185 protein-coding genes, 3 pseudogenes and 2 riboswitches are annotated in these 221,453 nt (G+C 48.9%); of the genes and pseudogenes, 48 read left to right on the top strand and 140 right to left on the bottom strand.

Translation table 11 applies throughout. The annotated features are described in order from the left end of the window. The 5 genes from LQV63_RS12160 to LQV63_RS12140 all read right to left on the bottom strand — a co-directional run. Positions 1-1,242, bottom strand: a 1,242-nt coding sequence (locus LQV63_RS12160; protein ID WP_233696915.1) for an AMP-binding protein, incomplete at its 3' end; no start/stop codon positions are given. 178 nt (positions 1,243-1,420) lie between these two features. Continuing rightward, positions 1,421-21,295 carry a non-ribosomal peptide synthase/polyketide synthase gene (locus LQV63_RS12155; protein ID WP_233696914.1) on the bottom strand — a complete coding sequence of 6,625 codons (19,875 nt, stop codon included), beginning with the start codon at positions 21,293-21,295 and terminating at the stop codon, positions 1,421-1,423. Between the two features lie 1,097 nt (positions 21,296-22,392). Continuing rightward, positions 22,393-22,692, bottom strand: a complete 300-nt coding sequence (locus LQV63_RS12150; RefSeq protein WP_233696913.1) for a hypothetical protein — start codon at positions 22,690-22,692, stop codon at positions 22,393-22,395. 627 nt (positions 22,693-23,319) lie between these two features. Then, positions 23,320-23,781: a GNAT family N-acetyltransferase gene (locus LQV63_RS12145; protein ID WP_233696912.1), complete on the bottom strand. Its 462-nt coding sequence runs from the start codon at positions 23,779-23,781 to the stop codon at positions 23,320-23,322. A 320-nt stretch (positions 23,782-24,101) separates the two neighbouring features. Then, on the bottom strand, positions 24,102-24,281 hold the full coding sequence (locus LQV63_RS12140) for a hypothetical protein (RefSeq protein WP_233696911.1): 180 nt from the start codon (positions 24,279-24,281) through the stop codon (positions 24,102-24,104). Positions 24,282-24,516: 235 nt separating this feature from the next. Between LQV63_RS12140 and LQV63_RS12135 the strand changes: the two genes are divergently transcribed. The 5 genes from LQV63_RS12135 to LQV63_RS12115 are packed head-to-tail and all read left to right on the top strand — an operon-like array spanning position 24,517 to position 28,035. Next, complete coding sequence (locus tag LQV63_RS12135; protein WP_019422033.1) at positions 24,517-24,894, top strand: hypothetical protein; 378 nt, start codon at positions 24,517-24,519, stop codon at positions 24,892-24,894. A 12-nt stretch (positions 24,895-24,906) separates the two neighbouring features. Then, entirely contained in the window at positions 24,907-25,104 is a 198-nt protein-coding gene (locus tag LQV63_RS12130) for a hypothetical protein (protein WP_233696910.1), read from the top strand. Between the two features lie 25 nt (positions 25,105-25,129). Next, the gene (locus tag LQV63_RS12125) at positions 25,130-25,852 is read left to right on the top strand and encodes a glycosyltransferase family 2 protein (RefSeq protein ID WP_233696909.1); all 723 of its coding nucleotides are present in this window, start codon (positions 25,130-25,132) and stop codon (positions 25,850-25,852) included. Then, on the top strand, positions 25,842-26,987 hold the full coding sequence (locus tag LQV63_RS12120; protein WP_019422036.1) for a glycosyltransferase: 1,146 nt from the start codon (positions 25,842-25,844) through the stop codon (positions 26,985-26,987). Before LQV63_RS12125 ends, LQV63_RS12120 begins: the two co-directional genes overlap by 11 nt. A gap of 7 nt (positions 26,988-26,994) precedes the next feature. Next, the gene (locus LQV63_RS12115) at positions 26,995-28,035 is read left to right on the top strand and encodes a polysaccharide pyruvyl transferase family protein (protein ID WP_019422037.1); all 1,041 of its coding nucleotides are present in this window, start codon (positions 26,995-26,997) and stop codon (positions 28,033-28,035) included. 209 nt (positions 28,036-28,244) lie between these two features. Here the strand turns inward: LQV63_RS12115 and LQV63_RS12110 are convergent, their stop codons facing one another. The 7 genes from LQV63_RS12110 to LQV63_RS12080 all read right to left on the bottom strand — a co-directional run bounded on the left by LQV63_RS12110 (position 28,245) and on the right by LQV63_RS12080 (position 36,973). After that, a complete protein-coding gene (locus tag LQV63_RS12110; RefSeq protein WP_325175876.1) occupies positions 28,245-29,114 on the bottom strand; it encodes a GNAT family N-acetyltransferase in 870 nt (289 codons plus the stop codon). A 154-nt stretch (positions 29,115-29,268) separates the two neighbouring features. Further along, a complete protein-coding gene (locus LQV63_RS12105; RefSeq protein ID WP_267933997.1) occupies positions 29,269-30,090 on the bottom strand; it encodes a DUF2935 domain-containing protein in 822 nt (273 codons plus the stop codon). A gap of 79 nt (positions 30,091-30,169) precedes the next feature. Then, positions 30,170-31,306: an ABC transporter permease gene (locus tag LQV63_RS12100; RefSeq protein ID WP_019422040.1), complete on the bottom strand. Its 1,137-nt coding sequence runs from the start codon at positions 31,304-31,306 to the stop codon at positions 30,170-30,172. Then, positions 31,303-32,175, bottom strand: a complete 873-nt coding sequence (locus LQV63_RS12095) for an ABC transporter ATP-binding protein (RefSeq protein WP_233696907.1) — start codon at positions 32,173-32,175, stop codon at positions 31,303-31,305. Before LQV63_RS12095 ends, LQV63_RS12100 begins: the two co-directional genes overlap by 4 nt. Further along, positions 32,147-32,992 carry a hypothetical protein gene (locus LQV63_RS12090; protein ID WP_267933996.1) on the bottom strand — a complete coding sequence of 282 codons (846 nt, stop codon included), beginning with the start codon at positions 32,990-32,992 and terminating at the stop codon, positions 32,147-32,149. Before LQV63_RS12090 ends, LQV63_RS12095 begins: the two co-directional genes overlap by 29 nt. Then, complete coding sequence (locus LQV63_RS12085; RefSeq protein WP_233696906.1) at positions 32,964-33,533, bottom strand: RNA polymerase sigma factor; 570 nt, start codon at positions 33,531-33,533, stop codon at positions 32,964-32,966. The genes LQV63_RS12090 and LQV63_RS12085 overlap by 29 nt, the downstream gene beginning before the upstream one ends. A gap of 191 nt (positions 33,534-33,724) precedes the next feature. Next, entirely contained in the window at positions 33,725-36,973 is a 3,249-nt protein-coding gene (locus LQV63_RS12080) for a DEAD/DEAH box helicase (RefSeq protein ID WP_233696905.1), read from the bottom strand. Positions 36,974-37,257: 284 nt separating this feature from the next. Between LQV63_RS12080 and LQV63_RS12075 the strand changes: the two genes are divergently transcribed. After that, complete coding sequence (locus LQV63_RS12075; protein ID WP_019422045.1) at positions 37,258-37,866, top strand: CatB-related O-acetyltransferase; 609 nt, start codon at positions 37,258-37,260, stop codon at positions 37,864-37,866. A gap of 41 nt (positions 37,867-37,907) precedes the next feature. On the opposite strand, the gene LQV63_RS12070 is transcribed toward LQV63_RS12075, so the two are convergent. The 3 genes from LQV63_RS12070 to LQV63_RS12060 form a co-directional block, all read right to left on the bottom strand. Then, a complete protein-coding gene (locus LQV63_RS12070; protein ID WP_233696904.1) occupies positions 37,908-38,225 on the bottom strand; it encodes a thioredoxin family protein in 318 nt (105 codons plus the stop codon). Positions 38,226-38,732: 507 nt separating this feature from the next. Then, positions 38,733-39,881, bottom strand: coding sequence for an N-acetylglucosamine-6-phosphate deacetylase (gene nagA, locus LQV63_RS12065; protein ID WP_233696903.1), 1,149 nt, complete (start codon positions 39,879-39,881; stop codon positions 38,733-38,735). Continuing rightward, positions 39,878-40,666 (bottom strand): DeoR/GlpR family DNA-binding transcription regulator, encoded by a 789-nt coding sequence (locus LQV63_RS12060; RefSeq protein ID WP_233696902.1) that lies wholly within the window; start codon positions 40,664-40,666, stop codon positions 39,878-39,880. The genes nagA and LQV63_RS12060 overlap by 4 nt, the downstream gene beginning before the upstream one ends. Positions 40,667-40,919: 253 nt before the next feature. Between LQV63_RS12060 and LQV63_RS12055 the strand changes: the two genes are divergently transcribed. Next, positions 40,920-42,977, top strand: a complete 2,058-nt coding sequence (locus LQV63_RS12055; RefSeq protein ID WP_233696901.1) for a DUF5693 family protein — start codon at positions 40,920-40,922, stop codon at positions 42,975-42,977. Between the two features lie 241 nt (positions 42,978-43,218). On the opposite strand, the gene LQV63_RS12050 is transcribed toward LQV63_RS12055, so the two are convergent. From LQV63_RS12050 to LQV63_RS12025, 6 genes are all read right to left on the bottom strand, one after another. Beyond that, entirely contained in the window at positions 43,219-45,318 is a 2,100-nt protein-coding gene (locus LQV63_RS12050; RefSeq protein WP_233696900.1) for a CAP domain-containing protein, read from the bottom strand. Between the two features lie 85 nt (positions 45,319-45,403). Then, entirely contained in the window at positions 45,404-46,183 is a 780-nt protein-coding gene (locus tag LQV63_RS12045) for a DUF4073 domain-containing protein (RefSeq protein ID WP_233696899.1), read from the bottom strand. A 136-nt stretch (positions 46,184-46,319) separates the two neighbouring features. Beyond that, positions 46,320-48,275: a hypothetical protein gene (locus tag LQV63_RS12040; RefSeq protein ID WP_233696898.1), complete on the bottom strand. Its 1,956-nt coding sequence runs from the start codon at positions 48,273-48,275 to the stop codon at positions 46,320-46,322. Continuing rightward, positions 48,244-48,477: a hypothetical protein gene (locus LQV63_RS12035; RefSeq protein WP_233696897.1), complete on the bottom strand. Its 234-nt coding sequence runs from the start codon at positions 48,475-48,477 to the stop codon at positions 48,244-48,246. Before LQV63_RS12035 ends, LQV63_RS12040 begins: the two co-directional genes overlap by 32 nt. A gap of 204 nt (positions 48,478-48,681) precedes the next feature. Continuing rightward, the gene (locus LQV63_RS12030) at positions 48,682-50,040 is read right to left on the bottom strand and encodes a HAMP domain-containing sensor histidine kinase (protein WP_233696896.1); all 1,359 of its coding nucleotides are present in this window, start codon (positions 50,038-50,040) and stop codon (positions 48,682-48,684) included. Next, positions 50,037-50,732 carry a response regulator transcription factor gene (locus LQV63_RS12025; RefSeq protein WP_233696895.1) on the bottom strand — a complete coding sequence of 232 codons (696 nt, stop codon included), beginning with the start codon at positions 50,730-50,732 and terminating at the stop codon, positions 50,037-50,039. The genes LQV63_RS12030 and LQV63_RS12025 overlap by 4 nt, the downstream gene beginning before the upstream one ends. A 343-nt stretch (positions 50,733-51,075) precedes the next feature. On the opposite strand from LQV63_RS12025, the gene LQV63_RS12020 reads away from it, so the two are divergent. Then, positions 51,076-51,750, top strand: coding sequence for a C40 family peptidase (locus tag LQV63_RS12020; RefSeq protein WP_325175875.1), 675 nt, complete (start codon positions 51,076-51,078; stop codon positions 51,748-51,750). Positions 51,751-52,636: 886 nt separating this feature from the next. On the opposite strand, the gene LQV63_RS12015 is transcribed toward LQV63_RS12020, so the two are convergent. Continuing rightward, on the bottom strand, positions 52,637-53,140 hold the full coding sequence (locus LQV63_RS12015; protein ID WP_233696894.1) for a C39 family peptidase: 504 nt from the start codon (positions 53,138-53,140) through the stop codon (positions 52,637-52,639). 294 nt (positions 53,141-53,434) lie between these two features. Between LQV63_RS12015 and LQV63_RS12010 the strand changes: the two genes are divergently transcribed. Continuing rightward, complete coding sequence (locus LQV63_RS12010) at positions 53,435-53,875, top strand: glycosyltransferase family 2 protein (protein WP_233696893.1); 441 nt, start codon at positions 53,435-53,437, stop codon at positions 53,873-53,875. 408 nt (positions 53,876-54,283) lie between these two features. On the opposite strand, the gene LQV63_RS12005 is transcribed toward LQV63_RS12010, so the two are convergent. The 4 genes from LQV63_RS12005 to LQV63_RS11990 all read right to left on the bottom strand — a co-directional run bounded on the left by LQV63_RS12005 (position 54,284) and on the right by LQV63_RS11990 (position 58,215). Next, entirely contained in the window at positions 54,284-54,394 is a 111-nt protein-coding gene (locus LQV63_RS12005; protein WP_233696892.1) for a YjcZ family sporulation protein, read from the bottom strand. A 152-nt stretch (positions 54,395-54,546) separates the two neighbouring features. Beyond that, on the bottom strand, positions 54,547-55,419 hold the full coding sequence (locus LQV63_RS12000) for a polysaccharide deacetylase family protein (RefSeq protein ID WP_233696891.1): 873 nt from the start codon (positions 55,417-55,419) through the stop codon (positions 54,547-54,549). 94 nt (positions 55,420-55,513) lie between these two features. Further along, positions 55,514-56,992, bottom strand: coding sequence for an oligosaccharide flippase family protein (locus LQV63_RS11995; RefSeq protein WP_233696890.1), 1,479 nt, complete (start codon positions 56,990-56,992; stop codon positions 55,514-55,516). Positions 56,993-57,078: 86 nt separating this feature from the next. Further along, positions 57,079-58,215, bottom strand: a complete 1,137-nt coding sequence (locus tag LQV63_RS11990; protein WP_233696889.1) for an amidase domain-containing protein — start codon at positions 58,213-58,215, stop codon at positions 57,079-57,081. A 175-nt stretch (positions 58,216-58,390) separates the two neighbouring features. Here LQV63_RS11990 and LQV63_RS11985 point away from each other — a divergent pair, with 175 nt between their 5' ends. Continuing rightward, a complete protein-coding gene (locus LQV63_RS11985; protein ID WP_233696921.1) occupies positions 58,391-59,206 on the top strand; it encodes a divergent polysaccharide deacetylase family protein in 816 nt (271 codons plus the stop codon). Positions 59,207-59,409: 203 nt separating this feature from the next. On the opposite strand, the gene hprK is transcribed toward LQV63_RS11985, so the two are convergent. Together hprK and LQV63_RS11975 are read right to left on the bottom strand one after the other, a co-directional pair. Continuing rightward, entirely contained in the window at positions 59,410-60,315 is a 906-nt protein-coding gene (gene hprK, locus LQV63_RS11980; protein WP_019422066.1) for an HPr(Ser) kinase/phosphatase, read from the bottom strand. A 151-nt stretch (positions 60,316-60,466) separates the two neighbouring features. Continuing rightward, positions 60,467-61,645 carry a cation:proton antiporter gene (locus LQV63_RS11975; protein ID WP_233696888.1) on the bottom strand — a complete coding sequence of 393 codons (1,179 nt, stop codon included), beginning with the start codon at positions 61,643-61,645 and terminating at the stop codon, positions 60,467-60,469. 361 nt (positions 61,646-62,006) lie between these two features. Between LQV63_RS11975 and LQV63_RS11970 the strand changes: the two genes are divergently transcribed. Further along, the gene (locus LQV63_RS11970; RefSeq protein ID WP_233696887.1) at positions 62,007-62,594 is read left to right on the top strand and encodes a TetR/AcrR family transcriptional regulator; all 588 of its coding nucleotides are present in this window, start codon (positions 62,007-62,009) and stop codon (positions 62,592-62,594) included. A 38-nt stretch (positions 62,595-62,632) separates the two neighbouring features. Here the strand turns inward: LQV63_RS11970 and LQV63_RS11965 are convergent, their stop codons facing one another. The 7 genes from LQV63_RS11965 to LQV63_RS11935 form a co-directional block, all read right to left on the bottom strand. Continuing rightward, the gene (locus tag LQV63_RS11965; RefSeq protein ID WP_233696886.1) at positions 62,633-63,712 is read right to left on the bottom strand and encodes a hypothetical protein; all 1,080 of its coding nucleotides are present in this window, start codon (positions 63,710-63,712) and stop codon (positions 62,633-62,635) included. A 17-nt stretch (positions 63,713-63,729) separates the two neighbouring features. Beyond that, positions 63,730-64,872: an AI-2E family transporter gene (locus LQV63_RS11960; protein WP_019422070.1), complete on the bottom strand. Its 1,143-nt coding sequence runs from the start codon at positions 64,870-64,872 to the stop codon at positions 63,730-63,732. 142 nt (positions 64,873-65,014) lie between these two features. Beyond that, positions 65,015-65,404, bottom strand: a complete 390-nt coding sequence (locus LQV63_RS11955) for a DUF350 domain-containing protein (protein WP_233696885.1) — start codon at positions 65,402-65,404, stop codon at positions 65,015-65,017. Then, a complete protein-coding gene (locus tag LQV63_RS11950) occupies positions 65,401-66,090 on the bottom strand; it encodes a hypothetical protein (protein ID WP_233696884.1) in 690 nt (229 codons plus the stop codon). Before LQV63_RS11950 ends, LQV63_RS11955 begins: the two co-directional genes overlap by 4 nt. Positions 66,091-66,095: 5 nt before the next feature. Continuing rightward, positions 66,096-67,286, bottom strand: coding sequence for a glutathionylspermidine synthase family protein (locus LQV63_RS11945; protein ID WP_233696883.1), 1,191 nt, complete (start codon positions 67,284-67,286; stop codon positions 66,096-66,098). Next, positions 67,286-67,957 (bottom strand): hypothetical protein, encoded by a 672-nt coding sequence (locus LQV63_RS11940; RefSeq protein WP_019422074.1) that lies wholly within the window; start codon positions 67,955-67,957, stop codon positions 67,286-67,288. Before LQV63_RS11940 ends, LQV63_RS11945 begins: the two co-directional genes overlap by 1 nt. 32 nt (positions 67,958-67,989) lie before the next feature. After that, on the bottom strand, positions 67,990-68,199 hold the full coding sequence (locus LQV63_RS11935) for a hypothetical protein (protein WP_019422075.1): 210 nt from the start codon (positions 68,197-68,199) through the stop codon (positions 67,990-67,992). 503 nt (positions 68,200-68,702) lie between these two features. On the opposite strand from LQV63_RS11935, the gene LQV63_RS11930 reads away from it, so the two are divergent. Beyond that, a complete protein-coding gene (locus tag LQV63_RS11930) occupies positions 68,703-70,628 on the top strand; it encodes an acyltransferase family protein (protein ID WP_233696882.1) in 1,926 nt (641 codons plus the stop codon). A 544-nt stretch (positions 70,629-71,172) separates the two neighbouring features. Next, complete coding sequence (cdaS, locus tag LQV63_RS11925) at positions 71,173-71,805, top strand: sporulation-specific diadenylate cyclase CdaS (RefSeq protein ID WP_019422078.1); 633 nt, start codon at positions 71,173-71,175, stop codon at positions 71,803-71,805. A 46-nt stretch (positions 71,806-71,851) separates the two neighbouring features. Here cdaS and LQV63_RS11920 read toward each other — a convergent pair whose 3' ends face one another. The 20 genes from LQV63_RS11920 to LQV63_RS11825 form a co-directional block, all read right to left on the bottom strand. Next, entirely contained in the window at positions 71,852-72,463 is a 612-nt protein-coding gene (locus tag LQV63_RS11920) for a flavin reductase family protein (protein ID WP_233696881.1), read from the bottom strand. A 27-nt stretch (positions 72,464-72,490) separates the two neighbouring features. Further along, positions 72,491-73,102, bottom strand: coding sequence for an alpha/beta hydrolase (locus LQV63_RS11915; RefSeq protein ID WP_233696880.1), 612 nt, complete (start codon positions 73,100-73,102; stop codon positions 72,491-72,493). Next, positions 73,102-74,049, bottom strand: a complete 948-nt coding sequence (locus LQV63_RS11910) for a ring-cleaving dioxygenase (protein WP_233696879.1) — start codon at positions 74,047-74,049, stop codon at positions 73,102-73,104. Before LQV63_RS11910 ends, LQV63_RS11915 begins: the two co-directional genes overlap by 1 nt. A gap of 172 nt (positions 74,050-74,221) precedes the next feature. After that, a complete protein-coding gene (locus LQV63_RS11905; RefSeq protein ID WP_233696878.1) occupies positions 74,222-74,377 on the bottom strand; it encodes a hypothetical protein in 156 nt (51 codons plus the stop codon). A gap of 161 nt (positions 74,378-74,538) precedes the next feature. Continuing rightward, the gene (locus LQV63_RS11900; RefSeq protein WP_233696877.1) at positions 74,539-74,793 is read right to left on the bottom strand and encodes a hypothetical protein; all 255 of its coding nucleotides are present in this window, start codon (positions 74,791-74,793) and stop codon (positions 74,539-74,541) included. Between the two features lie 99 nt (positions 74,794-74,892). After that, positions 74,893-75,957 carry a hypothetical protein gene (locus LQV63_RS11895; protein ID WP_233696876.1) on the bottom strand — a complete coding sequence of 355 codons (1,065 nt, stop codon included), beginning with the start codon at positions 75,955-75,957 and terminating at the stop codon, positions 74,893-74,895. 166 nt (positions 75,958-76,123) lie between these two features. After that, a complete protein-coding gene (gene clpP, locus LQV63_RS11890; protein WP_233696875.1) occupies positions 76,124-76,699 on the bottom strand; it encodes an ATP-dependent Clp endopeptidase proteolytic subunit ClpP in 576 nt (191 codons plus the stop codon). An 18-nt stretch (positions 76,700-76,717) separates the two neighbouring features. Continuing rightward, a complete protein-coding gene (locus tag LQV63_RS11885; RefSeq protein WP_233696874.1) occupies positions 76,718-77,452 on the bottom strand; it encodes an RNA polymerase sigma factor in 735 nt (244 codons plus the stop codon). A gap of 316 nt (positions 77,453-77,768) precedes the next feature. After that, the gene (locus LQV63_RS11880) at positions 77,769-78,212 is read right to left on the bottom strand and encodes a YrvL family regulatory protein (RefSeq protein WP_233696873.1); all 444 of its coding nucleotides are present in this window, start codon (positions 78,210-78,212) and stop codon (positions 77,769-77,771) included. 72 nt (positions 78,213-78,284) lie between these two features. After that, on the bottom strand, positions 78,285-78,722 hold the full coding sequence (locus tag LQV63_RS11875; RefSeq protein WP_233696872.1) for a hypothetical protein: 438 nt from the start codon (positions 78,720-78,722) through the stop codon (positions 78,285-78,287). A gap of 381 nt (positions 78,723-79,103) precedes the next feature. Then, complete coding sequence (locus LQV63_RS11870) at positions 79,104-80,087, bottom strand: phosphotransferase family protein (protein WP_233696871.1); 984 nt, start codon at positions 80,085-80,087, stop codon at positions 79,104-79,106. Between the two features lie 155 nt (positions 80,088-80,242). Beyond that, positions 80,243-82,048, bottom strand: a complete 1,806-nt coding sequence (locus LQV63_RS11865; RefSeq protein ID WP_233696870.1) for a Gmad2 immunoglobulin-like domain-containing protein — start codon at positions 82,046-82,048, stop codon at positions 80,243-80,245. 316 nt (positions 82,049-82,364) lie between these two features. Then, entirely contained in the window at positions 82,365-84,359 is a 1,995-nt protein-coding gene (gene tkt, locus LQV63_RS11860; protein ID WP_233696869.1) for a transketolase, read from the bottom strand. Next, the gene (gene zwf / locus LQV63_RS11855) at positions 84,343-85,887 is read right to left on the bottom strand and encodes a glucose-6-phosphate dehydrogenase (RefSeq protein WP_233696868.1); all 1,545 of its coding nucleotides are present in this window, start codon (positions 85,885-85,887) and stop codon (positions 84,343-84,345) included. Before zwf ends, tkt begins: the two co-directional genes overlap by 17 nt. 133 nt (positions 85,888-86,020) lie before the next feature. Beyond that, positions 86,021-86,608, bottom strand: a complete 588-nt coding sequence (locus tag LQV63_RS11850) for a peroxiredoxin (RefSeq protein WP_407672917.1) — start codon at positions 86,606-86,608, stop codon at positions 86,021-86,023. 39 nt (positions 86,609-86,647) lie between these two features. Next, on the bottom strand, positions 86,648-86,893 hold the full coding sequence (locus tag LQV63_RS11845) for a glutaredoxin family protein (RefSeq protein WP_233696866.1): 246 nt from the start codon (positions 86,891-86,893) through the stop codon (positions 86,648-86,650). A gap of 62 nt (positions 86,894-86,955) precedes the next feature. Beyond that, positions 86,956-87,882 (bottom strand): thioredoxin-disulfide reductase, encoded by a 927-nt coding sequence (trxB, locus tag LQV63_RS11840; protein ID WP_233696865.1) that lies wholly within the window; start codon positions 87,880-87,882, stop codon positions 86,956-86,958. Between the two features lie 255 nt (positions 87,883-88,137). Next, entirely contained in the window at positions 88,138-88,875 is a 738-nt protein-coding gene (locus LQV63_RS31765; protein ID WP_019422095.1) for a winged helix-turn-helix domain-containing protein, read from the bottom strand. Then, positions 88,845-89,249: a Fur family transcriptional regulator gene (locus tag LQV63_RS11830; protein WP_019422096.1), complete on the bottom strand. Its 405-nt coding sequence runs from the start codon at positions 89,247-89,249 to the stop codon at positions 88,845-88,847. Before LQV63_RS11830 ends, LQV63_RS31765 begins: the two co-directional genes overlap by 31 nt. A gap of 600 nt (positions 89,250-89,849) precedes the next feature. Continuing rightward, the gene (locus tag LQV63_RS11825) at positions 89,850-90,722 is read right to left on the bottom strand and encodes a LysR family transcriptional regulator (RefSeq protein WP_019422099.1); all 873 of its coding nucleotides are present in this window, start codon (positions 90,720-90,722) and stop codon (positions 89,850-89,852) included. 242 nt (positions 90,723-90,964) lie between these two features. On the opposite strand from LQV63_RS11825, the gene LQV63_RS11820 reads away from it, so the two are divergent. Continuing rightward, positions 90,965-91,609 (top strand): HAD family hydrolase, encoded by a 645-nt coding sequence (locus tag LQV63_RS11820; protein WP_233696864.1) that lies wholly within the window; start codon positions 90,965-90,967, stop codon positions 91,607-91,609. 206 nt (positions 91,610-91,815) lie between these two features. After that, the gene (locus LQV63_RS11815; RefSeq protein WP_233696863.1) at positions 91,816-92,115 is read left to right on the top strand and encodes a hypothetical protein; all 300 of its coding nucleotides are present in this window, start codon (positions 91,816-91,818) and stop codon (positions 92,113-92,115) included. 171 nt (positions 92,116-92,286) lie between these two features. Here the strand turns inward: LQV63_RS11815 and LQV63_RS11810 are convergent, their stop codons facing one another. Further along, entirely contained in the window at positions 92,287-92,847 is a 561-nt protein-coding gene (locus LQV63_RS11810; RefSeq protein ID WP_233696862.1) for a hypothetical protein, read from the bottom strand. Positions 92,848-93,287: 440 nt separating this feature from the next. On the opposite strand from LQV63_RS11810, the gene coaA reads away from it, so the two are divergent. Then, entirely contained in the window at positions 93,288-94,208 is a 921-nt protein-coding gene (coaA, locus tag LQV63_RS11805) for a type I pantothenate kinase (protein WP_019422104.1), read from the top strand. 185 nt (positions 94,209-94,393) lie between these two features. Here the strand turns inward: coaA and LQV63_RS32055 are convergent. From LQV63_RS32055 to LQV63_RS11790, 4 genes and pseudogenes are all read right to left on the bottom strand, one after another. Next, positions 94,394-94,513 (bottom strand): annotated as a pseudogene (locus LQV63_RS32055) (hypothetical protein); the annotation flags it as partial. A 1,001-nt stretch (positions 94,514-95,514) separates the two neighbouring features. Continuing rightward, on the bottom strand, positions 95,515-96,456 hold the full coding sequence (locus tag LQV63_RS11800; RefSeq protein WP_233696861.1) for an AraC family transcriptional regulator: 942 nt from the start codon (positions 96,454-96,456) through the stop codon (positions 95,515-95,517). Between the two features lie 25 nt (positions 96,457-96,481). Further along, positions 96,482-97,492, bottom strand: a complete 1,011-nt coding sequence (locus tag LQV63_RS11795) for a Gfo/Idh/MocA family protein (RefSeq protein WP_233696860.1) — start codon at positions 97,490-97,492, stop codon at positions 96,482-96,484. A gap of 110 nt (positions 97,493-97,602) precedes the next feature. Then, positions 97,603-98,343: an aspartate/glutamate racemase family protein gene (locus tag LQV63_RS11790; protein WP_233696859.1), complete on the bottom strand. Its 741-nt coding sequence runs from the start codon at positions 98,341-98,343 to the stop codon at positions 97,603-97,605. Positions 98,344-98,493: 150 nt separating this feature from the next. Here LQV63_RS11790 and LQV63_RS11785 point away from each other — a divergent pair, with 150 nt between their 5' ends. Continuing rightward, positions 98,494-99,036, top strand: a complete 543-nt coding sequence (locus tag LQV63_RS11785) for a hypothetical protein (protein ID WP_233696858.1) — start codon at positions 98,494-98,496, stop codon at positions 99,034-99,036. A 130-nt stretch (positions 99,037-99,166) separates the two neighbouring features. On the opposite strand, the gene LQV63_RS11780 is transcribed toward LQV63_RS11785, so the two are convergent. The 4 genes from LQV63_RS11780 to LQV63_RS11765 all read right to left on the bottom strand — a co-directional run bounded on the left by LQV63_RS11780 (position 99,167) and on the right by LQV63_RS11765 (position 102,749). Next, a complete protein-coding gene (locus LQV63_RS11780) occupies positions 99,167-99,868 on the bottom strand; it encodes a 4'-phosphopantetheinyl transferase family protein (protein WP_233696857.1) in 702 nt (233 codons plus the stop codon). Between the two features lie 159 nt (positions 99,869-100,027). Then, positions 100,028-101,356, bottom strand: a complete 1,329-nt coding sequence (locus LQV63_RS11775; RefSeq protein WP_233696856.1) for a WD40 repeat domain-containing protein — start codon at positions 101,354-101,356, stop codon at positions 100,028-100,030. 152 nt (positions 101,357-101,508) lie between these two features. Beyond that, positions 101,509-101,898 carry a cupredoxin domain-containing protein gene (locus tag LQV63_RS11770; RefSeq protein WP_019422112.1) on the bottom strand — a complete coding sequence of 130 codons (390 nt, stop codon included), beginning with the start codon at positions 101,896-101,898 and terminating at the stop codon, positions 101,509-101,511. 191 nt (positions 101,899-102,089) lie between these two features. Beyond that, positions 102,090-102,749 (bottom strand): DUF1232 domain-containing protein, encoded by a 660-nt coding sequence (locus LQV63_RS11765; RefSeq protein WP_233696855.1) that lies wholly within the window; start codon positions 102,747-102,749, stop codon positions 102,090-102,092. Between the two features lie 168 nt (positions 102,750-102,917). Here LQV63_RS11765 and LQV63_RS32050 point away from each other — a divergent pair, with 168 nt between their 5' ends. The 5 genes from LQV63_RS32050 (at position 102,918) to LQV63_RS11745 (ending at position 107,846) form a co-directional block, all read left to right on the top strand. Then, a complete protein-coding gene (locus tag LQV63_RS32050; RefSeq protein ID WP_407672915.1) occupies positions 102,918-103,274 on the top strand; it encodes a DUF3973 domain-containing protein in 357 nt (118 codons plus the stop codon). After that, positions 103,262-103,882, top strand: a complete 621-nt coding sequence (gene ytaF, locus LQV63_RS11760; protein ID WP_019422115.1) for a sporulation membrane protein YtaF — start codon at positions 103,262-103,264, stop codon at positions 103,880-103,882. The genes LQV63_RS32050 and ytaF overlap by 13 nt, the downstream gene beginning before the upstream one ends. A 214-nt stretch (positions 103,883-104,096) precedes the next feature. Continuing rightward, positions 104,097-105,221 (top strand): endospore germination permease, encoded by a 1,125-nt coding sequence (locus LQV63_RS11755; RefSeq protein WP_325175874.1) that lies wholly within the window; start codon positions 104,097-104,099, stop codon positions 105,219-105,221. Continuing rightward, entirely contained in the window at positions 105,193-106,698 is a 1,506-nt protein-coding gene (locus tag LQV63_RS11750; protein WP_233696854.1) for a spore germination protein, read from the top strand. Before LQV63_RS11755 ends, LQV63_RS11750 begins: the two co-directional genes overlap by 29 nt. Further along, on the top strand, positions 106,695-107,846 hold the full coding sequence (locus LQV63_RS11745) for a Ger(x)C family spore germination protein (RefSeq protein ID WP_233696853.1): 1,152 nt from the start codon (positions 106,695-106,697) through the stop codon (positions 107,844-107,846). The genes LQV63_RS11750 and LQV63_RS11745 overlap by 4 nt, the downstream gene beginning before the upstream one ends. Positions 107,847-107,934: 88 nt before the next feature. Here the strand turns inward: LQV63_RS11745 and LQV63_RS11740 are convergent, their stop codons facing one another. After that, entirely contained in the window at positions 107,935-108,816 is an 882-nt protein-coding gene (locus LQV63_RS11740) for a LysR family transcriptional regulator (RefSeq protein ID WP_233696852.1), read from the bottom strand. 134 nt (positions 108,817-108,950) lie between these two features. Between LQV63_RS11740 and LQV63_RS11735 the strand changes: the two genes are divergently transcribed. Next, positions 108,951-110,228 (top strand): adenylosuccinate synthase, encoded by a 1,278-nt coding sequence (locus tag LQV63_RS11735; RefSeq protein ID WP_233696851.1) that lies wholly within the window; start codon positions 108,951-108,953, stop codon positions 110,226-110,228. Between the two features lie 97 nt (positions 110,229-110,325). Here the strand turns inward: LQV63_RS11735 and LQV63_RS31380 are convergent, their stop codons facing one another. From LQV63_RS31380 to LQV63_RS11700, 7 genes are all read right to left on the bottom strand, one after another. Further along, positions 110,326-110,541, bottom strand: a complete 216-nt coding sequence (locus tag LQV63_RS31380; protein ID WP_019422121.1) for a cold-inducible protein YdjO-related protein — start codon at positions 110,539-110,541, stop codon at positions 110,326-110,328. Between the two features lie 137 nt (positions 110,542-110,678). Next, the gene (locus tag LQV63_RS11725; protein WP_019422122.1) at positions 110,679-111,008 is read right to left on the bottom strand and encodes a DUF4870 domain-containing protein; all 330 of its coding nucleotides are present in this window, start codon (positions 111,006-111,008) and stop codon (positions 110,679-110,681) included. Between the two features lie 202 nt (positions 111,009-111,210). Beyond that, positions 111,211-111,633: an arginase family protein gene (locus LQV63_RS11720; protein WP_233696849.1), complete on the bottom strand. Its 423-nt coding sequence runs from the start codon at positions 111,631-111,633 to the stop codon at positions 111,211-111,213. Beyond that, a complete protein-coding gene (hutI, locus tag LQV63_RS11715) occupies positions 111,623-112,918 on the bottom strand; it encodes an imidazolonepropionase (RefSeq protein WP_233696848.1) in 1,296 nt (431 codons plus the stop codon). The genes LQV63_RS11720 and hutI overlap by 11 nt, the downstream gene beginning before the upstream one ends. 45 nt (positions 112,919-112,963) lie before the next feature. Then, positions 112,964-114,628: a urocanate hydratase gene (gene hutU / locus LQV63_RS11710; RefSeq protein ID WP_233696847.1), complete on the bottom strand. Its 1,665-nt coding sequence runs from the start codon at positions 114,626-114,628 to the stop codon at positions 112,964-112,966. Positions 114,629-114,675: 47 nt separating this feature from the next. Beyond that, entirely contained in the window at positions 114,676-116,247 is a 1,572-nt protein-coding gene (hutH, locus tag LQV63_RS11705; RefSeq protein WP_407672914.1) for a histidine ammonia-lyase, read from the bottom strand. Between the two features lie 763 nt (positions 116,248-117,010). Beyond that, positions 117,011-117,925, bottom strand: a complete 915-nt coding sequence (locus tag LQV63_RS11700; protein ID WP_019422126.1) for a transposase — start codon at positions 117,923-117,925, stop codon at positions 117,011-117,013. 488 nt (positions 117,926-118,413) lie between these two features. Between LQV63_RS11700 and LQV63_RS11695 the strand changes: the two genes are divergently transcribed. Continuing rightward, positions 118,414-119,271 (top strand): alpha/beta hydrolase family protein, encoded by an 858-nt coding sequence (locus tag LQV63_RS11695; RefSeq protein ID WP_233696845.1) that lies wholly within the window; start codon positions 118,414-118,416, stop codon positions 119,269-119,271. Positions 119,272-119,294: 23 nt separating this feature from the next. Here the strand turns inward: LQV63_RS11695 and aspA are convergent, their stop codons facing one another. Then, positions 119,295-120,719: an aspartate ammonia-lyase gene (gene aspA / locus LQV63_RS11690; RefSeq protein WP_019422128.1), complete on the bottom strand. Its 1,425-nt coding sequence runs from the start codon at positions 120,717-120,719 to the stop codon at positions 119,295-119,297. A gap of 328 nt (positions 120,720-121,047) precedes the next feature. Between aspA and LQV63_RS11685 the strand changes: the two genes are divergently transcribed. Continuing rightward, entirely contained in the window at positions 121,048-121,692 is a 645-nt protein-coding gene (locus tag LQV63_RS11685) for a metal-dependent hydrolase (protein WP_026011127.1), read from the top strand. A 93-nt stretch (positions 121,693-121,785) separates the two neighbouring features. Here the strand turns inward: LQV63_RS11685 and LQV63_RS11680 are convergent, their stop codons facing one another. Beyond that, entirely contained in the window at positions 121,786-122,658 is an 873-nt protein-coding gene (locus LQV63_RS11680; protein WP_233696919.1) for an AraC family transcriptional regulator, read from the bottom strand. A gap of 170 nt (positions 122,659-122,828) precedes the next feature. On the opposite strand from LQV63_RS11680, the gene LQV63_RS11675 reads away from it, so the two are divergent. Further along, the gene (locus LQV63_RS11675) at positions 122,829-125,042 is read left to right on the top strand and encodes a GH92 family glycosyl hydrolase (protein WP_233696844.1); all 2,214 of its coding nucleotides are present in this window, start codon (positions 122,829-122,831) and stop codon (positions 125,040-125,042) included. Positions 125,043-125,127: 85 nt separating this feature from the next. On the opposite strand, the gene LQV63_RS11670 is transcribed toward LQV63_RS11675, so the two are convergent. From LQV63_RS11670 to LQV63_RS11645, 6 genes are all read right to left on the bottom strand, one after another. Beyond that, positions 125,128-125,682, bottom strand: a complete 555-nt coding sequence (locus LQV63_RS11670) for a YkoP family protein (protein ID WP_407672916.1) — start codon at positions 125,680-125,682, stop codon at positions 125,128-125,130. A gap of 209 nt (positions 125,683-125,891) precedes the next feature. Continuing rightward, the gene (locus LQV63_RS11665) at positions 125,892-126,812 is read right to left on the bottom strand and encodes a DMT family transporter (protein WP_026011128.1); all 921 of its coding nucleotides are present in this window, start codon (positions 126,810-126,812) and stop codon (positions 125,892-125,894) included. Between the two features lie 138 nt (positions 126,813-126,950). Then, positions 126,951-127,096: riboswitch (FMN riboswitch) on the bottom strand. Positions 127,097-127,230: 134 nt separating this feature from the next. Beyond that, the gene (locus LQV63_RS11660; RefSeq protein ID WP_233696843.1) at positions 127,231-128,049 is read right to left on the bottom strand and encodes a GNAT family N-acetyltransferase; all 819 of its coding nucleotides are present in this window, start codon (positions 128,047-128,049) and stop codon (positions 127,231-127,233) included. Positions 128,050-128,261: 212 nt separating this feature from the next. Beyond that, positions 128,262-130,163 (bottom strand): hypothetical protein, encoded by a 1,902-nt coding sequence (locus tag LQV63_RS11655; RefSeq protein ID WP_233696842.1) that lies wholly within the window; start codon positions 130,161-130,163, stop codon positions 128,262-128,264. Positions 130,164-130,413: 250 nt separating this feature from the next. Then, positions 130,414-131,988 (bottom strand): catalase, encoded by a 1,575-nt coding sequence (locus LQV63_RS11650; protein WP_233696918.1) that lies wholly within the window; start codon positions 131,986-131,988, stop codon positions 130,414-130,416. 222 nt (positions 131,989-132,210) lie between these two features. Next, positions 132,211-132,495 carry a hypothetical protein gene (locus tag LQV63_RS11645; RefSeq protein ID WP_233696841.1) on the bottom strand — a complete coding sequence of 95 codons (285 nt, stop codon included), beginning with the start codon at positions 132,493-132,495 and terminating at the stop codon, positions 132,211-132,213. 43 nt (positions 132,496-132,538) lie between these two features. Here LQV63_RS11645 and LQV63_RS11640 point away from each other — a divergent pair, with 43 nt between their 5' ends. Continuing rightward, positions 132,539-133,330, top strand: coding sequence for an ABC transporter ATP-binding protein (locus LQV63_RS11640; protein WP_233696840.1), 792 nt, complete (start codon positions 132,539-132,541; stop codon positions 133,328-133,330). 185 nt (positions 133,331-133,515) lie between these two features. Here the strand turns inward: LQV63_RS11640 and LQV63_RS11635 are convergent, their stop codons facing one another. The 3 genes from LQV63_RS11635 to rpoD form a co-directional block, all read right to left on the bottom strand. Then, positions 133,516-134,466 (bottom strand): alpha/beta hydrolase, encoded by a 951-nt coding sequence (locus LQV63_RS11635; protein ID WP_019424021.1) that lies wholly within the window; start codon positions 134,464-134,466, stop codon positions 133,516-133,518. 15 nt (positions 134,467-134,481) lie between these two features. After that, the gene (locus tag LQV63_RS11630; RefSeq protein WP_233696839.1) at positions 134,482-135,441 is read right to left on the bottom strand and encodes a ketopantoate reductase family protein; all 960 of its coding nucleotides are present in this window, start codon (positions 135,439-135,441) and stop codon (positions 134,482-134,484) included. 210 nt (positions 135,442-135,651) lie between these two features. Next, a complete protein-coding gene (gene rpoD, locus LQV63_RS11625) occupies positions 135,652-136,524 on the bottom strand; it encodes an RNA polymerase sigma factor RpoD (protein WP_036705433.1) in 873 nt (290 codons plus the stop codon). Positions 136,525-137,052: 528 nt separating this feature from the next. On the opposite strand from rpoD, the gene LQV63_RS11620 reads away from it, so the two are divergent. From LQV63_RS11620 to LQV63_RS11600, 4 genes are all read left to right on the top strand, one after another. Next, the gene (locus LQV63_RS11620) at positions 137,053-137,358 is read left to right on the top strand and encodes a hypothetical protein (protein WP_233696838.1); all 306 of its coding nucleotides are present in this window, start codon (positions 137,053-137,055) and stop codon (positions 137,356-137,358) included. Between the two features lie 548 nt (positions 137,359-137,906). Then, positions 137,907-138,140 carry a hypothetical protein gene (locus LQV63_RS11610; protein WP_233696923.1) on the top strand — a complete coding sequence of 78 codons (234 nt, stop codon included), beginning with the start codon at positions 137,907-137,909 and terminating at the stop codon, positions 138,138-138,140. A 71-nt stretch (positions 138,141-138,211) separates the two neighbouring features. Continuing rightward, positions 138,212-138,571, top strand: coding sequence for a Ger(x)C family spore germination protein (locus LQV63_RS11605; RefSeq protein WP_233696837.1), 360 nt, complete (start codon positions 138,212-138,214; stop codon positions 138,569-138,571). Continuing rightward, entirely contained in the window at positions 138,568-138,855 is a 288-nt protein-coding gene (locus tag LQV63_RS11600; protein ID WP_233696836.1) for a Ger(x)C family spore germination C-terminal domain-containing protein, read from the top strand. The genes LQV63_RS11605 and LQV63_RS11600 overlap by 4 nt, the downstream gene beginning before the upstream one ends. A 238-nt stretch (positions 138,856-139,093) precedes the next feature. On the opposite strand, the gene LQV63_RS11595 is transcribed toward LQV63_RS11600, so the two are convergent. After that, complete coding sequence (locus tag LQV63_RS11595; protein WP_233696835.1) at positions 139,094-139,261, bottom strand: hypothetical protein; 168 nt, start codon at positions 139,259-139,261, stop codon at positions 139,094-139,096. 135 nt (positions 139,262-139,396) lie between these two features. Here LQV63_RS11595 and LQV63_RS11590 point away from each other — a divergent pair, with 135 nt between their 5' ends. Further along, a complete protein-coding gene (locus tag LQV63_RS11590) occupies positions 139,397-139,699 on the top strand; it encodes a hypothetical protein (RefSeq protein ID WP_026011314.1) in 303 nt (100 codons plus the stop codon). Between the two features lie 192 nt (positions 139,700-139,891). On the opposite strand, the gene LQV63_RS11585 is transcribed toward LQV63_RS11590, so the two are convergent. The 8 genes from LQV63_RS11585 to LQV63_RS11550 form a co-directional block, all read right to left on the bottom strand. Continuing rightward, positions 139,892-140,839, bottom strand: coding sequence for a Gfo/Idh/MocA family protein (locus LQV63_RS11585; RefSeq protein WP_233696834.1), 948 nt, complete (start codon positions 140,837-140,839; stop codon positions 139,892-139,894). 154 nt (positions 140,840-140,993) lie between these two features. Beyond that, positions 140,994-141,110, bottom strand: a complete 117-nt coding sequence (locus tag LQV63_RS11580; RefSeq protein WP_233696833.1) for a YjcZ family sporulation protein — start codon at positions 141,108-141,110, stop codon at positions 140,994-140,996. Between the two features lie 103 nt (positions 141,111-141,213). Further along, positions 141,214-142,350 carry a GerAB/ArcD/ProY family transporter gene (locus tag LQV63_RS11575; RefSeq protein WP_233696832.1) on the bottom strand — a complete coding sequence of 379 codons (1,137 nt, stop codon included), beginning with the start codon at positions 142,348-142,350 and terminating at the stop codon, positions 141,214-141,216. A gap of 22 nt (positions 142,351-142,372) precedes the next feature. After that, a complete protein-coding gene (locus LQV63_RS11570) occupies positions 142,373-142,606 on the bottom strand; it encodes a hypothetical protein (RefSeq protein ID WP_233696831.1) in 234 nt (77 codons plus the stop codon). 178 nt (positions 142,607-142,784) lie between these two features. Then, on the bottom strand, positions 142,785-143,912 hold the full coding sequence (locus LQV63_RS11565; RefSeq protein WP_233696830.1) for a cytochrome P450: 1,128 nt from the start codon (positions 143,910-143,912) through the stop codon (positions 142,785-142,787). 19 nt (positions 143,913-143,931) lie between these two features. Further along, positions 143,932-144,507 carry a TetR/AcrR family transcriptional regulator gene (locus LQV63_RS11560; RefSeq protein ID WP_233696829.1) on the bottom strand — a complete coding sequence of 192 codons (576 nt, stop codon included), beginning with the start codon at positions 144,505-144,507 and terminating at the stop codon, positions 143,932-143,934. A gap of 147 nt (positions 144,508-144,654) precedes the next feature. After that, the gene (locus LQV63_RS11555; RefSeq protein WP_019424009.1) at positions 144,655-145,689 is read right to left on the bottom strand and encodes a glycoside hydrolase family 18 protein; all 1,035 of its coding nucleotides are present in this window, start codon (positions 145,687-145,689) and stop codon (positions 144,655-144,657) included. A gap of 191 nt (positions 145,690-145,880) precedes the next feature. After that, the gene (locus tag LQV63_RS11550; RefSeq protein WP_233696828.1) at positions 145,881-148,346 is read right to left on the bottom strand and encodes a peptidoglycan-binding domain-containing protein; all 2,466 of its coding nucleotides are present in this window, start codon (positions 148,344-148,346) and stop codon (positions 145,881-145,883) included. A gap of 279 nt (positions 148,347-148,625) precedes the next feature. Here LQV63_RS11550 and pdaA point away from each other — a divergent pair, with 279 nt between their 5' ends. Together pdaA and LQV63_RS11540 are read left to right on the top strand one after the other, a co-directional pair. After that, on the top strand, positions 148,626-149,402 hold the full coding sequence (gene pdaA, locus LQV63_RS11545; protein ID WP_233696827.1) for a delta-lactam-biosynthetic de-N-acetylase: 777 nt from the start codon (positions 148,626-148,628) through the stop codon (positions 149,400-149,402). Positions 149,403-149,595: 193 nt separating this feature from the next. After that, entirely contained in the window at positions 149,596-150,510 is a 915-nt protein-coding gene (locus LQV63_RS11540) for a DMT family transporter (RefSeq protein ID WP_233696826.1), read from the top strand. Positions 150,511-150,716: 206 nt separating this feature from the next. Here LQV63_RS11540 and LQV63_RS11535 read toward each other — a convergent pair whose 3' ends face one another. The 5 genes from LQV63_RS11535 to LQV63_RS11515 form a co-directional block, all read right to left on the bottom strand. Beyond that, positions 150,717-151,442, bottom strand: coding sequence for a HEAT repeat domain-containing protein (locus LQV63_RS11535; protein ID WP_233696825.1), 726 nt, complete (start codon positions 151,440-151,442; stop codon positions 150,717-150,719). Positions 151,443-151,545: 103 nt separating this feature from the next. Next, on the bottom strand, positions 151,546-151,806 hold the full coding sequence (locus tag LQV63_RS11530) for a hypothetical protein (RefSeq protein ID WP_233696824.1): 261 nt from the start codon (positions 151,804-151,806) through the stop codon (positions 151,546-151,548). A 155-nt stretch (positions 151,807-151,961) separates the two neighbouring features. After that, positions 151,962-153,707: a Rieske (2Fe-2S) protein gene (locus tag LQV63_RS11525; RefSeq protein WP_233696823.1), complete on the bottom strand. Its 1,746-nt coding sequence runs from the start codon at positions 153,705-153,707 to the stop codon at positions 151,962-151,964. 274 nt (positions 153,708-153,981) lie between these two features. Next, a complete protein-coding gene (locus tag LQV63_RS11520) occupies positions 153,982-155,061 on the bottom strand; it encodes a lactonase family protein (protein ID WP_233696822.1) in 1,080 nt (359 codons plus the stop codon). 143 nt (positions 155,062-155,204) lie between these two features. After that, positions 155,205-156,122: an NAD(P)/FAD-dependent oxidoreductase gene (locus LQV63_RS11515; protein ID WP_233696821.1), complete on the bottom strand. Its 918-nt coding sequence runs from the start codon at positions 156,120-156,122 to the stop codon at positions 155,205-155,207. Positions 156,123-156,279: 157 nt separating this feature from the next. On the opposite strand from LQV63_RS11515, the gene LQV63_RS11510 reads away from it, so the two are divergent. Then, positions 156,280-156,576: a DUF5316 domain-containing protein gene (locus tag LQV63_RS11510; protein WP_233696820.1), complete on the top strand. Its 297-nt coding sequence runs from the start codon at positions 156,280-156,282 to the stop codon at positions 156,574-156,576. 63 nt (positions 156,577-156,639) lie between these two features. On the opposite strand, the gene gpmA is transcribed toward LQV63_RS11510, so the two are convergent. Next, the gene (gpmA, locus tag LQV63_RS11505) at positions 156,640-157,371 is read right to left on the bottom strand and encodes a 2,3-diphosphoglycerate-dependent phosphoglycerate mutase (RefSeq protein ID WP_233696819.1); all 732 of its coding nucleotides are present in this window, start codon (positions 157,369-157,371) and stop codon (positions 156,640-156,642) included. 200 nt (positions 157,372-157,571) lie between these two features. Beyond that, the gene (locus LQV63_RS11500) at positions 157,572-158,153 is read right to left on the bottom strand and encodes an SCO family protein (RefSeq protein ID WP_233696818.1); all 582 of its coding nucleotides are present in this window, start codon (positions 158,151-158,153) and stop codon (positions 157,572-157,574) included. A gap of 195 nt (positions 158,154-158,348) precedes the next feature. Here LQV63_RS11500 and LQV63_RS11495 point away from each other — a divergent pair, with 195 nt between their 5' ends. After that, positions 158,349-158,771 carry a FixH family protein gene (locus LQV63_RS11495; protein ID WP_233696817.1) on the top strand — a complete coding sequence of 141 codons (423 nt, stop codon included), beginning with the start codon at positions 158,349-158,351 and terminating at the stop codon, positions 158,769-158,771. Positions 158,772-158,899: 128 nt separating this feature from the next. Here the strand turns inward: LQV63_RS11495 and LQV63_RS11490 are convergent, their stop codons facing one another. From LQV63_RS11490 to LQV63_RS11460, 7 genes are all read right to left on the bottom strand, one after another. Further along, entirely contained in the window at positions 158,900-159,475 is a 576-nt protein-coding gene (locus tag LQV63_RS11490; protein ID WP_325175873.1) for a sulfite exporter TauE/SafE family protein, read from the bottom strand. Between the two features lie 14 nt (positions 159,476-159,489). Then, the gene (locus LQV63_RS11485; protein WP_233696816.1) at positions 159,490-161,706 is read right to left on the bottom strand and encodes a heavy metal translocating P-type ATPase; all 2,217 of its coding nucleotides are present in this window, start codon (positions 161,704-161,706) and stop codon (positions 159,490-159,492) included. Between the two features lie 123 nt (positions 161,707-161,829). Further along, positions 161,830-162,417, bottom strand: a complete 588-nt coding sequence (locus LQV63_RS11480; protein ID WP_019423994.1) for a YitT family protein — start codon at positions 162,415-162,417, stop codon at positions 161,830-161,832. 152 nt (positions 162,418-162,569) lie between these two features. Next, entirely contained in the window at positions 162,570-162,749 is a 180-nt protein-coding gene (locus tag LQV63_RS11475; RefSeq protein ID WP_019423993.1) for a small acid-soluble spore protein H, read from the bottom strand. Positions 162,750-162,879: 130 nt separating this feature from the next. Beyond that, entirely contained in the window at positions 162,880-163,272 is a 393-nt protein-coding gene (locus LQV63_RS11470; protein ID WP_233696815.1) for a YvaD family protein, read from the bottom strand. Positions 163,273-163,275: 3 nt separating this feature from the next. Then, the gene (locus LQV63_RS11465; protein ID WP_233696814.1) at positions 163,276-163,725 is read right to left on the bottom strand and encodes a DMT family transporter; all 450 of its coding nucleotides are present in this window, start codon (positions 163,723-163,725) and stop codon (positions 163,276-163,278) included. A 37-nt stretch (positions 163,726-163,762) separates the two neighbouring features. Beyond that, positions 163,763-164,353: a TetR/AcrR family transcriptional regulator gene (locus LQV63_RS11460; protein WP_019423990.1), complete on the bottom strand. Its 591-nt coding sequence runs from the start codon at positions 164,351-164,353 to the stop codon at positions 163,763-163,765. Positions 164,354-164,548: 195 nt separating this feature from the next. Between LQV63_RS11460 and LQV63_RS11455 the strand changes: the two genes are divergently transcribed. Next, positions 164,549-165,298, top strand: coding sequence for an endonuclease/exonuclease/phosphatase family protein (locus tag LQV63_RS11455; RefSeq protein WP_233696813.1), 750 nt, complete (start codon positions 164,549-164,551; stop codon positions 165,296-165,298). Between the two features lie 85 nt (positions 165,299-165,383). Here the strand turns inward: LQV63_RS11455 and pepF are convergent, their stop codons facing one another. Further along, positions 165,384-167,183 (bottom strand): oligoendopeptidase F, encoded by a 1,800-nt coding sequence (pepF, locus tag LQV63_RS11450; RefSeq protein WP_233696812.1) that lies wholly within the window; start codon positions 167,181-167,183, stop codon positions 165,384-165,386. A gap of 252 nt (positions 167,184-167,435) precedes the next feature. Further along, positions 167,436-167,801, bottom strand: coding sequence for a hypothetical protein (locus LQV63_RS11445; protein ID WP_233696811.1), 366 nt, complete (start codon positions 167,799-167,801; stop codon positions 167,436-167,438). Between the two features lie 594 nt (positions 167,802-168,395). Between LQV63_RS11445 and LQV63_RS11440 the strand changes: the two genes are divergently transcribed. Further along, complete coding sequence (locus LQV63_RS11440; protein ID WP_233696810.1) at positions 168,396-169,076, top strand: peptidylprolyl isomerase; 681 nt, start codon at positions 168,396-168,398, stop codon at positions 169,074-169,076. A gap of 28 nt (positions 169,077-169,104) precedes the next feature. Further along, the gene (locus LQV63_RS11435) at positions 169,105-169,605 is read left to right on the top strand and encodes a DinB family protein (protein ID WP_019423984.1); all 501 of its coding nucleotides are present in this window, start codon (positions 169,105-169,107) and stop codon (positions 169,603-169,605) included. 585 nt (positions 169,606-170,190) lie between these two features. On the opposite strand, the gene LQV63_RS11430 is transcribed toward LQV63_RS11435, so the two are convergent. The 4 genes and pseudogenes from LQV63_RS11430 to LQV63_RS11415 form a co-directional block, all read right to left on the bottom strand. Further along, positions 170,191-170,838, bottom strand: a complete 648-nt coding sequence (locus LQV63_RS11430) for an amino acid ABC transporter permease (protein WP_233696809.1) — start codon at positions 170,836-170,838, stop codon at positions 170,191-170,193. Positions 170,839-170,854: 16 nt separating this feature from the next. Continuing rightward, a complete protein-coding gene (locus LQV63_RS11425; RefSeq protein ID WP_019423982.1) occupies positions 170,855-171,508 on the bottom strand; it encodes an amino acid ABC transporter permease in 654 nt (217 codons plus the stop codon). Positions 171,509-171,573: 65 nt separating this feature from the next. Next, on the bottom strand, positions 171,574-172,416 hold the full coding sequence (locus LQV63_RS11420) for a transporter substrate-binding domain-containing protein (RefSeq protein ID WP_325175872.1): 843 nt from the start codon (positions 172,414-172,416) through the stop codon (positions 171,574-171,576). Positions 172,417-172,432: 16 nt separating this feature from the next. After that, positions 172,433-173,151, bottom strand: a pseudogene (locus LQV63_RS11415) (amino acid ABC transporter ATP-binding protein). 153 nt (positions 173,152-173,304) lie between these two features. Here LQV63_RS11415 and LQV63_RS11410 point away from each other — a divergent pair. Next, on the top strand, positions 173,305-174,048 hold the full coding sequence (locus LQV63_RS11410) for an SAM-dependent methyltransferase (protein WP_233696808.1): 744 nt from the start codon (positions 173,305-173,307) through the stop codon (positions 174,046-174,048). Between the two features lie 130 nt (positions 174,049-174,178). Here the strand turns inward: LQV63_RS11410 and LQV63_RS11405 are convergent, their stop codons facing one another. From LQV63_RS11405 to LQV63_RS11390, 4 genes are all read right to left on the bottom strand, one after another. Continuing rightward, positions 174,179-175,360, bottom strand: coding sequence for a dicarboxylate/amino acid:cation symporter (locus LQV63_RS11405; protein ID WP_233696807.1), 1,182 nt, complete (start codon positions 175,358-175,360; stop codon positions 174,179-174,181). A gap of 183 nt (positions 175,361-175,543) precedes the next feature. After that, the gene (locus LQV63_RS11400; RefSeq protein ID WP_019423977.1) at positions 175,544-176,413 is read right to left on the bottom strand and encodes an amidohydrolase family protein; all 870 of its coding nucleotides are present in this window, start codon (positions 176,411-176,413) and stop codon (positions 175,544-175,546) included. A gap of 18 nt (positions 176,414-176,431) precedes the next feature. Beyond that, positions 176,432-179,527, bottom strand: a complete 3,096-nt coding sequence (locus tag LQV63_RS11395; protein ID WP_233696806.1) for a GNAT family N-acetyltransferase — start codon at positions 179,525-179,527, stop codon at positions 176,432-176,434. 277 nt (positions 179,528-179,804) lie between these two features. After that, complete coding sequence (locus LQV63_RS11390; RefSeq protein WP_233696805.1) at positions 179,805-180,158, bottom strand: DUF1360 domain-containing protein; 354 nt, start codon at positions 180,156-180,158, stop codon at positions 179,805-179,807. A 188-nt stretch (positions 180,159-180,346) separates the two neighbouring features. Between LQV63_RS11390 and LQV63_RS11385 the strand changes: the two genes are divergently transcribed. Further along, positions 180,347-180,508, top strand: coding sequence for a hypothetical protein (locus LQV63_RS11385; RefSeq protein WP_233696804.1), 162 nt, complete (start codon positions 180,347-180,349; stop codon positions 180,506-180,508). A 270-nt stretch (positions 180,509-180,778) separates the two neighbouring features. On the opposite strand, the pseudogene LQV63_RS11380 reads toward LQV63_RS11385, so the two are convergent. From LQV63_RS11380 to LQV63_RS11370, 3 genes and pseudogenes are all read right to left on the bottom strand, one after another. Then, positions 180,779-180,931: pseudogene (locus tag LQV63_RS11380) on the bottom strand (transposase); the annotation flags it as partial. Between the two features lie 567 nt (positions 180,932-181,498). After that, positions 181,499-184,264, bottom strand: a complete 2,766-nt coding sequence (locus LQV63_RS11375; RefSeq protein WP_233696803.1) for an S-layer homology domain-containing protein — start codon at positions 184,262-184,264, stop codon at positions 181,499-181,501. Positions 184,265-184,291: 27 nt separating this feature from the next. Next, complete coding sequence (locus LQV63_RS11370; RefSeq protein ID WP_233696802.1) at positions 184,292-184,468, bottom strand: hypothetical protein; 177 nt, start codon at positions 184,466-184,468, stop codon at positions 184,292-184,294. A 284-nt stretch (positions 184,469-184,752) separates the two neighbouring features. On the opposite strand from LQV63_RS11370, the gene LQV63_RS11365 reads away from it, so the two are divergent. Then, positions 184,753-185,139 (top strand): helix-turn-helix domain-containing protein, encoded by a 387-nt coding sequence (locus tag LQV63_RS11365; RefSeq protein WP_233696801.1) that lies wholly within the window; start codon positions 184,753-184,755, stop codon positions 185,137-185,139. 370 nt (positions 185,140-185,509) lie between these two features. On the opposite strand, the gene LQV63_RS11360 is transcribed toward LQV63_RS11365, so the two are convergent. After that, positions 185,510-185,737 (bottom strand): serine hydrolase domain-containing protein, encoded by a 228-nt coding sequence (locus tag LQV63_RS11360; protein ID WP_233696800.1) that lies wholly within the window; start codon positions 185,735-185,737, stop codon positions 185,510-185,512. Beyond that, positions 185,737-186,672 (bottom strand): TetR/AcrR family transcriptional regulator, encoded by a 936-nt coding sequence (locus LQV63_RS11355; RefSeq protein ID WP_233696799.1) that lies wholly within the window; start codon positions 186,670-186,672, stop codon positions 185,737-185,739. The genes LQV63_RS11360 and LQV63_RS11355 overlap by 1 nt, the downstream gene beginning before the upstream one ends. Before the next feature lie 259 nt (positions 186,673-186,931). Between LQV63_RS11355 and pdxR the strand changes: the two genes are divergently transcribed. Continuing rightward, positions 186,932-188,377, top strand: coding sequence for a MocR-like pyridoxine biosynthesis transcription factor PdxR (gene pdxR / locus LQV63_RS11350; RefSeq protein WP_233696798.1), 1,446 nt, complete (start codon positions 186,932-186,934; stop codon positions 188,375-188,377). Between the two features lie 59 nt (positions 188,378-188,436). On the opposite strand, the gene LQV63_RS11345 is transcribed toward pdxR, so the two are convergent. After that, positions 188,437-188,646: a hypothetical protein gene (locus tag LQV63_RS11345; protein WP_019423965.1), complete on the bottom strand. Its 210-nt coding sequence runs from the start codon at positions 188,644-188,646 to the stop codon at positions 188,437-188,439. A gap of 132 nt (positions 188,647-188,778) precedes the next feature. Further along, a complete protein-coding gene (locus tag LQV63_RS11340; RefSeq protein WP_019423964.1) occupies positions 188,779-189,189 on the bottom strand; it encodes a DivIVA domain-containing protein in 411 nt (136 codons plus the stop codon). 230 nt (positions 189,190-189,419) lie between these two features. Between LQV63_RS11340 and LQV63_RS11335 the strand changes: the two genes are divergently transcribed. Next, entirely contained in the window at positions 189,420-190,229 is an 810-nt protein-coding gene (locus LQV63_RS11335; protein WP_019423963.1) for a DUF2935 domain-containing protein, read from the top strand. 143 nt (positions 190,230-190,372) lie between these two features. Here LQV63_RS11335 and LQV63_RS11330 read toward each other — a convergent pair whose 3' ends face one another. Further along, positions 190,373-190,531, bottom strand: coding sequence for a hypothetical protein (locus LQV63_RS11330; RefSeq protein WP_233696797.1), 159 nt, complete (start codon positions 190,529-190,531; stop codon positions 190,373-190,375). A gap of 138 nt (positions 190,532-190,669) precedes the next feature. Next, positions 190,670-191,455, bottom strand: a complete 786-nt coding sequence (locus LQV63_RS11325; RefSeq protein ID WP_233696796.1) for a GNAT family N-acetyltransferase — start codon at positions 191,453-191,455, stop codon at positions 190,670-190,672. A gap of 843 nt (positions 191,456-192,298) precedes the next feature. Here LQV63_RS11325 and LQV63_RS11320 point away from each other — a divergent pair. Continuing rightward, the gene (locus tag LQV63_RS11320; protein ID WP_233696795.1) at positions 192,299-196,846 is read left to right on the top strand and encodes a S8 family serine peptidase; all 4,548 of its coding nucleotides are present in this window, start codon (positions 192,299-192,301) and stop codon (positions 196,844-196,846) included. A gap of 34 nt (positions 196,847-196,880) precedes the next feature. Here LQV63_RS11320 and LQV63_RS11315 read toward each other — a convergent pair whose 3' ends face one another. The 3 genes from LQV63_RS11315 to LQV63_RS11305 form a co-directional block, all read right to left on the bottom strand. Beyond that, a complete protein-coding gene (locus tag LQV63_RS11315) occupies positions 196,881-197,810 on the bottom strand; it encodes a D-alanine--D-alanine ligase (RefSeq protein WP_233696916.1) in 930 nt (309 codons plus the stop codon). A gap of 8 nt (positions 197,811-197,818) precedes the next feature. Continuing rightward, entirely contained in the window at positions 197,819-199,273 is a 1,455-nt protein-coding gene (locus LQV63_RS11310; RefSeq protein WP_233696794.1) for an aminotransferase-like domain-containing protein, read from the bottom strand. Positions 199,274-199,380: 107 nt separating this feature from the next. After that, positions 199,381-202,041: a phosphoenolpyruvate synthase gene (locus LQV63_RS11305; protein WP_233696793.1), complete on the bottom strand. Its 2,661-nt coding sequence runs from the start codon at positions 202,039-202,041 to the stop codon at positions 199,381-199,383. A gap of 210 nt (positions 202,042-202,251) precedes the next feature. Here LQV63_RS11305 and LQV63_RS11300 point away from each other — a divergent pair, with 210 nt between their 5' ends. Both LQV63_RS11300 and LQV63_RS11295 read left to right on the top strand, forming a co-directional pair. Then, positions 202,252-202,893, top strand: coding sequence for a TetR/AcrR family transcriptional regulator (locus tag LQV63_RS11300; protein ID WP_019423955.1), 642 nt, complete (start codon positions 202,252-202,254; stop codon positions 202,891-202,893). 73 nt (positions 202,894-202,966) lie between these two features. After that, positions 202,967-203,938 carry an aldo/keto reductase gene (locus LQV63_RS11295; RefSeq protein WP_233696792.1) on the top strand — a complete coding sequence of 324 codons (972 nt, stop codon included), beginning with the start codon at positions 202,967-202,969 and terminating at the stop codon, positions 203,936-203,938. A gap of 88 nt (positions 203,939-204,026) precedes the next feature. Here LQV63_RS11295 and LQV63_RS11290 read toward each other — a convergent pair whose 3' ends face one another. The 5 genes from LQV63_RS11290 to LQV63_RS11270 all read right to left on the bottom strand — a co-directional run bounded on the left by LQV63_RS11290 (position 204,027) and on the right by LQV63_RS11270 (position 211,240). Further along, on the bottom strand, positions 204,027-205,451 hold the full coding sequence (locus tag LQV63_RS11290) for an NAD-dependent succinate-semialdehyde dehydrogenase (RefSeq protein WP_233696791.1): 1,425 nt from the start codon (positions 205,449-205,451) through the stop codon (positions 204,027-204,029). Between the two features lie 508 nt (positions 205,452-205,959). Continuing rightward, positions 205,960-206,301, bottom strand: a complete 342-nt coding sequence (locus tag LQV63_RS11285) for a YmaF family protein (protein ID WP_233696790.1) — start codon at positions 206,299-206,301, stop codon at positions 205,960-205,962. A 206-nt stretch (positions 206,302-206,507) separates the two neighbouring features. After that, positions 206,508-206,945, bottom strand: a complete 438-nt coding sequence (locus LQV63_RS11280; RefSeq protein WP_233696789.1) for a hypothetical protein — start codon at positions 206,943-206,945, stop codon at positions 206,508-206,510. Between the two features lie 460 nt (positions 206,946-207,405). Continuing rightward, positions 207,406-209,412: an alpha/beta hydrolase family protein gene (locus LQV63_RS11275; protein ID WP_233696788.1), complete on the bottom strand. Its 2,007-nt coding sequence runs from the start codon at positions 209,410-209,412 to the stop codon at positions 207,406-207,408. A 121-nt stretch (positions 209,413-209,533) separates the two neighbouring features. Beyond that, positions 209,534-211,240 carry a glycoside hydrolase family 19 protein gene (locus LQV63_RS11270; RefSeq protein WP_233696787.1) on the bottom strand — a complete coding sequence of 569 codons (1,707 nt, stop codon included), beginning with the start codon at positions 211,238-211,240 and terminating at the stop codon, positions 209,534-209,536. A 209-nt stretch (positions 211,241-211,449) separates the two neighbouring features. Here LQV63_RS11270 and LQV63_RS11265 point away from each other — a divergent pair, with 209 nt between their 5' ends. Further along, complete coding sequence (locus tag LQV63_RS11265; protein ID WP_233696786.1) at positions 211,450-212,553, top strand: MerR family transcriptional regulator; 1,104 nt, start codon at positions 211,450-211,452, stop codon at positions 212,551-212,553. Positions 212,554-212,878: 325 nt separating this feature from the next. Here LQV63_RS11265 and LQV63_RS11260 read toward each other — a convergent pair whose 3' ends face one another. The 7 genes from LQV63_RS11260 to LQV63_RS11230 form a co-directional block, all read right to left on the bottom strand. After that, entirely contained in the window at positions 212,879-214,027 is a 1,149-nt protein-coding gene (locus tag LQV63_RS11260; RefSeq protein ID WP_233696785.1) for an SMI1/KNR4 family protein, read from the bottom strand. A gap of 163 nt (positions 214,028-214,190) precedes the next feature. Beyond that, positions 214,191-214,397, bottom strand: a complete 207-nt coding sequence (locus LQV63_RS11255; protein ID WP_233696784.1) for a hypothetical protein — start codon at positions 214,395-214,397, stop codon at positions 214,191-214,193. Positions 214,398-214,950: 553 nt separating this feature from the next. Then, positions 214,951-216,645, bottom strand: a complete 1,695-nt coding sequence (locus tag LQV63_RS11250) for a M3 family oligoendopeptidase (protein WP_019423943.1) — start codon at positions 216,643-216,645, stop codon at positions 214,951-214,953. Between the two features lie 205 nt (positions 216,646-216,850). After that, a complete protein-coding gene (nrdF, locus tag LQV63_RS11245; RefSeq protein ID WP_019423942.1) occupies positions 216,851-217,852 on the bottom strand; it encodes a class 1b ribonucleoside-diphosphate reductase subunit beta in 1,002 nt (333 codons plus the stop codon). 85 nt (positions 217,853-217,937) lie between these two features. Beyond that, positions 217,938-220,031, bottom strand: a complete 2,094-nt coding sequence (gene nrdE / locus LQV63_RS11240; protein WP_036705410.1) for a class 1b ribonucleoside-diphosphate reductase subunit alpha — start codon at positions 220,029-220,031, stop codon at positions 217,938-217,940. Beyond that, positions 220,003-220,383, bottom strand: a complete 381-nt coding sequence (nrdI, locus tag LQV63_RS11235) for a class Ib ribonucleoside-diphosphate reductase assembly flavoprotein NrdI (RefSeq protein ID WP_019423940.1) — start codon at positions 220,381-220,383, stop codon at positions 220,003-220,005. Before nrdI ends, nrdE begins: the two co-directional genes overlap by 29 nt. A gap of 172 nt (positions 220,384-220,555) precedes the next feature. After that, positions 220,556-220,754, bottom strand: a riboswitch (cobalamin riboswitch). 309 nt (positions 220,755-221,063) lie between these two features. After that, positions 221,064-221,369: a hypothetical protein gene (locus LQV63_RS11230; protein WP_233696783.1), complete on the bottom strand. Its 306-nt coding sequence runs from the start codon at positions 221,367-221,369 to the stop codon at positions 221,064-221,066. Between the last annotated feature and the right edge of the window lie 84 nt (positions 221,370-221,453).

The raw sequence follows: 221,453 nt of genomic DNA, 5'->3' as shown, positions 1-221,453 counted from the left end.
CGGAATTCCCGTCGATCCAGATGTATAGATGATGTAGGCCACATCGTCCGCGGTCCCTGCCGCATCCGTCAAGTTCGGCCAGCTTTCTTCCAGAATCGTCTCTGCTGCTGCATCGAGCAAGACAGAATCGATGCTGTTCGGCACGCTTGTCTGCAGATGCGCCTGCGTGAGCATCACGCTGATTGCTGTATCTTCCAGCATGGCGTTAATCCGTTCTTGCGGATAGGAAGGATCGATCGGAACGTATGCCCCGCCGGCTTTGAGGATTCCCAGCAGTCCAATCGCCATCTCCAGCGATCTCTCTACACAAATGCCAACTAAAGTGCCCCGTGCTACTCCTCGTTCCCGCAGGAGATGGGCAATGCGATTGGCGGCGGCATTCAGCTCCGCATAGGTCAGCCGTTTGTCCTCGAATAGCACCGCCACCGCGTCCGGAGTTTGTTCCTCCTGCTCTTCAAACAATTGGTGTATCGTCTTATCCCGCGGGTAGTCTGCTGCTGTATCGTTGAATTCATAAAGAAGCTGAGCCGTCTCCTGCTCTGATAGCAGGTTCACGTCTTGCAGCTCTCTTTCCGGGTTATATAAAACGTCGGCAAATAAAGAGTTAACATGGTTCATTATTTGCGTAATGAATGGTTTATCGTATCGATTTTCGTTATAGGTCACATGTAATGAAATCACATCTTGTTCCCATTCAAATTGGAATAGGATATCGGAGACTACACTCTGACTGAATTCAACGGTATGTATTTCTTTCATGGAAACCATCGTATTTACGACAGGAACTCCATTTACAGCTTCTAAATGCAAATGCTCCGTCATCTTCCGAAAAGGGATGTTCTGATGATTGATTGCTGCGGTAAGCGTAGTTTTCAATTCGGTCAACAACGATTTAAAGGTACGGTTTGCACCTAGCTTATTTTTGAGAATCACCGCATTGTTGATAGGCCGCCGTGTGTCCTTGGACTTTCTAACGATGGGCATGCCTACGATGACACTCTCTTCACCTGTATATTTGTAAAGCAAGCATTGGATGCCTGCCAGTAAGATCATGTATTCGGCCAGATGGGAACCTCTGCTCATATGACTAATTCGTTGCGATACGTCGGCAGATAAGCTGATGGAATTGGAATGATCGCGAGCTGCAGCGCTGATTGAAGCTGTGGAGTAAGGCAGGATCGCAGGACTATCTTCAGCATCGAATTGCGCATTCCAAAAATCGGTTTCCTTTTCAAATGCCAAGTTCATCTTCTCCTCTCTCAATGGGGTACAACCAAGCTATTGCCGCTCCTATCCACCGGAGTGTGTGCTATTGCTATAAGTGCGTGTTCAAAAGACCACTTTTCAGCACCGAGAAGGTTGCAAGAACGATCTCTTCTACATAAGCGATAGCGCACACTCGCAACCGGTGAACAGAAGATTAGAACACAAAATCGATTTCTGCTAAGGACGCCTCTTCATCTTCCTCTGCATTGCCGTGTAAGTGAATGTCACCTAAGCGGATAGCAGGCTGCTCACAGATCTGAGCCAAGATAGACAACAGATCCTCGGCAAAGTTGTCAACCATGTTTGTTGTAAACAATCGGGTACAATATTCAAATTGCCCGCTCATTTCACCGTCTTCCAGCGCAATCTCAAGCGTCAGATCGAATTTGGCGGCGTAGTGATGTTGCGTATACGGTTCTACGGTCAGCTCATCGAAGCGAACGCTCCGGTTTTCTGTATTTTGCAAGACGAACATGGTGTCAAACAGCGGATTTCTGCTTGGGCTCCAAACGGCCTGCACGCGCTCCACAAGCTCCGCAAACGGATAATCCTGATTCTCGTAAGCCGCCAAGGTCATTTCCTTAACCTCCTCCAGATAGGAGAGGAATGACTTCTCCCCGCACGGATAGCTGCGCATCGCAAGCGAGTTAACGAACATCCCGATGAGTGGCTCCACATCCGCATGCGTTCTTCCCGCGATCGGAGTGCCCACGATGATATCTTCTTGATCCGAGTATTTATGCAGCAAAATCGTATAGGCTGCCAATAACACCATGTACAGCGTCGTGCCGGTATGCTCGGCGAGCCGCTGCAGCCCCTCGCTCATGTGCGAATCCATTACAAAATCAAGGGTGTCTCCTTCATGGCTCTTATGAGCCGGTCTTGCAAAATCGGTTGGCAATTCCAACTGCGGAAGCTCGCCATCCAAGGCGTCAAGCCAATACGCTTCCTGTTGTTTTATCCGTTCACTATGCACCTCTGATTGCTGCCATGCGGCATAGTCCTTGTATTGGATGCGCAGCGGCGGCAGCTCTTCCCCGCTATACAAGCGGGCAAATTCCTCCACCAATATGCCCATGGAGACTCCATCGGAGATGATGTGATGCATGTCAAACAACAGAATATGATGTATCCGGTCCAATTCAATCAGACCGACACGCAGCAAGGAAGGCTGCTCCAAATCAAAGGTCCGGATGAATTGGCCCGCGATTGCTTCAACCTCTTCTTCGCTTGCCTGCATATACTCCACCGCAAATGCCGCATCCCGATGAACGCGCTGCATCGGCTCGCCGTCCTCCATCTCGAAGCTGGTGCGGAACACTTCATGTCGCGCGATTAATCCGCGGAACGCTGCCTCGAATCGATTCCGGTCCAGTTGCCCTCTGAGCGACATCGCTCCCGGCATGTTGTAGCTTAGTTCGGCCCCTTCCAGCTGCTGCAAGATGTACAACCGTTTCTGTGCGGAAGACAGCGGATAATACTCGCTTGCTTCGGCCTGCGGAATGGCCTGGAACTCCCGTTGCTCCATTCTGTTGATAGCGAGTGCCATGTCTTCGAGAATCGAATAGCGGAACACGTCTCTCAACGGCAGATTGATATTCAGTTCTTTATGCAGCTTGCTAACCAAGGTAGTGGCGCGCAAGGAATGTCCCCCGAGTTCGAAGAAGTCGTCCTTCACGCTGACATGCTCCAGTCCGAGCACTTCTTGCCAGATTCGCACCAGCTTCACTTCCAGCAGCGAGCGCGGCGCAACATGTTCCTTGCCGCTGCGCATGCTTCCTCCCGGAGCCGGAAGCGCCTTGCGGTCGAGCTTCCCGTTCGCTGACAACGGCAGTCGCTCCAACTGCACGAAGTACGACGGAATCATGTAGCCCGGCAATTCTACAGCCAACGCTGATCTCAGCTCGCTTACCGGCAATTCGCTATCTGCGGCGAAGTAGGCGCACAATGCCTTCTGCCCGCTCTCATCTTCCCTTGCGACGACGACCACTTCCCGTATGGCTGCCACTTGCAGCAGCTGGGCCTCGATCTCGCCAAGCTCGATACGATACCCCCGGATCTTCACCTGATGGTCGATCCGGCCCAAATATTCAATGCTGCCATCCGGCAGCCAGCGGGCTAAGTCGCCCGTCCGGTACATCCGCGCGCCCGGCATGAACGGAATCGTCACGAATTTCTCGGCCGTCAGCTCCGGACGCTTCAAGTAACCTCGCGCCAAGCCCACACCCGCGATGCATAATTCTCCAGCTACGCCAATCGGCTGCAGTTGATCTTGACGATTGACGATATAAATTTGCGTATTGTCAATCGGCTTTCCAATCGGCACGCTCGTATATGGCTGCCCAGCCTCGCAATCATAGTACGTCACGTCTACGGTCGCTTCCGTCGGCCCGTACAGATTGATCAGGCGCGCTCCACTCGCCGGCGCAATGCAACGCTCGAATCTCTCGACTTGCGAGAGGGTCAGCGCCTCGCCGCTTGCGAACACCCGCGAGAGTGCCGCTAAGCTGCGCTCCCGTTCCGCAATCGGCTGCTCCTCGACATATTCGAGGAAGGCATGCAGCATGGACGGCACAAAATGCATCGTGCTGATATGCTGCTGCGCGATCGTATCCAGAATGACGGCCGGGTTCTTCTCCCCGCCGACCGGCAGCAGGCACACTTTGGAACCGACGAAGGCCCACCAGAACAACTCCCAGACGGAGACGTCAAATGTGATCGCCGTCTTCTGCATAATCGTATCGTTGGCGTTGATTGGATATTGCTTCTGCATCCACAGCAAGCGGTTGATGACAGAACCGTGCTCCACCAGAACCCCCTTCGGTTTGCCCGTCGTCCCCGACGTATAGATGACATAAGCAGCATCGCTTGCCTGATTGACCCATTCCAGATTCGATCCATCTTCGGCGTAGGAGCTCTCATCGTCCAGATTGACGATGCGGCCTGCAAAGGACACGCTTTCTCTTGATCGGCCCTGCAGCAAGAGCACCTTCGCTCCCGAATCTTCCAGCATGTAGTGAATGCGCTCCTCTGGATAATCCGGAGCAATCGGCACATATGCTCCGCCAGCCTTCAAAATCGCCATGATGCCGACCATCATCTCCAACGAGCGCTCGACCATAATGCCGACACGCTGATCCGGTTGGACGCCTTGCGCTCGCAGCGTCCGGGCCAAGGAGTTCACACGCTCGTTCAGTTCCCGGTACGTCAGCCGTTCCTGCTCGAACATGACCGCCACCGCATCTGGAGCTTGTTCAACCTGTTCTTCGAACATCTGATGGATCGTCTTCTCCCGCGGATAATCCGCCGACGTATCGTTGAACACATCTACAATTTCCACTTTCTCCGCTGCTGTCGTCAGCTCCAGTTCTCCCACTGATATTTGCGGGTTGGCCGTAATTTGCTCAAGCACATGCACCAGATGCCCCTTCAACCGCTCCATGCTCGTCCTGTCGAACACGCTTCCGTTGTAGTCGAAACGAATAACGAGTTCTTCGCCCGGCATGACCATCAGATTGAAATCATAGTTCGTTTGTTCTGCCACTTCGACGTCCGTGATGCTCAGCCTTCCGCTGTCCTTGCTTCCGGTTTGCTCCATCTGCTCGTCCACCGGATAGTTCTCGAACACCATAATATGGGATATTAACTCCTGCTTTTGCGCACACTGTGCCTGTATCTCATATAACGGGTAATAATCGTATCGACCAGACTCCAATGCCTGCTCCTGCAGCCGTCCCATCACCTCGGCAAAGCTCGTCTCCGCTGCGCAAGCGACGCGCACCGGAATCGTGTTGATGAACAGCCCGATCATCGTTTCAATGCCCGGAATTGCCGCCGGTCTGCCCGAGACGACCCCGCCGAACACCACATCGTCTGTGCCGTTGTACTTCTGCAGGATGATGCCCCATGCCGCCTGCAGCAGGGTATTCAGCGTCACTGAATGCTGCTTGGCCGCCTGGCTCATCCGCCCTGTCAAGGTCTTGCCAAGTTCGCACACGACATGCTCCAGTACGTATGTTTCGTCTCGCTCTTGCGTCTTCCCTTGCGGCAGCGCCGTCTGTTGGTCGTACCCTGCCAAGTATTCGCTCCAATACCCAGCTGCGGCTTCCTCGTCCTGTTGCTCCAACCACTCGATATACTGGCTGTATGATGACTGACTGTACGCTGGCAGTGTCTGTTCATCATGATGCTGCCTCATGTAGGCGCTATATGTGTCGAACAGCTCTTGCGTAAGCTGCGGCAAGCACCAGCCATCCATCAGAATGTGGTGGGAGCTCCAGAGCACGCGGCAGCTTGCTGCTCCCGTGCGCATCAGCGCTACCCGCACCAACGCATCCCGCTCCAAATCAAATCCCTTCAGCTTGTCTTCCCTTGCGGCGTGCTCGATATGTGCAGTCTGCTCGGCTGCTGGCAGATGGCTTAGATCTTCATAAACGAATGCAATCCGCTTGTCCCGGTACACAATTTGCAGTGGTTCGCCGTTCCAGCCGCTATAGAAATTCGTCCGCAGTACCGTATGGCGCTTGGCCAATGCGTTCAGACTCTTGGCGAATACATCCGCATCGAGTACTCCCTGTAAGGTGAATCGGGTTTGCTCGAAATAAGCGCCCGCCTGTTGATCGATAGCGTTGTGGAACCACATACCCTTTTGCATCGGCGTCAATACATATATATTTTCAATCTCGCCGACGTGCCGCGTTTGCTCCGCAATCCGCTCCAGTTCCTCCACACTCAGTCCCTGCAACAGCACGTCGCTCGGCGTCAGTTCCGCGCGCTCTTTCGCTGCACAGTGTGCGATAATCTCCTGCAAGCTCTCGCGCAGCCGCCCGGCCAGATCCTCCATTGTCTCCCTGCGATATTCCTTCCGGCTGTAGCTCAGGTCAAAGGACAACGCTCCGTCCGCAATGCCTCCGTTGATGTCCAATGCGTATTGGCGCACTTGCTTGCCACTTGCATCCGTGCCGCTCGAATACGGAGACATCTCCATCCCGTTGCTGTTCAGATCTTCATCGAACTGCCCCAAGTAGTTGAAGCTGATTTCGGGTGCTGTGCCCCACGCCGCGTCTTCCATCGTTCCAGACAGATATCGGCAGATGCCATACCCGATCCCCTTGTGCGGAATTTGGCGCAAGTCCTCCTTCACCTTTTTGATGCAATGGGACAAGCTCTTGTCCGGCTCCAACTCAAGCAGCACTGGATACTCGCTCGTAAACCAGCCCACCGTGCGCGAGATATCGACGTCCGCCATGATGGACTCGCGGCCGTGTCCTTCCAGATTCACCAGCATGCGATCGCGGCCGCTCCATTGCTGTATGGCCATTCCCAGCGCCGTCAACAGAATGTCGTTCATGTCGGTGTTGTATGCCCGGTGGACGTGCTTCAACAGCTGCTCTGTATCCTCCCGGCTCCATTGGACGCTGACAGATTCACTATCCCGTTGCAAAGAAACATTCACTGTCCGATCTTTTGGCAAAGGCTTCGTGTTCGTATGTGCGATACGCTGCCAATACGCTCGTTCATGCTCCATGGCCGGACTCTGCGCGTATCCTCTCAACTGCTCGGACCAGGTCAGATAGGAGTCCGTCTTCTCCGGCAGGCGGATCGCTTCTCCCTTCAGCGCCTGCTCGTAACCTGCCGCGATATCCTCCAGCAAGATCCGCCATGAGACTCCGTCGGTAACAGCATGGTGAATGACGATTAACAAATGATGCCCGTGTGCGCAAGTGAATAACCCCGCTCTGAGCAGTGGCCCGGCTTGCAAATTAATACCGCTCTGTATCTCGTTCGCCTTGGCTTCGATCGCCCGGTAGCACGCCGGATCATTCGTGAAGTCCGCCACGTTGAGGCTGTAGAGCTCGCCTTCTCCGATCCCTCTGTTCCATGCCGCATACCCGTGCTCCGTCTTGCGGAATACCATCCGCAGCGCATCGTGATGTTCGGCGATCTTCTCCAGCGTCTTGCGAATCGCCGCTTCGTCGAAGCCTTCCTTCCGGTATAGCATGATCGATTGGTTATAGTGATGCGGGTCGGCGAACCGCTGCCCGAAGAACCAGTGTTGAATCGGCGTCAGCGCCGCCTCGCCTGTCACTGCGCCCTGGTCGGCTTTCCTGCCAATCGGCTGAAGATGCGGACTGAGCTCCGCGATAGTCGGATATTTAAACATGTCGCGTATCTCCAGCTTGTAACCGGCCTGATGCAGCCGGGAAGACACTTGAATCGATTTGATGGAATCGCCGCCCAGTTCGAAGAAGTGATCCATCAATCCAACCTGCTCTGCACCCAATACAACCTGCCACACGGCTGCCAGCGTCTTCTCTGCCTCGGTCCGCGGCGCGACATACTCTGCTCCGGTATACGCATTTCCTTCTGGAGCCGGCAGTCCCTTGCGATCAACTTTGCCGTTCGGAGTCAACGGCATGCGCTCCAATTGCACAAAATGCGCAGGAATCATATAGCCTGGCAATTGTTGGGCCATTGATGCTCTCAGTTCGCCTACCGTTAGAGAGCTGTCTGCAACGAAGTACGCGCACAGCACCTTCTGTCCGCTTCCATCCTCCCGCGCGACGACGGCCGCTTCGCGGACGCCTGCCGCTGCCAGCAGCTGGGACTCCACTTCGCCAATCTCGATACGATACCCTCGAATCTTCACTTGATGGTCGATCCGGCCCGCATATTCGATATTGCCGTCCGGCAGCCAGCGGGCCAAGTCGCCCGTCCGGTACATCCGCGCTCCCGGCTTGAACGGATCGTCCACGAATTTCTCGGCGGTCAAGTCCGGTCGATTCAGATAGCCGCGGCCGACGCCGGCTCCGCCGATATATAATTCACCCGTGAGACCGATAGGCTGCAGCGAGCAGTTATCATCCAAAATATACATCGTTACAGCCGGAAGGGGCTTGCCAATCGGCAACGTCCGCAGCGCATCCGGCGTTGTCCGTTCATAGTAGCAAGCATCGACGCAAGCTTCGGTCACGCCATAGCTATTCAGTATTCGCATGTGTGAACCGCAGCGCTCGGTCAGCTTATGGAATTCTGCCGCCGGGCAGTGGTCCGAACCCACAATTAACATCTTCAGGCTGCTGATGTCCAAGTCGTTGTCGTACACATAATCCATGAACGGGATGACGAGGGCCGGTGTCGATTCGAACATCTGTATCTGATACTTGCGAATCAACTCCGTGATAGCCGCCGGGTTCGCCCGCGCCTCCTCCGGACACAGAATAAGCTCTCCACCATACAGGAGCGTGCGGACCATATCCCCCGAGAACACGTCAAACGAGAAGCTGGCCCACTGCAGCCAGCGGATACCTTCCTCCTCCAGGCGATATTCGCGTTTCCAGGCGTCAGCTATGGCCACTAGTTGTCTGTGCTCGATCATGACGCCTTTCGGATTGCCCGTCGTTCCTGATGTGTAGATGACATACGATAAATGCGCCGGCTCATTGAGCGGCTTCAAGTTGGTGCCGTCTTCATGATAGAACGCTTCTTCGTCCAGAATCACCCATGTCCCGGCAAACGCTGCGCTTGCTTGCAGATGACGCTGGGCCAGCAGTACCTGCGCGTGCGAATCGTCCAGCATGTAGCGAATGCGATCCTCCGGATATTTCGGGTCGATTGGCACATAGGCTCCGCCGGATTTCAAGATGGCCATAATGCCCACGATCATCTCCAGCGAGCGATCGGCCATGATGCCGACCAGCTGTTCAGGCTCCACGCCCTCTGCCCGCAGCGTGCGCGCCAGCCGATTCGCCCGTTCGTTCAGCTCCCGGTACGTCAGCTGCTTGTCCTCGTGCACGACCGCAATCCGATCCGGCGTGCGCTCCACCTGCTCCTCGAACAATTCAGGCACCGTTTTCTCCTGCGATTGCCCTGCCTCCGCTCCGTTAAACACATGTTGAATCTGATCCTTCTCCACTTCCGTGAGCATGCCGAGCGAAGCCAGCTTCGCCTCCGGCTGGTCCACAATGGAATCGATTAATTGTTGGAAGTGCTGCGCCATACGTTCTGCCGTGTCTGGTTTATACAAGGCAGTCGCATATTCCAGACTGCATTCCAGCCTGTCATTTTTTTCCGATACATCCAAGCTCAAATCAAATTTGGACATCGTGTATTCGCTAGGATACGGCGTCAGCCGCAGTCCTTCGAGAGGGAAAGTCTCGGGCTCCGTATTATTCAAAGCGAACATAGTGTCGAACAGCGGATTACGGCTTAAATCTCTCGCGACCTGCAACTTGTCCACCAATTCTTCAAACGGATAGTTCTGGTGTTCATAGGCCCCCAAGGTCGTTTCCTTGACTTCCGCCAGATAGGAGCGGAATGTTTTCTCCCCTGCCGGATAATTGCGAATAGCAAGCGTGTTGACGAACATCCCGATGAGCGGCTGCAGATCCCCATGGGTTCTTCCCGCAATTGGCGTGCCCACGATGACATCCTCTTGGCCCGTATACTTATGAAGCAGTATGGTATAGGCTGCGAGCAGCACCATGTACAGCGTTGTCCCGGTGTCGGCCGCAATCCGGCGCAATCCTTCGCTCATTTGTGGATCGATGTCGAATGAAAGCGTGCTGCCAGCATACTGTTGCACGGCAGGACGCACATAATCCGTCGGCATTTCCAATACCGGAAGTTCTCCGCGGAACACGTCCCGCCAGTATCCTTCCTGCCGCTTCATCCAATCCTGCTGCGCTTCGGACAGCTGCCATGCGGCGTAATCCTTGTACTGGATACGCAGCGGCTCCAACGCTGCTCCGGCGTACAAACGGACGAACTCTTCCACTACGATCCCCATCGAAACGCCGTCGGAAATGATGTGGTGCATATCATACAAGAGCACATGACGCTCCTTCGCCAATTCGAGTAAGCCTATTCGCAGCAACGGCGGCTTCTCCAAGTCGAACGTGCGTACGAATTCCCGCAGGAACGCCTCTACTTCTTCCTCATCCGCCTGCCGGTATTCCACTGCAAAATCCACTTTCTCATATACTCGCTGCACCGGTTCTCCATTAACCATTTCAAAGCCAGTGCGCAATGTTTCATGACGCGCTACGAGCCCGCGGAACGCTTCTTCGAATTTCTCCTGATCGAGCATTCCTTCAAGGAGCAGTACGCCCGGCATATTGTAGCCTTGCTCGGCCCCCTCAATCTGGTGGAGAATATACAGCCTCTTCTGCGCAGAGGATACCGGGTAATAGTCTCTTATTTCAATCGCTGGTATGGACATATATGTGCGTTGTTCCATCTCTGCAATCGCGCAAGCCATCTCCTCTATCGTCGAGAAGCGGAAGACGTCCCGCAACGGCAGATTAACATTCATCTCTTGGTGCACCTTGTTCACCAACGTGGTCGCACGCAAGGAATGGCCGCCAAGCTCAAAGAAATTGTCTTTGACGCCGATGCTTTCCAGTCCAAGCACATCTTGCCAGATACGCGTCAAGTCGGACTCCAATGGGGTCCGCGGCGCTATATATTCCGTGCCGGTATTTACGCTGTCTCCCGGAGCCGGCAGCGCTTTGCGGTCGATTTTCCCATTAGGCGTCAGCGGCATCCGCTCCAATTGCACGAAATATGCGGGAATCATATAGGCTGGTAACGCATGCGACAGTTCTTGCCTCAATTCGCCCACCGTAAGCTCACGGGCGGCCACGAAGTACGCGCATAACTGCTTCTCCCCGTGTCCGTCTTCCCGTGCGATGACGATGGCCTCCCGAACAAGATCCACCTTCGTCAATTGCGCTTCCACTTCGCCGAGCTCGATCCGGTAGCCGCGAATCTTCACCTGATGATCGATCCGTCCCAAATATTCGATATTGCCATCCGGCAGCCAGCGGGCCAAATCGCCCGTTCTGTACATACGTCCGCCTGACTCGAAAGGACTATCCACGAACTTGTCAGCCGTCAGTTCTGGACGGTGCAGATAACCGCGCGCCAAGCCATCGCCCGCTACATACATCTCTCCAGCTACACCCACAGGCACGCATTGGCGATTCGCATCCAGCACATATACCTTCAAGGTCGGGATCGGGCGCCCGATATTGCTTTTCGCTTGCTCGATTTCCACTTGAGTAATTTCTTTATAAGTGACATGGACCGTCGTTTCCGTTATTCCATACATATTGATTAACTGGGTATGCGGATATTTCGTTTTCCAATCTTTCAGCAGCTGCGGATTTAATGCTTCTCCTCCGAAAATGACTTTTCTTACTTTCAGTTCTTGTCCGGGCTCTGCCAGCGCTTCCCGCAGCAGCTGATAAAAATAAGTCGGTGTCTGGTTCAATATGGTCACTTGCTGCTCGTGAAGCAGTTCCAGGAACTGTGCCGGATTTTTGGCGGTCAATTGCGGCACGACCACCAATCTGCCTCCGTATAACAGCGCCCCATACATCTCCCAGACCGAGAAATCAAAGCAGAAGGAGTGGAACAATGTCCACGTATCCGCCGAATTGAAGTCGAACAGATTTTTGCTGTTGAACAATAAGCGCACGACATTTTTATGTTCAATCAATGTCCCTTTCGGCTTGCCCGTTGTACCAGAGGTGTAGATGACATAAGCCAAATCGGACGGCTTGCTGGCCGTTGCTGGATTAGAGCTGTCTTCAACATAGGATTGCTCGTCATCAAGCATCACGACTGTCCCATCAAAGCCAACTTTGTCCCGCAGATCATGCGGAAGCAGCAGCACCTGCGCTCCAGAATCGTCCAGCATGTAGCGAATCCGCTCTTCCGGATATTCCGGATCAATTGGCACATAAGCTCCGCCGGCTTTTAAAATCGCCAGAATACCGACTATCATTTCTGGTGAACGCTCGGCCATAATGCCCACCAAGCTATCCGTCTGCACGTCTTTTGCCCGGAGCGTATGCGCCAAGCGATTGGCACGTTCGTTCAGCTCCCGATAAGTTAACTGAGCATTCTCGAAAATTACGGCCACTGCATCCGGGGTACGTTCCGCTTGTTCTTCGAACAGCAGGTGAATCGTCTTCTCCCGTGGATAGTCCGCTCCCGTATCATTGAACCGATCCACAAGCTGAACCTTCTCTTCTGCCGTCAACATCTCCAACCGATCTAACCGGTCCATCGGCTCGCCAGTGACGGCTTCAACCAACTGGCGGAAGTGCTGTGCCATCCGTGCGACCGTTTCCCGCTGGAACAAGGCGGTGGCGTATTCGATGCTGCATGCCAGCCCTTCCTCTTCTTCTTCGATGTGGAAGGTCAGGTCGAACTTCGCGACAAGATGTTCTGCCGGATGCGGCAACAGCTGCAGCCCATCGATATCGAACGTTCCCTGCTCCGTATTCTGCAGGACGAAGACCGTATCGAACAACGGATTGCGGCTTGCGTCCCGCGGCACCCGCACATTTTCCACCAGTTCTTCAAATGGATAATCCTGATGCTCATAGGCCCGCATCGTTGTGTCTTTGACTTCCTCCAAAAAGGACAAGAATGTCTTCTCCCCGGCAGGATAGCTGCGAATGGGCAGTGTGTTGACAAACATTCCGATGAGCGGCTGCAGATCTCCATGCGTTCTGCCTGCGATCGGCATCCCCACGATGATGTCTTCTTGCCCCGTGTATTTATACAGCATGGTCGTATAAAGTGCCAACAGCACCATATATAATGTAGCTCCGGACTCAGCAGCTAGCTGCCGCAAGCGCTCCGCCTCGTGCCGCTGTATCGTGAACTCGAACGTATTGCCTTCATAGCTCCGGAACAGAGGCCGCGCATAGTCCGTCGGCAATTCCAAGACCGGCAGTTCCCCGCGCAGCGCATCCAGCCAATAGGCTTCCTGCTGTTTCGACCAATCCTGCTGCGCTTCAGACTGCAGCCAGGCGGCATAATCCTTATATTGAATACGTAAAGGCGAGATCTCTTCTCCACGGTACAACCGGACGAACTCTTCGATCAGAATCCCGATCGAGGCCCCGTCGGATATGATGTGGTGCATGTCGAACATCAGGAGATGGCGCTCCTTCGCAAGCTCGATCAGACCGATTCGCAAGAGCGGAGGCTTCTGCAAATCAAACGCGCGGATGAAAGCATGAACGGCTTCATCGGCTGCTTCTTCACTTGCCTGCGCATACTCCACCGCAAAATCCACTTCTCCGTATACCCGCTGCACAGGTACGCCATCCACCATCTCGAAGCCGGTGCGCAGCGTCTCATGACGCGAAATCAGCTTATGGAACGCTGTTTCGAGCCGCTCCCGATCAAGCGGTCCTGCGAGCGTCATCACGCCCGGCATGTTATAGGTCTGTTCGGCGCCCTCCAATTGATGCAAAATATATAGCCGCTTCTGGGCCGAAGACACTGGATAGCATTCTCTTTCGCCGACCTGAGGGATCGCTCTGTATTCCTCTTGCTCCATCCCGCCAATCACTTGCGCCTGCTCTTCAATAGTCGGGAAGCGGAACACCTCGCGCAGCGGCATGCTCACATGCAGCTCCTGTTGAAGCTTGCTTACCAGCGTCGTTGCACGTAAAGAGTGTCCGCCAAGCTCGAAGAAACTGTCCTTCACGCTGACCTTCTCAAGTCCGAGCACTTCTTGCCAGATATGCGCCAGCTTGGATTCCAGCGGTGTCCGCGGCGCGACATGCTCTATTCCGGTCATGATGCGGCCTTCCGGCTCCGGCAGCGCTTTGCGATCGACCTTTCCGTTCGGCGTCAGCGGCATCCGCTCCACCTGCACAAAGTGTGTCGGGATCATGTATCCCGGCAGTTCTTGCGACAAAGCCGATCTCAACTCGCTTGCCGTAAGCTCTTTATCCGCTGCATAATACGCGCACAACATATTCTGGCCGCTTTCGTCCTTCCGTGCGATCACGGCAGCACTCTGAACCGGCTCCACTTTCAGCAGATGCGCTTCCACCTCGCCAAGCTCAATCCGGTAACCGCGGATTTTCACTTGATCATCGATTCGTCCCACGTATTCGATTGTTCCATCCGGCAGCCATCTCGCCAAGTCGCCTGTGCGGTATAGCCGTGTTGCCGGCACGATAGGGCTGTCTACGAACTTCTCTGCCGTCAGATCCGGACGGTTCAAGTAACCTTGGGCCAGTCCGTCTCCGCCTGTATACAGCTCGCCAATCACGCCTGCCGGAAGCAGCTTGCCCGCTCCATCCAGCACATATGCTTGCGTATTGCCGATTGGACGCCCGATTGGAATGGACGGCCGCTCCATATCGGCTGCGGAAATCTCGTGGCAGCAAGTGAAGGTCGTATTTTCCGTCGGACCATATCCATTGATTAGCCGAATTCCGTTATACCGCTCCAGAACCTTTGTGGCATGCGTCTTGGAGACGACATCGCCGCCCACCAACAATTGTTGGACTCCCTGCAAGGCTTGGAGCTGGTTGTCGACCATGACGTGGAACAGTCCTGCCGTTAACCATAGGATCGTCACTTGATGCTGTTGAATGGCCCGTGTCCATTCGGTCAACGATACATTGCCCGGAGGCAACACAGCCAACGCAGCTCCATTCAGCAAGCTGCCCCAGATCTCGAACGTTGCCGCATCGAACGATATCGTCGAGCCTTGCAAAAATACGTCTTTGCTGCTGATGTCCACATAATTGGCAGCGGCAACGAGCCGGACCACCCCTCGATGCGTGACGCAGACTCCTTTCGGAATTCCTGTCGATCCGGACGTATAGATGATGTAGGCCACATCGTCCGCGGTCGCCGCCGTATCTGTCAAGTTCGGCCAGCTTCCTTCCAGAATCGTCTCTGCTGCTGCATCGAGCAAGACGGAATCAATGCTGTTCGGCACGCTTGTCTGCAGATGCGCCTGCGTGAGCATCACGCTGATTGCTGTATCTTCCAGCATGGCGTTAATCCGTTCTTGCGGATAGGAAGGATCGATCGGAACGTATGCCCCGCCGGCTTTGAGGATTCCCAGCAGTCCAATCACCATCTCCAGGGATCTCTCTGCGCAAATGCCAACCAATGTGCCTCGTGCTACACCTCGATCCCGCAGGAGACGGGCGATTCGATTGGCAGCAGCATTCAGCTCCGCATAGGTCAACCGTTTGTCCTCAAATATCACCGCCACCGCGTCCGGAATTCGTTCTTCCCGTTCTTCAAACAATTGATGTATCGTCTTCTCCCGCGGGTACTCGACAACTGTATTGTTGAACACGTCTACAATCTGCGCTTTCTCCGCTGCTGTCGCCAATTCCAGTTCTCCCACCGGTATTTGCGGGTTGGCCGCGATTTGCTCCAGCATGTTCACTAAATGACCCTTCAACTGCTCCATACTCGTTCTGTCAAACACGATTCCGTTATAATCCAGACGAATCACAATTTCGTCCCCGGGCATGATGACCAGGTTGAAGTCATAGTTCGTTTGTTCCGTTACCATGACATCCTTCAATTTCAGCCCTTTGCCGTCGAGGCTTTCCAATTGCTCGATTTGCTCTTCCATCGGGTAGTTCTCGAATACCACGATATGATTGATCAGTTCTTGCTTCTGCACGCTCTGCGCCTGAATCTCATACAGCGGATAGTGATCGTGCTTGGCGGATGCCAGCGCCTGTTCCTGCAGCCTGCACATGATGTCGGCGAAGCTCTCCCCCACATCGGCGGTAACGCGAACAGGAATCGTGTTGATGAACAGGCCGATCATCTCTTCAATCCCCGGCATGTCCGCCGGTCTCCCCGATACGACACCGCCGAATACCACGTCGCCAGTTCCGTTATACTTCTGCAACATGATGCCCCATGTTGCTTGCAGCAACGTACTCAGGGTTACCAAATTCCGTTTCGCCGCCTCGTTGAGCCGCAGGCTCAAGTCTTTGCCCAGTTCGCAATCGATGTGCTCCGCAGCGTATGCTTCGCTTCGTCCTTGATCTTTCCCTTGCGGCAGCGCCGTATGCTGGTCGTATCCAGCCAAATACTCGGACCAATACGCGGATGCCGCCTCTTCATCTTGCTGTTCCAACCATTCAATATATTGACTGTACGCAGGTACCGTTGTCTTTTCGAGATGCCGATGCCCTACATAGGCAGAGTACGTATCGAACACTTCTTTGGCAACCAGCGGCAAGCACCAGCCGTCCATCAGGATATGATGCGAGCTCCAGAGCACGTGATAGCTCTCTTGTGCCGTACGCATCACTAACACCCGCATGAGCTCATCTTGCTCTAAGTCAAACCCGCGCAGCTTGTCTTCATTCACAGCGTTCTCGATATGCGCTCTTTGCTTAGCCGGCTTCAGAGCGCTCACATCTTCATAAGCGAACCCAATCCGCTTGTCGCGGTATACGATTTGCAGCGGTTCGCCCTTCCAACCGTTGTGGAAATTCGTCCGCAACACATTATGCCGCGCTGCCAATGCGGTCCAGCTCTTGGCGAAGGCATCCACGTCGAGATCCCCTTGCAAGGTAAACCGCGTTTGTTCAAAATACGCGCCCGCCTGCCGATCCATGGCGCTGTGGAACCACATACCTTTCTGCATCGGTGTCAACTTGTACATATTTTCAATGTCCCCGATGTGCTGTGTCTGTTCCACGATCTGCTCCAGTTCCTCCACACTCAGTCCCTGCAGCAAGACATCGCTCGGGGTCAATTCCGGCCGCTCCTTCGCAGTGCAGTGCGCAATGATTTCCCGCAGGATCTCTTGCAGCATCCCGGCAAGATCCTCAATCGTCTCCCTTCGATATTCCTTGCTGCCATAGCTTAGATCGAAGACTAACGAGCCATCCATAATCATTCCGTTGATGTCCAGCGCGTATTGGCGCGCTTGGTTGCCGCTTGTATTCAAGCCGCTCGATAAGGGAGACATGAGCATCCCGTTGCTTTGCAAATCCTGATCGAACTGCCCCAGGTAGTTAAAGCTGATTTCCGGATTCGCGCCCCAAGAGGCTTCATACGGGTGGTCGGACATATAACGGCATATGCCATACCCAATGCCCTTGTTCGGGATTTGGCGCAAGTCCTCCTTCACCTTTTTAATCCGGTAGGACAAGCTCTTGGCCTGCTCCATTTCGAGCAGCACCGGATACTCGCTTGTAAACCAACCTACGGTGCGTGAGATGTCGATGTCTGTGATGATGGCCTCGCGTCCATGTCCTTCCAGATTCACCAGCACCCGGTCGCGGCCGCTCCATCTCTGCACAGCCGTCCCTAGAGCTGTCAACAAAATGTCGTTCATTTCCGTGTTATATGCCTTGTGAACGTGTTTCAATAGCTGCTCTGTGTCCTCTGGGCTCCATTGGACGATGACGGATTCGCTATCCTTCTGCAAGGAGCAATCCGCTTCATAATCCTTAGGCAAAGGATTCATTTCCGTCTGTGTGATACGCTGCCAATAGGCACGTTCATTGATTACAGCCTGACTGTCAGCATAAGAGGCCAGTCGCTCGGACCAAGTGCGATAAGCATCGGTTTTGCTCGGAAGACGAACCTCTTCTCCCTTCAACGCTTGCTCGTAACCAACCGCGATATCTTCCAGTAAAATGCGCCAAGAGACGCCATCAATGACAGTATGGTGAATGACGAGCAGTAAATGATCCCCATCCGCGCATTGGAACAATCCTGCCCGCACCAATGGCCCTGTCTCGATGTCGATCCCGCCTTGAATCTCGTTCGCTTGCGCTGCAATCAACGGCCCGCAAGCCGATTCATTACGGAAGTCCGCCACATTCAGCCTGTATAGCTCGCCTTCTCCGATTCCTCGGTTCCAAGCGGCGTATCCGGATTCGGTCTTGCGGAATACCATCCGCAACGCATCGTGATGCTCGGCGATCTTCTCCAGCGTCTTGCGAATCGCTGCTTCGTCGAAGCCTTCCTTGCGGTACAGCATGATCGATTGGTTATAGTGATGCGGATCGGCGAACCGTTGTGCGAAAAACCAACGCTGGATCGGTGTCAGCTCCGCTTTCCCAACCACTTCGCTCTGATCGGCCATTCTTCCGGCTGGCTGGATGTGCAGACTCAGCTCCGCAATGGTCGGGTATTTGAACAAATCCCGGATTTCCATTTTGTAGCCGGCCTGACGCAATCGGGAAGACACTTGAATCGACTTGATGGAATCGCCGCCAAGCTCGAAGAAATGCTCGCTCGCGCCGACCCGTTCTATGCCCAATACAGCTTGCCACACGGCAGCCAGCATCTTCTCTGCTGCAGAACTCGGCTCCACATATTCCGTTCCGGTATGCGCGCTTCCTTCCAGAGCCGGCAGCCCCTTGCGGTCGACCTTGCCGTTCGGCGTCAATGGCATCTGTTCCAGCTGCATGAAATACGATGGAATCATGTATCCCGGCAGTTCTTCCGCCATCTTTCCCCTCAGCTCATTCACTGTGAGCTCGCGGTCTGCCACGTAGTATGCGCACAGCACCTTCTGTCCGCTTCCGTCCTCCCGTGCGACGACGACTGACTCTCGAACGGACTCCGCTTTGAGCAATTGGGATTCAATTTCGCCTATCTCGATGCGGTATCCCCGAATCTTCACCTGATGATCGATCCGCCCCAAATATTCGATATTGCCGTCCGGCAACCAACGCGCCAAGTCGCCCGTCCGGTACATCATCTCGCCTGGCGCATATGGATTATCGACGAACTTCTCGGCCGTCAGATCTGGCCGATTCAAATATCCTCTTCCCACACAAGCCCCGCCGATATATAGTTCGCCCGTTATCCCGATCGGCTGCAACGAGCGGTTATCGTCCAGAACCATCATGGATACGGCTGGTAATGGTTTGCCTATCGGCAGCGTTCGAAGCGCATCGGAATCCGTCTGTTCGAAATAACTGGCATCGACGCACGCTTCGGTTACGCCATAGCTATTCAGAATTCGCATTTGTGAGCCGAATCGTTCCATCAGCTTCTGGAATTCTTCAGCCGGACAGTAATCCGAGCCGATGATTAACAATTGCAGACTGTGAATGTCCATTTTGTTGTCGTATATATATTCCATCAGCGGGACAACGAGGGCCGGCGTCGACTCGAACATCTGGATGCGATGCTTGCGAATCAATTCGCAGATAGCTTCCGGGTTCGCCCGCGCGTGACCGGGACACAGAATAAGCTCTCCGCCATTCAAGAGCGTGCGGACCATGTCTCCCGAGAATACGTCGAACGAGAAGCTCGCCCACTGCAACCAGCGAATGCCCGCCTCATGCAAGTGATACCGGGATTTCCAGGCGTGTGCCATGGCCACCAGCTGTCTATGCTCGATCATGACCCCTTTCGGCTTGCCTGTCGTCCCTGATGTGTAGATGACATAGCTCAAATTAGACGGGTCATTGTTCGATTCAAGGTTGGTGCCGTCTTCGTCGTAGAACGCATTCTCATCAAGAATCACCCATGTACCGGTGAACGCAATTCGTGCCTGTAGATGACGCTGGGCCAACAGCACCCGCGCGTTCGAATCATCCAGCATATAGCGGATGCGCTCCTCCGGGTATTCCGGATCGATTGGCACATAAGCCCCGCCAGCTTTCAAGATAGCCAGAATGCCCACAATCATCTCCAGCGAGCGGTCTGCCATAATGCCCACTAATTTCTCCGGCTGCACGCCCTCGGCTCGCAATGTCCGCGCTAGCCGATTGGCCCGTTCGTTCAATTCCCGGTATGTCAACTGCTCATCCTCATACACGGCCGCAACATGATTGGGCGTGCGCGCCGCCTGCTCCTCGAACAATTGGTGCACGGTCTTGTCCCTAGGGAACTCTGCGGCCGTGTCGTTGAATTGGGTCAATATTTTACGCGCTTCTTCGTTGTTCAACATGGTCAGCTCGTGCAGCGTCTGCTGCGGATTATGCAGAATTCCATCGACTATGGTAAGCATCTGCTCGATAATTCGAGTGATTTCACGCTCTTCGAACAATTGAATCCGATAATCCACATTGATGACAAGCTGTTGATCGTCCAGCATATCTTCGACATGAACCGCCAAGTCATCCACTTCGTGACCGCAAAAACTGCTCCGCTGCTGAATGCTGAGCTGTCCATAGCTGGACCATTTAATCGGCATATAGTCCACAGACACGCCATAGAGATCTTGGATATCGCTGTGCTTATGCTCCTTTCTCAAATCCAGAATAAGCTGGTTGTACGGATATTTCTGATGACGCAAATTCGTCTTTTGCTCTTTGGAGACATTATGTAGGATGGAAATCAGATCTTGGTTGGGATCAAGCGACAATCGAGTCGCGACTGTGCTTACAAACATGCCCAACATTTCTTTTTCTTGCCTTGATGTCCGGTTCGCGTATGCAGTCCCCACAGCAATATCCAAATTTCCGGTTGTTTTATATAAAAACATGTATACCGTTGCCAAAAATAGTGTGAACAGGCTAATGTTATTTTGCTCGCTGAAGACCTTCAGCTGTTCGTAACGCTCGCCGGTGAGGGCAACGTACGCTCTTTTCGCCTCGGTGCTTATGGAGTATGGAGGATACGGTTTAATTCCTGTCGTCTCGGGCATGGTTTGGAACTTTTCCAGCCAGTATGCCTTATCTTTCTGATAGCGATCGGACTTTTCATATTCCTGCTCCGCATAAGTGTAATCGAGATAAGAGCTCTTCTTGTCATTGGCCGAGAACGTTCCGCTTGTAAGCTCCATATAGGTTTGCATGATTTTATTGCCTATAAGATGCGAAGTTACGCCATCAGCGATAATATGGTTAATTTTTAAGTTAATCCAATACTCTTGATTGTTAACGTTAAATACTGTGAAATTATATAATTTATCATCAAAAATACTGATTGGAATTCGATTGAAACGATTCAACCAGTCTTTAGCTTCCAAATGGTCATCCCATTCCATATAGTCTACTTCCGGAGTGATAGCCGATTCGGGCTCGAGCCGCTGAATGGGTTGATTGTCTTGAGTCATGATTCTGATGCGGAAAGCATCGTGCTGCGTAATTACTTGGCAGATAGACTCCTTCAGCACAGCCGCGTCTACCTCGCCTCGAATGACTAAAGTTCCTGCAACGGTAGAGACGGTGGTATTCGGATGCATCATTTCCATATACCATATTCTTCGCTGCGCCTGCGTCAATGGAAATAATTTGTTCGGATTTTCGTTCACATGGACTCTCCCCTATTAGAAATATTCGTAACTGTCTAGGTACACAGCTATTTGAATGATCTTCTGGATGAGTAAATAAACATTTCCGTACAGAAATGGATTAAAACCGTTATCGTTATAGAGTGGAGGGATATTTCACTTATGATTGGTTAGGTTTAATTTGGTTTGGTTAGGTTAGGTTAGATTTGGGCATATCCCGTGCGATAGTGCGAGTAGGTAGCTTGAATACGGTTCGAAAAGGCAGGTATAGCGTTTCTTGGGGTCATCAAAGGTGTATGGCCAGGGCAAGCCGATCTGGCACATGTGTTAAATAGCCGCATGGTTGGTGGAAACAGATGATTGAGATTCGCCGAAGAATCCAGATAAAGATACTTCACCCCCTTATATGCAATAAAGCGAAGTATTTTAATACATTTAAAAGACATCCTTATAAGTTAATTATTACCACCCCGTATTATAGTATCATTGGTTGTATTTAACAACATCATTTACTATAAATTAGTATAATATATTAATTTTCCGCAAATTAAAGGTTTATATTGTCATAAAAATGACATAAATATCTTCGTTTAAAAGAACATGAAAAATCCCCATTTGAACTGTACCCCATAGGATAGACAGGAATAGCAGACCGGAAACGACAGCCAAGACCCGTTGATTCGACATACGCGCTGCCACTGTAGGTACGATAAATGTAAAGGGCAACAGCGAAAGCTGTACGGGTTACAATTCAATTAAGTAAACAGCTTTTAATACGCACCTGTTTATTTAATGAGGATAATTTTTAATGTCATTATTCAATTATAGGATCTTTCCATTGCCTCGAATAAAGCAGTTAAGAATTAGATTGGACTCAGCCACGTATCGTTCTTGTTGAAGCATCTCGCGGGGATGTTGGATGTTCACTCCCAGCGATTGAAATTCATTCGGAAAGTCGTGAAACAAAGCGGACTGTGCAGCTTCTTCTGTCAGCTTAACAGGAAAATATCCGATTTCTTTATATTGTTTTAGGTACCGGAAAAAGACCAAAATTCGAATTCTCCAAATATAGGATCATGTTCTATGCTTTTCGTAAAAGAGTCAGGTTTTACGAATTCTCAGTCTCCGCCTATGGACTTCCACGTATTCAAGATGTCTTGCTGGATCGATTGATCCAGTTCATCAAATTCATAATCGGCGGACGCGCGTCTAACTTCGCCTGTCTTTTTGTCAATATAGACGATATGACCATGTTTGGACGATAATGCCCACTCCCCAGTCACCACTCCGTCGATCGATCTTTCCCTATCGCCGCCGATCACGGTAAGCGCAGAGTCTTTAATCGGCTTCAATCTTTGCGCAGCTTCGTTCGCCGCTTTGAGCACTTGAGGCTTTAAGCTCTTATAGGCCTCTTTCATATCTTTTTTCTTTTGCTCCCAATCTCAATCAGACTTACAAGGATTGGATACAGCAAGGTCCAGGTTCCATCTAATTTTAAATTTTCGTGTGCAGTCGTGTCTTAAGACTGAAGGCAATCGTTCGTCCGCCCCTTTGCTGCATTCTCCCCTTGCATCAGAAGAGGTACGATATACTTGCAGGGGGAATGATTTGCAGCTGTCTGAATGAAAGGGAGAGTGAAGCAATGGCTCAAAGGGGCAGCAGGGGTCTTCTCCAAGCGGTATGTAACTCTGACTCCTCCTCATCGGGTTCCTGCCTTTCTGACTGTATGGGAGAATGGAGCTAAGGGCCGAGCGACAATATGCGTTTGTTCGAAAGAGGAGGAAAAGGTGACACCCATAAAAAAACCTCCCCCGTTTCTCCAAGGGAAGGTTTTCGCGTTAATGGCCTATCGGAATAGACTGTCCCATCTTTTCAATTAACTGTTGGCTTTCTTCATTCAGTCCGATTATGCTGATATGTTTATTCATTTGCCGATACTTCAATAAGACCTTCGAGATCGATGGAACCGCAGAATGATCCCATCGCCACAACGTTGGACAGAATCCAAGCTCCGCCCAGACACAACAAGTGATTGGCAACCGCCCTCATGACGCGCCCTTGTTCTTCTGGAAAAAGGCCAATGTCAGCCCGGGAGCTGCTTCTTGCTCACGGACGAGCTCATAACCATTTTTCTCATACAACCGTTTGGCTGGATCGTTGCGCGCTCCGGTAGCAACGATGAACGTGTGTGCGTCAGGGTGCAAGCGTTCTACATGCTGCAGCAAAGCTTGGGCGATGCCCCGGCGGAAATACTCCGGATGGACGATCATCCGGTGAATGTCGATCGTCCCCCCTTCCCGTTTGAACGAGACGGCACCTGCCAAGTGCTCGCCGTCGTAATAGCCGTGGAATGTTTCGCCGCATTGCTGCAACGATGATACGTTGTCCTTCAAAGGCGGGATGTCCTCGAATTGGATGAGAGCCGCCTCCACGCGGTAAGCCGGTAATTGAACGGCCAGGACTTGAGCTGCCGTCTGTTCGTCTTCAATCGATATCCGTTTTATCATGACATACTCCTTCAATGTGAATAGGGTTAATCATTATATATCAACTGCAATACGAACATTCAAGATCTAATTACTAATATTCTCTTTATCATTCCGCCTATTGCGCTATCTATATTGTGAGTCAACCAGCGTGTGAGTGGACGGATCCCAGCGCCAAGATGCGTCGCGTCCCTCCAAGCGAACGCCGCCAAGCCATTCGTCCATCCCATTCATGACTACCCAATCTGCTTGTCCAGCAAGGACGCGGCGGCCGGTCTCGGTTAAGCTGATTCGACAATCATTGAATTCGGGAGCTCGATTCGAGAAGCTCAGAAATGAGATTAGGCCTTCAATGTGCAGTAATGGATGCGTTCCTTGAGATATTTTTTTGAGGCATATCCAATATTGAAGGTCACCCATACTTCATATGCCACGGCATATGCCATCCCCCGAAACGCTTCAACAATCGGTTCAAAGGCTTCTCGCTTCCCCTGCTTAGCTTCTTCAATTTGATGAAGCACGAACAGCCACTCCTTTCTGCCATATCTAAATATAAGTGCCTTTAACGACGTAAAAGGTTACGCAAGCTTGCTAAAAAGCAAAAAAATTCGCGATATACGCGTTCCTTACTGGCAATATTACATATCTTTTTTCACGTTCAAACGAACATATTTACGAGAAGACAGGGATAAGTTTAGTCACTGAATCTCATTTTGTATACTCTATTAACATGGAAATGGAAGGTAGGTGGTAAATATGAAAATTTCAGTAAACGTAAAAGAGTTGCGAGAATACTTTGAAGGACTGGCTCAAATTATGAGACGAGTCGTCAAAGATCCCTTCAATGAGGACGAGCAGCAAGCAAGCCGTCTCGTGCAAGCTCTGCGGACAGCGATTCGGGAAGAGCTGTGGAACGACTCCGCGCCGCCGCATTCGGGGCATGGAGGCTCCGTTTCCCCGCTGAAGCAGCCGATTGAAAGATACGTTCATCGGCAGGTTGAATTGACCTCCTTCGGGGGAACGATTCAAGGAACGATAACCGAAGTCGGAGAGGACTATACAGAAATCAGTGAGCCAGATGGCACGACTGTGCTCGTACATCTGAATCAAGTCATCTCGTTCCAAACTCAATAGAAGAAGGTGATTATGATGAAAGAAAAACTCCGTTTGTTAATTGGAAAACAAGTACAGGTAGCAAGCGCATTGGACATGACGACGGGCGTTCTCGTGTCCGTCGATGACACGAAGCTGACTGTCCGCACATCCGGATTTCCGGGATATGACAATGGACACTATGCCATATTTCAAATCAATATGGTGTCATATGTCCGCATCGTCTCATAACAAATGAAACAAGGTGGTGAAAATAATGACCTACCTAAGAATACCGGGGCTCGTAAGCATCGTCATAACAAATTATAACAAATCAGCCTTTCTGATTGATTGCCTGGACGGCATTTTGCGGCAAACCTACCCGAATTGGGAAGTCATCCTCGTGGATGATGCCTCAACAGACGATTCTTTGACGCAGGTGGAGAACTGGCTGAATGACAATCGGCAGCAGCTGGCCGAACGTACGTTTATAACGTTGCCTCTTCCCCGAAACATCGGGTATGCCGGGGCGATGACCGCCGGCTTGTATTTGGCCAAAGGAGAACTTATAGCGGTCCATGATTCGGATGATATTTCACATCATGAACGTCTGGAGCGTCAGGTGTCTTTTTTGCAGAGCCGTCCGGATATTGAGTTGGTGGGGACCAACTATGAGGTTTTCGAACACAATCAGATGGATCAGAGGTCAAAAGCGGGCTGGATCCGGTATGGAGATCAAATCCGTAAGGTATATGCCAGCGGCGGCCATTGTGTATGCCATGGAACCATCATGCTGCGCGGCGGCCTTTTCGATCATATCGGCGGGCATACAAGAAGGATAGAAGGCGCAGAAGACTATGAGTTTATAGCTAGAGCCTTAAGCGCGACGTCCTTGAACATCGAAAATATGCCCGACATTCTTTATTATTACCGCAAGCACCCGAACCAACGGTCCCGACAATACTTCGGAAAGGAACGGTTGAAGCGCAATGAGAAATAATGCCTATCGAGTGCTGATGGTGATGGATAGCTTGGCAGTCGGAGGCACGGAAACTCACGTACTAAGTCTTGTTAACGGGCTGCAAAAGTTAGGCGTTAAACCGGTTTATGCCGGAGCAGGCGGCTTGATGTACAATGCCTTCGCAAAAGCGGCATGTCCGATTCATGCCATCGATCTGACAGCGGGCGCATTTATGCTGGAAAGCTCGCAGAAGCAAACCATCCGTACGCTCAAGCAGATTATGCTGCACCGCAAGATTGATGTCGTCCATGTGCATCAAACCCCTTCGGGCATGTATGCGGCCATGGCCGCTAAAGAGCTGGGGATACCCGTTGTGTTTACCGTCCACGGGGCTTATTATCCCGAGGATCAGCTGATTCGGACGTCCCAATGCTGCGATGCGGTCATCAGTGTCAGCAAGCCCGTACAGCGCTATCTGCAGAATATGGGTATTGCTTCCCTCTTGGTGCCGAACGGGGTCGACCCGGAGGAATTCTATCCGGTCCCCTCCCAAGAGCTGCGGAAGTCACTGGAGATTCCGGATGATGCTAGCGTTGTCGTATATGCAAGCCGGTTGGCATGGGATAAAGCCATCGTCTGCACCATGTTGATTATGGCTGCCGAGCGGCTTCGCAAGTCAGAGATGCCTAATTTGCATGTGGTCGTTGTCGGCGATGGCATCCAATTTGCCGAAATTAATGAGATGGTCAATACCATCCATAAAAATGCCGGACAGACCTTCATTCATATGACTGGCAATCAGACGAAGGTCCGGGAATATTACGGTCTCGGAGATATCGTGGTCGGCACGGGCCGGGTAGCCTTGGAAGCGATGGCGTGCGGAAAACCGGTACTGGCCATTGGCAACCACGGCTTCTTCGGAATTGTCGAGCCAACCGTATACGGACAAGCGTGGGACTATTATTTCGGAGATCACGCTTCCGAACGAAAGGCGACGGAAGATGCAGTAGCCGAATCATTGCAAAAAGCTTTATCCGATCGGAAAGATCTCAAGCAGATCGGCGCACAAGGACGACAATGGACACTGAAACATTTTAATATCAACAAAATCATTTCGCGGATGGATGAAATCTATACAGCCATTCAAGCCCGAAACTCAATAACGGGAGTGTGATGTCAACGTGAAAAACATTTTCTACTTAGGATGGATTGGCTTCAATAATCTGGGCGACGAATGGATGTGGGCCATGTTCGAGCACATGGCGCAGCTGCATCTGAGTCCGGAAAAATATAAGGTCATTCCTTCGGTGCCTGGAGTCGATATCAAGAATCTGTCCGTGTATGACACGATTGTAATGGGAGGCGGCTCCCTGCTGATACCGGGCTATCTCGATATTTTGCATGAAGCCGTTCGGCAAGAAAAGCGCGTAATCATTTGGGGCAGCGGCCATGATCGCTTGAATCCGTTCAGCTTCGGCTCCGGTGAGCCTGCTGAGAGCAAGGAGTTTTGCGTTAAAGTGCAGGAGGTCGTTGAAAATGCGGCTTTCTGCGGCGTACGGGGTCCATGGACATTTGAATATATGCGGCAAATGGGCGTCTCGATGGATCGGGTGACGGTGAGCGGCGATCCGGCCATGCTTACGTCCTCGCCTGCGTCTCATGCGGATGACGAAGAAACCCGTGAACGGTGGATCGGCATCAACTGGGGCACGTCCTATAACCGGATTTACGGCAAGGATGAAGCGTATGTCGAGAATCAATTGGCTTCCGCGGCAAGCTTCCTAATCGAGCAAGGGTATAAGATATATTTGTACCCGGTATGGGGTCCTGACCAGGAGGCCTGCAAGCGGCTATATGACAAAATAGCGGCTCCCGACAAAGTGGTGTACGATGCAGAAGTGCATACGTACGAACATTATTTGCAACTAATGAAACGGTTCGACCTCACCATCAACTTCAAGCTTCACGCCAACGTTCTTTCCGCAGCGGCGAATGTTCCTTTCATCTGCTTGGGTTACCGCTTTAAGTCGTTTGATTTCACCCATTCCCTCAGCCTTCCGCAATTGGTAATCTCAACGGACGCGGCGCAACTGGCCGAGCGCATTCTAAAAGCAGCGGATTATGTGCAGGCAAACAAAATGCCTATTCTCAACCAAATCGACAACCATCGGCAATCGGTCATAGCAAAATTGGAACAGCCTTTTCTGGAGCAATTATTTTAACGGCAGCGAAGATAGATTCGACTGCATGAATTCACCAACTTAAACTTGAAGAGCACCTGACCTCACAGCGGGTGCTCTTCAAGTCCGCTGGTCTTCCTATTCAACAGTCGTTTGTCTTTCCAAAAATTCAACGGGAAATGGTCTTTTTCCCGGTACACTCAAATTCATACCCTTCCTTCTTCATCAAGATGAAATCAAGATCGGTAAAGCTACCCAAAAATCTGAGCTGCGATACCAAAAAGAGTATGATTTCTTTCAGGCAACGAGCTCGAATTTTTGATCATAATAGGCGGTTGACTTTCTTTCACAAATCCAGATTTCTCTAAGCTCCGCACAAATAAAGCCTGTCCATCCGGAACATCGATTCTTAATCTTCCTTGGTGTTCTTTCGCAAGCTCGCGAATGATGCAACATGCGACATCATGATTCGTGGCTACAATAGGTCCAAGTATCATATTGACAGGTCCGGCAATACCTAATCCATACCCTGCCAAATTTCCATTCCGATGTGTGACAACTACGCCCTGTCTCGCTTGTCGAATTCGTACTGCAAGGAACGGTCCCCTATCTGCTCCCACTGCGTCTCGATCCATGGCGCGAACTTGTTCGAAGTGGATATCTGTTAATGGAAGCACGTCATATTCTAGCCCTCCATCTTCTTGGTGAAAGGCTACATAATTATCACTTATTAACTTATGGACACAAGTAATCGTATCAAATCCTAATTTTTCATAAAGCGGCTTTCCTTCTTTCGTTGCAATCAGCATAATCGTCACATCATCAGGCACGGAGCGAATACAAGCCTCTGTCAGCTCCTTCCCTAAACCATGGCCCCGATAGCTATCGTTAACGATTACCATCCCGATAGAAGCCAGCTTTTCGGCATAAGAAATCATTGCTGCGCTAGAGATAATCGTTCCTTGTTCATTTTTATGTCCATATACTGTACCTGCTGACATCACTGTACGAATTTCTTGTTCATCATAATCCCAACCAACAGACGCTGATAGTTGAATAAGTCCGGAAATGTCACGTTCACTCAACTTGCTCATTCCAAATTTCGTTTGCTTTTGGTTCACAAACACACACCCTTCATCCCTATCGCTATTCTTTTCATATTTTACCACCTGGGAAAGATGTATCCTACCCAGCCGAAGTGGTAAGTCTTGATTACATGACAAAGAAGCCAGTCATATTGCCCCTGGCTTCATGAATTATTTAGATAGCTTTTATTCAATGTTCTAACTGTTGAATCGGAACAGGGTATCCTGACAAATGCTGTTCAAACATCTCGATAATAAAAAGAAATCTTTCAGCTTCGCGAAACACATGATCGGCTAACAAAGGGTGGATAATACTTTTTATTCGGCAAGCCTCTATCAATTCACGGGCTGTTTTCTTGAAATCACGCAAAGCTTTTACCGATACTCTGTTTTGGTCCAAAAATTGATCGAGCAGCGGAACGGTTTGCGATTGAGGGCGCATGGACTCTAAATCTTTAGCTTGAAATAGCAATTGGTCGAAATCATGGCTGAAACCGCGCGCTTGTTCAACTAGCTGCCGCTCCGAAGGATCCAGCAGATGGCTTATGAATTTAGCGTGATCTGCCATAATGCGCAGGAAAAATACATTTTCATCGATGATGGCATCAGGCAGCGGCTCCAGTCTTCCCGTATTTAATTCCTCTAACCGATTTCTGAAATAATTAGCTTCTCGGCTTATATGATCAACTAATAATGGGAAGTTATTCCCTCCTGGAAGCTGGCAGCTTACGATGAGACCCAGCACCTTTCTTTTGAAGGCCCAGATATGAGAAGCCGCATTCTGAACTTCCGAATTAAATCGAATCATAGTCTGGGGATCTATATCGGCAGGTAATGCATGTGCTCTGTTTTCAATTGCTTCAAACACGGTGTAAAAATGATTAGCTTCATTAATTAACTGAGTATCTTCACATCTAAAGCCCAATTTAAGGAATAGGGAATGCTCCTTCATGATACGGGACCAAAAGCGTATTTCATCAATGGAACGAGCCACAAAGGCATTGGGTGTCAATCGCGCAAACCTCCCAAATAAGTATGTTTAGAAGAGATCATATGTGCGGGAAGCTGTTATTTAGAACCATAAATTTGCTTTACGCGCTAACCTGATGTTTACGGAATACAAGCCGCGTCCCCCATACCAACAATCCCGTGACAACGGTAATGACAGACAAAGCGGCAACCGGATAAAGGACGGGTATATTCCCTAAGTTAACAGTCTGAAAATAGTTAAACAACCGGGTCACGCGCATGAGTTGGCTATAGCTATAGAAGGACAACCATTCGATAACCTGGATTTGCATGTTGAACAAATCATTTAATAAATAAGGGACACCCAGAATGCACCCCGATACGAATAAAGTTACAAAAGAAGACGCGCTTAACGATGAAATAAACATGACAGCAAGTCCAAATGCAACACTTCCAACAAGATGCACCCCAAGCTGGATCGCATAATATTGTCCGACCATTAACGAGTACGGGGATGTCCCGAACGGATGAGAGTCACCGTACTTGCTCAGACTGTACAGCGGAGTATTGGCTCCGTCTAGATTGCCGAATAACAGCGCATGCACGACGATATTAATGAGCGCGAACAAGAAACAACAGGAGCTTGTGTAAATGATCGCGGCACAGCACTTGGCAGTGATTAGCTTCCCTTTCCCCTTCCTGCTGCTTAAGAGCAAACTATCCATGCCGGTTGAGTATTCTTCCGAGTATAGAGAAGCGAGTCCGATAAGGATCATGGCACCCATAAAGGCGACTCCAAATTGATCAATCATATCAATCATGTAGGCCCATGGCTTGTTATAATAGACCTGCCCGGAAGGAGGACCTTTCTCTAACAAGAGCTGTTCATGCAGGGCATGTTGCTTGTATTCATAAGATCCAAGGACGCTCCGGTCCAATTGTGCGCGAATTTCTTCCAGTTGCCGCTCATAACCTGCTTGCATAGACTGGATATCCCAAATATCCTGAAGCAGCCCGCGTTCAGAAGGTGGTGTATCCTTATTATATCGCTCCTCATCCTCAAATACTTTCAAAACCATTTCCCGATCCGCTTCGGTTATCACTCTCTCGTACGGTTTATACTCTTGCGATGCATTGTGGTAATGATCGCTTCGGGAGGCGATAAACAGTCCGTATGTAAGCAATAGCAGCACAGCCACGATCAGCACGCTTTTACGCGATATAATTTTGAACAGTTCATGCTTCAGCAGATCCATCATTCGGCTAACTCCTCATTGAAATAATATAAATATAAATCCTCAAGCCCCGGCGTTTCCGTGCGAGCAGATGGGAGAGGCTGCTCTTTCGACAGAATTCGGACTTCAATGCCGCTCGGCTGCCGCAGTATATTTCCAACCTTATAGTGCCGTTTCAGGCTGGAGAGCTGGCTTTCATCGATCATCGCCTTCCATACCATTCCCTTGAGCTGCTCCAGCAAAGTGACGAGTCTGTCTTGTTTCAAAAGCTGCCCTTCGTTCATCAATAACACTTCCTTGGCGACATACTCGATATCGGACACGATGTGCGTTGATAATAAGACAATCCGGTCACCGGATAATTCGGACAAAATATTGCGAAATCGGATGCGTTCCTTCGGATCCAGACCAGCCGTCGGTTCATCAAGGATGAGCACCTTCGGGTCATTCAGCAGCGCCTGTGCGATGCCGAGACGTCGCCTCATCCCGCCGGAGAAGGATTTGATTTTGCGGTTCGCATGATCTGCCAAACCGACCAGATGCAGCATCTCATCGACTTTCGCCAGCGCATATTTCTTCTCCTGTCCTTTCAAGGATGCAATATACATCAGAAATCGATGAGCCGTAAATTGTTTGTAAAATCCGCAATGCTGCGGCAAATAACCGAGCAGATCCCGGTATCCGTCTCCCATCGTCCGGATGTCCTCGCCGTCAAGCAAAATGTTGCCGGCAGTCGGCTGCAAGATGTCGGCCAACATTCGCATAAGCGTTGTTTTTCCGGCTCCATTCGGTCCAAGCAGTCCATAGACTCCATTGTTCAGCTCTGCCGAAAAATGACTAATTGCCCATTTGTCCTTATACTGTTTAGATATATCCTGAATCGTTAGCTTCATAATCCAAGCTCCTTTCTACAAAGAATGAATGTTTCCGTAACAGCTGCTTTCCTTGATTGAATAGAAGCAGCATCGCCCCGGCATTCACGATGAATGCTGCAAATAGGTTCACTTGCAGCAGTTTGTTTACGATATCGGGATTGGTTAATCCGATCATCCCGAGCGCGATCCATACCGAGACGAGAATCATAACAGCGGAACTGCCGCGGATGCGCATCGCCAACCACAAGGAAGTGCTGGCAACGATTAGAAACGGGGTCAGCCAGCTCCACGTCAAGTCCCAAAAGGGAACGTCATTCCTAAATAGAGAGAGTATGCCGGACAGACACGTATTTAGCACGATGCTGTTCATCACGACGAATAGCAGCCTTGACAGCATAATCTCTTGCGCAGATACTTTACAGGCCAGTTCGATCTCCAAGACGCCTTGCTCTCTCCCTTTGAATACTTCCAACAACCCGATGATAAACGGAACGGGGGCAAACAAAATGGCAGCGGCATACGGATGAGGCGCGTCCGCTGCGGCCAACCACAGCCCCGCCATTAACATTGACAAACAGCAAATCCAGTACAACTTGCCAAAAAACGGTATTTCCTTCGCAGCCCGGTTCATCAATTCTAATAATCGTTGCCTATTATGTGAATCACTCTTGTTTTTTTGCGGAACATATGGTCTTAACGATTCGATCATACGATCGATATGCGCATCCGACGGAAGCTCCACGCTGTACTGCTCAAGCAGCGAATCGATTCCCGAATAATCATCATTTGGTGGTTGTTCCCTCGTTTTATATTTGCTTTCTCTTTTCACATCCATCATCTCCTGCAAGCAGTATTTGCTTAAGTTTGGATATCCCTGCTTTTATTCTGGATTTTACGGTGGATTCATTGGTGTCGGTCATGTCGGCAATCTCCTTCACTTTCAAATCGTGATAAAAATTGAGAATGATGACATCCCTTTGATGCTCGGGCAGAAGAAGCACGGCCTGCTTCGCTTTTTCCCGCTGGTATTGAATATGAAATAAATCCCACACATTACTTTTGTCATCAGAAACATTTGCATCCAGTTCGGTTTGTGTATGATTTTGTTTATAATGCTTGCTGCGATAATAATCCAAGCAGTGATTGACCGCAATTTTCATTAACCAATGAGCGAATTTCCCGTTGTTCCGATAAGCTCCAAGCGACTGCATCATCTTCACGAACACTTCCTGCGTCAAATCATAAGCCGTATGACGATCACCGATTTTTCTATTTATGTAGGAATAGATCGATGAATAGTGACGTTTCACCAGCACTTCCATTGCTGCCTGGCTCCCGCTTTGTATTTCCTGGACAAGGTCTTCATCCGTCAGCACCCAGCTCCCTCCCTTCTACCTCATTAACGTAATGAAAACGGAAAAAGACGAATTGATTTGAATGTAAAAATAAACCATACAGACACAAAGAAAAAGCCAGATTACCCTATGATAAGGCGATCGGCTTCTTTGGCGTTATGACGTCTTCTTCATTTCTACGATACGAAGCGGACAGTTCGCAGAGCTCTTTATCATATCATCAGAATCTCCCGGATATCCTGCTCCGTCAGCGCGGACAGTGCCTCGTGGCCCGGCTGAATCACTTCGTCGATCAGATTCATTTTTTTCTGCTGGAGCTCGAACATTTTGTCTTCCACGGTGCCTTGGGAGACGAGCCGGATTACTTGTACGACGCTCTTCTGCCCGATGCGATGCGCCCGATCGGCTGCTTGCTGCTCCACGGCTGGGTTCCACCACAGATCGTAGAGGATTACGGTATCCGCTCCGGTCAGGTTCAGTCCAGTGCCGCCGGCCTTTAAGGAGATGAGGAACACATCCCGCTCCCCTTCGTTAAACCTGCTGCACAGTTCCACACGCTCGGCCGAAGACGTTTTGCCGTCCAAGTAAAAATACGGCACGCCTTGATAACCCAACTCCCGCTCGATTAGGCCCAACATTTCGGTGAATTGGGAGAAGACAAGCATCCTTTTGCCCGCGCTCCGGCATTCCCCCACAATTTCTATCAATTGCTCGAACTTGGCCGAGCTGCCGGCATAGCCTTCAACGAACAGGGCGGGGTGGCAGCACAGCTGGCGAAGCCTTGTCAAGCCAGCCAAAATTTTGAGCCGGTTTTTCTGAAAATCGTTATCGTCCAGATGCTTTAATGTTTCCTGCTTCAGCTTGGCCAAATAAGCTGCATACAGCTTCTTTTGTTCCGGAAGCAGCTCGGAGGCTTGCAGCGACTCGATCTTCTCCGGCAGCTCCTTCAGCACGTCGGTCTTCAAGCGCCGCAGCAAAAACGGACGGACACGCTTGGACACCGTTTCCCGGGATAGTTCATTGAATGCTTTTCTGCCCGGGAACAGATCGGGTTGTACGGCGCCAAAGATGGACCACAGCTCCTCCAGCGAGTTCTCCACGGGAGTGCCCGTGAGGGCGAAGCGATACTGAGCCTGAATCTGCTTTACCACCTGCGCCGTCTGTGTCGTGTGGTTCTTAAAGAATTGGGCCTCGTCCATTATGAGTGTATGGAACGATTGCTCGGCGTACATTTCGATATCCCTGCGCAGAAGCGGGTAAGATGTAATGACTGCGTCGACCTGGGATGCATCTTTCACAATTCCGCTCCGTTCCGTCTTGCTGCCGTCTGCAATCACGGCCCGAATTTCCGGCGCGAACTTCTTCAGCTCATTCTGCCAGTTGTACAGGAGCGAAGCCGGAGCGACGATCATCGCGGGCAGTCCCTGAGTTCTGATCTCGGGCAGCACGGAGACGATAAACGCGATGCTCTGCAGCGTCTTGCCAAGACCCATATCGTCTGCAAGTATGCCCCCGAACTGATATTGCGCCAGCGTCTTCATCCACTGGAACCCATACTTCTGATAATCCCGAAGCACGGGAGCCAGACCGTCGGGTACGGGGAAATCCAAATAGTCCGGATTCCGCATGTTCTCCAAAAGCCTGCGGAATGATTTACCCAGGCTAACGGCATTTCCTTGTCTTTGGGAATCCATTAAATGAAGCCCGCGGATGACCGGAAGTCGGAACTCCGTTCCCTTGACCTCCCCTTTGCGGACGCCCATCTCGTTCATGAAGCGGATGATCTCCTGAAACTCCGCGCTTTCCAGCGGCAATAACGCCCCATTGCGCAGACGATAATATTTGCGCTTCTCCTCCAAGGACTTCAGCAGATTGCGGATGTCCGATTCAGGAATCCCTTCCATATCGAACCGGAATTCGAGCCAATTGATTCTGTCATCGACGTCTACTGTTATCTTCGGCGGGGCATGTTCGGTGCAGATCCTTTCTTTAACGGCGGAGGTGGCATATACCTGCACCAGCTGTTCCAGCTGGGGAACGACGTGAACCAAAAATTCGTATTCCGCGTCTTCATCATCCATGAAATACCCGGCTTCCGTCTGGGTGAAGGAGCTATTCTCCATAAGCTCCAAAATTCTCCGTTCCTGTTCCCCGTCACGCAAGAGAATGCGGTCCTCGCCGCGCCTCTGCACGTTTCTTTCCAACGGATTGATGACAATATCGCCATATTGGAATTCCAATCCGGCAAGCAGCCGCTCCCTCACACGGTCCAAATATAGTCTGGCCTTCAGCTGCGTCTGCATAATGCGGCCGGAAATGGCTTCATCGATGTGGACACAGCCCAACTTCATCAGACCGGGTATTACTTTTTCCATGAAAGGTTCCATCTGCTCCGGAGGAATTTGGATTTGATGCTTGCCGGAAGCTTCGAGCATTTGCTTCAGCCCCGCGAGACGCTTGCACTGGTCGGCCTGCAGCTTCAACAGCTTGCCTTCACTCAGGACAACCCCGTACGATTCCATGACGATAATCCCTTCCAAGCCTTGGACGTCCAATTGATAGCTTTCTGACTGTGCTTGGCCCAGCTCGAAATGGAGGGGGATCGGATCGTCGGATATACGGATGCCTTCGTATGTGTCGCCCCCCTGCTCAAACTGTACCGATGGAGCTGCGGCGAGCATGGGAAGAATGGTATCCCATAAGAAAGGAGGAATCAACAGCATCCGATCGCCGCTCATAGCGCTGGCGCGGAAATAAATGTTCGCAGTTTCGCGGTACGTCTCTTCGTTGCGATAGATTTGGATTAATTGCTGAATGACCGCGTCATCTTCTTTTTGGAAGCCGTGGAGTTCCGGATCATAAGTGAATAGTTTGGAAAATGGGTAGTCTTCTCTCCGATCGATGTGATCGAGAAATTCTCTAATTTTTTGCACAACATATAGCCGTTTGGGCCCGACCTTGAACTCAATGCCGAAAATGTACTTCCGATAGCCGTAAGAGACGGGTCTGCAGGTGAACTCCACGTGAAGAGGAGTCCTTGTATCAAAAAGAGGCCTTGTGCCGCTTGGGCGCAGCGGCTTGTCGCCGAACAGCCCCAGCATGCTTTTGGCCAATTGAATATCCCTCGCCGAAATCTGGCACGAAGCACCGGGTTGAATCGGTCGTCTGCCACCATGCTGCATATGATGGAGATTCAGCAGCACTGCTGCGATATGTTTGCAGTAGTTGTCGTAAGAGGGAAGCGCGGGACAAGTGCACTCCGCCTCCACATCCCCATTTTGACCGATATGGACTGTAACTTTGCAGCTTTCTCTTTCCTCAACCGTGGCCTCGTAAATAGAAGCCCCTAGATCATAATTCGTGATAGTCACCTTTCCTGCTCGGTAGCAGGCTGCTCCTTTTTCAAAAGAGATCTGGCCGCATAACGACTTAATGAACCGTTCAGTTAGTTGCAAACTCATGCCTTGGTCCTTCCTTTTGGATGGAAAATTGATTTTCCGGAATTGTTCTATTTCCTATGATAACAGAAAACATTTGCATGAAGCCAAGACTTTGCGTATCGGGGAAATCGACGCTTGTAACGGCGGGATTTAAATTGAATTTAATGGACTAATGTATTGAATTTGATTAAAATGATGATGTATGAAAAATTTTCTGAGAGTTGAAGGTGAAAAATTAATGATTAGAGCGGTGGATAATGCCTCCTGTATCGCGAAATGATTAATCATGCAGGAGGCGAACCAACATGCGCGAAGATACATTTAAAAATTGGATGCATAGTCATTGGCTCAAAGAACAAATATCCAATCCAAATATCGAAGTTGGAGATTATACGTACTACTCAGGTTATTACCATAAAGAACAGTTTGAAGATTATTGCGTAAGATATCTGTCTGCGGAACGGAACGATGTTGATCGACTTATTATCGGGAAGTTCTGTTCCATAGGTTCTGGCGCTGCATTCATTATGGCCGGCAACCAGGGACATCGATATGATTGGGTTACGACGTTCCCCTTTTTTTATGCAGGGGAACAATGGGGCAACGAATCGGTAGATGGCTTCAAGCGTGCCGGTGACACGATCGTCGGCAATGATGTGTGGATTGGAACAGAGGCTATGATTATGCCCGGAATCCACATTGGAGATGGCGCTGTCATTGGTTCACGTGCCCTTGTGACCAAGGACGTCCCGCCCTATACGATTGTGGGCGGCAATCCGGCCAAGCCGATTAAGAAAAGATTTTCTGACGAGGAAATTGAATATCTGATGGCGTTGAAATGGTGGGATTGGCCAATAGACAAAATAAAAGGCCATATGCATCTTCTATGTTCTGAGCGAATCACCTTGCTATAATAAGATAGACCAGAGGCGGCCTGCCTCTGGTCTCTTATCCATTAAGACAACGTGCTTAAAAATTCTCTGATCTGATCAGGCGTCTTCGCGAACTTGCTGTGCAAATGGCCGACTTTTTGACCGTTTTTAAATGCAAGCAGACTTGGGATGCCTCTTACATCGTTCTCCTCGGCGATATGTTGTAATTGCTCGGCATCGATTTCCAACCATTCTTTGTCCGAGTTTTCGATAACGATATCCCCGATAAAGCGGTCGAGGTTTTTACAATCCGGGCACCAATTTGTGTAAAATTTCAAAATGGTGAACTCATCTTTCCCGATTTGATTATGATACTGTTTTTCTGTAGTTATTTTCTCCATTGCAATCATCCTCCATCTCCTACTTCACTAGCTTATTTTATTCGCGGTACCGCTAACCGTCAATCCCGCTGCACTCGCGATTCGCGCTGGATATCATTCATCAATATGCAGCTTTGTACTGCTTCGGAGATGCGGCATCCTTGCTTACAGCTTGAATGGCATGGCCCAATATGAATCCTTCAGCATGCCGCGCCCTACAGCTGCCAAATCCGCATCCTCATTGGCGACTGTCGCTTCAGCCAATTTGGGGTGCCTAAAGCAATGGACTGGCACCTCCAAAGCCTGTGGAAAAGACTCGAAGGCATATTCATTGAATTGAAGCGATTTGGACTTACTTTGTAAGGTATGCTGCTGCAATTGGCTTATCACAAAGAAAGCCGATATTCCAATTGAGGGTTATCGGCTTTCTTTTTCATGCTTTTATGAACTCGTAGACTCGGTTGAATCGTCTGTTATGAAGTTCTGCCAACCCCGACCGGAACTCGCCCGGCTGAGGTTATTGTATTATCATCCTATCCTTTTACCAGCGATCATCGTCCACACAACTTGAAACTGTTCGTCCAACAACACGAGATCTGCATCGTAACCGGGCTCGATTTTCCCTTTATCACGGAGTCCTAGTATATTTGCAGGTGTAGTAGAACCCATGTGTACAGCATCCGTCAAGGAAATCCCTGTATCGACAGTAAGGCGTAATGCTTCATTCATCGTTACGGTACTGGACGCTAAGGTACCATCCTCCAGTCTTGCGATGCCTTCTGATACAGTGACATGATGGCCGCCAAATACATAATTTCCATCCCCCATCCCCATTGCCTGCAAAGCATCTGTTATGAGCACCATACCTTCAGGCCCTTTCAAACGATGCATCAATCGAATAATAGCAGGATGTAAATGAACTTGATCCACGATCGCTTGCAGACTTACATGATGTTCTTCAAATGCGGCTACGATCAGACCCGGGTCCCGGTGATGAATCGGGCGCATGCCGTTAAAACAATGTGTAACATGACTGGCACCGGCTGCAAAGGCCTGTTTCGCTTCCTCGTATGTGGCATCGGAGTGAGCGACCGCGATGACAACTCTCTGTTCTTTCAGGAAGGAGATGAGCTCCATTCCTCCAGGTAATTCCGGAGCGATCGTCACCATTTTAATCAGTGAGCCCGCTTCCTGGAAAATCTCCTGCATTTCGTCCATGTTGGGATGGCGGAGATACTTTTCATTCTGCATTCCTTTACGTTTCGGATTTAAATAAGGCCCCTCTAAATGAATTCCCGCAATCTTCGCTCCCGCTTCTTGTCCGATGACTCGCTTGACGCTGCGAATCATGTTCAGCAGGTCCTCCATTGTAGAGCTTACTGAAGTGGCGAGAAATGAGGTGCATCCTGTCGCGGCACATGCGTGCGATACTTCTTGAATACTCGCTTCCGTACCATCCATCATGTCCAAGCCATTGGCGCCGTGAATATGAACATCGATCATTCCAGGTATTAGCCATTGCCCTCTCCCATCAATCCGTTCATATTGATCTTCTACTGCAGAGTGATATTCGGGCTCGACTCTCTCTATTTTCCCATCCCTAATCCATACCGTGGCTGACGGGACGATTCGGTCTGGCAGCAGCAATTGCACATTTTGCACAACTTTGTTGTTCATTGTTGCTCGTCGCCTCCCTGCTGGATGTCTGCTTGACACTCAATAACCGTAATGTTTTTCTGGTCAATTACTTCTCTGATTTCAATCGGAATGTCCTGATCGGTAATGATGATATCCACGCATTCGAAATCTAACCTAAATCTCGATTTGGCTGCAAACTTGGTGTGATCGGCGACGAGTATCACTTGATCCGCTCGACGGGCCATTTCCCTTTTCACGCGGGCATCTTCTTCATAAGGATAATAGAATCCATCAGAATGAATGGCAGTTGCACCGATAAACGCTTTGTCGGCGCGGATTTCACTAATTTTGTCTATGACAGACGGCCCATATAGCAAGCGATTTTTGGCATGCAGGTAACCGCCGAGAACATAGATTTGAAGGTCATCTCGATTCGATAGTACACCTACGTTATCAATGGAATGAGTGACTGCCGTTATATGCTTCGCTTGGATTTGTTCCGCTACAAACTGTACGGTGGATGATACGTCCAAGAACACAGTCTCCTGATCCTTGATTAGCTTGGCACCAAGCTTTCCAATATTTTTCTTGCTGTCGGATTCATCAATTAAACGCTCCTGATAGGAGGACAACTCCTTTTGCAGTTCGGGTAAGGCGACCCCTCCATGCGTCCGAATGACAACACCTTCTTGAACTAGCTTGACAATATCTCTGCGTGCCGTATCCCTAGACACCTGAAATAACGAACATATATCTGCAACGCTCATCGATTGGTGTTGACTTAAGTGCTCGAGTATTTTCAGCAAGCGCTCCTCTTGGTACATTAGCCGCACCTCCTTTGTATGTAATTATAACTCATTTAATAAGTATTTGAAAGTATATTTCGTTTAATAGTAAGTATATATAAGTATTATGTGATTTAGTTTAAGTATCTGCTTCAAGAAATTAAGCCTACGCAATCTGATTCAGAGCTTTATACCAATAGCAATTTATGGTATAGTCGTTTTTGGTAGTTATAGGTATTGCCGTTTTTAAGAAAAAAAAAGATTGTACTCTAAGCAGATGGAGTTGAGTGTAGTGCTTAATTGGTATCGACGAGTGAATTGCCTGACACTGCGTTGGTTATGGTGTCTAGTTATTTTAGGGATCGTATCCTCTATTCCGTTAGCATATCAGCGTGTCATTACAGAAAGCTCATCTAAGCAAGTAGAGTTTGTTTTTAATTTCAGTAATCTTCTTGCCATTTCGGACTACAAAGCCAATCCGCGACAGTTTGTCGCAGACCAGCTTGCTCTGATGAAGCAAGCTGGTATTCAATCGATGGCCGTAAACGAAAGCACACTTGATCTACTGAAGTTAAGTCGGAGGATAGAATTGTTCTCATCACACGAAGCCGCAGCTTTAACTCAAACCTCGATTTCTCCACACGAAAATTTTACGTACCTGTTGTTTTCCGAGAAAGAATCGGAAGATGAAATGAAAACCATGATCGAAACAAGCTTTCAACGGATGAATGTGAAGCTAAAACCATGGACTTTTAAAAATCAAAATGGTCTCATTATCGAGATGCCTATAGCAGACGCTGCTCGCTTGCCAATGGATCCGGATCCAGTAACGTTGGAATTGTTGAAAGATAGAGGATTTCACATCATTATTTCACTATCCAATCGCCGCCATCCCTTTTCGCCCCGGGACATGAACGATATGTTGAATCGGCTCGTTCCGTTCGATGTGACATCCGTCATCATAGATGGAGATGCCGTTCCCGGATACACGAACGACGAAAAGACGGATGGCATGTCATTAATGGCGAATCTGCTGAAGAAACATCAGGTCGGGTTAGCATACACGGAGATGCAAAAAGCAGACCCATTGGGATTTGACATTCTGGCTAAGGATCTAAATTACGATGTTTTGCGCTTGCATCAATTCTCGGAAGCAGATGCGAATAAGCTCGTGCAAAATACTTCGCTGCAGGAACTGGAAGATCGCGTTCAACGATTTGCAGACCGCTTTGTTCTCGCCGTCAAGGACCGCAATATTCGAATGATTCTTTTGAACGCTGGCGCAAGCCAAAGCACGGGTACGGGAATGTATGCCGATCCCCTTGTCTCCATCTATTCCATCCTGAATGGCAAAGATGGAGCGGTACAGAGAATTCAAGAACAAGGATATGTGTTGGGCCCGGCGCATTCTTTTACATTATCCAATACGAATTTGCACGAGATTCTAAAGCTATTGGCCGTTTTGGGCAGTATATCCATCATCGCCATCGCAATGTCCTACTTTGTTCCCTCTTCTTTATTGTTCATCTTTGTAATCGGTTTGTTGGGCGCATGTGGAATCGGCATGCTGTCCACTAGCTTGCTATATAAAATGCTTGCTCTCGGCGCTGCGATCTGCGCTCCGAGCGTAGCGATGATGATGGCTATTAAATGGATACGCAGAAAACAACAAAAAAAGGAAGCGACACGCCTTTGGTCCCCCTTCCTACTGTTGCTATGCACATCACTGTTGTCTCTAATCGGTGGTATTTATATTGTTGCGCTTCTCGACCATATCGTTTATTTCCTCAAAATTGATCAGTTTATTGGAGTTAGTGCTGTTAGTTCGGTACCTATTGCACTTGTTCTCCTGTACCTTGTCTTTTTCAGTGAGGATCTTACGACTGAGGAAAAGATGTTAAAAGCGAAGCGAATACTGATTACTCCCATTAGCGTTCTATGGATTCTGTGCGCTGGGTTCGCGTTGGTCGTCATGCTTTATTATTTATCCAGAACGGGAAATTCGGGAAATGTATCTGCGATCGAGTCGTTATTCCGGTCTTTACTGGAAAATACAATCGGAATTCGGCCAAGAAATAAAGAATTTCTGTTTGCTCATCCTCTGTTTATCTTAGGAGCTTACCTTGCCTTGAAAAATCGACCAAGCGCATTGTACATCATGGCTGTAGGAGTGATCGGACAAGCGTCGCTCGTAGATACATTTGCCCATCTGCATACGCCCCTGCCTATTTCCATCATTCGAGGCTTTTACGGAGTGGTATTTGGTTCTCTCGTTAGTTTACTGTATATTGGGGCGTGGAATTTGCTTGAGTACATTTGGAGAAAGTGGGTTCCTGCGCCTTCTCCGTAAGTGGAGCATCAACATTTGGGCTTGTAAGTAAGTACTGATTATAAAAACAGGTCGCACCAAAGGGAATATTCTCCTGGTGCGACTTGTTTTTCGCGTATGAGCGAGCTTGCTAGCTTCCACTCGCCTTGACTGAGTAGCCAGATCCATTGGAAAACTTGCAGCAGAATGCTCACATGAGGTGGCTGAACGGCAATTAGACTGTACTTTGTCCAGTGGATCTAACTGTTTTCAGCGCCGATACTTAATAGTTTTCACTGTATTGACTTGCATTCATCGATTTATAATTGACAGGGATCCAATAGTACACTCCTTCAGTACGCAAGTACAGATTCAGCGAGTCCTCCTGGAATGGGCCAGCGCTAACCTTGAATGTGCCCTGGCTATCTACAGACACGGATACATCCTGGATTTGCTGGGGCTTGGAGCCGCCTGTCTGCACCATAAGCGTGAGCTGCTGGCCGGCCAATTGTGCAAACTTTCCTTCAACCGCCAACATGTAATCATCTTGAAGTTCTGCCCACATCATACGATCTTCCATCGTATCCGGCTTCACATACACCTCTCGTTCCGGCAAGCGAGGCAACACCGAGATTGGCGTTATGTTCGCAGGCCGGCCCCGCAGTTCCTTCAGCTTCGGTTGCAAATATTGCAACATTTGAGCCGCTTCCCCGCGCGTAAGCGCATCCCCCGGCTTATAGCCTTCAATTGATAATTCTGTTTTCCCTTTGGCATAATCCTTCCCGAGTATGTACCATACTACATTGTTGCCGGCGAAGTTGACTCCGTCGGCTGCCGAGATGATCTCTGCCGCTTTCAGCCGGGTCATCTTGCCGTCTCTCGCAGAGAGCGATGTCAGGCCATTCAAAGGAAAATTGCGTTCATCCGCAATAATGTACGCCGCATCCGCCCAATGCTTCTTCTTCGCTGGCGCATAAGCATCAATATTGACCTTATACATGCGCAGCAGCATCGTCCAAAAATCTGCTTCGCTTATTTCAGCGTCCGGTTGAAACGAGCCGTCGCGAGAACCTGCAATGATGCCGGATTGCACCGCCCATACGACAGCCGCTTCGGCCTTGTGACCGCCAATATCCGTCAGCTTAGACGGATCCGATGTAGCTGGATAAGTTTTCGTCTTCAACCGAGGCAGCACCTTGACCTTCACTTGTGAAGACACCCCTTCCGAAGACATCGTAACAGTATAATCGCCGGCCTTGATGCCTTTCAGGATTCCTGATGACGATATAGTAAGGTTACCCGGGCTGCTGCTTGCGAATTTCACGCCGGAAGCAAGCGAGTCGCTCGTGCCGTCGTCATAATTGCCTATCACCTGAATCGGATACTCCTCGCCCTCGTTCACGACAATCTCCGCATAATTTGCCGATAACTCCAATAAGCGATGCCCTTGTCCGGTCGTGAACGACCATGCTTTGCGCTGCGTTGCAGGAGAGTCTTCTACTTGGTATGCGAGAGACACGGTATACGTGTGGAAGCCTTGCAGCACTGATTTTGGATACAAGAACAACGTATCGCTTTTGAGCTCTTCATGGTACGGTATCGTGACGCCCGTCTCGTCCGTAATAGTCGCCTCGTGCCATGCCATCGGCTTTTCGGTTGTAGCCGAAATAATATAGCCAGAAAATTTGACGTCAAATTGATCCAGCGGGTTCGGAATTTCATGCCCGTAAAATCCTACAGGAACGCCAGTCATCTTATCGTGCGGGTATACAGATACGCCTCCTTCGATTGCTGACGGCGAATAGGAACCCGCCATATTGATGACGGCAGTACCGTCGACGAGCGCGATGCCCACTTCACTATACTTCGGACTGAGGATAATCTCGCGGTGATATGCGGTATCTAGCCATCCATGAATCGCCTTCACGCTGCTCTTCTGTTTGAAGTGCATAACTTCTCCAGAACTGTATCCCTGTGATCCGGGCAGCCATCCGGCAGCCTTCATCCTCTCCAGCACCGACTTGCCTGTAAATCCGGGCATCCCTGGAGTCTCCTTGTGTGCGCTCAGACTCGGCTGGATGTTATTGTTGTTATAATAGGAGGCATGCAGTGTCGCTGCCTTTGTAATCGCCGAATGGAGACGAACGGGCTGTACGCCAGCATTGACGCGAACCTCGTTCAGCAGAGCAAGCCCTGCGAGCTGATCCTCTGTATAGCCGGACGATGCATCCGCCGTATTTGCTGCCGCAGATACTGGTTCGGCATTGAACGGGCAGACGTAAATCCCGGCTGCGAGTATTGTCGTCAGCGCAGCATATCGAGCGAAGCGCCTCATGCCGCGAATGACCGATGAATGTACTGAGTTCTCATTGGTATCTTGCATTGTGTTTCCCCTTCTCTTTATATTTACAAAAGACATACAAGTCCTCTCACACCATTGCGAGAGAACTTGCCTGCTTCTATCCTAGTTAAAACAAAAAAATTCGGGGCTGACCAGCAGAAAAAATGCCTCGTGCCTCTTCACGCACCTTAACGTTATCCCCTGGCTTAAAGAATACTTGTTCATCGAAAGGCATGTGCACATATAGACCATCGTTAACCGAGTATTCATAATTGTGACTACTGTTAGACAAATAATCATTGCCCTCAAATTGCATTCGAATGGTTGAAGTAAATTCAAAGGTCTGGACATCTCCCGGCGGTAAAATAGAGCTTCCGCATTCTCTTATTAAGACTGTCATATCTCCCGGAAACTCTGGAGGATTTTGTTCGTCATATGCGGTCCAGCTGCTCCCGCCATCTGTTGACCACTCCATTGCCGATGTCGCGTCCGAGAAGGTATTAGAATGATCGCTTGCCCCCACAAATAGATAAACATTGTCGACAAACGTAAAAATATTTGTTTTTCCCGCTGGAACTTGGTTGGCCGGATCTGCCTGATAGCGGATATAGACACTTACAGCGCCCGGAAACACGGGCGGCTCCTGTTCATCGTATGCAGACCAGTTAGCTCCCCCATCGATAGAGAATTCCATCGTATGATCGGCGCCAATTAGAATATTGCGCTTGTCATCTTGAGTGACATTCGGCGCGGCAGGCTTCTCCGGCAGGGTATCTTGAATACGGACAAATAATGCTTCGGTGGTCGATTGATCGCCCCGGATCCCGCGGATGCCCATTCCCCATAATCCATCTGGGATTGCAGCTTCAGTAAGCATGTACTGATGTCCCGCTGCTTTCTCTACCATTGCGATAGGTACGATATCCTGGTTGCTAATTTCCAGAGCAGCTCGTATTTCTCGATATGCTGCTCCTCGCCTGGGGTCCACTGCACTTCTCCGGCCACGAAGCCTGCTCGAGTGTCGGTATCAAGGAACGTCAAGGCTAGAGGCGCGTCGTTATACCGCGAGCATGCCTCATCGAATATTGTCCGCACTTGCTCTGCGCTAGAGAATTTCCCCCTCGGCTGCTGAGAACGCTGACTCCATACATATGCAGAACATCATCTGTCTTGCTTGGGTCGTCAACGGAACCCGTTTCAATCTGTAATTGCTCTGTAATTAACTCCACGAGTTTCTCCCCGCCATAATGCCTGAAGGCTCCGATTCCGTGCTTGGTGGACATGCCGTCCGGCCGTTGCTCATTCATGTAAATGGCGTCTTTTACAAATGTCGCTTCCACTCCAAACCCTTTTTCGTTGCCTAGGTTAATCTGATCAAAATGAAGGGACAGTATCGGCATATCCGGATAATCCAGATTCCATGAGATGGAGGTTACAGGAAAGAAACCGAAACCATAATTGCGCAGCTTCCCGCGTTCGATAATCGAAGCTACATTCGTATTGCTCGTAATAGAGTCTTGGACCGGACTCGAAAACTGAACTCGAATCTCTGACAAGTTTTTGATGTCATAGGGAAGAACATTGTGCGAGTATGCATAGTGACGTTGGATCTGGAATAAGTAAGTCGGTATTGACTCTTTCCCCGTCGCTGCATCTTTGAACATGGACCAAAACCGATAACTGATATTCTTGTCTAGGTCGGCAACCCGATGCTGCGCTTGTACGCCTCCGGCAACCGTAAATTGGCCACTTGCCGCAGCCTGACTTCCATCATATTGCAAGCCATTTTTTATTTGCTCCGCCGTTGGAGCTCCCCATGGCGCATCGACTGGCACGGCGATGTAATATACCGTTCCGGTTTGTTGCGTCTGGACTTGAAGATCTACGCTCGTTTCCATGCGGTTCACATATGTTTTCGTATCGAAAACATCGCGATATTGATTTCCCGGCTGATCCGGATTGCCCGTATCTCCGCCTGAGCTGGAACTGCCTCCGTTGCCTCCCGTGCTGCCCGTATTACCACCCGAGCTGCCACCGGCAGACCCTGTGATCTTATGATCGGAATTCAATTTGTTATTCACTTGTGCAATGCTTTGTTTCACTTGGTCATAATTATGGATAACATGTTCGATCTTAACGCCTTCGGGCAATACGATATTTCCAATGGCAACGCCTGATGGCAGCGTTATCTTGGCATCTTTATCCGAAATAGTTACCGTTCCGATGGCTCCGGTAGTATTGACGGTCAATTTGCCGCCGCCGATAATAGTCAAGCTGTCAACGGCGCCATTGCCCGAAATCGTAGTTCCAGATTTCCCCGCTGCAACCTCTAATTTCTGTACATGCCCATAAATGCCCGCTGAGCTGACTTTTTCCGAAATTTTCAACGAGCCATAAACAATTGAACTGTCCCCCCAAATCGCTGCGAGATTTGCAGTGAGCTCGACGTCCCCGATGACGGCTTTGTTCTTCGCTTCCACACGTACTCCATCTTTGTTAATAGACATGCTGCCTAATTTGGAATTATCGAATAGAACGGTATTATCGTCACCGCCATTAATCAGTGTTTTTCCCTCAACAGTCAAGCCCTTTCCATAAAAATCATGCTGCAATTCCCGGCCCACTTCCAGGTCGCCTTTTACCATGACATTGCGGACCGATATGTAATCGTTTGCAATCTTGAGCTTGCCGTCGATAACTACTCCATTGCCGTTCAATACAGCATTTGCGGAAAACTCGGCTTGTCCGTCGCTTGGCGGCTTCCCGCCTGTCACAAGCTCCAAGAAAGAAACTTTTGTAATTACGCTGCCAGCTGCAGTAAATGTTATTTTTGCATGCTGCAAAATGTTTTCATTTGAACTGTCGAACAAACCTTTCAATTGATCGGATACCGAATATTGTTTACCGTTAACAGTAACGTTTCCATTGTTGATTTGTTCAATCGTATAGCTTTGCTTGGACGAAACCTCATCCATGGTCCGCAGAAGAATTGCGGCCATCTCTTCCCGCCTCACTTCTTGCTTGGGTCTGAAATGCTTGCTGATTCGCCTGCACGATCCATTCTTGCGCCCAAGAAGATGCATCGCGTAAATCTGCAATGGATGCGGACTGAGATGATCCCGCCGCATAGGAGCTTGAGAATTGCCCGCTGCTTAAGGCAAGCACAAGCGCCGTGACTGTCATTTTGCTGACAAAATTCATAATTTCCTCCTGCCCGATATTGGATACCATCTGGTTAATGAGTCTATTCTACTATATGAGATTCTGAACAATCAATAATTAATATAGGTCTTTTTTACTTCTAAATAGTAAATGAGTCTCATAAAAATATACAAATTACTCTTAAAATCACAAAAATTAAAAAGCCATCCATCAAAAGGATGACCAGCTTAAACATGGGCAAGTTCATGATGTTCCATCCTTAGGCAAATGAACGATCACTTCCGTTCCCACTCCTTCTTCGCTTACAATGTCAATCGACCCATAATGCTCGCGCACGATCGACTGTGCTATGGGGAGTCCTAAGCCAGCTCCTCCTGTTTTACGTTGACGGGCACGATCGACACGATAAAAACGTTCAAAGACGAGGTCGATTTCATCCTCAGCAATTCCGATGCCAAAATCTTTCACCCTGATAATCATATCCCCTTCTGCTTCAGATATGTATATTTCGATAAATTTTGTGCTATATTTTAATGCATTGTCAATCAATATAATAAGGAGCTGCTTTATTTTTGTTGGATCGGCGACAATGATGAGTTCTCTTGAGGTTGAATGAATTTTGATTTCACGGTTATGCAGCTTGTGCACAAGCTTTGACGCCTGTTTGCAGCATTCCACAAGATTGAACGGTTCACGTATCGGCTCGATTCCCTGTTGTAAGGATGCCAAATCCAGCAGCTGCCGCGTCATCTTCCTCATCCGTTTGGATTCTTCATAAATGGATTCAATGGACTCTTCTTGAATGCTCTTATCGTCCGTCCCCCATCGCCGAAGCATACTGGCATAGCCTTCAATAATGGTTAGTGTCGTATTTAATTCATGAGAAGCGTCCGACACGAACTGCTGCTGCTTCAGAAAGCTTTCTTCCAATCGTTCCATCATTCGGTTAAAGGTTTCCGTCATCTTGTACAGTTCATCTGTCTTTTTTCCGTTAATAGGAATCTTTTTAAATGTAAGACTGCTTTCAATTTCCTTCATGGTCTCAATGCTTTTCGATATCGGCATTAGTATTGTCTTGGATAGAACTAAGCCCCCAATGAAACAAAGCAGCGCCGCCGCAGCTGTGGACGAAATAAGTATCGACACGAGGATGTCCAGACTGCTTTCAAGTGCAGCCATCCGTTCCACCATTTCAAGCGTCCCGATAATTTCCGGACCGTATTGAACGGGAACCCGCACCGTAAGCACTCTTTGACCGTCGTCCCGTATCAACTTCGCCTCTTTTACAGGACTGAATTGGGGCTCGGGAAGTTCGATTTCGTAATCTTTTTGGATGAAGTTGACCATTTCCGAATGAGGATTAATAATCCGTATTGTCGTGTTCTCTGGCATGTAATATCGTATCTGGCGATTCTGTTTATTTTGCATAATCGCATTTGGCCCGATTTTTTCAATAATCTGTTCGGCTTTTGTTTGCAAGGATTCGATTTCGTTTTGCGTTGCAATTTTGATAAACAAAAAATAGATGACGAGATCGACACAAAGCAAGATGCAAATCAATAAGACGGATGTGAGTAAGGTTATTTTATTTTTTAGCTTCATGCTTCTTCTTCCCTCATACTGTACCCTATCCCGCGGATGGTTTGGATCAGTTTCACTTTGAAAGGGTTATCGATTTTTTTTCTTATATATCTTACATACACATCGATTACGTTCGTATCGCCCACGAAGTCATAGCCCCATACTTCGTTAATTATTTTTTCGCGATCCAATACCTGATTTTTATGTTCCATTAAATAGATAAGAAGGTCATATTCCTTAGGAGTAAGTTCCATCTTCAGTCCTTCACGAATCACTTCCCGAGTTTTCTTATTGACAATTAGGTTGTCTACCCGGAGCTCGTCATTGTCATCGTTAGCCGATTCATCACTTCGGCTTCGAAAGCAAGCTCTTATCCTTGCAAGTAATTCTTCAATTTCAAAAGGTTTTGTAATGTAATCATTCGCACCCTGATCCAGTCCGCTCACTTTCTCGGGAGTCGTATTTCGAGCAGTCAAAATAATTATGGGGGTGCAAGTGTCGATTTTTCTCAGCCTTCTTAATACTTCGATACCGTTCAATTCAGGCAGCATAATATCAAGAATAATCAGATCCCATGCCTTGGATAATGCTTTCTGCAGGCCCTCTCTGCCGTTCTCCGCTAATTCGACATGGTAGCCCTCATGGGATAACTCCAGTTGCAGAAGTCTTGATATTTTCTCCTCATCTTCAATAATCAAAACATCTTTTTCCATCCTCGAATCGTCCCCTTATTTAGTTGTAGACCAATTTTATTTTCTTATTTTAGGGAGTATTATTCTTGAATTATTTTCCCTTAAGCACTCCAAAATATACGTCTTATGGAAATGGAAGCGCATAGGATCACTCTCTTAAAATAAAAGATACTATTAAACTATACATTCTCTCTGTTCTCAAGAGATTAAACATTAAGGATTTCTCATCAGTTTTTAATAATAGGGATGAATTAGCTATGGTCACAGGGTTTGCTTCAACGCTGGTAATTGATGGGGTTGATTGTTGTGTTATGTTGTTTTTAGAGCGATTACCAAAACGAATCATGCCCATAAGGAGAAAGACATGAACAACAAGAAGAAAAGCCATATCGGTAAAACAGTAATGGGAATCAGCCTGAGCCTTGCGGTTGCCTTTTCCGGAAGCATGCTAGTATCGCCTCAACCAGCTCAAGCAGCCTCGGTATCCAAATCATCGGTTGCGGATAATGTAATTGCAGCAGGAAAGAAATTGATAGGGGTACCCTACAAATTCGGAGCAAAATCAGGAAATACAAATGTTTTCGATTGTTCTTCATTTACTCAGTATGTATTTAATCAAAATGGAATAGACATTCCGCGCTCGTCGCAGGAGCAATCCAAGGTCGGCACTTCAGTGTCCAAAAAGGATCTGCAATCAGGGGATTTAGTGTTCTCAGATACGAACCGGGATGGGGTTATTAATCACGTCGCTATTTATATGGGCGGAGATAAAATTATCCACACCTACAGAGTCGGCATCGGTGTAACCATTTCTGATTTCTCCGGCAGCACGTGGGACAAAACATACGTAACCGCACGACGCGTCATTTCTAATGGTGGACAAGATGGAACAGTAACGCCACAGCCTGCCCCAACAGAACCCGAACAACCTGCTGTGGAGGCTCCTGAAGAGCAACAAAAGGATACCTCTCCTTCTCGCTGGAAACAAAATAGACAGTGGGGCTGGAATTATTGGGATAACAACAACGATGATAATTAATAGTCTCTAATAGAAAGCAGGGCTCTCATTGAGGACCCTGCTTTTTACATATGAAATAAATTGATCATGCCTGCAACGAGTGTCAAAAGAGTAAATCCTGCCATGCATGTAACTGTGACAACTTGAGTAAACCATACATCTTTGTATTCTTCCATAACCGTAGTCTCCTCTGTGCGAATTGAAATGATATCGTGCTTTTAGTTTACATGGAACAGGGCATCGATACTATCGAATTGCATAACGGATTCCTTACATTTATGCAAGGAACCTCACTGGAGGCGATACTCTCTCCGTTCGGCGCTTCCGATCACTCTCCCCTTCGATCAGTAATAACGATTCCCGTATGCCTCAGGAGCTAGGCGGGGTGATCTAACGGTGATGTTGCTGCATCGTCCAGAAGCAATGTTACTAGAGACATGTACACCACAGTTAACCTCACCCTACGGAGGGATGCCCCTTCTGAACGAGAGGGAGAATGGAGAGAAGTACTTGGCAGCGTATCGTTATCAATTCATCGCTCATTACAAGCCTGAACCTACTGTATTTCCTGCTTGACACCATACCTGAATCATTGCCTGGATCTCCAGCTCCGTATCGAGTCGCGAGAAATCGGCCTGCAACCGCCAATTCACAAGCGATCTAAGACCTACTGGTCCACCCCCTGCTACTGCCACGTCAAAATGTTTATCAAGTTTAACGTAATAAAGGACAGCTTTCCTTCCATTTCAAGGATTATTTCTATCAGGAAAGAGATTATTTTGATCAAGCCAGAAGATTGTTAAGAGGAGGATTAAAACGCTGCAAAATTAGAAAGCCGGTAACGTAATAGTTACCGGCCATTCGTGAAATTCCTACATACTCGATAGAGGCATGCCCAGAAGTGCGGCTAGGTTAATATTTGACATGCAATCCCTGTGTAGTACCTATGAAAATCAACGGAAGACATATGTTTAATATAGTTATTTGTTTCTTTTTTGTGCCAAGGATCCAGATATGTAAAAAAGTCTTTGTCTCTCTGCACCAATACGACCCAATGAGAATTGCGAAGACCAAATTCCTCCTCATTTCCAGTCATTAATACCATGATCGGAGCTCTCTTTAAGCTATCTTTCCATTCATCGTCATAAAATGACATCCGAAACGCAATATTGTTCAAAACGAAAAACCTAACGAGATCTTCCGGATAGGTTCCAATCGCTTGATCGTCCTCATCATATCCCTTTTTCTTCGGCGGCACAGTCAGCTTCAGTTCTTCAGCGAGCTCATTGAATGTAATATTGTCCATGATACGGTTAAATTTCAGCAGCATCGACAGACTTGCCACCCCGCAAGTTGCTTCCGGATAATAATTTTGGTCATTTTGACTAATAAAAAAATTATGAAACTCCACGCGCTCTCACTCCTTAATAGGCAAAGTTCTATCTCTATAATATTCTCCATGCGAAAACAAAACAAGGGAATATATGTTATACAATTGTCTATTTCTTTCATTTCCATCACTCTCAAGAAGAAAAATACATACTCATATAATGGAACGGCGTGGCTCTGGTGTGAGCAGAGAGAATCCACGATTCTACAGTAAGAAGGGAGAAGTCGGTCCCCCTCCACTGAGTTCGATCGAGGATGAACTGCTAATTATGCAACGTATTACTGCAGTGCGCAATCAGCTATATGGAGGCGGAAAATGATGGAGCCGATATTTACTATTCTAGTTCCGACCTATACTCACGGCCGTCTGCTCCATTTTGCGCTTGATAGCATTCTGCAACAAACCTGCCAACAATTCGAGGTCTTTGTCATCTGTGACGGTGCTGTTGACGAAGGCCGTGACATTGCTTGGGAATATTCCCGCAAAGACGCGCGATTTCATGTATTAGATCGTCCGAAAGGTTTCCGCAACGGGGAAGTGTACCGTCATGAGGCATTGCAAATTGCGCAAGGGAAGTTCGTTTGCTACTTATGTGACGATGATCAGTGGTTTCCTGATCATTTAGAACAAATGGAACAGGCTCTAGCCAGAGCCGATTTTGTACCACAGCAAGCACGTATCTGTACTGAACCAAGACGAGATAATACCGATACAGGAATCGCTGGAGGATGCCACAGTTCGTGCTCTCATGCTTAAAGGACCATATAACATATTCGGTCCTACGGTTGCGGGTCACCGCATCGACACCTATCGGCGGCTTCCCGAAGGGTGGGCTCCTGGTCCTGAAGATGTGTGGAGCGATCTTCATATGTGGCGAAAATTTCTGCGGCTGGATAGCATAACCTTTTACACCATACCCGCTGTCACCGCTCTTGTGTTTCCTTCCCCCTGCAGAACAGCCATGACTTTGCAGGAAAGAGCAACAGAATCTGCGCATTGGGCAAAACAAATAAATTCCTCTTCTTTCCGCTCCTCCTTTCAAGCTTAGTTCTTGCATGCCGTTTAATCATAAAAAAACCTGCCGACTTATCATCGGCAGGATTCAAACAATAATGTGCCTGAACCATTACGAAGGGTATGATGTATTTAATCTTATTATCGTTCTTAACAGAATCCTTTAGAGACAATAACTAGAAGGATGAAGAGAACCAGAATGACTGCCGTTGAAGTAAAGTGTGGACCGAAGCCTCCTACACCTTTAACGCATTCGCCCATTGATGAACCCTCCTTCATATGATGATACGTAAATATTATATTAGGTCAATCTACATCCTGACACGGCAATATGCCTAAATTGACGCTCGGGTTGCTATACTTCATCCTTACCCCGGAGCGTCCCCATTGCTGTAAAGCCACAATTGCTTGGCTCACTTTACCGCAGAGTTGGATTTGGCTAAACGGACGATATAATCGTGCAATTTTTGCGGAGTGATTGAAGGATTTCCGGCATTAATTCTAGGGATCGTCATGCGATTGGCATGCCGTGTCATAATTCCAGGCCGGATGGTGAATGCATATCGGATCCCAGCCTCATAGATGGCGGATTTCGCATCCTTTGAATATTTTCCGTATGGATAAGCGAAGCTGTCGACAGGTCTCACTTGAAGCGATTTCAGCTGTTTCCTGCAGATTAATGTGTCATCCAACACCCGTTTGCGATACATGCCCCTGCTCTCCATTCTGCCGTGCGGAAGCGGCAACCGGTACGCTAGCACGGCCCTTCCGTTTACTTTTTTATGCATATTATGGGTATGGCACTGGATATCGATTCTTGGGACCGTATTCAGCATGTTCTTGATTTGATCTCTCTTCATGGGAGGAACATGCAGACCTTCCGAATAGAACATACGTCGGGTAACGTAAAAGTTAACAGCCGGAACATGGAGCTCTTGCAGTATCGGGAAAGCATTCCAATAAAATCTTTCATACCCGTCGTCGAATGTGACGAGTACCGCATTGGGAGGGACTTTGCCCCCATTTATGTACTGACGGAACTCTTCCAGAGATATAAAGTGATATCCACGCTGTTTTAAATAGGATAGCTGTGCTCGAAATAGGCTTGTCTTTATCGTCCCTGAGCTGCGGTCCGTTTCATGAACATGATGATACATAAGTACGGCAACCGAGTCTGTGTATATCGGTTGTTTTGGTGCCGGTGCCGAAACAACCGTCGATATAAGGAACTGTGTAGTCAGCATTATGAGCAGCAAACCAAGTATGCACCTTTCAATCCTTTTCATTCCAACTATTACTCCTTATACAGGTTGTGCAAAATGTCCCCTTTTGATTACGACGTCATGCATGAAAGCAGATACGACGACATCGGCGTTGTCCTTATTTAAGATGTTTCATCCGTATTCCGATGATGAATGCCGCGCATGTACAGTACAAGAGCATACTGCATGCAACCGTCGTTGCATGACTCAAATGAATATGCTGCATAGCAAAAGGAAAGACGAACAGCATGATTACGATAAATAATACGAGATCCCACCCTATCCATTTCAACTGGAATAAGGTAGTATCTTTTGAGCGGAGCGCCCGCAAATTCCACAGTACCGCAACCGTTTCCAACGTGAGGGTGCCGATGGATGCCGCTTTATATCCGAATCCCGGAAGCGCCAACAAGAAATAAAGAAGCACGGTAGACAATCCGATGCCGCCGATCAGTCCTACCAAGGGTGTACTTTTTCGTTCTTGCGCCCACAGCATGCTTGTCGTCAACTCACGAAGTCCTACGATGAGTGGAATAGCTGATAAGAAACGTATCGGTTCCGTTGCCTCAGGTGTACCGAATATGAAATTCGATAGCTCACTTGCATATAGAAATAAAAACATCCCGCTCAAACTACCCCATGTCCAACCGAGTTTCAACACTTTCTCGATTTTACGATGGTATTGATACATTCGTCCCTGCTGAAAGTCTGCAGCAATCTTCATCGTCATCGTGTGCGATACCGCAGCCGTGACGATTGTCGGCACATACGCTATGACGATGGCCATCCCCATAAAGACGCCATACATCGCGGTTGCTTCCGAGACCGAATTCCCGGCTGCTTGTAACCGCCTCGGAATTAATATCGAGTCGATAAAGTCAGACGCCGGTACAAGCATCCTTGTGAATCCGATAGCCAAAGAGGTACGAAATAGGATACTCAGCTCTCCGCCATACGACCATGTCTGTGCAGATGTTGTTGCAATCTGCTTCGATGCGGCAACGTATATCGTTATGATGATGAACGCAACTAGCGCGCCGATCGCCGTCCCTGTAATGCCAGCTCCAAGCGCGGCTCCTATCCCATGGGAGGAGAACAGAATGACGAGTGTAATCAACAGCGCGACCCGTACGCCTTGTTCCGCTAGCTCGGAGACGGAGATCACTCCGTATCGCTCTGTGCCTTGCATATACCCTCGCAATAACTGAAGCAGCGGAACGGCGATAAGAGCCGGAGCCAGGCAACGCACCGCTGCCGCGAGTTGGTCGTTCCCGAGCATTGTGGCGATCACGCCTGAATTCGAGTATACAAGAAATCCAGAGGCAGCTCCTATTAGGGCTACGAGTACGGACATGTTCCGAAAAGCTCCCCACCCCTTGGCTGGGTGCTTAGCTGTGAACAAGGCTAGAGCAGTGGGCAATCCGCCTGTGATGACCATCAGTGCAATCCCGTAGAACGAATATGCAATCTGGTATAGGCCGATTCCTTCTGCTCCGAGCAGCCTTGTCAATGTGACTCTTCCGACTAAACCGATACATTTTCCCGCAAAAATGGCTCCAGTGCGGAGCGCCGTCTGCTTTACGATTGCTGGCAGCATCAATAGAAATCACCGACCATTCCGTCTTGTCCTCATCATTGTATGAACGGAATGATTGTGTTATGTTCCCTGTGCTGCAAGTCAGTTCAGTCGCGAATATGAATCAGTAAATAAGTGGTATGTTTATCCCAACCGAGATCAAACGGAACCCGATATCGATCCGCCGTATGAGAATTCACAAGCGGATATCCGTTCATGTCAAAGCCAACGACGATCGAAAAATGGTCAACGTCGCCTCGGAGCATGTAAGCAATCAGATCTCCAGGCCGCAGCTTCGCGATGGCGCCAGACGGGTGCCGTTTGTTTGCGGTAACGATGTCTTGAAAATTCCCTCTTGCGATGAGCGTGCCATAACCGCTGCGGAGAAGGAAATCCTTGAAAGCATCGGTCTGAACCCATGTTCGGCTTCCACCCCCGGATTTGATATGACGCCAACCTCCACTCATCCGCAAGCCGCCGCCTTCCTGCCGATCCCCGATGCATTGGGATGCAAAGTTGGTGCAATCGCCGCCTAATCCGGTATAATCCCGGTATTTCGGGTTATAACGATGCTTATGGCCTGAGCCCCAAGCTGCACCAGCATATTTGTTCGCATATTCAACAGCTTTATGGCGATTATATCTCCGCTTGGAATTCGAGGCCGACTGTTTCTCAAGCTCGGATGACTCGACATGACGATTGGAACTCAGGATCATACCGTCCGAATCTGGAATCAGTTTCGGATTTTCCTCCAGCGGATCCAAATACCACTCACGCAGCACATGCCATTTTCCGTCTGTCTTCGTAATAGTCAGAGCATGACGGGTCCCAAGACCAAATGATTGAACAGGCATCATACTATGGATGTATGCATAATCGAGCTTCAAGGATTCTACGGTCGAAATATAAGCTTTATCTTTTTGTTTGCTTATTCGAATAATGCGCACATGGCTTTTCGCGTTTACGAATTGGATTCCTCTGCGTTCGGCCCAAGCTTGAACATATTCGGATCTGTCCGTTTCATGCCGCATAGCGTTCCGGCTCGATGCACTAGAGCTCAAATAGTACCTGCTCAATTTGCCTTTGTCTTGATGAATCAAATAATGGGCCCGTTCCGAGAAAAGCTGTCGTATAAAGACAGAAAGCTCTTCATCCAGCTCCTTAGGTGCTGCGGCTGCCTGCGGCAACATCGCCATGCTACAGAAACAAATAACCAATATCATTGAGTACATTTGCCTGAACATCTTCTCTTCCATTCTCCCTTACTTCAAATCACTGCTTACATGTATTGATGCAGGAACATGAACGTCCTGTTTAATATGTCCAGCACAGGATATATGATGCTGTCAAAAAATTTCAGATTAAATTCCGATAAATGTTCACACGATATGTACTGAATCATGAAATAGGGTGTGGATGATGAATCGTACAAATATAAACATGAAATGGTGTAAGTTGTTAATCCTTGCATCCGTCATGGTATCGCTCCTGCATTCTCCTGAACCTGCTCAAGCCTTATCGCAACTAAAAGTGCACGGAAAAACAGCGATCGTCGTAATCGATGACTTCGGCAATAACACAGGAGGCACAAAAGAAGTGATGGAACTGCCGTTTAAGGTAACCGTTGCCGTTATGCCCTTCATGCCGAACACGGTCAACGATGCCAAGCGGGCGCACGCTGCCGGACATGATGTCATTGTTCATATGCCGATGGAGGCGTTATCAGGGAAGAAGCATTGGCTTGGTCCGGGCGCAATCACGACCGATTTGAGCGACACTGAAATTCGCACGCGTGTTCATGCCGCCATAGACAACGTCCCTTATGCGGTGGGAATGAACAATCATATGGGTTCTAAGGCTACGGTCGATCCGCGAGTAATGAGGAATGTACTTCAAGCATGCAAGGAGCGCGGTTTCTTTTTCTTGGATAGTCACACCAATTATCGCAGTATCGTTGCAAAAGTAGCTCGTGAGGTCAAAGTTCCTTGTATTGTAAATCATATTTTCCTGGATGATGTTCATACAAAGGCAGCGATCCAAAAGCAATTCATGTTGATGCGGCAGCATCTCAATCAACATGATGTATGTGTTGCCATTGGACACGTTGGCAATGCCGGGAAAATAACGGCATCCGTTCTGAAAGAACAAATGGAGAAAATGAGCAAGGAACAAATTACGTTCAAGAAAATAACGGAGTTGTTGGATTCAGTAAACAAGACCATGGTCAATATGTGATCATGCAAGGTTAAAAATGAAAGAAAATCATTATCAATAACCTCAGGACCATCTCCTGAGGTTATTGTACTGCACTAGGTCTCGTATAACTGTTAGGAGGTCATTAACGATTATTCAGCGGGCGACCCGAGTAGAGGATGGTTGCGTGCTCCATATTCTCATCCGTTACAAATAGAATCCGCGTTAATCATTTTGCTCATAGGTTACATATTCAATCGTTGAATGAAATCTTCTGCGGCACTATAGCCTTGCAGCTGCAAATACCAGCTATTCGCTGCCGCTTCGACCAGACTGGCTACATCGCGGCCTGGCTGCAGCTGGATTTGAATCGTAGGCACCTTCACACCCATATACTCCACATAACCAGGCTCCAATTGCAGTTCATTGTTCAATTCATTCTCTTTCCACTTCGCCAATTCGATGTCCAGCACGATTCGAGTCTCTTCCTGAAAGGCGCTCCGACCATAAATGCGTGCCACATTAATCAATCCAATGCTGCGCAGCGCGAGAAATTCTCTCGTCTTGCCGTCATGAGTGCCGATTAAGGTCTCGGCATTCATCTTCTTCAGCACAACCGCATCATCGGAGACGAGACGGTGTCCGCGCCGGATCAACGTCAAAGCCGTCTCGCTCTTTCCTATCCCCGACTTGCCTCGCAGAAGCACCCCAATTCCTGCCACGTTGACGCACACGCCATGCACTTGGATTTCAGGCGCCAGCATTTTCGTTAAGTACGAGTCCACGACGCCAATGAATTTGGAAGTGTCTTCTGTTGTGCGGAGCAATGGTATGCCCTCTCTGTTGCAATGCTCAATTAAATACGTGAGCCCTTCCTGATTCCGGGTAACGATGAAGCAAGGCGGATGGTACCGAACCACATTATGGATTCGCTCGTTACGTTCTTCTTCGGTCAAAGTATGAAGATAGGTAATCTCCTTCTTCCCGAGTACTTGAATTCGTTCCTGCGGGAAGAAATCGTAATATCCGGCGAATTCCAGTCCAGGACGATGCACGCGCGTCTTTGAGACCGTACGTTCGGAACCGGCATCATCCGATAATATTTCCAATTGAAAGCGGTCAATGAGCTGCTGGACCGTTATCTTTTTCACAACGTTTCCTCCTTTGACGTGAACACTTTCACAATTATACAACCAGTTTGCGACAAATACACTACATTCCATCGTCCGAAAAGGGATAAGTTCCAGAAAAAACCTCAAAAATAGTAAAGCCTACAGCTTAGAAACTGTAGGCTCCCATTTTTTATAAGTTCACTGCTTTTTCACTGGACTTGATTTGGTTTTTATCTTTTCTATTAAACATGATTTTCAACAATGGCGGTGTGACCAAGGTCGTAATAATAACCATAATGACGACGGAAGTGAAATACTCTGGCATCAGCAGTCCAGATTGTAATCCGGTCGAAGCGATAATCAGCGCTACTTCTCCCCTGGAAATCATTCCGGATCCAATGGCGAGAGCAGATTGATTGTCAAATCCAGTAAGTCGCGCTCCAATCCATCCGCCCACCAGCTTGGTAATGATAGCCATGATGGTAATCGTAATCAGCAGTCCAAGTTGGTCACCGATCCCTTCGAACGATACATTCAGACCGATGCTTACAAAAAAGACAGGAACGAAGACGGCGTACGCAATCGGCTCGACCTTCTTCTCAACCTCGTGCTTGAAGGTCGTTTGCGATACAGCGATACCAGCAGCAAATGCGCCGATAATCCCGGCCATCTGCATCCATTCAGCAAAGTAGGCGAAGCCGAAGCAAATAATTAAAGCGGCGCTAATGACCGCCTCGGTAACCTTTAACGGCGCTAACCATTTCATCACTCGCGGAACGAGGAACATGCTCGCCAAGAAGATGACGACAAAGAACAATATTTTTTTGCCAATCAACAGTCCGAGCGAAACATCCGAACCTTGTCCAAGAATACTCATTATAAAGGCAAGCAAGATAACGACCAATACATCATCGACTACTGCTGCACCTAGGATGGTCGTCCCTTCCCGAGAGTTCAATTGGTTCATTTCTTTCAGCACTTGGACTGAAATGCTGACAGAAGTGGCACAGAAGAGTACTCCAAAAAATAAAGCATAGCTAGGGGTAAAGCCGAATGCAATGGCTGCACCGTAGCCTCCGATGAATGGCAGGATGATTCCGCCGATGGCTACAGCAAATGCAGACTTCCAATTTTTTCGAAGCTGTTCCAAATCTGTCTCCAAGCCAGCGATAAACATAAGCAGGAGCACACCAATCTCGGATAGCTCATGAATGAAGCTGCTATTATGAATCCAGCCTAGAACGGCTGGACCCAGCAGTATGCCCACTAACAATTTACCCAAGACTGCCGGCTGCCCGATTCGAACGGATAAATCACCGGCTATCTTTGTGAATAGTAGGATTAAGAGAAGATACAAAATGAATTCCATTAGCTGTCTCACACTCCTTGAAATAATTAACAATTGTAAAAAAGACAAAGAGGAGCCCAGAATGGCAGGCTCCTCCAATTAAAACATTGTTTTTTTATTCAAATATAACCATATTATACGGGAGTGCAAAGTAAGTTGCAATACTTTTTTCACTAACCCAGTTAATGGATAGTTCCTCCTTCGACCATGGTAACATCCATCTGCAATCGAACCGGAACGTCATATCTGCGGGAACATGACTTGCGGACGTGTTTTTATGCGCGGTTGACGAAGAAAAGTCATGATGATAACATACAGTTAAACAATGATTTAAACGTCGTTTAAAATCAGGAATATGAAGATGTGCACGAGGAGGGATAAGATGAATCCACCGTTGGAGAATGACGTATCGACAAAAGAGATTATTTTGAACGTCACCTTAGAATTAATCAAAAGTGAAGGATTCGAAGCCGTAACGGTCAGAAAGATTGCCTCTCTGGCCAATGTTAACATTGCGCTCGTCAATTACCATTTCGGATCGAAACAAAAATTAATTAGCGAAGCCGTAAAAGTCTTGCTTACTTCATTTCAAGAGAGCTTCGAAGTACTAGACGATCTGACGTTGTCACCCAAGGAAAGATTAAAGATGTTCCTGCTTCAATATGTCAGCACCATTCAGCAATACCCCGAGTTGGTCAAAAGAATCATTACTCAGGGAGCCGTCACCTTTGAATCTCAATACGAGTATGGAATCTTTCTAAAAACAATGGGATTTCACAAAGCCCAAGCAATTCTGCAAGAACTGACGGGAGAAGAAGATGCAGAAAAGCTGATGATGATGATGACGCAAGTGTTCGGTGCTGTCTTCCTCCCAACGCTCATGCTTCCGATTTTGCAAGCAGGTGCAAATGTGAATTTGCCTCCAATTGAAATGCAACTAGATATATTGATTGACCGCTACTTTCACTAATATGAGGTAAATGGAGGCCGTATACCCGGTTGTCGTTACTACACTCGGATAAAAGGTTGATACCGTTCCAACCAGATTAGCTTGCTGTCGCTCAGCCAATTCACGAACGTGCCTTGACCGATCTTTTTCCATTTCGATGTCTTGAAGGAATATAGCCATAACTGATCATTATGCACTTGATACACAAATGACTTGTGATCCGGTGAATAGTGAACGAGAGGCCGTTCATTCTCCATAGAAGTTAATGAAACGCTGAGGTTTTTCGGAATGGGTAGCGTTTTGAACTTGGCTTCATCATTTGGGACAGTCATGACATTGCCTTTAATATTAGCATAAGGAGTTGGAGTGAACCCCCTCTCACCCGTACGCCATTTCCATGCCATTGTACCCTGTACCGCATTTTGATCGGTGTGTGCGGCATATTCGGTCAGCACCTCGATTGTATCCTTGTCGGAGAATCGCATCGGATACATGCTGAACATGCCATCGCTGTGGGATAAAAAAGCAGCATTCTGCCGTAAGCGCAGCAGCTTTCCTTCTCGCGAGAACACGTGCAAGTCAGCGCCTGGTCCTTCATACTTATCGGTGGTGATGAGCAATGCCGCATATTTGCCATCCGGCGAGGAGGAGACGCCGTATATTTGCTTGCTGCTCTCGAACAGCTTGACGTACTGTTTGGTGCTGACATTCAGCCGGTATAACGTGCGGCCGTTCTTCACAACATACGTCTCCTGCTTATGCATCCGATCGGACACCAGTTCATCGAAATTATCCGTCTTCACCCCAGGGCTGAATTTCGGGAACGGTATGAATGTCAACTTGGTCAAGTCCAGTGCCTGATGCGATTGACCCGTTCCGTACAGGATTAGCCGCTTCCCTTGCTGTGCCCCGCCGTCCATGAGACGGTAATCGATAAAAGGAGGCAGGTTGACATTGTAATCTTGCCCGCTTCCGCTCACGACATGAAGTACGGCATGTTCATTGACGGGCCAGTCTTGAATATCAGCTTCGTCTCCCCCGCTTGCAAATGTAGATACGGGCAGTACGAGGGCGAATGCGACCGTGATGACTGCAATGAATGATAGCGTGCGCCAACAGGAATGCGAATGTTTCAACATAAAGCACCTCACTTTGACTAAATATCATCTGGTTCATACAGATGTGAACGAGCTTTAAACCAATTGAACAAATGAGTGATTACCACCTTCAACACGGCATAACCGGGAACAGCCAAGACGATGCCAAGAATTCCGAATAAGTTACCGGCTGTCAGGATGACAAATATAATCGTGATCGGATGGATTTGCAATGACTTACCCATTATCTGTGGCGAAATGAACTTGCCTTCAATCAATTGGACTACCGTCCAGACGACGATCATCTTGAGCAGCATAACCGGTGATGTCACAAGCGCTACGATTAACGCCGGCGTGATAGCAATGGCAGGCCCCAAATAAGGAACGATGCTCGTGCAGGCTGCGATAACGGCCAAAATGAGCGAATACTCAAGACCGATAATAAGATAGCCAATGTAAAGCAGAATTCCAATACAGAAGCTAACGACGATCTGTCCGCGGATATAGGAGCTAATCTGATGGTTCATCTCCGTCATGACTTGTTCGGTCTGCTTCCGCAGCGTAGTCGGTACGAATGACAGAATGTACTGTGGCAACCGCTTTCCATCTTTCAGCAAATAGAATAATATGAACGGCACCGTTGCAAGAGTAAGGACAGTTTCTGTCACAGCCCCTAAAAAGCCGCCGATGCCTGACCATGTGTTATTTAAGAGGGTAGATGCACGTTCGGATATCGTATTCATCAATTTCGATGATTCAAAGGCAATCGTCTGCTGGAACCGATTAATGAAGTCACTGCCGATTAAATCGGTGAATAGCGTCTGGATTTGCTCGCTGAACACAGGGAAGTTGGCAATCAAGTCGGATACTTGTCTCTGGATGACCGGAATGACGGCCAACACGACAATCGTAATGATTCCGAGAATCAATATATAGAGAATAAGGATAGAAAATGGGCGCTTTACCTTTTTCTTTTCCAAATAATCGACTATGGGATTGAGCAAATAATACAAGACCCCCGACAAAAGCACCGGAAGCAGCACCGTCTTGATTAGGATGAGCAATGGAGCAAAAACAAAAGAAATCTTGGTCAAAACGAATATGTTCAGTCCGATAAGCAGCAAAATTAGCAAAAACAGGACAAATTTATTGTTGAGAAAAAACATCCTGAATTTGGTTGTCCTCGATGGAGGTCGCTCCATTCCCATTCCCCCTTCTCTACCTTCCCTAATATCAGCGTTGGGCAATCAATAAAAATATTATACAATAAAAACCAATCAAGCGTCATCGCGCTCGATTGGTTTACAAATTGGTATTCGTTTATCGCTTCTCTCGATCTGACGATTATATGATTAAGCTGCTAATCGCGAAGCTCATACCGATATACAAGAAGCAGAGCAGCACGCCTACGGCAACGTTGCCTTCTTGCAGCTGCTCGGACAGTTTCATCCTTGGCGTAACCCAATCGAACAGCAAATAGGTCATCATCAAGCATACATAGCCGACTGCGAACCAGAGAGCCATATGCCAGATCGATGTATTGGTGTAAGCCGAGATGCCAAGCACGATTGCCGTCGACAAAAATTTGCCGCCCATCGCAAGCCCGACAGCGACGTTTCCTTGCTTCAATTCATCGAAATCGTTATACGGCGTCAGCAAGCTGAAAATGTACATCCCAGCAAACTGCAGCACAATGATAACGAAAATACTAATCATAATATTGATGGCGATCAATCTGCCCACCCCCTGAATTTGGCCATCGCCAAATCATAATCAACAAAGTCATGCACTTCTTCCAACACAGCCTTCACCTTTTTCTTATCTTTCAACTGTAAGTAACGAGCCTCGTCGATCGGCTGTTTGACGGTATGCCCCGAAGGCAATGTCATGACGGCGAACTGACGGAACTTGCCTTGATACTCCGTTTTATATACACCGAGCAACTCGACATCGGCGCTTAAATTTACCTTTAAGCTTTGCAGATCTTTCTCCGCGTCCTGCTTGGATGGATACGACTTGATCGGTTCCCAGGACGATAATCGGACGTCATTGCGTCCTTCGTTGCCCGCGATCATTTCAGCGGTCATATATTGCAGCGTCCAAATCTTGTCTCCTGTCGCATAGTTGTTGTCATTCGGCAGCAGCTCGTTATCCGGCAGCAGCGTCATATCCCCGCCGATGATGTCGCCGACCGTGGCGCTATCAATTTTGTAGTCCCATGGGACTGTATTGGTCGCGGTTGCGCTTGTATATCCGGCATCGTCCGCTCCAGAATTGAACAGTTGACTGGCTATTACTATGAAAAAAATGATAACGCCAAACGCTATAATTATTTTAAGCGTGCGCTGGTTATCTTTGCTTGAATGGCCCTTGCGGTAACGGTTCGAATCCCGTCTCTGACGGTTCCAGTCTTGGTTCATGACTATCACCTCACTCCAATCGCTACGAAATGACTGCTATTACCTGTAATAAGCCCCCCGGCGCGTCCGAGGATGCCGCACGGCTCTCCATTAATGACGAATACACCGGTCAGCAGGTGATAATCTCCGTTGTGCAGCCGTACGGTTGCCAGTTCTGCCCGCTTCTGGAACACCCTGCTGAAGAAACAGCTTGTGTCAAAGCCCTCTTCATCTTTGGTTTCCATGTTGCCGTGCGAATCAAACAGACATACGGAGCCGCCTTCACGCCCGAACATCGATTTGGATACGTAGCTTCCGTCGAACACGGCTTTGTTGTAGGTTGGAAGCATATACTGTTCAATAACGGCGTGCTCTTCCGGTGTATACAGCTCGGACCCTAGTTCATGTACCGCCCAGATGACGGCTTGCAGCCCCTTCGACTGCAAGATGACCGCATGCAGTGAATTAAAGAGCCGCACATTGCCCGTTTCAATGGCATAAGATAACGCTTCTCCCCCATCATCGATCGCCATCCACTCTTTCGGGTACAGCGCGAAGAGACTGTGAATCGCCTGCTGTGTAGCATCCTTTACCACGCCATCGTCGACCCACAGCTCCAGACAATCTATACAGCGAACCGGAAGCCCGGAATGCTGTACGAGCATATCGATCGTTCCTGAATCTTCAGCATGCTCCCCATAGCCCACGCAAGCGGCATAGTCCGGCCGATCCACAGCCCAAGCTTCCTTCACCCGGTCGGCCATGGCCGAGTTCGGTGTCCATGCGCCGAGTTGGTCGCACATCCACGGCGTTGCCACTGCTGCTTCCACATATCCGGTTGGCGTATCCGCGTTTAATTCCAACAGCTTGATGGCCCCGTTATCCGATATGGCAAAGTCAAAACGGGCATACTTGCTCAGCTTGCCGAACTCGTCCAGCGTCAGCGTGTCCAATCCATCCCACAGCACTTCCGGAATGGACAACAGGTCGTACAGATCCCTCCGTCCGATAACGAAGCGGGCTGCTTTGTCAAAAATGCTCCACAGCTTTGCCGATACGGAAAAAAGCTCCTGATACGTGTGCCTATTCATGGTGACAATCTGGTCTATCCAATACCGTTCCTCCTGCCAATCGGCCCAACCGAATCCAAGCGCTGCAAGCTGATCGACACGTGAAGCCCTATCGGCATGAGGCGTCCCGATTACTTCGAATCCCATTATCCGCCGAAGCCTCCTCCCTTCGAGCTGTTCGAAGAACTGAACCCGCTCGATTTGCCGCCGATACCACCAGGAGAGGAAGAATTCGATTTAGTGCCGCCGACGGACGAACGCCGAATTATCGAACCCGATCCGTTCGACGTGTGCGGGCGAATCGCCGAATTCACGACGGGACGATTCTGAAATGCATCAGCCGAAAACGATTTGGTCTTATAGGGCGCATTAGTGCGCGTATCGTAGACTCCGCCTCTCGTCGACCAACCGGAAGAAGAATAGGCTCTTCCATTGTTGAATATCAAATGGTACAGCAGCATATCGTCCCATCCGAAGCCGCCGTGATGGATGACGGTCGGTGATTGGCTGCTAGCTCCACCTGAGGCAACAGCGCCTCCACTGCCACTTCCTTGCTGCTCCCCTTCCTTCTCTTGGGGCAGAGGAATGTTCCAATCCACATTCGCATCGAAATATTTCTTGACTTCCTCCGTAGACCATTCTACTAATTTAGCCTGATCGGCCGGTGCAGCCGCTTCCTGTCCCAATGCCGATGGGATTAAGAGCAAGTTGGCCGCCAAGGCGACGCCCAGCGAGGTGCTTAACACCTTTAATGATTTCTCTTTATGTCTAGGTTTCTCTTCCGGAGCTTGTTCACCGGTTCGTTTCTCCTCGTTCATCTGTTCTTGCCTCCTCCCCTGCTTCATCCGCTTTATGGCTTCTGTGCCGCAACGACAAGCAGTTCAAACTCCCCCGTGTTTACGTTCAGGCGTCCTTCCAGCATCTCGTATTCGATGTCGTTCACGAGCAAATAATTAGCATGATCCAGCAACTGGACCATATTTGCGTTCCATTCCCGTTCATCGATAGGAAGAAGTTCCCCGGAGGCTGATTTTTCGAAAATAACGATTTTGGTGTGCAATGAATTCTCCTCCAAACTTGTTCATTATCCGTTATCAAAAAGGGACTTTTTGAACTACCTCTAATCATATCTTTTTACGGCGTTAATATATGGTAAGTTTCATATCTAAAACAACCAAGGCATTTTTGCTGCGTAACAATAACAGGTGTTACGCTTTTGAATCGTTTTTGTGATGACTTTGTAACGATAACGGTTCAATAGTCATTTATAGTTATGACAGGAATACATATCGTGATGACTGCGGGCAGTGAATCGGATTCAAGTCGCTTGATGAAGTATATATGCTGTTGAGGATAATCCCCCGTTTTCTTATGTAGCAGATAACGGGGGTTTTTATGCCTCCATTCATGCGGACGCACCAATCGAATATAGAAAGGATAGAGAATGAATGGATCGCATGTGGATTGGTGATCGGGTTATACATAGCATTTATCAGTGGAATGACAGAGCATTCCATTTCATACATACGGTTTCGGTTTCAGACTATGAAGGAGATATGAAATATGAATGGCCGGAGTAAGGAACAAGGACGCTATATGACAGGGTTGGATGGACTCCGCGCATTGGCGGTGCTCGCGGTCATCATTTATCACCTTGACCCGAGTTGGCTGCCTGGAGGATTTCTGGGAGTCGGCGTGTTTTTCGTATTGTCTGGCTATCTCGTTACGGACATTATCATTGCCGCACGGACACGAAATCATCGAATTCATCTCAAAGACTTCTGGATTCGCCGTTCACGCCGGCTCCTTCCCGCCATGCTCGTCATGCTTGTAGCCGTCGTGGCGTGGATTACAATTATGGATAAGTCCCTGCTCCCTACGGTAAAAGGGGATGTGCTGGCAACATTGTTGTATTCCAGCAATTGGTGGCTTATCTTTCATCAGGTTTCGTACTTTGATCATTTTGGGCCTCAATCCCCTTTTATACATATGTGGTCTCTTGCAGTGGAAGGACAGTTTTACCTGATATGGCCGCTGCTGTTAGCTATTGCTTTCCGTTATGCTCCGAAGCGCGGACAGCTGTTTGCAGCAATACTCGCCGTTGCAGCGATTTCATCTATGGCTATGGCGATTATGTATGAGCCTGGAACCGATCCTAGCCGAGTCTATTTCGGAACGGATACCCGGGCATTCGCTTTGTTGCTTGGATCAGCGCTCGCCATTTTGTGGCCGAGCGCTAGATTGCGCATTGGAATTTCTCGCCCGGAGCGGGTGATGATTGAAATTATCGGCTGGTCCGGACTCATTGTCATCATCGAGATGTTTTTCTTAATGAATCGATATGACGATATGCTGTATCGCGGCGGATTCGTCCTCCTGTCCATAGCTGCTGCCATGGTGGTCGCAGCGGTCGCTCATCCGGCAAGCAGCTTGAGCCGGCTGTTGAGTTGGGGGCCGCTCCGGTGGATTGGCGTTCGATCCTACGGCATTTATCTATGGCATTATCCTGTTATCGTATTGACCAGTCCGGCTGATCGGAGAGGGGAAACCGATTGGAGCCTGATCATTGTACAGATCGTACTCAGTTTCATCGTTGCCGCAATATCATGGCGGTTTATCGAAGAACCGGTTCGTCGCGGCAAGTTGGGGTCGGTCCGCCAACAAATCGCCGACCGGAGTTGGCAGTGGCATCAGGTACGGATAAAGCATTGGATTGCATCAGTATGCATTTTGGGCGTATTCATCGTATTTTGCTTCGGCATGAGTTATCAGACTCCCGTCATCTCGGCCAGCAACGAGACGCATGAGAAGAGCCCTTCTGTTATGAGGGATCACCGTAAGCCAGATAAGCCCGACAAGCCTGCTCCCGATCGTTCCAAGCATGAGGGTGGTAAGGCTGAGACAAAGAATAACCCCGATCCTTCTCGCAAGCCTCATGTCGATTCGGTAGTTAACAAGCAGCCGGATCCGCCGGACTCGGGAAGTATCCAGGCAGAGCTCATGGTGACGGCCATCGGTGACTCTATTATGGTCGATGTCGCGCCCTACTTGGAGCAGCAGTTCCAGAATATCGAAGTTGATGCGGAGATCGGCCGCCAAATGTCCAAAGCTCCCGACGTGCTGCAGCAGCTTAAAGAACAAGGTAAACTGGGCGAGTATCTCATTGTTGAGTTGGGAACGAACGGGGTATTCAACAAGAAAGAATTGATTGCCTACTTGAGTTCGCTGGAGGGTGTCCGACAAATCGTATTAGTAAACACCCGTATGCCGGATGAATATGAGAGTCAAGTCAACTCCGCTTTGAAAGAAGTCGCTGAAGCACTGCCTAATGCCACACTCGTCGATTGGCACGCGGCCAGCAAAGATAAGGACTCCTATTTTGCACCTGACAGAGTGCACCTGAATAAGTCCGGAGCCAAGTATTATGCCTTGCTCGTAGCCGAAGCGGTACGAGTAGGATTAGCGCCTGCGAAACGAAATGACGGATAAAAAGGTAGGACATCGTGCTCACACAAAGTACGATGTCCTTTGATTTAAGCTGGAACTAAACGTCATCCAGCACAGCTCCTCTTAACAAGCGAAAAGGCAGGGATAAAAGCTGAGCCGTGTCCTCTTTGTCTCATCCTACATTGGATTCTGTCCAATGGAACAGCACGTAAACCTCTTTGTCGGTAGGTTTGATTGGAGATCGTCCAATGATATGACACTCATTTCGCCGCAATCGCAGAAAACAGCCCGATCCACTGTACAAAATACAGTTAAAATGCCGTATAGCCGCCTCATCCATACATTCTACTGTAAATTTTCCAATGGAACTTACTTTGACCGCGGAAAAACAATGTAGTTCAACCTATATAGCATTTTTAATCCAAACATCGATTCACCATTCAGTTCTATCGGGGACTCTGACATTATTGCAAGGTGCAGTCGGTGCTGGCATTAGTCCTTTCATGAAGTTTCCAGTATAAACAAGTAACTGGCAGTCTACATTAGATTTACATGAAGTCTAAGGCATGATAAGGAGTCTATTGTAATGCAGACTGAAAATTGCAATATGTCCGCAGTGAAACGTAATTTGAGACAACAATTGGAGCAGGTATTTGGCGATATCCGCCACAGTCTGGATGTGCTCGATCGTGAAAATAACTGCTTGCTCGGTATGTTTGAGCATATAAGGAAACAAATCATACAGATCGAATCGACAGCCGCTTCGTTCTATTTGAATTGTTATTTATCTCCGTATACTGACAAATATGCCGAGTTGACATTAGGCATTAATCATTTGACACAGCGAAGGCTCGGTGCGTTGATTGTCGTGCAGCGAGAAGATTCGCTTGAAAATTTGATTCAGCCGGGCACTCCTATTGGTGCAACCTTAACCCATTCGCTGCTCGAGTCCATCTTCATTTCAGGCAGTCCCCTCCATGACGGCGCCGTCATCATCCGAGCGAACGAAATCGTGTCGGCTGGCAATATTTTGCCCCTGTCCCATTCCGTCCCTGCCGGAACGAAAGTAGGAACCCGGCATCGTGCCGCAACGGGATTGAGCGAGCGCAGCGATGCCCTTGTTCTCGTCGTCTCTGAAGAAAGAGGAACGGCATCATTCGCCTTGAATGGCAAACTCTATCCAATTGCTCCCGTTAATCCGAACGACGAACAGCCATAACCACCATCTGTACGACCAATGGAGGTTATGGCTTAATTGCACTCCACTATTGTGGACGCTCTATCGAAAACAGCTTTCCTAATGTGGAATAATAGCTTCCTGCCAAACGGCTGACCGGATTTAACTTTTCGGGATCAATACGGCCATTGTCATAAATGTCATCCGCGATCTGGTAGCGAACGACACGAGCGATAATCAAATCGCAGGTCGGTATTTCGCCAGTTCCCCCGAGCGGTATGGACCTTTCCAACACACATTCCATTCTGACCTTCGCTTCAGCGATGCTCGGGACGGCAATCGTTTCGCTTGCAACCGGCGTTAAACCGGCTAACTCGACTTCGCTCTCATGCGGTGGCAAGTTGGCCGCCGTTTCGTTTACGGCCGCAATGGCGGCTTCATCCACGATGTGAATGACAAGCGCCCCCATCTCGATTGCATTTCTGGCTGTATCCTTCATGACTCCGTTTTTGCGTTGCACCGATACCGACAGCATCGGCGGCGTACTCGAGACGATCGAGAAATAGCTGAACGGTGCGGCATTTAATACTCCATCCTGCGAGAGCGTCGTTACGAAAGCAATGGGTCTCGGAATTACACTGCCGATGAGCAGCTTATAATTATCCCGTTCGCTTTGCATTGCCGGATCAATCGATATCATATCTATCCTCCTGTTCACCCTGCGCAATTATTTCAAAAATTGTTCCCGAAACCAAGTCGCTGCTGCTGCCGCCTCCGAAGCTGTCAATTGATGGCCGAAGTGCTCCCAATGGATGGCAACCGATGCACCCGCTTCGCTGAGCAGCTTGTTAAGCTCTTCTGTTTCCTGAGGCGAACAAATCGGGTCATTTGTGCCCGCCCCAATAAAGATAGGGGTGTCTGATAAGCCAGGAAGCTCTATGCCTCTCCGTGGAACCATGGGATGATGGAGAATGGCGCCCTTCCATGCAGCTTTATAATGAAATAGCAGGCTGCCTGCAATATTAGCCCCGTTGGAGTAACCGACGGCAACCAGGTTCGTTCTGTCGAGTGAATATTCATCAGCAGCCTGCTCCAAGAAATCGTACACTTCTTTTGTCCGGGAGATCAGATCTTCCTCATCGAAGACGCCTTCGGCCAACCGTTTAAAAAAACGTGGCATCCCATGTTCCAGTACATTGCCCCGGAGACTGAGCACTGAGGATTCAGGAGAAATGATGTTGGCGAGCGGCAGCAAATCGTGCTCCGTTCCTCCGGTTCCGTGAAATAGAACTAGCGTCGGCGCCTTTGAATCGGCACCCTTTTCGAAAATATGCTTCATTATTTCCCCTCCTCCAATGTACGTACTTGGATCGGATGCAAGTTTGCTTCAATTGCAGAGCGATGCGGTTCAAACCATTTTGGCAGCATCAATTTCTCGCCTAACGCGTCTGCGTCTTCATCGCGCGCAAAACCTGGCGGATCCGTCGCAATTTCGAATAAGATGCCGCCTCCTTCCCGAAAATAGATGGCATTGAAATATTGACGATCGATTATCGGCGTCGATTGATAGTTGTTCTGCTCTACTATGTTTCTCCATTCCTCGTGCTCCGCAAAGTCTTTCGCGCGCCATGCAATATGGTGTACGGTGCCTGCACCCCCATTTCCAGCCTCCAAGCTAGTCAGTGGCACATCAATGAGGTTGCCAAGATCGCCTGCAGCCTGGAAACGAGCATATTGGACGTCTTCTCCGACTTTTTTTAATCCAAGTATATTTTCGAGTGTATCTATCGTCTTCTCTGTATTCGTGCTGAATAACACGGCACCGCCAAACCCTTTAATCGCCTTGTCGGTCGGAATGCCACCAAATGTCCACTCGCTATGTGGACCTGCTTGTCGTTCGACGAGTTCGAGCCGCAGCCCTTCATTGTCCGAGAATTGAAGATAATCTTCCGCAAACCTTGTCGCTTTCATGACCGAAATTCCGAAGCGCTTCAAGCGATCTTCCCAAAAACGAAGCGAGCCTGGGGGTACGACATACGTCGTAATTCCCACTTGACCGCCACCGATACGTCCTTTACGCGAATTAGGCCATGGGAAAAATGTAATGATCGTGCCTGGGCTTCCCGCATGATCGCCGAAGTAAAGGTGGTATACTTCAGGAGCATCGAAATTAATCGTTTTCTTGACGAGCCGCAGACCAAGCACTCCAGCGTAAAAGTCGACGTTTGCTTGCGGATCTCTTGCAAAGGCCGTAATATGATGAATTCCTGCAGTTTGCAATGTCATATGTGTTCTCTCCTTTATCGTTCACCAATATAGTCCGATAACGAACCGTATCCTATCCTAAAAACGTCATAATCATTTAAATCATTTACCTATTAGTTCGATGCTTATTATCTTCATTTCGAGATATCATTCCAAAAAAGTTCCGCTGCTAAATAGGATTGTGAGACTATCCTTATTGAACTCTCGGCATGAATGACTCTGCGGTCTTCCTGGCGCCATTACGTTTCATATCATAAACCTCATGATCCATGAGGGTCCGATAGACTTTGGAAAGGACGACGAACAGCTTAAGCGAAACGCCCTGGTCATTATCCATCGTACGGTTCATTCCATGTCACCTCCCGGATAAAGTCTTTACTTTAATTATCTTGAATTAAAGATATTATATTTTTATACTCTTGTCAAGTCAGTACATCCTCTCAACTTTGGGGATTGAAAAAGAACCTGGCGGCAATAATACCGTCAGGCTCAGCAGTACTTACAATTCGATTATAATCCAAACCGGTACCGCTGCCTCTTGGTTCCCGAAAGCCGCATAATCGTTTCCGCGGCGCGCAGTCGATGCTCCTCGTGCTCGGAATCGAGCAATTCAACGAGCACGCGCATCGCTTTATCGTGCACTTCACCCAGCTGCGTTCCTGCCGCGCTCTGCTTCGGCCGCATCCACATCGTTCGCGCTTCCAGCTCGATAGCGGCCTGTTCCATCTCGATCTGTTTCTGTGCGTAATAGTAATCAGGCTGCACTTCAATCACCTCATTCTATAATCATCGATTCAACCTTTCAAGCTGCCGTCTATGCCTCAAATCTCCTTGTCCCTTGCCGTATTATTCCATCCTTTGACCTTATGAGCTTCCATCCGCGCCCAAACGGCCGATGTACATTAATTTGCCTGCCTCGTAATCGTCTGCGCCGCCATCCAAGATGCGCCGCACGTCTTCCAGCGTATCCTGCAGCGATATCCATTCGCCCTTCTTGTTCGTATAAGGCTCCGCGATATAGAACGGCTGGGTGAGAAAGGCTTCCAATCGCTCTCCGCGGCGATACGTCTCGACTTCGTTGTCTGGGATATGCTCCAATCCGTGCACAGTGACGAGCGCGTGCAATTCCCGATAACGGCGCAGCAGCTTCCGCGCGCGTTGTTGAACCGTCAAGTGGGTCGCCTCTAGCTGGGCCCCCTCCAAAATCGTAGAAGTGGAAGCAATCGGATCCACCGCAGGGAATAATCTGCGGCTCGACAGCCCCATGTCGAACCGCCATAGTGTATCGAGCGGTCCATATGGCAGCTCGGCGTCGACGGACTCACCGCGAGTATCCACGAGCGTAATCGTGACCGGCCGTTCTCCCGGTCCCTGCAGCCGCTCCTGCAAAGCCAGCAGTTCTCCCGACAGCACTACTTCGCGGTCGGCTCCGAGAAAGACATCCCGTTCGTTACGCAAGCTCGAGATATGCTCATACACCTCATCCATCGACCTGCATGTAATATCGGCCGCATCGACCGCATCGCTAACCCCGGCGCTTTCATCCGCGGGCATCCAGAACACGGCTGTGAACCCGCGCTGGCGAAGCCGATGGAAGATTTCCGCCAGGACGACCAGCTGTCCCATCCCTGGCCGCGCGACCAGACCGACCGTACCGCCCCGCACAAGCGGAGCGAACAAATCCAACGTTTTTACGCCTGTCTCGATCATGCCCATCCCACTCCCCCGAATGATCAATTCATCTAATGTACAGCCGGCAAGCGCGGCGAGAGTAACCAACGTTCGGACTTCCGCTCGCCCAACGGGTATTTTGCCGGTACACAGGTTCGATACGGTAGCTGGCCTCAACCCGGCTGCCTTGGCCGCTACGGTCAGATTCGGAACCCGCCGCCGCAGCAATGGAACATTCAACTGTAAATGCTCACTCACTTATACTCCCTCCTTTGTTACTTTATATAGTAATTATATTTACTCTAAAAAGCAATGCTTATTTGCATGATTATTCCATAAATCCGCACTAGTCCAAAACAACGCACAAAAAAACCAATCGAACAATATCGAGTTCGATTGGTTTATCGGTTGTGTTATACCTTTATTACTGGACGATCCGGTCGATCAACCCGTATTTTACAGCCTCCTCCGCATCCAAAAATCGATCGCGGTCCGTATCCTGCTCAATCCGTTCGATTGGCTGGCCGGTATGCTCAGAGAGGACGCGATTAATCTTGTGCCGGGTCTTTATGATCCAATCAGCATGAATCTGGATGTCAGCCGCCTGCCCACGCACCCCGCCGAGCGGCTGGTGAATCATCACCTCGCTGTTCGCGAGCGACAGCCGCTTGCCCTTCGCGCCTCCCGCGAGCAGAACGGCGCCAAAGCTTGCCGCCATCCCTATGCAGATTGTAGATACATCAGGCTTAATGAAGCGCATCGTATCATAAATGGAGAAACCGGAGGTCACCGAGCCTCCCGGACTGTTAATGTACATTTGAATATCCTTTTCGGGGTTCTCTGCGGCTAAAAACAGCAGCTGAGCCACAATCGAATTGGCCATCTGATCTTCAATTTCTCCGGATACCATGACGATTCTGTCGCTTAAGAGCCGGGAATAAATATCGTAGCTGCGCTCTCCCCGGCTGGTCTGCTCTACCACATACGGTACTAAATTCATGGGACGCTTCTCCTTTCATTATGCCGCCAACATGGAATGGAAGCTGTAGACGGTGTTTGTCCCCATTCCCTGACTGCGGCGGGCGCGGTGCTCGAGCACTGTCCCTATGCATACAACAGGCTCGATGATATCGTTCATTCCCAAAGCGACGAGCCGGTTCGCATCACCATTGCGGAATGCGGACAGATAAGCTTTCAACAGCTCTTGTTCCGCGTCCTGATCCCATGGGTCGGGAAGCCGTTCGGCTTCGGAGTCGCCGAAGGATCCAAGCACTGTGCGGGCACGATGAAGCGCTGACTTAATCGCTCCTTCCGTAGTGTTGAGCAGTGTTGCGGTATCGGCTGATGTGTATCCGAACGCCACCCTCAGCAGAAATACGGTCCGCTGCAGCGGCGACAAGTGCTTGAGCATAATCCACAACGCGGACTCCAGCTCCAGTCGGGTATCGACGCCTGACTCAACCGGAAGTTCCGTCGCGTCTTGAAGCCGCTTAGCGGCACGCTCCTTGCGGATGCGGTCAATCCAGGCATGCTTGGCTGTCCGCAGCAAGTAAGCTTCGGGATGAACTGATTCGCCGCCTGTGCGGCGTAAAGCCGGCAACGCCTTGAGGCAAGCTTCCTGAACGAGATCCTCCGCTTCCCACTTCGAAGCAGTCAGGGATAGACAATAGTTCCGGAGCGAAGGGAGCGCCCCAATAAGAGCAGCATGCACCTCAGCTTCGGATGATTGGAAATCGGATTTCACAAAGGCCATGGAAAGGGCCCTCCTTTGCTAAGTCCATCATTTACACTAAGTAAACGTATGAACGATTGAAAAAGATACGCGGCTTCAAAAAATGCATAAATTCCCTATAATTGAACGGGCTGGCGATATCCGCTCCTTCTTTTCCTCCAAAATAATTGTACGGCTATTCTCCTACGGAATTTCTTGCAAAACTCGAAAAAAACGAAGTGAGAGCATTTAAACTACTGGCTCGAGCCACTAAAAACAAGATACGGATACAGGATCTACATACGAAGCAGGGGCGGGAAAATAAGCAGGTACGGCAAAGCTCTTCAACTCATGCAGCTTATTCATTTCTTGGTTTATCTGACTCGCGTTTGCTCGAAGATATGGATGCATCAATCAGATATATAATGAGCACAAAACCAATCTCAGAAAGAATAGAGAAGTGAACCGAGGTCATCAATTCATCAATAATATGAACAGCAGAAAAGTCGAGTAAAATCCGAAAAATGGCGGCGTGCCGCTTCTTGACAATTCGCCCGGTTTTATGAAAGTATCTGGCTTTAAAAAATATTAAAATCACATTGACAATAGCATCGGCAATCAATGAAAAACCAAAAAACATTAATATCGACGTCCATGATTCATATTCGACTCCTAATAATTCGAAAATGCCGATATTAAAAAAAAGAAAAAAACAAACAACTCCAATCAGTATAGAAAGCAATAAAACACCTACAATAATGATGGGAATTATCTCTTTTAACATTTCCTTTTTTCTTTTCATTTTTTACCTCTCTCGTTATGATGTGGCTAATAAATGAAGAAGCCAACTCCTTAAAGTTGGCTTCTTCATTTATTATATCAATGTCATAATTACTTTTGCAATTGCCTCAGCAACATCTTTTGGAACTTTAACCGCAACTGCTGCTTTCACTATTGCCCCTTCTGTCCATTTCTCAATAGAGTCAAGCGCATCAGCCATTTTCGATGAATACTTTCTTACGTTTTTAGCCATCTCTTTGTTAAATAGTTTGAGAAAAGGTTCTAAGGCCCATCCTCCGATTCTTAAAGCATGTTTAATAGTCTTCATCGTCCATGTGACTACACCGGAAGTTTCATACGAATTAGAATTAGTGCTAGGAGAATAGTGAATTGAAGTAGACATACTTGTATTGCTTGCATGTTGTTTTTGCTGTTGCCTTTCAGCTGCCAGTGAAATCGTTGGTGCTAGTGCCATTGTTACAATTGAAACAGAAAGAATCAGACTGATTCTGCCTTTCGTCAAAAATTTCATATATTTACCCTCCCATACTATCTATTCCTTTTCCATCATTACATAATTTATCCATATATACAAGTATCTTTATTAAAATTTAAATAATAAAAAAAGAGATTTTTATATAATTGAAAATCAACGCAAACATAGAATGCGATATATGAGAGGAAGTGTGTGCACAAGAAGGGAAATATGTAGTAGTAAATATATTTCTTGCAGCCGAAACGAAGATAATCATTTGAAATCTGCTGGTCCGAACGATATCGCCAATGCCTTGTACTCCCGTACCTGCGCCCCTAGGAACGGCAACCAAACCGTTCGAACCGGGTAAATCGGACGGATTTCATCAAAGGCCGTGGCAAAAACAGGGCGCGAATCTTGCAGTTTCCGCTAAAGTCGTCAAAAAGGTGCATATTCATGCAATGTCTTAGTGACTAACCGTTTTAAATCAAGCACTCGGTTTGGCGCCTCTGCCGTCGAATGATTCAGCATATCACATAAGGCAATTAGATCTTCTAACTTAGACAGCAGCTTCCAGTTGGAAGGAAGAACTCCGCCGGATTGCACATACGAACGAATAAAATGGCGCTCAAACGTAGAGTCGTTCTCTTCATAGCGTAACATGTTGGCGATATCCACAAGCCGGCTTCCGGAAAAAGCGAATTCCCAATCCAATACTGCCGACACGGTGCAGCCTCGCGATTGCTGGATAAGTATATTTAATCCGTTAAAATCGGAATGGACAAGAACTGGTGCTTCCAGTTGCTCCGATAACTGCGGACCATATCGCTGGCTGAATGACCACAGCGCTTGCGCAAGCTCCTTCCCAAGCCAATACCCAGATTTCTTTACAAAAAGACTATCCTCGATAAAAGCGAGAAAATGATCGGAATCCATCCTAAAAGAGTGAGTTACATCGAGATTTTTACCGAAAAATCCGGCTACGGGAAAGGAATGGGCATGAATTTGGGCGAGGCTGCTGCCGACGGAAGCCGCTGTCGCAATGACATCTTCGGCAGCGCCTTCTCTTAGCACATCTCGCAAAAGCGCCCCTTCTTTCCACTCGACTACGGCCCACGGCCTCTCGAATCTGGTGCAGCTCATATCGGCACACAGAATATGCGGGACAGGGACGGTGTCCTGAACGAACCGGGAAATTGCAAGTTCTTTGTCCGCCACCTCTTCGCCTCCCCTATATAAGCGAAGCACGTAGGGCTTATCTATTCCGTCAAGTTGGATCTTATAGTTGGTATTGCTGTATCCTTCGCTAATTCGTGTTGCAGCAGTCAGTCGTTTGCTGTTAAATAAGGGGCCGACCAGCGCCTCGATTTCAAGCAAGTTAAGTGCTACAGGAGCTTCCGTTCTTTCCCAATTGTCTTTCATAATACGAGCCTCCCTCATGTTCAACATTTTCATTGTAACAGAGCCGCACCTTTATCGCCCCTCCTTGTCTCATCCATTGGATGTTGGGCTACTGCGACCAAGCCAAAAAACCAACCGAACACAAGGCTCGATTGGTTATGACAATACTTCAATCATTAATGTAAAGGCACCATAAGCTTATGTAACTGTTTCGGGCCTTCCTCCGACGGATTCTCTTCATACAGAATGAGCGCTACCGATGATTGCGGTTTTTCTTCAAAGTTGATCTGTATTTCAAACTTGCCCCAGTCTGGACCTCCAGCACTTGCAGTAGTAAATGACTTAATAATCGCCTTCGAATTTTCCATAACTTCAAATTGTACGGTCCCCTCATATACTCGGGCTTCGCCTTTCACGACATAATGGCCGGGGCTTATTTTGTGGATCATTAGGATGCGGAATGCTTCATTTCCAAGGGGGGCTTGCTTCTCGCCGGCTTGCAGCTCTGCTCCATATATTTGAACGAACTGTCTAATCGGGGTAAAGCTCGTTCCATTCCAATGCAGGACGGTCTCGAGTATTCCCAACCGATCTGCTTCATACTGACCAATAATGTTTTGAGCGGCAGTCAAATCGTAAGTACCGTTTCGTTCGTAATCAATCGGATACAGCCCGCCTACATTACCTACTTCTCCTGTCATTGGCTTTATCAGTTTTCCATTTTGATCATAAATGGATGCCAAATAATCGGCACCTTTATACGCGATATCAATTGTATACTTGGTGCTCATCTGACGATTGATGACATCCACTTTGAAGTTGTCTTTATATACGACATCGTAGTTCTCTTTCGTTTTGTTGTAGATTTCAGAATCAAATATACGTTGAAAATGATCATTCTTAAAGGAATATAGATTAGCGTATATGATGCCGCCGCTTCCTCCAGCATCGATTACAATAAAAATGTCGTCCACTTTATCACCGGTAAAATCCCCTAAAAATATCGTCGGATTGTATCCGGCATTTGCGGCAAGAGGGATTTTTGTAATGTTTTTGGTATGGCCGTCTTGCACGAATAGGTCAATATTATCGAAAAATGGACTTCCTGCTCCGAAAGGTTTGTTTCCCGTCAAAAAGACCCGATCCGGCACCCTATCTCCGTTCACGTCTCCATGCTTCATATCGAGTATCAGGCTGTTAATGCCTTTGGCATCGGCCTTGGGCTTCGATTGAGTATGCTCAAGCTCCTGCTTCAGCTGAAGCAACTTCTCTTTGGATGGATAAGGATGAGGAAGACTGAGCGCATGCTCAATCGATTTCAACGCTAAATTTGGCATGCCTGCCTTGGCCTGCGCGTCGGCAAGATAGTACCAATAAAATGAGAAGCTTGGATGCTCCTTCACTAATGTTTCGTAATAAGCTGCTACCCGTCTGAAGTAATAAGGGTATACATCCTTAGCCGGAATCAGTCCTGCCGGGCTCCAACGGTAAATTTCAACTGTATACGCATCTCCTGTATCATGTTCCCATAACGCGATTTCAGCTTTTCCGTCCTTTCCGTGCTTGCCAGGCATATCTTCGACCTCGAGCTTGCTGAAATAGATTCCCTTAGGAAACAGGTGTTGAAAACCGTGTGGCGTCCATTGCAACCCATCCAATTCCGACCATATGCTTCCAATCTGCCACCCCATGATAATATTATGGGCATTACTTCCTGTAACCGGCGCCGCCAACAAGTTCGTTACGTTATAACCATTCCCCTTTATGACCGCCGACCTTCTCCAAGTGCCGTCAGATTTCTTCAATATCGTGACATATAATTGTTCTTGGTCTTTATATACGGCGACGATCTCATTCTGGCCGTCTCCGTCTACATCAGCAACGATATATGCCGGTCGGTTATTCGGCAATAGTGCAATTTCTGCTCCGGGTGGGAGTGAGCCGGTTATTTCGTGCAAGTAATCAGTGTGATTGACGCTCATACCGAATTCCTCCTCCTTTCTCTGACCGCCACTAAGGGTCATCAGATTGTATGCCGAATCCCGTCATGAACATTCCTTTTGCTGCAATATGCCGCATGATTCAAGCGAATAATAACAAACACCACCTCCCATTTACGGGAAAGTGGTGTATTTGTTAATCCATTCCGAAATCTATCGTTCCAATACATTTTGACCCAGATTGAGTCCCATTTTACCTAAATCGATTAACCCGACTCTCATGATGCATTGACTTCAAGGATGATGCGTAGCAGGTTATAGCCTTTCTGCATGTTAGCATGTCGTATATTTCGGACTTTCAAACGTTCAAAAGCTGCTTCGCGATGCGTACGGCGTTCTCGACCGTGAATCCAAAATGCTCCATCACTTCATGTCCCGGTCCGGAAGCGCCGAACGTGTCGATCGAGAGCACGTTGCCCTGTGAGCCTGCATATCTTTCCCATCCCATCGAAATACCGGCTTCCATCGCTATCCGTGCTGTCACGGATGGAGGCAGCACCGTTTGCTTATAGTCAGCGGATTGGCGTTCAAACAATTCCCAGCTCGGCATGGCCACGACGCGGACGGAGACACCTTCGCGCTCCAGTTCGGCCTTCGTCTGCACCGCAATGGCCACCTCGGAACCTGTCCCGATAAGAATAAGCTCTGGATTGTCATTCGTCTCGGCTAAGACGTAAGCGCCTTTGGCCAGGGCATTCACATTCGCGGTCGTAGCTTCAAGCACCGGCAAGTTCTGGCGGCTCAATACGAGTGCAACCGGACCGTCCATTTGCTGCAACGCATATGCCCAAGCGCTAGCCGTCTCGTTCGCATCGCTTGGGCGAATGACCGTCAGCCCCGGGATAGCGCGCAGAGCAGCCAACTGCTCGATCGGCTCGTGCGTAGGCCCGTCCTCGCCGACGGCGATGGAATCATGCGTGAACACGTACACGACTGGCAGCTTCTGCAACGCCGCCAGACGGATAGACGGGCGCAAATAATCGTTGAAGACGAAAAATGTGCTCACGAACGGCTTCACGCCGCCGTGCAGCGCGAGACCGTTGGCGGCCGCTCCCATGGCATGCTCCCGGACTCCGAAGTAAACATTGCGGCCTGCGTACGATTCAACCGCGAACTTCTGCTCCTCGCGAATGTCTGTCATGGTAGAATGAGACAGATCCGCGCTTCCCCCGAATAGGGATGGCACGATCGATACGTAATGATTGATCGCTTCCCCGCTTGCGACACGGGTGGATACCATTGTCCCCGGTTCAAAGGTCAAAATGTGCTGCGGAGCGATTCCTGCCTTACCAGCGATGGCATTCTCCAATTCATCGTGCAAGGCGGGATGTTCCACTTTATAGGAAGCCATCAATTGCTGCCATGCCGCTTCCTTCTCCGCACCTGCTCGCTGCTTCACTTCGAAATGGGCCTTAACCTCGTCCGGCACGAAGAAGTCTTCTTCGTATTGCCAGCCGTATGCAGCCTTGGTCGCTTGTGCTTCCTCAGCGCCGAGCGGATTGCCGTGCGCTTTGTTCGTTCCGGCGACCTTCGGGCTGCCATATCCGATAATCGTGCGGATTTCGATCAATGTCGGCTGAGCCGTATGCTTCTTGGCCGCTGCAATCGCCTCCGTAATCGCAGCCGCATCATTGCCGTCCTCGATCCGGATATAGTGCCAGTTTGCAGACTCCATCCGTTTTTCTATATTTTCCGAGAATGAAAGGTTCAATGTTCCGTCCAGCGAAATGTCATTGGAATCATACAGAACAATCAACTTGCCGAGCTTCATATGACCGGCCATCGACATCGCCTCGTACGATACCCCTTCCATAAGGTCACCGTCTCCTGCCAGCGCATAAGTATAGTGGTCGATAACCGGAAAGCCTTCGCGATTGAACTTTGCAGCCAGATGCGCCTCTGCCATTGCCATGCCAACCGCGGAGGAGATGCCTTGCCCAAGCGGACCGGTCGTCGCTTCAACGCCATCCGTATGTCCGACTTCGGGATGGCCCGGTGTTCTGCTATGCAGCTTCCGGAATTGCTTCAGGTCATCCAGCGTAACTTGATAGCCGAACAAGTGCAGCAGGCTGTACAGCAGACTGGAACCGTGACCCGCTGACAAGACGAACCGATCGCGATTGAACCAGCCCGAATTGGCAGGATTGTGCTGCAAATGGTTAGCCCAGAGAGCGTACGCCATCGGCGCGGCTCCCATCGGCAAGCCGGGATGACCGGAATTGGCCCGGTTCACCGCATCGATGGACAACGTTCGAATTGTAGTAACGCTTAATTGCTCAACGGACGGGTTCATATTTGCACTCTTCTCCTTTTTTGTTGACGATATGTGATACCGTTGCTGCATCTGAATCGAGAGCAGGCCACCAATGAAAGCCGTCTTCTTCCAGAAGGCCCCGGGACGCCTCAGGACCATCGCTGCCTGCTTCATACAAGTGAAGAGGCACAAAATTGTTGGCCTTATCTTCGAACGCCTCTAGAATCGGCTGCACCCATTTCCAGGACAGCTCCACTTCATCCCAACGGGCAAAAAATGTTGGATCACCCACAAGCGCATTATGGATTAGGTTCTCATACGCTTCAGGGACATCGTCCTGATCGGCGGCATAATGAACGCGGATCGGTTCTGTCTTTAAATCGTTGTTTGCATCTTTCACATTCAGCTGGAAGGAGATCCCCTCGTTCGGGCCGATATCGATGATCAGCAGATTCGGAGTGGTCGGCTCATTTGTCCGGCTATATTTATCGAGCGGATCTTTGAATTCGATGACGATGCGGGTCGATTTCTCCGCCATCCGCTTCCCTGTTCGAATATAGAATGGAACCTCGCTCCAGAAGTAATTGTCAATCCACAGTCTTGCGGCAATGAACGTATCATTGTTAGATGCTGCTCCGATACCGGGCTCTTCGGTGTACCCTGCAACAGGCTTGCCATCGATGTATCCTGACGTATATTGGCCGCGGATTACATGATGGATAACTTCTTCCTTGTGGAACTGCCGCAGCGAGGCCAACACCGATCTCTTCTTGTCGGCGACGTCCTCGGCCGTGCTGTGTCTCGGGAGCTGCATGGCGAACATCGTCAGCACTTGCAGCATATGGTTCTGGAACATATCGCGAATTGCGCCGGCCTTGTCATAGTAAGCTGCGCGCTCCTCGACGCCAACCGTTTCGCTCGCCGTGATTTGCACATTGGCGACGTATTGGTTTTTCCATAACGCCTGCAAGATCGGGTTCGTGTATTCCAACATTTGCAGGTTCTGAATCATTGGCTTGCCGAGATAGTGGTCGATGCGGAACACTTCCTCTTCGGCGAATACGCTGCTTAACTGCTCGTTCAAGGCGCGGGCCGATTGCAAATCTCTGCCGAACGGCTTCTCGATCAAGAGACGCTTCCATCCAGACACGCTGCCCAAGCCACTTTCCTGGATGTTCCGCGCAATCGTCTCGAACAATTCCGGAGCGACTGACAGATAGAAGATGCGGTTCTCGGGAATGCTAAGCTGTTGCTCGCGCTTGCGCACCAGCTCGAGAAGCTGCTCGTAATCTTCCGGAACCGCCACGTTCAGCCGGCAATATCGGAACAGATCCAAGAAAGCGTTCAGCTCGGCCTCATTCACTGCCGGCCGTCTGGAAAATGTCCGGATCGATTGTTCCACACGGCTGCGAAAATCGGACTCTGTCCATTCTGTTCTTCCAAGACCAATGACGGAAAACGATGGGGACAATTTACGATCTATATATAAGTTAAAGAGGGCCGGATAGATTTTGCGCTGTGCCAAATCTCCAGTAGCTCCAAATAGTACAAAGGTTGCTGCGTTCATTCAAAACCCTCCTGCCTGTTGTCGAGGTTGTTCAAATAGTGACCTTTTTGAACTCGTATTATTATGAAGTGAAATAATCGTATGAAAAGAAATCCGCTCGGAGGAGCGGATTTCCCATGATTGCGCATGTGCCTCAGCCTAATGTCTTCTGGCCGGGTCTCCAGTTCGCAGGACACAGACCTCCCGCTTGGAGCGCCTGCAAAATGCGCAGCGTTTCGTCGACGCTGCGGCCCACGTTCATATCTGTCACCACTTGGTAACGAAGGATTCCTTCCGGATCGATGATGAACAAGCCGCGATGCGCAGCTGCCGTCTCTTCATCGAGAATGCCATAGTTATGAGCAACCTCTTTTGTGAAGTCAGATACCATCTGATAGTTGATCGGACCGATGCCGTTGTGGTCGCGCGGCGTTTGAATCCATGCCCGGTGAGTATGAATGCTGTCGACGGAGGCGCCGAGAATCTCACAGTCAAGCTGTTTGAACTCCTCGTAGCTGTCGCTGAAGGCAACGATTTCGGTTGGGCATACATACGTGAAGTCGAACGGCCAGAAGAAGAACACGAGCCATTTCCCGCGATAATCCTCCAAAGAAATACGCTCTTCGAGCGTCTCGATATTCTTCGTCGAGAGCAGGTTGAAGGAAGGCGCAGGAAGGCCTACTTTGGCAAACGGATAGTCGGTCGTCATTGTCGTAGCTGCTGTCATGGATGTTGGTTGCATCATTTGATATCTCCTCTTACGTTTCGTATTTTCGTATTTTTATTGGCGTTCTGCCAGAGCTTTGTTCAATTGGATTTGGTTGAAACCAAGAATGTTTGCGTCACCGATGACAGTGACCGGTACGGATCTCATCCCGGTATTCCACAATTCCTCGGCATACGTTTCATCCTTGTCGATATTCCGTTCTTCGAATTCGACGCCTTTTTCGTTGAGGAATTTTTTAACTTGCGTGCAATATTGGCAATGCGTGCTGGAATAGACGATTACTTTTTTATTATTGGACATTGGTTTCTCTCCTTTATTAGCTTCGTTAAGCCTATAATATTTATCCTCATCAAAAGGGTACATTACGAATGAACGGATTCCAGAAATCGTTCACAATCAAGTGCCGCCATACACCCGGTACCGGCTGCGCTGATGGCCTGACGATATCGGTTATCCTGAACGTCCCCGCAGGCAAATACACCTGAAATGTTCGTTGCCGTCGTTCCTGGATTGACCAGCAGATATCCGTGCTCGTCCGTCGTCAGCTGACCGCCGAGGAACTTCGTGTTCGGTGTATGGCCGATTGCCACGAAGATGCCTTGCGTCTCGATGATTTCTTCCTGTCCGGTATCGTTGTTTCTTACCTTCAGACCGGTCACGCCATGTTCTCCTGCTACTACTTCAAGCGGTGTCCGGTTCAAGCTCCAGCTAATTTTGTCATTTTGGCGCGCGCGGTCCTGCATAATTTTTGAAGCGCGCAGCTCAGTGCGACGGTTGACGAGAACAACCTCAGAGGCGAAGCGTGTCAGGAAATTAGCTTCCTCCATCGCCGAATCCCCTCCTCCGATGACGATAATCTTCTTGTTGCGGAAGAAGAAACCGTCACAAGTGGCACATGTGCTGACACCCCGTCCGACATTGTCCCGCTCTCCGGGAATACCGAGATATTTGGCGGATGCGCCTGTCGATACAATCAACGTCTCCGTCTGGATCTCGCCGAGTCCATCAACCGTCAACGTAAACGGGCGTTGAGACAGATCCGTTTGACTCACCCAGCCCGAACGGAATTCAGCTCCAAAGCGTTCCGCTTGCTTGCGCATATTGTCCATTAATTCCGGCCCCATAATTCCATCAGGGAAGCCGGGGAAGTTCTCGACTTCAGTAGTCGTGGTCAACTGGCCGCCTGGTTCCGGTCCTTCGATAATTAAAGGCTTCAAGTTCGCACGGGCCAAGTAAATGGCTGCGGTAAGTCCAGCAGGTCCCGTTCCGACAATTACTGTTTTGTACATGATATCAGCTCCATCATTTATCTCAATTTAAATTTAAACTTAAACTAAATATAAGCCGGACTTCAAGGGTGAATGCAAGATTCGATGTCGAATTTACTTCAAGGTATATACTTCGTGATCAAAAAGAGCTTTTTAAACAACCTCTATAAATCTTGCTTACAAAAACATCATACCATCGGTGCAACGCTGCATCATGAAGGTATGATGAAGACAAAATGAACCCTTCATGAAGAATACATGAAGGGTTCATGAAGATTAATCAGCTATTCGATAGCCGATCCCTCTTACGGTAACGATATACTTTGGATTTTTGGGGGCATCCCCCAGCTTCTGGCGCAAGCTTTTAATATGAACGTCGACGGAGTTGCTGCCTCCGAAATAATTTTCTCCCCACACAAACTCCATAATTTCCTGTCTGGTCATCACGCCGCCGCCTTTTAACAAGAGCCCTTTGAGCAGATCGAATTCAGTTCGGGTCAGTTCGATTTTCATTCCTGCTTTTAGTACAATAATGCGCTTCAAGTCAACGACTATATCCTTGAACCGCAATTGGTCATTGCCTTCCATCGGCTGCAGGGAATCATTCGAGCTTACCAGTTCCTCGATCTTGGCCAAGGCGGCTTCGATCGGGCAAGGCCACAGCAGAACCTCTTTTCCTTGCGTATCTGAATCCTCCCCTTCACCGTGCAGAAGGAGCATGGAACGATGATTTCCGGGAATGGAAGCCGACTTATCGGCAGGAACGGTCCGCGTCCGATCGACGATAATTAAGTCACTGTTCATCGATAGCAAGACAGGATCTTGTTCCTGATGGAACAGCAGAACATCATAACAGCGGATGGTGAGGGCGACGAACAGTGAACGAATGGATGCCGGGAACGGACTGACGATGACGACCCGTCGCGTCGTCTCGCAGAACTGCCCCTCTTCGAAGCTCGTTGCAGAACCTGTTGCGTTATCATTTATTGGACTGTTTTCTTCGAATCGCTGCACGCCGCACACACTCCTTTAAATAGAAACTCCTCTTCCGTAATAGCGAAACCTGTCTCCTCAGCTATACGCTCCAACCACTCCTTAGGCTTAGAGATGCATACTTCCTCCACCCGGCCGCACTTGACGCACACGACATGCTGGTGATCATCCGTGCGCGCATCATAGCGGCTTGCGTCACCTTCCAGCTTCAACTCGCGAATGAGACCTTCCTTCGTCAAGTACCGGAGAGAATTATATACCGTCGCATAGGCGAAGCTATGTCCGTGTTCCTTGAGACGATCCATGACGTCCGACGCGGTCGGGTGATCTGATGAATGAGATATGATATCATATATCGTTTTACGCGGAATCGTTAACATTCCTTTGCGAGCCATGAGGAAACCTCCATTTTTATACTTAGTTTAAATATAAAAAACATCGCCTCATAAGTCAACCTCACTGCATCCCCCGTGAAAAAGTAAGGCGGAAGGGTTGGGCGTGTCAGCGTGCCCACTTGTCCCATCCATTGGATTTGATCCAATGAAACAGCAGCGCATATCTCTATACCGTCGCTTCGATTGGAATTGATCCAATGGTTTGACGCTTCATCCGCGCGAATGGCTGAAAAACGGTCCGTTCCATTGGACAAATTACAGTCCACATGCCGTTTAGCCACCGAGTCCGTACACTTGACTGTACATGTTCCAATGGGACTAACTTCGACCTCACCCATAGAAAAGAAAAAAGCGAGTTCTGCGTCGTCGCGCAAACCCGCGTGTCGTTTTCTGCTCCGGGTTCGGGGTCTGCTGGCCGACCGTTGGCGGCGTCGTTCCACCCGTACACCCAACTAACAGAGATACGGCCATGATGAATGCTAAGACAGGACTGACAGCTTGCTTAAGCTTCAATTGAATGCGTTGCTGTATCAATCTCAACAGCCAATAGCAGCCACTCCTTGCGAATGGCTGCACGTACGGCTTGCCGAAGTTCCTCTTTTACCGGGCACCGTACAGGCTGGCCAACAGCTCTGAAATAGAAGCGGCCAGACTCGAATTTTCAATTATTTTTAACGTTGCCGCGTACACATTATGCTTAGGAGGCTGCCATGTTAATTCGTGTTCCAAAATATGAAGCTCTTTATTTTCAACATAACTCTTAACGATCGACTTGGGAATTAGGGTAAACCAATTTTCCTCTAAGCAACGTTTCATCACAATCGTTGTCTGATTGATTTTAAAGGCAGGCATATACCTCTCACCCATTTCATGGTAAAACCAATCCATAAACGGCTTGCCCCAGTCATTCAGCACAAAATTCGATCGGTGCAAATCATCCATCGTGATCTTGCGACCGAACGGTTGACGAGCGACAAAAACATAATCATCTTCGATGATGTGGTGCACCGCCAGTCTCGGATGGCGCGGCTTCATATAAGTAATACCCACATGAATAATACCGTCAATGACCTTCTCTAACGTATTCTCCGAAGAGTGCGTCAATAATTCGCAAGCAATAGCGGGATGGTTGTGCTGGAATTCCCGCAGTTGCTCCCCGAATATATACATCCATGCTGAAGTAGGTCCCCCGATCACAAATCTTTCAGAATACTTTTCTTGCAATTTTAATGCCTCTATACTTTCCGCATACAGAGAAATCATTCTCTCGGCATAGGGCAAGAAGGACACGCCTGCTGGTGTTAAAGCTACGTGTTTGTTGTTTCTTATTAGTAAAGGTGTTCCCATTAACTCCTCTAATGTCTTAATTCTTGCCGTTACCGTCGATTGCGCCACATGCAAGCTCTCTGCGCTTCTGGTGAAGTTCTTGCTCTTTACTACAGCAAGGAAAGCTTGCAATTGCTCAATATCCATTTCAATCCCTCCTCTTTAGAGGTTGTTTAAAAGTTCCCTTTTAATCACGAAGTATTTTGAGAGGCAATTCAACATCCAATCTTGCATTCACCCTCGAAGTCCCTTGTTTTGAATCGAAATATCCGATTGTTACCATGCAATATATTCGTTATACAAATTCAATGCTAGCAAATATAATGGGACAAAGCCAGCGGGACACTTATCTTACGTAAAGTGTGACTTCGGAACAGGAGGATGTACAATTGTATAATTGCATCATATTTGATGTTGACGGTACTTTGATTGATACGGAACAGGCGCTTATCGCATCATTGAAGCAAGTGTTATATGAAGAGCTTGGGGCGGTGTATGAAGACGAGAAGTTGCATCTCATATTGGGGATTCCCGGCCGTGACGCGCTGATGAAGCTTGAAGTGAAGGAGATTGACACAGTGCAAGCAAAATGGAATCAATATTTGCAGGAAAATGCGCATCTGACAACCGTATTTTCAGGTATCGAACACGTGCTCAAGACGCTTCATGAGAGAGGGATGGCTGCGGGCATTGTAACTTCGAAGACGCGGCAAGAATTGATCGACGACTTTGTGCCATTTGGGTTAAGCAGCTATGTGCCGAATGCGATATGCGCCGATGATACGCTGCGCCATAAGCCTCATCCAGAACCATTGCTTGCATTTATCAAGAAATATGGCGTGGATCCGACGAAAGCCATCTACATTGGCGATACAAGTTACGATATGGAAGCTGCGCACGGAGCAGGGATCGATTTTGCTTTGGCGTTATGGGGCAGCAAGAAAGAGATATCCGGTCATGTCCGTTATCAGCTTCAATCTCCACTGGACATATTGCAGTTGATTGCCCCGTTATACCCGCTAGACGGTGCGTAATAAGAATGGCGGCGATTGAGAATCCCAAGCCCATACTGGCCAAGTTAACAAACCTATCGGATTATGATAAGAATACGGAAGTGTGCACGGATTCATTAGGGTAAGGAGTTGCCAGGTATGACGGATACGATCGAGCCGTCGGTAGAAGAATTGCTGTCAGCCGGTTCTTCCGGCGGCAAAATGACGATGAAGCAAGCCCGAATTTTGTGAGCCTGTTCAAAATCGTGATGCAAGAGCTCCCCTTTCACCCTGAGCTGCATGCGCAGCTGCAGAAAGTGATCGTGTCTCAGATTAAAGAGCGCGTGGAGGCTGTCATTCGCAAATTCCAGGCTGAAGGGAAGTTGGTCAATCTCCCGATGGGAACGACTATTCGCCTCACCGCTTCCATTATCGTGGGATATATTTTGACTAGGGCGACCTTTGGCATTCGGGATGATTCTGGCTGGGACGATGAGTTAGAGCGCGAGGCAACCATTACGTTTGTTATGAAAGCTCTGTCGCCATAATAACAGCGTAATCGAACCGCCACGGAGATGCGACGTGGCGGTTTTTTGGACTGAAATTGTAATTTAGAACATTTCATATTGATTCGGATTCGGATTCTATCAGAATATATAAAGACCTTTCACTGGAATTATACTGCATTGTATCCAGTGAAAGGCCTTTGTTACACTCTATTATCGTTTGACCAAGTCGACAAAGAATTGATTGTTTTTCTTCTGCACATCCATCGTCAAGTCCAATGCTTTGGCTATCATACGTGCAGGTACGTACAAACTTCCGTCTCGTGCGACAGGACCGCGGTATTTTTCTTTGATTACTTCACAATAATCCGATTCAGGCTGGCAGTTCAGTTCCGGCTTATATACTACGGCATCATTTTCCCAGCTTTCCTCGCCCGCAGCACGAATGTTAATCTGATACCCCCGATAACTGTTCCCCCATACCAAGACCGTATGATCGCCGGCTGCAAGCTTATAGTCATGATACGTAAACAGTTCATCAGTAAGGGAGTATGTGAGCGGGAGTCCAAAAGCCGCTGCCAACTGCTTCAGCGAGACAAACATCTGTCCGTTCTGAATGAACATATCCGTTTCGTTCGCTTGCTTACCTTCCATGTAAAGCACATATTTGACGCTTTTTTCAGCATGGACAGATGGGATTGAATCGCTCACAGTCATCGTTATCGCGGCGATCAGTCCGGTTATAACGATGGCCGTTCTTTTCATAAAGCGCATGCGAGAACCTCCTCGTGCAAAAATATTTTAACTTTATTTTACAAAAAAGGGGTTTCCTTCGTTCTCAGGGACACGATCTTCAATATGATTGCAGACCGATTGCGTAAGAAAGGAGGAGGGAAACACAAAAAAGAGTAGGACGAATCAACGCCCTACCCGATATGTCCATCGAACCCAGCCCGGGTGTAAAAGGTGTCGCTCCCCGCTTCTTGCAAAAAACAGGAAATAAATCATCGACCTCTTCACACCTCCTGTCGTAAATTGTATAAATTATACAATGAGCTGCTTGAGATTACAAGTTCCATAACATCATTCATCCGTGAAAATTGTTGAACTACGAACGGAACCTCTTGACAATTGTTTTATATTGGGGTCATTATTATTGAGACAATATGTCAATGAATCATACCGAACATATTACTCCGATTGAGAGGTATAGTATGCATATCTTCAGTCCCTACATAACAATCGAACGGGAAGACTGGTCCAGGCTTCATGAGCAATCTCGCCTGTCTTTATCTCCGGAACGATTTGAGTCCTTGAAAGGCATTAATGAGCGCATATCTGTGGACGAGGTTGAAGACATCTATCTTCCCTTGACGAAGCTGATTAACCTCCATGTGGCGGCAGCGCAGCAATTGAGAGCGACAACAGCTTCCTTTTTGCAAAAAAAGACAGACAAAGTGCCGTACATCATTGGAATCGCCGGGAGCGTTGCCGCAGGCAAGAGCACGACAGCACGGCTGCTTCAAGCACTGTTGTCCCAATACGAAGAGCATCCCGAAGTGGAAATCGTGACGACCGATGGTTTTTTGTATCCGAACCGGATACTTGAAGATAAGCGCATGATGAACAAGAAGGGATTTCCCCAAAGCTATGATACGAAGCGGCTCATACAATTTCTGACGGACATTAAAGCGGGACAAGCCGAGGTGCATGCTCCGGTCTATTCCCATTTGTCGTATGATATCATTCCAGATGAGACTATAAAGGTCAAGAAGCCTGACATTCTCATCCTCGAAGGCATTAACGTCCTGCAGGTGAGCAGGGAAGCCAGTGTATTTGTCAGTGACTTTTTCGACTTTTCCATTTATGTGGAAGCGCGGGAACCCGACTTGGAGAAGTGGTATGTCGAGCGTTTTCTGCTTCTGAGGGATACGGCCTTTCAGAATCCGACGTCTTACTTTCATCGCTATGCCGAATTGACGGAAGAAGAGGCCATTACTAGAGCAAGAAGTATTTGGAGAGACATCAATCAGGTGAACTTGACTAAAAACATACTGCCGACCAAAGGCCGCGCCAAGCTCATCCTAAGCAAGGATACCGATCATCGAATCCAGAACGTTCACCTTCGCAAGTAATGGATTCACGCTTCTAAGCATACACTTCTGTATCGAACGGGCCTATTCGCCTTCTGGCTGTCGTCGGCATCTCTCTCCTTACCTTCGTATTGCAGGGCGCTGTAAATATAGGAACCGGCCGCGATCGACCGGACGACAAAGAGGAACGCAAACTCCCTTAATTATCTCACCCCATAAAAATGGCAGTCCGGGTATGTTGTTCGGACTGCTATCGCATTATTTACTCCACGATTAGCTACAGTACGGTCGCTGCCAAGTAAATTCGAACGGTACACCAGTTCATCCAATCTATCCCTATAATGGATAGGATGATAGAAAAAAAGTGCCTCTTGCGCATCATAAGAAGATACCAAGCTACCTCAGCACCTATTATCACTCACGTCAATTATAAGCTTCGAACATAGCGCTGCCTCTGCCTCTATAGAACCTCCTACTCTGACGTTTTCAGAGCCCACCAATATAAGAGTCGCCTTCCTAGTAGACATGAAGTTCATCCACCAAGTGCCACCCTCCCCGAACAGCATGAATCACAATTTGCTGTCTCTTCTGTTCGTTCTCAACCATTTAGCTTCATTCTCCCCTTACTTCAGGAAATAGTGTATTGCTCTTCTGTCTCCCACAGTTCGGGCGATGAAATAGGTGCAATCCATATGACCAACTGCTTCCTGTAATGAGGTGAGCATTCGCCCGCTGTCTCTGTACCGATTGGATGGAAGATTAGGCATATGCATCAAGCAACTTCATTACGATCATTAGAGGAATTGACCACATGGCAATCAACAGAGGAATTGGCTGCATAGCGGTCACTCAAGTAACTGGCTATCTGACAATCGCTAGAGTAACAAGATACCTGCCGCACGAGCTCTGCTAGAGTGATGACTGCTGGTATTAAACTCAGGAAAATCGATGCATTACATTTTAGGAATCATAATTATTTGACGCTTAAGTTAACATAATAATGTTTATGTACAGAACGGAATCCGCTCTTCCTGCTTCAATATCAGCACCTAATTGGATAGGTGTCCAATCAGAAAGGCTGGCCTTCTTCATACAATGAATTATTACGGTAAGGTGAAAGGGGTTCAGCATACATGGCGAACAGTTGTGCTGAATACAGAAGGTCGTCCCCCGCTTTGACTCATGTGGATATCATCCTCGTTCTTTTCCTGCTTTTAGTCATCGTATGTCTGTTGTTGTTCGGATGCTGAAGCATTCCTGACGAACTTCATTTCAGACATCACCAGCCTGTATGCTATATGAACGAAAAAGCTCTGCTATATTTTGCATGAAATACAGCAGAGCTTCGCTATCTGGACTTGAATTCCCGCTCGCGATATTGCGAAGGGGTCATTCCGAATCGTTTGCGAAATACGGCGTGCAAATAATTTGCGCTTGCAAACCCTTCGGACACGGCAATTTTTTCAATGGGAAGCCGCGTTTCCACCAGCTTCCGGCACACCGCATCCAGCCTCACTTCCTCCAAAATAGCGCAGAACGACCGATTATCATGGTGCGCTTTCAAAATACGCTGAAGCTGGCGCGAGCTTATATTCAGCTTCTCGGCCACATCCTTCAACGTCATCATGCCCGCATAATTGGCACGAATATATTGCAGAGCGAGCCGATAGCGGTTCGCGTTCAAGTCGCGTGATGGAAGACTGGCTGGCATGTCTTTCATATCATAGGCTTTTACCGCGCGCAGCAAGATTTGGATAATGCTGTGCTTAATCGCCGTGTACGAACCTAAGGTATTGTCGCAGCGAGCCTGATAAGCTTCAAGAAAACAACACATCGCGTCATGTTTATCTATGGCTGGCTGCAGCGGCAAGGATTCCAGCATTTCAATACAACTGCCGGAGTCTGCGATTTCCCACTTATCTACATTCCGATCATCGCCGATAGATGGGGCCGAGGAACGGTCCACGATATCGAAATGCAGGCATAACTCGTCCATCGCTTCGCTCGCATCGGCTTCTTGATAGTGCATGACTCCAGGGCCCGTTACATAGAACATGCCTGCGGTTAAATCGAACGATCGATCCTCCATGATCACTTTACCTTTTCCCCGGGGAATGAAGTGGAATTCAAACTCTGAGTGTTTATGAAATCCTACCGTTTTGCCAGGTGGAAACGTCGTCAGATGGAACCGGAGCACCCGGATTTCATAATGTCCCCAGCGGATCCGCAAATCAAGGCGTTCCAATGCATCCTTACGCTCCCACATCACTTCGAATGGAAAAGAATTCATTGAATAGCACCTCCTGAAATTCGGATTAGCGTTCCAGCTCCTCCAGACCAATGGCGCGGCGTTCTGCAACCGAGCGGTTGGAGGCTTCCATTAATTTGGTCAATTCCACCGCCATTCGGATATTCTCCTCTGCCTTCGTGTTATTTTGAATATGACTGACCCATTGATGGAAAGCGCTATCCCGATTGGACAACAACGGCTGTTCTTGCCAATCGTGTGCTAGTTCAGCTCCTTGACGGTTAGTCCGAAGCAGAAGCTTCGCTTCCGGGGTTCCGTACAGGAGTGTTCCTTCCGTTCCATGCACTTCCACCGTGAACGGTGAATACGAATTCACGAAGCCCGCTTCGACGATGCCTACGGCACCTGATTGCGTCGAAAGCATCGATACCGCGTTATCTTCCACCGCTTTTCCTGTAACATAGCCATATTGAGCCGAGACATCAACCGGTTCTTCTCCTAGGAATAGCCGCGTTAAGTACATCGGATGGCAGCCAAGGTCGATCAACGCGCCGCCTGCACAGTCCTCCAGGCTATAAAAATGATCTGGCAGCCACCCGGCAATCGCTCCGTTATGAGATAGGCGGACACGAACCAACGTTACTTTTCCGAGCAGCTGTTGGGCCAATATTTGCTGAATCGTCAACGTATAACCATCATTCAAACGGGGCAGCGACACCGTTAACTTCACGCCGTTCTTCTCCACCGCTTCCAAAATTTCATTAACTTCTTTCAACGTGGGCGCAAGCACTTTCTCGGTGAAAATATGTTTGCCGGCGTTAGCTGCCGCAATCATCACATCCCGGTGCATGCGAGTCGGCGTATCTACAATAACGGCGTCGATATCACTGGCCAAAATGTCATCAAGCGAAGCATAGAAAGGCACGCCCAGCTTCTCTGCCGCTTGCTTGCCGCGTTCCGGATTTTCATCCCATACCGCACTTATTATCGTCTCAGGGTGTTCTTCCGCCTGTTTTGTATAGTCCCAAGCATGCACGTGCCAATAGCTTAATTTTCCGATGCGAAGTGACACAGCCATCTCTCCCTTTGTATATAAAATAATGACACCTGCATTCAATATAACACAGCTCACTCGAATTAAAAGTTTAATATGGCGACATCAAGTGTGTAAATTTACGACATGAAGCATCAATCCGTTATGCACTCTTTTACAGCGGACAAGGCCGCGCCACTCGACACGCCCAACGCAAAATCGACAGCACATTGAGCATGAATTTTTGTTGTATCATAAACGGGTATACTGCAATTATGTTGTGAGATGAGCAGCCCTATTTCAGTACATCCAAAAATAACAGCTTCAGCTCCCTGTTGAATAAGGTTATAAATAATTTTTACATAGGATTGCTTAGACTCTTCGTTAATAATTCCAAGACATAGCTCTTGATAGATGATATCGTGTACAATCCCTCGCTCTGCTTCATCCGGAACCACGACATCCAGCCCATACTTGTCAATGAGTCTGCCTTTGTAAAAATTTTGTTCCATCGCGTACGCGGTTCCCAGCAAAGCGACTTTTTTTACTCCGTCTCTTATGATTTCATTCGCAGTTGCATCAGCGATATGCAGTAAAGGGATAGATACCGATTCTTCTACTTCGCTTGCCATCTTGTGCATCGTATTCGTGCAGATGACGATACAATCGGCTCCGCCAGCTTCCAGTTTTCGCGCTGCATCTATCATCATTTTTGTGGCTTCATCCCAGTTGCCTAGCTGTTGAAGGGATTTGATTTCTTGAAAATCTACAGAGTACATCAGACTTTTTGCAGAATGATGCCCGCCTAACTTTGCTTTTACTCGCTGATTTATAATTTGGTAATAAAGTAAAGATGACTCCCAGCTCATGCCGCCGATAAGGCCTATTGTTTTCAAAAGCGAAGCACCCCTAATCCATTTTTACTCCATTTTCGCATAAATGCTCATGCAGTGCCATACATGCTGCTCCTTCCTTTACTGATGAGGTGGCGTTGTACTAAGATTGATTATAAATAAAGAAGGTTAGAACGACTGGAGGCATAAGCAATGTTTGACCCAACGATATTCGACAATCTGAAAGTGGTGTTCGAAGGCAAGCTGTATGATGTGGAAAGAGAAGCTGGCATACTGATCGTCGGACGCGAAGATATTATCGATCTGGCGGGATACAACCGGACGTTTCGAATGAGAGTAAAGCCGCAGGATGGCAGTTGTATCGCCGAGCTTCAAATTTCGAGCGGCTTGGCTGATTTCACCGGTGAGCTTCGCGGCATACGGATCGTTGATGAAGAGCCCGGAGCAGAGCTTCAGCTTACCTTCGAGTTGCCTGGAGAGCAGGCGGTTCACTCCCATCACGTTCATGAACAATTAACTGCTCTCTGGGCTGAATCGGCGGATATTATTCACGAGCGCTCATATCAATTAGAGCCATACGGCGATGCAGCAACGAGTATATCAGCTGAGCCAGCCGACAATGGGGTATATCGAATCAGGGCGAAGTTTCGCCAAAAAGTGAATGAAAGCCATATCGATGACATCGATTCCTTAATCGATCATGTATTGAAGTCGATTGAAGCATTGGAATCTTGAGCAGCCAGCACCTCACGGAGATTATTGAGTGTTTCGATCTCGAATAAAAAACAAACCGCTCGTCCGGCGAAGGAATGAAACAATCATGTCCTTCGTGCCGAATGGCGGTTTGTATATGAAAATACGGTCTTTATGCAAGCGTCAAAACGTCTCTTCCGCAAAGCGCCTCGGTTATCGCTGACACCGACAGCTTGCATGGCTGATCCGGGAACTCGCCGCCGCTTGCGCACACGGCTAGCATATGTTCCGGGTCGGGAGCATACATCCTGAAACGATAACGGTATTCTTGATTCCGTGCAGCCATCTGAATGTCATCCATGCCGCCTACGGTGAATGTGAAGCTGTCAAGGGGGACGGTAAGCCCTGTCCCTTCCGCCTTCACGAAGCTTTCCTTCAATGTCCAAATCTTATAGAACATCGGAAGTCTTTCCGCTTCGCGCAATGACAGGATTGCCTCCGTTTCAGAAGCGGCAAAGAAGCGTTCTGCAATCGACAACTCGATGGGACGGATTTGCTCGATATCTACGCCCAGCGGAAGATCCGCCACGGCGCATGCGACCCAATCCCCCGAATGGCTGACATTATAGTGATAATCGGGATGGCTTGCCGCATAAGGCTTGCCATGCGTGTGCCGTTCAAATCGAATGTGTTCATTTGAACACCCGTATTGGGATATGATCAACGCGCGCACGATGCATTCGGATAGCAGCGTTCTCTTTGCGTCGATCTCTTGTCTGAAACGAGCAATGCTACTTTTCCGCTCTTCGCTTATATAAGGAAGCAGCTCTTCCATATCCCAGCTTCCGTCAACCGGAACGATGACCAATTGCACCCCGCTACACCTCCCTAATGAGTATTAATTGTTCCACTACTATGACATTTCCAGTTCCAGACTCAAGCTTCGTTTCATGATGAACTCCTTCTTTCATCCCGTGATTCAGCTATAGCTGATACAGTCTGCAGGTTGCTTTACTGAGCAGGAAGCCATACGTTACCACTGCAAGGGCTGTTCTAGTCCCTTCCATACGATCCATCGCGCCAGTTCCCGATGTGCAGCGGTCCCTATCGCGTAAGGGTCACGTTCATCCGTATCCAAATCCAGTAGATGGAGCATGCCTCCGTACGAACCGACAGCTAACCGCTTGCCCGAAGGACTGACCGTAATGCCCGATATCGTGCTGCCCAAAAAATGCTGCCACGACAATGCTCCGTCAAGCCTTACGGTTCTCAAATAACCGTAGGCATCTCCTAGAATCATCTCATCGCCACGAACAGCAGCGGCATACACACGGGCCCCGTCTTCAATGATATCCTCCTCTCCGGCCTCCAGCGGACTTGAGGCAAGTGCCTCTTGTATGGAAGCTGACAGCGTAATGCCATTGTAGAAATGGCAAGAATTGAACAATATGCGTTCATCATCTCCGCTAAATAAACAGCAATGCGGATAGCTGCTCTCGGGATAGATTTCTGCCTTCAAATTACCTTCCGCGTCGTATAGCAGGTGTGAGCTTCCTTGGCTTCCAAGAGCGATATGCTTCTCATCGTGCGACAGCGCAGCATGAACCATATCAAGCCAGATGGCTTCAACATCGTCACTGCTCCAATCCTCGATTTCTTCTGCAGACGGATGAAGCAGCTTCGCTACTCCGGCTTCAATCAGATAGATTCCTAGATTGGACACAACAATCAGCTTCTTACCGTCAGCAAACGGGATAATTTCCGTGAGTTGCTCATGAGGCTGCTCTGCGTCCGCCAAGGACTGCATAGGACACCCCAAACTCTTAATGGAGTCGAGTATGTCGTTCCAAGAAAAAGAGTGCAGCAGCTCTCCTGTCAAATCATTATGTATTCCACGTAAAGTGCGGATGCCTTCCTCGTCGACAAGCGCATACGTTTCACAATTAGGAGAACGACCGACAAGCGTGATGTGCTCGAATTGCCTCGTGTCCCCTTCTTCGCTGACGACATATACGCAGCCCGCTTCCCAGGTTGCGCCTGCTCGGAAGACAATGGTATGCTCATCGATGAAAAACAATGATTTCACCGCCTGAATTCTATCCTCGAACGCTCCCAATAACGGCCACGTGGCCGGCGGAAGCGCGCTGCGCAGCTGTTCGATATCTCCTGCTTCATTCGCGGCGGCTACCATTCCGAATACTTGTTCCGCCAGCTCGCGGCGGCCGTCCTCCTGCAAAGCACCCTCGTCCACTGCATCCCAGCCCTCGGTCAACCCTTTGCGCACAAATTCATTGACATTCTTGGCGTACCGCTCTCCTTCTTGACGCCATCGCATGGCAACGAGTTCATTCAACCACGTCATATCTTCACCTCTCCAATTCGCTTCCTTTATGCAACGAGCTCTTTTTCCATTATATACGAAGCTCATGTAGACGGACATGAACGAATTGCTGACAAAACAAAAACGCATGATCCATGAATTGATTGGACCATGCGCTGCTTATTATCTAATCCTTACTCGACGATGATCTTGCCGACCATATCATTATGACCGGTGCCGCACATAATCGAGCATTTGAATTCATATGTTCCCTCTTTGTCAGCCACAAACTCAGTCGATCCCGGCGAGTCTAGCTTCACTTTCAAATCCGGTATTTCTACACCGTGCATCCCTTGACTATTTTCAAGCGTCAATTTGACCGTTTGGCCCTTCTTTACCCTGATTTCTTTCTGATCAAATTCAAAATTGGACGCTTTCAACGTGACGGCTTGCACATCGCCCGAAGAAGCGGTTGCTGAAGTACCTTCATCTTTTGCCGCTGAATCGTTCCCCTGGCTGCCGCATGCAGCCAAAGCCACGGCGAGAAGAAGTGTGGATGCCGCAATGGCAAATTTCTTATTCACATCAATGCCCCCTCAACTCATTCACCCTGTTCACGAATTGCCGCGAACGGTTCGGTATTGGAAAAATGTTCTTCCCTGCTATCTATTGTAGCTATAAATTAAATCACAATTATTAGTCCAATATGAACGGAAGGTGAACGATGTTTGAACGAACAGTGACAAATACTGGATCGGATGCTCCCGCAATTCGCTCAAGCAATCGAATCGTCAGAGGAAGACAGACGCTCCATGGCGAGCTGTACAGCTATGACATCATCGATATAGCCGATAGGGAACAAATAGTCCGGAATAATATCTGCCGACAAAATAAAATACAAGAGCGCGCTTCCCAAGATATACCGATCTTCTGGAGTTACGCGTTCGTCGCAATATTTTGAGAACATGTAATGCAATTGATTGATGAAGGGCCCCCATCCGCTTACTTCTTTCACTTTGCTATGAAAAGATTCCAAAATGATGCGGTTCCCTTCTTCCGTTTGCGCATATTGCTCATATTTCGCCAGTTCTTGGCGAACGTGCTCTGCCGTCACCTGATAATCCAGCAGCCGGATAGAATGCAGCAATTCCTGAATGGTCGCCACGGAATCACCGATCTCCTCGCGCAGTTCTTTATGCTGCGTCCCTTTATTCAATCCTACCGCTTCCAGCAATTTATCCATCGGGAGATGAAGGTGCTCCGCGAATCGGCGCAGATGGTCGAGCTTTGCCGGCTGCTTGCCGTTGATAATTCTGGAAATCGTTGCTGTATCGATATTGGTGAGCCCGCTTAATTTTCGCATGGAAAGGGATTGTTGCTTCAACGAATCTTTCAACAGCATTCCCAAGTCCTCTGTCCCTTGATGGTCCGACATTGTCAATTCAATCCTTTCCTGTGAAATATGGAACACGGTCTATCGCTATCAGTATATGCACGAATGAGGAACGTCTGCTCACCAATCTTGCCGTCTTTCGCCCATTTCATCATTTTCGACAGGCCCGGATCGCAATGTTGAAGATTTCTCAATTCATACCTCAGCCCGATGCACCTTTCTCAACAGATGCACATAAGATATCTCAACAGTCAGACCCACAGGGTCGGCGTAATGACAACAAGAAGGGGAGATGGTAACATGTACTATTGTATGTCATGTCTGCATTACCACCTGGAAAGTGACAGGGATGCTCACGTATTCAAGAATGTGTACTACATCGATGAGGTATTCAAGCAGCAATTTCACATGGGCGTGTGCAGTGAAAACAAGAAGAGGAAACCTACAAAAATCGTGCCCCCATCCTATTCTGAATCGTCCCACACTATGATGAATGAGGTGCGTCTTTTACTTCATGCCCACACGGAACACAATGACAAGGAGGTGCTTCAACAATGGCATGGTTAATGATTTTGGGGCTTGCGGCGGCATCGAGCATTGACAATTTAGGTGTAGGCATATCGTATGGAATCCGGAAAATTCGCATCGGCTTACTCTCGAACTCCTTTATTGCGGCCATTTGCTTCTTGTTCAGTATGTCAGGAATCTTATTCGGTCAATGGATTTCAACCATTCTTCCCGGCATTCTCCCAACCTTACTGGCAACATTCATATTGCTGGTCGTCGGAGTGCGCATCGTGCTGCTGACCGTGCCCCGGAGCAAGCGGGCTTCTGCTCCTGAGACAGGGAATATCGGCCTCGAAGGATTAATATCCAATCCGGAAAAAGCCGATTTAGACCGTTCCGGCAGCATTAACCTTATCGAAGCCGCTATACTCGGCGTCGCTCTTTCCGCAAATGCATTGACCAATGGTCTCAGCGCTGGATTAATCGGGCTGTCCCCTATCGCCATATCATTGACGGCGGCAATTGGGAGCTTCATCACCCTATGGCTGGGTGCGATTATCGGCCAGAAGGTGGCCAACATACGCATAGGCTCCTTCACTGTAGGGCAATTCAGCACCGTATTAAGTGGAGCCATCATTATAGTGGTTGCATTCAATGCATGGCTGTAAAGCAACGCCATTCGTAGCTCAGTTGGTAGAGCAGGTGACTCTTAATCATCAGGTCGTGGGTTCGAGCCCCACCGGTCCTACTCCTATAAGAAGGCAGCAACCATCAGGTTGCTGCCTTCTTTTTGCTGTTTATGGGATGATTTTCATGGATTCGACTAACACTAATGGTTGTCAACGCAATACTGCAGCATAATAACTGCACGAAGGAGAACAGATGATGTCGCCACGCCATTCCATTACCTATCTGCAAACCTGTTTCATCTTGGTAATGTCCACGGGGCTGTTGAACCATGTTACTGTCATACCGCTTTTGTTGCGGCAAACTCATAAAGATGGTTGGATAAGCGTATTGTTGGCGTTGGTTCTTAGCCTTTGCTGGATCCCGCTTCTCATATGGATTATACGCAAGAAAGGAACCGACGCGCTGTTCCCATGGCTTTACAAAATAAGCGGAGCGGCAACAGCGTGGTTTATCACGCTGCTATTTGTCGCATATTTGCTGCTGGCTGCGTTTGTCACGTTAAAGGACACGTCCACATGGTCGAAAATATCCTATTTGCCGAACACGCCGATAGTTGTCATTACCGCTACAATGGTCTTGCTTTCGCTAGCGAGCGCGCTTGCCGGCATTCAGGCTATCGCCATTTGCGCGGGAATCCTTCTTCCGGTCGTCATCATACTAGGCTATTTCGTGATGGGAGCAAATTTCCAATTCAAAGATTATTCACTTATTCTGCCGGTACTGGAGAATGGCATTGCCCCGGTCATACGCGGATTGGTGCTTATCGGAGGCGGGATGGCAGAATTAATTGTTGTCATTTTGCTGCAGCCCCATCTTTCGAAGAAGCCTGGCTTCTGGGGGATGGCAGCGCTGGCAGTCATTTTGGCCGGACTGACCATCGGCCCTTATCTGGGCTCAATCGCCAACTTTGGAGCTGCCAATGCGTCTTTGATGCGTTATCCCGCTTTCGAGCAATGGAGAATTGTAACGGCGGGAAAATATATCGAACATGTAGACTTTCTTTCCATCTATCAATGGTTATCTGGTTCGTTTATCAGGATTTCGTTGGAGTTGTTTCTTATTTTGGATTTATTGCCACTGCGCGGCCCGCACCAACGAGTCGGCGCCGGGCTGTTGGCAGCGGTCATTCTATGCGCAGCCACACTTGCGGCTAATGATGACATTCGTTTTGTAGAAATGCTGCAATCCTTTTATTTTCCTGGCGTAACCTTTGGGCTTGTTCTGCTGTCATTGCTGCTTGCTCTTCTGGCCGCCAGCCATCAACGACAATCCAAAGGAGCGGCTGCACATGAACAAGAACCTTGTTCCGACTCCTAACCCGTTCAATGAGCAAGCAGAACAGGTGCCGTTAACGGCCGAACGTTTATTGACATACCTGACTGGATGCGGCGATATCCGGAGCGAGATCCATTTATTTGGTCCCGGCAGCAATTTTTATAAAGTTACATTAATTTATTGCGATGGCCTGGCAGACATTAAGCAGTTGAACCAATATGTCATTCCGCAATTGAAGGCGTTGCTGGAAGATGCGCATTCCTTGGATAGCTTGCTCCGCAACAATCCGCTTGCGCTGCAGCCGTTCGATCCGACGGCAGGAATACAGGCGGCGGAGGCAGTCCTGTTCTCGGGTCAGCTCATCATCGGATTTGAACGGGACAACCTATTCTACTCTGTCAATATTGCAGACCCGCCGAATCGCTCCCCCGAAGAGTCGAATACGGAAATTTCAATAAAAGGTCCGAAAGATGGTTTTACGGAGAGCTTGTCAACGAATGTGGCACTCATACGCAAGCGGATGCGGACCCGTTCGTTGAAGTGCGAGACCTATTCCATAGGGCTGCGCAGCCAGACTAAGGTGTCATTGCTGTATATAGCGGATATCGCGAATCCGGATATGTTGAATCAAGTCAGACAACGGCTCGGACAGATCGATACCGACGCCGTCGTAAGCAGCTCCCAGCTTGGAGAAGCGCTGGGCGATTCGCAGTATGCCTTGTTCCCGCTGCTCGATTATATTGGGCGCCCCGACTATGTCGTGCAAGCGCTTGTGCGGGGCCGCTTCATCATCATTGTCGATGGATCGCCAATGGTGCTGATCGGTCCAGCCAATTTGGTATTGACGCTTAAATCGCCGGAGGATATCCATTTCCCTTATTTCTTTGTGACGTTTCAAAGAATATTGCGCATCATCGGATTGTTCGTTTCCATTTTTATGCCGGGGTTCTGGATTGCCTTGATCGCATTTGGCCTGGAACAACTCCCATTCCCGCTCTTGGCAACGGTTACGACTTCCCGTCTGGGGCTGCCATTGTCCGCGCCAATGGAAATGATTCTGATGCTCGGCTTATTTGAAATCTTCCGCGAAGCAGGCATCCGCTTGCCGAAAGCGGTTGGCCAGACCATCGCCGTCGTTGGAGGCTTAATCGTCGGGGATGCCTCTATTCGTGCCGGGCTTAGCTCGCCTACGACGCTCGTCGTGGCAGCCGTTACTGCAGTTGCCACCTTTACGCTTGTCAATCAGACGTTAAGCGGCACGGTCAGCATTTTGCGTCTGCTCGTGCTCATTGGTTCATCCGTGCTCGGCATGTATGGTTTTTTCTTGATGATGCTGGCTATCCTTGTTTATTTGTCGACATTGCAATCTTTCGGGATTCCCTACCTTGCTCCGTTGTCGCCTCCTATTTTCAAAGACATGCTCAAGTCGCTGTTCGGTGTTCCGGTCAAATTGCTGAAACGGCGTCCGGCGATGCTGAATACGACCGATGATACGCGGCAAGGAGATGACTCGACATGAGGATGCGCAACGCTTGCATCCTGTTCGGCGCATGCTGCATAATAATACTCTCGCTGGCAGGCTGCTGGGATATCAGAAGTGTGCAGGACATCAACTATATCACCGCCCTAGGTATCGACTATAAGGATGGTAAATATGTCGTGTATACCCAGTCTCTAGACTTCTCCAACGTTGCCAAGCAAGAAGGAATGAAGAGCACAGGCAAAACACCGGTGTGGGTCGGGCGCGGCGAGGGCTACTCGCTCGATTCTGCCGTTAACGACTTGTATACCACTTCTTCGTTGCAAATTTTATGGGATCATACAACGGTGATCATTTTTAGCGAACATGCGCTGCAACAAGATGTGAATAAGATGATCGATTCAGTATTTCGGTTTTCCGGAATTCGATACACGCCATGGGTCTTTGGGACGAAAGAATCTATCCCTGATTTATTTATCTTGCCGATTCCTTTCAACCAATCTCCCGTTGCATCCATACTTCATGCTCCGAATGATGTGTTAAAGCAGCAAGCTTATATTCCACCCGTTCAGCTCTATCGTATGGTTGTGGAATTGAATGAACCAGGATCCACACTACTGCTGCCGAGTATGTCGATCAATAAGAAGAAATGGACGGAGAATGATAAGGAAGTCGACCAGTATCAAATCAACGGCGTATATGCGCTCCAAGACGGTATCTTTCAAAGTTGGTTCAATCTAAAGCATATGCATGGCATAAGATGGCTATCCGAGAAAATCACACGAACCCCCATCAATATCGGCAGCGGAGAGAAGCCGGAAGCCGTGCTTGCGCTGACCAAACCCAAATCGAGCCTTTCCGTTGCTATTCGTGGTCTCGATCCCAAGTTCAAGCTAAAAATAGATGTCAACGGCTACATAGAGGAAGTAATGGGGAGTTTGAGCGAAGCAGAAATCATCTCGCTTGCCAAGCAAGAAATACGTGACGAAGTGCGGCATACATGGGAACAGGGGCTTCGTAAAAAGGTCGATGTGTACTCGCTGCGGAAGTATGTCTACCGGAATTGCAACAAGATGTGGAAACGAGCGCAAAATGGAGCATTGCTGCAACTGACACCCGACTCGCTCGATTCGATCGAGGTCAACGTTCATATCGAGCATGCTGGAATGAACCGGTTGCGCCGTTAGGAATGCCTTGGCAGTGGATGGCCGCCGCTAGGGGATTCCGTAATTTTGCACGAGCGCGGATTCAATCTCCAGCGTAATGTTCGTTCTTTCACGTTTGCAGCAACTGGAGGAATTGAGTGGCCGCCACGGAGAGCGGCATTTCTTTCGATGTGATGATCCCGATGCTGCGCGGGGGAATCGGATCTTCGAGCACGATCTCGTATAGAATCCCCTGCCTCAGCTCATCACGGATATAATCCTTCACCACGCAAGAAATCCCCAGGCCTATCCGTGCAAATTGGACCAATAGATCAACGCTGCCCAGTTCAATTTCCGGTTGGATATCCAAACCCGCAAGCTGAACATAGCGGTCGATATACCTTCGTGAGCTGCTCCCTTTTTCGAGCAGGATAATCGGATATTCACTCATTTCTTTCATAGAAACAGGCTTCGTTGCAACATGCTTATATTTTTCTCCAGCAACAAAACAATCCTGAATGACGGCGATTTCGCGAATTTGGATTTGTTTGTCCTCGATCGGCAAGTTGACGATGCCGAAATCGATCTTCCCCTCCTTCAACAATTGAACGGTCTCTAACGAAGTCCGGTTGGTGACTTGAATTTTAATATCGGGAAAAGATGCATGAAAGCTCTCCAGATAAGGCAATAAGTAATGCTTGCATAGGCTGTCGCCCGCTCCAATGCGAACTTCGCCGCGCAGCATTTGATGCATTTCGGCCACTTTCCTCTCCGCAGCAGCTAAGAAGCCATATGCTTGCTCAATGTGCTTGAACAGCACCTCCCCTTCTGCCGTTAACGCCACCCCTTTCGGTGTCCGGGAGAACAGCTTCCCGCCCAGCGTCATTTCCAGCTGCTTTATTGCATAGCTAACGGCAGGCTGAGTAATAAACAGAGCTGCTGCAGCTTTGGAGAAGCTGCCCTGCGTGGCTGTCACATAGAACACGCGATACCAATCTAAATTTGTTCTCAACACATAAACCACCTTTATATCAAATATAAAAGTTATTAATTATATTTATTGAAACACTTTCATTATAATGAAGATACAGAAAGGTTTCAATGTTGACAACAGTTTAATCAAATCGGTTATATGGAGGCGTTAGGATGACAGTAACAGCGATTGTCGGAGCGAATTGGGGCGATGAAGGCAAAGGGAAAGTGACGGATGCGCTTGCGGCGGAATCCAACTATGTCGTTCGTTATCAAGGAGGAAGCAATGCAGGACATACCATCATTAATGGCTATGGAAAATTCGCACTCCATTTGCTTCCGTCTGGCGTATTTCACCCCAACGTTGTCAATGTGATTGGACCAGGGGTGGCACTCGACATGACTGCTTTATTGTCGGAGCGCGACGCTCTGTTGGCCAGAGGCGTGCCGGAGCCAAAGTTGCGCATCTCTGATCGTGCGCAGGTAGTCATGCCCTATCACCGTATGTTTGACGAGCTGGAAGAAGAACGCTTAGCAGATCGTAAATTCGGTTCTACCAAATCGGGCATCGCGCCCTTTTATTCGGATAAATATTTCAAATTAGGTATACAGGTTGCGGATTTGTATCAGGAAGCGCGGTTAAAGTCACGCATCCAAGCTTCACTTGAAGCAAAGAACGTGTTGTTGACTCATCTGTATAACAAACCAACGCTGGATGCGGAGGCATTATTGCCACAGTTATTGGAAGAGGCGGAGAAAATAAAACCATACTTGTGCAATACGACAGTCTTGCTGCAAACAGCGCTGCAAAACGCTGAATCCATCTTGCTGGAAGGACAGCTAGGTGCGCTGCGCGACCCGGATCATGGGATATATCCTTACTCCACTTCTTCGTCTACATTGGCGGGCTTCGCTGCGGTCGGTGCGGGACTGCCTCCGTCTGCGATCAGGCATGTGGTCACCGTCGTTAAAGCGTATTCCAGCTGTGTAGGCGCCGGACCGTTCATTTCCGAAATCGCGGGCCAGGAAGCGGATGAATTGCGGCGGCGTGGCGGTGACGCCGGAGAATTCGGCGTGAAGACTGGACGGCCGCGACGCATGGGATGGTTCGACGTTGTGGCTACCCGATATGGATGCGCTGTGCAGGGTGCTACCGAAGTTGTGCTGACTAACCTGGATGTGCTTGGTTATTTGCCGGAAATACCGGTGTGCGAGGCATATGAGCTTGACGGGGTCGTATCGGGTCATTTCCCTGTATCGGCCCGGATTGATGAAGCGAGACCCGTATTGAAATCCCTGCCCGGATGGATGTCCGATATTTCCGGCATACGCCGCTTCGATGAATTGCCGCAGCAAGCCCGAGATTATGTGCTGTACATTGAACGCCAGCTTGGCGTGCTGATTCGCCGGATTTCCGTCGGACCGAATCGTGAACAGATGATAGAAAGATAGACGTTATCGATATAAAATCTTCGTAGCAATCGAAAAACAGAACCGTGTACGCGACCTGGAGTTGCTGCGGTTCTGTTTATGTGCTTATGTAATTTTATTAAAATTCCGATTTCCGCTTGCGCGGTTGCGGCTTCACCTTGTTCTGAACGGCAGGCAGGTGCTTGATGCTTCTGAGCATGGGGCCGTTACAGAGCGGACAGCTTTGCTCGGCAGTTGCAAATTCGTCTCTCACCCACGCCTTGCACTCCGAATTTCTGCATTTCAAGATTTTAGTTGGCAATAATTTCGGCTTTGTGTCTTCGCTTGTTGTCATTTCTATTACATCCCTTTCCTATCTGCGATCGCATCAAAATGCCGATAAAATATATCATTAAACTAGAATTGAAGTCAAAGAAAATAAAAACCATCCACCCAGTTTAGAGGGTGAATGGATGGCTAACCAAGCTCTGATTACTTTGCGATAGATGGACTGTTCAGCACGCGCACGCCTTTCACGATATTCCAGAAGAAATAATAGACTCCGGTCAGTATGAAGGCTGCGTAGGTCAAAAATAAACCGATGCCAAATGTCGCTATATCCTGGACACCGAATCCGACCGCAGCAGATATCGCAAGACCGATAACAACAGACAAACACGGAATGAGATGCGTCCACAGCGCTTTTTTTGCGTGAACCTTCACTTCATCTGTTGCAATAAGAAGTACGATAATAGGAAGCAGCAGCGGTGCGAATAGGATGCTGAAATAACATAAAGACGATAACACATGATTGGATCTCACCAAGACCACCTCTTCATTTTGGTTTGCTAATTTGATTGATTACAATATTATTTTTACATACCAGTCGAAAAAGTGCGATGGATTTTCCTTACACAAAGCTGGCAATTTCGTAAGGATCAAGTGCGGAATTACAATGGAAGTGCTATGAACGCAAGAAAGCTGCCGGGATATCCCGGCAGCTGCAGTTCGGTGTCGATTGGATTTACGATCGCTCTGCCATTCCGCTCAAAAAGCTCAGCATGAACTGGACGGCCAATCTTGATGTCACATTGCGGACATCAACCGTTGGGTCAATGCAGACGAAGTCCAGTCCCTGGACTTGTGGCAGCATGCCAAGTCGGTATAATACGTCTAATGCGTCCCACGGGTCCATTCCTCCCGTACCGATGGCTGGACATCCTGGAGCGAAAGCCTGATCGATGACGTCAACATCAAAGCTGACGTATATCGCTTCCGTTCCCTCACCTGCCCATGCCAATGCTTGGTCTAAGATCGCATCGATGCCCAAGCGGCGCACGTCACGTGAAGTGAAGTTCCGTGACCGGATACATAGTCGTGGTACGGCTTGGAATTCATGAAGCCTCGGATGCCACGCAGGTGAGGAATGCGGGAGCTCATCGCGCATTTCCTCCTTTCCCCGTCAAGGCACGGTTCCAGACGACCGGTATTCCGTTCTTGATAACACCGAATGTGTGATTGATGCCGAAGTGATACGGTAAGTAGGCCAGATTGGGCGCATCGAAGATGGTCAAGTCCGCCCGCTTGCCTCTTTCGATGGAACCGATGTCGCCTGCACGCCCAATTGCCGCGGCAGCATTCAACGTGCATGCGGTCAATATTTCCTCAGGTGACATCTTCAAGTTCAAGGATGCCAACATAATGATGAGCTGGATGGATTCGGTCGGGCATGATCCGGGATTGTAATCAGTGGACAGAGCCACCGGCAGCCGGAACTTGTCGATCATGTCACGGGCCCGGGCATGATGGGTCAGGCCCAGGTTGAAGGACGTTCCCGGAAGCAGGACCGGGACGACGTTCCCTGCGGCCAGACTGGCCAGCCCTTGATCGGTCGTCGTCAACAGGTGCTCGGCAGAGATCGCTCCTACCTCGCCGGCCAGCTCGGAACCGCCAAGCGGCACGATTTCATCCGCGTGAATCTTCGGATGTAAGCCAAGACGCTTGCCTTCCGCCAAGATGCGGCGCGACTGCTCTACGTTGAATACGCCTTCTTCGCAGAACACGTCGCAAAATTCCGCTAACCCTTCTGCCGCAACGACCGGCAGCATGTCGCGGATGACCAAGTCCACAAATTCATCGGCGCGTCCCTTGTACTCTTCCGGTACGGCATGCGCGCCCATGAAGGTGGACACGACGTCCACCGGATGTGTATCATGGAGCCGACGCGATACCCGCAGCTGCTTCAGCTCCGCTTCAAGCGACAAGCCATAGCCGCTCTTGGCCTCAATCGTCGTCACACCTTGCAGCAGCATTTCATCCAGGCTTCTACAGGCCTTGTCGTATAGCTCTTGTTCGCTCCAGGACCGCGTAGACTTTACGGAGCTCAGAATTCCACCTCCCTGAGCCAATATGTCCAAGTACGGCACACCGGAACGCTTCATTGCGAGCTCATGCTCACGCGATCCGCCATGAACGAGATGGGTATGCGGATCGACCAATCCGGGGGTTACCATACGACCACCGACGTCGATTGTTTCGACAATATGAGCGCCCTCCAAAGCCGTAATCACTTCGTCTTTCTGTCCAACTAGCACGATTCGGCCTTGTTCAATGGCTACAGCTGCATCTGTCATTTGGCGAATACGCCCCATCTCTTCCCCGTATCGGGGTTGAATACCTTCAGGCGTATACAAACATCCGATTCCGGTAAGAAGCAATTCAATCTGTTTCAAAGAAGCCAACCTCCTTCATTGCTCTTCTGAATATGACATGTATTGTCAAGATTGCTCGCGCATCGGTATGCAGATCCCGTGCTGTTCCGCGGTCACAATCGCTTCGTCATAACCCGCATCGACATGGCGAATGACACCCATGCCTGGGTCTGTCGTCAAGACGCAGCGCAGTCGTTCCGCCGCTTCTTCCGTACCGTCGGCGACGACGACCATGCCAGCATGCAGCGAGTACCCCATGCCGACGCCTCCGCCATGATGTACCGATACCCAGGAGGCCCCAGCCGATGTGTTGATGAGCGCATTCAGAATCGCCCAATCGCCGACCGCATCGGAGCCATCCTTCATGCTCTCCGTCTCGCGGTTCGGGGAAGCGACGGAACCGCAATCGAGATGATCACGGCCGATGACAATCGGGGCGCTCAGTTCTCCAGTCTTGACCATCTCATTGATGGCTAGGCCGAATTTCGCACGTTCCCCATAGCCCAGCCAGCAAATGCGTGCCGGCAGACCTTGGAAAGCGACACGCTCTTGGGCCATCGTAATCCAGCGGCGCAAATGGTCATTGTCCGGGAACAGCTTAAGCACGAGCTCGTCTGTCTTGCGAATATCCTCCGGATTCCCCGATAATGCCGCCCAGCGGAACGGTCCCTTGCCCTCGCAGAAGAGCGGACGGATATAAGCTGGAACGAAGCCTGGAAACGCGAAGGCATTGTGCACGCCTTGGTCGAATGCGACTTGACGGATGTTGTTGCCGTAATCGAACACGACCGAGCCCATCTTCTGCAAGTCCAGCATCGCCTGCACATGAACAGCCATACTGGCCTTCGATAGCTCGATATAGCGTTTCGGATCGCGACCACGAAGAGCAGCTGCTTCTTCCATGCTGTATCCGGCTGGGATGTAACCATTCAACGGGTCATGGGCAGAGGTCTGGTCAGTGACGAAATCAGGCTTGATCCCGCGACGCACGAACTCTGGAAAGATGTCTGCCGCATTGCCAAGCAACCCGATAGATAGCGCTTTCTTCCCGTCCAGTGCTTGCCGAGCAAGCTCCAATGCCTCATCGAATGATTCGGCCAACACATCACAGTAACGCGTCTCAATCCGGCGTTCAATCCGGGAACGGTCCGCCTCGACCGTAATGACGACGCCGTCATTCATTGTTACAGCAAGGGGCTGTGCGCCGCCCATGCCGCCGAGACCTGCTGTCAGCGTCAGCGTGCCTCGCAATGTTCCTTGCGCGTGCTGGCGTGCAGCTTCAGCAAACGTTTCATACGTACCTTGAAGAATGCCTTGAGTTCCAATATAAATCCAGCTTCCAGCAGTCATTTGCCCGTACATCATCAATCCTTTGTGTTCAAGTTCACGGAAGTGCTCCCAATTGGCCCAATTCGGGACGAGCACGGAGTTCGACAAGAGCACGCGGGGCGCCCGTTCATGGGTACGGAATACGCCGACGGGCTTGCCAGATTGGATTAGCAGTGTTTCGTCGTTCTCTAGACGCTGTAGTTCACGCACAATCGCATCATAGGACGGCCAGTTGCGTGCCGCCTTGCCGATACCGCCATAGACGACCAAATCTTCAGGCCGCTCAGCAACGTCCGGATCCAAATTATTCATCAGCATGCGCATGGCAGCTTCCTGAACCCAGCCTTTGCACGTCAACTCTTTTCCCCGCGGTGCGCGGATGCTTCGCTTCACATCATTCATCTTGTTACGCCTCCTTTTAGTGTGAATCCTCGTAAAATGAAATTCATTTAATACAACGGTCCAGATACCTTCTCCACAGCATGAAGGAATTCTCCCTTACTTAGTACAGACGCAATAATTTCAATCTCCTTGCCGAGGGAGCGATCTGTTGTTAGTGGTGGTACGAGTTCACGCACCTTGTCGAATAACGTGCGTGTCGACGGCGCAAGCTTATCTACGCCTCGAAATACTGCTGCTTCCGCTGCACAGATGAGTTCAATCGCCAGCACCTTGGCCGTATTGTCGATAACTTGCGCCGCGTGGCGGGCAGCCGTTGTGCCCATCGATACGTGATCCTCCTGATTGGCGGAGGACGGGATAGAATCGACGCTCGCCGGATGAGCCAGCACCTTGTTCTCGGATACGAGCGAGGCACTCACGTATTGTGGAATCATCATGCCGGACGCCATGCCCGGCTGCTGGCTTAGAAATGCAGGAAGTCCGCCGGATAATGCTGGATTGACAAGCCGCTCCGTACGTCGTTCGGAAATATTGGCAAGCTCGCTCATCCCGATTTTTAAGAAATCCATTGCAAAAGCCATCGGCTGTCCGTGGAAATTCCCGCCCGAGATGACTACACCCTCTTCCAAAAACAAGAGCGGATTATCGGTTGCGGCATTCATCTCCACGTCAAGCTTATCCTCCACATATGCAAGCACCTGACGTGTTGCACCATGAACCTGAGGCAAGCAGCGCAAGGAATATGCATCTTGAACACGGATATCGCCTTGTCTCGTCGTCAATTGGCTGCCGTCGAGCAGCTTTCTCAGATTGGCTGCAACGCCGATCTGCTCCGGATAAGGTCTGACGCGCTGGAGCTCATCCGCGAACGCATCCGTAATTCCCTGCAAGCATTCAACCGTGAGGGCGGCAATAGCGTCCGCCGTCTTGGCAAGCCGCTGTGCATTCACATAAGTCAACGCGCCGATCGCCGTCATAATCTGCGTGCCATTGATGAGCGACAGACCTTCTTTCGCTTGTAGCTGAATCGGCTTGAGGCCTGCCTGGGTCAACGCTTCATGTCCCCCCATACGCTTGCCATTATAGACTGCTTCCCCTTCCCCCATGAGAACAAGTGCCAAGTGCGACAGCGGAGCTAAATCCCCACTTGCGCCGAGCGATCCTTGCTCGGGAATGATCGGATGCACTCCCCGATTCAGACAATCGACTAGCAATTGAAGCGTTTCCAGACGAATGCCAGAGTAGCCTTTTGCCAAGGCATTCGCTCGTAAAAGCATAATAGCGCGTACGGTGGCTTCGGGCAAAGGAAGGCCCACAGCGCACGCGTGACTGCGGATTAAGTTAGCTTGGAGCCCGGCCGAATCTTCTGATGAAATCGTGACATCGCTAAACTTTCCAAATCCGGTTGTAACCCCGTATACCACTTTATTCGCTTTCACGAGTTCCTCTACCATTTCACGACAACGGTTGACACGTTGTACCGCGTCAGCACCAAGCACGACTGGATTGTAATCGCAGGCGATGGCGGCCAACTGATTAAGTGTCAGCTGCTCTCCTTTTAACGTGATAGGTCCTGTTTGCATTTCTTGCTGTGATTGTTTGACAGCCAATACATTCATCTCCTTTCCTGCTTTAACAAAAGAAAGGGGCTGTGCGGAAGTTCTCTACTTCCACACAGCCCCTTATTGAAAAAGAGCGACCTATGAAATTGTCATCCCATTGATAATGATGAACGCGCACCATATTGCATCGCCCTTTCATTTGGATTCGGTATTTATATCCATTTGCTCTACTATTACATGTGTATGCGCTTCTGTCAAGTATGGTGCATCGACAGAAGATAGTGCAGATATTATACGATACGCATGATGATCATCTCGCCGCTGACATAGTCTATCCATGTTCAGTGACGTGACGGCACGGTACTCCAGTTACAGAAAACCCGTTTCGTTTCCGAGGAATGATGTTCGTACTCAAGCCTTAGCGACACTCTCCCCTTGGCTCAGGTACAAAACAAGTTGGATCCAAGAAGACCACGAGTCTAACAAATTCGGCTCGTTCTTCACATTTCGTCTTCGCATGTTCAGTCCAAAAAATGTAGGTTCATCGCTGTATGTTTTTTGAACAACGCAAGCATATCATCGCGATATAACTGCAAAATTGACTAAAGCATGCTTCATGTCTGCATGCCTCAGGTACGGTGCAGGCACGATCATGTCTCGTGATCCCAGAAACGTTGCTGGACGCGCTCATGTATGCACAAGGACAGAACGTCGCAAGCAAGCTGCATAATCTACATGACCTGAGAAATTAAAAAGGCGACGATGTCAAAATGAATTCAGATATAATAGAAGTTAGCGTTTCACGTCTGCATGAACTCGGTTACGCAGCGGATTGTGCGGCAGAAGAAGGACTTGTGTCATGATGGGCAAAAAGATGTTCCAAGGCAGCGGGAAAAGACATGCACACGCATAAAAGTCGCTCCCACGTGGACGTAGGTTGAGTAGTTGCATTCAAACGGAAACAAAATTCATCCAGGTACCTCTGAAGATACTTCTCTCCAATTCCGTGAAACGTATCGTTCATCCAGCGACGTGCCCGATTGAAGGCTTGATATAAGCGATTATCCCTACGAGTTCGGTAAGGATGCCGGATAATAGTCGTCTCGAGAGCGGTCTCCGTGACGTGAAGAGCTGTGAAATGGTCACAGCCTGAACGAAGCAGCAACTTCCCCGAAAGATGCTCCTGCTTCACAAGCTTCATCTTGAATTTGCTCTCCAGCCCGTCTTCCTTGACGGATGCAGAAACGATAAGGGGGTACTCCCGGGGATGAAGCTCCAACATAGAATGGTACGTGAGGCCTTGAAAGGCAACGATACCTTGAACTTTGCCTTCTAGTGGCCGCGCGGCGTCGGCATGGCTGATCGCTGCCCGAATCTTGTGCAGCATCAACCAAGCTGTCTTATAGGTTACCTTGATGATCGAGCTAAGCTGAACGGCGTTAATGCCAGCATCCGGGCGAGAGGCCAGCCAGAACGCCGTGAACCATTTCTGCAAGGGGGTGCGACTACCTTCCATGACCGTGCCGGTGGTAAGCGAGCTCTGATGCCGACACATGCGGCACTCGTACAGAGGCAACCGGCGTGTCTGAATAATGTAGGCATGGCCATGCCTACAACGCGGACAGACAAAACCCTCCGGCCACTTCATCTGATACAATAAGCTTGCACATACGGATTCCGAATGAAAATAGTTATGTAACTCTTCCAGCGTATCAATGGATTGCCATGCTTTCATAGGTCGCCTCCTTGCTACAGCTCTTTCCGATCCACAACCAGAACATTTGTTCCTATATATTGATTATACCGAACAAACATTCCTATTTCAAGAGGCTTTATCAATTATTTGAGACTTCGAATTTTACGTAACTTTAGCTTCCTAGAATTTCAGTTTCTTAAGTGTGTTCTAGCATGAATCCGCCGTGACAAAAAGTTTTGACTGAGCGTTAGGGAGAGTGTTGCTAAGGGCATAATCACGATGATCATCGTTGGCACAAGAACGGCGAAAAGACTGCTAAATATTCGATGACTATCACTTTTCCGAAAATAAGAAATACCGCAAAACACCATCAGAAACCAACGGATGAACAACACCTCAACGAACTCTACCGCATATCGGGACATACTGCGGCCGCTTAAAGCGGGAGATACAATATAATTGTGTCCTATTCTTCATGTTGATATTATCGTGGATAACAAGACTAATGAGAGGGGCATATTCACAAAATGATCTATCACATTACATACTTATCGGATGGATTACGTGTAAAGGGGTATTTGAGCCTCCCCTATGGCCATGAACGTCCAGCCAGTGAAATACAATCCAATATCGAACGATTCTATGGTGAAGGTAATCTGCCCGTTACGGAAATAGCCCATCCTTTGAACCGGGCGAACCAAGATTTATATGAGCAACAATGGCCTGTTCTTATCTATTGCAGAGGAGGCATGGGTAAATTTGGCCGGGTCAAATCGGACTGGTTAGAGCAGTTCTCGCAATTCGGACATCTTGTCTTTGCTCCTACCTACCGCGGCAATGAAGGTGGCGAAGGACGAGATGAATTCGGCGGTGCTGAGCAAGAAGACGTTCGTTCGGCTTATCGTCTGCTGCAAAGTCTTTCGTTCGTCGATCCAAGCCGAATTTCGGTCATGGGCTTCTCACGCGGTGCCATCAATGCTGCACAAACGGCGGTCGACATGCCGGATATTCACCGGCTCATCCTCTGGAGTGGCGTGTCAGACTTGGCGCAAACGTATGGAGAGCGTATGGAGCTTCGCAGAATGCTGAAGCGCGTCATTGGCGGGAACCCCGTCAAGAAACGAGAGTCTTATATTGCTCGTTCTCCCCTTTATATGGCGGAAGATATCTCCTGCCCGATTCTCCTTATTCACGGGACCGAAGATGCTCAAGTGGATTTCAGTCATGGACTCCAGATGTTTAAGAAGCTGCAACAAGATGGAGCAGATGTGGATATGCATACATTTGATGGATATGGACACCTTTTTCCGCCTGATATTCATCAGCAATCGGTGAAACGCATGTTTGCATGGATATCGAGAGACACAACAAAGAGACACCCATAGAATGGGCGTCTCTCAAGTCAGAATTACTCTCGCTCGAACAAAGCTGCACCAGCGATTCCCGGCTTGGTCATTTCATAAGGATCGAGAATCGTATCCAGCTCCTCTTCCGTTAGCACGTTGTATAGCAAGCACAGTTCTCTTACGGACTTGCCGTTCTCCGTCGCTTCGCGGGCGATACGGGCGGACACTTCATAACCGAGATGAGGGCTTAAGGCTGTAATGATGCCAACGCTGTTCTCCACGTATTCGCGGCAACGCTCTTCATTGGCTTCAATCCCCTCTAGACAGTGGGTACGGAATACCTTAAAGACGTTGTTCATCATGCTGAGCGATTGGAGCAGATTGTATACGAGCACAGGCTCCATCACGTTCAATTCAAACTGGCCGGCTTCCGATGCCAGACATATCGTATGGTCGTTGCCGATAACTTGAAACGCCACCTGGTTCACGACTTCGCACATTACCGGGTTGACCTTACCCGGCATGATGGACGAGCCTGGCTGACGGGCTGGCAGACGTATTTCACCGAAGCCGGCGCGAGGACCGGATGCGAGCAAACGCAGATCGTTCGCCACCTTGGACATGTTCATCATGCAGACCTTGAGCGCTGCCGATACTTCCGTGTAAGCGTCCGTGTTTTGCGTGGCGTCCACCAGATGCTCTGCATGAATTAACGGGAATCCGCTTATTTCGGCCAATAGTTCCACTACCCGGTGAATGTATCTCGGATCGGCATTTAGTCCTGTTCCGACTGCGGTAGCGCCCATATTAACTTCATACAGGTGCTGCTTGGATTGCTCAATACGCTTCATGTCTCGCAACAACACTCGGCTATACGCTTCAAAGGATTGTCCCAATCGAATGGGAACAGCGTCCTGCAAGTGAGTGCGTCCCATCTTGATAACGTGATCGAATTGAGCCGCCTTCTTCCGATACGTCTCGTACAATTCTCCCATCGTGATCAAGAGTTTATCGATAAGCGTCAACACCGCAATATGTATAGCGGACGGAAACGCATCGTTCGTAGATTGCGAACGGTTGACATGATTATTCGGGCTTAAGCTGGCATAATCCCCTTTTGCTTTCCCAAGCAGTTCAAGTGCCCGGTTCGCAATGACTTCATTCGAGTTCATGTTCATCGAAGTGCCTGCTCCGCCCTGGATCGGATCGACAATGAAATGGTCGTGCCATTGTCCGTCAATGATTTCATCCGCGGCTCGAACGATGACCTCGCACATCTCCTCCTGAAGCTGCTTCACTTCCATATTAGCCAGCGCCGCAGCCTTCTTCACGATAGCTAAACCGCGAATCAGCTCCTCATTCATGTGTGCGCCCGTAATCGGGAAATTCTCCACAGCGCGCAGCGTCTGAATTCCGTAATACGCTTCGACAGGAACTTCCTTTTCTCCCAGAAAATCTTTTTCGGTACGGGTTAAATGATTCGTCATTTTGATCCCTTTCCTTCTCTTATGATCGGTTTTTGAAACGCTTTCATACTGCGTCATAAAAATGAGCACGTCCCCATTTACGTGACAAAGATAGAAAATGTAATGTGCCCACTATGATTGTAGCTCCCTTTTGATAAATGATCAATTTTTAAGATAAAAAACATTATATTTCACTTATTTTGCACGCCGTATAGAGTCAAGTTATTAACACTTCTCTGCACTGGCTATGAAAGGCTTGCTAATTCTGTTCGAAAATAGGTATAATGGCTAGATGCAAACATATGTTTGTGCCTCCATCAGGATATTAGCAACTATGAAAGGAGAACATATGAAAGGATCGACACACCTTACTATCGGTATTGCCGTCGGAGCTGCCGCAGCCGTGTATTATCCATTTACCTTGAAGAATGCGTCCTTATATATTGCGGTGTCGGCATTATCCGCCTTGAGTGCGGATCTGGACGGCCCTAGCATATTGAGCAGCAAAATCGGCAAGATTTCCAGATGGCTGCATGAAATACTCCTCTGGCTCGGTGTCTGTCTTGCCGCTGGAGTCATCTACCAGTATTCGACGCAGGCATTTGTCAGTCAAGAATTGAGTATCGTCTCGGTAGTCGTGCTGCTGCTCGGCTTTGTCGCCAAAGAAGGCGTCACCCGCAACATTATGGTAAGCATGGTTGGCTGCGGGCTTCTCTATTGGGGATGGACGTTGGGTTGGAATTGGTTGATCGGCTTGGGTGTGTTTGTTGCCTGGGTTCCATGGCTCAGTCATAGGGGGATGTCACATACCATATGGGCCACCCTGTTATGGGGTTGCATCGGATGGGGCCTGGAGCAACAGCTTCGCATTGAAGGCATCACTGCCGTATCCATCTGCGGTTATGCTTCCCATCTGATTGCCGATACTTTGACACCAAGAGGCGTTAAATGGCTCTATCCGCTATCTAACCGCTCATTCAAAATTCGCCTATAAGCATAGCTAGAAGATTGGGACTTCTGATTGGAGTCCCGATTCCCCCATCACACTTCTCCTCCCCCTCATGGATTAAAATAGGAATCACATGCATTAAATCAATTCAATGTTATTATGCTTGCGGTACAGGGTCGGTGTCATGCCCATCCGGGACTGAAACACGCGGATAAACGTCGGATAAGATTTGAACCCGGCCTCATAGGCAATGTCGGTAATTTTCATGTCTGTTCCGATCAGCAAGTTGCAGGCATGCGCGACGCGGATTCGTTCCAGAAAGGAATAATAATTTTCTCCGACCATTTGTTTGAAGGCCGAGCTTATATAAGAAACGCTGTAATTGTACCGCTTCGATAGTGTATCCAGCGTTATATCTTCCTTGAAATTCTGGTACACGTAATGAACGACTTCCCACATTCCTCTGCGAGGGTTCCTTCCGTAGCTTTGAGGCCCTTCGTCCAACCTCTCCTGACGGTAACGGTCGAATAAGATGAACACCTGCGTTAGCTTGGCGAGAAACATCATCCGGCTCCACGGCTTCTCCTCACGCGCCTCCTCATGCATTTGCTGAAGCAGCAAATGCACCTCTCTTGCTGTCACCTCGTCCAGCTTGTATGTGGTGTTCTCGTCATTTTCCGCCCCCTTCAGCAAGCTGTACAAGGCCAAGAACGAGTCTCCCGCGCCAAAAAAAGCCTTCAGACCGATCGCTCCCACATATAAATGCAATTCATCTCCGGGAGCGATGTCTAGCTCATGCACCTGATGGGGAAACAATAAAGTGAAGGTGCCCGGCGTCAGTTCCTTTTCTACTCCGTTGATGATTTCTTTTCCTTTGCCTTTCAAGGCATACGTGTATTCAATGAAATGATGCACATGGGCGGGCACAGGCACATTCAAACGATGAATTTTCAGTGTGAACGGAAATTCCCCGTGGATTTCGTCGTCTCCATGCAAGTTGTAAGGAAACATTCCAATCACTCTTTTCTTCCTAATATAAATGACAGCTATCCTTATTTTATCATGAAAAGTGATAGAAATTATAAAAATATGATAGGTGTAATATGACATATCACCATACAATATAACATGAAAGGCATATTTAATATGACATTCAATTTTAATATGAGGAGAGACAATAGATGAGCTTACTAAAGCATGTGAACCCTCTGCAAGGAACAGATTCCATTTATCCGTATTCGAATGGGAACACTCTGCCCCTGATTGCGATGCCGTTCGGAATGGCATCCTGGAGCCCGCAGACGAACGAAGCCGCTGGCGGCTGGTTCTTCAGCCCGAACCATAATCGTCTAGAGGGCATCCGGCTGACTCACCAGCCTAGCCCATGGATCGGCGATTACGGCCATATGACCTTAATGCCGCAGACTGGACCGCTTAAAGTGTGGGCGCCTGAGCGCTCGTCTTCGTTCCGCAAGCAAGACATGATCGTACGTCCGGACTACTTTAAGGTCCAACTGCTTCGCTACCAGACGACGATGGAACTCTCGCCGACAGCGCGTTGCGCGAGCATCCGGCTGACGTTCGATCGTCAGGATGAAGCGAGACTCATTCTGTCGACGTTCCCTGGCGAAGCGTCGATGACGATCGATCCGGACAAAGGCACGTTGACTGGCTACACGACGGCGAAAGCAGGCGGCACACCGGACAATTACCGCATGTACTTCGTCATGAAGTTCGACTGCCCGGTCGCTGCAGACGCAAGTGGCTTGTCCGATCATGAATACAAGCCGGTAAACAGCTTGTCGAAGACAGGCGAGCGCATCGGCGCGTATGTTGGACTGACCGTTCCTGAGAACGGCATCGTACATGTCAGCATGAGCACTTCCTTCATCAGCGAAGAGCAGGCTTTCATTAACCTGGAGCGCGAAGTTGGCAGCCGTACCTTCGATGAAGTGAGCAGCATGGCGACGGACACATGGGAAAAACAGCTCGGCGTCATCGAAGTTGAGAGCGACGACACGGATAAGTTGGATACGTTCTACACTTGTCTGTATCGGACTTCCCTCTTCCCGCACGCCATCCATGAATATGATGCAAACGGCAAGCAAATCCATTATAGCCCGTACAACGGCAAGATTGAAGAAGGTCCCTTGTTTGCAGATATCGGCTTCTGGGATACGTATCGCACATCGTTCCCGCTGTACAACCTCCTCTACCCTTCTTTCGTCAATGAAATGATGCAAGGCTGGGTCAACGCATATAAGGAAGCCGGCTGGATGCCGAAATGGGCTTCCCCTGGCGAGCGGAGCATGATGCCGGGAACGTTGATTGACGTATCATTTGCAGATGCCGTCGTAAAAGGAAACACCGGCTTCGATGTAGAGACGGCGTTCGAAGGATTGTTAAAGCATGCCATGACCGTTTCCAGCGACAATCGATACGGACGCAAAGGCATGGGCGAATATTTGAAATACGACTATATGCCTGCTGATATTCACACGCATGAGAGTGTGTGCAATACGCTCGACTACGTATTCGGCGACTTCTGTATCGCACAGATAGCGAAACATTTAGGCCGTGAAGAAGAATACGAACAGCTTATGGAGCGCGCTAAGAACTACAAAAACTTGTTCGATCCAGCCGTAGGCTTCATGCGTGGCAAGCTGCAAGACGGCAGTTGGCTCGAGCCGTTCGACCCGACGATGTGGGGCGGTCCGTATACAGAAGGCGGCGCTTACCAGAGCAGTTGGGCAGTGCAGCATGACCTGTTAGGCCTTGCCGAGCTAATGGGCGGGCGCGAGCAATGCAAGAAGCAGTTGGATGCGCTGTTCGCAGCAAAGCCGGAGTTCAAGGTTGGCTCGTACGGCTTTGAAATACACGAAATGTCTGAAATGGCAGCCGTCGACTTCGGACAATTCGCAATCAGCAACCAGCCAAGCTTCCACTTCCCGTACATCTTTGCGGCGCTCGGATACCCGTCCTTGACGCAGCATTGGGTACGCAAGACGATGGATGAACTGTTCAGCTCTCGCCCAGACGGACTTCCAGGCGACGAGGATAACGGCAGCTTGGCCGCATGGTACGTCTTCGGCGCGATGGGCTTGTACCCGCTCAGCCCAGGCGTTCCGGAGTATGTCATCGGAACGCCGCTGTTCAAGCGGATGACGGTCCATCTGGAGAATGGCAAACAACTCGTCATCGAAGCGGACAATAACTCCGCCGCGAATAAATATGTGGCAGGCGTACGCATGGATGGCGCACAAGTGGCGACGTTGTACTTGGAGCACGCTAAGGTGAAGAACGGAGGAACAATCTCCTTCGATATGGCGGATTCGCCACGTGAAGACCGCTATGACGAAGCAGCGCTTCCATACGCAATGTCAAAACAAGGTTAATGGCAGAAAAGGGTGCCCCCTCGGTGAATACTCGGGGCACCCTTTCTTTTTATGAAATGAGACGTCAGCAGTTGTTCCAGTTCGTCTATGTAGAAGGATGGCCATAAATTTTTTCAAGCTTGTTTTTGGACATCACTAAATATGTCGGGAGATGCCGCTTCTTGAATCGATTTATCGGATTTGACACCGAAATTAAATGAATAGGCAGTTGATTAATCCATTTAAACCCCCGATATAACGGATTGGAAATAGGCACCACGTCAAAGCCGAGTTGTCGGCATCCCCGATTTAGCATGGTGATTCCAATGATGGCTTTGATTTCATTCCCTCTCGGATGGTTCTGGATGAATTGGCACACGCCCGGCAACGAACGATCCACACACCGATAAATGATGCGCCCCTTTTGAACGTTATTCGTTACATGCAACACTTGACGCAACAATTGTACATTGTACAAATGAATCTTTACTAATAGATCCTTGTTCCGGATACGTGTTCCGTCAGACATCGCTATTTCCTTACCTCGATAAGTTAGCAGTTTTACCCTGAAAATATTCTGGTTCGCACGGTCGATATAAGTAAGCCGTCTCAGTGAGCAGTATATGGGATCGAAAACGTTCCATGTGGATAACAGATACATTTTTAGTTTCATGCGACATTCCCCTTCATAATCGGCCAATGATGATTAATTTGCATATTTATAAGGAATTTATGATGGGAGTTGAAGGAAAATAATTGCACGAAATAATGTTTTTTCCGACACTATAGAGAAAAAACGGTTAGGTATAATGAAAAAACCTCCCTGGTGTATATACCAGGAAGGTCAACGGTAATATATTCGAATAGCATTTATTGCTGTCTAGAGACCAGATACAACGCAACCCATATTAGGACGAATCCCGTCAATTGCGGAATGGTGACGACTTCCTTGAAGACGATCCAGTTCATCATCATGCCGACGAGCGGGAACGACAGCTCCGCAAGGGTTGCGTAAGAAGCTTTCGTAACGGATAAACCGCGGTAATATAACAACAAGCTTACGAGCCCCAGCAGCAATGCCTGCATGATGATATAAAATGATACGGTGCCCAACTGTGCTGCAGGGATACTCCAACTTGGATGTTCGTTCCATGTAAGCATGAACAACAGTGGCAGTGCCAACAAGAATCGCAATGCCGTAACCGTTTCATATTCCATCTTGTCCAGCATTAATCTGCCCATTACGGTGGACCCGCCCCATAGAAACGCGGCCCCGAAAGCAAGCAGACTGCTCACCCCTACGACCTCACGCACGTGGCCTATTGGCAATGACCATCCAAACGTAAGCAAGTATGTGCCGGCAACTGCCAGCAACAGCAGCATAGGGAAGCGTCTGGGGAGTGTTTCTTTCAACAGAACACGTGCCAGTATGACGGCAAATATCGGTTGCAGCTTCTGTAGAAGCAATACCGCATTCGGATTACCATGTGCGAAAGCTTCCGTGAACATGATGGTCGCCATTACCGAGCCCCCCCACGAAATGAAAAGGAGCGCGAACAAATGACGCCAAGAGCATCCCCGAAGTTCCCTCCGGTGCACCCATAGAATGGGGGCTGCATAAAGGAGTAAAATGAGATGTTCGATGAGGACGATTTGTGTCGAAGTCAAGTACTCCAACACTAGAACTCGGAAGATGGGCCCCAGTCCCCATAGGGCGGCCCCTAGCGCAACGAACAGAACTCCTCTGCGCGTGCTGCTGTTCCTCTGTTCAACGTGAATAACGTGGTCCATATTCAATAACCTCCAAGGTCGTTGAATATAGGATCTGGCTGAAGAAGACATACGTCGCCTATCCGTCATGATGAAGGTCATGATGAAGCAAATTCCGCATTAGAGCTGTCATGTGCAGTTCTTCACGTGAAACGCTTGAGCGATCTTCTCCCATCCGGACTATACCGTCGGCCTTGGAGTTGCACCAAGTCAGTCGCTGCAAACATGCAGCGAGTCGCGGGCTTGGGGCTGCTTCTCAGCCCTTCACCGCCGGTCAGGAATTACACCTGGCCCTGAAGATCCTTATTCAAATTCATAATGTAGGCATTCGAATAAACGGTCATGCCCCGTTATTAATTATAACTCGAATTGGATTTACATCAATATAATAATTCTCCTATACAAATTTCCAATTCGGCTGTAGAGGCTAAATTGCAATTTAGCTCTGCTGAAAAGCCAGCTCTCTAATGATGCCACGCTCCGCAAATCCAATCTTTCTGTACACATTATTCGAGTCGGGATTGACCATATCCGCATACAAGATTGGAATCAACTGTTCTTGTTGAACGATGTCACACAGTTCAGCGACCAAGGCGCTAGCGTACCCCTTTTTCCGATGCTCGGGAGCGGTATAGACGCTGTTAATCCGCGCATGTCTCGGTGAACGATGGGCAATCCGTGCCATTGCTACGGGCTCTTCCTCCCTCGTCCATACCATCATATCACCCGATGCAATGGAACGCTCAACGAATGGAACCTGATCGGAACGAGGAACTGCCGTGCCCATTGCCTCTGCGATAAAGTCAGTGACGAAGCCGCTAATCGTATTTACATGCTCCGGGGCTGCTCTCCGCATCCTCCCCTGCACATTCGCCGGCGCAGTCACATGCTCGCAAGCGTACGATTGCAAGTCCATTTGAAGCTTATATGATCCGCCTACTATGTCCGTATACATCTGTGCGAATAATTCGGCAACTTCCGGATGAGCGGAAATGCCGGGAATGTCTTTATCGATCGTAAGCTCGCATAATGCCATGATGAGCGACTGCTTCTGTTCCAATGTTGCTTCTTCGCTCACCCACAGCCATGCATGTTGTCCGGCGGTTTGGGCAAAGACGGCGTCTCCCTTCTCCGTCCTCATTCGTATGCTGCAATCTTGCGATCCGCAGATGCGATGCAACAGCTGGTACTCCACTTCATTGTCTGTGAAGGGCCGCCGGATAAGCACCGGATCGTTCGGGGAACATGAAATCCACATAATATACCCTCTTTCTTCCGCTACATTTTTTTGTATTCTAACTAGTTTGGTAGTAGCTGTCAATCCATTTTAAAGAGCGGCGGCCGAGGTTTCAAAGCAGGCCCGTTTTCATTACATAAATAAACTGTGACATAAACAAACCTCCCTCGGACTGAACGAGGGAGGCATTTTACCTTGCATATACGCTTATCGAGATAGAGATTGCTGGTAGTTCATGAAGAAGTGGAGAAAAATACCGAATATACAGCGCTTTGTGTTATATTGGGGACGGCGTATAGCGATAAAGCATTATTCCTTGACACTGCATCGCCAGAAATGACACTGGTCCATGTAATCGTCGCCGGAGCGGTCAGTAGAGTAGGATTATACACATAGACCGGCTGAGCCCCTACATCTGTTGGCCTAATGGAGAAAACAATTGTTCCACTAATCACTCCGGTAGTGAGCAAGGTTATGGTGGAAATGATATTGCCCGGAGCTGGCGCTGATGCATTATTCACGACATCGGCGCAAATTTGGAACAGGTAAGTTCCCACAGGCAAATTGTTGACATTGATGGATCCGGAGAACCCCGAGACACTTCCAACTCCCAATACGACGTACGGAATGGCATTGGATACGGCTCCAGGAGACCCAGCTATGCGTTGAAACCCCGAATTAGCTCCCCCATATAATATTATCTTTGTCGAAGTCGAAGGTAACGGCCCTGTTGGTCCTGTACCGCCCGGAGCTCCTGTGGCGCCTGTTGCTCCTGTGACACCCGTCGCCCCTGTCGCTCCCGTGACACCCGTCACTCCTGTGGTGCCCGTCGCTCCTGTGACACCTGTCGCTCCCGTGGCGCCCGTCGCTCCTGTGGTACCCGTCACTCCTACGGTACCCGTCGCTCCTGTGACACCTGTCGCTCCCGCGGCACCCGTCGCTCCCGTGACACCCGTCACTCCCATGTCACCCGTCGCTCCTGTGACACCTGTCGCTCCCGCGGCACCCGTCGCTCCCGTGGCACCCGTCGCTCCTGTATCGCCCGTCGCTCCTGTATCACCCGTCGCTCCCGCGGCACCCGTCGCACCTGCTTCACCCGTCGCTCCTGTGACACCTGTCGCTCCCGCGGCACCCGTCGCTCCTGTATCACCCGTCGCTCCTGTGACACCCGTCACTCCCGTGACACCCGTCACTCCCATGTCACCCGTCGCTCCTGTGACGCCCGTCGCTCCCGTGACACCCGTCGCTCCCGTGGCACCCGTGTCACCCGGCGCTCCCGTGACACCTGTCGCTCCCGTGACACCTGTCGCTCCCGCGGCACCCGTCACTCCCGTGACACCCGTCACTCCCGTGTCACCTGTCGCTCCCGTGACACCTGTCGCTCCCGTGGCACCCGTGGCACCCGTGTCACCCGTCACTCCTGTGTCACCCGTCGCCCCTGTGACACCCGTCGGACCTGTTGGTCCGGTAACGCCGGACTCATTCCATTGCTCGGCTAACTGATATATGTCCGCAATAAACGCCAAGCCTGCGTTTCCTTCTTCTCCGTCATGAAGATAATTGACAACCTGAAATGTAAAGAGAAACTTGGATCCAGGAGTAACACTTGCGGGATTAAAGGATGCAGGTACCGAATAAAATCGGATTTTCTGCCAATTGTACGGGTTCTCTGTATCTGTATTCAAAGAGGCATCAGCTCTCAAAGAACCTGCCTGCAAATCAAAATTAAGTAGGGACGGGTCAACCGGAGAGATTGGATTTCCCATAACATCAACCAATGAAATCCGCAAGCTGCATGCATTATCGCTAAACAATGATAAAATGATAAGATAAGAGAGCTCATCTGCGCCTGGCAAGATAGGCAGCGGCACAGATACCGCCGCAAACCCGCGGCTTTCCCCTGGGATGGCTCCATGTTGCGTCCATATGAATTCGGGATTCATAACCTGGTGAAACCAAGGGTTGTTGTCATTTTGAAAAGTTTCTATATGTGGCCACACAACCGCTGCATTTCCTATATTCACTGCATTCGGAGGACTTCCTGCTATTAATCTTGCCGTTGCCTCATCCCTGGTGGGTGCGGTAACCACATTATTGCTGCAGCTCACAATTCTCTGCAACGGTGTCAATGTCATGAATTAGCACCTCTTTAGCTGGAAGAATTCATTTTTGATTTAATCTTATATTGTATGTTCGTTATCCGTCCCCGGCACCTCTCCGCTCCAGATTTGTTTGGTCTCCCTAAAACTTTGGGTGGCATAACGAAAAAGCCGCTCATCACCAATAGATGAGCGACATTGTATATCCATTCAGAACAGAAAACCAAAATCATTCACTACTGCCGGGATGAACAGCTTCGTCGAAGTCATATCGTTTCTTCCTATTTTAATACGAATCTGTCTGATGCCCTTTGCGCTCGGCTTCCTTGACAGCTTCGCCTGTATCCGCAGAGCCAATCGGGCCGTGATTGGCCGTACCTTGATTCGCATATTGCTGCAGTCCTTCAGCTACTCGACACCCATACTCTTCATCACATTTCGTAAATAACTCGACCATCCGCTCCTGGATATGGGAATTGCACGTTTTTAAGGTGTTCACGAGATTTAAGATGAGATCATCGCGCTCGAAGTCATCAAATGCCCGATAGGTTTCACCTGCTTGCTTAAAATCATTCGTTCGGTCGATGCTTTCGCGAACTAATTTCCCTTCTACATGCGGCGTGTACTCGTTATCTGTTTTCGGCGCCTCTTTCAATCCATTCAATGAAGATGGCTCATAGTTAATATGCGGATTTTGGCCTGGAGCGGCATCCACATAATAGGCCATTTGCCCGTCACGTTGATTGGTAGCCACACGTTTCTTCGGCGCATTTATCGGCAGCTGCAAATAATTCGCACCAACACGGTAGCGCTGGGTATCCGAGTAAGAAAGTGTGCGCCCCTGCAGCATTTTATCATCCGAGAAATCCATGCCGTCCACAAGAACTCCGGTGCCAAAGGCAGCCTGCTCGACCTCGGCAAAATAATTTCCCGGGTTTTTATTCAATACCATTCGTCCAACTGGCAACCACGGGATCTCATCTTTCGGCCATATTTTCGTGTCATCCAATGGATCGAAATCAAGCTCAGGATGCTCATCGTCACTCAATATTTGTACGAACAGCTCCCACTCGGGATATTCTCCGCGCTCAATCGCTTCATATAGATCTTGTGTGGCGTGATTAAAGTTTTTACCTTGAATTTCTTCAGCTTCCGCTTGCGTCAAATTTTTAATCCCCTGCTTCGGCTCCCAATGGTATTTAACGAGAACGGCGTGTCCTTCTTTGTCCACCCACTTGTATGTATTCACACCGGACCCTTGCATCTGTCGATAGTTAGCCGGGATCCCCCATGGCGAGTATACGAATGTGACCATGTGGACCGTCTCAGGCGAGTTGCAGCAGAAGTCGAAAAATCGTTCACCGTCTTGAATATTCGTGATCGGATCCGGTTTGAAGGCATGAATCATATCCGGAAATTTGATCGCGTCACGAATGAAAAATATTTTAAGATTGTTGCCGACCAGGTCCCAGTTTCCGTCCTCCGTGTAAAACTTGACTGCGAAGCCCCGCGGGTCGCGTAACGTTTCAGGGGAATGGCCACCGTGAATTACCGTTGAGAAGCGGACAAAGACAGGTGTTTTTTTACCCGCCTCCTGAAACAATTTCGCTCGAGTATACTTGGAAGCCGGCTCATCCCCGACTTTTCCGTAAGCTTCAAAGTACCCATGCGCACCCGTGCCTCGTGCGTGGACCACCCGCTCAGGAACACGTTCACGATCAAAGTGTGTAATTTTTTCGATGAATTGGTAATTCTCAAGCGTTGCAGGTCCCCGGTTCCCCACCGTCCGTATGTTCTGGTTATTTTTCACAGGATGGCCTTGACGGGTCGTCAGGGTAGATGCTTCTTCTCCTACCGCCATGCGCTTATCGAGTGCGTCCCCGGCACCCGTTACCGAAGTGCCATGTTCCAGCGCATTTTCTTTTTCATTTGTGTTCATCTTCTCATCGTCCATCACTTCATCCTCCTTACGACATGCAAATGGTAAATGTAGGGACATGTGTTATTTTGAAGTAATATGAAATGAATTATTCACTGTTCAATATCTCCGTTCTTTGTAACGGTGTATTGACCCCACAACACACTATACTGCTGATTCTCTCCCGTTAGAATTGTGCAAACTTTTTTTGCTGAAAGATAGGAACGTTGATTCGCAAATAAAATATTGAAGCACTCGGCCTTCCGTCTCATGCATCGCAAGCGGCTCCTCGAACCCATACAAGAGCAATGACGAGGTCCACTGCCGGAAGCGGTTAACGACCTCTTGCAGATCGAATTCTTGCTCCAATGAGCACTTTTCATATCGACAGACTGCTGGACCTTCTTTATGATAGATGGAATAGACTGCGGCGCCGTCAGAGACACACATGCATTATCCGATAATTGATGCAATAAGAAAGAGGTCAGGAAAGATGAACCATGTAATAGATATGCAGGGAGTATATTGGAAAAATGGCAAGGATGTATTGCTGAAGAATGTCAGCTGGAAAGTCGGGCTCCAAGAGCATTGGGCGCTGCTTGGGCTGAACGGTTCGGGGAAAACGACGCTTCTTAATATGATCAACGGATATATATGGCCGACTCAAGGAACTGTATCCGTCTTGGGCCATCGTTTTGGCCAAGTTGATTTGCGCGATCTTCGCAAGTCCATCGGATGGGTCAGCTCTTCCCTGCAGGAGAAGCTATATGGATCCGATAAGACCCAGTTCGTCGTCATTAGCGGGAAATATGCCACCATCGGCTTATATGAACGATTGTCAGAAGAAGACACAAGCCGTGCCGAAGCGCTGATGCGCACACTCGGCTGCGGTCACTTATGGGATCGCGAGTTCAGGACCTGTTCGCAAGGTGAGAAGCAGAAGGTGCTGATTGCCCGGGCGTTGATGGCCGACCCTCAAATTTTGATTCTCGATGAACCGTGCAATGGGCTGGATCTGTTCTCGCGTGAAAGACTACTCGACAGTATTCATGAGCTGACGCAGCAGGAACAGACACCTACATTACTCTATGTAACCCACCATACCGAAGAAATTCTCCCTGTGTTCAGCCACACACTGTTGCTGCGGCAGGGTGAGGTCATCCATAGCGATGCAACGGAACGGATTATGGAGGCAGCTACATTGAGTGATTTCTTTGAAGCTCCCGTGGTAGTAGAGAAGCATCGTCAGCGCGTGTATGTCCGGGTCCCGCATTTGGAGGATTGAAAACGAAACAAATCGAGGTAGAGGGTATCCGCTGGAGAGACCTGGCGATCGCCTTTGAATCCAAGTCATCCCCGCGCAGTCTCATCCCAATGACTTGGAATCAACAGCGACGGAGCGGGTACTCCTACCATTCTTGTTTCCTTTTCACTTCATTTTTAAGTTCTCAACAAGGGTAGTGCAAGCAATTAACGATTAACTCCGAAAAATGTACGCAGCGAATCAGCTACTTCCTCTATTGCTTCTATTCCTTTATCGATTTCGTCGGCAAAACTGACAAACGGATGAATCGTGCCTTCATAACGATGCAAAACGACAGGCACACCGGCCTCCTTCATCCGCTCAGCGTAGGCTTCACTTTCCTCCCGCAGAGGATCGAATTCAGCAGTAATGACAAGCGCAGGCGGCAAGCCGGTAAAATCAGTAAATAAAAGAGGCGAGACCCATGGATTCGTTGCTTCTTCTTCATGACTGTTTAAGTAGTTGTCAAAGAACCATGTCATTTGATCTCGGGTCAAAAAATAGCCCTCGGCAAATTCCCTGTATGTAGCGGTTTGCATAGACGCATCGGTTACTGGATAGATCAGGACTTGATAAGCAATTTTGAGCGTTTTTCTTTCTTTGGCCAAATGAGTGACAACTGCCGCCAAGTTACCTCCAGAACTGTCTCCCCCAACCGCTAGACGGTTCGGATCGAGTTGAAGCTGTTCCGCATTGTCAAAGACCCACTGCGCCGCTGTGTAGGCAGCTTCTACTGCAGTCGGGAATTTGTTCTCAGGGGAAAGCGGATAATCTACAGACACGACGGCACAGTTAGAAGATTTCGTTACCCGGCGACAAATATCATCAAAGCGGTCCAGATCGCCAAGCACCCAACCTCCCCCATGATAATAGACGAATACGGGGTGAGGTCCCTCAATTGCTGGTGTATATATCCTTATCGGAACTTCCCCATGTGCACCCTGAATTGTAAGATCGGAAACTGCTCCAACCTGGATTTTTTCTTTTGCGGACAATAATTCGGCTTGCATTCCCATTTGTCGTTGAAGCTCTCTTGCGATAGCAGGAGGTAAACTTTCAATCGGCGGTTGTCCTTTTAGTTTCTCCAGAAAAGCTTGAGTTTGATGATCGAGCGGCATCAGTCAACGCCTCCTTTATTGAGTGAAATATTTGTCGATATGGTCTTTAAAGCCTATGTAATAAGGTATCTCTATGTTTTTGGCTTGGCCGTCGTTGAGTACATCATAGTACATCCCGAGCATTTCATCTGGGGAATGTGCGATATGAGCCTTCAACATGTTTTGCATTTCTTCTTGTTGAAACATCTTGCGGGTAACCATCGTCAGCAGAAACAAAGGCAGTGTATCGTACAAGGATTGAGGAGCAACTTTCTTTACCTCAAACCCTTTTTGTCGGCATACCCGGAATCCTTCCCGCATGGCCAAATAAGTCTCTTTAATGAATACGGGATTACGGGAAAATTCCTCTACGGACCCAGCCTTGACGACTCCGCCGAGAAATGAGGCTGCCCACACATAATGTGTAGTGAGCCAAGTGGTCATATATTTTGAAACTACAGGTTTAAATCCCGCTTGCTTGAAAATGGCCGCTGCTGCTTTCACTCTCGGTGTTATTTCCCCATTGACTTCACCTAATAGATTCGGAACGGCAAAGCTAGATTCGAGAAAACAATCCAACCTGTTCTCTGTTTTACCTCCGCCTACTGACGGAAAACCAAGAAAATATTGCGAAGCTCGAAGATAAGGTTCGATCTTTTTCCTAATTTCCCACATGTTTTGGAAAAATAAAATATCGGCCTCACCTGCAGCCTCCGATAGCATTGGCAGCACGGATTCCAACTGATTATATTTCACACAGACGAGAATGAGGTCGTATCCGTCAGCAGAAGTAAATTGATCCGTCACCTTTGGCCGGTAGATGGTGTTGATTTGCACTGGTTTTTTTCTTCGCTTGTCAAGGCAAGAAATATGTACTTCTCTCATCGCTTCCAGCTTGTGTGGCCGAACATATAACGTAACGTCATAGCCAGCTTCATGAATAACCCAGGCATAAGCCGTACCGATTACACCTGCGCCTATTACTAATATCTTCATGCTAACTCCTCCTCATCGATGGAGCTGACCGTATCCGAAGCATCTTCCCGCTGTGTTTTGTACGGTTGACTAATCCGTCATCCAACAGTTCGTGAAGCGCTTGAGCAAACATCTTCCTCGGCAACATTGACGCCACCCGTACACATGAATAAAGGAACACGCGCTTCAGGCGTGTTCCCATCAAAATATAAGTAAAGTGCAGCTTCGTAATTATTCTAGGAAATCCTTCAATCGCTTGCTGCGGCTAGGATGTCTCAGCTTGCGCAGCGCTTTCGCTTCGATCTGACGAATCCGCTCCCGGGTAACGCCAAATACGTGGCCCACTTCCTCCAGCGTACGTGTGCGCCCATCATCCAATCCGAAGCGAAGACGCAGCACGTTCTCCTCGCGCTCGGTCAATGTGTCCAACACATCTTTCAGTTGCTCCTTCAACAGCTCATAGGCAGCGGCATCCGCCGGTGCCAGCGCTTCACGATCCACGATAAAGTCTCCCAAATTCGAGTCGTTCTCTTCGCCGATCGGTGTTTCAATCGATACCGGATCTTGTCCGATTTTCATGATCTCCCGTACCTTCTCCGTGCTTAGCTCCATTTCTTTAGCAATCTCTTCTGGCAGCGGTTCACGGCCAAGCTCCTGCAGCAACTGCTTCGTAATGCGATTGAGCTTGTTGATCGTCTCGACCATGTGTACCGGAATACGGATCGTTCTGGCTTGATCGGCAATGGAACGCGTAATCGCCTGACGAATCCACCAGGTCGCATACGTGCTGAATTTGAACCCCTTCGTATAGTCGAATTTGTCCACTGCCTTCATCAAGCCCATATTGCCCTCTTGAATCAGATCAAGGAGCATCATGCCGCGACCAATGTATCGTCTCGCAATGCTGACGACGAGACGCAAATTCGCTTCAGCCAGTCTTTGCTTGGCTTCTTCATCTCCTTGTGCGATCCGTAAAGCCAGGTCAATTTCGTCCTCTGCGGATAGGAGTGGAACGCGTCCAATCTCTTTCAAATACATACGCACGGGGTCATCCAATTTAATCCCCGGCGGCAGTGTTAGGTCGTATTCTTGTTGGTCGTTCATCACAATCCAGTTCCCCCCTATATACTACTTGCAGCACTGAAAATATATTTGACAAAAATCCTATAATGTGGTATGATTTTGATTAATTATATTTATTTTTATAGCATCCGTTATTCTATCATTTTTTCGGGCCTAAATCAACACCTAAATTTCACCTTCTCGCATTTGCAGAAGGTTTTTTTTTATTCTACGTAAGTTAAGCCTAATTGGTTCATATGAAACTCTTAGGTAAACCCATTAAATACATATGGATTATAAGAAACCAACCCTCTCTGTGATGCTACGGATGAATCCATGAGCACACTCGTCATTGTACAACATGAATGAGTGCTACAGCAATTGTTGAGGTGAAACTCTTTTACACCGATATCTAATCTATTTTGACGAATGATATTCAAATTCTCCTTCGATCTATTTTCAGCTATCCCTAAAGTTATTTCATCGTTCTCTACGTACCTCTCTTATTGTGCGCCTCCCTGAACCTTCGTTATAATGAAGTCATAATACTAGCTGCAAGGAGAATCCTCAATGAATACGAAAGAAATCGAAGAACAGATTATTCGAAACTACCAACAAGACGAACAAATGATGATACTTGTGTTCGCGCAGTGGTGTATCAATCATGACCTTGATCCCGCTGAGTTATATCATCGCGCCTATCCGAAGCAAGGAGAAAATCATGCGTTGCAAGAAGCGATGGAATTGACGGTTGCCAAGGAAGAAGCTGGAGACATTCCCCTTGATACATTGCTTGGCGTCTTGTCCTTATTTGGCAACGAAGACTTGGCGTTCGTCGTTACGGAGGAAATCAACAAGCTCAAGAAGAGCAAGTAACTGAGCTTTGGTATTATTTCGAATACATCGACGCAGAGCTGGCTGCGGATCAATATGGAGAACTCGATATTACCTCTAGGCCCATTGAAGTGAAAGGTGCTTCAACGGGTCATCCCCCATTTTCCGCATAAAAAACGCGTTTCTTACACAAACTGCTCTCATATGAACAAACATAAGGATGAGAATCATGACATGTAAGGCCGGAACGATACATGAGCAAATCGAGATAAATGTTGAACGGCTGCAAACAATATTTACACACGCTCCGGACCTGGTTATTCGCAGCCTCGAGCTGATAGCCGGCCCTTCTGTAGTTCTGGTTTATTTAGAGGGATTGGTATATATGAATTCCATTAATCAACATGTCATCCGTCCCCTCCTTGACTCTAAATCCCACAACGGTTTTTCGTTGCCGAGGATCCGCAAATCGAAGCATCCATCAAGGAGCCCATCAGGGATTCGTCGAAACGGCAATACAAAACATTTCGCTTGTGCGCCGCTATATTCCAAGCCGGGAGCTGAAGATCAGCCTGGTTTCTGCCCAGAACATGGACGGCCTGGGTTATGCTGTTGTTCGTCGTTCTCGTCTACGTGATGGCCCGCAATCAACTACATGTCATCGTCCGGTATTCAACAAGGAAGCAAAAACGAATGAAGAAGAGTTCGAAGTTACCGCCTCTACGTTGCGGCGCTCCAGAGAAGAATTCGACAAGCTTGCGCTCGGAAGCACATCCGCTGGCAAGACTCAGATACTGCTCATCGGCAAGCGCTTGGCTCAGTAAGGAAACTGGGAGGCATTGTTGGACCCGTTCTACCGGATACGAAGAGTACGGTTACCGCAAGAATAGCCTTGGTGGAAGGTCCCCTAAGCGACGTGCTTCATTTCTCCCCCAACAACAAGCCGCGGCTTCCGCTTCATCTGTCCAATCTGATTGATACAGCCGTTTTCCGCAACGAGACGACCAAGACGAATTTGCAGGAATTCCACCGTCAGTTGAAGGAAAAAGGCATCACGCCAAGCATGACGGTTCTATGTAAGGAAAAAGATATAATCATTCTCGGAACAGCATTGCTGGACAAACATGCCCAGTATTTATTTACGATAGACTCCGACGAAACGAAGCTGTTGTATATTCTGAAGCACCAAACGAGTAGAGAATTTCCATTTACCTTGAAAATGCCGATGGCAAGTTTGTATTTGACGTTGAAGTGAACACGGGTGTCTATTTAATGGAGCACCTGTTTCCGTTTGACGTGCGCAAAGAAACGAAAAACCTGGAGAAAGATATTGCCCAGCAGCTGCAGCAGAAGTTCGAGCGGCTCATTCGCAATCTGCAAAACGCAAAGATTGATCCTGCTGGCTTAGGCATGTATGCAAGGGCATATGCATATCCGCAATGGTTGAAGGTAAGCGATAACTGGGGCGAGGCGTTCAAAGACGCCGAGGTTAATGTGAAGGTAAATGTAAAAATAATTGGTATGGGCGCCGTAAAATAAAATCGAACGTGCAGGCGGTTAAATTTATGAGACCAAAATGAAGTCAAAAGGAAACATGCATGGTGGGGGGCTGCTTTCGTTGCTTTTGAATCCATGGCATTTGGTTAAGAATGTCTCTGGAGACATGAATTCAAAGGCGATCGCCAGCTCTCTTAGCAGACACCCTCCACCCCTATTTGTTTCATTTTCAACCTTATTAGGCATCTTCGACAGCCGAACGCTTAGCCGGTTCATCCCGTTATGGTTCGTCTACATATTCGTCCTTGTCCGCGATTTCAACGATCCCATGTTGTAAATCAGCGGGAGAATCAACCTGAGCGATTGATGGTGCAACACATTGCTCCTGTAATGCAGCCTCTTCCTTGACGAATTTCTTGTCGGATTCAACATTTTTCTTTCCAGGCATGGATATCCTCCTTTCTTTCATTGACACTAGGATACCCGTTATGACACAAGCTTATTGATGCAATCATAGATGTTCGATGCGCATTCTTTGTTATAATAAGAAGAGATTACGTTCATAAGAAAGAAGAATGAAGCTATGGCATTTGGTATTACAAGAACAGAATTGTCGGTGTGGAAAGAACGCGTAAAACGGGGAGAACTCGCCTACTTGACCCATTATTGGCTGGACGATCGCTTTCCGGGCATCAAGACCGTAACCAAGGTAGGCTGCAGTGATTTACAACGCTTGACCGAGTGGTGTGCAGCTCATGGCTTGAACCCAAAGTACATTCATCATCGTCCTCCTTTCCCCCATTTCGACCTGATGGGACCGAAGCAGCAGCAAATATTGGCTGAAGCCGGGCTGCACGACCATTTAGAACGGTTTAACCTGTTGTAGCCGAGGAATGAGTGCTCTTCATTTTCATGGCAGAGCCTCACTCCCCCGGTTCGGTAATTTTTTGGAATTAGTTGACTGACCGAAGGGGAGAGTGATCGGAAGAGCCGAATGGAGGGATTATCGCCTCTCCAAAATCTTGAGATAAGTAACGAAGCTGTATCAAACGCTAATCAAGAAATTCATTAGTTCAACTTATATAGTACCCTGACTATTTTTATAACTTTCTATCAGTTTCTCGATCAGTTGATGCGTGTCCATCACACGGTCGGCTGCGATCGTACAATGCTTCGGATTGTCTAATGATTGCAGGAAATGATTCACAACGCCTTCAAAACCGCGGCGATAGCCAATCGTGTCCCAACTGCTGAATCGTCTTATTTGCTGACCGCTGTTCCGATCGTTCCAGACCGCAGATTCCAGGTTCGTAATCTCTGCTGTTCTCCCGCCTCCATGCAATTCCAGCCGCTCCACATCCGCCCCAGCTCGCCGGTTCATGCTGAACAGCGCCATCGAACGCGAAAAAGCCACGCTCCCTGCAGCATGCAGCAGTCTTCCCTCTTGATCCTGTTCCTGCATATATGACGCTAGTTCGTATGGCTTGGCTCCACACCACAACAGAAGATCAATCATATGAATCAGATCATCATACAATGTCTTATCTGCCGACATCGATTGCTGTCTGGTCCGATGCTTTTGAACAATGCACAGATCGAATCCTCCGACTTCTTCCATCCAGTCCCGCGCCTCTTGATACATCGGCGCAAAGCGCCTATTGAATCCAACAGCCAACAATCTATCATGCTTCAATGCAGCTTCCGCCATCCGCTCGGAAGCATTGATATCGTAAGACAGCGGCTTGTCCACGTAGACGTGTACGCCTCGTTCCAGACAAGTCGTCACCACGTTCTCATGAGTGTCGGTCGGCGTATGTATGAATACAGCATCCAGATCCAATTGCAGCAGTTCGTTCACATCCGTGCACCTGCCAGAGATACGGTACTGTTGTCCGATTTTCTCTACCGTAGACGGCGTTCTGCTCATAATGCCGGCGATATCGATTCCTTCATGCTTCCCCAGTACGGGGAGATACGCCTTCTGAGCGATATCCCCCAGCCCGATAATCCCGATTCGTTTCTTCATGACGGTTCCTCCTAGTTTGGTTAGGGTAACCGTAGTATAACAAATGAAAACGAACCAAGTCGAGGCTGGAGAGTATCCGCCAAGGAGGGGGCCCCCTCCTTCTTCCCGCTTGATAATCACACGGCTGGCGTACCTTGCCGCTCGTACATAGCTGTTAAATAAAGCAGCGCGATACAATAACCAATAGAATAAAGAGCACCAAAATTACGCCTGTTGATGTAAAGAGAGATCCGCAACTGCCAAATCCAACTCCGCCTACACATTCACCCATGGCTTAATCCTCCCTTCCAGCAAGATACGTTGTATTGTATTACTGTTTCGCTTGTCCTTGACTCGGTGAATTGCCTAATATGCATATTTTTCAATGCCCAGTCTTATTCACTCCCCTGGGAGCATTGGTCTGACGATGTTACCTTTTGTTTTTTTTGAAACGATGCCGCAGCCAGCAAAAGCAACGGAAGCGCAAATCCGAAGGTTGAAACAAACGGCAGCCAGGATTCCTTATTATAGACATTGGAATGAACGATGTTGGGATGGATAATTAGGGAGAATGCAACTAAAATCAGGCCCATTGGCATCACAAGCGGCCGGTACTCTTTCAAATGCAATATTAGCGCCAGACCTTTGACCGCCACATAAAAATATATGGCCATTTTCAAATAAATCGTAATGAACCACATGATAGCGACTATCACTTCAATATGCTGCAAGAAATTGCCTATGTTTATTTTTTTGGCCAATACGTAGCTGGGGTACATCTGCCGCGACGTAGTATCCGCTCCAAGCACCAATATAGATGATGCGATTACAAGGATTAATACGATTCCGGCCAGGAGAGTACCGATGTAAAATGCCTTTTGAGCTTTTTGCGGTTCATTGATCGATACAGGAAAGACCATTAAAAACAAGACAGCAGGTAATGAAAATACACTTATAAATAGTAAAGTTGCATGGATTAACGGCTTTATTCCCGTTTCGAATACAGGCTGGATGTTGCGAATCTCAATCTGAGGGGAAATATATAGAATTAAACCCAAAAATAAAGCAACAAAACATGGGAACAGTAATTCTGCTGAGCGAGCAAGTACTTCCAAGCCTAGACGCACCCCCATAATAACGACAAGCGCGAATAAAATATTTATGGCTTGGATTGGGGTCTCCGGCATGATTTGTGTAGTCATAAAAGTCCCCATGAAATATAACAATTCTGATGCGGTAATCAATGCAAAGAAGACGAGCAGTAGCGAAGCAGCCTTGCCGCACCACTTTCCGAGCAGCTGCTCGTTCGTTTCAATCAAGGTCAGACCGGGAAACAAATTCCCTACAGCGCTATACAACCTTACTAATAGCAAAGCTAGTCCGACACCAAGAACCGCGGCAATCCATGCATCCTGCTTGGCCACTTCTGCCAGAATTGAAGGAATGACCAATATCGTAGTCCCTACCGAATATAGAAACACGAGTATCGTGAATTGACGTACCGATATGTTTACATTTTCGTCCGCTGGCATTTATCATTGCTCCTTTCATTTTTCATTGCAATAAACTGGATATCAGGCTGCTTACCGGCTTGTACACTGCCGCAATCCAGTCCAGCGGGTTCGGAATATGGATCTTAAATCCTAATGCAATGCCAAGGGACGTTCCGATTGCAAGCAGCACCCAAAATACGCGCAGTTCTTGCTTGGTTCCGTTCTTCACCAGAGCAGGAACTTCGATAGATATAATTACGAAGACAATCAATAGTATCCCTATACTTGCCAACATGAAGTCTGCTCCTCCATTTCCTCGATGAAGGAAAGATTGTGTTTGATATGCGCTCTATTTCAATTATGGACGGCGCTCCTCTTTTTAAACTTATTTCCGGCCAAAATAATCTGAATCATGAAAAAAGAACGAAGTTTCCCATTCGCGCTCGCCTGTTTTATGCATTTTTTGCCATTTATTATTTCAACTGGATAGCCTGGCGCTTGACACCGAACACAAGCCAGCTGTCGATGCGTTCCAACATTTGCGAGCGGTCGCGGTGGAAATCAGGAAAACGGTCAAGCAGAGCGTTCAGTGCAATGGTCGCCTCCAATCGCGCAAGCTGGGCACCGAGACAAAAATGGATACCATGACCAAAAGCGAGATGCGGATTCGGACTGCGGCGGATGTTGAATGATTCCGGCTGTTCAAAGATGTCTTCATCATGATTGGCCGATCCGATCCACAGATTGACGATTTGTCCTTCCTGAAATATAAATCCGTCAAGCTCGGTAGTTTGCTTAACCCGCCGCACCATCATTTGTACAGGAGAACAGTATCGCAGCACTTCTTCAATCGCAGGGGCAAGCAATGAGCGATCTTGACGAATTTCATACCAAACGTCCTTGCGGCTATCAAAGCAGAGCAGTGCTGAAGACAGCAAGTTCGTCGTCGTCTCATTTCCAGCGACGAGCAGCAGAATACAGAAGCCGATTAACTCCAGCGGCTGCAACGGATCGCCATCCGCTTTCGCTTGAACAAGCCGGCTAATGAGATCATCCTGCGGCTCACGGCGACGTTCCTCGGCGATGGCTGCAAAGTAAGCGGCCATTTCCTTTTGACACCAGACATAGCGCTCATAATCGTTCCCTACCAACGCGTCAGACCACTCTTTGAACCGGTCCCGATCTTGCACAGGGATGCCCAACATATCCGCGATGACGATAATCGGGAGCGGTCCGGCAAAGTCGCTGACGGCCTCCATCGCGCCTTTGCCCTCCGCCCGATCGAACAGCTCGTGCGATAGCGCTTCGATACGGGGAATAAGCGCTTCAATTGCACGCGGAGTAAAAGCTTGCGACACCAAGGTTCGGAGCTGGCGATGCTTCGGCGGGTCCCGCCGCAAAATGCTGAATTCAATCGGTTCATCATGGCCCGGATCCCCTTCCGCTTGCGAAGAGAAATGTTCGTGATCGCCAAATATCGCTTTGACATGCTTATATTTGTATACATTCCATACACCATCTTGACACGAAATCGGATCCGTTGCGCGTTTCTGCGCAAAGTGGGACAGCGGCAGGATGTTATTTTCATTTGCCCATTCCATTGCATTCACCACTCCTTCACTATTCAACCTTACGTATCAATCCTGATGTAACAATTGTAATAATTACTTCTTCAAGCTGTTCCCTAGCGAGGTGTTCTCCTTCTGTCAAAAACTCCGCGCACACATGCTCAATCATACCGATGATACCGACAGCGGCCAATCTGCTGTTAACGGAACGGAGCATCCCTTCCGCTCTTCCCATTTCCAATACTTCGGTTAGAAAGCGGATATATTCTTGGTGTATCTGTTGAATGTTCTCCAGCACCTCGTCCTCCAGGCCGTTGGACAATTCATAAAAAACAATCCGAGCCAGAGCACCGTTATCCAGATATAGGTCCAGATGGTGTTGCACAATGCGTTTGATTTGTTCCTCCAACGTCACATCCGTATTTAAATCCGATCGGATTTTGGCGACGAGTTCACTCATGCCTTCCGTTACCAAAGTTTGAAACAGCTGCGCTTTTCCCGAAAAATGATAATACAGCGTTCCTTTTGCCACATTTGCCTGCATAGCTATTTCATCCATGCTTGCCCGCTGATATCCATGTGTGGAAAATACGTCTGCCGCGGCATTTAATATTTTCACTCTGCTCACTGTGTTTCTCCTTCCACCACCACTTTGAACTGACTAGTCAGTTCAAATCAAACTTACCATGTCAGTTATATTATGTCAATTAAAAAAATGAGCAAAAAGGCCGTCAGCTGCATTTCAGCAGCCAACGGCCCGGTGATATAATAGATCCTATTTGAGTCCTCTGTACAATGCGCTTAACAGATTGCCCGTTCGGTCGCAGCTGTACTCCCAGAACATAATGCCTGCGATTTGATGCTCTTTAATATACTCGCATTTGCACGTCAAAGATTGTTCGTCATCATAGGTGATAAAGGTGCTGCCGTCGTATAAATAAGGAGCCTTCGCTTCGTCATCCCAGTAACGGATGTAACCGTTGCGGTCGATGTATTCAGCCGCTAGTGCCGAATAGTCAGGACCATAGCCTCCTGAGGACGAAGTCATTTGCAGGTAGCCATCATTCTCTTTCGGCACATCCTTCCACATTCTCGAATAGAAGGCAGCCCCGATAACAATCTTCTCGCGCGGAACTCCCGCGTTCACGAAGAGACGAACCGATGCATCTACGCTGATTCGGAACAGGTCCCCGGTAGAGGCGAATAGATTCGTATGATGGCCCGTAAGCGTCTGGAATCCGCCGCGCATATCGTATGTCATCAATTGAATGAAGTCCAAGTATTGCTGAACCTTATCCATTTCAGTCCCATCCAAATAATATTGATCGGCACCCGCTGCAATCGTAAGCAAGTAATGACGTCCGTCTTCTTGTCCCTGACGGTCAATCGCCTCTCTCAACTCTTTCAGAAGCAGCGTAAAAGTCGTCTTGTCATCAGGACTGGACTTAATTCCCGCTTCTGAATAGCAAGGATATTCCCAATCCAGGTCAATGCCGTCAAACGGATGCGCGCGCAGTATTTCCACAGCAGATTCTGTAAATAGACGGCGCCCTTCCGCCGTTGAAGCCGCTTCCGAGAAACCGCCGGCACTCCATCCGCCAACAGACAATAAAATTTGCAGTTCAGGATTGTATTCCTTCAACTTGGACAAATAAGCCAGATTCTGCAAATGGCCGATCGTAATTTTGTCGTTCTTCACATGACCGAAGGCCACGTTCAAATGGGTCAATCTTGCCGCGTCAACTGGCGTAACTTGCGGTAGAACACTGTCCCCTGCATAGCCTGCCAATATGTAGTTCATTGTTTTCATCTGTCATCACCTTTTCAATGGAGTTATCGATATCAACATGCACAATAACTTCTTTTTTAAGGTACCCATCTTAGTCTCAGCTCTCAAAGATATTATAGCACCTGAATCGCACATTTCATATGTGTTCCTGTGGATCAACAAAAAAGGCAGCAGTCCCCTGCTACCTCGTCGTATTATTAGATATGAGCCAATCAAAATTTGAAATAATTTTTAGCAGAATGCTTACTGGAGGCGTGTTCGTAAAGAAGCGATACATCTGCTCCCGTTTTGAAATGAATGGATTTGCACACTTCTTTTACGGTATTTATATACGGCGTATAAATATTGCTGATAATCGAATAATCGAATGAGATCGGCGCCAATTGCCATAAATCGTATTCGTCTTGATTATAGATAAGCATATTTCCGAAATGGTAAGATACAAGCTCGTTATCGTAAATAAATACTTTATTCTCTTGCACCCCGACAGAATAATGGTTGTTCAAGATGACGTTCCACGGGGCGGCATTAATTCCTTTATGATCGATTAATTTAATATTTTGAAAAATGAGCGGGATATATTCTAAATATCTTTGATCTCTGAACGTTTGATCATTCGCATCGTAATTCTCACTGCATTTTTCTAAGCATTTGTCCTTCCACCACTTCAAAATCGTAATGCTGTTTTCTTCTCGCTTGAATCCGACGAGGCTGCTTTGGAACAGCCCTTGCACCTGTTCATGCTCATAATTCCCTCTTTGCTTGCATAAGAAAATGGAATACTTCCACCATTCATCCAATATCGGCTTCGGATCGGAGAAGAAATAAACTTCCGGGTCACAATAAATGATGTGGTCGATTTCCTTATAATGGCCAAGGATATGAAGACATAATGGCGCTTTTAATGTCCAACTGTATTCGTTTAGTTTTCGCGAGCTTTTTACTCGTAACAGCTCTTCGTTTTCAACCTCCTTCATTTGGATTAACGATGCATTTTCCAGGTTCATTCTGCTCAACGCATGATAGCTGTAATCATCCATGCAGCAGATCCAATGATGAAAATTCCCTATTTTGTTTTTCAGTGAATGATATAGCGCCAACCCTCTAATCAGGTTTTCTTGGTGGACGATGGTTGCGAAGTTAAAGAACTGGTCCCACTGATCCATTTTTCTTCTAAATCCGGAATATTTATAATACGTTTTCGCTTTGGATGGATCCTCGTGATTTAGAGCTTGACTTAACGCATAACCGTCATTCACTTTGACAGATGCAATGATGTCTCTTAATTTATCGAGGTACGGTATATAAATTTCATTTTTAATGACTTTGCCGATCGTAATTTCACCAATCGACCAGAGATCGAACTCATTCTCGTTATAAATGGCTATGCAGGCAAAATGATAAGCGACAAGTTTATCATTTTCGATATATAATTCGTTGTTTTGCCGATGAATTCTGAAATCATTATTATAAATGCAATTCCACGGAGCCGCGTTAATTCCTAGGTTATCCGATATTTTTATATTCGGAAAATAGTTCGGCACATAGTCTAAATACTTTTGATCCCCGAACTTTCCTTCTTCCGCTCTGTGGTAGCACCACTCCAGACATTTTTCTTTCCACCATCGCAGACTCTCCAGACCGTATTGATCATTTCTGAAACCAATCAAACCGGCTTGATACCTTCCGTACAATTGTTCTACCCATTCGACATCCCTCTGTCGGCACATAAATACGGAATGGCTTCCCCATTCGTCAAAAATGGGCTTCGGATCAGAGAAAAAGTATATATCCCCATCGCAGTAAATGACAGAATCGATTCCATAGTGAGTCAGGCAGAATTCGATCAGAGGGGCCTTGAGCGTCCAGCAGTACTCATTCATTTTCCGATCGCTTTTGGCATACCGAAGGCGATCATCTTCTATGACCTCAACTCGAATAAGAATGACGTTGCTCAGGTTCATTTTCCCTAACATAGAGAAGGCAATCGGATCCATGCAGCATATGAACAGATTGAAGTTGCTGGTATGCCTTTTTAAGGAATCATGCAGAGCGGCGGCTTTCACAACGTACTCCTTGCCCGCAATGATGCAAAAATTATAATTGTTAGCTCTGGTGATGGTCCCGCTGATTGACCCTTCCTGCATGAGAGAAGGGATGTTTATCTCCTGCCATGGTTGATGCGCCTCCGGTTGACTGCTCCATTCCGGTGCGGATTGATGCGCCTCCGGCTGACTGCTCCATTCCGGTGCGGGTTGATGCGCCTCAGGCTGACTGCTCCATTCCGGTGCAGGTTGATGCGCCTCCGGCTGACTGCTCCATTCCGGTGCGGGTTGATGCGCCTCCGGCTGACTGCTCCATTCCGGTGCGGGTTGATGCATAACCGGCGGCTCCTGGGGAGCCGGAGACGGCGGAGCAATTGCTTTTGGAACAAACGACAAAGGCTGACCAATTCGGGAATTATATTCGGCTACTGCATATTTTAAATGTTCAAACGTTACATTGTTGATAATCCCGGTCGCCGGTATGCTGCGGTCCATTTGAAACTTACTCACGGCTCGCTGGGTGTATCTATCGAATTGTCCATTCACATCTACGTAATACCCTAAACGGCTAAGCATTTGTTCAGATTCCAGCACTTCGGGTCCGGCACTCCCGAGTGACAAGTACAACTCCATCGTAATAACCCCTTTCACGACAGGACAGCTTTTATGAACCTTATCCCGACGCACTACATTTGCAGTTGGCGGCCGGATATCAGCCATCGTCTTGTATCTTCACCATTGTATGATTGGCGATGCCTTTGTGCATCAGCATTTAAACAAATGGTCAAGCGTGATTTTAGGGCTTCAAACCGAAAAAATGCGCTTCACGGAGACATATCGTATAAATTGGCGCGAACAAGAAATAGTAAACGGTAGAATAAAAAAAACGATTGCAATAAGGAGTTACAACCAATGAAACGATATGTTATTTCGTCCCTGCTGGTCATCATGTTGACGATGACAGTTGGCATATCGGCGTATGCCTTTGAGAACCACGCTTATCATTTCGGATTTAAACGAAGCCAGAACGGCCAGCTACCTTCAATTGATCAGGAAGGATTCAAAAATATCATCGATAAAAACGGAGCGATATTTTTAGGCGATACCGGCAAAAAGGTGCTGTATCTCACGTTCGACAACGGCTATGAGAATGGATTAACGGAACAGATCCTGAACACGTTAAAAGACAAAAAAGTGCCCGCTGCTTTTTTTGTGACCGGACACTACGTGAAGAGTCAACCGGAGCTTCTGAAACGAATGGCCGCCGAGGGACATATCATCGGCAACCATTCATGGAGTCATCCCGATATGACGCAAATCTCTAACGCGCAACTGAAGGAAGAGCTGGACAAGGTGAAGGCGGAAGTCGCCCAAGTAACAGGTAAGCAGCAAATGATTTACCTTCGCCCGCCCCGTGGCATCTTCAGCGAGCGAACGTTGGCAGTAACTCGCGAGATGGGATACACGAACGTATTCTGGTCTCTGGCCTACAAAGATTGGGATGTGAACGCTCAGAAGGGCGCGCGTTATGCATATGACAAGGTGATGAGTCAGCTGCATCCCGGGGCCGTTATGCTTCTCCATTCGATTTCGAAGGATAACGCCAATGCACTGGGCAGTATTATTGATGGTGCCAGAAAACAAGGATATGAGTTTATTGCGCTGGATCAGTTGCAGCAGCCGAAGTGAATATCCACAGCATGAACGACGGTAAATGGATGAGCGCCCGACCTTCATCACACCTAGAAGGAGTCCTCAACTACGGGGACTTCTTCTTCTGTGTATCAAAAAAACTATCATTCCAACTTCTTCAGGATTGTTGTATACTAACGCTTTGATGCTAGGAATCCATTTTATAAATACCGAGGTGTCTGTCAGAAAAATGTCATCACGAAAAACATCGCATTTATATGCCCTATTGGTTATCGGCATGATCGCAATTTCGTTCTCCGCCATTTTCGTCAAATGGTCGGAAGCCCCTGCTCCGGTTATCGGAATGTACCGCTTGCTGCTGACCAATCTGGTGCTGCTGCCATGGGTATGGTCGTATCGGGCGGAGTGGCGCTCGATACAGCGCAGGGATTGGCTCCGGATGACGATGTCCGGTTTCTTTCTCGGGCTGCATTTTCTTCTCTGGATGGAATCGCTTCGTCACACGACGGTAGCTAGTTCCACTGCTCTGCTGACGCTGGAGCCGATTCTCGTCATGGCCGGTTCCTTCTGGTTGTTCAAACAGCGGACGACGTCGCGGGCTGTATTCGGGATTGTCATCTCTCTCTTTGGAGTTATACTTATCGGTTGGGGAGATCTGAAAATTTCCGGGCAAGCGCTCTATGGAGATTTGTTGTCTGTGTTGGGCGCCATTGCTGTAGTCATACATATGCTGCTCGGTCAAGACTTACGGCAGCGTGTCTCTTCTTATGTATACAACTTTACCGTATTTCTCGTGGCGGGAGCTTGTCTTGCCGTGTATAACATCAGTGCCGGTTATGCAATGACCGGATACGGGGCAAAGGAATGGGTGCTGTTCAGCTTAATGGCGATCGTCCCTACCGTGTTGGGGCACATGCTATTCAACTGGCTTCTCAAATACATGAACGCCACTTCCATTTCGATGGGCGTACTCGGTGAACCAGTTGGCGCTAGCATACTCGCATGGATTTTGTTGGGGGAAGCGATGACGCCTTTGCAAATGCTAGCTTGCCTGCTTCTCATCTTCGGTGTGTGGGTGTTCCTTGTGAACGATCGCAAGGCTCCTCAGAGTGTTTCAACCACGGCGGATGTAGGTACCGCATAGCAATCGAGACGTTATGGCTACAACATCCTCAAAGCTTTGCTGCAGCGCATCGTCGTCTCCCCACTCATTGACCGCATCGAAGCACTGCAGATTAGAGCTAGTACGCGACAAAGCCCAGGCATCCAACGCCTGGGCTCAACGTATCCGGACTAAATTATCGAAGCTCCGATCGGTTGATTGAGGGCCAATGCATCAGAATCTTACAATCAAGGGTAGAACGAATTGACTGCTGTCGTCGTGGAACACCAACGCGAGTTGAACAACGATTGAATCAGCACGTCCTTCGCCTGGTCTGTTCCAATGTATCGAAGCGCTTCCAACGCATGGGCACGGACGTAACGGTTATCATCTTCCAGTGCCTTCTCCAACTCAGCTACGGCTGTCTCGGCAGCAGAACCCAGACGGGCCAAGGACAGCCCGGTCATGAACCGCACTTGCACATCGGTATCATGCAAACATTGAATTAATCCCTGCACGACGTCCTCCGCTGGCGTTTCGATCATTCCCAGTGCATCAACTACGGTGCGTCGAATCGTCACAGATGAATGGTCAAGCAGACCAACCATGGTCGGAATGGACTGTGACGCAAGCTGACGCAATTCTCCGAGCGCAAAAACAGCATGAACGATCGTCTCCTTCCGCTTATCGCTTAAGGCGGCGATTAAACCGGGTACGGCGTCTGCACCCGCAGCTGATAATCCGTATGCCGCAATCCGCGACACTGGGATGCTGTCATGCCGGAGCCCCTTCAACAGCTCTTCTACGCCTTGCTGTCCAAGACATGCAAGCTCATACGCTGCATTGAGTGCCGCTGGTTCATCCGATTGCTCCAGTTCAGCCCCAAGGAGACATACCGTCTCTGCATTGCCAGTAACCGTATTCGCGATACTGCCGATTTGTCCCGACAGCCAGTTCCATGATTCCTTCCACATGACCTCATGCTCCGCAATCGGAGTATTGAGGACGGCGGGCTTCCTCCAAGCATCCTCCTTATTATTCCAACTTGGGGCTTGTGGTGCTACCATACGCATAAATTCAAATTTCAACATGTACCGGTGCTGGCCGAGTACGTTCGGAGTGGAACGGTGCCAAATATCGTAAGAACACCTTCTGCAGTTCCCTTATCCGTGGCAGCAAGTTATTTCCGGGATTGCCTTCTTGCTCATACACCAGGTTCAACTGCTCTGTCAGCTGCTGATGGAATTGCTCCGGCAAATCGGTCTGCAACATCAGAAACCCTTCAGTAATAAATTTTCTCATTTGCTCATCCGTGAGCAATAGCGGGTTGTCACACATCCTGATCCACTACCTCCTTAGCATGTGATTCGTATGAAACTTTCCTTAATGGTAAAAAAAAGGTGTGGAATAATACATAGACGATGCTAACGTTCTTTTGCAAAATACTAAGATTTGAAGGATTTTGTTGTATTGGATCAGAATTGACAGGTCACTTATTCGTCTTTGAACAGCCGTTCTCCACGCTGTAATCGCCACGCAATGCGTGCGATGTGTGACTGCTCGCGCGCAGTCGGAGCATGTGCAGCCAAATAGCGGGTCAGTGCCAGAATCATCGTTCTTTTTGCCCGATTCGCAAGCGGGCCGGTAATGTTCGACCATTGATCATATTCCTTGATGGCGGCTTCGATCATTTGGAAGGAGTGGAACTCGGCGTCCTCACGCAGCAATGAGTGGCCCAACGTGTTGAATAACGAATCGACATTGCCTCCTTGATCGAGGTAATGTGCGACCCAGTTAGCAGCTTCTGCAACTTGTTGGCGTTGATTCATTAGATCCAGCAGCTCGCTTAAGTCAGTCGTGTAGCCATAGCTGCCATACTTCTCAGCTGTCGGTGGCGATGCGGCGGGAATGTTGAGGAAGCGGTCAAGGTATATGCTGACGGCCGCATAATAGACCGCACGGATCGTAAGATCGTTTGCTCCGCGAAGCAAGCTTTCATGCACGGCATGAGCATGTGTAAACGTATGCAACACTGCGATCCAGTCTCCGAAATCATTTTGCGTATGGAACCGGTTGATTCGCTCTGCAGCAGCGAGTGTCACGAGGCGCGCTATGTGAACGGGTGCCACTCCGCCTTGCAATGCTTGTGTGATGGCAGCAAGCGCGGCAAGCGGCTGATCACCGAGCAGTTGATGAATGAATTGCTCCTCGTCCAACTCGTCATGTTGTTCAGTGCTGCGTTCCCTCAGCTTCGGCAGCGCTTCAAATGCTTGATGCAGCGGAGCAACCAGATTAATCGGATGCTGCCAGCTGTGCCGTTCTTCGCTTCGCGAAGGATTGCTGAGCAGCGGGACCAAGGAAGCAAGCACACGCTCTGCCAGCTCATCGCCTGCCTTCTCCAGCATTTCAAACGCTTTATTATGAAAATCGAACGTATGGCCGCCATCCAGATAAAAATGGTCCGTTGCCGCTGTCAGCATCATGTCCAGGATGGCCCGCTTGTCGGCACCACTCCGGATCGCAGTGAGCAGCACGCGTTCTGCCCCTTGTGTATCGCGAACTTCGATACATTGACGATACCAAGATGTCAGCCTATCTGTAGATACGCCACTATTCGGAAGCGCTTGCATAAGAAACCTCGGCGGCCGACCTGAACAATCAGCAGCGACGCGTCTAAGACCGTGATAGAGTGCCAGTATTCGGTTATAATGCTCTAGCTTCGGCAGGATGTTGACCATAGCTGCAAGAATGGTCAACCCAGAGCCCCATCCACCCGAACGGTACGTTGCTCCGTACTCCAATCCCACTCGGGCGATCTGTGCATCAGGCACGCCAGCTTCAACCAAGGCAACGACAGACTTGGCGATGACGAGCGCCAGATTCTGCTCCATTCCCTCATGCAGCCGCTGGAAGTGTCTTTCCGTTTGGCCCTTGGTCAGCGGCTTCGGATTGACATAGATTTCTCCCGCTTCCAGCTTGACGGGATAGGTCGGCACATCGTCCGCCCAAGGATCCAGCGTCCCTCCGCTGCACACGTCAAAGCGCGCATGGTGCCAATGACACGTAAGAATGCCGTCGCATAAGCTTCCCATATGGAGCGGAAATCCCATATGAGGGCAGCGGTTATCCACCGCATATACCTTCTGCTCATAATAGAATACGGCGATGCCGCCCTTAATAACCTTTGCGCCTTCCTGCTTTAGATCTTCAAGTGCACCTGCGCGAACCCAGTTCGTCAATGCAGTCCCTCCTCTAGCATCATTCCTATAATATAATCATTATAATAAGATATTTCCTACAATATAATAATATACGTTTTTGTTTCAAAAGTGAAACCCTTTGTTATTTTCTACCTGCTTCTGATACCAATCGTTCCTCCATGTAATCGATTGTATGTGTCATTGCTATGTCACATAGTATAGTTCAGTCCAAAATAAAAAGCGGACAACATATTGGTTGTCCGCACAAGCTATCTCGAATCGAAATCAGTTTAAGGTTAAAGTGAAATATCTATCACACCGCAAATATGACTGGCTTCACGCACACTGGCTTCGAAACCTGAACCGAACTGCCGGTATATTGCAGCTTGCCTGTCGCTTCATCAACCCGGAATATCGCAATATTGTTCGTATCGCGATTGGCGGCGATCAGGAATCGTCCTCCCGGCGTCAAAGCAAAGTGACGCGGATGCTTGCCTTCCGTGGACACGTGCTCCACAAGCGTCAATCGTCCAGAGTCGGAATCGATGGTGTATACGACGATGCTGTCGTGCCCCCGATTCGAACCGTATAAATATTTTCCGTTCTCAGATACCGTAATTTCCGCGCAAGAATTATCTCCTATAAAATCAGTCGGCAGTGTCGGAACGGTTTCAATCGTATGTAAACGGCCCGCTTCTGCATCGTAACGGAAGGACGTAATGGTAGAATTCACTTCATTAATAACATAGACGAGTTCCCCGTTCGGATGGAAGGTCAAATGACGCGGACCCGCGCCCGGCTGGACTTCCGTATCCCCGTGCCATTGCAGCACATTGCGTTCCTTATCAATTGTATATGCGCGAATACAATCAATGCCGAGATCCGATACGAACAAATACCGGTTATCCGGGCTGAAGAACACCGAATGCGGATGCGGCTGATCTTGCCGTTCCGGATGTGGTCCATGGCCTTCATGCTGCTTGACGTCTAGCTGCTCGCCGATCAGACCGTCTGCTTGAAGCGCAACGAGTCCTACTCTGCCGCCGTGATAGCTAGCTACTAATAGGTAACGGTTGTCCGCATCGCGTTGAATATGACAAGTCGGAGCATCGACAGCGAGCGCACGGTTCAACTCCTGCAGCTTCGCTTGAGCAGGGTCGATGGAGAAGCATACCGCTTCACCCGTCTTCACGCCCGCTTCCGACTGACCTTCTGCAATGGAATACAGCTTTGCATCTGGCACATTCACATTTAGAAATGTCGGATTCTTCAATCCCGACACTTGATTCTGCAGCGTGAGCTCTCCTGTTTCTTCTTTAAATTCATAGACGTATACCCCTGGATCGGATGCTTCCGCATACGAACCGACAAATACAAGCATGCGTTCAGTCATGTATTTATTCCTCCTTGAAAGCAATCATTGCTGAAGACGTATATTCTCTTAATGTACACTTATCTCGTCCCCAAAAGCAATCCGCATTTGCTGCTCCTCTATTAAGTGTTGAAAAAATGAAAGGGGCGAATGAAAAAGCTCTCTCAGCTTCCCCGACGGCGTACGAGCGACTTATGGATCCATATCGCCGCTTGCGCTCCTTCCCCCATTGCGATCGTGGCCTGTTCGGAATGTACGCCAATATCGCCAATTGCCCACACTCCCGGAACATTGGTCATCTTGCTGCGCGGATCTGTCGGGATGTGCTTATTCTCAAGCCGTTCAACCCCCAGTTCCGTCGCCAGATCCGTATGGACGGCATTGCCGCCAAAGGCGACAAATCCCCGCTCCGCCTCGATAAACCCGCCCTGTACGAGCTTTACTCCGGTCATCTCTCCATCTCCAGCAACCGTGATTTCGCTCATTTGTTCATGCATGACGGGGATTCCGTTCTCATTGAGTTCACGGTACATTTCATCTTTAATTGCAGTGCGCTCATGATTGATATAAATTAATTCGTTCGTTCGGCTGCGGAGGGTCAATGCCATCTCGGCACCGGTGTTGCCTGCTCCGATTACGACAGTGCGGCGGTTGCGGACCTCATAACCGTCACAGTCCGGACATACGTAGAGCGTCAGGCCAAGACATTCGCGCAGTCCGGGAACTGGAGGGAGCCGCTCCATGATGCCAGTGGCAAGCAGCAGCGTACGTGCCCGATACCTCTCCCTATCCGCTCCATCGCCGACTATGACGAAGAACCCTTCTTCCTCACTTCCGCCTGCGGATCCGGCTTTGCCAGTGACGAAGTGAACACCGAGTGTATCCGCTTGTATTCGTCCGAGCCGGCGCAGCTCATCCCCTGCAACACCGTCGGGCCAGCCCAGAATGTTGCGGTACCGGCGGCATAATGTAGAACGTCCGGTCCCCGAATCGATGACGAGCACGCGATGCTCATAGCGTCCAAGCTGAATCGCAGCCTGCAGGCCAGCAATTCCGCCGCCAATAATGATGCAATCGAACATGTGAATCTCTTCCTTCCATCGTTTCCCTGCTATTTTCCATTTTATCGTGTCCCGGCGTTGGCTTCGTTATGCTTGCACTCACTTTTTACATTCCACTATTACCCATATTTAAGTATAATAGAGCTTTGGGATAAATTGAGACACCGAGGGGAGAAATATGGCGAAACGGATTAATCTCGGGCTGCTTATCGTCATCGTTACAGCAATATATTGTTTGATTTGGGGGAATCTTCACCAAATGTTCGTCGGCAGCGGCTCTATCGGTCTCGGTCTATGGGCAATTGCCGGACTGCTGTCCGGCACCTTCAGCGATGCGAACTATCAGCGGTTCAATCAAGAATATGATACCGCGGAGGATGAACAACGACGGTTGCGGTTGAACGTGACCCTATGGCTGCTTGGTCTGCCCAGCATCATAGCGGCGCTCATTCTGTACATAAGCGTTTACCGCTAAAGCCTGTAATCACGACAAAGGAGAGCCACGTGCGGCTCTCCCCAATATTATGACATGACGTCACTAGATATGTTTGGCTACGCTTCCTTCAGGCAACGGTCCTTCATTCCCTATATAATAATGTTTAATTGGCTTCAGATTGTCATCCAATTCATATACGAGCGGTACACCTGTAGGTATGTTCAAGTTGGAGATACCGTCTGCAGGAATGTCATCCAAATATTTGACGAGCGCCCGTAACGTGTTCCCGTGCGCAGAGATGATGACTCGCTTGCCCGCTTGAATCGAAGGTACAATCGTGTCGTGCCAATATTTGAGCGCTCTTCGTTCCGTGTCCTCCAAATTTTCAGTGAGAGGGAACTCCCCTTCCTGCAATTCTTGGTACTGAGGAGCGAACGCTTCGTATCTCGAATCACTCTTATCCAAGGCAGGCGGTCTTACTTCGACCGACCTTCTCCATAAATGCACCTGTTCTTCACCATATTTCGCGGCGGTTTCCGCCTTGTTCAAGCCTTGCAGCGCACCGTAGTGACGCTCGTTCAACATCCAGGTCTTATGGACGGGAATCCACATTTGGTTCATTTCATGCAGCACAATCCACAGGGTACGAATCGCCCGTTTAAGCACGGAAGTATAAGCGATATCGAACGCAAATCCGTTCTTCTTCAGGATTTCTCCCGCTTCCCGTGCTTCGCGCAGCCCTTGATCCGACAAGTCGACGTCCGTCCATCCGGTGAATCGGTTTTCTAGATTCCACACACTCTGGCCATGACGAATAAGCACGATTTTCGGCATATGTATCCTCCTATCTGTCCATGCAATATCTAGTCTGTACTCATTTCATTATAACATAGCAAGCGTCATTGTATCCTCTTACCGGTATCCAAGCCTTCCTCCATTTCGATGGACCAATCCACGTTCGTATACAGCTTGTCGACGACCGTGCGAATCAACGTGAGCCTAGCCGAAACGTCCGTCATGCCGTTGATGCGCAATTAATCCAATAAAGCCCGCACGTCCGCTGCGATCTTGTCATGATCCGGCTCCAGGCCATCGTATTTCGTCAATACCGTTCCCGACTGGTCGACCAGAAAAAAGGAAGTGCCGTGCGTCACCTGATCCGAATCCTCCGTCTTCAGCACAAGCGTCTTGAAGGAATCACGGCTGAATTGCTCAATCGTCTTCTGGTCGTATCCCGTAACGAGCCGCCAACTGCTCGTGTCCGCCTCATATTTCCCGATGAATTGCTTCAGCTTCTCCGGTGTATCCACACTTGGATCGACGCTGAACGATACGATCTCCACCTCTTGAATCCCTTTACCTTTCAGCATGTCCTGGATTTGCGTCAAATTGTAAGTCATTGGCGGACACACCGTCGTACAGCTTGTAAACATGAAATCCGCCAGCCATACCTTCCCTGCCATATTTCCGGTCGCAAAGGCATTTCCGTTCTGATCCACCGCAGACAGCGCGTTGACCTTCCAGTCGAAATCATTCGGTTTTTCCTTGCCCGAACAGCCTGACATGATCACGGCCAGCAGGAGCACAATCCCAAATCCGATATGTATGTTCTTCATGTTCAGCCTCCGTTTCCCAAATCTACGTCTCATTGTAACGGATTGCTGAAGTACGGCATGACTCGATCGGGCTAGTCATCCGCACAAATTTGTGACAGTTCAAATTTGTAAGTTTTGAATGCAATGATGTCATATGTCATAGTACAACCCGTAGCCGGATACACATTAACAAATTCCCTTTATGGAGATATGAAAATGAAGCTGAAACCATTCATCGTTGGCGCAGCCGCCGCCATTAGCCTGCTCCTCCTCATCAGCGCCGGCTATGCGTGGAAGGATTCGATTCAATATGAAGCAGTGATGACCGTGCAGCAGGAAGGTGTCGAGCTGCAGACGGAAATCGCACCGTTTCCGCCACAGATGCTGGCATCAGCCACGCTGTCGATTCGCCTCAGTGACGGCAGCGGACAGCCGGTGAGCGGAGCGAAAATGAGCGCCGCCCTATCGATGCCGCACATGATGTGCGGGCGGATTGAGGTCAAGATAAGCGAAGCGGAACCGGGTATTTACACGGGAGAGGCCGTGCCCCTCATGGCGGGAATGTGGGAAATGCTAGTCGTCGTACATAGCGGCGGAAGAAAGGTCGAGGCCGTCCATCCATTTGAGGCCGTGCAATGAAAAGCGGCTATCTGCACCTGTGGCCTACCACAGCCATGGGTACAGATGGGGAATCCAGCCGTTCGCAGCCATGCCCCGCAATATCGACAGCAGGCCGATGATGACCGCCAACACTTTACCGGCTGTCGTCATATAACTGCGCAGCCATTTATGTATGTGGTTGGCGAACAAGGCAACGACAATAGCGTCGGGAAAGTGCTTAAGCCGAACACGGCCATGATTGCCGCACCGCTCCATGAGTTCCCGCTTGCGGCGGCGTTCATTTGCATGGCGTAGGTCAAGCCGCATGGCATGAACCCGAATAGCACCCCGCTGAGCAAGATGGTCCAGCGCTCCTTGCTTCCCCGCAGCCTGGTGAGCCAACGCTGGACAACGGCCAGCCGCAGCGGGCTGAAGCGCTGGACAGGCAATGTAATTTTGCCGAACACCCATAGCATGATAAGGAGTCCGCCCATAATTCCGGATATCCCTTGGAGACCGATCAACACCCCTGCTCCATCGACGAACGATCCGATCAGGCCCATGAAGGCGCCAATAAGCGTATACGTACACACGCGCCCCAAGTTGTAAGCGGCTGCTACGGCAAGCGGTCCTTGGTTCGCATTTAAGGTGAAGCTCGCCATCGTCCCTCCGCACATGAGCACACAATGCGGCGCGCTCATCAGGCCCGACAGCGCGGTAAGCAGCAAGGTCTGATTCATCATTCGCCTCCTGTCGCTCATTTCGAATGCTGAAGCCGCAGCGCGTTGCTTACTACGGATATGGAGCTTAACGCCATGGCAGTCCCGGCCATCCACGGCTCCAGCCAACCAATGACCGCAAGCGGAATGGCGAGCACGTTGTAGATGAGGGCAAACGACAAATTTTGCTTGATGTTCGCCATCGTCTTCTGGCTGATGCGGATAGCATCCGTCAACCCGGTAAGATGACCACGCACCAGATTGACATCCGCCGCCTCAACGGCTATGTCAGCGCCGGTCCCGATCGCGACGCCGATATCTGCCGCAGCTAATGCGGGAGCATCGTTAACACCATCACCGACCATCGCGACCTTCCTGCCTGCCTGCTGCAGCTTCTGCAGTACTTTGACTTTATCATCCGGCAAGGAACCGGCATGCACGCTGCGGATCCCAACTTCCTGCGCAATCGTCAAGGCCGTTCGTTCCTGATCACCTGTGACCATGACAACGTCGACACCCCACTTGCGCAATGTGTCAATCGCTTGGACTGACGTGACCTTGATGCTGTCACGAGCCGCCAATAAGCCGGCCAGCCTCCCCTGAATGGCCACATACAACACCGTCTTCCCTTGCGACTCGAACTTGACGGCCTCCGCCATATCGTGGACCTTCACGCCGTCTTTGCGCAGCCACTGGGCTGTGCCGATGAGCACGTCCTTCCCCTCGACCGATGCGCGAATGCCGTAGCCGGGAAATGCCTGAAAGCCGGAAGCAGGCGGAACCGCGAGACACTTGGCCTCCGCTTCGGCCACGACTGCACGGGACAGCGGATGCTCCGAGTGGACTTCTGCGGCGGCCGCGTATCGGAGTAGAGTCATCTCGTCGATGCTGCCGACTGCGATATAGTCCGTTAATTTTGGCTTCCCTTCCGTAATCGTTCCCGTCTTGTCCAGCAGTATGGTATCGATTTGCTGGAGCATTTCGAGATGCTTTCCATCCTTGAACAGAATGCCTTTTTTGGCGGCCTTACCCGAACCGACCAGCACAGATGTGGGCGTCGCCAATCCGATTGCGCAAGGACAGGCGATGACAAGCACAGAGATGGCATGTTCCAATGCTTCTCCGAAATCGCCCGGAGCGAACACGAACTCCCACGCCGCAAAAGTAATCGCTGCAAAGCTCATTACGATCGGAACGAATAATTCCGCAATATCATCTGCATGACGCTGAATCGATGGTTTCGTATGCTGAGCCTGCACGACCAACTGGATCATATGGGACAAGGCCGAATGACTGCCTATTTTCTCAGCCTTCACATGCAAAGTCCCGTTCAGGTTGACCGTTCCGCCGATAACGGTATCCCCGCTATGCTTATCCACCGGCTGTGATTCTCCGGTTAGTAAGGATTCATCAATCGCTGACCATCCGGTGATGACGGTTCCATCTGCGGGAATTTTTGCTCCGGGCTTAATGACAATTGTATCGCCGGGAAGAACTTCCGCCAGCGGAACACGTACAACAGTGCGCCCCCGCAGCACGTCGGCTTCCTCAGCCTGCAGTGCATGAAGCTGCTCCAGCGCATGCAGCGTCCGTTTTTTCGCCATCGCTTCCAGCCATTTACCAAGCAGGACGATGGTGATAATCATGGCGCTCGTCTCGAAATATAACGGCGGATGCTGTCCAATCGCAGTTGCATTGGGATGAAATACAACATAATGACTGTATAAATAAGCCGCCGATGTGCCGAGGACAACAAGAACGTCCATATTGGCGCTCTTATGCCGAAGCGCACGGTAGGCACTCGTATAAAAAGGTCCGCCAATGACAAACTGCACGAACGTCGCCATTGCAAATTGAAACCAAGGATTCAGGAACAGTACGGGAATCCAAATGCCGGAAGTAAAGTGAAAATGGTTCACCATCGTCCATAGAAGTGGAATGGTAAAGCATGCGGACAGGAGGAATCGGTTACGCAGCCGATTGCACTCCGCACTGGTCGAGGCTGACTTGGCGAACAGATTCGTTTCGACGCGGGCGTCGAATCCGAGACGCTTGATGTTGTCTGTAATCTGCTCTACCGGAGTTGTCGTATGATTGAACGTCACATCCCCTTTTCCCAGAGCAAAGTTGACGTTGATTTCATGGACTCCTTCCATTTTGCTGACGACTTTCTCGATTCGTGCCGCACATGCGGCGCATGTCATGCCTGAGATCGACAAAGACTGCCGCTCCATAGTAGGCTGACGGTTGCTCATCTTTCATCTCCCCTTACACAGTTGTTCAAAACGTCCCATTAGTGACCTTTTTGAACTACGCTTATAGACAAGCCTTTCAGACAGTATATGAAGAGGTTGAGATTTTAGGATAGCCCGATAGGGCTATGTCTTGCCCTTCGATACGCACAGGCTTGTCATGATGCCGCCGCTGGAAATCGCAATGAGAGAGAGCAGCAGTGTCTCCGTCGAAATAAGCAAGCCGCCAATACCGATCACGATCGCATCCATAATGAAAATAATGAAGCCCGCATTGATATTAAGCACATTGGAGATGTGCTTCGCCAACAGATCAGTTCCTCCCGTGCTTGTTTCGAATCGCAGCATGATGCCTATACCCGTTCCAATGATGAGGCCTCCGATCGTGGAGCTCATCGGTGGAGATAAGTTCACATAATAGAGAAAATGATATTGCAGTGGTTCGAACAAATCGATAATGAAGGATGATATGAACATTCCGTGCAGACTGTTGTAAAACAATTCGCGTCGGTATACCCATGCCACAGCGAAGATCGGAATGCTGCATCCGATAATGACCAGCCCCACCTTCGTTCCAAACAAATAATTCAGTATGAGCGAGATGCCAACGATTCCTCCGTCGAGCACTTTGAAGGGGACAAGAAAAAATTGAATTCCTGCAGCGATTAACAAACTCCCAAGTAATATTGCAATTGCTTTGTGGACATACCGCACCTTGATCAACTCCGCTATAGGCATGTCTTATATATATGCGCGCGCGGATAAAAATTGCCGCAATCCTATGGACTGGCTGTCCCATACACAACAACAGGCGATGGGAATCTGTCTCCCATCGCCTGTTCTGTTTTAATGTGGTCGAACGGTCATCATCGTTCCACTAAGCTGCTTAAAGGGACCTCCCGTTCTTGCTCCGGTTGGTCAAGCGGAAAGATGCGGGCCGTCTCATTCTGTTCGTTCACGTGTTGAATATAAATCGGCGTTCCCTCATAGGTGACCTCCACCACGTCCGGTGAAGCCGCAATCTCCATAGCTCGCTGCTTATTCATACTCGATACCTCCCTATTGGCTGTACGTTAGTAATGTTGTCGCAAGGAGGTCCTTTTATTCCTATCTCCAGCCGTGATGACCTCATTCCCGTCTTCTTCGCGCAGCGATCGGCCAGCACTTGCACCAGACCTAGCGGACCGCCTGTCGACGCAGCAATAGCGGAATGAAACAGAGCGGATAGAGAAGCAGATACACATTCGGTATCCACCAAGCCAGATCGAATTCGAGGCGAATCGCCCAGTAGGAGATCGCCTGCAGTCCTGAGCAGAACGTAAGTACGAGCGAAATGAGCGCCCACATGCGCCAAGCTTCCCGTCCGCGCTTCTGCAGCAACATACTGTATAGACCGGTAAATGAGATCAATAAATCTAGGGGCATGAAAGACCAGTTCCATGCGACCAATATGGGGTTGCTGTAATCGCTGTATAGATATTGAGGCGGAATCAGCTCTAACGCCGTCACCGCCCAATACAAGATGAATCCGACATCTGTTATCCAGAAAAACACTCTCATCCATCGCATCGCTTATTCCCTCCTCTCGACGATTTTGACGTCGCTAGTTAGAGTGGAAGCGGTTGAGTCCGCAGCAATCGGGATCGACCGTTCCTCCTTTTCCGAGCTCTGAACGGCTCGAACATCATTCACTTCACTGGCATGCGCTCCTCCGCCAATGTTCAGGCCGATTACACCGAGAATGATTAAGATGATGGATGCAATCTTCAGAAAAGTCAGTTCCTCTTGAAAATACATGTAGCCGATAACGGCGATGGCCGCCGTTCCAACGCCAGACCAGATGGCATAGGCGACACTGACGTTAATTTGCTTGAGCGAGAAATTCAAGCTAGTGAAGGCCAATAAATAAAAAACGATCATAAGTGCCGACGGCAGCAGCCGCGTAAAGCCTTGCGACAGCTTCATCGATACCGTGCCGGCAATTTCCAGTACGATAGCGCCAAGCAAAAAGAGCCAATGCATCGTTGTCACTTCCTTTTATGAGGTTGTTACTCGCTCTTTATCCTTCCCTTGCATCATTCACATTCTCTTGAGCTGCAGACAAACCGAAGGTCAGCATCTCCGCCATCGTTTCGACAGCCTGCCGCAATGTGCAGGACGAGCGCAATAAGAAGTCCGGATCGAATATTGCTGCTGACGCACCTATCATCATTTGCAGCACGCTCGGGACATGCACGGGACGGATATCACCGGCTGCTATCCCTTCTTCGAGAATGTTTTTCACCGTTCCCCATCCGTACTCTTCTTGCAAATAATTATTGATTTTACTCCATTCATTCGGGGAAAAACGCTTCATCTCCGCCAGCAGCCGTCTGTCGCTCAGCTTCAGACCGCTTGGAACAATGGAAAGCACCTGCTTCAATTTCTCGACACAGCTTAAGCTGTCGTCCTCATATATTCCTTTTTCGATTTGAATGACCTCTGCGATGGATTCGTCGACGATCGCCCCGATCAGCTCCTCTTTAGACGCGAAGTGCTCATAGATAGTCCGTTTACTCGTGCCTAACTCACTCGCAAGATCACTCATCGTGAACTTGAGACCATGCGATGTCATCAATTCCAAGGCGACTTGCATGAGACGGTCTTTCATGTGTGTCTCCCTCCTCGCTGTAACACGGGTACTAATATATTTTTTTTAGTACCATCACATCAGTATATTTTATCCCGTAAATCCCTGTCAAGCGCCGCTTGCTATCTTATATCCGAAAATGATATAACATATTCACCCAGATTCAATAACTGGTCATACTAGTTCAAGCAGCTTCTAGAATAAGGCAGGTATCTTATGCAGCTCAACATATTGACGTTCAATATACATCATGGCAGAGGGACAGACGGCAAGTTAGACCTGGGCCGGATCGCACATATCATTGAAGCAAGCGGTGCAGATGTCATCGGATTAAATGAACTGGATCGGAGCTTTTTAAGAAGGAGCGCTTTCGTCGATCAACTGAAATGGTTAGCTGAACGCTTGAACATGCATGCGGCTTTTGGAGCGACGGTGACTCTGCCTTCATTGAAAAGAACACCAAGACAGTACGGAAACGGCCTTCTCTCCCGTTTCCCAATCATCAGCCACTCCAATCACCCCTTGAGTGTGCTTCCAATTAAGAGCGAAGGACGCGCCATGCTGGAAGCATGTCTGCTGGCACACGGGCAACCGTTTAAATTGTTCGTGACCCACTTAAGCATTAATCCAGTGTTGAAAGCAATACAAGCGAATAGGATTCGCAAAAAGCTTATCAATGAATCAATGCCACACCTTGTGATGGGTGATTTTAATTTAAGACCGGGGACAGCAACCTGGCTGAAAATGAATGACTGTGTGCGCGACGTGTGTCATGCTGCTCACTCATCTCCCGTACACACTTTTCCCTCGTATCGTCCTTTGTTTCAGTTAGATTACATCTTCGCCAGCTCACACTTCCAGATCGATTCGGTCGAAGCGCTTCGTCTCCTGCCCTCTGCTTCAGATCATCTGCCATTGAAGGTGTCGCTCACTCTGGCTAACAATCCGATTTCAGGGCAGCATTGAACCTGACTAGATCGACGAAGCCGGCACTCTGCACAGAGATGCCGGCTTCGATCAATAGACCTCGATTCAATTCAATTGAGCTTGCCTAGAACAAGCTTTCCAATTCATCCACCAGAGAACCTACATAAGCGACAGCCTGTTGGATCGGTTGGCGCTCGGACATATCAACACCAGCCAGCTTCATCAGCTCCAACGGACTGAGCGTTCCTCCGGCTTTGAGCGCTTGCAGCCAGCGATCTACAGCAGGCTGGCCTTCCTCCTGAATCAATCGGGCCGCTGCCGTAGATGCTGTCAGACCGGCGGCATATGTGTATGGATAGAGCTGCATGTAGTAGTGCGGCTGGCGCATCCAAGTCAGTCTTGCGCCTTCATCCAGCTCCACTTCATTGCCCCAGAAGGATGACAACACCTCGCCCTTTTTCTCTGACAATGTCTTTGCAGTAATAGGCTCATTGGCCATCGCCGAATGATAGACGCGTCTTTGCATTTCACCTTCGAGAAGGTGGGTGACGAAGTTGTGGTAATACGTATTCAAGAGCTGCATAATGACCCACCGACGCATGCGGTTGTCTGTCGATTGGCTCATCATATGCTGAGCCAGCAGCATCTCATTCATCGTTGATGGCGCTTCGATGAAGTACAGGGACGGGCGCGTGTTGACCAGTCTTTGATATCGTCCTGCCAGCATAAAATGCCCAGCATGACCAACTTCATGAGCAAGCGTAAACATGCCTCTCATATTGTTCGCCCAAGACACGAGAATGTATGAGTGCGCTCCGTAAATAGACGAACAGAATGCGCCTGTCGATTTGCCGACATTATCCGCGTAGTCGACCCATCTCTCGGAGAATGCGGTCTTCACAATCTCTCCATACTCAGGGCCCATAATTTGCAGCGCGTCCTGAACTAAGCGGCTTGCTTCTTCATAGGTGATCTCTGGATTGAACTCCGGATCCAACGGCGCCTTCAAATCACAATACAACATCTTGTCTAAGCCGAGGACACGCTTCTTCAGCCTGGCTAATCGGCGCATATGGGGAGCCAGCTCTGCTTGGATGACATCGAGAATATTATTATACATGTCCATCGTTACTTCTTGCGGCTGAAGCAGCATATGGGTAACAGATTCGTAGTTCCGCTGACGGGACAGCACGATTTGTTTCTTTACTTCCGTCGCATACGTCTCGGCAAACGTATTCTGATAGGTTGATAACGTTTTTGAGAACGATTGAGACGCTGCCCGCCGCAGCACAATATCCGGAGACTGCTCATACTTGTTCTCATATAGAGCAAAGGATACAGGCAATGTGTTCCCGTTCTTGTCTTGCACCTGTTCAAATGTCATATCCGACAGCTTGCTCCGCAGGTAGATTCGATAAGGCGCACCAAGGACCTCCCCCAGCGACGCCAGAACCGCTTCCGTCTCCGCGGATAGCTGATGCGGCTTCGTCTCCAGCAGCAACATCAGACTTCTCCGATATACTTGCAGCTCGGGCTCTTCCTCGAAGTAGCGCTGAAGTGTACCATTCGGCAGCGCCAAAATCTCCGATTTGACAAACGATAGCGCGGAGGACACCTCAGACATAATGTTCCCGGCCCGGCCCGAATTGGCTTGGTGATCCGAGTTCGTGCTGTCTTCGGATAGACACAACCGCGCGTATGCGGATACCTTGCCAATCCGTTCTTGAAGTGCTTCCTGCGCATTGAGGCAAGACAACAAGGTTGCGGCGCTCTCATGTAATTGACCCTTATATTGCGTCACCGTACCCACATCTGCATGAATGGATTGAAGCTCAGCTTCCCACGCCTGTACGGTCGTAAACAAATCTTCCAGCTTCCACGTTGCCTCCTGTGGGACTTCGGCACGTGTCAGTCTCTTTTCCATCTTTATTTACCCCTCTCACCATTGGAATGAACAGTTCGAATTATGTTCTATTATAAAATAGTACCATATACTAACAATCTAGTAAAAAGACTTCTCCTGATCGCCAATCTTTCGCAACTTATGTACGATGGTGACCAATCGGAAACCGCCGAGTAAATTGGGCGGCTTCCGTTCATGGACAGTGAAGAGATACGGGCCAAGCCAGCAGTCCTTTCCCGAGTCTCTGAGCTATTGCTACTTGTTGGCGAGTGTTCAACCCCTTTTTGCATGTTTGCGAGATAATGTCGCGCGCGAACGAGCTGTCTGTGTTTTTCGGGTTGTTTTCTGCAAACGTTTACCGCGTGAATTGGATACGGCCACTTGCGGCGCGCCCAATAAACCGAACGTTCGCATCATCGAATTGAGCTGCTGATACATGCCGTACAATTTTTGAACGTGACCGACCGTCGTCATGATGCCATCAATGCCCCCGAATCGCTCCAACAACGAGAACTTGGCAGTAAACGGCCCGCTACCGGTCGCTTCAGTCAATGATGACTCGGGTCCAGACAATCCTGGAACATTTTGATTGAGCAGCGGCAGCGCTTGCTTCACGCGTACAGTTTTTCTTTTGTTCATCATGAAAGCCTCCATTTTATTTTTTATTAATATGGTTTGCATTTGATGCGAGACGAAGACCGTCCATTATGAACAGCTTATGTCCGCAAGCCTTCCATGGATTAGGTAAACATACTTGCTATGAATAATTTTGCAGCAAAAAAATCAACAGCGGATGATGCGCTGCCGCACAAATTCGCTGTTGATGACAAACATATATGAAAGCATAACCAGAAATTAGTTCCGTCCTTCCGGCTGGTGCTCCGGTTGATCCATCACGATTATTCATTGTCATTGAAGAAGACCACGCTTATCATACCGGCTTTCAAAATCACTTGAAAGATATGCATCTTCTCATTGGCAGGCTTGTATATGATGAGCGCTTCGGTCACCGATAGGTCGCCTTCCTTCCGGGTCGTACGCTCAACCTCCTGCTTGTTGCGCCTTCAATGCCAAATGATGCCTCGAACCCCTTCAACAACTCATTAGAATTGTTTCTCCAATCGTATTCCAATCAGGTGCAATTCGCAAGAACACGAACCGTGGCTTGATTGGCAGTTAGTTCAATGGCATACTGTACTGTATAATGCAGCAGAACGCAGGAGGAATCGATTCATGAGGAGCAGAAAAGTACTAAGTTTGTCCATTCTATTGATTGCAGCGATGATCATGATCGCAGGATGCGGCGCCAAATCAAACGCGGACAATGCCCAATCCGCCACAGACACATCGAACGTGTCTGACACTGAGAAGAAGGAGCCGGCTTCGAACGGAAAGAATCCCCTTGTCACAATCGAAATGGAAGACGGTAAAAAAATTGAATTGGAGCTTTACCCCGATACTGCTCCGAATACGGTAAACAATTTTATTTCATTAGTGAAAAAAGGGTTCTACGATGGACTGATCTTTCATCGCGTCATCCCAGGATTCATGGTTCAGGGCGGCGATCCGGAAGGTTCAGGCATCGGTGGTCCCGGCTACAGCATTAAAGGGGAATTTGCCGACAACAATTTTCAAAATGATTTGAAGCATAGCGAAGGCGTCATCTCCATGGCAAGGTCCGCTTCTCCGGATTCGGCCGGCTCCCAGTTCTTCATTATGGTTGCCGAAGCCTCTCATCTGGACGGACAATATGCTGCCTTCGGCAAAGTGACTAAAGGAATGGAGATGGTCCAAGAGATCGTCAGCACACCTAGAGATGCGCAGGATAAGCCTAATACTCCGCAAAAGATGAAGAAAGTGACGGTCGATACTTTCGGCGTGGAGTACAAAGAGCCTGAAACCATCAAGCAATAGCGCTGCCAAATTAATAAGGAGGGATCGTATGTATCAAACGATAAACGGTTTTCTGCAAACGTGGGAATTCGAGGCAGGTGCAACTCAGCGCATACTCGATGCGCTCACCGATGAATCGCTGAAGCAAGACGTGACGCCGCAAGATCGAACGCTTGGAACGATCGCATGGCATATCGTGACTTCAATACAGGTCATCATGGGGGGAGCCGGTTTGCAGATCGAAGCGCCTGGCGGCGATGCTCCAGAACCGTCAGAGGCTCAGAAAATTGCCGAGAGCTATCGCCGCACGACTGATGCATTGATGCAAGCGTTGAAGTCGCAGTGGACGGACGACACGCTGCAGGTGAAGAGCGACATGTTCGGACAACAAATGCCGAACAACGTGATTCTGATGCTGCTCATCAATCATCAGAACCATCACCGCGGTCAGCTGACAATATTGATGCGACAGGCTGGTCTCGCCGTGCCTGGTGTATACGGACCTTCTCGAGAAGAATGGGCTGCAATGGGTATGGAGCCTCTGAAGTAATTTCGTAGTTCCTCCCAAGTACCCGTTCGAAAAATAAGACAGGCTGCCATGTGGCAGCCTGTCTTTTGTCTTTGTTCTGTTGTTATCGTATCCGGTACGTATAAAAAACGGTTGAACCATTGCAGCACCCGCTCGATAATCTGCAACGATGTCCTCACTCTATGAGTATTGGGAATGATCCAACTTTTCTGTTCCTTGAAAGTGAAGCCATCCTGAGCATGACACGTGTGTTGATTCTCCGCTTGCATTGCTTGTCCAAGTGTATTCTTTGCCGATTACATGGATGACATGACTCAACGGGAAGCATGTGAGCATAGTTCATTTACATGCCCTTAGCGGCACTCTCCCCTTCTCTCAGAGAGACATCATTTTACCTGACATTGTCCCGTTCGCGCTACGGCAATTGCGGCTCTATCTGAGTATTAGGGAGAATGGATCAAGGCACCGTATGATGAGGTACAACAGCTCAGCTTCATAACCTTATAATAGTGTTCCATAGTAGTAACAAGGCTCCTTGAGTCGAGTCTGAGCAACCCCTAGGGCCATCACACTCAAGACTCAAGAGAGCCGCCAGCCACGTTCAATCTAACCACGCAGCTCGAGCCTGCGCGCGAACATGGATAATGCATAGTTGACGATAAAATAGAGCAGAGCCGCGAAGAGGTAAGTCGGAATGATGTAGTTGACGCTTTGTCCGTTGACGATCTGCACGTTGTGCATCAGCTCCGGGAGCGCAATGATGACGGTGAGCGACGTATCCTTGAGCAGCGCGATGAATTGGCTTACCATCGGAGGGATCATGCGCCTTAACGCTTGCGGCATGGTGACGAATCTTAACGTTTGGATGAAGGACAGCCCGCTGGAACGGGCAGCTTCGATTTGGCCTTTGTCTATGGACATAAGACCAGCACGAATAATTTCTGACACCATAGCAGCCTCGAAGATGGTGAGCGCCACAATTGCCGCCGCGAACACGCTCATCTTCAGCCCGACCTGCGGCAGGGCGAAGAAGACGAAGAAGATAATGAGAAGCAGCGGCAAGTTCCGAATTATCTCGACGAGGACGGCCGTGCACTGTGATAAGACAGGAATACGGGCATAGCGGACGACGGCGAGCAGACAGGCAACGAGAAAGCTCAAAATAATCGCGATGCAGGCCACACCAATCGTGACGAGAAACCCTTCCAGCATATAGAGCACATTATCGGATGAATAAGCTCCGATGAAGTCCAACGATTCCCCCCCTCTTCTATCCGCTTCGGGCCATTCGTCGTTCCAAGGCATTCACTGCGAAGCTCATTGGTATCGTTAGGATGAGATAGAACATGCCGACAAATATATAAACGCTGAATGTCTTGAACGTATCTAAATTGATGAGGTCGCCGTAGTACATCAGATCGAGTCCTGCAATGACACCGAGGACAGATGAATTTTTGATGAGATTCAGGAACTGATTGCCGAGCGGCGGAATGACAATTCGCATCGCTTGTGGAAGGATAATGTGCCGCATCGTCTGGACGTACGTCAATCCCGCTGAACGTGCAGCTTCCGTCTGCCCTTGAGGAACAGACAGAATACCGGCCCGTATCGCTTCTGCGATGAATGCCGAAGTATACACGGTGAGTCCGAGTGTTCCCGCCACAAAGCCGTTCAGATTGAGGTGAAGAGCAGGCAAGCCATTGTAGAACAGGAAGACGATTAAGATGAGCGGGATGTTGCGCACGAACTCCACGTAAGCCGCACCGATGATGTTCAGCAGCCGATTGGGAGCTATGCGCAATACCGCGAACAGCGTCCCGATGACAAAGCTGCCGATAAGGGCGAGAACGCTAATCGCCAATGTGTTGCCGAATCCCGTCATGTAGCGGTCCCAATTTCCGATTAGTACGGAAACATCCAGCATGCCTTTCCCCCTCCCCGGTGCAGTTAGACGTTCGTAATGTATCCGGTACTGGCGCCAGACGACAGCTATTTAGAAGGCTTCTCGCCCATCCATTGTTCGTACAGCTTGTCGTATTCACCGTTTTCTTTCATTTCCTTCAACAAATTATTAATGAAGGAGGCAAATTCCGTATCTCCCTTACGGACCGCAATCCCGTACGGTTCGTCGGTAAAATTGCCCCCGACCATCTCGAAATTCGGGTCCTGCTTCATCATGCCAAACAAGATTGAATTGTCCGTCGTCAATACTTCTCCTTTGCCCGATTTCAAAGCGGTGAACGCATCCTGATAGTTCTCGAACTCAAGCACTTCCGCGTCAGGCGCCTTCTCGCGGACGTTCTTCGTCGAGGTCGACCCTTTGACGGCCACCACCTTAACGCCTTTCTTCACGTCGTCAATCGATCGAATCGGACTTCCCTTCTTCACCAGCAACGATTGTCCGGCATTGAAATAGACCTCCGTAAAATCAACCTGCTGCTTTCGCTCCTCCGTGACGGTCATTGTGGCGATTATCGCGTCGATGTCGCCGTTCTGCAGCATCGGAATGCGAGTCTTCGAAGTCACTTCCTTCAGCTCCAGCTTGCTCTCGTCCCCGAGCAGCTTCGTGGCTATTGCCTTGGCGATATCGATGTCGAATCCTTTCACTTCGCCGCTCGCTGGGTCCTTCAAGCCGAACAGATTCGTATCGAACTTGACGCCGATGACCAGCTTGCCGCGCTCTTTGGCTGTTTCGACGGTCGAAGCGGCTTTCCCCGTACCGGATTGGTTCTCGTTTCCGGCTTCCCTCCCTCCGCATCCTGCTACCGCGAAAGCCGCCAACATCAGAATCATTCCGCTAAGAAACCATTTGTTTCGGTACATCTTTCTCATTCTCATCCTCCAGATCTCAGTGATTTAATAACCGGCTTAAAAAGATTCGAGCCCGTTCCTCCTTCGGCTTGTTGAAAAACTCCGCAGGCGCCGCTTCCTCCACAATCTGTCCTTCATCCATAAAGACGATGCGGTCGGCAACCTCACGCGCAAAGCCCATCTCATGCGTAACGACGACCATTGTCATTCCTTCGCGAGCAAGCGATTTCATTACATCGAGCACTTCACCTATCATTTCCGGGTCTAGCGCAGACGTAGGCTCATCGAATAGCGATTCATCGCAAGGCCGCGGGCGATGGCCACACGCTGCTGCTGTCCCCCTGACAACTGCGATGGATACGAGTCAGCTTTCTCAGGAATGCCGACCTTCCGCAAATAGTACATGGCTCTTTCTTTCGCTTCCTGCTCCGGCAGGCCGAGTACTTTCATCGGGGCAAGCATAATATTGTCGATTACTTTTTTGTGGGGGTACAAATGAAAATGCTGAAAGACCATGCCGATCTGTCTGCGCAGTGCATTGATTTGCAGCTTCTTATCATGGACGTTCTGTCCGTTCACCGTCAATGTGCCCGAAGAGATCTCCTCTAAGCGGTTGATGCAGCGCAGCAATGTGCTTTTGCCGGAACCGGACGGACCAATGACGACGACAACTTCCCCTTGCCCGATGTGAAGATCGATGTCCTTCAGTACCTGAAAAGATCCGAAATACTTGTTCACCCCGGCACACACAATCATGTGAGTCACCTCCCTTCTTCCGGTAATGGGTGGATAAGAAGCCTCTATTATACATATGGACCAGTCTTAGGTTTATTAATAAAAAATGCGAATACATCCGATTGACAAAGTCCCGGGTGCAACCCATCATTTACCAATAATGATTATGTTTGTATGAAATCGCATCAGAAAGAAAGCGGGTTGAAAAAATTGGGAGCAGGAACAGACAATCAGAAGCTGGACTTGAGCCGGATTGTATTTATCGGGCGTACATATGAGGAATATATAGGCATGTTCAACTTATCTGTAGAACAAATGGCAGGCAAACGAATTCTGGATTGTGCAGGAGGCGCATGCTCGTTCACCGCGCATGCCAATCGCCGTGGAATTCAAGCATCCGCATGCGACATCGCCTATGAATTCAAAGCAGACGACTTGGAGCGAAAAGGCATAGACGATCTCAACCATACGATGGAGAATATGGGACGGGTGGCCGATCAGTATGTATGGAGTTATTTTAGTTCCTTGAAAGCGCTGCAAGAAGAGCGAGCGCGGGCACTGCACGATTGTGTCCAGGATATGCGTGAGCAACCCGGACGATATCAAGCCGCGGCTCTCCCGACTCTCCCTTATGCAGACAAACAATTCGATATGTCACTGAATGCGCATCTCCTCTTCATGTATTCAGATCGGTTGGACTATGAATTCCATCTGACATCCCTTGTGGAATTGATTCGTGTCACGAAGGACGAAATTCGGATTTTCCCATTGACGGATCTGTCTGGCCGGAAATATGAGCATCTTGATCGTTTATTGCATGACGTGCAAGCTTGCATTCATTCCGCGCACATCGAAAAAAGCTCTTACGAGTTCCAACGAGGTGCCAATGAGCTGTTGTCCATCCGCCTGCAGTCATAACACAGCGGCAAAGCGTGCGGATACGATGCACCCCATCGTTCCTTGGCTTGACCGGACGGAATGCCCCTTAATTTAAAAGGCATGCTATTGTCTTCATGACAAAGCATGCCTTTTGCTTTTCGATATCCTTTCAACCTGCCGTGCGGTTTGCCCGCATCTGCTTCTTCTTGAAAAAATGAATAATCTGCGCAATCGCCCCGTCGCCGGTCACGTTCGTTGCGGTGCCGAAGCTGTCCTGGGCGATATACAAAGCGATCGTCAAGCTTATCATCGCTTCGTCGAAGCCGAGCATCGATTGGAACAAACCCAAGGCTGCCATCACTCCACCTCCAGGAACACTCGGGGCGGCAATCATCGTAATGCCCAGCATAAGTATGAATGGCAGCATCGTTGCAAGCGATAGCGGTTGACCGTGAATAAATAGAATTGCGGACGTCACTGATGTTATTGTAATCGTCGAACCTGTAATATGAATGGTGGCGCATAACGGCACGACGAAGTTAGCGACTTCCTCGTCCGTACCCAACTTCTTCGTCTGCTTCAAGGTTACCGGAATCGTCGCGGCGGATGATTGCGTGCCGAGAGCTGTGAAGTAAGCGGGAATCATCGTCTTCAGCATCGTAAACGGATTGCGCTTGTTCAAGGTGCCGGCAATGCCGTATTGGCACAGCAAAATGATCATATGCAGCAGCAAAATCATCACGAATACTTTCAAGAACACTTGCAAGATGAGCGCCACTTGCCCTGCTTGAGTCATGTTCATGAAGATTCCGGCGATATGAATCGGCAGAAGCGGGATGATCATGCTCGATATCACTTTGCCGACGATGTCCTTGAACTCACGCGTGAGCCCCAGAAGTGACTTCGCTTCAGTTGCGGTAATACCGATTCCGATGACGAAAGACAGCAGCAGTGCCGTCATGACGCCGAACACGGGCGGCATGTCGATGTTGAAAAAGCCTTGAAGCAGCATCTCTTCCGGATTGCCTGTCTGCACGGCCGAAGCGCCGGACAAAAGGGACGGAAAGGCAAATGCGGCCGCCGCATACGCAAGCATGCCGGACAGAACTGTCGACACATACACGATTGCGGCGGTCAGCCCTAACAACTTCCCTGCCCCGCGTCCTAGTTCCCCGATTCCCGGAATGATGAAGCCTAGAATGATTAATGGAATCATGAAGCTAAGAAATTGATTAAATATACTATTAAAGGTAGCAAATATCCGCACCACCCAGTCCGGCGCCACGAGACCAACCCCGATCCCGAACACCATGGCGATGATGATCCGTGGAAATAGCCCCAATCGTTTCATGCAATAAATCCCCCTCCAGTCAAAGCGAACAAAACAGACTTTTTGTCCTCACTGAGGAAACACAAGTGTTCTTTGTGAAGACAATTTCATATGATAGCACAATTCCGAGCGGAACCCTACTGCCAAATTCAGGAGTCATTTGCTTTGCTGGGTTAGACTCCTTGCACTATGGAGATATAGCCGCTACAAGCTGTCCTTCTCCACGAACGGCTTAATCTTTGGAAATACACGCAACGCCGTATTATAGAACACATCTTCGTGATACGCCTCAGGAATGAGCTCTTTCACAAATTGAATGTACGGCTCCACAGGAGCGAGCGGCCAATCGGTTCCAAACAGCAGCTTGTCGTAATGATCGCAATACGTAATGGCATGCCGCAAATGGGCGAAGAAAAGTGGCGAATCTTTCAGACGCGCACATTGTGCGCCATCCCCAACCATGAGGCCGGATAGATCGGCGAATACGTTCCGGTTCTTATATACCACCTCAGCTCCGTCCAGCACCCACGGATCACCGAAATGCGCCATCATGAAATTGACACTTCGGTGCGTAACCGCGACTTCGTCAATTGTCAGCGGATGCGAATATTTGAGCAGGCCTCGTTCCGAATAGGTATCTCCGGTATGAAATACGACCGGCACCTTGTAGGACGCCGCCAGCTCATAGATCGGATCGTAGACGCGATCGTAGGCGTAGAACGGATAATAACCAAGGTAGATTTTCAGACCGACCGCTTCTGGTTTCTGCAATTCCTGTTCCAACTCTGCCAGTGCCTGCCCATCCAGCTTGTGCGGGTTGATGCCTAAGCAATACACAATTTGGGAAGGAAGGTGTTCTGCAAGATCCAAGCCCATCGGAGTGACAGCCTCATCATCAGGGAAAGCGCCTTGCTTCGTCTCTGTCAGTCCCATTCCGATACCAAGCACTACGTTGTTATCCGCATATTCGTGCAAGATGCCTTCCGCACTGTAATCGACGAACGATTTTTCCGCTGCGGTTGCCTTGAATTCTGCGATGTGAGACAGATGCATATGGGCATCAATGATTTTCATGAGCAGCAGCCATCCTCTCTATTCCGGAAATCGGATCTGTTTCAACGCAGCCAATGCTGCCGATTCAATCAAGTCATCAGTAAACAGGAACCATATCGGCGCAATATTCTGCACGCTTGTATTTTCCATGTTCAAATTCCGGTATACCGATGTTTCGCAAATATCGTTGTTGAAATAAATATTTGTATGAGCACTTGACGTTGAATTCACAATCTGGAGCATCTCTTTGCGTTGCTCCGTACCAAAGGCGCAATCGTTCGCCTCCCGAATGGACATGTGTCCCTTCCCTAAACGGTACAGTTGCGAAGCGCCTTGAGAAGGGTTGGTGCGAATCCAGCCCTCATCCATTCGTTCGTCGGGTTGAACGAATATCTCAGTCGACCACCCCTTCGATTCGAAGCAGGTGCCGGTTCGCTGATCGATTTCAACCGTATGACACACAACCGGAACGCCCGGAAGCAGCAAATAATACTGGCTGAACTTCAGCCCTTTGAGCTTGTCATGCTTCTGGATGTCAACACTAACCTTCAAGCCCTGCCACACGTTCCCATGTTGATCCCGTCGTTCCGTAAATTCAACCGTGCATGCTTCCTTCAAGACGGATAATGCGCTCAAACCGCCAATCTCACTTGCAGTACCGCCGATGTATGGATTCCACCACGATTTAGGTCCGCGCTCCGGAAATCCGCTCGACAACCATTCTCTTCCTTCGTATTGCATCGAATAGAGTGCAGGATAGAAATCGGGCGCTACCTTCATCCGAATCAGACCGTTGTCAGCCACGTATGTCTGATATCCCTTCTCCGTCTCGTTATAGAGCGAGATATCGGCATCCGTCTGCGTAAATACGACAGCGCTTCCCTTCACGTCATGCGTGCTAAGACGAGCGTGGATCTCGACGACATCGAGCGGCCGCTGTGGTGCCGGAAGCGCAAAGCTTGCTGTTCCCGCTTCCTGTTCGAACTTGAACGATTGGACCACCGCAGAGTCCGCCTCATGGCGCAGCTTGGCCGTAATCGTCCCGTCATAGAAGTCGAATTTGCGCTGCTGTAAATCCACGTTCATGTCTGCGCGAACAAAGGGATTGTGCCAATTGACGACTAGCTCCGTGTGACTCGTCAGATGCAGATCGTCACGCAGCGCGTCCTCCAATGCAAAGGCACGGAACGCTTTCCAATCGGTAACTCCGCCTAAAGTCAAATATATCGGCTCCATCGTCCGCTTCTCATGAGCGTCCAGCAGCCCGATATTGAATTCCAGACTGAATCGCCAGCCGTCCCTGTATAGCTGGCAGGACTTCGGCCAGCATATGCCGCGCGGCAGCGGACCGTTCGGAGAAAATATCCACGGTTCGGTCACTTTCCCGCTCTCCCAATGGTCATATTCGCTGCCAGCTGAATCATTGATTTCAATGAATCGTCCTTCATACGGCAGTATGGCGCCATACAAATAATATGGGATTGGCTGAGACAACCACAGATTGGCCGTCAGCTGCGCCCCAGACACATTCTCTGCTTCATACCAATGCTTGACCGTTCCGTCTCCGTACAGAACCGTATGCGAGATCAGCGCGGTCTGAGGAAACGAAGTCGAGCGGTAACGCACCGACAGACCGATGGCCCCTCGCTCCTCGAACCATTCGACCCGTTCCGGCTTCGCCTTCGACAATTCACTGGAGTACGGCTTGCCCAGCTTCGGATACGGCAGTGTGAGCGAGAACTCTTTCATGCCGGGACAAGAAAGTGATAGTTCATTGCGTTCTTTTCCGAATGTCAACGTAAATTTGCCGTGGAACAGCTGCCACTGCTGCTCATTCTCCCCTGCAAACGCTGCTCCCAATTCACGGAATCCCGCACCTATCAATTTCGAGAACGTAACGACATTTCCACATTCTTGACGTGCCTCGACTTGCAGCGCAGCGGAGTAATAACCTGGCGCAAGCACGCGATAAGGAACGGCTATCGAAGTTCTTTCTTTTGCCTGCAGCTTGACGCTGAAAGTCCGCCGCCCGAAGTCCAGATATGGACTCTCTGGGAGCTCGAGGCAGAACTCCGCCGGCTCGGCGAAGTTGTTCTCGATGTCCAAGCAGAAGCTTCCGCCCCGATTCGGGTATGTATCCCGGTCAGTCATCTTCAAGCTCAGATTGGCGGGAAACTTCGGCACGACGCCGAGCTGGAACAACGCCTCTGCACCGTTAATCCATATTCGCGTACATACCCGCGGACATGTCCGCCATTCACTTTGCTCTTCATTTACAGGACCTACGAAGAAGCTCGCATCGAGAGTTGCTTCTTCTTGCACATTTAGCTGCCGCTTCCATTCGAATGTAATATTGCGATCGTTTTCGCCTTGAAGCTCCAGCTTGAGCGGTTTACCGGACTTGTTCACGATGTGATATCCGATCTTATAAGACTTGCCAAATACAGGCTCTGCTTGCTCCACCGTTGCGCTTACGACATAATCGTCCGTTTCGATCAGACGCATGCCTCTGCCGCGCCGCTCGAATTCCACCCGCAGAGAAGAATCGCCCTTTTCCCAGGTGTAAGCGTAATAGTCGAATCCGTTCTCTTTCCTTCCGTCCGGCTCCACGGCGATTGCCCGCGTCGAGTCCGCATACCAATCGATCTCTGCCCAGTAGTTCGCAAGCGCTTCCGTCTGCAGCACAGCCGGGATGAAGTTCATCAGATGAGTCGTATCCTCCCGATCTTCCCAGAAAAATCCGCATTTCTTGTATAACGGCACGGCTTTCGTGTTGCCTTCCCAGGTGTATAGGTCCAGCCGAGGCCAGCCGAGCCGCACGGTCTCATCCAACGCTTCGCGGACGAGCATTTTGCCTGCTTTCTTGCCGTGATAATCCGGGCGGACGTTGAGCAGTCCTACGTATAGCGCTCCCGTATCTTCCCGGTATTCGAGCAAGCTGCAGTATCCAACCACTATCTCCTGTTCCATGGCCAGATATACTGTCAGCGAATCAGAGTTCTCCTCCTCCATCCGTACTTGCTCCGCCGTACGAATCGAATTTCCTCCACCCCAACTATCCTTGCTCACATTCCACATGTCGGCTACGGCCGCTGCATATTGGGGTTGGTAGCGGACGATCGTAATCGGTTCCATTGTGAACAACCTCCTTCCGATTCGATAATGCCGAATTCCTCTTCTGTCTTCTGGAAAAGGATTGATTTGAAGTATGATGACCATAATATGCCATCTACTATAAATATAACGCCGTTAAGCAACAAAAGTTACATAAAAATGGGGCAATCCGCTCGATGCAGAGGATCTGACAATGGAAACGTTCATAAAGGCATTGTCTCCTAAGCTGAGAACGTGCCAAACAGCCGGTCTATCTTCGACCGGCTGTCCATGACAGGCATTCGCTTTTTCCACTTGCTCACCCTAATATTTGGAGCAAATATTGCTCTATCAATGCAGCAATCCCAGCCACAGCCAACATAAGCAACAGCGGGAACGAAGCCGGCACATAACAGTAAAGTGCTGTAACGAGCATGGCGCACCATATCCCCGTGCACCAATGACAGCTAAGCAGCATCCCCATCCACCGGCGAATGCCGGTGCCTTTGATTTCAATTTCCCGGATAACGGTGCCATTCTCATGAGTCACATACGATACGACAAGAAACGGAGACCGAAGCGCCCACGTTATATCGTCGTAGACGATCAAGTGTGTCAACCGGAACGAAGCGAGTGCCAGAATGAACAGCTGAATCCATGTCAATTCAAACATTTTCACTCCCCCTCATATGCGCAGTTCGTGCGAGTTCAAAAAGGTCACTTTTCAGCACCGAGAAGTACAAGTTTTCGTAAGAAACCTGCATCGGAAGCATACGAACAACAATCAGGCTGGCATGTCCAATCATTCTAGCAATGCATTGCATATGATAGAACTAGGTACGGGAATGGAGGTGACCGCTGATGTGCTTTTGCAACTCGATGAATAAGCTGAATGCGAATGGCACGAGAACTGTGGAAGTAGTGAAAAATGGACAAACACCGCAGCCTTCCCAGCAAATCATGTTGACTGCCCGCAAGGTGGAAGGTGTTGCCTATCCTGCAAACACATGGCGCAACAAGTAACGGATGAGCTGAGTAAGAGATGATAGTACAACGTATGCTGTTCTTCCACAATTGGTGAGCAATCATATATTCATAGGTTGGTAAATAGGATAAATACCGCTGCCTCTTTGCTGCATCAATATCGGTCTCATCGACACAAATCGATGATGCCCATAAAAAAAATCAGACATAGCGTCTGATCAGCTTGTTGAGAAAAGCGGTTTTTAACTTCTCCAACAATCAATTATAGGTTGAAAGAACAGTGTGTCCCTATAAAATGTAAATCGCCCCCTACTTGGCCTTCCTGACCAGGTGGAGGGCGATCTTTTTAATGTTCTGTGCAGTGGCAGTCATCAATGCTTGTTCGAGGACGTTTGCTTTGCCCCGAAAACGGCAGTAGCGAAGCCCGTGGAGCTCTTAGGCATCCGCAAAGCTTCGCTCGATCGTTTAGTATCGCAGTCGGTACAAATACTTGCCAGAGCGGCTGAGTCGATTTCTCCACTTGGTATTTTAGCCGCTCTCCGGATCCGTCGTGCTGACCTTAATTTTCTTTTGTCACCGCCACCTCCTCCCGGACTTTTAGCGGCTTTTTCCAAGAGTTCGCCGATCTTCTTCAATTGCTTGTTCCAACTCGTCGATGCACTCCTGCGGGGAACGTTCGACCACCTGAACATTATGTTTCCGCTATGCTTAGCGATATGGCGAAGTAGATGATCTTCAGGCACCATATGTTCAAGGCAAACCAACTCGTAGTCTAACTGAGGGTTAGGTTGAAGAGAATACAACATGCTAACACCGCTCCTTTCGGTCTATTATTACCGATATTATATTGCATTACCGCGGTGATATATTAAATTATTTGATTAAAAAAAGACTGTCGAGAGACTTTCTCGACAGCCTGTTCTCAACCTTGTTGAGACGGTATCATTCGCTTACGGCAGAACTTGGCGATCGCTCCTCCAGCGGTTACCGGGAAGCGATCGCTGCAAGCTGTTTTTCGGGCCTGGATGGTCAAAGCTGTAAATAAAGCCGGTACAGCATTCGGGCAGCTTCCCCGCGCGTAACGGCCTCGCGGGCTTTAATCCGCTTATCAGCGGGAACATCGATCAAGCGCTGCTTCACCGCCAAGGACATCGTTGGCTTGGCCCACTTGGATATCGTTTCTTTGTCTACGAATTGGTTTAGGTAATCCTCCGGATTCGAAGGGTAATAATAATGCTTCCTCTCATGCAGGAATCTTGCGCCGATGGCGGTCATTTCTTCCCGGGATATCGTACGATCCGGCTTAAATGTGCCGTCAGGATAACCTTCGACGATATGATTTTTTTCGGAAGAAGCGACAAATGGATGATGCCATTGCGGCGGATGCACGTCCGAAAAGCTTTCCTTCGCCGTTTCATCCATAACGTTAAACGCTCTGACCAGCATGGCCGTGAACTCTGCACGGGTGAGCAGGGAATCGGGCTCAAAATTGCCTTTGTCTTTTCCGGTAACGATTCCTTTGGAGCCTAGAAATTGTACCGCTTGCTTTAATTCTGGATCTCGGTCGTCAATATCAGGGAATGATTTCGAATTATCGTCCACGAGATACGTTCCGGATCGGTTGATTTCCGCTTCCATGCCGTTTTTGGACGGATTGTACTTCCCGCCGATCGGCTGTTTTATTTTCCCATTAACATAGAACATACTGCTATGTACTGCGTCTGCATCATTCGCAGGCAAAATGAGCTGGATGTTGCTTGATACACCTGAAAGCTCCTGCCCTTGTTCATCTAAAAATTGTATGCGATATCCGGCGTTATTCTCTTTCACCAGATGAATGACGATAACCGATTGCGAATGGAACAGGCGCTCTGCGGTCGCAACATTGAATACGAGTTTCGCATCCCCTGCATAAACGGTAATATAGTCAATATCCTTCCGGCCGACTAATCCATTCTTATCCAGCTTGTATCTATATTCATTCTGTGCAGGCAAAGACAATATTTCCGCATTCACGCTCAGCTCTCTCGCAGGAACAATCTTATTTTCTGACAGCGCCTGCTTTACCGCTGACTTCGCCTTTGACGCATTGCCTGCTAGTCGGTCAATCAACTCGGGCGTTATGACAAGCTGACCGTTAACAGGAGTCGGCTTCTCGCTGCTTGCGGCTGTGATCACAAGCTCTCCTGCTTGCGTCAGACCTTCCACGATAACCGAATTCTGCTTGTCAGCGTCAGGAATAGACCGGACGGCATTGAAATACGTATCGGACACCATGCTGCCGTCCACGACATACAACAATAAGTAAGTCGTCTCATCCGGAAAACCGGCTCTGGTTGTCGTGGCCCGTACAATGGTTTGTCCGGATTTATTCGCTGTTATGACCGGTATGCCATTCACATTCGTTACAGTTCCTATACTCGGATCGTCAATGGTATACGTTATTTTGGTTCCGGGAAGCACATTGTTTGCGGCAATGGACTGTTGTCCGCCAGGCTGCAGCATCGTGATAAACGGATAAAGGCTGACTTCCGGTGAAGTCCGTATCACAGGTTGAGTTTTTGTCTCAGGACGATCACCCGTCGATTTGTTTACTGTCCCAGAATGATCGCCAGTTGGTTTGTCTGCTGTCCCTGAATAATCGTCAGTTGATTGGTTTCCTTTTCCAGAGCGATTGCCAGATGCCGATTCTTTCGTGAACACAACAAGCTTCGGCAAGGCAGAAACACTATCTTCCCACGCCCACAAGGTCTGATCCTTTTTCAATACATAATTTTTAAATATATATTTCCCCATATGTCTACCCTTGTCCTTATGGTGTACGGAAGCGATATCCGTAAGCCCGGGGAACACTTTACCGTTGTCTATTGACCAGAGCTTATCGTCCTTTCGCAAAGCATAAGTAGTATCGATATTCGAATCTGTCGGCTGTGAGCTAAATTGAACAATACCTCGCACGCCTGTTGCTTTATGTAATCGGATTGGTATACTTTCGGGTTCATACATTGGCCAAGACCAGACCGTGCCATCTTTCTTATAGGCATAGTTTGTCAAACCGCCCATCTCTATGTTGACGATATCTACAAGCCCTTTGATCTGCTTTGGACCTTCGTTATTAAATTGGTTTTGCGGCCAGTACATGTATGCCTCCCATTGCCATACCGAACCGTCTTTTTTAACCGCGTATACGTGTCTGTCCGCAGATTTTATGGATACGACATCATCAAGCAGCTTGTATTGAGCCGTCGACGAAGCTTTTCCTAATCGACCTACCCAACACCAAACCGAACCGTCTGATTTTAATACATACAAGGTCTTAAATTTTTGGTAGTTACTGGAATAATCGGCGACGAGTGAAGTTACGTGATTCAAATCTTTGATAGGCTTCGGAGTAGTCCTAGAGCTATCTATAAGATAGGTGTTGTTCCTAGAATCCCAATACCATACGGTTCCGTCTTTTTTTAGCGCAGCGTAGTTCGTCATAAATCGACTTTCCCCGTCCTTGCCCTCGAACGAGAACTGTTTCACATCCTGTAAGCCCGGAATTTGCATCAGCCTGGCTTTATAGAATGGATCGGAAGCATGAAGAGGATAACCGAAGATATCCCAATACCATACGGTTCCGTCTTTTTTTGCTAGAAGTATATTCCCATCAAGAATGTCGAAATCCTCGCCGATACGTGTATATTCCTGTTCGCTAACGGCACTTATGTCATTCCCCTTGGCTTGCACTAAACCTGAATGAGACGTGAGGATTAACATAAGGCTTAGCAGCGCTGCCATCAATCGTTTCATTGTCGCCCTCCACTATAAATTCTCTTTTCAATCCCAATGTTCTGCCTTCCGGATTCCCGACGGTAAGCCGATTGCCTGTCCCTGTTTTTCAATCTGGTTCCCTCTCTTTTTTCTATTATTTCTCATAATAGTTTCATCGGTTAAAAGGCGTTTCGATTTCACTTCCACCAAATTATTCATCATATAATCACTTTCCATGGTCAATGATAATCCTCCAAAAGAATAACCCCCGGCGTTCCCACACGCCGAGAGTGAAAAAATGCTATTTTAGACCGAGTCATCATCATTGTCCACCTTCCTTTTACTAATCATAACAGCTTCCTGTATGATTAAAAGGACATATGTCCGAAAAAGATGAAGACGATGAAGACCTCACAAGATCAAGCTATCGGTCAACGTTATTTATCACGACTTAAAATAGATGAAATATTTTCCCGATCAGATACTATCCCATTCAACATCGGATCTATGAACGTAAAGAAATCATTTTGAGAGAAGGAGATGCGCTGGACGGTTTATATTTTCAAGCAGAAGGTATAACAAAAGTATCATCGAGTGTAGGAACACGGAACAAGCAGCTCTCCTATAAGCTTCAAACTTGTACGACTGCTTCACGTATTAACTTATTGGCATCTGTTGAGGAACGATTTGCAGGTTATTTAATAACGTCACAACAACCCATCGCTTTCGGGAAAGAAATTCTCTTGTCGAATTGTCATGAAATCGCTTCTCTAATCGGTACTACTTCCCGCTATTTGAACCGCGTGATTCAGAAGCTATCCGCTGCAGGCATACTCAAAAAAGAAAAGAAAAAAATAATCGTTTTGGACTGGGACGGTCTAGACGATCTTTCAAATGGTCTGCGTTACGAATGAAAAAGTGCCGGCAAATATGCCAGCACTTAATCTTTAAATCAAATCTAAGAAGCGCTTTGAGCCAAATCGCCTTCCGGAGTCATGATGTTGACAAAAAGCCTGTAAACACCAGCCTGATCAACCTTCATGAAGGTCATTCCGGTTTCCGCAGGTTTAATCTGAGCGCGGAATTCCATAACTCAACAGGCTGATCAGACATAGCGTCTGATTTTTTTCTTTTCCGGTCAACTCGTCACCATAGCTGCACATTCATTGGCAAGCTTGGAGGTTGCCATCGAGATGATGTTGCCCAGTACGATAACAGTAACCTTGACATCCGGGATTCTTATTAGAGATGAAGTAAATCCATTGATTCCTCCATGATGGAAGATCATCTTGTGCCCGCTGCGTATTGCATAATCGCTGTTGCGGTAAATGGCTTCGTAATGGAACCGATGCGGAACTTCATCTCCGGCGTATTGGGCACCTCTAGCTCTATATTTGCCATCCCATAGCCGCACCGAAGCATGATCTCCCCCTCCTTCGCCACGAGGACGGAACCGCCAAATTGCTTTTGTGCAACCGCCTGTTGTATGTGAGAATCCAGTGCTTGTCTCATTATGCTTCTCCTCCTGAAATCGGAGTGATGCTCATATGCTCCAGAGATTGCGCCAACGCCTTCGCCATGCCGTTCAGCTCCTCTCCGATCTCTTCGATTCCCCGTAAGTTGGCAATCATGCCGAGCAGGATGACTCTGCGCGGCTGCACTTCCATCAGTTCTTTTTCTAAGATAGCGACGGAGTCCAATGCATCCTGCATCGACTTGGCAGGGAGTGTCAAGCGTGTAAGTTGCTCCCGTACTTGCTTGACGAGGACGAGTGGATGAATCGATTTGCTGTGCTCGCTGGAAGCTATAAGCTCCATGCGCGGCCACACCTCCTGACTGAGCAGCGGCTCAGGCCGTTCCTGAATTAATCCTTCAGCGGCGTAGTCCACCATCCGTACAATGTAGTCACTCAGCATTTCGATCGATAACGATACTTTCTCCAATAGCATGATGCTGTTGTATGTCGAAATCATACTGCTCAGAAGCAGTGCCATTTCGAGCGAGTAAGGAGCAAATGATTCGCCATAAATACTATTGATATTATCCGTGAACATCTGAAGATGTGCCGCGTTTGCCTTTTCGATGAACTGCTCAATGTCTTTATTGGAAAAGCTGGCGTTCTCCCTCATCTGCATCGTTAGGAACTCCGGATATTGTTGCGACAAGGTGAAAATCACTTCGATCTGTTTCACCAATCGTTCGCGCGGAGACAGGCTCTGCTCACGCATAACAAGTTGTAATTGGTCATTGATTAGCTTAAAGTAATATTTGAAAATGCTGAACAGCAATTCTTCCTTTGAAGTGTAATGCTGATATACGCTCCCTTTTGACATTTTGCAAAATTGGGCTACCTCCTGCATCGTAGTCTGGACGTACCCTTTCGTTGCAAACAGCTTCATGGCCGACAATAATATATGTTTCTTCTTCTCGGATAATATTTCTTCCACGTTGTCATACACCGCCCTTAGAACTGTGGAGTTCTTTCATTGACTAATAAGTACTAAATACTGTCATTACCATAATCGATCTCTCATGAATTTGCAAGCTTCTTCGTTCGAAAAGCCAAAATGCAGTTGATTTTGGTTGTTTTCAGTGTGATCGTTGTCACAGAAATGACGGATTTGCAGCAATAATCTGCCAAGTCTGCTTGCTATAATGTGATGCGTACATAGCAACTGTCAAATCTAACCTGAAGCGGGGCGTGTTATGATGTGGAATTTGAACCGTCATAGTGATGTACCGCTCTATCGCCAAATCGTGGAGTGGATTGAACAACGAATCACATACGGCGAGCTGCCTCCAGACAGCATGTTGCCTTCGGAAAGGAAGCTGGCCGAGCAATTGGATGTGAACCGCAGTACAGTTGTGCAAGCATACGATGAGTTGCGGGCAGCCGGTCTCATCGAGCGAGTCCGAGGCAGCGGAACGCGTGTCCGCTCGAACTCGTGGAACATCGATGCCAAGCGCACACCGAACTGGAGGGAGTATATTGATGGAGGAATGCTGCCGCCGAGTCCGCCGTTCATTCGTCGAATACGTGATGAACTGCGGCGCTCTGACGCGATTATCGACGTTGCCAGTGGAGAAATGGGTGCAGATATGCTGCCGCAGGAAGAGATTCGGGCGATCCTGCGCGACCATTCGTTCGATGATTATTTGGGTTACTGCGATCCATACGGCTACGGACCGCTGCGTGAGATTGTCGCCTCACACTTGAGTCGGTCTCGGGGCATTCAGGCAACCCCGTCTTCCGTTCTTATCACTTCCGGTTCCCAACAATCGTTATACTTAATCACGCAATGTCTCTTAAGTCCCGGTGACTCAATTGCCATTGAAGATCCTTCTTATTGCTATTCGCTGCCTATATTCCGTTCCGCCGGTCTGAAGGTGTTCGGTCTACCCGTAGATGATCACGGTGTCATTCCTGAGGCGATTGCAGATTTGGACCGCAAGCACCGATTGAAGATGATTTTTGTAAATCCGAATCATCACAATCCGACCGGAACGGTGCTCGAACATTCAAGACGCGTCACTTTGCTATCACTCGCGGAGCGGTTCGGCATTCCAATTGTGGAGGACGATGCTTTTGGACTGAACAGCTTCGGAACCCTTCCTCCGGCATCGTTGAAATCAATGGATGGGAGCGGAATTGTCATCTATATCGGCACGATGTCCAAGGTGGCCGCTTCCGGACTGCGCATCGGCTGGCTGGTTGCACCGCAGTCCATCGTAGATCGGCTATCTGATGCGAGACAGCAGATGGATTATGGACATAGCATTGTACCGCAGAAGATCGCAGCCCACTTCATCGATTCGGACTATTTCTGGAAGCATGTAGACAAAGTTCGGGACGTGCTGCAGCTGAAGCGGGATTTAATGGTGCGTGCGCTTCATCGGGAACTGCCCGGAGCAGTTGACTTTCATCTTCCACAGGGCGGATTTCATCTCTGGATGAAGCTGAACAGCCCTGTCAGCGAGGCCAAACTGCGAGATGAAGCAATGAAGCGAGGAGTTGCCTTCGTTCCCGGCTGTGTATTTGGTTCCGCGACAGGCTATGCCCGCATGAATTTTGCTAGGCCGTATGCCGAGGATATCGAACGTGGCATTGCTAGATTTGCTTCGGCCCTCCGATCTTTGACAGAGCATCCATAAATAATATTACGACAAAGAACCGCCGTTACTATTTCGTAACGGCGGTTCTCATTGCGATATTAATTGAAGACGAGCGCCAAGAACAGCGCTAGACATATGAGGCCGGCTATTGTGTAGTAGACGGACAGCCGGACGAATATATTTTTCGTCTTCTGGTCGTACGTAGGGTTGCCTTCCCGGTTCTCTTTCGAATTGCCGACAACGATTGTGGCGATGACAGCAACGAGAATGACCGCGCAAGCAACGAGGATCAATACGGATGCATTCATACGATTCACCTAACATTTCATTATGATGAGCAAATCATTGTTTTAAGTATAACGGAATGTACTGAATCCGTGACCTGCCATTTTCCTCTTAGCCTGCCCATCCAATTGGACCGTATAATATATGCGGTTAGGTTAATCTCGCTCGCTATCGAATCCGACCTGAATCCGATATTTCAGCTCATCTATGTTATGCTCTAGCTGTTTCACAACGTCTTCGATAAATTTCTTGTCAATTTCCGGCCGCTTCTCTGCGGGAGGGTTGAATTCAACCTCCTCCACCTTTTTATGCTGGAGCGCTTCATAATTGGCACGTGCTTGATGCTGCACTTTTTCATATTGGTTCAATAAATCATTTATAATGACAAAAAATTGCCCGTAATCCTTAATTACTGTGTCCAAAAACGTATCCACTTCATCAGGATCATATCCACGGAATTTAGTTGCAAAATCCTTCTGATGAATCGTCAACGCATCCAACTCAACGTCCAGCTGTTTAAACAACTTCTTCTGTTCCTCAAATTGGCGTTCTATATTCTCTTCCATTATCCGTTCCTCCATTCCAACATGCACATACGCTAAATCACTACACACTCTAATTTATCACACTATCAGTCTTGTAAACAGTTTTCAAGTGGTCTTACGTCGCAAATTCAATCCAGCAAGGACAGTTGTCCCCCGCATATATTCTTATATTACCGAATACGTTGTGTTATGCAACGTTATTATTTCATGTTTTTTCAAGACCATGGATATGACGAGAGGGGAAGCTAATCATGAGTGACAATCGCATTTCATCTGCCTTGTTCGAGCATCGGTTCTGGCTTCAAATCTTGGGTGACCATGCGCGGTTCATCTTCAATGCGCTATCACCCCGAGAAACGAAGGATATCCAGACGGCCCAATATTTCATTCGAAGCTTCGATACACTGCTGGAACAGTCAAAAAAACAGGCCGCAGAAGCAAGTCTCGACAATATTGCGAAGCAAGCTTATCCCCTTACTTTGCAACTGCGTTCCTTCAAGCTGGACTTGCAGCGAAAGCTGCTGCTGAGTCAAGTCGCGGTTCATCTGCCACCGACTTTTTTCAATCACATGGTGAATGAGCTCGATGAATATGTGCTTATTTTAAACGCTCTCCTGTCCGGCCATGCTGTTCCCCAATTCGATTCGCTTCATTACGATTTGGTATGGCTCTCAGATGCAGCGGGGCATGCAGCTGCCCTTGCGTCGGATTTGGATGCCGTCGAGAAACGGCTGATCGAGAAGAGCACAGAGTTCGAAAGGCACTTTAATGACTTTTATTTGAAGGCGGTGGAAATGGTCGGATACATGCGCACGCAGTTGAAATTATTTCCGGCGCTGCGGCGGTTCCATTCGGATGTGAACCTGGAAATCAAATTGTTCACGAAATTTCTGTTGGAGCTGGAGGAGATGGGATTGAACTCGGAAACACTTGATATCATCAGTCCACTCATCCCTGATCATATGGCACGAGAAGAGTGCTATTACTTAATTAAACTAGCCCAGTCCGGGGCCGTTCCGGACCCGCTATGTGATCCGACAACACCCCGAGTGGGAAGCTGAATTGTATAGAATGAAGGCTTTGTTACATTATTGCTTCAACTATAATTTCATCTAAAAGGAATGGATCTATGAGTGCCTATCCACCCAATGGAATTAGAAAAAGCCTGGCATTAGCCAAGCTTTCTTATCTTCCATAAGATATACTATTTTTCTTCAGCCTCTGTTGAGCGATTGGCTTCCTGACGTTGAGTATCTGCCATGTCAGAGGCAAATTCGGTGTCTTCATTGTTAACAACCGGCATTTTATTGAGCTTGGTCGACTGCACTTCCGCTTTTGTAGCTTTATCGTGAGAATTGTCCATTTTCAGATCGCTCCATTCATGTAAAGATGTCTAATTGAGTGTCAAGTTATAGTATGTATAACAAGGATTGTTATTATGCATCTCGTATGACGCCCGGTAACTGAAATGGTTATTACGCGTAGTGGCCCGAGAAAGAGCTCAGCTGCCAACAGTGAATTCAGCAATGTACTGTTTGCAAACGGGTTCGTAACCGAGCGATTCATATAGACGAACCGCGCCTTCATTATCCTCCATTACATTCAAATAAACATGCGGTGCAACCTCTCTCCCCTTGCGTGTCAGCTCCGCACATACCCTTTTGCCGAAGCCTTGCCTTCTCCATGAGACGTCCGTTCCAATATTCCCTAGCTCTACATAATCATCATTGTAAATATGATAGCCTCCTACCGCGATCAGATCCCGTTGTTCCAACACGCCATAGAACGGATGCCTCAGTTCTTCTCTCGTAAAGGCCATCGTCTGCAGTTCGGCCATTTTCGACTCAATCTGGTCAAAATGGGACGGTCCCAAAGGGACGACGTACTCGTCCTCTGGCGGCAACGCCTCCTGATGGACATGCTTCATTAGAAGCAGTTCTTTGGGCGGCTTGAGGAATTCGAGCTGTGAAGCGAGGAGCGCCATTTCCTCCTGATTAATAATAAAGTTGCCTACCGTATGGTCCGGCAACTGCAGTTCCTGCTTCATGAACGATAACAATGGACGGATGCGAAATGAATCCTGCACGGGATATACGGAAAAGGCATCAAACGGAAGTCCCCTTAAATAAGCCAATGCTCCAAGAAAATCGCCTCGGTCTGTAAACTGCCCGTAGTGCACCGCATTCTGCTTGCGGGATGTTAGGTATGAATAGTATAGAAAATGCTGTTCCCTATTTATTGAACTTAATAGTGCTTTCATCTCTGCTGGCGTTAATTTGCGTATCATGCTTCCGGTCCCCTTCGATGTCTGTTGTTGCTTCACTACATATGTAATCAATTAAAATATATAGTCTTCCGCTGCGTCAATGTCAATCAAATGAAAAGGTGGTGAGACAAAGGAGGAGTCGGCCAAGCCTCCTAGTGATTCGCCTTGATTGATTTCATCGTGACAAGACTTGTCTTGTCTCCTTTTGGAGTTGCGCGATCTCGACCTATTACATCTCCGGGTGGATATTCATTTTGAAGGGGGTCCGCTCGTCATCCATTGGATTTCATCCAATGATTGGGTGGTTAGAGACCTCAAACGGGCCATTTCATTGGAAATGGTACAGCAGAATCCATATAAACAGCTGGAGTGTGAGATAAAAGCGAGATTTGATTGGAAGTTTTCCAGCGGAATGTGATTATCCAGTTGAAATGAGCCATTTGACTGTACATTTTCCAGCCTGCACTATCTCTTCATGAAAAGAAGATTGGCGGATGAGCGCTGCAATCTTGATTCGGAAGATTCAAGTTAAAATTATATGTTTTATACAGAATCTCGTTATAGCGCAATATCTAATTTCATAAAAGAATTTGATGATTGCAATAAATCGTAAGTCACGAGAAAAGTTCAAGGCTAACGATAATATTAGACAAATTTTTATGTAATTCATCACTTTTCACCATAAATCTACTCATCAACATTAGGACAAAATCCTCATGGATAAGGTCAGACAGTGTATTAAAATGATGACTATGAATCCATGGTAACATATGGAATCTAGTATTTTGCAAAGGAGGGTGCAGGGTTTACATATTTTAGACCGTTGATAGAGCACAGCCTAAATATCCGAAGGGAGGCTACAGCTTGAGAACCCACACGATACGTAAAAAATTAGCCGGACTCATTAGCATCGCCATGGTTGCCGGGATGCTGTTCCCGGCCCCGTCAATGACCTACGCACAGGAGACTCCTCCTCTGGAGCAAGTGACGCCGAAGGTAAAATCCACGCTTTCGCCACAGCTCCCGATCCATTCTCTCTCCACACCTTCCTTGCTTCATTCCAAGGCCGACATTTTTGTCGCGCAATCCGACAGCGATGAACCCGTGACGGTAATCGTTGAATTGGAAACGGACCCCGTAGCCTTGCATGAGGCAAATGCAAAAAACAGCATTGTGCCGTTCTCTGGCAATCACGAGAAAAAAATCCGTTTGGAACATACCGCCTTTAAAATGCAAGCCATTAGAAACCTGAACGTTGAATTCAACCACGAATACACGATAGCATTCAATGGATATTCGGTGCGCATTCCCGCAAATGAAGTAGAGCGGTTGGCAGAAATCCCCGGTGTCAAAGCCATCTATCCGAACTTGGAATACACGGCGCTTCCAATCAGCGATGAACTGCCGTTCGGACCGCTTATGGATGACAGCGCGCCGCATATTGGCGCAAACAAGCTCTGGGATATCGGCGTTACGGGCCGAGGAATTAAAGTCGGTGTGCTGGATACAGGCATCGATATGAATCATCCGAGCTTGAAAGGTGCGTATATAGAAGGCTGGGATTTCGTCGACAACGACCCCACTCCGATGGAAACCTTGCCGGATTCGACGAAGCTGCCTTTGGAGGACGGGACGGAATACCACACTACGCATGGCACGCACGTATCCGGAACGATCGCCGGACGCGGCAATCCGAATGACCCGAACAGTCCAACCGGCTGGGTCAAGGGTGTTGCTCCCGGCGCGGACTTGTACGTGTACCGCGTGCTCGGGCCGTACGGCAAAGGCTCGACCGAGAACATTACGGCAGCGATAGATACAGCAGTAGGGAAAAATTTGGATGTCATCAATCTGTCGCTTGGCGGAAACTTCAACAATGCGTACACGGCCGATTCGGTCGCGGTCAACAACGCGGTGGCCTCCGGCGTGACCGTCGTCTTGGCGAATGGCAACGCAGGTCCGAAGACCGGCACCGTCGGCAGTCCCGGAGGAGCGCATCTTCCGATATCCGTCGGCGCGTCCACGCCTCCAACGATTACCCCTGTGTTCGATGCTCCTGGGTTGCAACGGGTCTATGCACATTTGGCCGAGCACGCCAAAGAAATAACCGAACAAGGCAAATCGTTCGAGATGGTATATGCCAATTACGGAAAACCAGAGGACTATAAGGGCAAAGACGTTGCCGGCAAGCTAGTGCTTGTTTCGCGCGGCGGTACCATTCTTGTCGGAGACGAAGAGGTTGGCCTGTCTTTCGGAGACAAAGCGGTCAACGCGGCGAAGGCTGGCGCAGCCGCACTCATTATTTTCAACAATGTAGATGGGGAACTCAAGGCGACACTCGGAGACCTCGACGAGTATATCCCTACCTACTCACTCTCTAAAGCTGCCGGCTTAACGCTCAAGGGCAATATTGAACGCGGAGTAACTACTGTCGCTTTCTCTACGATTGAAGAGCAGGATCTGTTGGCTGACTTTAGCTCCCGCGGCCCTGTTTACCCCGATTATACAATAAAACCAGACATCTCCGCTCCGGGGGTCGCCATCCGCTCCTCCGTTCCGGCTTGGGACGGCAACTATAAAAATGCTTACAAAGATTCGCAAGGCACCAGCATGGCCGCTCCTCATATCGCAGGCGTCTCCGCCTTGCTGCTCGAGAAATATCATCATCGAATTAGAACGAACGAACTCAAGTCGCTGATGATGAATAATGCCGTGCCAATGTATGATCGCGATAAAGCTCCCTATTTGATAATGGAGCAGGGCGCAGGCCGGGTTGACTTGAACAACATCCTCTCTGCAAAATCGATTGCAATGGCCAAGGCAACAACGACAGCCACAGAAAATAAGCAAGAGTCCGAGTACGAAACGGGAAGCGTATCTTTCGGCTTGGTCGGAGCAGACAACCAATATTCTAAGAGCATTAAAGTCAAGGATATCGCTAACGAAGATCAAACTTACAGCATCTCCATCCTATGGAGTGGAACCGATAAAGGAATTGAACTAAGTGCCGACACCGACACTATCTCAGTGTCTCCGAACGGAGAAAACACGTTTGACGTTAACGCGATGGTGCCGGCAGATGTTCCCGATGGACGCTATGAAGGCTTCATCATCTTAACGGAGGCGCAAGGACATGTGCTTCGGCTTCCAGTCAGCCTGTATGTCGGGGATAAATATGAAATCGATACGATTACAAATATTACGCCTAATCCAAAGTTCTTCTCTCCGAATGGAGAATCCACCCGAAAAACGACTAAAATGACCTTTGCCGTGACGAGGTCAATCGAAGATTTCACGATTTCGGTAACCGACAGCGTATATGGCCATTACATGGGAGACGTTTATGTCAGCAAGAATTACGGTAACATACACGATCCAGATATATATGGCATTCAGAATTGGAATGGAACCGTAAAAAAAGACGGCCAATCCGTCACGCTGTCGGACGGAAAATATGATCTTGTTCCTGTCATTGGAGGGAACGAGCTGGAAAAACAGAAATCATGGTTCATCATCGATCGGCAAGCGCCTGAGTCCGTAATGGATGAGGATCCTGTTCGAATCGATGAGGTAAATCCAGGGCAGGGCATTATATCGGGGAAAGTGACGAAGGATTTGCTAATTGATTTGCTCCCTAATGAGCCTGTAGGCAACAATATTTTTGTAGTGGCAATTCATCAAAGCAGTGGGCAGCAGAAACACGGCACCGTTAATAATGACGGGACGTTTACGATTTCCATGCCTTTGAATCCGGGCATGAACAACTTGGATATTTATGTTTATGACGCAGCCTTAAACGGGGTGCTTGCCCCTGCACACCACGTCGTGTTTGACAACAAGGATAAGGTGTACGCCGGAAGCGACAAATCAGAAGTGCTGACAGGAGAACCGTTTGATGTCAAGGTCAACTTCTCCGTTCCGGAAGCTGTCTACTCGGCTTCGTTCAGCCTGACCTATGACCGCAATCTGACTCTATCAAAAATAGAGCCAAGCGTTGTGTTGGCTACTTATCAGCAAGTGCACCATCCTGATGTGCCGCTAATCATCCAGCAAGAAACAAGCGACTTGGATAATGGCATGAAGAAATTGGATTACACCGTCAGTCTGACCGGCGGCGCTTATGAGGGAGCCGGGGATATTGCAACCTTTACCTTCTCGGGCACTCAGGAAGGAACCTACACCTTTAAGCTTGGGAACACGAAGCTGCACAACGAGAAGAACGGGCTTATCCCGATAGGCGCAGTCCTTTCTCCAACCATTAAGATAGTGAAACCGACCGTTCCGAATCCGAAGCCTGATACCGCCCCTTCAACGTCTTCTTCGGGAAGCACTGCCTTCACTGCCGCAGTTCCAGCAGCGGGCAGCAAACTGAAGGCGGGAACGTTGACCGAAACGAAGAAGGGCGATACGGTGAACGCGGTTCTCAAGATCGATGCCGCAGCATTGAAAGCACAACTGCAGGACAAGGACGCCAAGCAAGCGCGACTCGATCTCAGCGATGTGCAGATGAAGAAATTCGGTGAAGTGAGCCTCACGATCGAGAAGTCTGCTGCTCAAGCGCTGCTCGATTCCGGCAAAGACTTGCTGCTGACCGCAGCTGATTTTGACATCGCCATTCCGAACAAGGCCATTACCGGACTTATCGGAAACAATGGATTCGAGTTGGTGCTATCCTTGGCTGACCATAAGGAAAAAGGGTTCAGCAAGGATCAGGGCAAGACAACCTTTACAGCTCCAAAGCTGACCATTCATGGGCCTAAGGAAATGAAAGATACCGCATTGGAGATTACTTTGAAGCTCGACACCGCAGCATTGCAGGATATTCGCAAGGCCGCCGCATACGCCCAAGATGCGCAAGACGCTTGGCAATATGAGCAGGCCGGGACGAAAGCAAAAGATGAGAAGGCCGTTACCTTCAAAGTAACGCAATTCGGCACGTATACGATTGCAGAGCACGCAAAATCGTTCAACGATATCACCGCCCATTGGGCCAAGGACGAGATTGAAGTCATCGCGGCGCACGAGCTGCTGCGCGGCAAAGACGGCATGGATACGTTCAAGCCGAACGATATTGTAACGCAGGCGGAATTCGCTACCTTGCTCGATCGTTTGACGGACACCGGCAAGACATGGGAAGACCGGATTAAAGAACCGGGCGCCCGCGATCCGTTAACTCGCGAGAACATGGTCGTCATGCTAGTCCAAGCGCTGCAGGCGGACCTGTCGAAGTTCGGCGCGTCACTCGCCTTCAAAGATGAAGCGCTCATCTCGAAGGACGCCAAAGCGGCTGTTGTCTTCGCCGTAAGCAAAGGCTTGATTAAAGGAACCACCGGCAACAAGTTCGAGCCAGCGGGCACGTCCACGCGGGCGCAAGCGGCACTCGTTCTTTACCGCGTCATGAATCTAAAATAAGATCGGCTTAACACAAGAAGCAGATCTCCAGGCGTTATCGCCCGAGGAGACCTGCTTCTTCTTGTGCTCTTTCCCGCAACGAGTGCGTAATGATTTCATCCAGCAACTGGCTGTAAGAAATGCCCGCAGCTTGGGCGCTCTTCGGCAGCAAGCTGTTCTTCGTCAATCCCGGCAGTGTGTTCACTTCCAGCACATAGGGAATTCCATCTTTGATCATCATATCGATACGGGCATATACGCTGCACTTCATCGCTTTATAAATTCGGAGGGCTGCTTCACGAACCTGATTATCGTATGACTCAGGCAGTTCGACGACTTCCTCTGCCGCCCCGCCGTCATCATACTTGGACGAATAATCGAAGAAATGCGCATTGGCCCGGATAGACACGATTGGCAGCATCGTTCCGTTCAGTACGGCACACGTAATTTCGTCGCCGCCAATATATTGCTCCAGCAGCACTTCCCTGTCCCACTGCAGCGCATCCGCCACCGCTTGACGCAGACTATCCGCACGTTCGACAATCTGAACGCCGATGCTGGATCCGCCCGTATTCGGCTTCACGACGACCGGGTAGCCGAGCCGGTTGCCGACTTCCGCGGTGTCCAGCTCATCAAGCGACGTAATCAGCATCCAGTCCGGCGTCGCAATACCCTCGAAGCGGATGATTTTCTTCGACAACTCCTTATCCATGCACAAGCTGCTGGCTAAGACGCCCCCACCAGTATAAGGAATGCCGAGCGTCTCCAGCGTCCCTTGGACCGTTCCATCCTCGCCGTATTTGCCGTGCAGCGCCAGCACGGCGATATCGATCGCCTTGACTTTTTCGACCAGCTCTTCTTTCGAGTTCAGTTCTATCGGTACAGCTTCGTATTTCTCACCCAGATGAGCCATGATTTCCTTCCCTGTCATAAGCGACACTTGCCGTTCAGATGAGATTCCTCCCATGATAACGCCGACTTTCATTGCTTTCATCAAAAACCCTCCCGCATAAGCTGCCTTACCGTCTCGCCTATCGTTGCAATGCCTTTTTCTAACTCTTCCTCAGATACACGCGAGAAGCCGAGTCTGAACGTATTGGAACCAAAACCATCAGTATGAAAAATATCCCCTGGCGTGAAAACCACGCCCCGACGCACACACGCATCGAGCACACCGCGCGCCGACAAGGAATCATTCAATTCAATAAATAGATGCAATCCTCCGTCGCCGCTCAACCTTGTATATGGAATGTGCTCCTTGCACCATTGAACGGCCAGTTCGTACTTGCGCTTGTATGCATTTCTGGCTCGCTTGATGTACTTCTCGAAATTCCCGTTGTGCAGGTACTGATACAGCACCGCTTGATCCAATGTAGATGTATGAATGCTCCGCGCCCGCTTCATGCTTTCCAAATAATCGATGAGCTCCCGATCCGCCAGCACCCAGCCTACGCGTATACCCGGGAACAGCACCTTCGAATAGCTGCCGATATAGACGACGTTGTTGCCGCTGCCGCCGCAGGCAATGAGCGGCGCGACGTGCGAACCAGAATAACGCAGCTCCTCATTGAAGCCGTCCTCAATGATCGGGATGCGATATTCCCCGAATAGACGCAGCGCTTCCATCCGCTTCTCTGGGGACATGACAATGCCTGTCGGGTTGTGGTAAGACGGAATAAGATAAGCCAGGTCGAATGCATGCTCCGCCAAAGCTTGTTCCAGTTCCCCTAACCGGACGCCGTCATCTTCCATGCTAATACCCTCGATATCCATGCCGTGCATCTTGAACAGCTTGATGGCGGTATTATGGGTCGGATTCTCACAGAGAACTCGCCGATGGGTCTTACGCATGGCGGACAAGACGAGGTCGAATCCTTCTGTAAACCCGTTCGTCACAAGAAGATCTTTCCCGGCCAAATCCACGCCCTTCGTCTCCATATACCGCAGCAAATAATCGATTAACGGCTTATAGCCTTTCGCATAACCATAGTTCAATAAAATCTCGCCCTCAAGCGACATCCGATCCAGAAATGCTCGCTTCACATTGTGCAGGTCGAACAGCTTCTCATCCGGAGCAATGCTCGTGAAGGAAATCATCCCCTTCTCCCAACGGACACCGTGCTTCATGAGATCTAGCTTCTCGGCCGTACGGGCGCAGTCTCCGATCATTTCCTTCCATTCCAACCGCGCGCTGTCTGCAGCAGGCACGACCTCTTGCGATACATAGCTGCCTTTGCCGGCGACGGAATGGACGAGTCCTTCGTCCTCCAGCTCCCGATACGCCGTAATCACCGTATTGCGGCTCAGCTTCCACAGCGCGGCGAACTCGCGGGTCGAAGGGAGCTTCTGATCGGAGCGCAAAATTCCTTTATATATCAATTCCTTTATATAGTCCTTAACCTGAACGTAAGCAGGGCGCCCATCCATGAGCTTGAAATCGTTGAACATTCACTCATCCCCTCACGACTATATTGGCACATTTCAGCTCATAAAAAAAGAACCGCGCCATGCCTTTTTCAGGCAAATCGCGGTTCCTGCGTATATTAATGAGGTGATTAGGCCATACTATGCGCTTCTTGCAGCACAAGCACATGTCCTTTGGTGCCGTCCAATCGAATCAACGCGCCGTCTCGGATGAGCGTCGTCGCATGCTCGATCCCGACGACGGCAGGCATGCCGTACTCGCGGGCGATAACCGCGCCATGCGTCATCATGCCACCGATCTCTGTGACGAGCCCCTTCGCTTGCTGGAACAGCGGTGTCCAGCCTGGATCAGTAAACGGCGCTACCAGAATCTCGCCTTCCTTAAGCGCAGCCGTGCTCGGATCGATCACGACTCTAGCTCTGCCCTCGACGATGCCGGGAGAGACCGGAATTCCAATTAAAGAGCCTTCCGGAGCATCGCCGCCGTCCAGTCTACCCTCGATAATCTCCCCTTCGCTCGTTATAACTCGCGGCGGCCGCAGCCGCTGATAGTGCTTAAAGCTATCCTTGCGGGCAGCGATCAGCAACTGAACGTCTTGCTCGAATGTGCCGGTTATGACATCTTTCATTTCAGGCAAGGTTAAGAAAAAAATATCGTTCCGTTCGCGAAGAACGCCCCTTGCCGCCAAATCATCGCCTAACTCTATCACCGCTCGTCTATAGAGCTCAAAATGACGAACCAGCACGAATTTGTGATGCTCCCGCAAGCCCATGAAGCTGCGATAGACGGTAATCAGCCGGGACACGATCCGCTCCTTGAACGCTCCATCTTCCATGCTGCGGACTTGCGATAGAATACGTCTGGCTGCCGCATCGGCTTCCAGTTCCCCTTGCCGGAATCGCTCGCGGTGCTCTCCCTGATTGACGCTGTCCAGATGACCCACGATCGATGAGATAAGCATATAAGGCCGTTCCGACCAACGCGTTCTGACGATGTCGATCTCGCCCGGGCAACGGGCGCCGTATCGTTCGAGCCACTTCTCGAAAGCCGATTTGAATTCCGAGCCTCCGGAAACCGTATCCAGCCCCTCCATAAATCCATCCTCAGCCGCGTTCCTCAAATACGCCGCCAGCTCCGGGTAGGCACGGGCCCTATCCGCCAAGTCCCCCAGTTCCAGCCCCATCTCGCCCGTGACATTGAATGGCAGTGATTTGTTCAGCGTGATGAGTTCGCCACCATCGAATGTCCACCATTTCGCAAGCAGTTCGAGCAGATGCTGCGCGACCACGGACGCCATCATATAGTGAAAGTCATCGCGCATCAAACTCTCAAATAAAGACTGGCAATTTTGCTGAATAAACGTAATTTTTTCGGCTCCGCCGCATTCGTTCAAACGCTGCCGGCACATCTCCACGCGGCGCTCCGCATTTTCCTCAACCTCCGCGTAAGCGGCCTGGCCATCCCCCTCCAACATGTCCTTCAGCACTTGCGTCGCAAGCGGGGGAATGATCTCCGCCATTGGATCCGCATCTGGGACAGGCCCTTCCTTAATTGGGAAGCGGTCCAGGATTTGTCTCGCCGCACTGCCTATCAAGGCGTCCATCTTGTCGATTATCCGCAGCATCACCTTGCGGGCCAAGTTGGATTGTAGTGAATTCGTAATATCGACGAACAGTCTCCCTCCCGCTTCTACCAACGATTCCACGCGTTCGTCCCCGACGGAAGCACGTTCAGTCGGTATCTTCCAGATCGAAATGCCAGCAGGTGACATCACATCCGTCATCATCTGCAGGTGGCCGAATGAGAAATAAATATGCAGCCCGTCGTTCGGCGCGTTAGGTATCGGAAAGATTGAAGTAATCGGCCTGGCCTGAACGATGAAGAATTGTCCGCCGGACAGGCACCATTCAATATCTTGCTCCGATCCATAATGAGCTTGAATCTGCTCTCCCAGTCGGGCAAGCTCCACAATCTCTTCGTCGGACAGCGCCTGCTGCTTCTGCTTCTGTTCGGGAAGCCGTTCGATAACCGTGCCTCCCTCGGCTAGCGGAAACACAGCCTCCTTCTTGCACGATACCTGTCTCTTGACGATGACGCCTTGTCTGACTTGATACAAGTCGGGATTGACCAGACCCGATACGAGCGCTTCACCCAGCCCGAAGCTCGCATCAATGGAGATCATGCTGCGGTTCCCTGTAATCGGATCGGCCGTGAACATCACCCCTGACACGTCAGGCACGATTAAGTGCTGGATGATGACGGCAAGCCGGACAGAACGATGATCAAATCCGTTCTTCATCCGGTATGCAAGGGCTCGTTCGGAGAATAGAGATGACCAGCATCGCCGAATGGCATCGAACAGCTGCCGTTCCCCTTTTACATTCAGGAAAGTATCCTGCTGCCCGGCAAAGGAGGCTGTCGGCAAATCCTCTGCCGTCGCACTGGAACGAACGGCATACACGTTATGGTCGCCCAATTCTCTCCATGCGCCTAGAATGTCTTCGATCAAGTCATTCGGGATAGCCAGACCGATGATGTGCTGCTGCATCCGCCGGCTTACGCGCCGTATCTCTTCCATATCCTGAACGTTCAAGCGGTCGAGCTCTTCATAGAAGGATTCCATCCGAGCCGATTGTCCCACAACCGCGTCATAGGCGGAAGTAGCTACGCAGAATCCAGGCGGAACGGAAAATCCTGCTTGCAGCAGTTCACCCAGATTGGAACCTTTTCCCCCTACGATTTGCAAATGGGACCGATTCACTTTCTCCAAATACATGACATAAGGCAACAACGGCTTCAACTCCTTAGCAATAGGTTAAAATAGCCACAAATACTAGTTAATGAATGTATTGTTGATAATCATCCAATTGGATGTTTATAATTTTACCAAGAGCTGTTATTTGTTCAATACGCAGTTTGCTGTCTTCTGTTCATTACCGTACAAAGGGAGCCGAATTGTTGATTAAATGTAAATTATTCGTAAATGAGAAGGTGATGCTCAATGTCCAATACGGCGGATCGGCGGGTCAAAAGAACGAAAAGGAAAATAAAACTCGCGCTTATCGAATTGATGAACGAAAAAGAGTTCGGGGCAATTACGGTGCAGGACATTGCCGAACGAGCGGACATTAACCGGGGGACATTCTATTTGCACTATCAAGACAAATACGATTTATTCGAACGAAGCGTAGATGACATGCTGGAAGAGCTCGCCAAAACGGTTGGGCCAACCGAAAATGAACGGGGGAATATTGCCCGTACCTACCCGGAACAGCAAGTTATCAGGTTGTTTTCCCATTTTCAGCATCATAGCGATTTTTACAAAACCATGTTCGGGGACAACGCCAGAACGTATTTTCAGAACCGCTTCATGGACATGTTATTCAAGCAATTCAGCCAAGCCTTTGAAGAGTTGAAGCTGACGCCTCGCGCCATGAACGGTATTAACAAAGAGATTGTGACCCACTACGTTCTGTTCGCCCATCTGGGAGTATTGGTAAACTGGCTGGAGCAAGATACCCCCCATTCTCCCGAATATATGGCGAAACAATTGGAATCGATTTATGAATACGCATATCAATTTACGCGCCCGGAGGAAGAGCGCTTGACTCGCGCCAATCGGCATGGTACCGATTCAAGATAGCAACGGGCCGCTAACTGTAGTAAACTATCCTTGCAACTGGTCTCATAGACTATAGACGATGGAGTGACTGCATGTGACTACAATACCATTACAACGCAGCGGCTATCCGGTCAGCCGCCTCGTACTCGGCTGCATGGGGCTGGGCGGGGACTGGAATAGCGAACCGTTTGCCGCCGATCATGTTAAGCAAGCTCACGAAGCCGTGGAGGCTGCTCTTGATAGCGGCATCAATATGTTTGACCATGCCAACATTTATACGCGGGGCAAAGCGGAGCAGGTATTTGGGCAAGTACTCAAGGAACAGCCCGTATTGCGAGAACGCATCTTCATCCAATCCAAGTGCGGCATCCGCTTCGCCGAAGGGGACGTGCCGGGTCGATATGACTTCTCCGAACAACATATTATTACTAGCGCAGAGGGCATCCTGTCACGCTTGGGCGTAGATTACATCGATTTCCTGCTTCTCCACCGGCCAGACCCGCTGATGGATCCAGACGAAGTCGCAAGCGCCATTCACCAATTGAAAGCATCCGGCAAGGTCCGCGATTTCGGGGTGTCGAATATGAGCGCTGGCCAGATTCGTCTCCTGCAAGCATCCTGCGACGAGCCGTTCATTATCAATCAACTGGAGATGAGCCTTGCCAAGATTGGCTGGCTTGACACTGGCGTGCATGTGAATCAGGCTGCGGCCACTGCCGATATTTTCCCGGAAGGAACCATGGAGTTCTGCCGCTTGGAGAACATTCAGCTCCAAGCATGGGGACCGCTTGCGCAAGGAATATTCTCTGGCCGTTCCATTGACGATCAGCCTGAATCCATTCAAGCGACAGCGAAGCTGGTGCAGCACATGGCCGAAGAGAAAAGCACGACACCGGAAGCCATCATCCTTGCCTGGTTGATGAAGCACCCTGCCGGCATTCAGCCTGTCATCGGAACAGTTAACCCAGCCCGTATTCGGGCTTGCGGGGACGCAGTCAATGTGACGCTGTCCCGCGAAGAATGGTTCCGCCTCTATGTCAGTTCAAGAGGACGGGCGCTTCCATAACCCTTTATATTACAAAAACGGGATCGGTCGCATGATAAGGCGATCATTCCCGTTTTTTTGATGTTCACGCTCAATCATGAACCAGATGTTATATCCCTAAAGAAATATATTTAATTTCTAAATATTCATCGATCCCGAAGTGGCTGCCTTCCCTGCCCAAACCACTCTCCTTCAAGCCTCCGAACGGAGCCTGGGCGGCCGACGGAGCTCCATCATTCACGCCGATGATGCCGTATTCCAAGCTTTCCGCAATCGTTACCGCCTCCCGAATGTTCTCGGTGTACACATATGCCGCGAGACCGTACGGCGATTCGTTCGCACGCTGTACTGCTTCCTCCACCGATTGGAACACCGCTACCGGAGCAAGCGGGCCGAATGTCTCCTCCTGCATGCACAGCATTTCATCCGTTGCATCCGCTATGACCGTTGGCTCGATGAAGAACCCGCGATCGTTCACATCCGGCTGACCGCCTGTGACAATACGTCCACCTTTGGCAACCGCATCCTCGATATGAGCGATTACTTTGTCCACCGCGCGGCCATTGATGAGCGGGCCGATATCCGTCGTTCCCAGCATGCCGTCCCCGACCAGTAAGCGAGCCGCTCTATCGGCAAGCTTGCGGGTAAATTCATCGGCAACAGGAGCGGCAACATAAATCCGGTTCGTGCATACGCACGTTTGGCCCGCATTACGGAATTTGGATGCAATCGCTCCCTCCACCGCCATATCGAGATCCGCGTGCTCCGTAACGATAAACGGAGCATGACCGCCCAGCTCAAGCGAAATCTTCTTCACCGTATCCGCCGCGCCCCGCATCAATTGCTTGCCTACATGCGTAGAGCCGGTGAACGACAGCTTGCGAACGCGCGCATCTCGCTGCCACTCGGCTGCGATAGCTGCAGGCTCCCCCGTGACCACATTCAAGACGCCGCGCGGAATGCCGGCTTCATCAGCCAATTCGGCGAGCTTGAGAGCCGTGAACGGCGTCTCCTCCGATGGCTTGATGACAACGGTGCATCCGGCCGCAAGGGCAGGCGCTGCTTTACGGGTAATCATCGCCGCCGGGAAGTTCCATGGCGTAATCGCCGCGACAACGCCGACCGGCTGCTTCAGTACGACAATCCGCTTATGCGGAGATGAGGCGGGAATCGTCTCGCCATAAATGCGTTTCGCTTCCTCCGCATACCACTCGATATATTGATTGGCGTACCGAATCTCTCCAATCGCTTCCTGCAGCGGCTTTCCCTGCTCCATCGTCATGATGCGCGCCAATTCGTCCGTATGCGCTTCAATGAGCTGGTGCCACTTTTTCAATAACTTGCTCCGTTCTTCTGCTGTCGTCTTGGACCAGGTCCGAAAAGCTTCATAGGCCGCGTCAGCCGCCAGCTTCGCCTGCTCGCCGCCCCCGAACGGGACCGTTCCGACAACTTCCCTCGTCGCTGGATTGATGACCTCTATTGTCTTATCCGCATCTGCCCATTGACCGTTTATATACATGCCATATTTCAACATAAGTTATTCCCCCAAATATCTGTCATTGCATCGTCAAAGTTGATTGATCCTTTACTATAGACTACCATAAAAAGGTTCACTAGAGTTATACCCTTACCCTTTATGGTTGCAACTGGAAAATTCATCTTTGGAGAGAATAAAATTGCGGTTCAACACGTCAAGGCTGAGCAGGTTCCATCATTTCCGGGTAAGAGGCCATTAATTCGATGTCATCGTCCGTTAGCGCGTACGGGAACATGCTCATGCAGATGAGTGCTTCTTATTGGGGTCACCGTACCATTTCGGGAAAACTCTGTACGTTAAGCATAATATTGAATGCTAAAAGCCGGATTCCTGTAAGCTAAGGAAAGCCGGCTTTCGTATAACATATCCTTGTCGCATCCGCTAATGAATAATAACAATTATAACGATTATTGATTTCATATTCGGGATCTGCTTTCTTTAATTAACACCTTGCTAACCCGCAAACAACTCACTCGCTCAGCATTGAATACAGTTCGTATGTTCATTAAATAAGAGGTGATTGAATCAATGTTGCGAAATTAAATTGGTGTACATGACCATCATTCAATGTAGTTTGGCCTGTAACAAAATGTACGTGTTTTCCATTTCCGACTGGAATAGCCGGTCCTGTTCTAATCTTTTTCAGATTATGAAAATGGTTCAAGAAATCAGTTTTCGTGAGATCAATTTCATGGACATGACTTTTTCCTGACCGAATCGCTTGCCCTGTAACACCTGCAAAGCGATGGTTATGTCGATCTGCGCCTTCTTCAGCCAGTTTAGTACTGCCTTCAAATTCATGCACGTGCCTCTGTGTCTGTTTAGAAGATGTTGTTTTCTTGTTCATCCGTTGTGTGCCTCCATATGATTATGTGACTTTCACAACATCCTATTAAGGCAAATATATATAAGTGCAACGATCAGCGGGGTCCTCATGATAAAAAATTTTGATTATACACTTATTTCATTGTTCTAAACTGCACGTTAGCTTAGGAATTTTGGAATGCGCGCGAAAACGACTCGTGCAATTGAAAACCTCGACTCCTTACTGTTTCAGACCTGATCAGGGACCGAGGGTGCAATAATCGGCCTGTAGGCTAATGCCATGTCCACGATTTGTTCTGCGGAGTAGCCCTCGTCCGACCAAAAAATCAGATCCGTTACCTCCGGATGGGGAACATTGTCTGCTAGCTGGTTCACTTTATGGTCGATTTCCGCCTCCGTGCCTTCACATGCCAAAATCTGTGCTGTCAATTCAATCAATTGCTCCCGATTCAGCTTGGGCTCATGCGGATTATAGAGCGAGATGCGTTCAGTTGCATATCTCACGCTCTGATCACCGTGTATGACGGTCTGCTCGATGAACCACAGCAGATCCGGAAATCCGGTGTTCGCTTCCAAACCAGCTGCCTGCTTCGCAAGCTGCTCTTCGTCGTCGCTAACGGTCAAGAGCTGTTCTAGTCGATGCTCGATTTCCTCTTTGCCTAACATTTGCAACACTCCATTTCATACCGCACTCCGAACTGGTGTCGTATTTATTCCTCTGCTCTCGTTAATATAATTATTTTCCCGACTGCATTGGAAGCACCGTTCCACTGTACCCATGGCGTCGACCAGTGAGTATGCCCGCAGCATATGAGTGCGGGTGAGTTCTGCTCAAGCAAGCTGCATAGCGTTTTTTCGCCCTGTAGCCCATATGACGCTTCTCCGGTATCCTTGCCCCATGCTGCGGAATCCGCACCGCTCTTAGAACGATTGCGAATCCCTCCGTATTCCACTTGTAGTGGCAGGGATATCCGCTTCAGGCACTATTGAATCCAAAGTCCAAACAACCTGAATGACAGTGTGAGCTGATGACCGGATTCAAAGGCAGCGCCAGCTCGCTCTAGCGGATGCAGATATCCTCCACCTCCATTTGTTTCGTTGTTAACTTTTAATTAGAATGAGGCCGCTACGCTTGGAACACTCCATTCATCCATCTGGCAATTCGGTTTAACCGTTCCACCCGCAGCTCTGGATGACCGCTGCGTGACAAATCATGATTCGCGCCCGGGAACCGCACGAGCTGCGTCTTTTTGCCAAGACGCTTTAAGGCGACGTACAGCTGCTCCGCTTGCTCGATTGGGCAGCGCAAGTCCTCTTCTCCGTGCAAGATTAACAGCGGCGTCTCCACTTGATTCACATAAGCAAGTGGGGAATGCTTCCATAGCTTCTCCGGCTCCTCCCACGGCTGGCCGCCGATCTGGTCTTCGGTGAAGAAATACCCGATGTCGCTCACGCCGTAGAATGATAGCCAGTTGCAGATGGAACGCTGCGTTACGGCTGCCTTGAAACGACTCGTATGACCCACGATCCAGTTGGTCATGAATCCGCCGTAGCTTCCTCCCGTTACGCCAAGCCGCTGTTCATCCACATAGCTGTAATGGGATACGGCATAATCAACCAATTCCATTACGTCCAAATAATCGCGTCCGCCGTAATCACCGCGGCACGCATTGACGAACTCTTGGCCATAGCCATGGCCGCCGCGCGGATTGCAGTAGATGACTGCATAGCCTTGAGCGGCAAGCAGTTGGAACTCGTGCATGAAGGAGTTCACATACATGGCGTGCGGACCGCCGTGTATTTCGAGGATGGTGGCCGCCTTCTTCCCTGTCTCCAAGCCGACGGGAGGCAAAATCCAGCCCTGCACCTTCCCGCCATCTGACGCTTCGAACCAGAACGATTCGGGATTGCTCAACTGCAGCTCCTCTAAGAGGCCCGCATTGCTCCGCGTTAATTGCACTTCATTCTTGCTCTCTGTATGCAAGCGGTACAGCTCTCCCGGCTGCTGCGTATCCGCCGCAACCAGAACGAGTTCGTTGTCGGTTCCGGACTGCGCGATTTGGATGATTTCCCGCGGGCCCGAAGTCAGCATCACATGACTGCCATCCACGCCGAAACGGCCGACATGGACATTGCCTTCCGTCGTCACGAGCGCATAGATGGATTGCCCGTCCCGGCTGAAGACCGGTCCAGAGGACGCCCCCATCTTCATATCTGTGACGGCTGCATTACCCATGTGCAGGTCCAACCTGCCAGTTAAGCACTTGATTTCACCGTCAGGATACGCAGCGGTATAAATTTGTGTCGTCGTTGCATTTCCATGCGAGCGTTCGTCGCCGAAAAAGGCGATGCTGCTGCCGTCCGGTGAGAACACCGGCTTGCTGACGGACATCGCGGTCTTCGTCAGCCTGCGGAACTCTCCCCCGCTGCGTCCTACGATGAACAGATCGTTCGTTAATACCAAGTCTGCATCAACTGAGGCATCTGTCGGAATTTTGGCTGCAAAAACGATCTCATCGCCATTCGGCGACCAGGTAAAATCGATAACGTCAAAACCACCGGACGTTATCGCTGTGTCTTGTGCGCTTTCAATATCGTGCACGAACAGATGCACTCTCTTACTATCCCACAAGCCGGAACCGTCGGCTTTGGACTTCGTCCGATCCACGACAATCGCTTGTTTTCCTGGCTTCGGCGAGTCATCCTGTTCGGCTATTGCATCATCGCCTTTCGCCTGCTTGTCCGGATCCGCTTTTGACGAATACAGAAGGGATTGTCCGTCTGGCGACCAAGCAAAGGCGCTGACTCCCTCTTCAGCCTTCGTGACGGCGTACGCCTCTCCACCCTCCGCATCAATGAACCATACTTGGTTCTTTTGTCCGTCCTTGCGGAGGAAAGCCAGCTTGGAGCCGTCCGGTGACCAAGCAGGCGCCACATCCTGTTCGCCGCGCGTAAACTCCCGGGTTGCACTACCATTCCAATCCGTCAGCAAGATGCGTGAGCGGTACCCGCTTTTGTCTTCTTTTACAGTCTTGGAAACATATGCAATGGTACCGCTGGCAGGACGGACAGCTGGATCGCTGATCCAAGTAAATCGATACAAATCCTCTGCTGTAATTCGTCTTTTAATCATAGTGGATGACCTCCTGTTCAAAGTTTAAATATGTTCTTACTTTACCATGATATGAGTATCATCTCACTTAAAAAAGCCTCTCCAACCGGAAATGATTCCGGTCGAAGAGGCATTTCACCTGCTAGAACGGCCGCATGCCAAGCGTGTCGAGCTTCTCGCCCGTTATGTCCACGCCCTCCTTCGCCGTAATGTCACGATAGTGGCCCGCTCTGCGAGCGATGCGAACGTCGCTCTCGCCGAGGTTGCCTTCCTGTCCCCCGTTGATGACCATAATCGTCACCCCGAAGCCCGGCGGGTTCAAGCCTTTGGCGATCTCCTCAGCCGAAGGCACCCAGTTGCCTACCATCACATCGTGACAGGATGGCTTCGGCGCCTGCGGCGTCATCCAGAACAAGATCGCCGTCATGAAGCCGAGCTTCCCATCTGCCGTGATGCGTTCCGGATCGTTGAGCAGCACTTGCTTATCCCCGTAAATAATCGAACTGAATAATCCATAATTATAATTCCAGCTTAATTGAATCGGCCCGCGTCCGTGATATGATTTGCCGGACACCGGAGGAAAGTCCTTGTTCGCCCCGTCTACATACCCAATGCCGCCATTGCCCCCGATATAGCTGACTTCTTCATTCCAATAGAGGGCCCATCGCAGCTCTCCTCCCGGAGCGGTCGCCCAGCCTCCGCCCGTTTCATGAGCAATATTGGCCAAGAAAGCTGCAAGCTCGCGCTTTTTGTCCTTGTCTGCTCCTTCCTTCAGGAACGAGCCAAAGTCGACAATCCGGGTCTGAATCGGCTTCGCGGCCGCCCAGTCGTCGTTGAAGCCTGCCGTTTCCAGCAGGAGCGTTTCCTTCTTCTGCGCTTTGTCCAGACGGCTAATCCGCTGCAGCCACGCCGAACCTTCCCGCGTTTCAATTTTATACTTGATATTTGCTACATCGCGCACAGCTGCTATTAAATTGTCATAGGAGTAATAATCGGTTTGATCCGCACGGTAGTAGTCTTTACCGTTCGCAACCTGATGCCACTCCGGCGATCCGATACGCAATGGGAACAGCTCTTCGAATTGCGCTTTCGACAACGCGGCTTGCACGGCTTGTGCCGCTGTGTCCGGAGCATACTGCGGATCGATGCCTTGCCATAACGATGCAATTTGCGCGTCCGTCAGAATTCGACTCTGGCCGACCCCCAGATCGGTTCCGGCAACATCGGTTCGTACTATCAGCTCCGCGCTAGCCGTACCGTTGCCGGCTGCATCGTATGCCTTTACGGTGTATGTGTATGATGTATCCGCTTGCAATCCGCTGTCCGTATAAGACAAAGCCGTGACCGAAACGAGGAGGGTTCCGTTCCGATATACGTCATACTTTGCGATGCCAATATTATCTGTCGCGGCTTCCCAACTCAATGTTATAGCGTTTGAACTTTTGGACAATGCTTGGAGGCCAGATGGAGCCGTTGGCGCTTCTGTATCCGTTTCTCCTCCGCCGGGAATGCCTGGATCATCGCCGATAAGCTCCCACGGCGTTTCCCACGGATCAGCTCCCGGCTTATCCGGAACGTCGTTCTGTGTCCACCATTTCGCGCGGTATTGCTTGCCATTGTAAGTCACAATCGTACCGGCCGTGTAGGCCTTCTCTGCAGACCATGTCTCAGCAGCCGAAGCGGCGGCGCCTAATTGGTCCGCGCTTACCTCGCTTCCTTGCGCCAGAGGTGCCTCTTCAGCTCCGACCGCCGCTCCGAGCGGCGCAACAAGCAGCGAGGTTCCTAACAAGAGCGCGCTCATACGCCGCAAAAACTTTCCAGAATACGGATAACTGCGACTCAACATCATTCATGCCTCCTTAAAATGGGAATAGATGACTACTCCACTAATGTAAGGGAACAAGCCCTATTTTGACTATAGGCATAAACTACTAATTATGTAAACGCTTTAACTCTATTTCTGTCTGACCATGAGGAATCGTCCGACTCGTGCTTGACTCTCACATGATGTTATACTTTAACATGACATTACCGGGCCCGTGAAAGGGGTTATAACAGATGCGCATCAGCGACCTGTCACGTCTAACTGGAGTCAGTATTCGCTCCTTGCGTTATTACGAAGAAAAAGAGCTGCTCTCTCCCGCGCGTACGGAGAGTGGCTATAGGGAATATGAAGTGGAAGACGTCGAACGAGTGAGAAAAATTCAATTTTATTTGCAATTGGGTGTCCGTACGGAAGAATTAGCCCATCTATTTCATAATTGTGCCGGTTTTCCCGGAAACGGGAATCCGTCATGTGCAGAGGATGCCATTGCCTTCTATGAAAGCAAGCTGCTTGAAATACGCCGCCAGAAACAGCTGCTGGAGACGGCGGAACGGGATATCAGCCATATCATCGCACATTGGGAAGAGATGCGGCAGTACGAACCGATTGGAAAGAGAGGGAGCAAACAAATGTTGATGCTGGATCATGTTACGTTCGCAGTCCGCGATTTGGATGCAACCGTACACAAATTGACGAAAGAGATAGGAGTCCGGTTCTCCGCTCCTGTCGAAGCTATTCCTGGTGCGAGAGGGCAAGTCGCATACTTAGGAAAAGGATTCCTGGAGGTCATTGCGGAGGAGGATTCAGACAAGCTGCGAAATACCGAACTTGGCACAGGCTTCGCCGAATTTGCGGAGAGGCAGGAAGGAATATTCGGTGTAGCACTAGAAGTGAGCGGCGGACTGGCCAGCTTTATCGATGACGCGAAGGAACGGGGCGTCCCGTATATCGGGCCATTTATGCAGCAGGCGCCCTTATCGGATGGATTGCACATCCAGTTCGGTACGGCGTTTCTCGGATATGATATGCCTTGGCTGATCGAATATGAACAATCCAGGGCATGGGACAGTCCGTTCCGGTTGAGCGGAATCGAAGTAAGCGCCGCTAATCTGTCTGCTACGGCGCAGCAATACCGGCAGGTGTATCATTTATCGGCGCCTGTTCCGATCGGTGAAGCCGCATATGAGTGGCAGCTTGACAGAGGCGGGATTCGACTGATCCAGCAAGAGCAGGAGCAACCCGGGTTCTCGGCTGTAACCATTGCAGACAAGGAACGGGAATATCGGATTGAATTCGTTCCTGAAGCCGGGATGACGATTACGCAATCATCATTATAATTGTACAGTCTGACTTTTACCGGGGCTGTCATACGGGCGGCTCATCTTGACGCCCCCCGTATGACGCTCTTGTCTCAGAGCGAAAGCCAACGCCTTCCGCGCTATTTCGCGGTCATCGAAATGGATCGTGCCCTCGCGCCCAATTTGATACGTTTCACAGCCTTTACCGGCGATACAATCGATACCCTGCGAACTTGCAAGCTGAATGGCTCGATAGATTGCTTACTTCCGGTCAGCAATCCGCTCGAAACTGCCTGCTAGCCGTTCATACGGAAGTCCTGCCTGAATGTCATCCAAAATGCATTCGGGCTCTTCCGACCGGGAATTATCCGATGTAATGACGATTCTTATCAATCGGGACAAGGTACTTACTCTTCAGCCAATCTGCAAAATGCCCATATTCGACGCCAAGCGCATACGACTCTTTATTGATTTTCTCGGTTCGCTGCAGATAAATGAGCAAAACGACAAAATCCTTCAAGCTGTCGGCGATAACGATTTTCTCATCTTCATCTCTGCCGAAGTTGATTATTTGACCCTCCGTTCCATGTGTATCCGGATCAAGGTCCAAGCCGATAAAGTTGCCGCCGAAATCGTTAATGAACGGGAGCCACCGCTTGTCTGCATAGATGTCCTTGATCGCCTGCTCGGGATAAGAAATACAATTACGGCTGCACTGCAGAATCTCCCCTTCATCCATACTATCCAACAGGTCGGTCCAGATTCTCCATTCCCGCTCCACCTCTTGCAACGGCATGAAATTCAAACCATAAAATATGCCCGACTCCTCCTTGTCGTTTTCCCCGTCATGCATGGCATACAACGCTTTGAAGTCTTGCGGAAGCTCGAAACCTATGGTGGCTTCCAATTGTTCCAGCTGTGAGGAGCGGCACCCTGCTCGAAGATTGTTGTACAGCACTGCGCGGTGTTCTTTTATCGGCTGCATGTACAGACTCCATAATTGCTCGAATGACAGCTCTGACAACTCAGAATACAGCCTTAGATAGGCTTCTGAGTTCTCTCTGTGGTACACTTTTGTGCGTGTGACGTCTTTCGCATTAGGATTGTCAATCAACGCCTGTATTGTCGGATCCAGTGGTATTCCGAGATATTTATATTCGAAATAATCGGTTTTCTCGGAGCTGAACAGGAACGTCTTCTCTTTGTAATAGTAATCAATTTGCACTTCATTCCCCGAGGTCAATAGGATGACGAATTCATCCCAAGTTTGATTGCGGATATCTTCCTGCAGCGCCTCCAAATGTTCATATAGCAGCTCTTCCTGCTCTTCAGGCAACTGCCAATTGCCTAAGAGACTCCCATCTTTTCGTTGGATGCGCACGGCAGTGCTCAGGCTGTTTGTCGTAATTTCACTATGAAACAGGAGCTTCTCCCACAAAAAATCTTCCGCTGTCAAACACGATTTCAAGCATGTCACGATTGCGTCCATAACGTCGCTATTCAGATTCATCATTATCATACCTTTGCATCTAGTAATTTTGGTGAGGCAGGGCCTCGGCCTCGCAATCATACCAATTCTCCATTTATGAGAAAAGTTCCTTCTATCGAATCGAAAAGAAAGCACATCCACTTGGGGATGCGCTAGTGTTAAAAATTCGGATAAATCTTGTGTCGCGTTAAGATTGAATTCCATATATCCTGTTGTATAGCCATAGTACGGCTGCAATGACCGCGGCAGAAGACAATGTGACAATTACGATATATCCAACCTTGCTCATATTCCGGGTATATTGATCATAGAAAGCATTTTTCCGAAATGGACTGATCCACAACTCTCCGATTAAATTAAGCACGACCACTACGAAGTTTCTCACTACCAGCATGGCTGAACACCACCTTAATGCGAATTGGATATATTATATCATACGTATCCCATAATTACCCATTCCATCTTCTTATCGCGTTCGGACGACGCATAAGATTTTTCATATCATGCGATTTTTTATACCTATATAAGAAAAACGGTGAACGTGATGCACCCTAAATATAGGCTGCGAAATACAGTCATTTTCCGATATTGGTTTGTACCTGAGTTAGAGGGAGATTGGGGCTAAATGCTGTATTGTGTACAGCAGCCCTCTGATCTTCTGAGCAAGGCGCCAAGGTATATACACATCTATGTTTTGTATATTCCTCAATATTCAGAAAATGAAATTTTTCGAATATGAGTCCAATAAATTTCGTGTTTGCTTTAGCGACTGAACCATGGGGAGAGTGGGGCTAGACACTGGAATGCATAGATTGATCTCGAACGTGATTGTTCAGAAAAATTAGGTGCGGTGTGTCGAGGGGGCGGCTTATGCAGCAGTTATGCAGAAAAAAGGTCGCATACGTTCTCACGCAGGCGACCTTGCTGGGATTTTGCTATTTTCAATCTTACAATACCGTGTCGTCTACCCCGTTCAACCACGCCTCGATGTCACCAATGACGGACGCCACGCAGCCGTTCTCAAACGGAGAAGTCAAGCCAGCCAGCTTCACTAAGCCGGTAAAGGATTGGCTGCCTCCAGCCTGGCACAATTTCAGGTAGTCGGTCCACGCTGGCTTCCAATCCTCGTTCATCCGCTTCCAGAACTGGAATGCGCACAGTTGGGCTAACGTGTAATCGATATAATAGAATGGCGATTGGAAGATGTGGCCCTGCTTCTGCCATAAACCGCCGCGCTCCAAATAGTCATTGCCCTCGTAATTCCGGTGCGGCAAATACTTCTTCTCGATATTGCGCCAAGCGGTCTTGCGTTCCGCTGGAGTCGCTTCTGGATTCTCATACACGAAGTGCTGGAATTCGTCCACGCTGACGCCGTAAGGAATAAAGAGCAGAGCAGATGCCAAATGATCAAACCGGTATTTATCCGTGTCTTCCTTGAAGAATAATTCCATCCACGGCCAAGTGAAAAATTCCATACTCATGGAGTGAATCTCCGCCGCTTCATAAGTAGGCCAGTTATACTCCGGCACTTCAAAGTGTCTGCTCTCGTACACTTGGAACGCATGACCCGCTTCATGAGTCAATACGTCAATGTCGCCGGAGGTGCCATTGAAGTTCGAGAAAATGAACGGCGCCCCGTGCTCGCTCAAATACGTGCAGTAGCCCCCGCTCTGCTTGCCTTTCTTGCTGACCAAATCCATCAGCTCGTTATCCACCATGAAGGTAAAGAACTCGTTCATTTCCGGAGATAACTCAGCGTACATTTTCGCGCCATTTTGGAGAATCCAATCCGGGTCTCCTTTTGGTGTCGCATTTCCTGTCTTGAAGCTGAAGCCTTCATCGAAATAACGCAGTTCGTCGACACCGATCCGGTTGCGCTGGCGTTCCTTCAGCTTCGTGGCGACGGGAACGATCTGCTCCAACACCTGGTCGCGGAAGTTGGCGACCATTGCAGCGTTATAGTCGGTACGGTTCATCCGGTCATAAGCAAGCTCCACGAAATTGTTATAGCCGAGCTTCTTCGCGATCTTCGTGCGGACCTTTACTAGATCGTCATAAATGCGATCGAATGACGCTTCATGCTCTGTCATGAACTGATATCTGGCTTCGGCAGCCCGCTGTCTCAACTCCCGATCGGTGGACAGCTCGAATGGCGTCAACTGCGATAATGTCCGCTCTTCACCTTCGAATTGAATTTTCGCGGAAGCGATAAGCTGGGAATATTCCGTCGCAAGTTTGTTCTCCTGCTGTAAATCTTCGATAACGTCAGGATGGAACGTCTTCAAGGACAGCTCCGCCAAAGCAAACAATTGACTGCCCCACTTGCCTTCCAACTCCGTTCTGAACTTCGAGTTGACTAGTGCACGATAATAGTCTGTTATGTATTCTTGGATGATCGGACCGACCTCGTCCACATAATCCTGCTCCGCCTTATAGAACGCATCCGTCGTGTCTACGGAATGGCGAATGCCGACAATTTGGCCTTGGGTATCGATTTCGCTGCGCAGCTTGTTGATAGCCGCCATGGCGCGATCCTGCTCTTCTAAGCTGTCCGCCGCATTGAAGGCACTCAATAACTCTTTAAAACGCTGTTCAATAATTTTAATATCGGGTCTTTCATATTGATACTCACTGAATTTCATATAGCATGTATCCTCCCTATTGGTTAATCTACACAAATCTACTACCTATTATACAAAACAATCGTCATACAATTCCATAAGTGAAGCCTCTATCAAATGGGATTTACTTACATGGACATTGTACTGGATCCATCCCCGCTTGTATAGGTGCGCCGCAACAAAAAAATCCTCCACATGAGGGAGGATTTTTGTACTTGCTATATTACTAGATTCCAAGCTTATTCGACTCTAGCACACGGCGATTCAAGAGCTCAAAATCTTCATCATGCAAAGGCTCGACCTTGCCCTTCTGATAGCCTTGTCCCTTCGTGGAGAAGAAATCGTGCGTCGTCGTCTGGGTTCTGATTCCGTTCAGAACGACGGGATTGACCTCTTCCTCTTCGAATACAGGCTCGAGTCCAAGGTTCATCAAAGCTTTGTTCGCATTGTAACGGATGTACTTCTTGACCTCATGAGTCAATCCGATCGGATCGTAGAGCTTCTCCGTATATTCGAGTTCATTCTTGTACAGATCATTCAATAAGTCCTGCACAAAGCGAGAAGCTGCTTCTTGCTCTGCACCGTTCAATTGCTGGAATGCTTCCTGGGCAAGCAATCCGACGAAGACGCCATGTACGCTCTCATCTCGAACAATGAGTTTAATAATCTCTCCGCTCGCGACCATTTTTCCTTGGCCTGCCAAATATAACGGATAGAAGAATCCCGAATAGAACAAGAAGCTTTCCAGAAATACAGAAGCTACCATTGCTTGATAGAGGCTCAGATTTCCACCGTCTTGTATATTTTTGTAATACGAGTCGATTCTGGATGTTTTATATTGTAAATGTTTATCTTCTTTCACCCATTCGAACGTATCGTTAATCATCTCCGAGCTAGCTACCGTCGTAAAGATCGTGCTGTAGCTTTTGGCGTGGATCTCTTCCATGGCCGCTTGGAAAATAAGGATTGCCTTCTTCTGTTTGTCTGCTACATGCTGCGCAATCATAGGCATGCCGACGTTGCCTTGTTCCGTATCCAGCAGCGTCAATCCGCCTAATACTCTCATAAAAGTCAACTTTTCGTTATGACTTAGCTTAGCCCAAGATTTCAAGTCTTTCGAAATCGGAATCTCGGTATCTAACCAGAACTGGGAGGTGTTCTGGGTCCACAGGAGCTCGGTATAGTCTGCTTCCGGAGCATTCCAATTCACCGCTTCAAACTTATTCATCAATATATCCTCCTTCTAACGACACCACTGGCACAATCAACGTTGCTCATCATATATGATGCACATCTGCGCATCTTTTCCGTGCTTATACGACGCAGCTTACGCATTCGTCGATCGTTCTTTTTCTCGTACGCGTATAATAGAGTGTCTTTAGCCCTTTCTTCTGGGCATAAATGTAATACATCGCCAAATCTCTCGTCGTCAAATCATCTTTGACGTATAAGATAGTAGAAATCGCTTGATCAATATGAACTTGCACTTCAGCAACCAGATCGATCAGGTTGAACATATCCATATCATAAGCTTCTTTGTAGTAGAAGAAGTTGTCCTCATTCAAGAACGGCATCGGATATATCGTTTTGGAATCCCCGTACTCGCGTTCCTCGATCTTTTGCGTAATTGGCGCGATCGAAGCGGTTGACGATTGAAGGTAAGATATCGAGCCGGTCGGCGCAATCGCCAAGCGGTAGGCATGGTAGACGCCGTATTGAGCCACTTGCTCCTTCAGCCGCACCCAATCTTCATGAGTCGGGATGTCCATGCCTTCGAACAAGGCAGCCACCTTTTCCGTCCGCGGCGAATAATCGGTATTCATGTAGCGCTCGAAATAAGCTCCGTTCGCATATTCACTCTTTTCGAAATCTTTGAACGTCTCGCCCCGCTCCTTCGCAATCAGCATCGAGCGCTCCAGCGAGTAGAAGTTGAGCATCATGAAGAAGGTGCGCACAAAATCGATAGCTTCCTTGGATTCATATGCAATTTTGTTCAATGCGAGAAAGCCGTGCAGGTTCATTGCCCCGAGCCCAACGGAATGCAGTTCGCGGTTCGCCTTCGCTACTGAAGGGACAATCGAAATGTCGCTGCGGTCGCTCACTTCGGTTAGCGCATCCATCGAACGATGAACCGTCTCTTTCATCCGCTTGTTCTGCATCACGTTAACGATGTTAAGTGAGCCCAGGTTACAAGAAATATCGCGATTGATTACATCCTCTTCACCGTAATCATTGATCGAGGATACTTCACTTAACTGCGCAATCTCACTGCACAGGTTGGAAAATTTAACACGCCCAATTTCTTTCAGCGCATGATATTCATTGGCGTTATCGACAAACATTAGGTATGGGTAACCGGATTCCATCTGGATTTGTGCAATTTTAATGATAAGGTCTCGGGCAACAACTCGTTTTTTGCGGACATTCGGGTTGTTGACGAGCTCATCATACATGGCTGTGATATCCATATCGTCCATATGCATGCCGTACTCTTTATATACCGTATGCGGGTAGAAGAGATACATATCTTTATCTTTCTCTACCAATTCGAAAAATTTATTAGGAGCTACGACGCCAAGCGACAGCGTTTTGATACGAATTTTCTCATCGCTGTTAATCTTTTTCGTATCCAAAAACTCATGAATGTCGGCATGGAAAATGTTTAAGTAAACGACCCCGCTGCCATCGCGTTGACCCAATTGATTCGCATAGGAGAAGCAATCTTCAAACAATTTCATTACCGGCAGCACACCGCTCGCTTTGCCGTCCAAGCCTTTGATCTGTTCGTCAGCTGCGCGGATTTTGCTCAAGCTCAAGCTTACGCCGCCTCCAATTTTACTTAATTGCAAGGCAGAATTAATGGCGAATCCGATCGAGTTCATCGAATCGTCGATCTCCAGCAAGAAGCAGCTTACCAATTCACCGCGCCGCTTCTTCCCTGCATTCAGGAAGGTCGGCGTTGCTGGCTGGTATTCCTGCGAAATGAAGAGCTCCGCGTATTCCATCGCCTTCTTCATGTCACCATTGCCCAAGAAGAGGGAGACGACCGCAATGCGATCTTCGTACCGCTCTAAAAACTTCGTTCCGTCATTCGTCTTCATAGCGTAGTTGTTGTAGAACTTAAAAGCGCTCATAAACGAAGGAAATCTGAACTTCTTCTGATACACCATCTCGTACAACTTCTTGACTTCAGCAAAACTATATTTATCGAACAGCTCCTGTTCGTAGTAGTCATGCTCAATGAGATAATCGATTTTCTCTCTCAAATCGTGAAAGAAGACCGTGTTTTGATTCACATAATCGACAAAATAACTTCTAGCCGCCTCACGGTCTTTTTCAAACTGATACTTTCCATCTTTTAACACCATAATTTCATTGTTAAGCTGAATCCAATTTGATAGTTGCATCGACAATTTCGTTTACCTCCTGTTTAAAACGCTCCACATCTTTATTGGTACCGCTCAGTTCAAATTTCATTAATACGGGAACTGAGTACATTTCGGAAATACGGTCCGCTGCCCTTCCATAAAGTTCGCCCCAATTCATATTACCACTGGAGACCACCCCTTGCAGCATGTCGCCATTATTCTCCAAAAATTTCAAAGTCGATTGAGGCGCTTGTCCGAATCCAGTCGAATATGTAATTAAGACGAATGGTTCTTCGACAGTCAGCCCGTCTGCGACTTGAATACACTCCAGATCAAGCTTATTGACGAAGCGCTTCACGTTTCCGGTCTTTGAGTCAAACACGATACGCATCAGTGACCCTCCATTGCTAGAAGCATTGCAAACATGATTCTGTGATTTTTTCCATAGAAAAAGCCCACCTAATCTGGTAGATGAGCTTAAAACGACAACAAAAAAGTACAGCGCTTGTTGCTTCACCAAGCACTCTGCAGCGTGTCGTTTCCACTTCTCATCCCCCGAAGATGCGAAACCAAGTAAATAGGCAGGTCTCCTGACTTGTGTGTCATCCTACTGTGGGCCCTTCCCATATCAGCGACTCTCAGAGATCCATAATACAGTGGCAATGCCCATCTCGTCCACACTTACAGTTGCGGGGACAGCTCCGGAATTGCACCGGATTCCCTATTAAGTCGAACTCGACACCTTATTTACTCTATGATATTCAGTTAAATAATCCATATTTAGTATGTACTCTCTTAAACAGACACTAAATATAGGCTCTTATCGTAGCATACACATTTTTCTGCGAAGAAGCAAGATATTTGACATAAAAAACAAGCTGACGAAATTCAATTGGGCCATTCAATTTCTTTCTCTTTCGCACGAAAAAAAGCAGGACGTCGTCGCATAATCGCCCTGCTTCAGCAGCATGAAAGTCTATTCGATTTTCCAGGTTGCTATATCAATCTGACACTGAAATGGTATATGGTCGCACTAAAATTGATTATATTCTGAAGGTTATAAACAAAGCTTTATGTTGTGCCATCGGTACGCTTTACCCGTGACGTATCTCCATTGAAATAAAAACGATTGGATGAATCCAATGCCAATCCGCTTGTATGGGAGCTAGTCTTGGACCAGTCATCCAGATCATCAGTCAACGTTTGATTCGGAGGATCATCTGCAGAACCATTTTGTCCGACATAGGTTACTACGCTCTTGGGCGCTATTACAGCCCGAAATTTTCCACTGTTCGAAGGAATAGCAGGTCCCTGCTCCATGTTGAGGCTGTCGTTGGTTATATAAGGGGTCAGCTGTCCGGCTTTGACACTCCACACGGCTAGCCGTGGGATTCTTAGCTAGTTGGTGCTTCCGCAGTCCATTTCTGGTTTGGAAAACTGCTAAGTTTAGGGCTGTGCCAT

Origin of the sequence: Paenibacillus profundus (assembly GCF_021369635.1) — a bacterium.
Lineage (GTDB): Bacteria > Bacillota > Bacilli > Paenibacillales > Paenibacillaceae > Paenibacillus_B > Paenibacillus_B profundus.
The sequence above is the reverse complement of the archived record's forward strand: the minus strand, read 5'-3'. Positions and strand labels throughout refer to the sequence as shown.

Coding starts and splice junctions, on each gene's coding strand:
- LQV63_RS12150 (WP_233696913.1), bottom strand. CDS start 22,692: ATGAAAGAGGCCTATAAGAGCTTAAAGCCTCAAGTGCTCAAAGCGGCG.
- LQV63_RS12145 (WP_233696912.1), bottom strand. CDS start 23,781: ATGATAAAACGGATATCGATTGAAGACGAACAGACGGCAGCTCAAGTC.
- LQV63_RS12135 (WP_019422033.1), top strand. CDS start 24,517: ATGAAAATTTCAGTAAACGTAAAAGAGTTGCGAGAATACTTTGAAGGA.
- LQV63_RS12130 (WP_233696910.1), top strand. CDS start 24,907: ATGATGAAAGAAAAACTCCGTTTGTTAATTGGAAAACAAGTACAGGTA.
- LQV63_RS12125 (WP_233696909.1), top strand. CDS start 25,130: ATGACCTACCTAAGAATACCGGGGCTCGTAAGCATCGTCATAACAAAT.
- LQV63_RS12120 (WP_019422036.1), top strand. CDS start 25,842: ATGAGAAATAATGCCTATCGAGTGCTGATGGTGATGGATAGCTTGGCA.
- LQV63_RS12100 (WP_019422040.1), bottom strand. CDS start 31,306: ATGATGGATCTGCTGAAGCATGAACTGTTCAAAATTATATCGCGTAAA.
- LQV63_RS12095 (WP_233696907.1), bottom strand. CDS start 32,175: ATGAAGCTAACGATTCAGGATATATCTAAACAGTATAAGGACAAATGG.
- LQV63_RS12090 (WP_267933996.1), bottom strand. CDS start 32,992: ATGGATGTGAAAAGAGAAAGCAAATATAAAACGAGGGAACAACCACCA.
- LQV63_RS12080 (WP_233696905.1), bottom strand. CDS start 36,973: ATGAGTTTGCAACTAACTGAACGGTTCATTAAGTCGTTATGCGGCCAG.
- LQV63_RS12075 (WP_019422045.1), top strand. CDS start 37,258: ATGCGCGAAGATACATTTAAAAATTGGATGCATAGTCATTGGCTCAAA.
- LQV63_RS12070 (WP_233696904.1), bottom strand. CDS start 38,225: ATGGAGAAAATAACTACAGAAAAACAGTATCATAATCAAATCGGGAAA.
- nagA (WP_233696903.1), bottom strand. CDS start 39,881: ATGAACAACAAAGTTGTGCAAAATGTGCAATTGCTGCTGCCAGACCGA.
- LQV63_RS12060 (WP_233696902.1), bottom strand. CDS start 40,666: ATGTACCAAGAGGAGCGCTTGCTGAAAATACTCGAGCACTTAAGTCAA.
- LQV63_RS12050 (WP_233696900.1), bottom strand. CDS start 45,318: ATGCAAGATACCAATGAGAACTCAGTACATTCATCGGTCATTCGCGGC.
- LQV63_RS12045 (WP_233696899.1), bottom strand. CDS start 46,183: ATGGTAGAGAAAGCAGCGGGACATCAGTACATGCTTACTGAAGCTGCA.
- LQV63_RS12040 (WP_233696898.1), bottom strand. CDS start 48,275: ATGGCCGCAATTCTTCTGCGGACCATGGATGAGGTTTCGTCCAAGCAA.
- LQV63_RS12035 (WP_233696897.1), bottom strand. CDS start 48,477: ATGAATTTTGTCAGCAAAATGACAGTCACGGCGCTTGTGCTTGCCTTA.
- LQV63_RS12030 (WP_233696896.1), bottom strand. CDS start 50,040: ATGAAGCTAAAAAATAAAATAACCTTACTCACATCCGTCTTATTGATT.
- LQV63_RS12025 (WP_233696895.1), bottom strand. CDS start 50,732: ATGGAAAAAGATGTTTTGATTATTGAAGATGAGGAGAAAATATCAAGA.
- LQV63_RS12020 (WP_325175875.1), top strand. CDS start 51,076: ATGAACAACAAGAAGAAAAGCCATATCGGTAAAACAGTAATGGGAATC.
- LQV63_RS12010 (WP_233696893.1), top strand. CDS start 53,435: ATGATGGAGCCGATATTTACTATTCTAGTTCCGACCTATACTCACGGC.
- LQV63_RS12005 (WP_233696892.1), bottom strand. CDS start 54,394: ATGGGCGAATGCGTTAAAGGTGTAGGAGGCTTCGGTCCACACTTTACT.
- LQV63_RS12000 (WP_233696891.1), bottom strand. CDS start 55,419: ATGAAAAGGATTGAAAGGTGCATACTTGGTTTGCTGCTCATAATGCTG.
- LQV63_RS11995 (WP_233696890.1), bottom strand. CDS start 56,992: ATGCTGCCAGCAATCGTAAAGCAGACGGCGCTCCGCACTGGAGCCATT.
- LQV63_RS11990 (WP_233696889.1), bottom strand. CDS start 58,215: ATGTTCAGGCAAATGTACTCAATGATATTGGTTATTTGTTTCTGTAGC.
- LQV63_RS11985 (WP_233696921.1), top strand. CDS start 58,391: ATGAATCGTACAAATATAAACATGAAATGGTGTAAGTTGTTAATCCTT.
- LQV63_RS11975 (WP_233696888.1), bottom strand. CDS start 61,645: ATGGAATTCATTTTGTATCTTCTCTTAATCCTACTATTCACAAAGATA.
- LQV63_RS11970 (WP_233696887.1), top strand. CDS start 62,007: ATGAATCCACCGTTGGAGAATGACGTATCGACAAAAGAGATTATTTTG.
- LQV63_RS11965 (WP_233696886.1), bottom strand. CDS start 63,712: ATGTTGAAACATTCGCATTCCTGTTGGCGCACGCTATCATTCATTGCA.
- LQV63_RS11960 (WP_019422070.1), bottom strand. CDS start 64,872: ATGGAGCGACCTCCATCGAGGACAACCAAATTCAGGATGTTTTTTCTC.
- LQV63_RS11950 (WP_233696884.1), bottom strand. CDS start 66,090: ATGAACCAAGACTGGAACCGTCAGAGACGGGATTCGAACCGTTACCGC.
- LQV63_RS11945 (WP_233696883.1), bottom strand. CDS start 67,286: ATGGGATTCGAAGTAATCGGGACGCCTCATGCCGATAGGGCTTCACGT.
- LQV63_RS11940 (WP_019422074.1), bottom strand. CDS start 67,957: ATGAACGAGGAGAAACGAACCGGTGAACAAGCTCCGGAAGAGAAACCT.
- LQV63_RS11930 (WP_233696882.1), top strand. CDS start 68,703: ATGAATGGCCGGAGTAAGGAACAAGGACGCTATATGACAGGGTTGGAT.
- cdaS (WP_019422078.1), top strand. CDS start 71,173: ATGCAGACTGAAAATTGCAATATGTCCGCAGTGAAACGTAATTTGAGA.
- LQV63_RS11920 (WP_233696881.1), bottom strand. CDS start 72,463: ATGATATCGATTGATCCGGCAATGCAAAGCGAACGGGATAATTATAAG.
- LQV63_RS11915 (WP_233696880.1), bottom strand. CDS start 73,102: ATGAAGCATATTTTCGAAAAGGGTGCCGATTCAAAGGCGCCGACGCTA.
- LQV63_RS11910 (WP_233696879.1), bottom strand. CDS start 74,049: ATGACATTGCAAACTGCAGGAATTCATCATATTACGGCCTTTGCAAGA.
- LQV63_RS11905 (WP_233696878.1), bottom strand. CDS start 74,377: ATGAACCGTACGATGGATAATGACCAGGGCGTTTCGCTTAAGCTGTTC.
- clpP (WP_233696875.1), bottom strand. CDS start 76,699: ATGAATTTAGTACCGTATGTGGTAGAGCAGACCAGCCGGGGAGAGCGC.
- LQV63_RS11885 (WP_233696874.1), bottom strand. CDS start 77,452: ATGGCCTTTGTGAAATCCGATTTCCAATCATCCGAAGCTGAGGTGCAT.
- LQV63_RS11880 (WP_233696873.1), bottom strand. CDS start 78,212: ATGAAAAGAAAAAAGGAAATGTTAAAAGAGATAATTCCCATCATTATT.
- LQV63_RS11875 (WP_233696872.1), bottom strand. CDS start 78,722: ATGAAATTTTTGACGAAAGGCAGAATCAGTCTGATTCTTTCTGTTTCA.
- LQV63_RS11870 (WP_233696871.1), bottom strand. CDS start 80,087: ATGAAAGACAATTGGGAAAGAACGGAAGCTCCTGTAGCACTTAACTTG.
- LQV63_RS11865 (WP_233696870.1), bottom strand. CDS start 82,048: ATGAGCGTCAATCACACTGATTACTTGCACGAAATAACCGGCTCACTC.
- tkt (WP_233696869.1), bottom strand. CDS start 84,359: ATGAACCCGTCCGTTGAGCAATTAAGCGTTACTACAATTCGAACGTTG.
- zwf (WP_233696868.1), bottom strand. CDS start 85,887: ATGAACGCAGCAACCTTTGTACTATTTGGAGCTACTGGAGATTTGGCA.
- LQV63_RS11850 (WP_407672917.1), bottom strand. CDS start 86,608: ATGCAACCAACATCCATGACAGCAGCTACGACAATGACGACCGACTAT.
- LQV63_RS11845 (WP_233696866.1), bottom strand. CDS start 86,893: ATGTCCAATAATAAAAAAGTAATCGTCTATTCCAGCACGCATTGCCAA.
- trxB (WP_233696865.1), bottom strand. CDS start 87,882: ATGTACAAAACAGTAATTGTCGGAACGGGACCTGCTGGACTTACCGCA.
- LQV63_RS11830 (WP_019422096.1), bottom strand. CDS start 89,249: ATGGCTCGCAAAGGAATGTTAACGATTCCGCGTAAAACGATATATGAT.
- LQV63_RS11825 (WP_019422099.1), bottom strand. CDS start 90,722: ATGGATATTGAGCAATTGCAAGCTTTCCTTGCTGTAGTAAAGAGCAAG.
- LQV63_RS11810 (WP_233696862.1), bottom strand. CDS start 92,847: ATGCGCTTTATGAAAAGAACGGCCATCGTTATAACCGGACTGATCGCC.
- coaA (WP_019422104.1), top strand. CDS start 93,288: ATGCATATCTTCAGTCCCTACATAACAATCGAACGGGAAGACTGGTCC.
- LQV63_RS11800 (WP_233696861.1), bottom strand. CDS start 96,456: ATGAATTCTTTTCCATTCGAAGTGATGTGGGAGCGTAAGGATGCATTG.
- LQV63_RS11795 (WP_233696860.1), bottom strand. CDS start 97,492: ATGGCTGTGTCACTTCGCATCGGAAAATTAAGCTATTGGCACGTGCAT.
- LQV63_RS11785 (WP_233696858.1), top strand. CDS start 98,494: ATGTTTGACCCAACGATATTCGACAATCTGAAAGTGGTGTTCGAAGGC.
- LQV63_RS11775 (WP_233696856.1), bottom strand. CDS start 101,356: ATGACGTGGTTGAATGAACTCGTTGCCATGCGATGGCGTCAAGAAGGA.
- LQV63_RS11765 (WP_233696855.1), bottom strand. CDS start 102,749: ATGTCGGACCATCAAGGGACAGAGGACTTGGGAATGCTGTTGAAAGAT.
- LQV63_RS32050 (WP_407672915.1), top strand. CDS start 102,918: ATGCACCTTTCTCAACAGATGCACATAAGATATCTCAACAGTCAGACC.
- ytaF (WP_019422115.1), top strand. CDS start 103,262: ATGGCATGGTTAATGATTTTGGGGCTTGCGGCGGCATCGAGCATTGAC.
- LQV63_RS11755 (WP_325175874.1), top strand. CDS start 104,097: ATGATGTCGCCACGCCATTCCATTACCTATCTGCAAACCTGTTTCATC.
- LQV63_RS11750 (WP_233696854.1), top strand. CDS start 105,193: ATGAACAAGAACCTTGTTCCGACTCCTAACCCGTTCAATGAGCAAGCA.
- LQV63_RS11745 (WP_233696853.1), top strand. CDS start 106,695: ATGAGGATGCGCAACGCTTGCATCCTGTTCGGCGCATGCTGCATAATA.
- LQV63_RS11735 (WP_233696851.1), top strand. CDS start 108,951: ATGACAGTAACAGCGATTGTCGGAGCGAATTGGGGCGATGAAGGCAAA.
- LQV63_RS31380 (WP_019422121.1), bottom strand. CDS start 110,541: ATGACAACAAGCGAAGACACAAAGCCGAAATTATTGCCAACTAAAATC.
- LQV63_RS11720 (WP_233696849.1), bottom strand. CDS start 111,633: ATGCGCGATGAGCTCCCGCATTCCTCACCTGCGTGGCATCCGAGGCTT.
- hutU (WP_233696847.1), bottom strand. CDS start 114,628: ATGAATGATGTGAAGCGAAGCATCCGCGCACCGCGGGGAAAAGAGTTG.
- hutH (WP_407672914.1), bottom strand. CDS start 116,247: ATGAATGTATTGGCTGTCAAACAATCACAGCAAGAAATGCAAACAGGA.
- LQV63_RS11700 (WP_019422126.1), bottom strand. CDS start 117,925: ATGAAAGCATGGCAATCCATTGATACGCTGGAAGAGTTACATAACTAT.
- LQV63_RS11695 (WP_233696845.1), top strand. CDS start 118,414: ATGATCTATCACATTACATACTTATCGGATGGATTACGTGTAAAGGGG.
- aspA (WP_019422128.1), bottom strand. CDS start 120,719: ATGACGAATCATTTAACCCGTACCGAAAAAGATTTTCTGGGAGAAAAG.
- LQV63_RS11685 (WP_026011127.1), top strand. CDS start 121,048: ATGAAAGGATCGACACACCTTACTATCGGTATTGCCGTCGGAGCTGCC.
- LQV63_RS11680 (WP_233696919.1), bottom strand. CDS start 122,658: ATGTTTCCTTACAACTTGCATGGAGACGACGAAATCCACGGGGAATTT.
- LQV63_RS11675 (WP_233696844.1), top strand. CDS start 122,829: ATGAGCTTACTAAAGCATGTGAACCCTCTGCAAGGAACAGATTCCATT.
- LQV63_RS11670 (WP_407672916.1), bottom strand. CDS start 125,682: ATGTATCTGTTATCCACATGGAACGTTTTCGATCCCATATACTGCTCA.
- LQV63_RS11665 (WP_026011128.1), bottom strand. CDS start 126,812: ATGGACCACGTTATTCACGTTGAACAGAGGAACAGCAGCACGCGCAGA.
- LQV63_RS11660 (WP_233696843.1), bottom strand. CDS start 128,049: ATGTGGATTTCATGTTCCCCGAACGATCCGGTGCTTATCCGGCGGCCC.
- LQV63_RS11655 (WP_233696842.1), bottom strand. CDS start 130,163: ATGACATTGACACCGTTGCAGAGAATTGTGAGCTGCAGCAATAATGTG.
- LQV63_RS11650 (WP_233696918.1), bottom strand. CDS start 131,988: ATGGCGGTAGGAGAAGAAGCATCTACCCTGACGACCCGTCAAGGCCAT.
- LQV63_RS11645 (WP_233696841.1), bottom strand. CDS start 132,495: ATGTGTGTCTCTGACGGCGCCGCAGTCTATTCCATCTATCATAAAGAA.
- LQV63_RS11640 (WP_233696840.1), top strand. CDS start 132,539: ATGAACCATGTAATAGATATGCAGGGAGTATATTGGAAAAATGGCAAG.
- LQV63_RS11635 (WP_019424021.1), bottom strand. CDS start 134,466: ATGCCGCTCGATCATCAAACTCAAGCTTTTCTGGAGAAACTAAAAGGA.
- LQV63_RS11630 (WP_233696839.1), bottom strand. CDS start 135,441: ATGAAGATATTAGTAATAGGCGCAGGTGTAATCGGTACGGCTTATGCC.
- rpoD (WP_036705433.1), bottom strand. CDS start 136,524: ATGAACGACCAACAAGAATACGACCTAACACTGCCGCCGGGGATTAAA.
- LQV63_RS11620 (WP_233696838.1), top strand. CDS start 137,053: ATGAATACGAAAGAAATCGAAGAACAGATTATTCGAAACTACCAACAA.
- LQV63_RS11610 (WP_233696923.1), top strand. CDS start 137,907: ATGGACGGCCTGGGTTATGCTGTTGTTCGTCGTTCTCGTCTACGTGAT.
- LQV63_RS11595 (WP_233696835.1), bottom strand. CDS start 139,261: ATGCCTGGAAAGAAAAATGTTGAATCCGACAAGAAATTCGTCAAGGAA.
- LQV63_RS11590 (WP_026011314.1), top strand. CDS start 139,397: ATGGCATTTGGTATTACAAGAACAGAATTGTCGGTGTGGAAAGAACGC.
- LQV63_RS11585 (WP_233696834.1), bottom strand. CDS start 140,839: ATGAAGAAACGAATCGGGATTATCGGGCTGGGGGATATCGCTCAGAAG.
- LQV63_RS11580 (WP_233696833.1), bottom strand. CDS start 141,110: ATGGGTGAATGTGTAGGCGGAGTTGGATTTGGCAGTTGCGGATCTCTC.
- LQV63_RS11575 (WP_233696832.1), bottom strand. CDS start 142,350: ATGCCAGCGGACGAAAATGTAAACATATCGGTACGTCAATTCACGATA.
- LQV63_RS11570 (WP_233696831.1), bottom strand. CDS start 142,606: ATGTTGGCAAGTATAGGGATACTATTGATTGTCTTCGTAATTATATCT.
- LQV63_RS11565 (WP_233696830.1), bottom strand. CDS start 143,912: ATGGAATGGGCAAATGAAAATAACATCCTGCCGCTGTCCCACTTTGCG.
- LQV63_RS11555 (WP_019424009.1), bottom strand. CDS start 145,689: ATGAAAACAATGAACTACATATTGGCAGGCTATGCAGGGGACAGTGTT.
- LQV63_RS11550 (WP_233696828.1), bottom strand. CDS start 148,346: ATGGAGTTGTACTTGTCACTCGGGAGTGCCGGACCCGAAGTGCTGGAA.
- pdaA (WP_233696827.1), top strand. CDS start 148,626: ATGAAACGATATGTTATTTCGTCCCTGCTGGTCATCATGTTGACGATG.
- LQV63_RS11540 (WP_233696826.1), top strand. CDS start 149,596: ATGTCATCACGAAAAACATCGCATTTATATGCCCTATTGGTTATCGGC.
- LQV63_RS11535 (WP_233696825.1), bottom strand. CDS start 151,442: ATGTGGAAGGAATCATGGAACTGGCTGTCGGGACAAATCGGCAGTATC.
- LQV63_RS11530 (WP_233696824.1), bottom strand. CDS start 151,806: ATGTGTGACAACCCGCTATTGCTCACGGATGAGCAAATGAGAAAATTT.
- LQV63_RS11520 (WP_233696822.1), bottom strand. CDS start 155,061: ATGACTGAACGCATGCTTGTATTTGTCGGTTCGTATGCGGAAGCATCC.
- LQV63_RS11515 (WP_233696821.1), bottom strand. CDS start 156,122: ATGTTCGATTGCATCATTATTGGCGGCGGAATTGCTGGCCTGCAGGCT.
- LQV63_RS11510 (WP_233696820.1), top strand. CDS start 156,280: ATGGCGAAACGGATTAATCTCGGGCTGCTTATCGTCATCGTTACAGCA.
- gpmA (WP_233696819.1), bottom strand. CDS start 157,371: ATGCCGAAAATCGTGCTTATTCGTCATGGCCAGAGTGTGTGGAATCTA.
- LQV63_RS11500 (WP_233696818.1), bottom strand. CDS start 158,153: ATGAAGAACATACATATCGGATTTGGGATTGTGCTCCTGCTGGCCGTG.
- LQV63_RS11495 (WP_233696817.1), top strand. CDS start 158,349: ATGAAGCTGAAACCATTCATCGTTGGCGCAGCCGCCGCCATTAGCCTG.
- LQV63_RS11490 (WP_325175873.1), bottom strand. CDS start 159,475: ATGATGAATCAGACCTTGCTGCTTACCGCGCTGTCGGGCCTGATGAGC.
- LQV63_RS11485 (WP_233696816.1), bottom strand. CDS start 161,706: ATGAGCAACCGTCAGCCTACTATGGAGCGGCAGTCTTTGTCGATCTCA.
- LQV63_RS11475 (WP_019423993.1), bottom strand. CDS start 162,749: ATGAATAAGCAGCGAGCTATGGAGATTGCGGCTTCACCGGACGTGGTG.
- LQV63_RS11470 (WP_233696815.1), bottom strand. CDS start 163,272: ATGCGATGGATGAGAGTGTTTTTCTGGATAACAGATGTCGGATTCATC.
- LQV63_RS11465 (WP_233696814.1), bottom strand. CDS start 163,725: ATGCATTGGCTCTTTTTGCTTGGCGCTATCGTACTGGAAATTGCCGGC.
- LQV63_RS11460 (WP_019423990.1), bottom strand. CDS start 164,353: ATGAAAGACCGTCTCATGCAAGTCGCCTTGGAATTGATGACATCGCAT.
- LQV63_RS11455 (WP_233696813.1), top strand. CDS start 164,549: ATGCAGCTCAACATATTGACGTTCAATATACATCATGGCAGAGGGACA.
- pepF (WP_233696812.1), bottom strand. CDS start 167,183: ATGGAAAAGAGACTGACACGTGCCGAAGTCCCACAGGAGGCAACGTGG.
- LQV63_RS11445 (WP_233696811.1), bottom strand. CDS start 167,801: ATGAACAAAAGAAAAACTGTACGCGTGAAGCAAGCGCTGCCGCTGCTC.
- LQV63_RS11440 (WP_233696810.1), top strand. CDS start 168,396: ATGAGGAGCAGAAAAGTACTAAGTTTGTCCATTCTATTGATTGCAGCG.
- LQV63_RS11435 (WP_019423984.1), top strand. CDS start 169,105: ATGTATCAAACGATAAACGGTTTTCTGCAAACGTGGGAATTCGAGGCA.
- LQV63_RS11425 (WP_019423982.1), bottom strand. CDS start 171,508: ATGCTGGATGTTTCCGTACTAATCGGAAATTGGGACCGCTACATGACG.
- LQV63_RS11420 (WP_325175872.1), bottom strand. CDS start 172,416: ATGAGAAAGATGTACCGAAACAAATGGTTTCTTAGCGGAATGATTCTG.
- LQV63_RS11410 (WP_233696808.1), top strand. CDS start 173,305: ATGAAATCGCATCAGAAAGAAAGCGGGTTGAAAAAATTGGGAGCAGGA.
- LQV63_RS11405 (WP_233696807.1), bottom strand. CDS start 175,360: ATGAAACGATTGGGGCTATTTCCACGGATCATCATCGCCATGGTGTTC.
- LQV63_RS11400 (WP_019423977.1), bottom strand. CDS start 176,413: ATGAAAATCATTGATGCCCATATGCATCTGTCTCACATCGCAGAATTC.
- LQV63_RS11395 (WP_233696806.1), bottom strand. CDS start 179,527: ATGGAACCGATTACGATCGTCCGCTACCAACCCCAATATGCAGCGGCC.
- LQV63_RS11390 (WP_233696805.1), bottom strand. CDS start 180,158: ATGTTTGAATTGACATGGATTCAGCTGTTCATTCTGGCACTCGCTTCG.
- LQV63_RS11385 (WP_233696804.1), top strand. CDS start 180,347: ATGTGCTTTTGCAACTCGATGAATAAGCTGAATGCGAATGGCACGAGA.
- LQV63_RS11375 (WP_233696803.1), bottom strand. CDS start 184,264: ATGAAACGATTGATGGCAGCGCTGCTAAGCCTTATGTTAATCCTCACG.
- LQV63_RS11360 (WP_233696800.1), bottom strand. CDS start 185,737: ATGAGACAAGCACTGGATTCTCACATACAACAGGCGGTTGCACAAAAG.
- pdxR (WP_233696798.1), top strand. CDS start 186,932: ATGATGTGGAATTTGAACCGTCATAGTGATGTACCGCTCTATCGCCAA.
- LQV63_RS11345 (WP_019423965.1), bottom strand. CDS start 188,646: ATGAATGCATCCGTATTGATCCTCGTTGCTTGCGCGGTCATTCTCGTT.
- LQV63_RS11340 (WP_019423964.1), bottom strand. CDS start 189,189: ATGGAAGAGAATATAGAACGCCAATTTGAGGAACAGAAGAAGTTGTTT.
- LQV63_RS11335 (WP_019423963.1), top strand. CDS start 189,420: ATGAGTGACAATCGCATTTCATCTGCCTTGTTCGAGCATCGGTTCTGG.
- LQV63_RS11330 (WP_233696797.1), bottom strand. CDS start 190,531: ATGGACAATTCTCACGATAAAGCTACAAAAGCGGAAGTGCAGTCGACC.
- LQV63_RS11325 (WP_233696796.1), bottom strand. CDS start 191,455: ATGATACGCAAATTAACGCCAGCAGAGATGAAAGCACTATTAAGTTCA.
- LQV63_RS11315 (WP_233696916.1), bottom strand. CDS start 197,810: ATGAAAGTCGGCGTTATCATGGGAGGAATCTCATCTGAACGGCAAGTG.
- LQV63_RS11310 (WP_233696794.1), bottom strand. CDS start 199,273: ATGTTCAACGATTTCAAGCTCATGGATGGGCGCCCTGCTTACGTTCAG.
- LQV63_RS11300 (WP_019423955.1), top strand. CDS start 202,252: ATGTCCAATACGGCGGATCGGCGGGTCAAAAGAACGAAAAGGAAAATA.
- LQV63_RS11290 (WP_233696791.1), bottom strand. CDS start 205,451: ATGTTGAAATATGGCATGTATATAAACGGTCAATGGGCAGATGCGGAT.
- LQV63_RS11285 (WP_233696790.1), bottom strand. CDS start 206,301: ATGAACAAGAAAACAACATCTTCTAAACAGACACAGAGGCACGTGCAT.
- LQV63_RS11280 (WP_233696789.1), bottom strand. CDS start 206,945: ATGTTAGGCAAAGAGGAAATCGAGCATCGACTAGAACAGCTCTTGACC.
- LQV63_RS11275 (WP_233696788.1), bottom strand. CDS start 209,412: ATGATTAAAAGACGAATTACAGCAGAGGATTTGTATCGATTTACTTGG.
- LQV63_RS11270 (WP_233696787.1), bottom strand. CDS start 211,240: ATGATGTTGAGTCGCAGTTATCCGTATTCTGGAAAGTTTTTGCGGCGT.
- LQV63_RS11265 (WP_233696786.1), top strand. CDS start 211,450: ATGCGCATCAGCGACCTGTCACGTCTAACTGGAGTCAGTATTCGCTCC.
- LQV63_RS11260 (WP_233696785.1), bottom strand. CDS start 214,027: ATGATGAATCTGAATAGCGACGTTATGGACGCAATCGTGACATGCTTG.
- LQV63_RS11255 (WP_233696784.1), bottom strand. CDS start 214,397: ATGCTGGTAGTGAGAAACTTCGTAGTGGTCGTGCTTAATTTAATCGGA.
- LQV63_RS11250 (WP_019423943.1), bottom strand. CDS start 216,645: ATGAAATTCAGTGAGTATCAATATGAAAGACCCGATATTAAAATTATT.
- nrdF (WP_019423942.1), bottom strand. CDS start 217,852: ATGAATAAGTTTGAAGCGGTGAATTGGAATGCTCCGGAAGCAGACTAT.
- nrdE (WP_036705410.1), bottom strand. CDS start 220,031: ATGCAACTATCAAATTGGATTCAGCTTAACAATGAAATTATGGTGTTA.
- nrdI (WP_019423940.1), bottom strand. CDS start 220,383: ATGCGTATCGTGTTTGACTCAAAGACCGGAAACGTGAAGCGCTTCGTC.